Source organism: Mycobacteroides franklinii (assembly GCF_002013895.1).
In the GTDB taxonomy this organism is placed as follows: Bacteria; Actinomycetota; Actinomycetes; order Mycobacteriales; family Mycobacteriaceae; genus Mycobacterium; species Mycobacterium franklinii.
Genome location: NZ_MAFQ01000004.1, coordinates 1 through 230,686, shown reverse-complemented (window position 1 = coordinate 230,686; position 230,686 = coordinate 1). Strand labels below are relative to the sequence as shown.

Sequence of the window (230,686 nt, the reverse complement as noted above, 5' to 3'; positions counted from 1 at the left end):
GACAGCACCGGGGGTGCGGTGAAGTTCGCGGTGGAGGCGGCATCGGCGATCAGCACGCGCATCGCCTCGGTCAGCGCCCATTCGGCGCGGTGCACCGATCCGTCCGCCGCCACGATGCCGACCGGATCGCCGACTCTGCCGACGAATCCGGTGAGCGTCAGGCCGGGCTGACTGGGCACTCCCACCTCGGGCGGGCCGTCCTCATGCAGGGTGAGGATCGAGCTGCGCACGACGGGTTGGCTCTGCGGGTCGTCGGGTGTTGCGACCAGTTGAGTGGCGCCGATCGACAATCCCAGTGCGTTGGCCATACCTATCCGTTCGTTCTGCGGTGCTGTCGTGTTTCACCCCGCAGCCCAACAGTAGGGGATGACGGTCGTCACACCCCCTAATGACAGAACATCCCCTAACGTGCCTCCCCCAATGGGGCACTAGTGGGCAACGGGTTGCTCCCCGTAGCAGGGGATCCGCGTGGCTCATACCATCGCAGACATGGGCAATAACCTGTTGGATTTCGTCATGGCGCTGGTCCGTGACCAGGATATGGCCGCCCAGTATGCGGCCAATCCGCAGCAAGTTATTGCCGACGCACATCTGGAGGGAGTCCAGCCCTCGGATGTTTCCGCGTTGATTCCGGTGGTCAGCGAGTCGATGCCGACCAATTTGGGTGCACAGGCAGCCCAGCTGGTCGCCAATCCCGGAGGGACGGATCTGTCACATGCGGTGCATACGCCGCTGCCGGCCGACAACATCTGGGCAAGTGGTGCGGCGACTCAGGCCTTCGCGGCGTTCGACTCACCTTTTACGGCGCCGACACACGACCCAAGCCTGGACGCGGGGCTGCACGCAGCGACCAATGCCGTCTCGGATCTGGCCACTCGGCAGGACGCGATCACGGTTCCCGATCAGTTCAGTCCGTCGGCCGACAGCGCGGTCGCCGCGATCGACCAGCTCCATGCCCCGCTGCAGACCCCCAGCGCCGGGTTCGAGCCCCAGCATTTCGGGGCCGACGCAGGTGCGGCCGGTCCGATCGATTCCGGCCTGCACGATCCGTTCTTCGATCAGGGAAATCTGGGGCACGACGCTGTGGTCGACCACGGTCATCACGACACCGGAATCGACCACTTCTAGCGACGGATCGCCGGTTTCAGCCGCCAGTGCGATGCGCTCGCACCCTGTCGAGGGACAGCCGGGTGTCATCGGCCGCGAGCGCCAGTAGCAGGAATCCCCAGCAGAAGGTGGCCGCGAAAGCTCCGCCATTTTGCATGGGTTCCCAATGCACCGGCAGATGCTCGAAGAAGTACGCGTAGGCCATCATCCCCGCCGCGAGGACCGCGCAGACGCGTGTCCACAGTCCCGCCGTCAACAAGACGCCGAGCGCCAGCTCGAATACGCCTGCCCACCAATACGGCCAGTTGAGAAACGGCTCGGGATGTCCGGAGCCCGTAGGTGATCCGCTCCACCAGCCAAAGATCTTCTGGGCGCCCTCCAGGAACAGAATGACGCCGAAAACCAGGCGGGCACCCGTGGGAATCACCCACCGCAGGGTCTGACCGGCTTTCTGGGCGTTCATATGCCTGGTTCCTTCTACTGAGATGGTTCGGTGTGGCACCGGGGAACAGCACCGCCTCGATGAGGGTGTTTTTGGCTTTGAAGTGCAGCGATATCGATTTGGCCGCATTGGTGACGGCTCTGGACACGGCGCCATGGCAAATCTAATGAAGCTCATTCTGAAGGGCCGTCCGAGACACCCCCTAGTGGTCCCCTAATCCCCTAACGGGGGAGGTCACAAACCCCCATGGGGGATAGGCGGAGAAGGGGAAGTTTTCCCGTTTTCAGGGCACTTGCAGGTTCGTAGGTTTGTATTCAGTTCGACCGGACAGACCCGGTTGACTCCGATCATCAAAGGAGACCCAGTGTCCATCATCGACTTCATCCTGAACCTGTTCCGCGACCCCGTGCAGGCCGCAAGCTACGTCGCCGATCCGCAGGCCTCGCTGGCCAGTGCCGGGCTGTCCGCGGTCACCGCCGCACAGGTCGGCGCGGTCATGCCGGTCGTCGCCGAGTCGGTGGCCTCCAACTACGGCTACCAGTCGCAGTGGGTCAACACCGGCAACCCGATGCACGACCTGTCGGGCAACCTGCAGAACTACTACGGCGCACAGCCCGACGGCCCGAATATCCTGTCGCCGTCGCTGCTGAGCCCCCGGGACAACGATTTCATGAGCCACAACGACACCGACTTTGCGAGCCACAATCCGATCGCGAGCGGCAACCAGCTCATGAGCCCCAGCGGGAACGTCGACAGCTTCAATCGCGGTCCGCTGCTGGACTTGAGCTTTGGTGATCTGCAGTTCGGTAACCGCGACACCACCGCCATCGGTGACGGTGCCGTGGCCGTGGGCGGCAGCAACTCCGGTCCGATCGCCTCCGGCAAGGGTTCCACCGCAGTCAATGGCGATGTGCGCGATAGCAACATCATCAATGCCGACCACGGCAGCAGTGTCGGTGTGGACCAGAGCCAAACTCGGGTTGGTGGCGACTACACCAACGTCAGCGGGCACGGCTCTGCCAACATCGACAAGAGCGTGAACGTCGTCGACGACCATTCGCAGCGCAACACCACCAACATCAACGATTCGTTCAACACCGACCGCTCGACGAACATCGGCTCGGGCAACAGCACCAACATCGGCTCGGGTAACACCACTAACACCGAAATCGCGTCACACAACCAGGCGAATATCGGTACCACGACCAGCGGAGCAGGTTCGGCCGCTGTGGGCGGCAACGCTGGTTTGGCGGGTAACGCTGGTTTGGCGGGCAATGCTGGTTTGGCGGGTAACGCTGGTTTGGCGGGCAATGCTGGTTTGGCGGGTAACGCTGGTTTGGCGGGTAACGCTGGTTTGGCGGGTAACGCTGGTTTGGCGGGCAATGCTGGTTTGGCGGCTAATGCTGGTTTGGCCGGTAGCGCCGCGGTCGCAGGCAACGCCGCAGTTGCGGGTAACGCCGCAGTTGCCGGCAACGCTGCGGTCGGTGGTGGTGTGAACACCGGTATTGGTGCTGGCGTGGGTGGTGGCTCTCATGTTGGTGGTGCCATTGGTGGGGGTTCGCATGTTGGTGGCGCCATTAGTGAGTCGTTGGGTGGCTCGGGTTCTGTTGGCGGTAGCACTGCGGTCGGTGGTGGTGTGAACACCGGTATTGGTGCTGGCGTGGGTGGGGGTTCGCATGTTGGTGGTGCCATTAGTGAGTCGTTGGGTGGCTCGGGTTCTGTTGGCGGTAGCACTGCGGTCGGTGGTGGTGTGAACACCGGTATTGGTGCTGGCGTGGGTGGTGGCTCTCATGTTGGTGGTGCCATTGGTGGGGGTTCGCATGTTGGTGGTGCCATTAGTGAGTCATCGAGTGGCTCGGGTTCTGTCGGCGGCAGCACTGCGGTCGGTGGTGGCACCCACACCAGTGCCATCAACGATGCACTCAGTGGTTCTGGCTCTGTTGGCGGCAGCACTGCGGTTGGCGGCGGCACCCACACCAGTGCCATCAACGACTCGATGAACAGCTCGCTCAATGCCTCGCACAGTTCTTCGATGAACGAGTCGTTGAGCTCCTCGATGGGTTCGCATGCTGCGGCCGGTACCGGATTCGAAGCTCAGGGACATGCCCAGAGCCACGCGGCGGCGACCGACCACACCGCCCTGCCGGGCACCGAGCACCACTAATCCCCGGCGCGATGCCCCGCACCAGAAACGGTGCGGGGCATCCGCATGGGGCAATACTCCGACCGCGCTGACCTAGAGAAATGGCACAGTATGAGGAACTTCGAGCGAGAAGGGTTACGGGACCTTGTCTGACACCGCACAAGACGGCCAGCAGCTTGCGCTCATCAGCGAGCTGCTCGGGCATGTGCGCAAGATCGCGGGCGAGAACGATCGAGGCGATCTCATCGACCGCCTGGACCGTGTGGACCACATTCTTCTGGACCGTCCGCTGCGCGTGGTGGTGGCCGGGCAGCTCAAGCAGGGCAAGAGTCAGCTGGTGAACTCACTGCTCAACATGCCGGTCGCACGGGTCGGAGATGATGAAACTACCTCGGTGACAACCGTTATCAGTTACGGTGACCAGCCCTCGGCCGCACTGGTTGTTGCCCCCGCCGAACAGTACGACGGCGGCGGGCTTGCCGGAGAACCCGACATCATTCCGATTCCGGTGGCAGACATCGGCAAGGATCTCAAGCGGGCGCCGCAGGCACGGGGGCGCGAGGTGCTGCGGGTAGAGGTCAGGGTGGCCAGCCCGATGCTTAAAAGCGGTCTATGCCTGGTGGATACACCCGGGGTCGGCGGATTCGGGCAACCGCACCTCTCGAGCACGCTCGGTCTGCTTCCCGACGCCGATGTCATGCTCATGGTCAGCGACCTCAGCTCCGAATTCACCGAGCCCGAACTGGTCTTCATCCAGCAAGCACTTGACCTGTGCCCCGTCGCGGCGATCGTCAACACCAAGGCCGACCTGTACCCGCAGTGGCGTGCCGTGGTGGCCGCCAACTCCGCTCATCTGCAGCGCGCCGCGATCAGCGTTCCCGCCATCGCGGTGTCGTCGGCGCTGCGGTCGCATGCGTTGCAGCTCAATGACAAGGAGCTCAACGCCGAATCGAACTTCCCTGCACTGGTGACATTTCTGAGCAACGCCATCGCCGATCAGCAGGCCAACTCTAGGCAGCAGGCGATCGCTGAAATCGGTTCGGCATCAGAGCATCTCACCCTCACCCTGGATGCCGAGCTGAGTGCTTTGCAGGACCCACAGAGCCGAGATGAGCTCACCTCGGATCTGGAGCGGCGCAAGCGCGAAGCCGAGGAGGCGCTCGCCCATACCGCGCTGTGGCAGCAGGTTTTGGGTGACGGCATCACCGACGTGTCCACCGATGTCGAGCATGATCTGCAATCACGATTCCGGCGCATCCTGCAGCGCACCGAAGAGGTCATCGACCGCACTGACCCCACCAAGAACTGGGCCGAAGTCGGGGCCAAACTCGAAGAGGCTGTGGCCAACTCGGTGGGAAACAACTTCGTGTGGGCGCACCAGCGGGCGATGCATCTGGCCGCCCAGGTGGCCGAGACCTTCGCGACCGCGGGCATGGAATCGGTCAAGATGCCGCGCCTGCGGGCCAGCGAGATGGGCGCCGACCTGAGTGATCTGAAGTCGCTGTCGAAACTTGAGGCCAAGCCGATTAAATTGGGGCACAAGGCAATTACGGGGCTTCGCGGGTCCTATGGCGGCGTCATCATGTTCGGCATGCTGACCTCCGTTGCCGGGCTGGGAATGTTCAATCTGATTTCACTCGGCGCCGGCGCGATGCTGGGCAAGAAGACCTACAACGAGGACATGGAGAACCGGATGCTGCGCATCCGGGGTGAGGCCAAGACCAACGTGCGCCGGTTCCTCGATGACGTGTCCTTCGTGGTACTCAAGGAATCACGCGACCGGCTGCGGCTGGTGCAGCGGCAGCTGCGCGATCACTTCCGCGAGATCGCCAACCAGACCACCCGATCACTCAATGAGTCGCTGCAGGCCGCCATCGCCTCGGCGCGGTTGGAGGCCGAGGACCGGGATTCGCGTACCAACGAGGTGCAGCGCCAATTGCATATCCTTCGCCAGGTCAACACCCATATCGAGAGCATGGCGGGGGTTCGGCAAACGCCATGAGCAGCATTGAGCGGGCCCGCGTCATCATCGGCGACGCCCTGTACGCCTACCAGAGCGATCCGCGGTATCTGCGTGTCGCGGAGCCGCACGACGAACTGCGACACATCGCCGCCAGGCTCGATGAACCCATCCGCGTCGCCATCGCCGGAACCCTCAACGCCGGCAAATCCACTCTGGTCAATGCACTTGTCGGAGAGGACATCGCGCCCACGGACGCTACCGAGGCGACACGGATCGTGGCGTGGTTTCGGCACGGCGCCGCCCCGCAGGTCACAGCCAATCTCTTCAGCGGCGTGCGCCAGGACATTCCCATTCGTCGCGAGGGAGGGCTCTCCTTCGAACTTGACCGGCTGGATCCGGCTTCGGTGGCCGACCTTGATGTCAATTGGCCCGCGCCGGAATTGAATGAGCTCACGCTCATCGACACCCCGGGGACGTCCTCGTTATCCACCGATGTCTCCGAACGCAGCCTGGCGCTGCTGGTGCCCGAAGATGGCGTGCCCCGGGTCGACGCGGTGATATTTCTGCTGCGCAGCCTGAACGCGGCCGATATCGGGCTGCTCACTCAGATCGGCAAGCTTGTCGGCGGAGAGCGCGGCGGAGCTGTCGGGGTGGTCGGTGTGGTGTCGCGCGCCGACGAGATCGGCGTCGGCAGGCTCGATGCGATGTTGTCCGCACGTGAGGTCGCTGCCCGATTCGCCGGGGAGATGGAACGCACCGGCATCTGTCAGGCGGTCGTCCCGGTCGCGGGACTGCTGGCGCTGACCGCCCGCACCCTGCGGCAGGCGGAGTTCGTCGCGCTGCAGAAGCTGGCAGAACTGGACCCGCAGGTGCTGGCCAAGGCCCTGCTATCGGTGGATAGGTTTGTGCGCGAGGATGATTCGCTACCGGTCGACGCGCAGACCCGGGCCGCGCTGCTGCACCGATTCGGGATGTTCGGTATCCGGATCTCGGTGACCGTCATCAGGATTGGCGTCACCGATGCCACCGGGCTGGCCGAGGAGCTCCTGGAACGCAGCGGGCTGGTGGAGCTGCACAACATCATCGCCAACCAATTCGGTCAACGTGCCGGCATCCTCAAATCGCATACCGCGCTGCTATCGGCCCGGCAGGTGCTGACCTCATATCCGGTCCAGGGCGGGCGTCAGGTGATCGACGAGATCGACCCACTGCTCGCCGATACCCACGCCTTCGACGAGTTGCGGCTGCTGGCCGAGCTGGCCTCCCGAAGCACCACGCTCACCGAACACGAGACGGTGCTCATCCGCAGACTGCTGGGAGCCTCCGGGACGGATGCCTCCGCTCGTTTGGGTTTGGACGAGACGCGTCCGGATCCGCGGCGTGCGGCCCTTGATGCGGTGGGGCGCTGGCGGGCGCGGGCCGAGCACCCGCTCAACGATCCGTTCACCAGTCGGCTGTGTTTGGCGGCGGTTCGCAGCGCAGAAGGAATACTCACCCAATTGTCTGCGCACGAGCGCCCGGCATACTGAGCAGATGATGATGCGCCTGTTCATCGCCACCGTCGCCCTTGGGGCTGGATTCGGCACGGCGACGGCTGCGGCCGAACCGACCCCCAATCCGGCGGGGCCCGCACCTAAGCCCGTTCCCGCCAGCGTATGGATCAGCCCGGGTGAGATTCCGATGAGCAGTGATTACCACTGGTCAGCGGCCAATCCCACGGCAACCGGGAGGGCGGCCTTCCTCAGTATGCGGCTCTGTGGCAGCCCGTCGGCGGACGTGCTGCCACCGGCATCGGCCATCGCCACCCAGGCTGCCTCCGGTACGGCGGCGTCCGTCGTGCAGGCGGCAGGTCAGTGGCCCGAAGGAAACCCCGATGGCGCCGCGGCGTTCCAAAGCGGTATCCGGTCTCAGCTGAATTACTGCCCGGGAGTCGGTGACGTGATCAGCGTCGACCTGCGCCCCGCGCCGTCGTGGTACGGCTTTGCGGCGACGTTGTTGGTCGGCAAGGAGCGCGACAACCCCACCAGCGAGGTGCACATCTACAACGTGGTTCCGCCGGAGTCGGGCACCGTCTCGGAGCTGGCAGTCACCGTGCCCCGGACGGGCCGCGAGCCGTCGCCATGGAAGCCGGTCGATGACGCCACGGTTCTGCGGGCGCTGGCCCAGCCGCTGTGCAAGGGCTCCTGCTAGCGCGGGACTTGCGGTGACGATGCGCGGGTGGCTGCGGGCGGTTTCGGCGGTGGCCGTGATCGTCGGCCTTACTACCGCGGTTCCGGCTGCCGCGGAACCGAAGTCTGTGCCCGACAGCGTGTGGACCAGCCCCCGAGACATCCCCATGGACAAGGTGTCGCATTGGGCTCCCTTGTCGCGCAACGCGACTGTTGTGGACCGTCCATCATTCTGGTCGGCGAATCTCTGCTTCTCGCTGGGCGAGAATTTGCCGCAGTCACCCGAATCTGCCTCCGCGACAGTCAGCTCTGACGAATCGGGTTGGACGGCGGTGCAGGTGATCGCGCACTGGCCGGGAGACACTTTGGTGACCGATCAATACGCGTCGACGGTGTACCGGTCGTTGCGTGCGCGACTGGACCACTGCTTCAACGCCATTGGCGCTCAGGTCAGCGTGACTGACCTACCCAACGGCCACGCGGCCACTGTGACGCTGCCGGCGCAGGGCGGCAAGCAACCTCAGTACCACCTGTACGTGGTGCAACCGCCGGGCACCGGGACGGTGGCCGAACTGACGGTCACAAACGCCATCACCGGGGCGGCCGGCGCTCCATGGGTAGACGCTGACGACCACCAGGTTCTGCGGGACGTGGCGGCACCAATTTGCCGGACCGCCAAGAGCGCTGCCTGCTAAAAATCGGTGCTCGATTTGTGCCGATGCAGATGCCGAATCACCACCATCGCGTGCCCTTGACGGCGTAGCGTCCCAGGCATGCACGGACGCGGAGTCCTCTCAGTCGTATGCGGAATCGCGACGATCATCGCGATGGCCGTTCTGCTGACCCCGGTGTCGATTCAGGTCGGTACGGGTGACTCAGCGCAGACCGTGACCTGCGGTATGCCCGTCGGGCCCCGACTGTCCCGATCCGCCGAGCTCGACAAGATGAGTTCCGCGCAGAACCAATCGACCAACTATCACGACCAGTGCGCCGCCAAGCTTGACACTCGCCGTATCTGGGCCATCCCGATCGGCGTGCTGTCCTTCGTGATTGCGCTATGCGCGGCAGGCCACCTGTGGAAGGAAAACGCCCCCGGCAGCCCGGCGCAGACGCATCATGGTCTGTCCGGGCCGCCCGGGATGCGAATGGCTCACTGACCCCCGACGGGCACCTGGATGTTGCCGCCGCCAGGAATCGGGACGACTACAGCGGGACGAGTGGTCGTCGTCGGCTGGGTTGTCGTGGTTGTCGGCTGAGTGGTCGTCGTGGTGGTCGAGTCGGTAGTCGTGGTGGTGGTCGTCGGCTGAGTCGTCGTGGTGTCCTGACTGGTGGGCGACTCCGAAACCGTCTGAGTTTCGGTCACCGTCGAATTGCCGCCGCCGTTGTTTCCGCCGTGACCGCCATGGCCCTCGTGGCCGCCGCCGCTGGAACCCGCAGGTGTTGAGCTTGTCGTCGAGGACACAGATGATGTGGTGCCCGCCGGGGCGGGCTTGTCGTCGCTACGTGTGATCACCAGCGCGGCAATCACGGCGATGACGGCCACGCCCGCGCCCGCCAGCGCGATGAGCACTGCAGGTTGCTTGTACCAAGGATTGGGCTGGTCGGGCCCCTGGTCGTGGTACTGCTGGTTGAACATCGTCGGGTCTTCTGGCGGCTCCGGGTAGGACATGGTGCGGAGCGTAACCCAACTTCCTTAAAGCCCGGGGATTTGCGGGATCTGTGGAATCGGCGGGATTGGGGGTATCGGCGGGATCGGCGGAATGGCTGGTGGAGACGGAATCGCGGGTATCCGATAGCGATACGTCGGCGACGTCGTGGTCTCGTAGTACGTGGGCTCGGATGTCTGAGCGGGCGCCATCGGCTCTTGTGGCGGCTCGGTCGTGCTGGGCGCGATCGGCGACGACTCCGGCGAGGGCGTAGTCGTCGCCGAGGTGGGGGTTGTGCTCGAGACAGCGGGCGTCGATGTCAGTGGTGTGTTGTCCTTGACGACGCGCTTGTCGGTGGACAGCACGATGGTCATGAGCACCGCGACGATCGCGATGATGGCGGCGATGGTGCCCACGATTGCGGGCCCGGTTCGATACCAAGGAGTGGGCTTCTCGTTCTCCTCGATCATCTCCGAGAAGTAGCTCTCATCCTCGGGTGGACTGGGTGTCTGGCTCATCAGGGCAGGAGCCTAACCGAAGAATGTCAGGCGAATTGCGGTATCACGGTCGAAGCGAAGAACTCCAGGTGATCCAGGTCCCGCATGTCGAGTAGCTGGACGTACACCCGCTGAACGCCGGCATCGACGTAGACCCTCAGTTTTTCCGCCACTGCGTCGGGAGTACCTGCGAGCGGACTGTTTTCGGTGATTTCATCCACCTCGCGGCCGGCGTTCGCCGCGCGGCGTGCGATATCGGCATCCGTGTCACCGATGCATAGCGCGAAGGCCGCCGAGTAGATCATCGAATCCGCGGGCCGTCCTGCGGCTTCCACCGCTTGCGCCACCCGCGCATATCGGTCGGTGACGACGTCGACGGGCTGGAACGGCAGGTTGAACTCGGCGGCGAAGCGGGCGGCCAGGGCCGGGGTGCGCTTGACGCCGAGACCGCCGATGACGATGGGTGGGTGCGGTTCCTGTACCGGTTTGGGCAGTGCGGGCGAGTCGGTCACCGTGTAGTGCTTGCCCGCGTAGGAGTAGGTATCGCCGGTGGGCGTGGACCATAGACCGGTGAGGATGTCCAGCTGTTCTTCGAGACGGTCGAACCGCTCGCCGAGCGGCGGGAAGGGCATCGCGTAGGCCTCATGCTCCTCGTTGAACCACCCGGCACCCAGGCCGAAATCAACTCGGCCGCTGCTCATCTCGTCTACCTGGGCGACGGTGATCGCCAGCGGTCCCGGATGGCGGAAGGTCGCCGAGGTGACCAGGGTGCCCAGCCGAATGGCCGTGGTTTCCCGGGCCATCGCCCCGAGGGTCACCCATGCGTCGGTGGGCCCGGGCAGCCCGTCCGCGCCGCCCATCGCCAGGTAGTGATCGGACCGGAAGAACGCGGAGAACCCCAGCTCTTCGGCTGCCTGCGCCACCCGCAGCTGCTCTGAGTAGGTGGCGCCTTGCTGCGGTTCAACGAATACCCGGAAGTCCATGACCGCCAGCGTACGTAAGGCCGCATACCCGGGCACAGGTGACTTGTGCAGATGGTTACGGTGAGTGGACAGAATGTGCGTGAGTTGACGGGGATGCGGCGAAACGAGGGAAAGTGATATCACGCGTTGCGGTTTCGGTCATGGCCGTATTGGCTCTGACCTTAGGTGTCGGGTTGTCGGGATGTTCCGGCGCCGATAGGGGCACCACCTCCTCCATACAATCGTCACGATTGCTGGACTTCTCTGCCCAGACCATCGATGGGGCCGACTTCGCGGGCAGCAGCCTTGCCGGGAAGAAGGCGGTGCTGTGGTTCTGGGCGCCGTGGTGCCCGACATGTCAGAAGGAAGCCCCCGATCTGCAGAAGGCGGCCACCGCACATCCGGACGTCACCTTTGTTGGTGTGGCCGCGCAGGACCAGGTGCCCGCGATGCGCGACTTCGTGAACAAGTACGGCCTGACCTTTACTCAGCTGGCCGACACCGACGCCAAGGTGTGGGCCCTGTACGACGTCACCCATCAGCCGGCCTTCGCGTTTCTGGGATCCGAGGGCAAAGCCGAGGTGATCAAGAGCCCGCTGTCTGGGCCGGATCTCGACAAGAAGATCGGGCAGTTGCACTGATACCGCGGTATCGACGTGATTGATACCGCAGCACTCACTTTCGCGCTGGGGGCCGGACTGGTGGCGGCGCTTAATCCGTGTGGATTCGCCTTTCTCCCGGGCTATCTCGGCCTGGTGATTGCCGGAAGCGATGGCTCCACGTCACGGCTGACCGCGGTCACGCGGGCGGCGACGGCGACAGTGGCGATGGCCGCCGGATTCCTGACGGTCTTCGGGATTTTCGGTCTTGTCATCTCACCGGTGGTCGCCTCGGCCGGCCGGTACATGCCCTTCGCGACCGTGGTGATCGGTATCGCCCTTGTGGCGCTGTCGATTTGGCTGCTATCCGGCCGTGAGCTCTCCATCGTGCTGCCGCGGGTCGCCGGCGCGGCACCGACCTCGTCGTTGCTTTCGATGTACAGCTACGGGGTCACCTACGCGGTGGCGTCATTGTCTTGCACCGTGGGACCGTTCCTGGCGGTCATCAGTACCACCTTCAAACAGGGATCGATCGTCTCGGGTGTGCTGGCCTTCCTCGCCTACGGGGCGGGTATGGCGGTGACCGTGGGTGTCGCGGCGTTAGCCGTTGCCCTGCTGGGTAATTCGGTGCAAGCCAGCATGCGCAAGGTGCTGCCCCATGTGGGTCGCATCGCCGGGGTGATTGTGCTGTTGACCGGTCTGTACATCACCTACTACGGCTACTACGAGATTCGGCTGAACTTCGGCGACGGGAGCGCCGACGATCCGGTGATCAACGCGGCCGGCACGGTGCAGACCTGGCTGGTTGGTGTGGTGGATGCCACCGGGGTGTGGCCGCTGGTGGGCGGTATCGCGCTCATTGTGGTTGTCGCGGCATTGAGTTCGTACGCGGTACGGAGAAGGCGCTAGGCGATCCGGGGTTTGGGTACGGCGAATGGACGGACGGGCGAACCCACGCGCCGGTAACCTGAGGGGCACCAGCTGACTGCGAGGGGGACGATGATGGCCAGGGTGTGGATCAAATCTGGGGTGGCACCGATGCTGGCGCTGGCCGCTACGGTTGCGCTGGCGGGGTGCCAGGACGACCAGCCGTTGCGCCGCATCGCCGCGGACGGTTCCTCGACGTCGGCGGCCACCAGCTCCTCGAGTGCCGCGCCGTCGACGACCCCGGTAAAGCCGGTTCGTACGCCGGCGACCGACGAGGCCGCTATCCGTGCGCTGTTCGAGCGGGAGCGGCAGGCCAATGAGAACTACGACATCGACGCGCTCGTCGACGTCAGCTGCGCGCAGTACAAGGATGCGACGCGGGCGGCGATGATGAAGGCAGTGCAGCCGATGTCGGCGATGGGGACCGCCCAGGAGGCTCAGAACCTCGATACCGTGCAGCGGGTGCCGGCGCTCTTGCAGCAGAAACACCCGAAGATGTCGATCGAGACCGCCAAGGCGATGGTTGAGGCGTGGCACCGCCAGGATGAGGCCGCGTACCAGGCCGCGCAGCGCAAGATGCTCGCCGAACTCACCGTTGTCCAGGACTGGAAGGTGGAGAACCTCAAGATCACCGGTGATACCGCGACCGCTGATCTGATTTCCACGACCGCATTCGACCAGTACCCGCCCCAGACTCAGACCAACCACATCCCGTTGCTCGTCGAGAACGGCGAGTGGAAGGACTGCTTCCCACCGCCGCAGGGCTAGTCAAAACCCCTAGTAGAAGGGGTTTTCATCGTTTGGGAACAAATATGGGCGGTGGCCCGTTGAGCTGTATGTCGAACTTGAGTCACATTGACTCAACTATGGCTTGACGAAAAGGTCCGGACGAGGCAAACTTGAGCGGATCTCACTGAAGGCAATGAGGTAACCAACAGGAGGAATGAACTATGGCTCGTGCGGTCGGAATCGACCTCGGGACCACCAACTCCGTTGTCGCCGTCCTCGAAGGCGGCGACCCGGTAGTTGTCGCGAACTCGGAAGGCTCTCGCACCACCCCATCTGTCGTTGCGTTCGCGCGCAATGGCGAGGTACTGGTCGGGCAGCCCGCCAAGAACCAGGCGGTGACCAACGTCGACCGGACCATCCGTTCGGTCAAGCGTCATATGGGCACCGATTGGACCGTCGAAATCGACGGAAAGAACTACACCCCCCAGGAAATCAGCGCCCGCACGCTGCAGAAGCTGAAGCGCGACGCCGAGGCCTACCTGGGTGAGGACATCGAGGACGCCGTCATCACCGTGCCGGCGTACTTCAACGACGCCCAACGTCAGGCGACCAAGGAAGCCGGCCAGATCGCCGGCCTGAACGTGCTGCGCATCGTCAACGAGCCGACCGCAGCCGCTCTGGCCTACGGCCTGGACAAGGGCGAGAAGGAGCAGACCATCCTGGTCTTCGACCTCGGTGGTGGCACCTTCGACGTTTCGCTGCTGGAAATCGGCGACGGTGTCGTCGAGGTTCGTGCGACCTCCGGTGACAACCACCTCGGTGGTGACGACTGGGACGAGCGCATCGTGACCTGGCTCGTCGACAAGTTCAAGGCCAGCGCCGGTATCGACCTGACCAAGGACAAGATGGCGATGCAGCGTCTGCGTGAGGCTGCCGAGAAGGCCAAGATTGAACTGAGCTCGAGTCAGTCCACCTCGATCAACCTGCCGTACATCACGGTTGACGCGGACAAGAACCCGCTGTTCCTCGACGAGCAGCTGACGCGTGCCGAGTTCCAGAAGATCACTCAGGACCTGCTGGACCGCACCCGTAAGCCGTTCCAGTCGGTGATCAAGGATGCCGGTGTTTCCGTTGCCGACATCGACCACGTCGTGCTGGTGGGTGGTTCCACCCGTATGCCCGCGGTCACCGACCTGGTCAAGGAACTGACCGGCGGCAAGGAGCCCAACAAGGGTGTCAACCCGGACGAGGTTGTCGCCGTGGGTGCCGCGCTGCAGGCCGGTGTGCTCAAGGGTGAGGTGAAAGACGTTCTGCTGCTTGACGTCACCCCGCTGTCCCTCGGTATCGAAACCAAGGGTGGCGTGATGACCAAGCTCATCGAACGCAACACCACCATCCCCACCAAGCGGTCGGAGACCTTCACCACGGCGGACGACAATCAGCCGTCGGTGCAGATCCAGGTGTACCAGGGTGAGCGCGAAATCGCTTCGCACAACAAGCTCCTGGGCTCCTTCGAGCTGACCGGCATTCCGCCGGCGCCGCGCGGTGTGCCGCAGATCGAGGTCACCTTCGACATCGATGCCAACGGCATCGTGCACGTGACCGCGAAGGACAAGGGCACCGGCAAGGAGAACACGATCAAGATCCAGGAGGGCTCCGGCCTCTCCAAGGAAGAGATCGACCGGATGATCAAGGACGCCGAGGCGCACGCCGACGAGGACAAGCAGCGTCGCGAAGAGGCCGATGTCCGCAACCAGGCCGAGTCGCTGGTCTACCAGACGGAGAAGTTCGTCAAGGAGCAGCGTGAGCCGGCCGAGGGCAGCGAGAAGGTTGTCTCTGACGAGACACTGTCCAAGGTCGACGAAGCCATCAGCGAAGCCAAGAAGGCGCTGGAAGGCACCGATATCGGCGCTATCAAGGCGGCGATGGAGAAGCTCGGCGAGCAGTCGCAGGCGCTGGGTCAGGCCATCTACGAGGCTGCGGCCGCCAAGGCTCAGGCCGAGGGTGCTGGTGCCGAGGGTGGCGCCGGCTCCGCCGATAGCGATGTCGTTGATGCCGAGGTTGTCGACGAGGAGAAGGACAGCAAGTGACCCCGTCAGGTGGGCAAGATCGGGAAGAAGATCGCGAACCGGTGACTGTCACCGACAAGCGCCGGATCGATCCCAACACCGGCGCGGTCCGCGAAGAGGCGAAGGCGGCCGGAGCTGCGGGGTCGGCGACATCCAACCCCGAAAAGAAGGCTGCTGCAGCGGAACCGGGTGCTTCGGCACCCGGGGCCGCGGCCTCTGAGGGCGACTCGGATGCGGATGCCAAGGTGGCCGAATTAACGGCCGACCTGCAGCGTGCGCATGCCGATTTCGCCAACTACCGCAAGCGGGTGGAACGGGACCGGCAGGCCGTCATTGACTCGGCCAAGGCATCCGTGGTGACTCAGCTGCTGGGCGTGCTCGACGACCTCGATCGCGCGCGGGAGCACGGCGACCTGGAATCGGGTCCGTTGCGCAGTGTTTCGGACAAGTTGACGGCAGCCTTCGAAGGGCTGGGGTTGGCAACGTTCGGCGCCGAGGGTGACGACTTCGATCCCTCGTTGCACGAGGCGGTTCAGCACGATGGCCAGGACGGCCACCCGGTGCTGGCCGCGGTGCTGCGCAAGGGCTACAAGATGGGCGATCGGGTGCTGCGCACCGCGATGGTCGTGGTCACCGATGGCGACAAGGCCGAGCAGGAACCTGGAACCGGCGATGCCGAAACCAAATCCGAGACAGAATCAGAGTAAGAACTGCACAGTAGGACCCGATGGACGCGAAGGAGGTGATGTCGGGTGACGCAACGTGAATGGGTCGAGAAGGACTTCTACAAGGAGCTCGGCGTCTCCTCCACCGCGACCCAAGACGAAATCAAGAAGGCCGCGCGCAAGCTGCTGGCCGAGAATCACCCGGACCGAAACCCCGGAAACCAGGCTGCTGAGGACCGATACAAGGCCGTCAGCGAAGCCAAGGATGTGTTGTCCGATACGGCCAAGCGCAAGGAGTACGACGAGACCCGTCGTCTCTTCGCCGGCGGCGGATACGGACGGCGCTTCGGCGACAACGGATTCGGTGGCGGTGGCGGATTCAGCGGCGGTGCCAACAGTGCCGAGTTCAATCTGAACGATTTGTTCGGTAATGCCGACACCTCTGGCGGCGGCGGAATCGGCGATCTGTTCGGTGGACTGTTCGGCCAGCGCGCCCAACCGCGCGCCAGCAGGCCGCGTCGCGGCAACGACTTGGAAACCGAAACTCAGCTCGACTTCGTCGAGGCCTGCAAGGGTGTGTCGGTTCCGCTGCGGCTGACCAGCCCCGCGCCATGCACCACCTGCCACGGCAGCGGCGCGCGCCCGGGTACCAGCCCGAAGGTCTGTGGCTCGTGCAACGGCAGCGGTGTCATCAACCGCAACCAGGGCGCCTTCGGGTTCTCCGAGCCGTGCGCAGACTGCCGCGGTACAGGCTCGATCATCGAAAACCCTTGCACGGACTGCCAGGGCACCGGTGTGACTACCCGCACGCGCACCATCACCGTGCGGATCCCACCGGGAGTCGATGACGGACAACGTATTCGGCTGGCCGGGCAGGGTGAGGCAGGCCTGCGGGGCGCGCCGTCCGGCGATCTGTACGTCACCGTGCATGTGCGGCCCGACAAGGTGTTCACCCGCGATGGCGACGATCTGACTCTCACCGTTCCGGTGAGCTTCACCGAATTGGCGCTGGGAGCCACGGTTTCCGTGCCGACACTGGAAGGTCGCGTCGGAGTGAAGGTGCCCGCGGGTACCTCCGACGGGCGCATCCTGCGGGTACGCGGACGCGGGATTCCGAAGCGCGCCGGCGGAAACGGCGACCTATTGGTCACCGTCAAGGTCGCGGTGCCCTCGAAGCTGGAAGACAGTGCGCTGGAAGCGTTGCAGCGCTATCAGGTGGCAGAGAAGGCGAGTGGGTTCGATCCGCGAGCGGGTTGGGCGGGTGCGCGATGACGTCCTCGCAAGGAGGCGGCGGCACCCCCCGGCGCCGCCAGCCCGAGCGAGGCGCACGCACCTTCCTGATCTCTGTGGCCGCTGAGCTCGCCGGTATGCACGCGCAGACGCTGCGCACGTATGACCGGCTGGGCCTGGTCAGCCCCGAACGCACCACTGGTGGCGGTCGGCGCTACTCGCAGCGTGACGTGGATCTGCTGCGCGAGGTACAGCGTCTGTCGCAGGATGAAGGCGTCAATCTTGCTGGCATAAAACGGGTTATCGAACTGACAAACCAGGTTGAGGCGTTACAGGCCAAGCTGGCCGAGCTGACGGCCGAGGTGGCCCAGCTGCGCGCCGCGACGGCGGGCCGCGAGGTCGCGGTCATTCCTAAGAGCACCGCGGTGGTCGTCTGGCAGCCGCGTCAGCAGCGCTAAAGGGGATCGTGCTGAATTCTGGAGGCGTCAGCTCCCTTTGATACCAGCGCTTCCTTGGTGGCCTGGATCATGGACGCCGAGCCGCCGAGCAGGATCTGCCGGTCGCCCCAACCGCCGTATGCCGTCACCACTTCCGAGAGCAGTCCCGTCTGGCGGACATGGAGGCCGCGGGGCGGTGTCGGATCGTGGTATTCGGTGGCCCAGTCCGGGTTTCGCGGGTATTCGGTGACCGGCGTGACCGACAGCCAAGGATTGATCGAGGCGATATGCCAGAGTGTCCACAGGTCATAGAGCTCCTGCGGATAGCGTGCCCCGTAAAACAGGTGCACTCTTGGGTTTTCGGCCCACTGGGATAGTTCCATGATGAGGCAGCGCAGCGGTGCGATACCGGTACTGCCCGCGACCATGAGTATGTCTCCGCCGTCTCGATTCACCGACAGCGCGCCGAGTGGCGGTGAAATCCGCCAGGTGTCACCCACCTTGGTCTTGTTGACCATGTCGCCGCTGACTAGTCCACCGGGTACCGCCTTGACGTGAAATTCTATGTAGCCCTCGGGATCCGGCGGAATCGCCAGACTGAGATAACGCCAGTTTCGCGGGCTTTGCGGCACCTGGACATGAACGTACTGTCCGCAGTGATACTGCATGGGCGTGTTGAGCTTCAGCCGGATTAGTGCGAGATCCCTGGAAGTGCGGTGATATTCGATGACCTTGCCGTCCCACCAGGGCTGGCCGATGTCGGAGGCGGCGGCGCTGCGCATCACCTCGATCATCACCGTGTACACCTCGGTGGCGGTGGCCTCCATCCGCTGATCCCAAATCGGCGCCAGCACCTCCCGCGTGGTGTCCAGCAGGGCTTGGCGCATGGTGTCGTACTGGCTGTTGGTGGCTCCGAACTTGCGGTGGTCGCGGCCCAGCTGGGCTAGGAAGTTGACCAAACCCTCGGTGCGGTAGGCCGCCATCTCCCAGAGCACGAATTGGAGTGCCTGACGGAAGTGCTCGCGTTGTGCCGACATGTCGGCGGGGAAGAGATCGCCGACTGTGGGATCGATGGCGAACCAGCGGATGTAGAAGCTTCGGACAAGTTTGTTTCCCGATAGCTCGACCCCGCCGACCAAGTCGTGCAGTGCTTCGACGTCCTCAAGCCCCACGAGCTTCCGTTGCCTAACCTTTCCGGGGTTCTCCTCTACCGAGAGGCCAGTCTAGAAGGGAAATTCCGGGCCTGTCTGAGACTGTGTGAGGCCAGACTGGCGGCAGATGACCTGGCGGTGCGTTCATCCGTGTGCTGACTGAACCGCCGTGGGCGCTCTTCCTTCACTACAGGCCTGGTGGAGAGCTTTGATCGTCGTTTGCCAATGTTCTGTGGCCGCGGCATCCGGGCAATTGTGAGATCGATTGCACTACGTACCCCATCCATCGAGTGGCGCGGTACCGCCGAGGTACCCGCGATACGTTTGCCTGGTTAATCACTCCAGTAATCCCGGTCGCCGGTTTCGCGGAGTACAAAGGGTGTCACTACCTACGAGGGAGTGCGCTGTGGGCGATCCGTACGACTCGGCGGATGTCGTCGCAGATTTCTTCTATCCGCACCCTCCGGGGCGCGTATGGAATGTTCTGGTCGACCCCGACGTCATGGGGGACTGGTTCGTCGAACAGGTTGGGTTTCGTCCGGAGGTGGGTACGCGGTACCGGCTGCTGGATCTTCCGGTGCCGATTGCCAACTATTCGGGGGATATCGCGTGCGAAGTTCTAGTGGCTACGCAATACAAAAAGCTGGCAATTTCCTGGTGGGATACAAAACTGGATGCCCCGGTTGCCTGGCGAACGACGTGGACTCTTGTTTCGGTGCCGGAGGGCACTATGGTGACCTTGAGCCGGCCAGCATTCGATAGCGATGACCCAGCTGTGCACAGGATGGCGGCCCTTTCGGACTTGTTCTGGCCCACTGCGATGACCAAGCTGGGGCGCCTCATCGATCGTGCAGCGACTACCTCGAGAGACGGGGATGGCGTTGAGCGCTCATGCGGATGAGTTTGCTTGGCTAACAGATGAGAACACGGCGGTAACCCAGATTGGTGGGGTATGAAAGATAACCCAACCGATCTGGAGAGTGCCGTGCCCGACGACGCGAACGACATCGCCACTATCGTTCTTGACCAGTTCTATCCGCATCCGCCCGAGAGGGTATGGAGCGTGATGGCTTGTCCGGATGCCATGGAGGAATGGCTGATGGACCCGATCGGATTTCGGCCCGAGGTCGGAACCCGGTTCCGCTTCACGTCCTTTCCCATACCCATGGCCGACTTCTCTGGCGCGCTGTCCTGCGAGGTGCTCGCGGCTACCCCCAATGCGGTGCTGTCCATCCGCTGGTGGGATATGAAATCGGCGAAGAACAGGGAATGGACCGTGACGTGGACGCTGCACGAGGTGCCAGGCGGCACCATGGTCACCCTGCGCCATGAGGGATTCGACCCTGACGACTCCGCTTCGCGGGTGTACCGAACGCTCTCCGAGCGCGGCTGGCCCGGGACGATGGGCAGACTCGGTCGATGTATCGACTCTGCCCGGACCGGCGACGATCAGCCGCCGCACTGTCTGGTCACCGATGTATCCGCCTGATTGCCCACACGTCTTACACAACTGCGGTATCCCAGGGGTATGACCGCGTCGCCGGATGACCTGACATCGGTGACAGTTGGGCAGTTCTTCCCCTATTCGGCGGAGCAGGTCTGGCACGCCATGACATCGCCCGCCTCGATCTCGGACTGGACGACCGACCTCGTCGGGGACTCCGTCGAGACGGGTAAATCGTTCGCGTTCACCACGTTCCCGATGCCGGAGGTGAATTTCGACGGCCGTGGGGACTGTGAGTTCACCGACGTCGTACCCAACGAACGTTTGGCGTACCGGTTTACCACGCCCGAGAGTTCGTTGAATCTGCAGGCCACCTGGACGCTGCATCCAGAAGCGGGCGGAACGCGATTACTGGTAGTACACAACGGATTTGATGTCGCCAACCCGGTTCATGGACGACTCCGGATTCTTGTTCGGGACATCTGGACATTGGTCATGTCCCGGATTGCGGAACTGATGGCTGCTCCGGAAGCCGGTGCGGGGCCCCCGCCAGACGACGCGACGTCATTCAGTCTGGGCGAGTTCTATCACCATTCGCCACAAACGGTCTGGCAGGCCATCACCTCGAAGGAGTTTGTGGGCGAACTGGTCAACGACCACGATCTCGGAGTGGTGGAGACGGGCGGGCGGCTCACCGTGACCACCTATCCGATCCCGCTTGTCGGGTTCGGCGGGCGGGTGGACATGGAGTTCTTGGAGGTGCGCGAGCCCGAGCTCATCGTGTGCACGTTCGAGATTCCCATCATGGGTGGGATCACCGCACTCAATATGACCTGGCGGCTGCGTCCGCTGGACGGCGGAACTCAACTGTGGTTCCGGTTGAGCGGATTCGATCCGGAGTTCCCGCTCAATCGTCAGGTGCGGTCGGTCTTACGGGGAGGGGCGGTTCCCGTCCTGTCCCGACTCGGCGAGCTGCTGGAGGGGCGCGGCCCCCAAGAGTGAGCGCCGATTCGGGCACGACGGCACCATCTCGTTCCGGAGCATCGCTTGGTGTGATGAGGTAGACACTGCAGCCGGAAAAAATCCAAAGTTGAGCGGAACAGACTCAAGATTTTTGACGTTAGAACCAATGACTAACTTTTCTCTCAACCAATGGAGGTGTTGTGGACTCGTTCAATCCGACCACGAAGACTCAGGCCGCGCTGACTGCTGCCCTCCAGGCAGCGACCTCAGCGGGCAACCCCGAAATCCGTCCGGCCCACCTGTTGGTGGCGCTGCTGAGCCAGGCCGATGGCATCGCCGCGCCGCTTCTACAGGCCGTGGGTGTCGACCCCGCGGTCGTACGCAACGAAGCGCAGGTCATCGCCGATCGGCTGCCTCAAGTCAGTAACGCCAGCGCCAACCCGCAGCTGTCGCGTGACTCCATCGCCGCGATCACCACGGCGCAACAGCTCGCCACCGAGCTCAACGATGACTATGTATCCACCGAGCACTTGCTCGTCGGCTTGGCCACCGGTGATTCCGATATCGCCAAACTGCTTGCCAACAGCGGCGCTACCCCACAGGCGCTGCGCGATGCCTTCGTTCAGGTGCGCGGCAGCGGCCGGGTGACCAGTGCCGAGCCCGAGGCGACGTTCCAGGCATTGGAGAAGTACTCCACCGATCTGACCGCCCGTGCCCGTGAGGGCAAGCTCGACCCGGTGATCGGTCGCGATACCGAGATCCGCCGCGTCGTACAGGTGCTGAGCCGGCGCACCAAGAACAATCCGGTGCTGATCGGTGAGCCCGGTGTCGGTAAGACCGCCATCGTGGAGGGCCTGGCGCAGCGCATCGTCGCCGGCGACGTACCCGAAAGTCTGCGTGGCAAGACTGTCGTATCGCTGGACCTTGGCTCCATGGTGGCCGGTGCGAAGTACCGGGGCGAGTTCGAGGAGCGGTTGAAGGCTGTTCTGGATGAGATCAAAAACTCTGCCGGACAATTGATTACGTTCATCGACGAACTGCACACCATCGTGGGTGCGGGCGCGACCGGAGAGTCGGCGATGGACGCCGGCAACATGATCAAGCCCATGCTGGCACGCGGTGAGCTGCGCCTGGTCGGTGCCACCACACTCGACGAGTATCGCAAGTACATCGAGAAGGACGCCGCCCTGGAGCGGCGGTTCCAGCAGGTGCTGGTGGGTGAGCCGTCGGTCGAGGACACCGTGGGCATCCTCCGTGGCATCAAGGAGCGCTACGAGATTCACCACGGCGTACGGATCACCGACTCGGCACTGGTGGCCGCCGCGACGCTGTCCGACCGGTACATCACCTCACGCTTCCTGCCGGATAAGGCGATTGACCTTGTCGACGAGGCCGCATCTCGTCTGCGCATGGAAATCGATTCGCGCCCAGTGGAAATCGACGAGGTCGAGCGTGTTGTGCGTCGTCTCGAGATCGAAGAGATGGCGCTGTCGAAGGAAGACGACGAGGCCTCGAAGCAGCGCCTGGTCAAGCTGCGTGAGGAGCTGGCCGATAAGAAGGAGCGGCTCGCGGAGCTGACCGCACGGTGGCAGAACGAGAAGAAGGCCATCGACGCGGTCCGTGATCTCAAGGAGCAGCTGGAAGGCCTCAAGGGAGAAGCCGACCGCGCCGAACGCGACGGCGATCTGGGTAAGGCCGCCGAACTGCGCTACGGACGCATTCCCGAGCTGGAGAAGCAGCTGGAGGCAGCGCTTCCAGGCCTGGACCATGACGGGAACGTCATGCTCAAGGAAGAGGTCGGCCCCGACGACGTCGCCGATGTGGTGTCGGCCTGGACCGGTATCCCGGCCGGGCGGCTCATGGAAGGCGAAACCGCCAAGCTGCTGCGCATGGAAGACGTGCTGGGGGCGCGGGTGGTCGGGCAGAAGAAGGCCGTCGAGGCCGTCTCGGATGCGGTACGCCGCGCCCGGGCCGGTGTCGCCGACCCGAACCGGCCCACCGGATCGTTCCTGTTCCTCGGGCCCACCGGTGTCGGCAAGACCGAGTTGGCCAAGGCGCTCGCGGACTTCCTCTTCGACGACGAGCACGCCATGGTGCGTATCGACATGTCGGAGTACGGCGAAAAGCATTCGGTCGCACGACTTGTCGGTGCCCCTCCGGGTTATGTCGGCTATGACGCCGGCGGTCAGCTGACCGAGGCGGTGCGCCGGCGCCCGTACACGGTGGTGCTGTTCGACGAGGTGGAAAAGGCGCACCCGGATGTGTTCGATGTGCTGCTGCAGGTGCTCGATGAGGGACGTCTCACCGACGGTCAGGGCCGCACGGTGGACTTCCGGAACACCATCTTGATCCTCACCTCCAACCTGGGGGCCGGTGGCTCCGAGGAGCAGGTGATGGCCGCGGTGCGTGCCAAGTTCAAGCCGGAGTTCATCAACCGGCTCGACGACGTGTTGATCTTCGAAGGCCTCAACCCTGAGGAACTGGTACGGATCGTCGACATCCAGCTGGCACAGCTGCAGAAGCGGCTCGCGCAGCGCCGGTTGACACTCGAGGTGTCCGAGCCCGCCAAGAAGTGGCTGGCCCAACGCGGGTTCGACCCGATTTACGGGGCACGTCCGCTGCGGCGTCTGGTGCAGCAGGCGATCGGCGACAAGCTGGCCAAGCAGCTGTTGGCCGGTGAGGTGCACGATGGCGACGTCGTTCCGGTGAACGTGAGTGCCGACGGCGAATCGCTCATCCTGGGATAAGTAGCTGTCGAGTGTCGACTTATCGCGCTGTCTACTCGGACTTTCGCGCGGTAAGTCGACATTCGGCGCTATCGAGAGCCCATCACGGACCGGTAACTCTGGGTCACGATCCGAGCGGTCTGTGCGGCAGTTGGGCCGGTACCGGTTAGGCTGTCGCGGATGGCTCTACTTTGGTTCACGCTGTCCGCACTGTGCTTCGTCTGTGCGGGCGTGCTGCTGTACGTGGATATCGGCCGCCGCCGCAGCCGCGGACACCGCCGCAAGGCCTGGGCGCGATCTCACGGCTTCGACTACATGTCGCAGGACAAAGAGATCGTGAAGCGCTGGAACCGCGGCGTGATGTCCAGCGCGGGATCGGCCGCGGCCGCGAACGTGGTCCTCGGACAGATCCGTGGGGAGGCCGTCTACGTCTTCGACCTGGAGGACGTCGCGACCATCATCGCGCTGCACCGCAAGGTGGGCACCAACGTCATGGTGGATCTGCGGCTCAAGGTCATGCAGGAGCCTCGCGAATCGGATATCTGGCTGTTGGGTGCCATCGGGCCGCGCATGGTGTACTCCACCAACCTGGACGCCGCTCGTCGCGCCTGTGATCGGCGCATGGTCACCTTCGCCCACACCGCGACCGAGACGGCGGAGGTGTTGTGGAACGAGCAGCACTGGACGCTGGCCGCGCTTCCCATCAACAGCAACCGTGAGCAGTGGGACGAGGGCCTCAAGGCCGTCCGCCAGTTCAATGACCTGCTGCGCGTGTTGCCCCCGTCCGGGGAATCGGCACTCTCGCCCATCCAGGCCGCGGAACGCCCGAGCCGACCCGTCGGTTCCAACTCCTCGCCCGCGGGCGACCGGCAGCCCGCCCCCGTGGGTCAGGGCCAACCGCAGGGCAACTAGGCGCTAGGAACGCCGCCACAGCTGGTTCATCGGCAGTGGCCACCAGAATTTCTTGTCGAGGATCACCGCGAGCGTCGGCACCGTGAAGGTGCGCACGACGAATGTGTCGATGATCAAACCCAGACCGATCGTCGAGCCCATCTGAGCGACGTTCACCAGACTCGAACCCATCATCGCGAACTGTGTCATCGCGAATACCAGCCCGGCTGTCGTCACGACTCCGCCGGTGCCGGCGATGGTGCGGATGACACCTGTCCGGATACCGGCACTCATCTCTTCCTTGAAGCGCGACGCCACCAGCAGGTTGTAGTCGGCGCCCACCGAGATGAGAATCGCGAACACCGCGACCGGCACCGACCAGTGCAACTGAATGCCGAGCACGTGTTGCCAGATCACCAGGGCCAGACCGAGCGTCGACGCGAAGGACACCAGCACCGAGCCGATGACGATCAGTGAGGCCACCAAACCGCGCAGCAGGAGCAGCACCACGGTGAAGATCACCGTAAGACAGCCGATCATGATCAGCTTTTCGTCGCGGTCGAGCATCACCCGCATATCGCCGATCAGTGCTGCCGGGCCGGCGATTTCGATGACACTGCCCTCCAAACGAGTGCCCTTGAGCGCGTACTTCATCTCATGCGCCAGATCCCGGACGCGCTGGATGCCCTCGTCGCCGTAGCTGCTGCCGTTGCCGATCACGATCATGCGGGTGGTGGTGCCGTCCTCGGAGAACATCATCTTCAGGTACGGCTTGAAACGCGGATCTGAGAGCATCTGCGCGGGGAAGTAGAAGTAGTCCCCGGTGCCCGCACTACTTCGGCCGAGGTCCTGCATCAGCGAGGTCATGGTATCGATTTGCGACATCATCTGAGCCATCTGCTCATTGGTCTCGGTCATCAGATCCTGCATCGCGGACATCGAGTCGAGCATGCGCGGCATGGTCCGTGCGGCCTGGGCCAAACCTCCGGTCATGGAGCCCGAAGTGCTGACGAGACTGCGCATTTGGTCGGTGACGCTCGACATGTTCTCGAAGTTGGAAAGGGTGGATCGTGCGCCCACGCACATCGGATCGGCGGCGCAGTTGGGCTGTGCCCGCACCACCTCGCGGGCCGGACCCATCACCGAATTAAGTTGTGATTTCATCTGATTCAGGCTGGCTTGGATCGGCCCGGCCGCCGCGCTGAATTGGGCGGCGCCCTGCTGTGCGGTACGCAGCGTGTTCTGCAGACCCTGCAGGGTGGTCATCATCGAGTTCATGTTGTCGGTCATCGCGCGGATCCGCTGTTGCCGCTGTTCCATGACGATCTTGTTCTGCGACACCATCGTTCCGGCCATCCCCACGCTGTACATGAGGGAGGTCTGATCCATCGGGATCCCCGTCGGCCGGGTGATCCACTGCACCGAGGCCACGCTGTCCAGCTTGGTGATCTGTTGCGCTGCTTTCTCCAGGAGTCCGATGTTGGCCGAGGTGCGCAGATCTTCTGGGGCGCGGATGAGGATCATGTCGGGATTCATCTGGCCCGCGGGAAAGTGCTCCTGAATCGCGTTCATGCCGGCCGCGCTGGGCATGTCCTTCGGGATGAACTGCAGTTCGTCGTAATTGAAGGAGGCGGTGGGGATCACCATCATGAGCACGATCAATGCGGCGAAGGTGGTGACGAATATGGGCTTTGGCCAGCGCGCCACCCGGATGCCGATACGGCGCCACAGCCGGGTCGACCGGGTGGTCGATTTGGGTTCGAACCAGCCGAACCTGCGCGCGCCGATGAGCAGCGCGCCGGGTGTCACCGTCACCGCCGACAGCACCGTGAAGATCATTGTGATGGCCCCGGGGATGCCCATCGATCTCATCATGTCCAGCTGGGCGAATGTCATGCAGGACAACGCGCCTGCGACCGTAAACCCGGACGCGATCACGACCGGCGCCACGCCTCGATAACCTGCGCGGAAGGCGTCGTCGACACTGAGGCCGGCACGTCGGCCCTCTTGGTAGCGGCCGATGAAGAAGATGGAGTAGTCGGTACCCGCGCCCAACGCCAGCGCACCCATCAAGGCGTTGGTCATCATGGATGTCGGAATCAGCCCGGCCAGGGTCAGGAAGCTTGCGATCGGGGTAGCGATCCCGACCGCAACGCCCACCGTGATCAATGGCAAGAATGCGACCACGAGGGAGCGGTATACCAAGAGCAGCAGGCCGCCCACCAGCACGAGCGACAGCCCACCGATGATCACGACATCGCGCATCATCGTGTTGATCTGATCGGCGGCGGCCTGGCTTGTTCCGGTGGCGTAGATCGTGGTGCCCGCAGGCTTGGCGATGTCATCGATGATGCGTTGCACGGCCTTTGCGGATTCCATGGCCTTGGGTCCGCCGATCTCCCCGGACAGTTGCACCTGCGCCAAGGCGACCATCTTGTCGGGACTTTCCGATGCTGTCGCGAATTGCGGGTCGGACCACATGTCCATGCCCGGCTCCACATGCTCGGTGTCGGCCCGCAGGCGCTTCATCAGTTCGGCACGGAACTGCCGGTCCTCCTCGGTGAACGGCTGATTCTTGACGACGACGACGGCGGCGGTGTTGTTCGACTCGGACTCCCCGAACGCCTTGGCCATGTGTTTGAGCGCGGCCGCGGACTCGGTGTTGGTGGGCATCATAGGGCTGCCGTGGGTCAGGGCGAGCTCTTCGAGGTCGGGTGCCGATGCCATCAGGCCACCGGCCACCAGCATGAGCAGCCCGATGATCGCGGCGGCGTGCCTGCTGATGATCCCGGCGAAGTGGCCGAAAACTGGACTGTCGTGCATCAGTGACCGCCTTGCGCGCCGAGTTTTTGGAATGCGACGAGATTGCAGCTCACCGAAGGGGTGCGGCTGGTGTCGGTTTTCTCGTCGGCGACCTTGCCGTCGACGGTGATTCGACAGGTCACGGTGCCGGTGGATATCGCCGTGACGCCCGCGGTGAATCCGAAATCGCTGGTGGTCAGGCTGGTGCGCCAGGGCGCGGCGCCGTTGAAGAGCCGTGATTGGCCCTTTTCGTCGAGATAGGACACCGTGATGGGCGCTCCGCCGCTGGATACCTCGTAGGTGACCGTCTTGGGCTGGCTGAGCGACATGGCGCTCACGGGTTGCGCGGTCGGGGCGGTCTCCGGGGTCGGCAGTGCAACCTTCGGCGCGGTGGTTATGTAGGTGCCCGCGGCGAGCCACAATGCGATAAGTACCGGGTAAATCCAGCGCTGACGCTCTATGAGCCACCCCACTACCCGGTCGAGCATTTCGCGATGCTAGCAACGCTGACTCGGGCAAGCGGCGATTTCCGAACAATTTGTACTAGTAACTTTTAGTACCGGTTATGCGACGAGAGGAAGTGCCCGGTCAGCCGGGTACGCTGACCAACCATGGTCGACGGTCTTCGCGCAAGCGGCTCATCCGCGCCTGATGGTCTTCGCGCAAGCGGCTCATCCGCGCCTGACGGTCTTGGCTCATCCGCGGCTGACACGAATTCCGTGCGCCCCGTGGCGCTCATCACCGGCCCCACCTCGGGCCTGGGGGGCGGTTTTGCTCGCAAGTACGCCTCGCAGGGATATGACGTGGTGCTCGTTGCCCGTGATGAGCAGCGCCTGGGGGCGCTGGCCGACGAGCTCGCCTGCCGATTCGGTGTACATGCCGAGGTGCTGCCCGCCGACCTGGCCGATGCCACCGATCGGGCAAGGGTCGCCAAGCGCCTCGCGGCCGGCGTGTCGGTGTTGATCAACAACGCCGGATTCGCGACTGCCGGCGAGTTCTGGGTAGCGGCGCCCGAACTGCTGCACGCGCAGCTGGACGTGAATGTCACTGCCGTCATGGAGCTGACTCGTGCGGCCCTGCCCTCGATGATCGAAGCGGGCACCGGCACCGTCGTCAATGTGGCGAGCGTAGCCGGCCTGGTCTCCGGGCGCGGCTCGACGTACTCGGCGTCGAAGGCCTGGGTGGTCTCCTTCACCGAAGGATTGGCAAACGGGTTGTTGGGCACCGGCGTTGGCATGCACGTGTTGTGCCCCGGGTTCATCCACACCGAGTTTCACGAGCGGGCCGGAATTGAGATGGGCACCATCCCGGAATTCATGTGGCTCCAGGTTGATGACGTGGTCAACGCGTGCCTGCATGACATCGCCGCCGGTAAGGTGCTCAGTGTTCCCGGCGTGCAATACAAGGCGATCACTTCGGTAACACGGTTAATACCAAGAGGTTTGGTGCGGAAATTCAACAGCGTGGTAGGACGGGGTCGTGGCAGAACTTGATTTAGGACCGGATCTCAACGTCGCCGAGCGTGACGAGTTGGCGGCGTTGGTCCGCGATATCGCGGTGGTGCACGGCAAGGTGACCTTGTCGTCGGGCAAGGAGGCCGACTATTACGTCGACCTGCGTCGCGCCACACTGCATCACCGTGCCGGGGCCCTGATCGGGCGGCTGGTACGCGAGCTGACCAGCGACTGGGACTACGCCGGGGTTGGCGGGCTGACTCTGGGTGCTGATCCGGTCGCGACGGCCGTCATGCACGCCGGCGGACGGCCCATCGACGCTTTTGTGGTGCGTAAGTCGGTGAAAGCCCATGGCATGCAACGGCTTATCGAGGGATTCGACGTGGCCGGGCAGAAGGTTCTGGTGGTCGAGGACACCAGTACCACCGGCGGTTCCGCGCTTACCGCAGTGCAAGCGGTCCGTGAGGCCGGAGGCACGGTGATCGGGGTGGCGACCGTCGTCGACCGTGACACCGGTGCCGCCGAGGCTATTCGCGCCGAAGGTGTTCCCTATCGGTATGTGCTGGGACTGGCGGATCTCGGCCTGGCCGGATCGTGACCTTCCGGAGGGCCCTGGTTGCTCTGTTGGCCGGGGTCCTGGTCCTGACGGGCTGCTCGAAAGACCCTGAGAAACAACAGGTCTACGGCGCTCAGGCTGCGAAGGTCGGCGAGACACAGAGTGTGCTGGGCTGGAACCTCGGTGTCGCCAATCTGCGATTCCAGAACGGGTACGTGCTGGTCGACATCACGGGGGCGGCCGCCAAACCGGGGGAGAAGCCCACTGCCGCCGCGGATCTGCGTTTCGGGCTGTACGGTTCGCTGGCACATCCGCTGGAAGTGCCAGCATTGAACGGGTGCGGTGGGCTGACCGATCTGTCGATACATCCCCTGAGCGCACCGACTCCAGATCAGCTCACCGGCACGGTGTGCCTGGGGCCCATGCAAAACCAGAGCGCGGTGCGCGGCGTGTACGTGTACTCGGCCAAGGACCGTATTGCCGGAACCACCGTGGCCTACCCGGTGGCGTACCCGATGGGTCTGCTACCGACGCCGCAGAATGACTCGGGCTTGGTGATCATCACCAAGAGCATGGAGGCCTGGCGGGCCAACGGTCAGCAGATCAGCCAGGTGGATTTGGGTGATCCAAATGCCTTCACCGGCAACGGATACTCGCTGCTGGGGCTGAACATTTCGGGGGTCGCGGCGCGCTATCGCGATGAATCGGCGGCCCGCGGCGGACCGCTCATGGTCACGGTGGCACCGACGCTGCCCGGGCCCGGCCTACCGCGCAGCTGTGCGGTCTACGGCGCCTCGGTGCTGGTGCTGCCGGACGCTGCCCTTGATGCCGTGCAGCTGCAGCCCTCGCTATGTCTGCAGGGGGAGATCAATGCGGCGGTGCTCGCGGGCACGCTGTCGGTGATCGGTACGCACGCCGCGGTGTGGACGAACTCGTGAGTGCGGACTCGGAAGATCCCAAGGACGGACCCACGGAGCCGTCTTTGTGGGGCGCCACCGGCAACGGTGTGGGGCCCTGGGCGCTGGATCGGGGTCTGCCGCTACCGGAAGATCCGCGCTACGACCCGGAACTCTTGCGTGACGGTGATGCCCGCAATGTGGTTGACGCCTATCGCTATTGGCGGCGAGACGCGATCGTCGCCGATATCGACAGCAGACGGCATCGGTTACACATCGCCATCGAGAACTTTGAAAATGACGCCAATATCGGGACGGTGGTGCGCACCGCCAACGCGTTCGCGGTGCACACCGTGCATATCGTGGGCCGGCGGCGCTGGAACCGCCGTGGCGCCATGGTCACCGACCGCTATCAGCACCTGATGCACCATGACAGCACCGATGAGCTTCTCGAGTACGCCAAGCAGACCGGTCTGACGGTGGTGGCCGTCGACAACGTGCCCGGCTCGGTACCGCTGGAGACGGCACAGTTGCCCGCAGACTGTTTGATGGTGTTTGGACAGGAGGGGCCGGGCGTCACCGATACATCGAAAGGCGGTGCGGTGATGACGGTTTCGATCGCACAGTTCGGATCGACGCGCAGCATCAATGCCGGGGTCGCCGCGGGGATCGCCATGCACGCCTGGATCCGCCAGCATGGCGACCTGAACAGGGCGTGGTGAGCCCCGCCTAGTATCGGGTGCATGGATGTGCTGTGGGCTAACCGTGCCAGTAGCGCCGAAGCCGCGATTACCGCACGGCATCTCTCGTCGCTGTGGCATCTGCCGGGGATGCAATTGGGCATCGTCACATGGCCGCCGGCGCCGGGTGCCACCTGGTTCAAGAACTGGCACTACTGGTGGCAGGCGCATCTGCAGGACTGCCTGATCGATGCGCAACTGCGTGACCCGCGCCCGGATCGGCTCAAGCACATCGCGGACATGCAACGCGCACATCGCTTTCGCAATGTCTTCATGTGGACCAACCAGTACTACGACGACATGGCGTGGTTGGCGCTGGCCATGCAGCGCGCCTCCGAGCTGCTGGGCCTGGAGCGTCCCCGTGCGCTGAATCGCCTACGGCAGCAGTTCCTCGACGCGTGGATGCCGCAGTACGGGGGTGGCATCCCGTGGCGCAAGCAGGACAGGTTCTTCAACACCCCCGCCAACGGGCCCGCGGCAATCGTGTTGGCGCGCACCGGAAGAGTGTGGCGGGCAGAGGTGATGTCCGACTGGATCGACAAGACTCTCGTTGACCCGGACTCGCATCTGGTGATCGATGGCATCCAAGAGGACGGCACCCTCGAACGGGCCACCTATACCTACTGTCAGGGTGTGGTTTTGGGGCTGGAGACGGAGCTGGCGGTGCGGACCGCCGAGTCGCGGCATGCCCAGCGCGTGCATCGGCTGGTCCACGCGGTCAGGGATCAGATGACCGACGACGGGGTCATCAGGGGCAGCGGCGGCGGAGACGGCGGGCTGTTCAACGGCATTCTGGCCCGTTATCTGGCGCTGGTGGTCACCACGCTCCCGGAGAACTCGGCGCAGGACGCCGATGCGCACACCACGGCCCGGGACATCTTGCTGGCCTCGGCGGAGGCCGCATGGGCCAATCGGCTGACGGTCGAGGATCTTCCGTTGTTCGGCGCGGACTGGACGCGGTCGGCCGATCTGCCGACCGCACAGTCGGCGGCTTCGCAGTTCGTGGCCGGTGCGGTCAATCCGTCGAAGGTTCCCGAGCGGGATTTGTCGGTGCAGCTGTCCGGTTGGATGCTGCTCGAAGCCGCACACGTGGTCGCCTGACGTGGCGCGGGAGGATTTCAGCTTCTTTCATCCGCTGCGGGTGCGCTGGGCCGAGGTGGACATGCAGGGCGTGGTCTTCAACGCTCACTACCTGGCGTACTTCGATGTCGCGCTCACCGAGTACTGGGCAGCGCTGACCGGCGCGCGCAATGCCGGTGGCGATGGGGTCTTCGAGCACATGTACGTGGTGAAATCGGTCATCGACTATCACGCGTCGGCTCGCTTCGACGATACCGTCGATATCGGGGTACGCATTGCCCGGATGGGCCGGGCCAGCATGACCTGCCACTTCGAGATCCACCGTGGCGGTGAACATCTCATCACCGGTGAGACGGTCTACGTGCACGCCGTCGACGGCAAGTCCGCGTCGTTCCCGGATGCCTTCCGGGCCAAGGTGACCGAGTTCGAGAAGACCCAGCCCACCTCGCTGTGAACCCGGCCGCACGCCCAGATCTGCGTTTTGCACGGAAAGTGCGGGTAGACCTCTACATTTCGTCGATGTCGACGAAAGCTCAGGCCTCGGTCGGCGTCTCGGAGCCCGCTGCGCCCTTGGCCGCCTTGCGGCGGCGCATCCACTCGAAGAACATCGGGGCCACCGAGGCCAACACGATCACGATGAAGATCGGTTCGAGCAGCTTCTGAATGACTTGGAACTGGCCCAGCCAGTAGCCCAACAGGGTCAGGCCGACGCCCCAGACGACGGCGCCCAGGATGTTGTACAGCGCGAAGATCGGGTAACTCATCCGGGCCGCGCCGGCGGTGATCGGGGCCAGGGTGCGCACGATCGGTACGAATCGTGCGATCACGATGGCGAAGGGGCCCTTCTTCTCGAAGAACGCATGTGCCTCGTCGAGGTAGCGCTGTTTGAGGAAGCGTGCGTCGGGTTTGAACATGGAGGTGCCGATGCCGCGCCCGATCCAGTAGCCGACTTGCCCGCCCAGGATGGCCGCGATGGGAATGAAGACCAGCAGCTTCCAGAGCTGGAAGTTGGCTTGCTGGATGCTCTCGTCGGCGACTCCGGCGGCCAGTTTGGCGGCGAAAAGACCCGCGACGAACAGCAGCGAGTCGCCGGGCAGCACCGGGAACAGCACACCCGATTCCACGAAGATCACCACCAGCAACCCGAGCAATGCCAGCGTCCCGAACTGCGCCAGCAGCTTGGTGGGGTCCAGGAAGCTGGGCATGAGGGCCAGGGTGGTCGTCGACGAAGCCAGGATCACGGCGCCAACAGTACCGGCGCTAAATGATGGAAACGTCCCTGGCTTATGGTGAGGGGCGATTTCTCAGAGCCCAGAACCGACTGCTCAGAACCGACATGGAGGTCACCGAAGTGCCCATCGCGACGCCCGAGGTCTACACCGAGATGCTGAATCGGGCCAAGGAGCATTCCTTCGCCTTCCCGGCCATCAACTGCACGTCTTCGGAATCCATCAACGCCGCCATCAAGGGATTCGCGGACGCCGGCAGTGACGGCATCATCCAGTTCTCCACCGGAGGAGCCGAGTTCGGCTCGGGCCTGGGTGTCAAAGACATGGTGACCGGTGCGGTCGCACTCGCCGAGTTCGCGCACGTCGTCGCCGCCAAGTACGACATCACCGTCGCGCTGCACACCGACCACTGCCCCAAGGACAAGCTGGACACCTATGTCCGTCCACTGCTGGCCATCTCCCAGGAGCGTGTCAACGCCGGCCGGGCTCCGCTGTTCCAGTCGCACATGTGGGACGGGTCCGCGGTGCCGATCGACGAGAACCTGACCATCGCGCAGGAGCTGTTGGCCGCCGCCGTCAAGGCCCACATCATTCTCGAGGTGGAGATCGGCGTCGTCGGTGGTGAAGAGGACGGTGTCGAGGCCGAGATCAACGAGAAGCTCTACACCACCCCCGAGGACTTCGAGAAGACCGTCGATGCGCTCGGCGTCGGCGAAAAGGGCCACTACCTGCTGGCGGCCACGTTCGGCAACGTGCACGGTGTGTACAAGCCCGGCAACGTCAAGCTCAAGCCGGAAGTGCTCGCCGAGGGACAGAAGGTGGCCTCGGCCAAGCTGGGTCTGCCGGAGGGCTCCAAGCCGTTCGACTTTGTCTTCCACGGCGGCTCGGGCTCGCTGAAGTCGGAGATCGAGGACTCGCTGCGCTACGGCGTGGTGAAGATGAACGTCGACACCGACACCCAGTACGCGTTCACCCGCCCGATCGCCGCGCACATGTTCACCAACTACGACGGTGTGCTCAAGATCGACGGCGAGGTGGGCGATAAGAAGACCTACGACCCGCGCAGCTACCTGAAGAAGGCCGAGGCCAACATGACGGCGCGTGTCGTCGAGGCGTGCAATGACCTGAAGTCGGCGGGCCGGTCGGTTTCCGCCGGACTGGCGTAAGCCGCAGCCCCGAGTGTGAGCGTCAGCGCTCGCACTCGGGGACATGCTGTTAGTCGGACTGGCAGATTTTCCACTGGTTGTCGCGGAACTGCAGATCGAAGCTGCGTGATGACCGGGTCTGCGGCGCGAAAGCCATGAACGACGTGACGTTGGCTTCGGCATGTTCGCCGTTGACGACGACCTCATCGATGCTGGCAACCACCGGGTACTGCTTGGCGGCCGCCACCTTCTGATACGTCTGCGACCAATCGGCGTCGGGGTAGCGCACGTAACCGTCGCGGGTCTCGCCACAGGTGATGGTGCGCAGGGCAGCCAGGTTGCCGGTCTGGATGGCGTTGTCGTAGTTCTGAATGCTGTTGCGTACCAACTCTTCTTGCGATGCTTTCGGCGTGCTGGTACGTGAGATGACGACTGCGGCAAGCACGATCACCGCGGCCAATGCGGCGACGACGAGTACCAGCGCGATAACCCAGCCCCAGCTGCGCTTCTCCGCCTTGCGTGGCGCGATGGTCTCGGGAGTTGCGACCTTGGGACGGGCCTGGGTCGCCAGCGGCTGGATGAGTTCGGTCTTGGGATCGTCGCCGACCGGCGCGATCATCTCGGTCTTGTTGGCATCGAATCCCGGCGCCGTGTAACGCGGAACCTCGGGTTTAGCCGGAGCCATCACCACGGTCTGGGCGTCATCGAGCGGGGGGACCGGACCGGTATCTGTGTTGTCCGCGGTATCCGAAACATCCGAAACATCCGATGCGTCCGGGGTGCTCGCGGCGCCTTCCGGCTGTTCGGCGGAGTCCGCAAGCTCGTCGCCCTGTGCGTCGGGCTTGGCCTCGGAATTTCCACCGGTGGGGTTCGCCATGCGTTTCGTTCCTTATCCGTGCTTACCGCTCTTTCGCGCAGGCGCGATCGACCGCGCCCACCCTATCGTGATCGCGGGAGACGGTTCGCGTCACAATGGGATCTATGAGTCTTTCCGATGAGTTCTCCCTGGTGTCCAATGCGTGATCTGCTGGGTCCCGAGCCAGTGCTGCTGCCCGGAGACGAGGACGCCGAATCGGCGCTGCTCAACGGTCAGGATCCGGCCGCGGTCGCGGCGGCCTACCCCGCGGCGTCGATCGCCTGGGCCGAACTGGCCGAGAACGCGCTGGATGACGACGGGTCTGACAACCGCACTGCCAGCATTGTCACGGCGTACGCGTTCGCGCGGACCGGGTATCACCGCGGCCTGGACCAGTTGCGGCGAAACGGTTGGAAGGGTTTTGGCCCGGTCCCGTATTCGCATGAGCCCAATCGTGGCTTCCTGCGTGCGGTGGCGGCCTTGGCGCGTGCCGCCAAACTGATCGGTGAGGACCACGAGTACGCGCGGTGCTGCGATCTACTCGACGATTGCGATCCCGCGGCGCGTCCCGCGTTGCTTTCTGCCTAACGCAACTCGACTTGCGTGATTTCCTCGCCTAGCCTTCGGCCATGACCGAGAGTTCGGCGGCGCATGGCTCGGTGCGTCCGGGGGGCCGCACCGAGCGCACCCGCCGGCAGGTACATGACGCGGTGCGGTCCCTGTTCGCCGAGGGGCGAGACACGGTCAGTGTCCGCGAGGTGTCGGAGCGCTCGGGTATCCACGAAGTGACGATCTACCGGCGTTGGGGAAACGTCGAATCGGTGATCCTCGATGTCGCGGTCACCCAGCTCAACGAAGAGTCACCGTTCCCCAACACCGGGAATCTGCGCGACGATCTGTTGACGTGGGCCATGGCGGTGTCGGCTCAGGTCAAATCCAAGGAAGGCTTCGCCTTCTACCGTGCGTTGGCGATGGCCCGCTCGGCGCTGTTCGGCAATGAGGAATCCGCGGCGGCGGGCAACGCGGCCGCCTACCTGAAGACGCGGACCGATCAGATTCAGGCGGCGATCGATGGCAGTGTCGCGCGCGGTGAGAATCCGCCCACCGTGGAGCAGATCTTCGATGCGGTGCTGGCCCCGATCTATCTGCGGGCCGTCTTCGGGTACGTCCCGCCCGACCAGGACCTGGAACAACTCGTGGACCGGGTTCTCGTCGGGTCAATCTGATCGCTCGCGCGGGCTGATGGCCTGCGCTGCCTGAATTTTCTCTCCTCGCGGGGCAGACCTGGGCACCGTATGCAAGAAAACTTGCATTAATCGGGGTGCGGTCTCATACTTCTTAATGCAGGGAAACTAGCGTTAATCTCGCCGGCGAAACCCTCGTGGCGGATGGTCTTGTTCTGCAAGGGCTTCCGGTGGTGTAAGGAGTGAGGACCTCATGGGCAACACCGCGCAACCACTTCGGGACAAGGTCGCCGTCGTGACCGGCGCCAGTTCGGGCATCGGTGCTCAGATAGCCCGTGAACTGGCAGGAGCAGGAGCGAGTGTCTTTCTCGTCGGGCGTGACGAGATCCGTTTGACCGCAGTGACATCCGGTATCGAGTCGGCGGACGGCAGGGCGGCACACATGAGCATCGACGTCACCGATGCGGACGCGCCGGGCGCCATCGGCTGCTTTGGCGGGGTGGACATTCTGGTGCATGCCGCCGGTGTCTTCCTGCCGATGCCATTCCTGGAGACGACCGATCTCGACCTCGACATGCAATGGAATGTCAACGTGCGCGCGCCCTTTCGACTCACGCGCGCTGCTGCCCCGCACCTGGGGGCGGGTAGTTCGGTCATCTTCGTGTCATCGATCTGCGGCCACGTCGGCTTTCCCAACTCTGCGGCGTACTGCGCGACCAAGGGTGCGGTCGAACTGCTGGTGAAGTCCCTTACCGCCGAATTCGGGCCGTTGGGGATTCGCGTCAACGCCGTCGCGCCGGGCAACGTCCGCACAAGCATCAACGCAGATCTCCTCGCCGACAAGGATTACGAGCAGCAGATGCTCGATTCGACGCCGGCCGGGCGGGTGGGTGAGGTCGAGGATATCGCGCCGGCGGTTGTGTTCCTGGCGTCACCGGCCGCGTCCTATATCCACGGCGCAAGCCTCTTGATCGACGGCGGCTGGGTGGCTTCCTAGCGCGGAACTCGCCGCCCGGCTGTCGAACACGAAGGGAAACACCATGGTTGAGCAGTACGCGCCGCGCAGTGAACTGCGCGACGGTATGCGGATCGAATGGGATGTGCGCATCACGATGGACGACGGGATAACGCTGGCCGCCGACATCTTCCGCCCCGATGATGATGCGGCGCACCCGGTTCTGCTGGCGGCCAGCCCCTACGGCAAGGGGCTGCCGTTCCAGGTCGGCTATGCCGACAACTTCAACGCCATGATGCGTGCGCATCCGGAGATCGGCGCCCAATCGAGCAGCAAGTACCAGGTGTGGGAATACCCCGACCCGGAACGCTGGGTGCCCCAGGGCTACGTCTGTGTGCGCATCGACACCCGCGGTGCGGGAGGCAGCGAGGGGGCGATCGATATCTTCTCGCCGCGGGAGATCGAGGATCTTTATGCCTGCATCGAATGGGCCGGGGTGCAGCCATGGAGCAACGGCAAGGTCGGCATGCTGGGCATCTCGTACCTGGCCACCAACCAGTGGCTGGTCGCAGCGCTGGCACCCCCGCATCTGGCGGCCATCTGCCCGTGGGAGGGCGCCAACGACTTCTACCGTGAGTACGCCAAACACGGTGGCATCACCAGTGAGTTCATGCCTAGTTGGATGCCGTGCCAGATCCGCAGTGTGCAGCATGGACACGCCGACGCCCAGATCAACCCCAACAACGGTCGCCGTGTCTCGGGACTGCCGGTTCGCAGTCAGGCCGAGTTGGACGCCAACGCCGTCGCTATCGGCGAGGTGCTGCTGACCAATCAGTACCTCGACGACTACTACCGGGACCGCACCGCGAACCTGGAGGACATCACCGTGCCGGTGCTCTCCTGCGCGAATTGGGGTGGCATGGGCCTACATTCACGCGGCAACTTCGAAGGGTTCTCACGTAGTGCCTCCGGACAGAAGTGGCTCGAGGTGCACGGCCTGGAACATTGGACCGAGTTCTATACCGATTACGGCGTTGACCTGCAGCGGCGATTCTTTGACCACTTCCTCAAGGGTGCGGCCAATGGGTGGGACAAGGAACCGTCGGTCCACCTCAAGGTGCGCACACCCGAGACCTTCATCCAACGCACCGAAAACGAATGGCCGCTGGATCGCACTCAGTGGACGCGCTTCTATCTCGACTGTGCCGACGGGCAGCTATCGGTCACCACGCCCGAAGGCGAGCAGTCGATCACGTTCGAGGCCCGTTCGAAGGGCGTCATGTTCACCACGCCGGTCCTGGAGCACGACATCGAGGTCACCGGTCCGGCGGCACTGAAGGTCTTTGTCGCCTCGAGCACGACGGATGCCGACCTGTTCGTCACCGTGCATCTGTTCGATCCCCTTGGCGCCGAGGTCTTGTGGCCTACTGCTTTCGAACCTCACGGCCCGGTGGCCCAGGGGTGGCTGCGGATGTCGCACCGCGCGAGGGACGATCAGCGCTCGCTGCCGTACCGGCCATGGCACACGCACACCGCGAGCGATCCACTCACGCCGGGCGTTGTGTACGAAGCCGACGTCGAGATCTGGCCGATGTCGGTGGTGGCACCGGCGGGCTACCGCATCGGACTTTCCGTGCGCGGTCAGGACTACACGCACGAACTACCCGGGCCATCCGAGAAGGCCTACGGGCGAGAATTACTCGGAAGTGGTGCGTACTGGCACGAATTGCCCGGTGAACGCGACCTGCCCGAGTTTTCCGGACGCACCACCCTCCGCGGCGGCGCGGGTGGGCGGCCCTACGTGCTGCTGCCCGTTGTCCCAACCTGATGCCGCGGGGCGGCTAGAGCAGCTTGCTCCAGAATCGGAACAGCCAGCCGCCTATTTGGGCCAGGCCCGGGTCGACTCCGAATGAGGCGACGACCCAGTACACCGCGCCGAAGAATGCACGGTTGATCGGCGGCGACATCAGCAGCATGAACAGGATGAGGAAGCCGAACGTCTTGGCGTTGCCGAGCATGCGTTGCGTGTTGGGGCTCAGGTGAGGTTCGAGCGCACCGTAGCCGTCCAGGCCCGGTACGGGCAGCAGGTTGAGCACCACCGCAGTCACCTGAAGAAAACCGAGGTAGGCCATGGCCGCCCAGAACACGATGTGCTCGCGATCGGCGAAAAGCGCTGTGGTTCCGAGAATTAACACCGCAAGTGTCGCGTTGGCGCTGGGGCCGGCCAGGCTCACCATGGTGCGCTGCCGGTTGCTCATGCCGGCGGTGTGCACGTACACCGCACCACCGGGAAGCCCGATGCCGCCCAGGGCGATGAACACCAGCGGCAGCACGATGGACAGCACCGGATCGGTGTATTGCAACGGGTTCAGCGTCAGGTAGCCGCGCGCCTGGGTGTCTCCGAAACGCCAAGCGGTATAGGCATGCCCGAACTCGTGTAGGCACAGCGACACGATCCACCCGGTGAACACGAAGACGAACACCCCGCCGCGAGCCAACGGCTCGGTGGAATTCCCGCCCAGCCATGCGAGCACCGCTCCGGCGATGGTGAGTGCGACGAGCGCCAGAAAGACGGGGCTGGGGCGGACCGCTTGCTTGACGTTCACGGCAAGAAGCTACCGGACGAGCCACCAGCTGTGCTGGTGGCGATAGAACGTCGATCGGGGGACCGGGCGAGGGCCCGCGACCCCGTCCCTGACGACGATGGCCCCCACCGTGCCCAGCTGAGCCGCGCGTCCGGTCACCCAGCGACGGGGTAGGGGCCATGTCCGGCCCCGTACGGAGGCTCGCAGGCCGGGCATCGACTCGGTGGGCTCGACGTCGACCAGTGCGGTCCCGTCGAACAGCAGGGTGTCATCGACGGTCGCCTCGCCCGTGACCGCGTTGCCGTCGCTGCTCTGCCATGAGGCGCGCCCGGCAAGGGCGGTGCCGGTGTCGTCCCGGATGAGTGGTACCCGGTGCGCCTGACCCTTACGTGCCCGACGTGCAGCTCCGGGCCCGATCCGATAGATCCGTCGCGCGCGTGACCGCCGGTCCGGCACGAATCCCACCTCGGTGTCCAGTCTGTCGGCGCGCATCAAGCGGGTCAGCACCTGGCCGAGATCACCGTCTGCGCCGACCACGATGAGCCGCGTCGGAGTGTCCGGGAGCCCATCGACGAGCGTGCGCACCGCGTCGGATTCCTCGACCCGGTCCACAGGCAGATCGCGCAAAATACGGGGCAGTCGGCGCCCACCGAACAGCAAAACCCGTGCCGACGCCGTTTCGGTGACGCTCGGGGGGCTCATGAAGGACCTCTTTCGTCGGTGCCGAATACGTACAAAGCCCGTGGCCTGCGATACAGTGGCTCACCGGCTGAACAACATTTTGCACGCGCAGCGTCGCGCCGCCTTCGCCCAGCCGGAAGGACAGTGTGGGCTGCCAACAGGGAAGCGCAGAGAACGCACATGCCGGCAATAGTCCTGATCGGCGCCCAGTGGGGCGACGAAGGCAAAGGCAAGGCAACCGACCTGCTCGGTGGCTCGGTTCAATGGGTAGTCCGCTACCAGGGCGGTAACAACGCCGGACATACCGTCGTCTTACCCAATGGGGAGAATTTCGCCCTGCACCTCATCCCGTCGGGAATCCTCACTCCGGGGGTGACCAACGTCATCGGCAACGGGGTCGTTGTCGATCCCGGCGTGCTGCTCACCGAACTCGCGGGCCTGGAGGAGCGGGGGATCGACACCTCGGGTCTGATCCTGTCCGCGGATGCGCATCTCTTGATGCCGTACCACGTCGCGATCGACAAGGTGACCGAAAGGTACTTGGGATCCAAGAAGATTGGCACCACCGGTCGCGGTATCGGTCCCTGCTATCAGGACAAGGTGGCGCGCATCGGGATCCGGGTCGCCGACGTCCTCGACGAGGAGTCTCTGCGCCAGAAGGTCCATGCCGCACTGGAATTCAAGAACCAGGTGTTGGTCAAGATCTACAACCGCAAGGCCCTGGACCCGGACCAGGTGGTTGACGGCGTGCTGGAGCAGGCCGAGGGATTCAAACACCGCATCGCCGATGCCCGCCTGCAGCTCAACCAGGCACTGGAACGTGGTGAGACGGTACTGCTGGAGGGATCGCAGGGCACGCTGCTCGACGTCGATCACGGCACGTATCCGTTTGTGACGTCCTCGAACCCGACCGCCGGCGGCGCTTCCGTGGGGTCCGGTATCGGTCCCACCCGGATCACCACCGTGCTGGGAATTCTGAAGGCGTACACCACCCGGGTGGGGTCGGGTCCGTTCCCCACCGAATTGTTCGACGAGCACGGTGCCTACTTGGCCAAGACCGGCGGCGAAGTGGGCGTCACCACCGGCCGCGCCCGGCGTTGCGGCTGGTTCGACGCCGTCATTGCCCGGTACGCCACCCGGGTCAACGGCATCACCGATTACTTCCTGACCAAATTGGACGTGCTGTCCAGCCTGCAGACCGTCCCGATCTGCGTCGGGTACGAGGTGGACGGCAAGCGCACCAACGAAATGCCGATGACCCAGAGTGAGATCTACCGCGCCACACCGGTTTACGAAGAGCTTCCGGGTTGGTGGGAGGACATCTCCGGCGCTCGTGAGTTCGGCGACCTGCCCGCCAAGGCGCAGGATTACGTGCTGCGGCTGGAGGAACTGGCGGGTGCGCCGATGTCGTGCATCGGCGTCGGGCCGGGCCGGGATCAGACGATCGTGCGGCGGGACATACTCTCGAGGTCATGACCGCCGACGGGGACAGACTCGCCGCACTGCATGAAGAGATGAATCGGGCGATCCGTGAAATCCGTGGCGGGGGATTCCCGCAGTACTCGCCGTCCTCGGTGGGGCCGGGGTTCGGGCGCTTCCTGACCGCCATGCGGCGGCTGCAGGATCTCGCGGTGTCCGCCGATATGGAAGATCCTCGCTGGGATGAGGCGGCCGACATCACGGAGAAGCTCGTCGAGCTGATGGATCCGTTCGAGGCGCCGGAGGGTGTCGGCCCTGCCAACCGGGTCGCCGACGAGCCCGCCAACGGGCATCTGCTGCTGCCGCCCTGGTTCATCGACAAGGCCGGTCCGGACGGCATCGAGGCCCACGGTGACTTCCCGCGGTTCTATCTGGGCGGTAACGGCGCCGTGCACGGTGGCATCCTGCCGCTGCTGTTCGACCATCTCTTCGGTATGACGGTGATCATGGCGGGCCGCACCATCAGCCGCACCGCCTTTCTGCACGTCAACTATCGGCAGGTGGTCCCGGTGGGGGTGCCGCTGACCGCGCGCAGCCGCATCGACGAGGTGGATCGCCGCAAGGCCTTCGTGTCGGCGGAGCTCTACGACGCGCAGAACACGGTGCTGGCCGACGCCAACGGCCTGATGGTGCAGCTGCTGCCCGGTCAGCCCTAGCGACCGCCTGTCGATAGCGACGGTCCACCCATCATGCGAACGCGATCGGCACGATCGCCAGCAGCCCGGGCACCACGAGCGCCAGACTTCCCGCGAGGGCCAGCAGCCTGCGGAACAGGTTGTCCTGCTCGTTGACCGCGCTATTGCCGATGATCAGGGTGCCCGCCACGTGAATCGGATTCATCACCATCAACGCCGCCGGCACGCAGACCGCGCACACCACCCAGAACATCTGGGCCGGCTCCGTGAAGGTGGAGAACACGACGGGCATCATCAGCCCGAGAACTCCGAGCGTGGAGCTTTCGATATTGCACAGCAGGGCAGTCAAATACGCGAGTACGAGGATGAGAACCGGGCCCGTCCCGAGGCGATGCAAGACGCTTGCGATCGAATCGATGGTGCCGATCTTCTGCATCAGCCCGAGGTAGGTGAGCAGGCCGCACAGCAGCAGGATGCTGGGCCAGGGGATCCGGGCCAGCAGTGACCGCTCCTGGGGGCGGAAGGCAATCTGCAGCAGTGCGGCCAGGGCGATAGCGGTCACCCCGACATCGGTTTTGACGATCACCACGAGCAGTACGAAAGTCAGCAATGCCAGGCCCGCGCACCAGGCGTATCGAAGCGAGGGCCGTTCGGCCGCATCGGTTTCCGCGGTAGCGGCCGGTGCCGGGGTGAGGTCGAAACCTCGGCCGCGGCTGCGCCGAAACGCGTCGAGCAGTTGCAGGCACAGCACGACAAGGGCCGCGACCACCATGGAGACAGCCCAGAGGGCCCATCCCGGATAGCTGACGTGAAACTTCGATGCGGCGGCGCGGACGACGGCACCGGTCGGGTTCAGCGGGGAGAGGCCGGCGCTGTTGGCCCCGATCACCACGCCCAACTCGCACAGGTAGAAGCTGCTGCGGTACCTCACCGCGACGTGCGCCACCAGCGGCACGAGGAATGCGATGACGGCCGTCGAGAACGCGCCCACCGTGGACAGCATGGCGCCGACAAGAAAGCCTGCCCACGGCAGCATCGCGTGACGATCGCCCACGGCCCCGTACACCAGCTCGACGAACCAGCCGAGGGTGCCGCTTCGCTCGAGGTGCGCGAACAGCAGCGAGACGCCGACGATCAGCGCGAAGATATCGCCCGGGAACGTCGTGTACATCGCCTTCGCGTCCAGCCCCGAGAGTGCCAGGACGGGCAGCGCGGCGCCAAGGGCCAGCACACCAATGTTCATCCGGCGCCAGATCGCGGCCACCAGCACGACAACCAGCATGATGATCGAAAGGGATTGGGCGGCAGACACTTAGGTGACCTTCCGGAATGTACGGGCACAGCCCTGCGGTCGGCAACGGGACTTGGCTGCGATGTGCCACGGTACCCGCTACATCTGGCGGGGTCCGGGAACCGCGGCGGGACCGGTTTTCGCCGGCCCTAGCGGTCGGCCTGATTCATGGTGGCCTCTTCCAGGTCGAGGCCCCGCAGCACGGTGCGCAGCACTTCGTCATCGATGTTGCCGGCATCGCGCTCGGCGATGAACACCTCACGCTCCTTTTCGAGCATTTCCAGCCGCAGGTTCCGGAACGCCGCCATCGGGCTCTCCCCGGCGTCCTCGTCGCTGCGTCCCAGGCGCTCCCATGCCGCGTTGCGACGGCGGGTGTTCCAGTGCCGCAGGATTTCCGCGGCGCGGCTGCGCACATTGGTGTCCTCGATGCCGTCGTTGTCGTCGAGGAGTTCTTCGAGACGGTCGGCGGCCGCGCGGGCGGCCTTGTCCTGAGCGGCGGCCTCGGCCAGGGCATCCTTGCGTTCGTCGTCGCTCTGCACGCCGAGCACACGGATCACCCATGGCAACGTAAGGCCGTGCAGCAGCAGGGTTCCCACCACAACCACAAAGGTGAGGAACACGATGTGCGGATGGCCGGGCAGCGGCTCGCCGGTGATGGTGGTGAGTGGAACCGCGAAGGCCATCGCCAGGGACACCACACCGCGCATCCCGGCCCAGGCCACCACGAAAACTCCACGTGCCGAGGGCCGTTGGCCGGGAGGTCGCATATAGGCGAACGCGAACACGAAGACGATGCGGACCACGATGACCGTGGCCAGCACTGCGATCGAGGACAGCAGGATGGTCTGGAACGACAAACCTCGCAGACCCTGGACGACCTTGGGCAGCTGCAACCCGATGAGCAGGAACGCGAAGGATTCGAGCAGCAGTTGCACGGCCTTCCACACCGCGTCGTCCTGTAGCCGGGTGGCGTATCCGGCATGCACCGATCGGTGCCCCAACATCAGGCCCGCGACCACCACGGCGATCACGCCGGAACCGTGGATCTCCTCGGCCAGCAGGTAGGCGAAGAACGGCACCACCAGACCGATCGCGCTCTCGGACAGTGGGTCGTCGAGCTTGCACCGGATGATGTTGACCAACTTGCCGATGACGAACCCGACGAGCACACCGCCGATGGCGGCGAGCGCGAAAATCTTGAGCCCGTCGGCCACGGTGGCGCCGAGCCCGATCGCGGCGGCGATCGCCACCCGATATGCGGTGAGTGCGGTGGCGTCGTTGAGCAGACTTTCGCCGCCCAGCAGCGTCATGATGTTGCGCGGCAGTCCCAGGCGGCGGCCGATGGCGGTGGCCGATACCGCGTCCGGTGGGGCCACGATGGCGCCGAGCACCATCGCGCCGGCCAGCGGCAGTTCGGGTACGGCATAGAACGCCACAAAGCCCACCGCGACCGTGGTGACGAGTGGCAGCAGTACGGCGAGGCTACTGACCGCCCTCATGTTCTTACGCAGATTCACGTACGAGCTTTCCAGCGCCGTCGTGTAGAGCAGCGGCGGCAGGATCACGAACAGCACGAGGTCCGGATCCATCTCGATGGGCGGCAAGCCGGGGATGGCGGCGGCCGCCAGACCCGCAACGACCAGCACCAACGGGGTGGGAAGGCCGAATCGCCGGGAAATCGCGGCCAGGACCAAGGCTGCTGTGAGTACCGCCAACAGTGAAACGTTCACGTTCGTATTCTGTGCGGAGAGTGGTTCGGGCATCTACGCGGGCACATGAGAGGACAGATATGAAGCGGCTGTTTCGGCGCGGCTCGTCCGCGCCCGCGGCGATTCAGGGACAAGGCCCCTGCCCGGAGTTGGCCGCCGCCGCCGGGCAAGACCCGCAGCCCCGGACGCCCGGGGAATGCGAGGACTGCGCGGCGTTGGGCGAGCAGGTGTGGGCACATTTGCGGATGTGCCTGCAGTGCGGTCGGGTGAGCTGCTGCGATTCCAGCCCCCACCAGCACGCCACAGCGCATTTTCATGCCACCGGACACCCGGTGATGCGTTCACACGAGCCGGGTGAGGACTGGCGCTGGTGCTACGTCCACAGCACTCTGGGTTGAGGATGTGTGGCAATCTGGCACGCTAGGCACGGTCCGATAGGGCTGCAGACCGACCGGAAGGCGTGAATGGCATCGTGGTGACGCAGGAGGGTTCGCCCCCCAGCGAGCGCGGGACGACGGGGTCGACAGACATCGTCAAACCCGTGCCCGCCGAGGCGGCGCCGGTGACCGAAGACGCCGTTCGAGCCACCAACGGCGCGAAATCCGGCTCCAAGGTCGTCAAGACCCCGAAACCAGTCACGAACACCGTCGAGGCCGATGCGCCCGCGCGGGACGTCACCCCGACCACCCCCGAGAACGCGGCGCAGGACAGAGCTGAAGACGCCCCGGCACCGGTACTCGAGGATGTGCCCGTCGACCTGCCGAAACCGATTGCCGGAAATCGCACCACCGTGATGCTGCTCGGCTCGGGTGAGCTGGCCAAGGAACTGGCCATCTCGTTCCAGCGGCTGGGAGCCGAAGTGGTTGTGGCGGACACGGGGACCGGCGGACCTGCCCAAGGCGTGGCGGATCGCTCGGTACTGGCGCCGATCGGCGAGTCGGAGCGCCTGTATGAGCTCGTCGACAAGGAACGGCCCCGGTTCGTCGTGCCCTTGGTCGAGGCGGCGTCGCGCGAGGCGCTGGACAAACTGGCCGAGGGCAAGGTCACCCAGGTGATCCCGACGGCCAAGGCCGTGCGTCTTGCCGGTGACCGCGAGGGGATGCGGCGGATGGCGGCCGAGGAGCTCGGCTTGCCGACACCCACGTACTGGTTCGCGAATTCGGTCGAAGAGCTGCAGAAGGTACTGGAGACGTCCGGCTTCCCGGCGGTGGTGCGCCCGGTATCGGCGGCATACGGGCAGGGCCAGTCCGTGGTGTTGCGTGACAGCGACGCCCCGCCGGCGTGGGATCGGGCCATCGCGTCGAACCTCGGCGGCGGCCAGCGGGTGATGGTGGAAACCGCGGTGGAGATCGACTACGAGATCACGCTGCTGACGGTGCGGACCGCCGGAGTCGGTGGCGCCACCAGGCTGTACTTCTGTGAGCCCATCGCGCACCGGCAGAGCGGTACCGATGCGATGCAGATGTGGCAGCCGCAGCCGCTGAGTCAGGCGGCCCTGGAACTGGCGCGCTCGATCGCGGCCCGTGCGGTCAACGCCCTTGGCGGGCATGGTGTTTACGGTGTCGAACTCTTCGTCCGCGGTGACGAGGTCTACTTCTGCGATGTGAGTGCGCGCCCCTACGACTCCGGGCTGGTAACCGTGCGGTCGCAGCGGCTGTCGGAATACGACATGCATGCACGCGCGGTGCTGGGCGTACCCATCGACACCATTTTGGTGTCGCCGGCGGCCGCCGAGGTGGTCTACGGCGACAGCCACGGTCCGTCGCCGCGGCAGCTCGACGAGGCGCTGCGGATACCCGAGAGCGATCTTCGGCTGTTCGGGCATTCAGAAGCTCACCGGCGCCGCCGCATCGGAGTGGCACTGGCGACCGCCCCCAATACCGCGTTGGCGTTGAGCCGTGCGCAGCAGGTCGCCAGGCATCTGCGGTGACATCGCAGGATCAGACGCCGGATGCCGACGGCCCCGAAGATCGAGGGAGTATCGCTCCCTTCATCGCAGGCGCGGCGGTCTTTGGAATCGTGGTGATCGGTATCGCGGTATCCACGATCTTCCGGTCGGGTGACGGCCTGACCGACGAGGGCAGAGTGGGGCAGGCGGTCAACGCGCAGAATGACGCGTTGCAACGTCACGCCTATGCGGATTACCTGAAGGTGACGTGCCGCGCCGTCTCCGCACCGGAACAGAATGTGATTGCTGCGCAGGACAAATCCGAGGCGGCACACGGGAACCGCTACATAGACGACGTTCAGAACGTGGTCGTCAAGTCCGACTCGGCCAGCGCCTCGGTGACCTATCACTACATGAAATCCGAGAACAACAAGCTCACCGCGGACGTCTCGTTCGTCAAGGAAGACGGCTCGTGGAGAGTATGCAGTCAGTACTGATGGTCTTCGCGCAAGCGCATCATCACAACCAATAGACTGGCTCTTCGTGGGCTACGCAGGAGATATCACCCCCGAGGCGGCGTGGGCGCTGCTGAAGGAAAACCCGGAAGCGGTACTGGTCGATGTGCGCACGTCGGCCGAGTGGAAGTGGGTCGGCGTCCCCGATCTCACCGAGCTCGGGCGCGATGTCGTATACATCGAGTGGGTGCGATCCAACGGTGAACGCAATGGCGACTTCCTCGAGGAACTGGCGGCTGCGGGCGTGACCGGGCCTTCGCAAGGGGATGATCGGCCGGTGATCTTCCTGTGCCGGTCCGGAAACCGCTCGATCGGCTCGGCGGAGCTGGCTACCGAGGCGGGAATCGCACCGTCCTACAACGTGCTTGACGGGTTCGAGGGCAACCTCGACGAGAACGGGCACCGGGGCGGCGTCGGTTGGCGCGCCATCGGTCTGCCGTGGCGGCAGTCATGAATCTGACCCCTGACGGCATCCCGTCGGTACGGATTCCGAAGGAGCTTCCCGAGGGCGTGAGTCAGGCGACCATCGGGGTACGGGGTGGCCTGCTGCGTTCCGAGTTCGAAGAGACCGCCGAGGCGATGTACCTGACGTCCGGATACGTCTACGAGAGCGCGGCCGCCGCCGAGCGGGCGTTCACCGGTGAGGTCGACCGGTACGTGTACTCGCGATACGGAAACCCCACGATCTCGATGTTCGAGGAGCGACTGCGGCTCATCGAGGGTGCCGAGGCCGCGTTTGCGACGGCAACGGGCATGTCGGCGGTCTTCACCGCACTGGGTGCGCTGTTGGGCGCCGGTGACCGGCTGGTGGCCGCGCGCAGCCTGTTCGGTTCCTGTTTCGTGGTGTGCAACGAGATCCTGCCCCGCTGGGGTGTGGAGACCGTGTTCGTCGACGGCGAAGACCTTTCCCAGTGGGAGGAGGCGCTGTCGGTTCCCACGCAGGCCGTCTTCTTTGAAACCCCTTCCAACCCAATGCAATCACTCGTGGATATCGAGGCGGTATGCAAGCTGGCCCATGCCGCTGGCGCAAAGGTGGTGCTGGACAACGTCTTCGCGACCCCGCTGTTGCAACAGGGCATCCCGCTGGGCGCCGATGTGGTGGTCTACTCCGGCACCAAGCACATCGACGGGCAGGGGCGTGTACTCGGCGGAGCCATCCTGGGTGAGGCCGAGTACATCGAGGGCCCGGTCAAGACGCTGATGCGGCACACCGGGCCTGCGCTGAGCCCGTTCAATGCCTGGACTCTTGTGAAAGGCCTTGAAACGCTGGATCTTCGGGTGCGTCACGCCAACGAATCGGCCTTCAAGATCGCGCAGTTCTTGGAGCAGCATCCGGCGGTGCGCTGGGTGCGGTATCCATTTTTGGAGACGCACCCGCAGTACGAGCTGGCCAAGCGGCAGATGCGTGGCGGTGGCACCGTGGTCACCTTCGAGCTCGACGCCGACGGCGACGCGGGTAAGCAGCGCGCCTTCGAGGTGCTCGACGGGACCTCGCTCATCGACATCTCGAATAACCTGGGTGACTCCAAGTCGCTCATCACGCACCCCGCCACCACGACCCATCGCGCGATGGGGCCGGAGGGCCGGGCGGCGATCGGGCTGTCCGACGGCGTGGTGCGTCTGTCGGTCGGGCTGGAGTCCACCGAGGACCTCATCGCGGACCTGGATCGGGCGCTGAGCTAATTCGGGCTAGCTTTAGTTAGCAGGGGCTAGCACTAAGGGCAAAGCCTTTGTAGTATCCCCGTCATGACGCAACGAAGCGTTCATGTCGCGGTGTTGGTGTTTGCCGCCATAGGAATCTCGCTGTCCATGGCCGCTTGCTCCATGTCGGATTTCGTGGGCGGCGCCGTAGAGCGCACCACATATCCGCCGATCACGCCCATTCCGCCGCCTCCGCCCGGTGCCAGCACGCTGCCGGCGGACTTTCCGCGCGATATACCGGTCGTCAAGGGCACGTATCGCCAAGACTCCGAGGGCGATTCTCGAACGCTGATGGTCAGCGGCGTCGACGCGTCGGCCGTGGCCACAGCGGGCACGCTGTTGACCGAGGCCGGATTCGAACATCAAACCGTCGTGGGCCAGGACGCCTATCTCAACAAGAAGTACACCGTGCTGGTGGTCGGCGACGACCTCGGCGGGACCTTCACCCTGCGCTACACCGTGATGCCGATGACCGGTGTGCCGGGCATTCCCAGTGTCACCTTTCCGCCGTTGATCTGAGGAGCCCAGGATGTCGCACCAATACAGTCCGGCGTTCGAACGGGCCGGGCGTTTCGTGGCCAAGCACGCAAAGCTGGTGATACTGGCGTGGATAGCAGTCGCTGTTCTCGTCAATGTCGCGTGGCCGCAACTGGAGCGGGTGGCCAACGAGCACTCGGTCAGTCCGCTGCCGACGGGTGAGGTGAGTCCAGCACTGGCGTCGATGAAGGAGATGGGAAAGGCGTTTGGCCGCCCGGGGATCGACAACGCCGTCATCATCGTGATGCACAGCGACAAGGGGTTTGACGCCGATGCGCAGGCACGGTACTCCGCGCTGATCGACCGGCTGGGCGGCAACAAGGAGTACGTCACGTTCGTCCAGGATCAGCTGGGCGATCCCCGGATGCGCAACAACCCGGTGGCGCGTAAGCAGGTTCTCAGCGAGGACGGCACCACCTGGTACGCGATGGCGGGGTTGGCAGGTGATCTCGGTACCCCGTTGGCGCAGCGGGCATATCGATCCGTCGATGACTTGGTGAAGCAGACCTTCGTCGGCTCGACCACCACCGCGAACATCACCGGGGCGGCGGGGACCGTCACCGATATGGGTAACGCCGCGCTGGGTGATCTGCCCAAGATCGGTGCGGTGACCGTGGTGGTCATCGGTCTCATTCTGCTGCTGGTGTTCCGATCGTGGTTCACCGCGATGCTGCCGCTGCTGGTGATGGGCATGAGCCTGCTCATCGCGCGCGGCGTCATCGCCGGACTCGCCGATCGGAGCCTGGTCCCGGTGTCCTCGGTATCGGCCGGACTGATGATGGCGGTGCTGATGGGAGCCAGCGTCAACTACACGGTGTTCCTGGTCAGTCGGTATCACGAGAGAATTCGCGCGGGGGAGGCGCCGCCGGAAGCCCTGGCACATGCCTGTGGCTCGATGACCAGGGTCATCTTGGCGACGGCCGCGACCGTGGCGATCGCCAACATCGCACAGTTGACCGCCAAGCTGGCCTTCCTCGCGGCGGCCGGACCGGCGGTGTCGATGGGGGTGATCGTCGCGTTCTTCGTGGTCACCACCCTGCTGCCGGCCACGCTGAGCCTGGCCGCCACGCGCGGGTTGGGTCTGCCGGGGCCTGATCGGGCGGGGGTGTACTGGCACCGCATGGGTGTGAACATCGTGCGGCACCCCTGGCCCGTCTTCGGTGTGGCGATCGTGATCCTGTTGGCGGCCGCGTCCTTCGTCCCCTTCATGCGACCCAGTTTCGACATGTCGCGGGTGCTGCCGGATTCGGCCCAGTCGAACCAGGGTATGCGCACTCTCAATGCGCATTTCCCCACCAATTCGGTAATGCCGCAATATCTTTTGATCCAGGCACCCTCGGATCTACGCAATCCGCGTGCACTGGCAGACCTTGACCAGATGGCAGAGCGGATCTCCCAGCTCGCGGGGGTCGGGAAGGTCGTCGGCATCACCCGGCCTGACGGGAACAAGCTCACCCAGGCCACGTTGGCGTGGCAGATCGGGTACATGGGAACGCAGATCGACAAGACGAGTGGACAGGTCAACGCCGACCTGCGGCCGCAGCTGGAACGGATGTCGAAGCTGGCCGACGTCATGTCGGCCATGACCAACGAGCTGGGTGACGGGGATCTGGCCCGGATGCAGCAGATGATGCCGCAGATGCTGTCAATGGCCAAAGAGGTTGAGGGACAGCTTGATCGTTATCAGTCGCTGATATCCCAGATGGGGACGGTGGCGGGCATGGTGGACCAGCTGGCCACGATGGGACCTTCGGTGGAGGCCACGTTCTCCGCACTGAACGCCGGGGCATCGTTGACCCAGACACTGTCCGAATCTCCGTTCTGCCCGGTGCAACCCGACTGCGTCAAGCTGCGTGATCAGCTCGTTGAGCTACGCGACACGGGGCCGCTCTCGTCGGCGGAAAACCTGCGCGAGTCGGTGCGGGCGGTCACCGGCGGCAAGACGATCACACAGCTGCTCGGTGATATGAACAATCAGTTCAAGCAGATTCGCGGACTGCTCGCGAAATTACCTGAGATGGAACACAAATTCGAACGTATCTCGGGTTACTTCCAGCAGCTGCAGGGTCTCGGCGTCGACATGAACTCCGTCAAGACGATGGGCGTGCGGATCCGCGATTTGAACACCCAACTCGAGGACACCGTGCGGTCGATGGGCGAGGCCGCGGTGACTCTGCAGACCATTGGCAAGGACTCCAATTCTCCTGCGGCATCCGGTTTCTCCGTACCCGGAGCGATGTTGCAGAATCCCGGATTCAAGGAGCTGAGTTCGGCATTCCTGCAGGACGGCGGCCGCACCGCCATGTATCTGGTGCAATCACCGCTCAATCCCTATGGACCCGAGGCGATGCAGCTGAGCCGCGATATGGAGCGCGTCGGCAACGAGGCCACGCCCAACACCGCGCTGGCCGGTGCCACGGTGTCGGTGGGCGGGTTCCCTGCCATCAACGCCGATCTGAAGAAGGCCTACGACAGTGATCTGCGCGAGATCATCGTTGTCACGCTGCTCATCATTTTCCTGGTGATGTGTCTACTGCTGCGGGCCGTTGTCGCGCCGCTGTACCTGCTGGGTACGGTGCTCCTCACCTATATCGCGTCACTGGGCATCGGCGTGCTGGTGTTCCAGGTTGTCCTTGGGCAACAGCTGGATTGGGCCGTCCCGGCAATGACCTTTGTGCTGATTGTGGCTGTCGGGGCCGACTACAACATGCTGTTCATCTCGCGCCTGCGAGAGGAGAGTGCCCGGGGCATGCGGCTCGGCATCATCCGGACCGTGCGTCAGACCGGGTCGGTGATCACCTCGGCCGGTCTGGTGTTCGCCGCCAGCCTGCTGGGCATGATGGTCGGTTCGGTCAATCAGATGGTGCAGATGGGGTTCATCATCGGCGTGGGCATCCTGCTGGACACCTTCATCGTCAGGACTCTGATGGTGCCGACGTTGGCTCAAGCCTTCGGCAAGCTGAGCTGGTGGCCCTCCAAGGCGTGACCGGGTACAGGCCTGCTAGGCCACCATTTTCGGATGCGGTAGCGGTGCATGGGGATTGGCAACCCGCCGGTTAAAGGTTCCGTGGAACCCTATCGGCAGGTGATGTGTCAGGTGCGCCACTGCCAGGGGGCCCTGCTCGACATCGCGCGCATCGAGAATGATCAGCTGCGAACGATTCTCCACGAGATCGTGATTGACCGTGAGCAGCCAGCCGTCATCCTGTGCCGAGTCCTTGTCACGCGGCACAAAGAGAGGTTCGCAGACCGAGGCCTTCCCGAAATCGCAGTGCGTCATGGCGCCGGTGCGATGGTCGAACTTGAAGATGCCGTTGTAGTGGCCCCGGTGTTCCAGCGTGCCCGCGGTATAGGTGATCTGGTGATTGCGGGTCGATTGGCGCCAGTCATATTGCGGGAATTCGATTTTCGCGGACTGTGACACCACTTCCTCGGTGATCTTGCCGCTGGGCGAGATGCGGAATCTGACCAGGTGGCTGTCCGGCCATTCGCGGACTACCAGATGGTGATGAGGATTTGGATGGTCCTTGGGCCCCATGGCGGCGTCGAGTGATCGCCGCAGAAACTCGAGGCTCTCATATCTGACGAACTCGACCACCGCGTCCGCGCCGTCCTGGAATGCGTTGGTGACGTGGATATGGGTCTGCGGCGCGTGCTCGATGACCAGTGGTTTGGATCCGTCACGGGGAACCAGGATGAACTTGGTGCTGCCATTGGTCAGCTGGTACTCGAGGCTCTCGTCGAAACGCTTACCGCGCAGCAGCTGGCCGATGTTGGGGCGAATCGGATCGAGGACGAAGACCAGATACTTCTCGGTCAGCGCGAAGTCGTGGTTCCAGCCCATATCCCACAGGGTTACCGAATTGATCTGCGAGAGTTGGCCGCTGGGGCTCACCCGGTAGCAGCGCAGTCGCGGTGTGGGAAAGACGTCCAGGCCGAAGTTGAACATCTCGCCCGTAACAGGATCCCATTTCGGGTGTGCCGAGAAGGCGCCGACATAGCCAAGATTGCCCTTGAAGTCGTTGGTGCCCAAAGTTTCCAGCGTGTCGGGGTCCAGCCGATGTGGCGGCCCGCCCTCCCAGAGCGCCAGCATTTCCCCGGCCAGTGACACGATGTTGGTGTTCGCGGCGTTCGCCGGCAATTGGAGATTGGCGAACAGCTTCCCGGGCACCTGGGTGGTGATCCCGGGTCTGCGCATCGGGCCCTGCTGCAACCCGTCCCGGAACTGCTGGGTGCGCACATATCGGTTGGTGAAGCGGACCGAGGAACCGTCCAGGATGAATCGGGACACCATGCCGTCGGCGTCGAACATCGTGCGCAGCACGGTGCTACCCACTTCGAACTTGCCGGGGCCGATGCGGAAAAGCGTGCCAGTCAGCGCGGGCGGCAGGGTCCCGTCGATCTCGGTGACCTCGTAGTCGTATTCGCGCAGCTGGGACTCGAAGGGGCGGGAGATGAGCTCCTCGAAGTCCGTGTCGGAGGCTGAATGCTGGGGCGCAACTGTCATGAAATCTCCTAGACCGCGTTGTCGGGCAGTTTCTGATGACGGGTGTCCTCAACATTAGCGAGTAGGTTGCCTATGTCAAGACGAAGGGCGTTTACGCGTGACAAACGGTCAGACTCACCGCACATACGGCGGCAAGACGCGGGAGCAGCGCCGAGATGAGCGGCGCGCCGCACTGGTGCGCGCGGGCCGTGAGCTATGGAGTGACAAGGGTCTGGCCGCGGTCACCGTTCGAGGCGTGTGTGCCCGGACCCGGCTGACCGATCGGTACTTCTATGAGCAGTTCGAGGTGATCGGCGATTTGGTTCTGCAGATCGTGGACGACGTGTTCACCGAACTGTTCGCGTCCATGGCCGAGGCCGGAAGGCTGGCCGGTGACAACCCGCACGCACAGCTGACGGCGGGGCTCACGGCGTACCTCGAGCAGTCCGTCGCGGATCGGGCGGTGCTGCGGATCCTGACATCCGACCTGGCTGGATATCCCGGACTTGCCGCCAAGCGCCGAACACTCCAGCACCGTGTGGCACGGGCGATACTCCTGACCATCGCGCCAGGGGTGTCCACACCTGAGCCGGCATTGCTCGATGCCGCAGTGTTCGGCGTCGGGGGCGTCACTCTCCTCATGGAGGACTGGCTTGCCGATGAAAGCCGATGCAGTGCAGGCGAACTCGGTGCAAAGGCCACCGATATGTGTATGCGGCTGCTGGGACCGCTGACCTAGCCGTGGCTGACGAACTTGGTGGGCCGCAGGTACAGGATGACGCGGTCGGCCTCGTCGCCGGTGCTCGTCCCGGCCCACGGTGCCTGATACAGGTGGGCCAGTTCCTGGATGAAAGACCCGGTGGGATCGTCGTCGACCTGGTCGATGGTGCCGCGCACCTCCAGATACCGATACGGGTTGGTGGGGTCCAGGATCGAGAACGCGACCCGTGGCTCGGCCTGGATGTTGCGGAACTTGGCCCGCTTCTTGGTGTGGGTGAAGCGCAGCCGCTCGCCGTCCCAGTCGAACCACATGGGACTGGACTGCGCTGAGCCGTCGCCACCGACCGTGGCCAGGTGGCCGTAGAGCCGTTGTTCCAAGAGATCTTCGAAGCCCGCGGGGATTTCTGGCATGACCTATTTGAACATCCGAGTGGCGCCGATGCTTCCCCGGTCGAACATGACGGATAGCCGCCGTTCGATTCGCCGGGAGCCAAAGACTGTTGTGCACTGGTCGGTGTTCCTAGGTTCGAGCGCATGACATCGGCACCTGCTGCGCTGCCGCGCGCTCGGGTGGCTCACGAGGCCGCCGAGCCGGTGCTGCGGGTGCGCCGCCGCCCGCGTCCGGGGAACTGGATCCTTTCGGCCATCGCACTGATCTTTGTCGCCATGTTCGTGCACGGTTTGGTGCGCAACCCAGGGTGGGACTGGCCCACCTTCGCGCGCTACTTCACCGCCAAGTCAGTGCTGGCCGCGCTGTGGCTGACCATCCGGCTGACCATTTACGGCACGGTGCTGGGATTTGTGCTCGGTATCGCTCTGGCGGCCGCGCGACTGTCCAAGAATCCCGTATTGCAAGCCATTTCGTGGACGTACGTGTGGATCTTCCGCTCCATACCGCTGATCGTGCAGCTGCTGTTCTGGTTCAACATCGCCTACCTGTACGACACCATCAGCTTCGGCATCCCGTTCGGCCCGAGCCTGATCACCATCGATACCAATGAGCTGCTCAGCGGTCTGACCGCCGCGGTGATCGGGTTGACCCTGCATCAGGGCGCCTATTTTGCCGAGATCATCCGGGGCGGCATCGTGTCCGTCGACGAGGGGCAGTTGGAAGCCGCCGCCGCACTGGGTATTCCGCGCCGTCGCCAGTTCTTCCGGATCGTGCTGCCGCAAGCCATGAGATCGGTCATGCCCAACGCCGCCAATGAGGTCATCAGCCTGGTGAAGGGCACCTCCATCGTGTCCACCATGGCCATCGCCGACCTCTTCTATCAGGTGCAGGTCATTTTCGGCCGCAACGGACGGGTGGTGCCGCTGCTCATGGTGGCGACGGTCTGGTACATCGTCATCACCTCGGTGTTGACCGTGGTGCAGTACTACATCGAGCGGCATTACGCGCGGGGCGCACATCGATGAGCACCATTGAGGTGCGCGGGGTGAGTAAGTCCTACGGTCAGATCGCCGCACTGCGCGACGTGAATCTGACTGTGCGACAGGGTGAGGTGACGGTCATCATCGGTCCGTCCGGATCAGGAAAGTCGACGTTACTGCGCACGCTGAACCACCTGGAGAAGGTGGACGCGGGGACGATACGCATCGACGGTGAGCTCATCGGATACCGGCAGCGGGGATCGGTGCTCCACGAACTATCGGAGCGAGCCATTCTGCGGCAGCGCGCGCAGGTTGGCTTCGTGTTCCAGAACTTCAACCTGTTCCCGCATCTGACGGTGCTGGAGAACGTCATCGAGGCACCGCTGGCGGCACGTCGGGCGCCGCGTGCCGAGCTGGTGGCCGAGGCGACCCGGTTGCTGGACCGTGTGGGAGTCGCCGACAAGGCGGCGGAGTATCCGCGTCGGCTCTCCGGCGGGCAGCAGCAGCGGGTGGCCATCGCGCGTGCTCTGGCACTGCAGCCCAAAGTCATTCTGTTTGACGAGCCCACCTCGGCGCTGGACCCCGAGCTGGTGACCGAGGTCCTGGACGTGATTCGGCAGCTCGCGCGGGACGGCGCCACCCTGGTGATCGTGACGCACGAGATCGGCCTGGCCCGGGAGATCGCCGACACCGTGGTCTTCATGGATCGCGGCGCCATCGTTGAGCAGGGTCCGCCGACCGAAGTACTGGACAAGCCGTCGCATCAGCGCACCGCGAGTTTCCTGTCGAAGGTGCTGTCATGAGATGCGTTGCCGCGCTTTTCTGCGCCGCGCTGCTCATGTTGACCGGGTGCGCCGAAGGAGCGGGGCCAGCCGCATCGTCGTCCTTCAACCTGAGCCCGGAACAGAACCGCATCCGGGTCGCCAGGGTCGACGCCATTGCCGCCGAGGTGCCCGAGGCCATCCGCAAGCGCGGCACGCTCATTGTGACGGGGGACGCCAGCTCGCTACCGCCGCTGCGGTTCTACGCCGACGATGACAAGACGATGATCGGGATCGAGACGGATATCGCCTATCTGGCGGCAGACGTTCTGGGGCTGCGTGTCGATCTGCGTTCGGCCGATTGGGCGCAGAACTTCGTCAAGGTGGATTCGGGTGAGGTGGACGCCTTTATTTCCAATGTCACGGTCACCGAGGAGCGTAAGGAGAAGTTCGACTTCGCGACCTATCGTCTGGACAACGTCACCTTCGAGGCTCGGCGGTCGCTGGATTGGAAGGTCAAGGGCGCCAGGGATATCGCCGGCAAGACCATCGGTGTTGGGTCCGGTACCAACCAGGAGGCGCTGCTGGTGCGGTGGAACGAAGAGAATGTCGCGGAGGGTCTGCCCGAGGCCGATCTCAAGTACTTCCAGCAGGCCACCGGCTACTACCTGGCGCTGGCCTCCGGCCGTATCGATGCCTACGTGGGGCCGAACCCGTCGGCGGTCTTCCATTCGGAGGCCACTGGGCAGACCAAGCTGGTGGGCACCTTCTCCGGCGCGGGGGAGGCGCTGCAAGGTGAGATTGCGGTGCTCACCAAGAAGGACAACGGGTTGGTGCGCGCCCTTGCCGATGCCGTCAATCACGCCATTGCCGACGGCACGTATCGTAAGGTGTTGCAGCGCTGGGGATTGGAGAACGAGGCGGTCTCCAAGTCGGAGATCAATCCCCGCGGACTACCCAGGCAAGGATGACATGACGGCGTGTGAGGATCTGCTGCAGTTCGTGACGGTCCAGCAGCAGGATCCGTTGGCGGCCCCGCTGCTGGCCGAGCTGGCGCTCGAGTACAGCACGCGATACGGCGGGACCCTCGATGAGCATCACGATCTCCTGGTCAACTATCCGGCAGTCCACTTCGCCGCTCCCGATGGCGGGCTGTTGATCGGACTACAGGGTGGCGCCGCCGTGACCGGCGGTGCTTTTCAGCGCTACGACGCGGATACCGCCGAGCTCAAACGGATCTGGACCTCCAGCGCCCACCGTCGTCAGGGATTGGCCGGGCGCACCCTGGCCGCGCTGGAACTGGAGATCCGCAACCGTGGGTACCGGCGCATCTACCTCACGACCGGGCCGCGCCAGCCCGAAGCGAAGGCGCTGTATCTCTCGGCGGGGTATCGCGCGCTCTACGACGAGAATCTGTCCGCGGACGAGGTCGGTATCCACCCGTTCGAGAAGGACCTCGAGGCCTAACTCGGCAGGAACGAATTTCGGTTGCCCACGTGAGGGCGTTCCTGATGAAATCTGCTGCATGTTGCACTCCAGTGATGCGCACCGTCTGATTGCCGAAGGGAACACCGTCCTGCGCGGACAGGTGGGCTCTGGGCTACACGGCGTCACCGCGGGCGACGATGATCGCGACGAGATGGGCGTGTGCATCGAACCCCCGGAATGCGTGATCGGTCTGCGTCGATTCGAGCAGTACATCTTCCGGACGCAACCCGAGGGTGTCAGATCAGGACCGGGTGACCTGGACCTGGTCGTGTACTCACTGCGCAAGTGGGCGAGGCTCGCGGCCGCGGGCAACCCGACCGTGCTGCTGCTGCTATTCATCCCCGATCAGGAGCTCACGGTCAGCACCGACGTGGGACACGACGTGCAACGGCACCCCGAACGGTTCCTGTCGCGCGTGGCGGGCCGCAAGTTTCTGGGCTACCTGAACTCCCAACGTAGGCGGCTGACTGGTGACCTCTCGCGTCGCACCAATCGGCCCGAGTTGATCGAGCGGTACGGGTTCGACACCAAATTCGCTTATCACGCCTTACGTCTCGGCATTCAGGGAATTGAGCTGATGGAGCGCGGCAGGATCACTCTGCCCATGCCACAGCCGTACCGGAGCCAGTTGGTTGACGTGCGTCAGGGTAAGTACACGCTGCCCGATGTGCTGGGTTGGCTCGACGAGGTGACGGCACGTTTGGAGTCTCTGACGGCGACCGCGGATCTGCCCGAGCAGCCGGATCGGATGATCATCGACAACTGGCTGGTCGAGATATACCAGCGCCATTGGGAGGCATAGTGGATCCGGATATGAAGCTGCCCAGGCAGATTCGCAAGGCGATCGCCGATATCAAGGTGACACTGGACGCGATCGACAATGATCCGCATGCGGACAAGGCGCGTTACCAGCTGGACCTGTTATCGGAGATGGTTTCGCAGCGTCCGGAACGATTTCAGCCGTGGAGCTACTATCGGCCCCGCGCCGAGGAGGAATTCGGCGAGTAGGGCCACTGCGAAGCAGACAGCGCTGGGTCCCTTTTCCTCAGGCTGAGGTTAACGCCGTCATTGTGCCGGTCGTAGCCGTTGAACCGGTCGTGACGACACTGCTTGGCCTGGCCCTGGACGGACACGGCTGGCATCCGGACGCGGATGAGCATGCCGGCAGCCCCTTGACGGGCAAGTACTGGGCCCAGCAGGTCCAGCTTGCCGAGCAAGGGCTGCTGGATTTCGTGACGTTCGAGGACTCGTTCGGCCGCACTCCCGGCGGCCGCCTCGACGCGACACTGACCGCCGCGCGCGTCGCCCCGGTGACGAGTCATATCGGGCTCATCGCCACCGCGCCGGCCACCCATAACGAGCCGTTTCACATCTCCAAGTCGATAGCGACCCTGGATATCGTCTCCGGTGGCCGCGCCGGCTGGCAGGTGACCATCGCCGACACCGAGGACGAGGCCGACGCGTTCGGTCGCACCAAGGTTCTTCCGCTGCCAGATCTGCTGGAGGAGGCCGCCGACTCCGTGGAGGTGGTCCGGCGGTTGTGGGACAGCTGGGAGGACGACGCGGAGATCCGCGATGTGGCGACGGGGCGGTTCATCGACAGGGACAAACTGCACTACATCGATTTCGAGGGGCGGTTCTTCTCGGTCAAGGGCCCGTCCATTACCCCCAGGTCACCACAGGGGCAATCGGTGGTCGCCGCGCTCGCCCGGAGCCGACCAGGGCAGGCTTTCGCTGCGAAGAACGCCGACCTCATCTTCGTCACTCCACACGACGGGGCCTCGGCCGCCGAGATTCCGGCCCGTCTGCACAATACGGCAGGCCACCGGGTCATCAAGGTGCTGGCCGATCTCGTGGTCTCGTTTGGCCGCGAGGATGAATTCCACTCGGATGCGGCGATATTCACGGGTCAGGCACCGGAACTGGCAGACCTGGTCGCCCAATGGCACGAGTGGGGCATTGACGGCGTGCGGTTGCGGCCCGCCGTCAACGCGCTCGACATCCCGGTCATAGTTGACGAACTAGTGCCCCTTCTTCAGGCCCACCACGGGTTCCGCGCCGAGTATGACAACGGAACGCTGCGCGAACGGCTCGGTCTGCCCACCGCCACCAACCGCTATGCAAGGAAGTCGGCATGAACGTCCCGCTCTCTGTTCTCGACCTGTCCCCGGTCAGCGAAGGATCGGATGCCGCTACGGCATTGCGTCATTCGATCGATCTGGCCCAGCATGCAGAACAATGGGGATACCGTCGCTACTGGCTCGCCGAACACCATTTCGTCGCGGTGGCGAGCACTGTTCCCGCGCTGGTCATCGCGCATATCGCCGCCGCCACCCAGCAGATCCGGGTAGGTGCCGGAGCCGTTCAGATCGCCTCCACCACGCCCGCCGCGGTCGTGGAAAGCTTCGGCATTCTCGATGCGCTGTACCCGGGCCGCATCGACCTCGGGCTCGGGCGTACCGGACATCGCATCAGGGATCGGCTGGCCGGAAACGAGCAGAAGCCCGAACCCGCGCCGGCGCACGAGGTCGACGGTCTGTTCATCCCGAAGGCGCCCACCGAATTCGGCATCAAGGACAATCCGAAACTACGGGCCACCGCCACCACCCTGCAGCAGCCCGGCGCACAGGTCGCGGATTTCGATCGGCAGGTGGCCGACATTCAGGCATTCCTCGACGGCAGCTACGTCAGCCAGGAAGGTGTTGCGCTGCATATCCGACCGGGCGAGGGGGCCGACCTGCCGCTATGGCTCTTCGGGTCCAGTAAGGGCGAGTCTGCTCAGGTCGCCGCGCGACGCGGTCTGCCGTTCGTGGCGAATTACCATGTCACGCCCTGGTCCACCCTGGAGGCGGTCGAGGCCTACCGCGACGCGTTCCGGCCCTCGAAGGCGCTGGCCGAGCCGTACGTCATTGTCTCCGCGGATGCGGTGGCCGCCGACGACGAGCCCACCGCTCGTCACCTCACCAGCACCTTTGGCCGCTGGGTGCATTCGATTCGATCCGGACATGGCGCCATCCCGTACCCCAATCCCGATGAGGCGCAACCGCTTACCGAGGAAGAGCGCCTCCTGTCGGAGGACAGGGTCACCACCCAGTTCGTCGGTGATGCCGGTCAGGTCGCCGAGCGGCTGGACACCCTGGCCCGGGTCACCGGCGCCGACGAGCTCGTCATCACCTCCATCACCCACCGGCACGAGGATCGGCGCAGATCCTATGAACTCATCGCCAAGGAATGGGGGCTGATCTGATGACCGCCCGAGCGGAGACGATTCAGGTACGAGAAGGTAAGGACCGCAAACCCATTCACCTTGCGGCCCACTTTCCGGGAGTCAACAACACCACCGTGTGGTCCGATCCGGCGTCGGGCAGCCAGATCGACTTCGAATCCTTTGTGCACCTGGCGCGGACTGCCGAGCGCGGGCTGTTCGACTTCTTCTTCCTTGCCGAGGGGCTGCGTCTTCGCGAGCACCGTGACCGGATCTACGACCTCGACGTCGTCGGAAGGCCCGATACCTTCACGGTGCTGGCGGCGCTCGGCGCCGTCACCGAACGGCTGGGGCTGGTGGGCACCATCAACACCACTTTCAACGAACCCTTCAACGTCGCACGGCAATTCGCCAGCCTGGACCATCTGACGGACGGACGGGCCGGCTGGAACATGGTCACCTCCTCCGACGCGTTCACCGGTGAGAATTTCCGGCGCGGTGGGTACCTCGATTACGCCGACCGGTATCACCGTGCCGAGGAGTTCATCACCGTGGCACGCAAGTTGTGGGACAGCTGGGACGAGGGCGGTGAGCCGCGTCCCGTCAATCACCGAGGCCCGCAGTTCGCCGTCCGTGGTGTCGCGACCGCTCCGGCTTCGCCCCAACGCCACCCGGTGCTGCTGCAGGCCGGGGATTCCGCGGATGGGCGCGACTTCGGCGCCAAACATGCCGATGCCTTGTTCACCATCCATTCCTCGATTCCGGCGGGGCAGAAGTACTACGCCGACGTCAAGGCCCGCGCCGCGGCGCACGGCCGAAACCCGGATCAGCTCAAGGTCTTTCCCGGTGTCACCTTCGTCCTCGGTGACACCGAAGAAGATGCGATCGAGAAGGCGGCGTACATCCGGGATCAGCAGGTGGGGCCGCAGACCGCCATCGCCTATCTCGAACAGGTATGGGGCCGTGACCTTTCCGAATACGACCCGGACGGGCCGCTGCCGGATGTCGAGCCCACCGGCGATGCCTCGATCACCCGGGGCAAAGCCCGCCACGGCGATCCTCGCGAGATCGCGGCGAAGTATCGGGGAATCGCCGAGGCCAAGAAGCTGTCGATCCGTGAGCTGATCAAGGAAGTCACGTCGCGTCAACAGTTCATCGGCACCCCGTCACATGTGGCCGCCGAAGTGGATCGCTATATCCAGGCCGATGCCTGCGACGGTTTCATCCTGGTCCCGCATCTGACCCCGGCTGGTCTCGACGACTTCGTGGACACCGTGGTGCCGCTGTTGCAGGAACGCGGTGCCTTCCGCACCGGCTACGAGCACGAGACGTTGCGCGAACACCTGGGGCTTGACCCCATCAACTCACTCGCTCAGGGCGATGCGGACCGCGTCGCGCAGTGACCCGATCCACGCCGGGCCGTGACCGGGGGCCAGCACATCGGCGTCGACATCCGCGAGGGCCTCGGCGCTGCGGCGTGCCTGGTCCATGTCTCGGGTGAACGGGGTGGGGAGCAGCTGCGGCCCGGACCGCGTGGCGATTGGGTGCCCGGTGATGATGGCATCACCCACCACCAGCACGTGTCCGGCGACCAGGAACGAGCAGTGGCCACTGCTGTGACCGGGGGTGGGGATGGGGACGGGCGCACCCGGCAGGTCCGCGAGTTCTGGACCGAGCGGGGCCGCCGTCGGAATGCCGTCACGCACCCCGACCCCGAGGCGCATCGCGTGGATGACCCAGGGCAGCCAACCCGGTCGCCATAAGTTCAGCACCACCTTGAACGGTTCGGCCTGGTCCACGTAGTCACGGCGCACATTGCCCAGCTCGGCGGTGTGGGCATAGATCGGGACTCCCTGATCGGCGGCCCACCAAATCGCGGTTCCCATGTGATCGATGTGCCCGTGCGTGAGCACCACGGCCCGCACATCCTGCGGCTTGTGTCCCAGTGCCGCAATGGATTTCAGTACGTCTTCACGATCGCCCGGATAGCCGGAGTCGAAGAGCGTGATGCCTGAGTCATCCGAGGCGATCACCCAATTGACGGCTTCTCCGTTGACCACGTGTACTGCGTCGCTGACCTGGGTGATCTCGACCATGAAATAGAGAGTAATGAGTCCTTGGTTAGGGTGGTTGAAGAACTCACGATGAGCCGCTCGCGTGACGAGCGGTAAAAGCCTGTTGATGCGAGGAGCGCGCGGATGGCACGAGAACTGAAGCTGGGATACAAGGCATCGGCGGAGCAGTTCGCGCCGCGCGAACTCGTCGAGTTGGCGGTCGCCACCGAGTCACATGGTTTCGACAGCGCCACCGTGAGCGATCACTTCCAGCCCTGGCGGTACAACGGCGGCCACGCCCCGTTCTCGCTGGCCTGGATGACCGCCGTGGGTGAGCGCACCCAGCGCCTGCAGCTCGGCACCTCGGTGTTGACCCCGACCTTCCGCTACAACCCGGCGGTCACCGCCCAGGCCTTCGCCACCATGGGCTGTCTGTACCCCGGCCGCATCTTCCTGGGTGTCGGCACCGGCGAGGCGCTCAACGAGATCGCCACCGGGTTCATCGGCGAATGGCCGGAGTTCAAGGAGCGCTTCGCACGGCTGCGCGAGTCGGTCCGGCTGATGCGTGAGCTGTGGACCGGTGAACGTGTCGACTTCGAGGGCGAGTACTACCGCACCCAAGGTGCCGCCATCTACGACGTGCCCGAGGGCGGCATCCCCGTCTACATCGCCGCGGGCGGCGCCGTCGTCGCCAAGTACGCCGGGCGTGCCGGCGATGGATTCATCTGCACCTCCGGTAAGGGCGAGGAGCTGTACAAGGACAAGCTCATCCCCGCCGTCCGTGAAGGCGCAGAGGTGGCGTCCAGATCTTTCGACGACATCGACCGGATGATCGAGATCAAGATCTCCTACGACCCGGATCCGGAGAAGGCGCTGGAGAACACCCGCTTCTGGGCGCCGCTGTCGCTTACCCCCGAGCAGAAGCACAGCATCCACGACCCCATCGAGATGGAGCGCGCCGCCGACGAGCTGCCCATCGAACAGGTCGCCAAGCGCTGGATCGTCGCCTCCGACCCGGACGAGGCCGTCGAGAAGGTCGCCGACTATGTGGGCTGGGGCCTGAACCATCTGGTGTTCCACTCGCCCGGCCATGACCAGAAGCGGTTCCTGGAGCTTTTCAAGAACGATCTCGAGCCACGCCTGCGCAAGCTGGGATGAGCGCTTGCGTGAAGACCGTTAGGCACAGATGAGCGCTTGCGTGAAGACCGTTAGGCACAGATGAGTTCATTACTTCGACGTTTTGTCGACGCGGTCAATACCGTGCCGGTGATGGCGCTGAACGTGCCTGGATTACGCAGTCTGGCGGGCCGATACTTCACCGTCGTCACCTACACGGGTCGCCGGTCGGGGCAGATCTTCAGCACTCCGGTCAACTACTGGCGTTCGGGCGACGACATCGTCATCTGGGTCGGCATTCCCGAATCCAAGACGTGGTGGCGCAACTTCGTCGGCGAGGGCAGACCGCTGCAGCTTCGACTCAACGGGGTTGACGTGCCCGGTTACGGAATCGCGAGAAAAGACGACAACGGCCGCGTGACGGTGTCGGTCCGTCTTGGCGAGACCCTCTAGAGCGAAGTTGGGAAGTCGATAGGGTCAGGTCATGCATGACGACCGGCGAATCGTAGAGGATCGCATTCGGCGCTTCGTCGACAAGCGGCTGAACGGTGCCATCTACGTGGACTCGGCGCCGCTGACAGTGACCGCCTGGGCCGTGCCCGGGGAACCGGTGCCATTCGCCGAGGCGGTGGCACAAGACTTCAGTGCGATCACCCCCGGGACACCATGGGGGCCGCCGTGGTCGACCATGTGGCTGCACGTGACGGGAAACGTTCCGCAGCAGTGGCGCGCTCGCCCCGACGGCGCCGCCGAGATGCGGGTGGAACTCGGTTTCACCGGCGGACCGGGTTTCAACGCCGAAGGTCTGGTGTACCGCCCGGACGGCACCGTGGTGAAGGGTATCGCGCCGCGTAACGCCTTCGTGCCCATCGACGACCCGGATGCACCGGTGGACTTCTACATCGAGGCCGCCGCCAACCCGGATATCGGTAAGTACTTCTGGTCACCGATGCCCTTGGGAGACAAGGCCACCAGCGGTGACGATGCGCTGTACCGGCTCGGCGGTGTCGACCTCGCGTTGCGTGACCTGAATCTGTGGGGGCTGCAACAGGACATCGCCACCCTGGACGGGCTGATGCATACCCTTCCCGAGGATCTGCCCCGGCGTCACGAGATCCTGCGCGCCCTGGAACGCATGTTGGACACCGTGGACCCGGACGACCTCGCCGGTACTGCGGCGGCCGGGCGTGCCCAGCTGGCCGAGGTCCTGGCACGACCCGCCTATGCCAGTGCCCATCGGATCACCGCGGTGGGGCACGCACACATCGACTCGGCCTGGTTGTGGCCCGTGCGTGAGACGGTCCGCAAGTGCGCGCGAACCTTCTCCAACATGGTCGACCTGATGGATCGGCACCCGGACTTTCGGTTCGCCTGTTCCTCGGCGCAGCAGTACGCGTGGATCAAAGACAAATATCCGAGCCTGTTCGCCCGCATCAAGGAGAAGGTCGCTGCGGGACAGTTCATTCCAGTGGGCGGCATGTGGGTCGAGGCCGATACCAACATGCCCGGCGCGGAGGCGATGGCCCGCCAGTTTGTGGCGGGTAAGCAGTTCTTTCTGGACGAGTTCGGAATCGACACGCCGGAGGTGTGGTTACCCGATTCGTTCGGCTACTCCGCGGCCATGCCTCAGATCGTCACCGCGTCCGGATCGGAATACTTTTTGACACAAAAGATTTCGTGGAACTCCGTGAACCGGATGCCGCATCACACCTTCATCTGGGAGGGCATCGACGGTACCGGGGTATTCACGCACTTCCCGCCCGTGGACACCTACAACTCTGACCTGGGCGGCGGCGATCTTGCCCACGCCCAGCGCAATTATCGTGATTCCGGCGCGGGCACCATGTCGCTGGTGCCCTTCGGTTATGGAGATGGCGGCGGTGGCCCCACTCGCGAAATGCTGGCCTACGCCACACGAAAGCGTTCCCTGGAAGGATCGCCGACGGTCACCCTGGGCACCCCGGCAGAGTTCTTCGCGGCCGCCCAGGCCGAATACGTCAATCCGCCGCGCTGGTCCGGCGAGCTCTACCTCGAGCTGCACCGCGGCACCTACACCTCACAAGCGAACACGAAACAGGGCAACCGCCGCAGCGAGCATCTGCTGCGTGAGGCCGAGCTGTGGGCTGCGACCGCCGCGGTGCGCGCAGGTTGGCAGTACCCGTACACAGAGCTCGACGAGATCTGGAAGTTGGTACTACTGCAGCAGTTCCACGACATCCTGCCCGGCAGCTCCATCGCCTGGGTGCACAGGGATGCTGAACGCAACTATGCGGCGATCGCGAAGAGGCTCGAGACCATCATCGGGTCCGCGATCGGCGCTCTGGCGGGGACGGGCGACCGGCGGCTGGTCTTCAACGCCACGCCGCACCATCGCGATGGGGTGCCCGCGCTGGGTGCGGCCGTCGCGGATCAGCCGCAACCGGTCACTCCCACAACGATTCAGGGAGGATTCCGGCTGGACAACGGGGTCCTCGCTGTCGCCTTCGATACCGATGGCCTGTTGGTCTCACTCGTCGACGCCGCCAGCGGGCGCGAGGCCATGGCGGCGCCCGGAAACCTGCTGCAATTGCACCGCGATACACCGAACCAATGGGACGCCTGGGATATTGACGGTTTCTACCGCAACACCGTCACCAATCTGACTTCGGCGGAGTCGGTCGCCGTTGTGGACGACACGCTGGTCATCGAACGAGTTTTCGGGAATTCGCGTGTTGTACAACGGATCACGTTGCTGCAAGGGGCGTCGGTGTTGGACATCGATATCGATATCGATTGGCATGAATCCGAGAAGCTGCTCAAACTGGCGTTCCCGTTCGACGTGTTGGCCGACCGATCGGCATCGGAAACCCAGTTCGGTCACGTGTATAGGCCCACGCACGCCAACACCTCGTGGGATGAAGCCAAATTCGAGATCTGCGCGCACCGCTGGGTGCATGTGGGCGATTCCGGGTATGGCGTGGCGGTGGCCAACGATTCGACCTATGGGCACGACATCAGCCGGCGCGGGTCCACCACTGTGGTGCGGATGTCCTTGTTGCGGGCACCGCTGTTCCCGGATCCCGATTGCGACCAGGGGCATCACCGACTGAAGTTCTCCGTGCGGCCCGGCGCGACCATCGGAGACGCCGTCGAGGAGGGGTACCGACGCAACCTCGCCCCGCGAATCGTTGACGGCGCCGCGACGAGCATCGAACCACTTGTCAGCCTGGACAACCCGGCGGTCGTGGTGGAATCGGTGAAGCTGGCGCTGGACGGCTCGGGTGATGTCGTTGTGCGGCTTTATGAGTCGCATGGTGGGCGGGCAGAGGCCACCCTACTTACCAACTTCAGTCACCGGCAGGCCATCGTCACCGACCTGCTGGAGCGGCCGATCGATGCGTCGGACACTGTTAGGTTCGACGGCGACGAGATTCACCTGGCACTACGACCGTTCAAGATCCTCACGCTGCGTTTCCCCGGCGTAGAAAGGCGCGCATGACCCAGCCCAAGGCATCGAGTATCTACATTGCCTCGCCCGAAGGCGATACCGGAAAGTCCACGGTCGCACTGGGTGTGATGCATCGGCTGGCCGCGTCGGTGGCACGCGTGGGCGTGTTCCGCCCCATTGCGCGCTCCGGGGAAAGCGTGGACTACATCCTGGAACTGCTGCTGGAGCAGAGTACTGCCGACATCGCGTACGAGGACTGTCTCGGCGTCTCATACCACGATGTGCATCAGGACCCGGACGCGGCGATAGCCCAAATCGTCGACAGATACCACGCGGTTGCGGAGCGCTGCGATGCCGTGGTGATCGTCGGCAGCGATTACACCGACGTTGCCAGTCCCAGTGAGTTGAGCACCAATGCCCGCATCGCGGTCAACCTCGGCGCCCCGGTCTTGTTGACCATCAAGGGATTCGATCGGACCCCCGAGGAAGTGGCAGCGCTGGCCGAGGTCTGCCTCGGCGAGCTCAAGGCGCAGCGCGCGCACACCGCGGCGATTGTCGCCAATCGATGTAACCCCGACCAGCTGGACGAGGTGCGCCGCGCGTTGTCGCGATTCGACAAGCCGGCCTGGGTACTGCCGGAGGTGCCACTGTTGGTCTCGCCGTCGGGCGAAGAACTCATGAGGGCGGTCAAGGGATCCCTGGTCAGTGGGGATGAGGCGCTGCTGTCGCGCGAGGCCACCAGCTTCATGGTGGCGGGCATGACGGCCGAACACTGCCTCGAGCGCCTCGAGGAGGGGCAGGCCGTCATCTTCCCCGCGGATCGCTCCGACGTGCTGCTCGCGGTGGCGAGTGCACATGTGGCGGAAGGGTTTCCGTCACTGTCCGCCATTATTCTGAACGGCGGGCTCAAGTTGCATCCACGGATCGCCGACCTGGTGGACGGGCTCGGCCTGCGGCTGCCGATCATCGCGACCGACTCGGGCACGTTCGAGACCGCGAGCGCCGCGGCCCATGCGCGCGGCCGCGTCACGGTGGCCTCTGCCCGCAAGATCGACACCGCCCTGGCGCTGATGGACAGGTATGTGGATGGCGCGGATCTCGTTGCACAGCTTGCTATCCCGATACCATCGGTCACCACGCCGCAGATGTTCGAGTATCAGCTGCTGGACCGTGCGCGGGACAACCGCAAGCGCATCGTGCTGCCGGAGGGCGACGACGACAGGATCCTCAAGGCTGCCGGCCGACTGCTGCAACGTCAGGTAGCCGACCTGACGATTCTGGGCGAGGAAGCCGAGATTCGTTCCCGTGCTGCCGAGCTCGGTGTCGATATCTCGAATGCGCTCGTGGTCAGCCCGAAGACCAGCGAGCTCGCCGAGCAGTTCGCGAGTCAGTACTTCGAGCTGCGCAAACACAAGGGCATGACGCCGGATCGGGCCCGCGAGATCATGCGCAACGTCTCGTATTTCGGCACCATGCTGGTGTACAACGACATCGTCGACGGCATGGTCTCGGGTGCGGCGCACACCACCGCGCACACCGTGCGCCCGGCCTTCGAGATCATCAAGACCAATCCCGATGTTTCGACGGTCTCCAGCATCTTCCTGATGTGTTTGGCCGACCGAGTGCTGGCCTATGGGGACTGCGCCATCGTGCCCGATCCGACCTCGGAGCAGCTGGCCGATATCGCGATTTCCTCGGCGCGGACCGCCGCGCAGTTCGGCATCGACCCGCGAGTGGCGATGCTGTCCTACTCCACCGGGTCCTCGGGTAGCGGCGCGGATGTGGAAAAGGTGCGCATCGCAACGGAATTGGTTCGTTCGCGGCAGCCCGAGCTGTTGGTGGAGGGTCCCATCCAATACGACGCGGCAGTCGAGCCGTCGGTGGCGGCCACCAAGATGCCCGATTCCCCCGTTGCGGGCCGCGCGACGGTGCTGATCTTCCCCGATCTCAATACCGGGAACAACACCTACAAGGCAGTGCAACGCAGCGCGGGTGCCATCGCCATCGGGCCCGTTCTGCAGGGGCTGCGCAAACCCATCAACGACCTCTCCCGTGGTGCGTTGGTGGAAGACATCGTGAATACCGTGGCCATCACGGCGATTCAGGCACAAGAAAGGGCACAAGCGTGAGCGCCGAAGGGTCGGTTCTGGTCCTCAACTGCGGCTCGTCCTCGGTGAAGTATCAGCTCATCGAACCGGATTCGGGCCGGGTGGATGCCCACGGACTGGTGGAGCGCATCGGTGAAGAGCCGGTCCGCAACCACGACGAGGCACTGCGGCTGGTCTTCGACTCCATCGACACCGATGACGTGGTGGTGGTCGGCCATCGTGTGGTGCACGGCGGGCAGAAGTTCCACGAGCCGACGGTGCTCGACGACGCGGTGGTCGCCCAGATCGCCGAGCTGTCCTCACTGGCGCCGTTGCACAACCCGGCGGGCGTGCAGGGTATCGAGGTCGCGCGGCGCCTGCTGCCCGATGTGCCGCAGGTGGCGGTGTTCGACACAGCGTTCTTCTACAGCCTGCCGCCGGCGGCGGCCATCTACGCGCTCGATCGCGATGTCGCCGAGCGCTATGGCATCCGGCGCTACGGCTTTCACGGCACCTCACACCAGTACGTGTCGCAGCAAGCCGCCGGCTTTCTCCGGCGCGGGTACGCCGATATCAACCAGATCGTGTTGCATCTGGGCAACGGTGCGTCGGCGTCGGCGATTCTGCACGGCCGGGCGGTGGAGACGTCGATGGGCCTCACGCCGCTGGAAGGTCTGGTGATGGGCACCCGGACCGGTGACATCGACGCCGGGATCGTGTTCCACCTGGCGCGTCACGGCATGAGCATCGATGAGATCGACACGGTGTTCAACCGGCGGTCGGGGATGCTCGGATTGTGCGGTGCCAACGATTTCCGTGAGGTGCATCGCCTGATCGATGAGGGAGATGCCGCGGCGCAGCTCGCCTACAACGTGTACGTGCACCGGCTGCGCAAGTACATCGGCGCGTACGTCGCGACATTGGGTGGAGCCGACGTCATCTCGTTCACCGCCGGTGCGGGAGAGAACGACGCCGTGTTGCGGGCCGATGCCATGGCGGGGCTGGAAGTGCTTGGCATCGAGATCGACGCGGAACGAAACCAGGTGCGCTCCGGTGAGATCCGCCGTATTTCCACCGACACCTCCCGGGTGACCGTGCTGGTGGTGCCGACCAATGAGGAGCTGGCCATCGCCAGGGCGGCAGTGGGCGCCGTCTGACTTGACCCGCGACCGAACTAGAGCAGTGAGGTCGGCCGCGTCGCGTTGGCCAGATCGACCAGCGCATAGCGGTGGGTGCGCTCGGTGGCCCGGCGGGCCAGCGCCCGTAGGCACCGCTCAACCCCTTGGCGCAGGCCGCGTTTGGTGAACGGGACGCCCAGGATGTGGTGCCCGGTCGAATGATTGGTCTTGATCCAGTCCAGCGCCGTGCCCAGCACCAGCGCCCTTATCTGCAACACGCGCGGCTCTGTCTCGGGTAGCGCCTCGACCCTGCGCGCGGCCTCGCGGATGTCGTCCTCGGTGACCTCGGAGAGCGTGCGGCCGGACAGCAGGGTAACCGCGCTGGTGAGACGCGCGGTGGTGAAATGGCGCGAGGTTGGCGGCACGTTGTCGAGCATGCGCACGGCCTCTGCCCGTTCCCCGCGTGCGGCCAGGGTGCGGGCCAGCCCGTAACCCGCCGAGATGACGCTGTTGTCGGTGGACCATACGGTGCGATACAAGTCGAGGTTCTTCTCATCTCCGGCCAGTTCAGCGGTCGCGGCCAGGGCCATCTTTGGCGCGATCTCGCCGGGCAGGAAGTCCAGGACGGCGGTGAAATGCTTTGTGGCTTGGTCGTAGTCGCCGTTGAGGAGCGCGGCCATGCCGCGATACCAGGTGAGCCGCCACGGTGTGCCGACTCGGTCTTCGAGCTGGTCGAGCTTGCTGTTGGCCTTCGCGACATCACCCAGATCCAGGAGTGCGCGGGCCTCCATCAGCGGTAGTTCTATCGACTCGGTGAGATCCACGCCGTCGGCGTCGATTCGGCCCAGGCGTGCCCCCTTCAACGATTCCAGGGTCTGTATCGGCTGGCTCAGCACGGTCGCCTGCAGAATCGCGGCACCCACATCGGTGGGGTCCAGAAGCGGAACCTGAAGGGCCGTCACGATATCCGGGGCCGTCAGGCTGGGCGGATGGGCAAGCCCGTCGACGTACACGTCGGTGTGCGCCACCAGCAGATCAACCCCGAATGTCGACCGCGACGGGCTGAACAGCGTGGACATACCCGGTCGGGGAGTGCCCGTGTCCAGTGCCACCACCTCGCGCAGCACACCCACGAGCTGTGTGGCCATCTCTTCGGCACTGCCGAACCGTGCGCTGGGATCGGGATCGATCGCGCGGCGCAGGAACCGGTGGAACGAGTCGTACTTGGCCAGTACCGGGTCTTCGTTCGGCAGCCCATTCTTGTACCGGCCCTTGCGGGTTGGCATTCTCAGGGTCAGCACGGCAAGGGTCCGTCCCACCGTGTAGATGTCCGAGGCCACGGTCGGGCCGGTCTTGGAGATCTCGGGCGCCTGGTAGCCGGGTGTGCCGTACAGGTTCCCGTAGGCGTTGAGCGAGGCCACCGCCCCCAGGTCGATGAGCTTGAGCTGCTCCTCGGTGATCATGATGTTCTCGGGCTTGAGGTCGTTGTAAGTGAGCCCGACGGAATGCAGAAAGCCCAGTGCGGGAAGGATTTCCAGCATGTAGGCGATGGCCTGGGCGACGGGAAGCGCGCTGCCCTTGGGTTGCTTGAGCGAGGTGCCGCCGACGTACTCCATCACGATGTACCCGACCGGGTTCCCGTGCTGATCCGGGTGCTCGACGAAATTGAAGATCTTCACGATCGAGGGATGGGCCACCTCGGCGAGGAATCGCCGCTCGGCCATCGCGATGTTCTGTGCCTCGGCGTCGCCGGAGTGCACCAAGCCCTTAAGTACCACCGGGCGATCGTTGACATTGCGATCCACCGCCAGGTAGATCCACCCCAAGCCGCCGTGCGCGATGCAGCCCTTGATGGCGTACTGCCCGGCGATGACGTCGCCCGGGTTGAGTTGCGGCAGAAAGGAGAAGCTTGAACCGCAGGAGGGGCAGGTGCCCTCGCTGCAGCCGGGACCGTCCCCCGGTTTCTGGCCGGAGCGCCCGACCGGCTTGCCGCAGTTCCAGCAGAACCGCTTGGACTCCTCGACGACTGGATTGGTCATCAGGGCTGCCAGCGGGTCGATTTCCGGGACGCGTGGGATTTCCACCAGTCCGCCGCCCAGACGCCTGGTGGGGGAGAGCCGTACCCGAGTGGTGGTGGCCCGAACCTCGGGTTGGGTGGTGGGCTGTGTGGCGGGCTGTGTGGCGTCCGGGGGACGGAACACAGCCCGGGTCGCCACGGGCCGCATGGTCGAGGCTGAGTCGACGTCTAGGTCGGCGAGGGTTGCGGGCCGCGTGCCCGGACCCTCGTCCGCGGGTGTGTCGTCGGCCGGATCGTCGGGGCCGTCCAGGTCGTCGGGATCTTCGCTCATCAGTCCCGGTACTTTGCGCTCGGAGGTGCGGGCGCGGGCCCCAGCACGCTCAACCACTTGCGATACAAGGCATTCCAGGTTCCGTCGCGGCGGATGCGCTCCAGGGTGCGATTGACGTATCGAACCAGATCGGTGTTCTCCAACTTGATGCCGATCCCGTAGGGCTCATCGCTCATGTTCGGCCCGATGATGTGCAGATAGGGGTCCTGGGACATCAGGCCGGCGAGGATCGAATCATCCGTACTGACCGCGTCGACCTGCCGTTGCTGCAGTGCCACAAGACAATCGGCCCAGGTCACCACCGAGATGATGACCGGGGGCGGTTCAATCTGTGAGAGCCGGTTCAGTGAGGTGGTACCCCGTGCGGCGCACACGCGCCTACCGGAGAGATCCTGCGCATTGGTGATACCCGAGTCGCGGGCCGTCAATATCCGTTGGTAGTTCATCAGATAGACGGACGAGAAGTTGACCTCTTTGCGACGCTCGCAGGTGATGGTCATGGTCTTCACCACGATGTCGACGGTCGAGTTCTTCAGTGCGGCGATGCGATCCGCGGAGGACAGAATCCGGTATTCCACCCGCTCGGGCGTACCGAAGATGTCGCGGGAGACCTCTCCGGCGATGTCGACGTCGAACCCGGTCAGCTCGCCGGTGATCGGGTCGCGGAAGCTGAACAGGTTGCTGCCGATGTCCAGCCCGACGACCAGACGTCCACGCTTGCGGATCGCCACTACCGCCTGGTCGTTGGCGGCCCGGTCGTTGGTGGGGCGCAGGCTTGCCGTCGGGTCGCACGAGGTGTCGACCTTGTCCAGGAGCGCGCGGTTCGGTTCCTGCTCGGTCATTTCTGCGGGGGTGGGCCGCGGCACGGTCAGCTGCGGCAGCGGCGTGGAGTTTTCGGGCGTCGAACATCCGGCCAGCACCGCCACGGTGAGCGCCAGCGCTCCGCATCGGTAGCCCCACTGCGCCATCGCGCTCATCATCGGTACTCGCTCAGTCGCGGCCACAGGCCGACCCCTACGCATATCGCGCCACCCACCGAAAGGATCAGCGCACCCGCGGGTGACAACGTCAATGCGCGCTCGGCATTGAGTATCCCCGACCGCAGCTGGCGTCGGCTGTCCTGGACAGCGTTGCGCAATGACGCGTCGAGGCTGTCGAAGGCGGGCGTGGAATCCGATTCGCTGCTACCGAGGGCCACCTGGGTCGCGGCCTGGTAGTTGCCGACACCGATGTACGCGTTGATCCGATCATCGGCCTGCCGCCACCGGGTGAGCAGCTGTTGCGCCCGTTCCAGGTCCGCGCGGGCAATGGCATCAGGGTTCGACAGGTATTCGCCTATCTTGCGTTCCATCTCGTCGATGCGGTCGTAGTACGACTTCTTGCGGACGCTCTCGTCGCCGCGGCGGATGAGCGCGAGCGTCTCGTCGGCGCGGGCCTGTTGGGCCGAGATGACCAGTTGGGTGATGGTTTTCAGCGAGTGCGCACCGCCATTGCGCGCCTCGGTACCCAGCGAGGCGGAGACGGCAAGTGCGATACCCACCCAAACCACCATAAGCAGTAGGGCCAATCCACCGGCCAGCATGCCGGGGTTGATCATGCGTCGCGTCCTCTTGGACAACCAACGATGGCCGAAGACCCCGCCGATCATGGTGCTCAGCACGATGAGGATCACCGGGAACGGCACCCGCGTCGACGCGCTGGTCTCCTGGTCGACGCGATTCGACGTTTCCTCGTAGAGGCGCTGCGCATCGGGGAGGATCGTGCGCTGCATCAGTGCCGACGCCTCGCTCAGATATGAGGCGCCGACGGGATTGCTCGCCCGGTTGTTGGTGCGCGCGGTTTCGATCAGTCCGGTATAGACCGACAGCTCGGCGTTGATTCTGCTGAGCAGTTCCTGCATCGGTTTGTCGGTAAGCCCGCTGGAGGCCGCGACAAGCGCGGTCGAGGCGTCGGTGATTGCCTGCTCATATCGTTCCCGCACACCTTGCGGTTCGGTACCCGCAATGAAGGCGGTGGTCGCCGCGGCATCGGCAACCGACAGCGTGCTGTACAGCTGTCCGGCCGAGTAGGCCAGCGGCTCGGTGTGGTTGAGCACCGTGCTCAGGGCTTGTTGCCGGTCCTGCACGCTCGCGGAAGTCGCCACCGCGGACAGCACGCCGGCGGTGGCGAGGGCGATACCGAGCAGCAGAATCTTGCCGGGTGTGGACTTGAGGAACCACCACCACGGATGAGCTGGCACGATCGGCGTCGCCGCGCCGACGGGCTCGGTCGACGGGTGCGCTAACCGCGTCGTCCCGACAGTCACCTCTTACCTTCCTCTCCCGGCCTTAATAGGAAGTCTAAGAGCATGTTTAGCTTTCGGTGGCTCTACTGTGGACTCTGTGCGTGGCGACGGTGACGGATGGGTTGTCGCTGACACGGGCGCACGATTCTGGGGTCGGTTCGGTGCGGCGGGGTTGCTGCTGCGTGCGCCGCTAACGAACGGCCAGCCCGCTGTGCTGCTACAACATCGCGCCTGGTGGAGTCACCAGGGTGGTACGTGGGCGTTGCCCGGAGGTGCCCGCGACAGCCACGAGTCCGCGGAGGAGGCGGCGCTTCGCGAGGCTGCCGAGGAGGCCGGGATCGTTCCGGGCGCGACGATCATCCGTTCCTCCGTGGTGACCAAACGCATTGACGGGCAGGCGCATTGGACGTACACCACGGTGATCGCCGATGCCGCCGAGCTGCTCCCGACGGCGGCCAACCACGAAAGCACCGAGCTTCGGTGGGTGCCCGAGGAAAAGATCGAGGGCATGCGGCTTCATCCCGGGTTCAAATCGTCGTGGCCGCTGCTGCGGGTTGTCGAAACGTTGCCAGGGGCATCGAACGGCTTCGCCGGGGCGGGCACTGTCGAGCTCGAGTCCGGGCGTTTCGCCTGGCAACTCCCGTAGCGTTCACGTATGCGTAAAGGCCTCCTTGTCCTGTTGGCCGTACTCGTCGGCCTGCTGGTGGGTGCCTGTAGCTCGGAGAAAGCCGAGAGCGGGCCGGGTGATCGCAACGAGGTGGTCGCGGCGGCGCTCGCTCGTATCGAGGCTGATCGGGGTAAACCCGTCAACCTCGATGTACAGACGTTCAAGAGTGCCGACGGCTGGGCGCTCATCGACGGCCGGTTGCAGGACTCCGGCGGCGCCAACCCGACCCGCTACCAGGGCCTACTCAGGAAGACCGGGCCCAAGTGGTCCATTCTGGAGAGCGCGATCGGTCCCACCGATGTGCAGTGGGCGGCCTGGAAGACGAAGTACCCCGACGCCCCGGCCCAGCTCTGGCCCTGACGCCCAGCGTGAAGCTACCGGGGGAATTGGACCGAAATTCCGCAATGGCTTCACGCTCGGTGAGCCAGTTCGCGCAGTGTGGCGGCGGCGGCGCGGGGATCGACCGCCGCGGTGATCGCCCGCACCACGACAATCCGTGACGCCCCGGCGGCGACCACCTCGGGCACCCGCGCCTCGTCGATGCCGCCGATCGCGAACCAGGGTTTAGAAGTCCCGAGTTCAGCCGCGGCTCGGATCAGGCCCAGACCGGGCGCGGTGCGGCCCGGTTTCGTGGGCGTCGGCCAGCACGGCCCGCAGCAGAAGTAGTCGATCTCGTCGTCACCGGCGGCTGCGGCAGCCTGCTCGGCATCGTGCGTGGAGCGCCCTATCAGCACATCCGGTCCGACGATCTCCCTGGCGACGGCCAGCGGCAGGTCGTCTTGGCCCAGGTGCAGGACGTCGGCGCCCGCCGCCCGGGCGATGTCGGCGCGGTCGTTGACGGCGAACAGTGCGCCATGCCGTGCCGCGGCCTCGCCCAGAACCGCCAGATACTCGAGTTCTTCGGTGGGTTCGAGCCTGCCGAACTGCCGCTCACCCGCCGATCCCTTATCGCGCAGCTGCACGATGTCCACCCCGCCCGCGAGGGCGGCGTCCACAAACTCGGCGAGGTCGCCGTGTTCTCGGCGTGCATCGGTGCAGAGGTACAGGTGAGCAGCTTCAAGCCGGGCCGAACGCGAGTGCATAGTCGAAGACGCTAGCGTTGTAGGGGTAATTAACGCGGGAGCCCCGGGATGTCGGGGCTGAGAGTGGGCCAACGATTCCAGCCCTGACCGTCGTACCTGATCCGGGTCATGCCGGCGAAGGGAGTTGGCTCCGATTGTGATGTCGTCTACAAAAGGCTCGGTCGCCGTCATCGGCGGCGGAGTCATCGGGCTGTCCGTGGCCCGGGAAGCCGCCCGGGCAGGGTGGCAGGTCACCTTGTACGACGATGGCCGACAGGGCCCGTCGTGGGTAGCCGGTGGCATGCTCGCGCCGTACAGCGAGGCATGGCCGGGTGAGGACGACCTGCTGGACCTGGGAATCGAGTCTCTCGGGATCTGGCGCGACGCGTTCATCGATGACGTGGAAAACACCGTGATCACCGCGCGGGGTTCACTGACCGTGGCCGTGGACACCGCCGACGTCGGTGAGCTGAGGACCATGATGGATTGGCTGGCCGCGCGCGGGCATCGCGTGGCCCAGACCACCAACGCCCGCGATATCGAGCCGCTGCTGGCCCAGAACATTCGCCGCGGGTTCACCGCACCCGAGGAACTCTCCGTCGACAACCGCAAGGTGCTGCAGGTGCTCACCGCACAGTGCGAGGCACTCGGTGTGCGTAGGGGCTCTTCGGTTGCGCAGGTCGATGACGTGTCCGCTGATCAGGTGGTGATCGCCAACGGGGTGCAGGCGGCGGCACTCGCGGATCTACCGGTTCGTCCGGTGAAGGGAGAGGTGCTGCGGCTGCGACGGCGACCCGGCGCGATGCCGCCGCCGGCGAATGTCATCCGCGCCCGGGTGCACGGACGCCACGTCTACCTGGTGCCCCGGGAGGACGGCGTCGTCGTCGGTGCCACGCAGTACGAGCACGGACACGACACCGCGCCCGCCGTCGCGGGAGTGCGGGACCTGCTCGATGACGCGTGCGCTGTGCTGCCCTGTCTGGGCGAGTACGAATTCGCCGAATGCGCGGCGGGCCTGCGGCCGATGACCGACGACAACCTGCCGATCGTGGGGAGACTCGACGACCGCGTTCTCGTTGCCGCCGGACATGGCCGATCGGGCTTCCTGCTTGCGCCGTGGACGGCCAAGACGATCGGGGCAGTCCTGGACGGTGGCGAGTCGCCTTCCTCCGTCGATCCCCGCCGGTTTGAGAAGGCACCCAGTGTGAGTAGACCCGGCCAGGAGGTCCGATGAACATTCAGGTAAACGGTGACGCGCGCGAGGTCACCGACGGCGCCAACATTTGGCAGCTGCTCGAGCAACTGGGCTTCCCCGAGTCCGGCATCGCGGTGGCCATCAATCACACCGTGGTGCCCAAATCCGATTGGGACACCGCGGTTTCCGTCGGTGCCACGGTTGAAGTGGTGACGGCGGTGCAGGGTGGGTAACCCGCAGGCAAGCATGGGAACACGCACGGTGGATGAGCCGCTCTGTATCGCGGGCCGAACCTTCGGGTCCCGGCTCATCATGGGCACCGGGGGTGCCGCGAATCTCTCGATTCTGGAACGGGCGTTGGTGGCGTCCGGTACGGAGCTGACCACCGTCGCGATCCGCCGCGTGGACGCCGCGGGCGGCACCGGTGTGCTGGATCTGCTCAAGCGGCTCGACATCATGCCGCTGCCCAACACCGCGGGATGCCGAGGCTCCGCGGAAGCGGTGATGACGGCGCGCCTGGCTCGCGAAGCGCTGGAGACCAACTGGATCAAGCTGGAGGTCATCGCCGACGAACGCACGCTGCTGCCCGACGCGGTCGAGTTGGTGCGGGCGGCCGAGCAACTCGTTGACGACGGCTTCGTGGTACTGCCCTACACGACCGACGATCCGGTGCTGGCCCGCAGATTGGAAGACGTGGGATGTGCGGCGGTCATGCCCCTCGGGGCCCCCATCGGAACGGGCTTGGGCATCACCAACACACATAACATCGAGATGATTGTGGCCACCGCGGGAGTTCCGGTGATCCTGGACGCTGGGATCGGCACGGCCAGCGACGCTGCGTTGGCCATGGAACTCGGTTGCGACGCCGTGCTGCTTGCGACGGCCGTGACCCGCGCCGCCGATCCCGAACGCATGGCCGCTGCCATGGCGGCGGCGGTGACCGCCGGTCACCTCGCGCGTCACGCCGGTCGCATACCGCGGCGCTTCTGGGCGCAGGCCTCCAGCCCGGCGCCGGACCGACCCGCCGAGCAATAGCTGGCATAGTGGGCCGCATGATCGAACTGCGGTCGCTGACCAAGGTCTATGGCCAGACCCCGGCGGTCGACGACCTCTCTGTCACCGTCGAGCCGGGTGTGGTGACCGGGTTCCTGGGGCCCAACGGAGCGGGCAAGTCGACCACGCTGCGGATGATCGTCGGGCTGGCTCGCCCCACGTCGGGGACGGCGACGATCGGCGGCAAGCAGTATCACGAGATCGACCATCCGCTGCGCGAGGTCGGCGCGCTGTTGGATCCCAAGCAGTTTCATCCCAACCGCTCGGCGCGTAATCACCTGCGGTGGATCGCCGCCGCCAATGACATTCCCACCCAGCGCGTGGACGAAGTGTTGGAGATGGTCGGGCTTACCGAGGTGGCGAATCGTCACGCCGGCACCTTCTCTCTGGGTATGTCGCAGCGGCTGGGCATCGCGGTCGCATTGCTGGGCGATCCCAAGGTGCTGTTGTTCGACGAGCCGGTCAATGGCCTGGACCCCGAGGGCATCCATTGGATTCGCACGCTGATGCAGAGTCTGGCGGCGCAGGGGCGCACCGTGCTGGTGTCGAGTCATCTGCTCTCTGAAATGGCCAATACGGCAGACCAATTGGTGGTCATCGGTCGCGGCCGGTTGATTGCGGCGACATCGATGCACGAGTTTGTGAGCCGGGCCGGCGCCGACGTGGTGCGAGTGCGCAGCCCTCAGATCGGCACCCTGCGTTCCGCCGCGGAAGAGAGCGGTTTTTCGGTAGCGGGTGCGGAAAACACTGGAGAGCAGGATGTGCTTGAGATCAGCGGCGCCCTCATCGAACAGGTCGGCGAGCTTGCGGCGCGTCTTGGTGTCACGTTGTACGAACTTTCCCCGCAACGAGTTTCGTTGGAGGACGCGTACCTGTCGTTGACCGATGATGCCGTGCAGTACCGCAGCCAGCTCGATGATCCGCCTGCGGGAAGAGTGGCAGGCGCAGTGGCCGACCAGGAGGGCGTGCGCTGATGGGTGTCATCGCGGCGGAACGGATCAAGGTATGCACCTCGCGGTCTGCGTTGTGGTGCAGCCTGCTGGCCCTGGCATTGGGTGTGGGATTGGCGGGTCTGCAGGGCGGATCGGCGTCCATCTACACGCTCATCTCTCCTGGCGAAGCCGCGGGCGGGGCGGCCCTTGTCGGCGTACCGCTTCTCATGGTCCTGGCCGCTATGACGGTGACCAATGAGAATCGAACCGCCATGGTGCGAACCACCTTTCAGGCCACGCCCAACAGGTTGACGGTTATCGGCGCCAAGGCGGTGGTGGCGGGGTGCTGGGTGGCCGTCGTCACCGCGGTCACCGCGCTGACCTCGATAGCTTTGGTGCGGGCGATGGCAGGTCCGGTGGCCGGTGCGAACTTGGCGCTGGGCAGAGCCGGTGTATGGAACACGATCGGTGCGGTCACCGTCTACGCGTTCTTGTGCGCGGTGCTCGCGGTGGCCGTGGGTGTGTTGCTGAAGCACACCGCGGGTGCAGTCGCGGTACTGCTGTTGTGGCCGACGGTCCTTGAATTGATGCTGGGCTGGCTCACTGATGCAGGAAAGGCGTTGCAGCCCTTCCTTCCCTTTGCGAATGGAATCCGGTTTACCGGTGTGCCGTGGTACACCTCGGACGGCGTCCGATTCGTTTGGGGCACCACTGGATCCCTCGTCTACTTTGCTACCGTGGTTGTCATCACGCTCGCTGCGGCACTGGCCGTCGTGCAGCGACGCGACGTTTAGGTCGGGACAAGGGAGAGCAGATGGCGACCAATCGGGTTCTGTATGCGGTCGCGGTGTCCGCGGCATGTGCATTGGCGACTGTGACGGCATGCGATCGGGACGGTGCAGACGCGCCCCGCTCGGCGCCGCAGGCCGGAACCCAGGAGGCCGTCGGCTTCGCGCACTCCCTGCATGAAAAGGTCACCGTCGACAATGTCGTGAAGCATCTCTCGGCGCTGCAGGAGATTGCCGACAAGAACAACAACACCCGGGCGGCGGGCACTCCCGGTTTCGAACAGAGCGTCGATTACGTGGCAAAATCTCTGAAAGACAAGGGATTTGATGTGCAAATCCCCGAATTCAGCTTCAAGTACTTCCAGGCCAAGTCTCTTGATCTGACCGTCGGATCCAAGAAGGTGGACGCCGGCGTGCTGTCGTACTCACCGGGTGGTCGTGTCGAGGGACGGCTCGTTCCGGCCCGCGTGGAGGAATCGCCCGGTTGCACGGTCGAGGATTACGACGGGCTCGACGTCAAGGGGGCGGTGGTCCTGGTCGACCGTGGTTCGTGTCCGTTCGCTGATAAGGAAAGGGTGGCCGCCGAGCGCGGCGCGGCCGCCGTGATCATCGCGGACAGTGTTGATGAGAACACGGTGGGCGGCACCCTTGGCGAGGATTCCAGCCCGAAGATCCCGGTGGTGGGCGTCACGAAATCCATCGGGGCCGACCTGCGGGCGCACCCCGACAAGGTTGTCCTCAATGTCGATGCCGAGACCAAGGACGTCAAGGCACGCAATGTGATCGCGCAGACCAAGACGGGTGCCACGACGGATGTCGTGATGGCAGGCGCGCACCTCGACAGCGTTCCCGAGGGGCCGGGTATCAACGACAACGGCTCCGGCACGGCCGCGGTGCTGGAGACCGCGTTGCAGCTGGGGCCGAACCCGGATGTCAAAAACGCGGTGCGGTTTGCGTTCTGGGGTGCGGAGGAAGAAGGGTTGATCGGCTCCACCGACTACGTCAAGTCGCTCGACGTGGATGAATTGAAAAACATTGCCCTGTACCTGAATTACGACATGCTCGGTTCGCCGAACGCCGCATACCTCACCTATGACGGCGACCAGTCCGACGAGCCGGACCCGAACGAGGCTCCGGTGCGGATCCCCGAGGGGTCGGCAGGCATCGAGCGGACCGAGGTCGCCTACCTCGCCGAACAGGGCAAGAAGGCCCATGACACCGGCTATGACGGCCGCTCGGACTACGACGCGTTCAGCCGATCAGGCATTCCCACCGGCGGCATTTTCTCCGGTGCCGAAGACAAGATGTCGGCCGAGGAGGCGAAGGACTGGGGCGGTAAGGCGGGTGAGCCGTTCGATCCGAACTACCACCAGGCGGGCGACACGCTGGCCAACGTGAACAAGGACGCGCTCAAGATCAACGCGGGTGGAGTCGCCTACACGATAGGGCTGTACGCGCAGAGCATCGACGGGCGCAATGGCGTACCCGTGCACGAGGATCGCACCCGCCACAAACTGAAGAGCTAGTAGATCTTCGGGGCGTTTCGCTCCGGCCCGCCGAAGCTGCGGTAACAGCTTCGTTGCAACGCCCCGAAAGGCCTTGGGAATCAACGCTGGTGCGGTAGCGTGTGCGATTGCTCGATTCGCACAAGTCCACCGGTGTTCCAAAGAGGTTCCATTGAGGTTTGTTTGATGGCGTTATTTCGCGCCCGGGGGCTGGCGCGCGCTTGCTCCCTGATTGCGATCGCGGCGGTAGCGAGCTGCTGTGCGCACCCGACGGCACCGGGTGCCGGTGCGGTGTCCGCGCCCAACCCGAATCTTGCGGCCGATCTTGCCCGTTCGGTAACAGTCGATTCGATGATGACCCACCTGCAACAGCTACAGCAGGTGGCCGACGCGAACGGCGGGAATCGTGCCGAGGGCACACCGGGTTACGACGCCAGCGCCGACTACGTGACAAAGACCTTGAAAGATCGCGGGTTCGAGGTTCAGACTCCGGAGCTGTCCCGACTCAAGGTGTTCAGCGAGGGCAAGCCGCTCGTCGACATCGGCGGTCGCCCCTACGCGCTGGATCAGGCCTCCTATTTCGCCCAGACGCCCAAGGGTGGGCTCAAGGCCAACGTCATCCGCCCGTCGGGCAAGGCCAGTGGTTGTGCCGCGGCCGATTACGGCACGCTCAAGGCCGACGGCCAGATCGTGGTCGTCGACGGCACCGGCTGTTCGGTGGTCGAGAAGCACAACGTCGCCAAGGAAAAGGGTGCGGCGGCAGTGCTGGTGGCGATGCAAGCAGGTGCGGGCGAAGGTTTGTTCACCCCCAATTACTATGAGCAGCTTTCTATTCCGGTGGGGATCATCGATTCGGGAGTCGACACCCTGCTGCGCCGCAATTCGTCGCCGGTGACTCTGGTGCTGGATATGAATGTCGCGAAGGTGCGTTCGCGCAGCGTCATCGCGCAGACCGCAACGGGTGATCCCGCGAACGTGGTGCTCGCCGGGGCTCATCTGGACAGTGTGTTGAAGGGGCCCGGCATCAACGACAACGGCACCGGGGTGGCGGCGGTCTTGGAGACCGCACTGCAGCTGGGGCCGAAGCCGACGGTCAACAACGCCGTCAGATTCGCGTTCTGGGCTGCTGAGGAAGACGGGCTCGCGGGATCGTTGGAGTACACCAAGAACCGCACTGCCAACGAGCTCAACGACATCGCGCTGTACTTGAACTTCGACATGCTCGGTTCACCCAACGCCGGGTATTTTGTGCTCGACGGTGATCAGTCGGCCACCAAACCGGATCCGAATCGGCCGCCGCTGGATGTTCCCGAGGGATCGGCGGGCATTGAACGCACCTTCGCGGGATATCTGAATCTCGCCGGCAAGCGTCCCGCGGCCGAGGAGTTCAGCGGCAGATCCGATTACGGGCCCTTCATGTCCGCGGGCATCCCCGTCGGGGGTATCAGCTCGGGTGCCCTGGACAGGATGAGCGGCCCCGAAGCCAAGACCTGGCAGGGACACGCGGGCCAGCCGTTCGACCCCAACTACCACGGTCCCAAGGACACCCTCGCGAACGTCGGGAAAACCGCGCTGGGCATAAACGGTCCGGCGGTGGCATTTGCGGTCGGGACCTATGCGTTGTCGACCACGGGGCCCAACGGGGTACCGGAGCGCAAAGTTCGCCGACACTCTCCGCTGGAGCGCTAGGGCAGCTAGCATGCCAGCGCATGAGAAGAATTCTCGCTTTGCTGGTGGGGCTGGTGTCTGGTGTCGTTATCGGGTTGCCCGCTGCTCCGATGGCGTCCGCAGATCCCGGGGTGAAGCTGACCTACCGGGTTACCCTGCAGGATCCCGGATCCAATCGCCAAGTGACGATCTCGTACCGCAACGGTAAGGGAGAGAAGGCGGTCAAACAGACCTGGCTGGATCCGTTCGTGCCGTGGCAGCATGACGTCACCATGACCGCCCGCGAGGCGGCGGTGAGCCTGTTCAGCGACCCGGGTGGCAACTACCTCGGCGAGATCCTGCGTGATGGCAACGTGATCGCATCCAATGCGGTGTACCTGGACCCGGGGTGGGTGGCGGAGCAGAGCGCGCCCTATGGGACGCCGACATTGTTGGCGCGCGTCGACGTCCCCTGACGTCAGCGCCAGGCGAAGACCGGTTGCTCCAGATCGTCGACGGGGTCACCGCGGCCTTCCAGACACAGCCACCGCACCTGCAGGAGAACAGCTCCGGTTGGGGCGTGGATCAGGTCATTGCCCAGTGGGATCTGCACCACTGGCCGTGGGCTTTCGGGAATCGTGACGTAGCGCGGTGAATCCTCGCGTTGCAGCTGGTGCAATCCGACCCGATAGGCGGCAACCACCTCGTCGGGAGACGGGTTCAGCTCTAGACGGCCGCCGCCCCAGACCACCACCGGAGTGATCACATATCCGGAACGGGTCGGGTAGTCATCGAGCAGTCCGAGCACCGTTGAATCGGGCAGTGCCACCCCCAGCTCTTCGTCCAGCTCACGCAGCGCGGCCTGCGTGGCGTCCTCGCCCGGATCCAATCGGCCGCCGGGAAGTGCCCATTGCGCGGCGTGTGAATTGAGCCGGGAGGCCCTGCGGCATAGCAAGAATGCCGCTCCGCCGGAGACGTCGACCATCCTGCCGTCCAGTCCGTGCCCGGGGATCTCCCGGCCGCCGATCCATTCGTCCAGCGGTGCCGGGTCGATGCGGTCCTCACCCAGCTCCGAGTCGACCAGCACGACCGCGACCGCGGCGCGGCGTTTATCCGGATCCTCGACGGTTCTGCGTTCGTGGCCTGCCAGGTGCTCGCGTACCTTGTCCCGCAGCTCTTCGTCGTAGGCGATCACCGTTCGACCATATCTGCCACCGTCGACGGCGGCCCTTTCTAATCGACGTGGCTCTATAGCTGGGCTTACCGTGGCGGGATTGTTGTGATGCGGTGATGAGCGACGACCAAACACGACGTATCTATCGTGACGCCGGAATCAGTGTGGAAAAACTTGGCGAGCATATCGGTGCTCGAGTCGATGGCGTTGAGCTCAGTGCCGATGTCCCGGCCGAACGGGTGGAGGCAATCCGTGTCGCGCTGGCCATCAACAAGGTGTTGGTGTTCACCGGGCAGCATCACCTCGACGACGCCGCGCAGTACGGGTTCGCCGGTCTGCTCGGGGAGCCGACGCTGCCACATCCCACGGTGCGGTCCCACGGTACCGAGCTGCTGAATCTCGAAGGGGCGGCCAATGGCTGGCACACCGATGTCACCTTCGTCGACCGCATCCCGAAGGCATCGGTGTTGCGGCCGGTGACGCTGCCGTCCTATGGGGGTGCCACCACGTGGGCGTCGACCGTCGCCGCGTACGACCAGCTGCCGAAGCCGTTGCGCTCTCTTGTCGAGGATCTGTGGGCCACGCACACCAACGTGTACGACTACGCGTCGTCCGGGGCATCGGGTGGGGTGAGCGCCGAGCGTCGCGCCGCGTACTACAGCGAGTTCACCAGCTCGCTGTACGAAACACTGCACCCGGTGGTGCGCGTGCATCCGGAGACCGGTGAGCGCAGCCTGCTGCTCGGGCAATTCGTCAAGAGTTTCCGGGGATTGCAGGGCGCCGAGTTCACCGCGCTCTTCCAGCTGCTGCAGGCGCGTATCACCAAGCTGGAAAACACCTTCCGATGGAACTGGCGGTTGGGCGACGTGGCCGTCTGGGACAATCGGGCCACCCAGCACTACGGAATCGCCGATTTCGGTGACCAACAGCGTGAGCTGCATCGGGTGACGTTGGCAGGGGATGTGCCGGCCGATGTCCATGGTGAGCGGAGCCAGGTTCTCCACGGCGATGCCAGTCACTACTCGGGTATCGAGCTGGCGCAGCGGCTGGAGCTGTTCGCCGCCTGAGCTCAGCGGGCTTGGCGGGAACGGCGGCCAGGCGTTGGCACCGGCTGTGTCGCGGCGGCGTGCCGCCATCGCGGACAGCGCCTCGAAGACCACTCGGTGCGCATTGCGCGATCCTCGATCTAGGGCAGTGCGATGTATTTCGTTTCGAGGTATTCCTCGATGCCCTCGCTACCGGCTTCCCGTCCGATACCCGATTCCTTGATCCCCCCGAACGGTGCGGCCACATCGGAGATCACTCCGCGGTTCACGCCGACCATCCCAGACTCCACTGCCTCCGAAACCCGCAGTGCGCGATCCAGATTGGTGGTGTACACGTAGGCGGCCAGCCCGAACTCGGTGTCGTTGGCGGCGGCGACTCCCGCGTCCTCGCCGTCGAACGCGGTGATCGCGGCGACGGGGCCAAACACCTCTTCGCGCAGAATTCTTGCATCGGAAGGCACATCGGTGAGCACCGTCGGCGGGTAGAAGTAACCCTCACCTTCCGCGATCGCCCCACCGGTGGTGATGACGGCGCCCTTGCTGACGGCGTCCTGCACCAACTCGTCCACCGAGGCCCGTTGCTTGGCGGTGATCAGCGGGCCCACCTGCACGCCGCTCTCGTCGCCGGGGCCAATGGTGAGTGCACTCATGCGTGCGGTGAGTTTCTCGGTGAATTCGGCGCGCACCGCGTTGTCGACGTGGAAGCGGTTGGCCGCGGTGCATGCCTCGCCGATGTTGCGCATCTTGGCCGCCATGGCGCCGTCGACGGCCGCATCGATGTCGGCATCGTCGAACACCACGAACGGTGCGTTGCCGCCGAGCTCCATCGATGAGCGCAATACCCTTGTGGCGCACTGAGACAGCAGGATCTTGCCGACACCGGTGGAGCCGGTGAAGGTCAGCTTGCGCAGTCGGGAGTCGTCGATCAGCGGGCCGGTCAATGCGGAGGCGTTGGTGGTGGGCAGGATCGACAGCACGCCCGCGGGCAGCCCGGCATCGGCGAACACTTGGCCCAGCAGCAGCATGGTGAGCGGCGTTTCGGCGGCGGGTTTGACGATCATCGTGCAGCCGGCGGCCAGGGCCGGGCCGATCTTGCGGGTGCCCATGGCCAGGGGAAAGTTCCACGGGGTGATGGCCAGCGTCGGGCCGATGGGCTGCTTGGTGACCAGGATCCGCCCGGAACCGGTCGGTGACGAGGTGTACCGGCCGTTGATGCGCACGGCCTCCTCGGCGAACCAGCGCAGGAACTCCCCGCCGTAGGCAACTTCGCCGTGGCTCTCGGCCAGCGGTTTACCCATTTCCAGGGTCATCGCCAGTGCGAAATCATCTCGCCGCGCCATCACCAATTCCCAGGCCCGCCGGAGGATTTCGGCTCGCTCGCGTGGTGCGGTGGCCGCCCAGGACCGTTGCACGGCGACGGCCTCATCGAGTGCGGTGGCACCGTCTGCCGTGGTGGCGTCTGCCACGGTGGTCAGGATGGCACCGGTGGCCGGGTTGTGCACGGGGAACCGGGCGCCGCTCGACGAGGGGACCTGCTTGCCCCCGATCCACAGGTCGGTGGGGACGGCGTCGATCAGTGTTGAGTGGTCGCTCACTGGTGGCTCGCCTTCTCGCGAATGATGTCGGTGAGGACGGTGATGCCCTCGTCCAGTAGATCGTCCCCGATGACCAGCGGGGGCAGCAAGCGGATGACATTGCCGAAGGTTCCGCAGGTGAGGATCAGCACCCCTTGGGAGAGAGCCTCGGCGGCAATGGCTTTGGTCAGGGCCGCGTCGGGTTCGAGAGTGCCGGGTTTGACGATCTCGATGGCCAGCATGGCGCCGCGCCCGCGTACCTCGCCGATGACGTCGACCTCCTCGGCAAGCGCGCTCAACCGGGACACTACCGAGGTTTCGATGACCCGCGCGCGGCCCGGCAGGTCGAGCTCGCGCATGACGCCCAGCGCGGCGATGGCGGCGGCGCAGGTCACCGGGTTACCGCCATAGGTGCCGCCGAGGCCGCCGGTATACACCGCGTCCATCAGCTCGGCGCGTCCGGTGACGGCCGATAGCGGCATGCCCCCGGCGATGCCCTTGGCCATGGTGACGATGTCGGGAACGATGTCGTCGTGCTCGGAGGCGAACCAGGCACCTGTGCGCGCGAATCCGGTCTGCACCTCATCGGCGATGAAGACGACGCCGTTGTCCTTGGCCCATGCGGTGAGCGTGGAGAGGAATCCGGGTGCGGGCACGATGAATCCGCCCTCGCCCTGGATGGGTTCGATGATGATCGCGGCCAGCGATTGGGCACCGATCTGGGTCTCGATGCGGGAGATCGCCCGCCGTGCTGCTTCCTCGCCGGTCAACCCCGCCTCGTCACGCAACGGATAGGAGGCAGGCATCCGGTAGACCTCGGGCGCGAAGGGCCCGAACTGCGACTTGTAGGGCATCGACTTGGCGGTCAGCGCCATCGTCAGGTTGGTGCGGCCGTGGTAGGCGTTGTCGAAGGCGACGACCGCGGGGCGGCCGGTGGCCAGTCGTGCCACCTTGATGGCGTTCTCGACGGCTTCGGCACCTGAGTTGAACAGTGCGGTGCGCTTCTCGTGATCGCCGGGAGTCAGGGTGTTGAGGAGCTCCGCGACCTGCACGTATCCCTCGTAGGGCGTCACCATGAAACAGGTATGTGTGAAATGCGTTGCCTGGTCGGCGATTGCTGCGGCGACGGCGGGGTGGGAGGCGCCGACGGTGGTCACCGCGATACCCGCTCCGAGGTCGATGAAGGAGTTGCCGTCGGCATCGACGATCACGCCGCCGTCGGCGTCGACGGCGTAGACCGGCGCGGTGGAGCCGACGCCCGCGGCGACCGCAGCGCGGCGGCGCTGGGCCAGCGCACTGGATCGGGGCCCGGGCAGGGGCGTGACGATGTTGCGCTTCTGAGCGAGGCGATAGGTGATGTCGGTCATGGCGCTCCCTGTCGTCGGTCCGGCGATCTCAGTCTGCCGCTGCGGCGTGTTTCTGGGAATGGCCGATTTGTCTATCAGCAGGTCATCGCTGCGCCGTTTTGGCGCGCGCCACTCCCATGCGCCGACACGCCGCGTTCTGCGAGTTGTTCTCGCGCCTTGCGTCGAAAAACGGCGTGTCGACGCGGGGCCGCTCATTCCATCAGCGGTGCGGTGTCCCGGGTGAGGGTGCGTCCCAGGAAGAAGTCCGGGCTCTTGACGCGCATGATCATCATGAGCACCGCCCCGAAGGCCAGAATGCCGAAGCCCAGGTAGAACACCAGGCCGATGCCGCCGATCGAGGCGCCGCTGCCGGTCTTCTCCGGGTCCATGCTCTCGCGGATGGAGATCACGAACACCGCCCCCAGCATCAGCCCGCCCAGGAGCGGAAAGAGGAATTTGTACACCACATTGTGGGCGTTCTGAAACAGCTCCGTGCGGAAGTACCACACGCAGGCGAATGCGGTGATGCCGTAATACCAGCAGATCATGATGCCCAGGGCCGCAATGGTATCCAGCAGCGTGCGATCGGAGAGCAGGCTGACGACCGTGTAGAAGACCGCCGTGACCGCACCGGCCACCACGGTGCTGAATGTAGGGGTGAGAAAGCGGGGGCTGACGCTGGCGAACCGCTTGGGAAAGGCGCCGTAGGTACCCATGGCGAGCATGGTGCGCGCGGCGGGAAGGGAAGTGGTCTGCAGGCTGGCCACCGCGGAGGCGAATATCGCCAGCAGCAGCAGTGGGCCGAACCAGCTGCCTAACACCGGATTGGCCAGGGCACCAAAGATGTTGTCCTTGTTCGCCTCGTTGGCCAGGCCCAGATCCGTATCGCCCACTCCGGCGAACATCATGACCGCGACTGCCACCAGCAGATAGGTCAGCAAGATCGACAGCACACAGAGCAAGCCGGCCCGCCCCGGCACCTTGGTCGGGTCCTTGCATTCCTCGCCGAGCGTTAGGCAGGTGTCCCAGCCCCAGAACGCGAATATCGAACCGATGAGACCAATGACAAAGGCGCTCAGGGTCAGTCCGGTCAGCGGATTGAACCAGTCGAGATTGAAGTCGAGATGTCCGGCCGCGCTGGGCGCCTTCGCGATGGCGACGACGGCGAAGATCACCAGCACGATCATCTGGAAGCCGACGAGGACGTACTGCACCTTCTCGCTCGTGGTGATGCCGCGGCTGGAGATGTAGGTGGCGATGGCCAGTAGCGCCACCGTCGAGATGATGTTGACGGCCTTGTCGTTCGCGAGTTCGCCGAGTGTCTGATTGTGGAAGACGGCGCCGAGAAACTGATATCCGTATTGCACACCGATGGATGCAAGGTTGGACAGCACGATGATGGTGGCGATGACCATGCCCCAGCCGCACATCCAGCCGACATAGGGCCCGAATGCCTTGGTGGACCAGGTAAACGAGGCGCCGCAGTCCGGAGCTCGCGAATTCAGCTCGCGGTATGCGTAGGCGGTGAGGAACATCGGGATGAATCCGGCGATGAGAATCGCGGGCATCTTCAGGCCGACCGCCGCGACGATCAGTCCGATGCTGGCGGTGAGCGTGTATCCGGGTGCCACCGTGGAGATTCCGAGGATGGCGCCGGTAAACGTTCCGATACGGCCAGCTGCCAAACCCTTTGAGACAAGTCCCTCGGACTGCTCGGCATGTTCCAGCTCGGCGCGCGCGACATCCTCAGTCACTATCGCCCCCTTCTTCCTTGGGAATGACGACCATGGGGACCTGCAGAACGCGGAGCATCTTGGCGGCCGTCGACCCGAGGAAGAGTCGTCGCGGCTGCGCGAGGCGGCTGGAACCCACCATGATGATGTCGCCTTCGTGCCAGTCGAGTTTGTTCACCGCGGCCTCCACCGTAGGTCCCTCGGCGACAATCGAGGTAAGCGGAATATCCGGTGGCAGTATCAATTTGGCGGTTTCGAGGGATTGTTGTGCGTGAATGGTGGCACGCTCACGCGCCGACTGATCGTCGTCGCCACCGGGAATCGGGTCGAAGGACACCAGAGACACCAGCCGCAGCGGTGTTTCGGCGCGCTTACAGACGCGCAATGCGGTGTCCAGCAGAACCCGCGCGCCAGGCCGGGTACCCATGGCGCAGGTGACTTCTCGAATGCGCAGATTCTTCTGATATCGCGCGCCACGCGGCGAAATCACCAGCGGAATGGGGGAGGAGTGCACCAGTTCATTGACCACGGAGCCCAGTGACAGGCTGCCCACCAGACCGCCACCGGAACCGCCCACCACGATGGCCGCGGCGCCCAGGGCCTCGCATTGTGCGATGAGTCCCTCGGCGATCGACTCGTGAAAGCTGATATGCGTTTGCACCGAGAGGTCGTCGGGAATCGTCGCTTCGGCATGATTCAGCCAATGAGTGGCGTTCTGGGACAGGATGTCTTGGCGCTCTTGTTGTGGCAGGGGAGCCAGGATCGGGCGATCCAGTGGCAGCACCATGCACAGATCCAGATGCGCTCCCAATGAGCGCGCGATCTGAGCGCCTACTGCTAGCGCGTCATCGCCGCCCGGGGTGGCCAAGTATGCAACTGCAATCCTCGTGGCGGCGTCGTTCACGGCTAGGCCTCCTGGTGTCCGGGTGTGTGACAGCTCTTCGGCGGATTGGGTGCGACATCGAGCGAGGGGTTGCGGTCGAAGAATCCGACCGGTTTGAGCCAGAAGTTCACGGTGTCGACGGGCATGATCGGCCAGTCCTCGGGCCGGGTGATGTGATGGATGCCGAACACGTACCAGAGCACCACATCGGTGTTCTCGATGGATCGGTTGCCCTCAGTCCAGGCGGGCAGGCCGTGGTCTTCCTTGCTTTGTGTGACGAATTCTCCTGCTGGCCAACGCTCATCGGGTGAGTTGGGAGTGACCCAGAGCGTGTGCTCGATGGCACGGCAGCGCGCTAACACCGGTGAGGAGGGATCGAACATGGACGGGATGGCGGCGCCGGGCACCAGCTTGTAGGCCGGTGGCGTACCGATGCCGTTGCGAGTGTTGTCGTTGACAACCTTCCAGGCTCGCTGAGTCTCCCAGCAGAAATCCTGTTTGCCTTCCGATTCCGTGCGCAGCGGGGTGTTGCGTTGCCGCAGGGAAAGCCCGTAAGGATTGTTGGGGCCGACGGGCTCGATCTCGGTTTCGCTGGCGTACACGGTGTTCTCGGTGCCATCGACGTCCAGGTCCAGCCTGGCGACGAGGAAATGCTGGTGGTACGGCGCATAGGTGCGGTGGTCGACGAGGGTTCCGTGCGGATGCGTGGCGCCCTCATCGAAGTTGCTCACCACCATGATTCCCGTGGCGCGCACCTCACATTCGATGTTTCCGTCCTGGTAGAACCGCCAATAGGTGAGGTACTCGTAGTTGGCGACGGTGACATGGAACGACACGGTAAGCCGGCGCATCCGGCGCACCTCGGCGCCGTGATCATGGTCGACGTGTTTCCACAGGACGGCGTTGTCCTCTTCGTGGATGCAGATCGCGTTCTTGATGGTGTACGGCTCGCCCTTGCTGTTGTGCAATACGGCATCCAGGTACCGGATCTCACCGAGGCAATCACAGCCCAGTTCCAGTGAGGTGGTCATGAACCCGATACCCCACTCGCCGATATCGAAAGCCGTTCTGCGGTAGTGGTCTTCGCAGTGGTCTCGGTAAGGCACCATCATCTCGGCGAAGGACATGCGGTTGGCGACCGACCGCACCCGGCCGTTGTCGTTGTATGTCACCGCGTGCAGGGTCATGCCCTCGCGGTAGTTGAAGCCGACCCGCAGCGACCAGTTCTGCCATTGGAGTTTGTTGCCTTCGATCGTGAAGGACGGTCCGTCGGGTTGGGTTATGTGCAGTGGCTGTAGGGATTCGCGGGTGCTCTGTGTGCGCAGGCGCTCCGGTATGTGCCGCGGCACGTATTCGCCCATCATCTCGGGCCGCTCGACGGTGAACGTGTCCTCGATGTCCAACAGCTCCATGCTGTTCATATCGATGATGCAGTGGAATCCGTTGACGGGGCCCGCGTAGGGATTGGCGCCCGCAGTGGCACGCACCCAGGTGTCCGACCAGCCGAGGCGCCTGCCCTTGTACTTCTCCGGCATGACCGCGTCGCCGTAGGTCCAGGTGTCCATGAACACCAGGTCCATGTCGGTGATGCCGCGTTTGGCCAGTGCCGCGATCACGTCGGGATGCGCGCGAAGGGCCGTATCGGCCTCTTCCCACTCGTCAACGGTGAAGTTGGGTTGCACTCCGGGAATGTGATTCCAGGACAGCACCTCAGCGGAGGTCAGCGAGACGACAGCCTTGTAGGTGGCGTTCTTCGTGGTGTCCAGGCAGGTGGCCAGCGCGCGGCGATCGGGCCGGGTGCCACTGGTGTCGAATGCGGCGATCTCCGCTTTGGAGGGTTCGGACAGTTCGATGGAGGTGTATCGCCAGCTCTTCCCGACGTCCTGGGTCTGCGCCAGAATCTCTGCGACAGCAGTGAATTCCTCCGCGGTCAGGGGATCCAGGGGATGGAAGGTGTCGGTCGCCACCCGGCCCGAATGTGCTTCACACGAGTTACTCATCAGGAGTGCGCGCTCATCACGTGCTTGATCCGGGTGTAGTCCTCTACACCGTAGGCCGAAAGGTCCTTGCCGTAACCGGAGTACTTGAACCCGCCGTGCGGCATCTCGGCGACCAGTGGGATATGACAGTTGACCCACACGCATCCGAAATCCAGCTCGCGGGTGAATGTTTCGGCCGTGGCATGGTCCTTCGTCCAGACACTGGAGGCCAGCGCGTAACGAACACCGTTGGCCAGGCGAATCGCCTCCTCGGCGTCATCGAAGGATTGGACCGTCAGGATCGGCCCGAAGGTCTCTTCTTGGACTATCGGGTCATCCTGCCGGACGCCGGTGACGATGGTGGGTTCGATGAAATAGCCCTTGTTGCCCCAACGTTTTCCGCCGGTGACGACGGTGGCATGTGCGGGCAGGTTCTCGAGCTTCTTGGTGACGGCGGTGAAGTGGTTGACGTTGTTCATCGGCCCGTAGAAGCTGTCGGGATCGTCGGGCAACCCCGGCCGCAGTGTCTGTGCCGCGGCGTTGAGGGCGTTCACGAAGTCGTCGTGAATGGACTGATGCACGATGACCCGGGTGGCGGCTGTACAGTCCTGGCCGGCATTGAAGAAGGCGGCCTGTGCGATACCCAGGGCGGCCTTGTCGATATCGACGTCGCCGAATACCACGGCCGGTGCCTTGCCGCCGAGCTCGAGGTGGCTGCGCTTGAGTTGCTCGGCCGCCGAGGCGGCGACGGCGATACCGGCCCGCACCGACCCGGTGATCGAAACCAGGCCAATGGCAGGGTGACTCACCAATTCCGAGCCGGTGGCAGCGGTGCCCAGAACAACATTGAAGACTCCGTCGGGCAGGATGCCCTTCGTCAGCCGCGCCAGCACCAGGGTGCTCTCCGGGGTGGTGTCGCTGGGCTTGAGCACGATGGTGTTCCCGGCGGCCAGGGCGGGGCCGATCTTCCAGATCGCCATCATGAAGGGGTAGTTCCACGGGGTGACCTGGCCGACGACCCCGATGGGCTCGCGCCGGACATAGGAGGTGAACCCCTCCATGTACTCGCCTGCCGATTTGCCCTCGACGACTCGTGCGGCACCGGCGAAGAACCGAACCTGGTCGGCGCTCACGGCCACCTCTTCGGCGGCGATGACGGCCTTGGGCTGCCCGGTGTTGCGGCACTGGGCATCGACGATCTCGTCCATGTGCGCCTCGATGGCGTCGGCGAGTTTGAGCAGGGCCTGTTGCCGGACGCTCGGTGTGGACCTACCCCAGGTGACGAAGGCGCGTTCGGCGGCCGCCACGGCGGCGTTCACGTCCTCGGCGTTGGAGACAGGCGCGCGCCCCATCACCGATCCGTCGACAGGGTTGATCAGGTCGATGGTCTCCGATGATGAAGAGCCGACGAACCGGCCGTCGATGTAGTTCTGGAGTACCGAGTCCGGCATATCGCACGTCCATCTGTCGAGGGGATCCGTCTAAGCACGTCAAGAAAGTACGCAGAGAATCAGTGTGCGCTCAGGCACATCCTCGATCATCTGACAATTTCGGGAATCTTCGCGGTATTTTTCACCATTCTGTACAGTCCTGTGAAATGACCGTTCCCGTGCGCTGGGTGCTGGATCAGCCAGACCTGAAACTCACCCTGAAGGGTGGCGCCGCAGGTTTGGGCCGCGAGATCAACCTGGCGCTGACCACCGAACTTGCCGATCCGGCGCCGTGGCTATCCGGCGGAGAGCTGGTGCTCACCACGGGCATCGGGCTGCCCACGAGCGCTCGCGAGCGACGGCGCTATCTGCAGGCTCTCGACGAAAATAACGTCGCGGCATTGGGATTCGGCACCGGGTTGACGTTCGACGAGGTGCCGCCGGAGTTGGTGGCGTCCGCCGACGAGCTGGGCATGCCGGTCGTGGAGGTGCCGCTGCGCACCCCGTTTGCCGCGGTGGTCAAGACGGTAAGCACTCGCATCGCCGAATTGGAATACGACGCGGTGTTGCGCGCATCGCGGGCTCAACCGCGGATCACCCGAGCGATCGTCAACGGCGGTGTACAAGCGGTCACCGCGGAACTGGGACGCTCCTTGCGTGCCAATGTCGTGGTGCTGGACTCCGGGGGCACGGTAATCGCAAGTCATCCGCGCAATCTGGATGTCGCGACGGTCAATCTGGTGCGCGGTGCGTTGACACCGGGTGCGGCGGCGGGCTCGCACCAGCTGGACCCGGGAATCACTGTCTCGCAACAGACGATCGGCGTGGGCGGGACGTCGTACGGAGTGTTGGCCGTCGTCAGCAGGACGCCCCTGACCTTTGTGGACCAGGTTCTGCTGGGACATGCAAATTCCTTGTTGGCCTTGGACTTTGACAAGCCGTTGCGGCTGCAGGAGGCACAACGGCAGTTGAATGGGCAGGCCCTGGGATTGCTGCTCGGCGACGGCCAGAACCTGGACCCCGTGTGGGCGCAGTTGGCACAAGCCGCCGACGGACGTGGGCGCATCCGGGTGTTGGTGGTGGACGCCGAATCGCAGGCGGCACTGGTGCGGGCGCTGGCCTCGATCACCCGGACCATGGAGTCGGCGGGCTATCCGGTTTTCGCGCATACCGCCGAAGCCCAGCTGACCGTCGTGCTGCCGGGGTTCGAGACTGCCGACTTTGCATGCCGATTGTTCGGCGAAGTGGACGGGCGCAGTAAGAAGGGTCTGCGGGCAGGCTTGAGCGGAGCGCACCCGGTGGGTCGGCTCGTCGACGCGGTGCAGAACGCGAGGCTTGCCGCATCGGTGGCCGAACGCGGCGGGATGCCGCTGGAACTCACCTCGCTCGCGGGGAGCGCACTACTGTCCTTCGGTGCCAGTCGCGAGGTGCTGGTCGCCGTCGCCAACGCGACGCTGGCGCCCGTCGCCGAGCACGATGCCGCCCACGGCACCGAACTGATGGCATCGCTACGGGCTTATCTGGAAGCCAACGGCCATTGGGAATCGGCGGCCGCCGCTATGGCTGTGCACCGCCATACGCTGCGGAAACGGATCGAGACTGCCCAGTCGCTGCTGGCTTGTGATCTCGATATCGCGCGTGTGCGCGCCGAGCTGCTGCTGGCGATGCTGGCGGGAACGCCCGGCGTCGGCAACTGAATCGGGTCCGCGAAATCGCATCGCGTCGGGTCTCAGTAGTGCTACCTTATTAGAACAGGTTCCAGTTTCGGGGTTATTTATGCAGGTGAATAGATCGTGAGCGCCATGGTTGAAGCGTCACCGGTGCGGCCAGCCGCCATGCCGTCGACCAGGCGCCAACATGAGCAGTACAAGCGCATGCTCGACGCGGCCGAAGAACTCGCCATGACACGCGAGCTCGACCACGTTCAGATGCACGATGTCGCCAAGTACGCCAACGTTGCCATCGGCACGTTGTACCGGTACTTCCCGACAAAGCGCCATCTGTTCGTCTCGGCGCTGGTGCGCGAATCCGAACGGCTTGTCGGCCGCATGCCTTCGCTCCCTGACGGCGAGCGGCAAGCACCGGCGGACCGAGTGGCCGAGGCCTTGGTGCGGGCGCTACGCGGGCTGACGCGGCGGCGCATGCTGGCGATCGCGATGATCCGGTCCTCGAATTCGGCCTCGCTGGCCGAGGTGCCGGATCTGATGCAGATCGAGAAGCGGTTCCATGAGCTGATATCCGAGGTGGCCGGGTTGTCCGATCCGACCGATGAGGATGAGGCTGTGATCAGGCTGCTGGTACATCAGTGGTTCGGTTGTATTCAGGTGTGCCTCAACGGTGGCCTCACCGTGGCGCAGGCCGAGGACGATCTGCGCCGGGCAGCCCGGCTGTTGATGCGCGACTGGCGCGCGGTGGGATGAGCGTCGGGCAGCGTTAGCTCGATGCCAATGCCGTCAGTGCCGCGTCGATGGCGAGCGCGGGGACGTCGATGGTCTTGGAACCCAGGTCATGGCGTGCACCGCTGATCTCGACGATCGTCGCGCCGCCGGGAATGAGCAACGACGCTTCCTTGAGTTCGGCGATGGTGCCGAAGGCATCCGACGTGCCGTGGGTGAACACCGTCGGAACCTGGATGTCGGGGAGATGGTCGATGCGCAGCCGGTCGGGTTTACCGGGCGGATGCAGTGGGTAGGAGAACAGGGTCAGCACGTCGACGATCGGCCCCTTTTCCGCGACCAGCATTGAGGTTTGACGTCCACCGTACGAATGACCGCCCGCCAGCAGCGGGCCATCCACCATGGCGCGAGCCATGGTGATCACCTCGGCGATACCCGCACGGTCCTTGTCGGCCGACGAGGCCGAGGGCGGACCGCTCGGCCGATTGCGTCGGAAGGGCATATCGAACCGAATCGCCAGCCAACCGCGCTCTGCCCATGTCGTGCACAGCAGGCGCAGCATGGGGGAGTGACAACTGCCGCCGGCACCGTGGGTGAGCACCACAGCACCACGAGGATGCCCGTCGGGGTGGTGGGCGATTCCGGCGATATCCGGAAGTTCCTCGGTGCTCACGCACTCAGCCTAAGGCTCGTCGCGCGGGCGCTCATCGCAGCCTGAACAGGGCCGATACCGGCCCATGCCCCTGACCCAGAGGATAGGCGGCCTTGAGGCACTCGGTAATCCACCGTTTTCCGAAGGCGACGGCTTCGGTGACGGAGTGCCCATGTGCCAGAGCGCAACTGATGGATGCCGCGAGGGTATCCCCGGCACCGTGGTCGTGTCCGGTGTCCACGCGTTCGACGGGAAAGTAGTGGAACTCGGTGCCGTCGAAGAGAAGGTCGGTGCTGGTGTCACTGGACCGCAGGTGCCCACCCTTCACCAGGGCCCATTGCGGGCCGAGGGCGTGCAATTTTCGCGCCGCCTCCCGCTGTGACTCCTCGTCGACGACGTCGACGTCCACGAGCAGCCGCACCTCGTCCAGATTCGGAGTGACGAGCGTTGCCAGCGGAAACAGTTGGGTACGTAGGGCATCGAGCGCGCTGGGGTGTAGCAGTGGGTCGCCATGCATGGAGGCGCACACGGGATCGACCACCAACGGGACATCCGCAGCCACCTCGCGCCACGTCTCGGCGATGGCCTCGATGATCGGAGCCGAGGCCAGCATCCCGGTCTTGGCTGCCTGGATGCCGATGTCGGTGATGACTACTTCCATTTGCGCGGCCACCACCGCCGGCGGGATTTCGTGGAAACCCTTGACACCCAGCGAGTTCTGTATCGTCACCGCGGTCAACGCCACGCACCCGTGCACGCCGAGCAGTGCCATGGTGCGCATATCGGCTTGAATACCTGCCCCGCCCCCGGAGTCGGACCCGGCGATGGTCATCGCCCGAACCGGAGTAGCGCCCGGCTCCGGGAGGGGTAGGAACATGGAACTCATGCTCTGCCTACGAGATGGGCAGGTAGACCCGGTTGCCGTGTTCGGCGAACTCCGCGGACTTCTCTTCCATGCCGCGGGCCAGCATCGCGTCGATGTCCTCCTGGGTCTCCAAGCCGTTCTGGGCCGCGAACTCCCGGATATCGGCGGTGATGCGCATCGAGCAGAACTTCGGGCCGCACATCGAGCAGAAGTGTGCCGTCTTAGCCGGTTCGGCAGGCAGGGTCTCGTCGTGGAACTCCCGGGCGGTGTCCGGGTCCAGCGACAGGTTGAACTGGTCATCCCAGCGGAATTCAAAACGGGCACGGGACAGCGCGTCGTCTCTCAGCTGGGCGCGCGGGTGTCCCTTGGCGAGGTCGGCGGCGTGCGCGGCGATCTTGTAGGCGATCACCCCGTCCTTGACGTCCTTGCGGTCCGGCAGCCCCAGGTGTTCCTTGGGGGTGACGTAGCAGAGCATCGCGGTGCCGGCCTGGGCGATGATCGCCGCCCCGATGGCCGAGGTGATGTGGTCGTAGGCCGGAGCGATATCGGTAGCCAGCGGGCCCAGGGTGTAGAACGGGGCCTCTTCGCAGAGCTCCTCCTCGAGCTTCACGTTCTCGACGATCTTGTGCATGGGAACGTGGCCGGGGCCCTCGATCATCACCTGCACGCCATGGGATTTCGCGATCTTCGTCAGTTCACCGAGGGTGCGCAGCTCGGCGAACTGTGCCTCGTCGTTCGCGTCGGCGATGGACCCGGGACGCAGGCCGTCGCCGAGCGAGAAGGTCACGTCGTAACGTGCGAGGATCTCGCACAGCTCCTCGAAGTGGGTGTACAGGAACGATTCCCGGTGGTGCGCCAGGCACCAGGCGGCCATGATCGACCCGCCACGCGAGACGATGCCGGTGACGCGCTTGGCGGTCAGCGGCACGTACCGCAGCAGCACACCGGCGTGCACGGTCATGTAGTCCACGCCCTGCTCGGCCTGCTCGATCACGGTGTCGCGGTACAGCTCCCAGGTGAGTGCGGCCGGGTCGCCGTTGGTCTTTTCCAGCGCCTGGTAGATCGGCACGGTACCGACGGGAACCGGGGAGTTGCGCAGGATCCACTCGCGGGTCTGATGGATGTCCTTACCGGTGGACAAGTCCATGATGTTGTCGGCGCCCCAGCGGATGGCCCACACCATCTTCTCGACTTCCTCGGCGATCGAGGAGGTGACGGCCGAATTGCCGATATTGGCATTGATCTTCACGCCGAAGGCCTTGCCGATGATCATCGGCTCGCTCTCCGGGTGCTTGTGGTTGGCCGGAATCACGGCCCGGCCCGCGGCGACCTCGGTGCGCACCAGCTCGGCCGGCACGCCCTCGCGCACGGCGATGAATTCCATCTCGGCGGTGATCTCGCCGGCACGGGCGCGCTGCAGCTGGGTGCCGCGGTCGGTCACGATCCCGGCGCGTGGTGGCAGACCCTTCTGCAGATCGATCACCGCATGGGAATCGGTGTACGGACCAGAGGTGTCGTACAGGTCCAGGTGCTCACCGTTGGTGAGGTTCACCCGGCGCTGCGGCACGCGCAGGCCACTGTCGAGGTTTTGGTAGATCTTCTCGCTGCCCTGGATGGGGCCGGTGGTGACGGTTTCCGGAGCCTGAGAACGGGTTGATTGAGTCGACATGATTCTTCCTCCCTACGCCGGCATTACCCGGTCAGGTTCATACGGTCGACGGCCCTAGCCGTCCTCTCAGCGCACTGGTGCGCGCTCCCGTGTTTGTGTTTTGGGGCTGTTCGTTGACGAACATTGGCCACGCTACTCGGTGGTCCGCAGATTTCTCCGTCGAGTGCGTGTCTCACGCGGATTTCCGGCCAGATTTCCGCGTGAGGCTCGCGCTCGAACCGCGTTGGGTGGCGTCTGCACTCCTATCCGACCTGACGGGCGAGCGCTACAGACTTTCGGAATATAGTTTCCCTTGCTAAAGTTATCCACGGTGGTATCCACAGACGGCCGGTCGGAGCTGCCCGCGTCGGGGAGAAGCGCGCAACGAGGGTGACGATGACTGATTTGATGACACGGACCGACGAAACACTTGCGGATATCGAGACCGCGCGACGTCGGGTTCGGGTGGACCGCGACCATCCGCACTACAAGTGGGTCGCACTGTCGAACACCACGTTGGGTGTGCTGCTGGCGACCATCAACTCGTCGATCGTGCTGATCTCGTTGCCGGCGATCTTCCGGGGCATCGGCCTCAACCCGCTGGCCGCCGGAAACGTGAGCTACCTGCTGTGGATGCTCATGGGCTATCTGCTGGCCTCGGCGGTTCTGGTGGTGCTGTTTGGCCGGCTTGGCGATATGTACGGACGGGTCCGCATCTACAACATGGGCTTCGTCGTCTTCACGGTCGCGGCGGTGGTGTTGTCCTTCGACCCCTTCCACTACGGCGGCGGTGCGGTGTGGCTCATCGCCTGGCGCGTGGTGCAGGGTGTGGGCGGGGCCATGCTGATGGCCAACTCATCGGCCATCCTCACCGATGCCTTCCCGTCCATACAGCGCGGATTGGCGCTGGGTATCAATCAGGTGGCCGCGGTGGCAGGATCATTCCTCGGACTGTTGATCGGAGGCGTTCTCTCCGAATGGGATTGGCGGGCCATCTTCTGGGTGGGCGTGCCGGTGGGCCTGCTGGGCACCGTGTGGTCATACCGCTCCCTTGTCGAGATCGACCAACCGACACCGGGCAGGCTGGACTGGGCGGGCACTGTCACCGTGGCGCTAGGCCTCACAGTGTTGCTCACCGCAATCACGTATGGCATTCAGCCCTATGGCAATTCGAGCACCGGATGGGGTAACCCGCTGGTTTACGGATCGCTGATTGCCGGCGTCGCATTGCTCGTGTTGTTCTGCGTGATCGAGGCCCGGGTGGCCGACCCGATGCTCGATATCCGGTTGTTCAAGAACCGGGCCTTCGGGCTGGGGAACCTGGCCAATCTGCTGGCGTCGGTGGGGCGCGGCGGCCTGCAGTTCATGCTCATCATCTGGCTGCAGGGCATCTGGTTGCCGCTGCGCGGATACAGCTACGAGTCGACCCCGCTGTGGGCTGGAATCTTCTTGCTGCCCATGACGCTTGGTTTCCTGGTGGCGGGCCCGGTCGCCGGCCTGCTGTCGGATCGGTACGGCGCCCGCCCCTTCGCCACCGGCGGCATGGTGCTGTCCGCGGCGACGTTCCTGGCCCTCGTCGCCATCCCGGTGAACTTCAACTACTGGGTGTTCGCGGCGCTGATCTTCCTCAACGGACTGGGGTCGGCGATCTTCACCGCGCCCAATACCGCTGCCATCATGTCCAGCGTGCCGGCGCATCAGCGTGGTGCGGCCTCGGGCGTGCGCGGCACCTTCTTCAATGCGGGCAGCTCGCTGTCCATCGGAATCTTCTTCTCGCTCATGATCGTCGGCCTTTCGGCGACCTTGCCGTCGGCCATGCAGTCGGGACTCACCGCGCAGGGAGTGCCCGCATCCACGGCCGCCGAGGTATCGAGCCTGCCGCCGGTGGGCAGCCTGTTCGCAGCATTCCTGGGCTACAACCCGGTGAGTGAATTACTTGGTCCGTCAGGTGTTCTGGACCAGCCCGGAGTGAACGCGGCGGAGCTGACCGGGCAGACGTTCTTCCCGAATCTCATCACCGAGCCGTTCCATGCCGGTCTGGTCGTCGTGTTCGTCGCCGCCGCGCTGATGATGGCGGTCGCCGCTCTGGCCTCGCTGGGTGCCGGTGGCAAGTACGCCCACGCAGAGGACTGAGCTAGCTACTATCTGCCCATGGCAACGTGGGGGATATCCGGTCCGGTGGATCTGCTGCGCCGGACGGGGATCCTGTGGTGGCGCTGCTGGCCGCGTCTTATCGGAGTTTGGCTCGTCGGCTGGCTCGCCCGGTATTGGCTGATCGAACTGGCCGTCTACGTGGGCGTGCACTTCGGTGGATTCTGGGGCGACTTGATCATGCCGTTGGCGGCCTTGGCCAGACTCGGCACGTACATCCTGATGTTCTTGGTCATACGCGGGGAGACGAACCTCTCCCATGAGAACACCGATGGCCAGTCGCGGTATCAGGCCTTCGTGGGCATCGTGCTGAGGACGATTCTTCCGGTGTTCGTGCTCTTTGCGGCGTGGCGGCTCATTCTGGCCGACTACGCGTTGTACCTGGGGTCATTGAATGCCGACCTCTCCTACGCGGCCTACTCCGGCGGCGCCCCCGAGAGGACCTTGACGCAGGCTCAGGAGTTCATGACTCCCAGCGACTGGCGGGCATATCTGGCGATACTGATCGCGTTCGTCGCCCGTGGCGCTTTGACGAGGTATTCCGAGAAGCTCCCTGCCTGGACCCAGCTGGTGGCCGTCTATCTGCAGGCTCTGTGGGTGGTGCTGCTGCTTAATGCCGCGTCGAATCGGCTTGTGGGAAGCCCGAAATGGGTATCCGAGCGCAAGGTCATCGTCTGGTACACCGAGCAGAAGGAGCGGTTTTTCGCGCACTTCAGCCTCTTCGGTCAGGTGTGGAAGTGGATCGCCGACGCGGTGGGGCCGACCGTGTTGGCGGTGTTGTTGGCGGTGACGTGGATTGCCATTGTGGGAACCGTCTATGCCGCTCGGCCGCAAACCACGTGGGCCGGGGCCAGCCAGGCGGCGTTCGGTGAACTTCAGGGCTCCCGCGTTACCGATCTGGCAAGTCGAACCGGCCTCGCGGCGAAGGAACGTTGGCAGCGACTGCCGGTCATCGTCCAGACACGTGCGTCCGAAATCTTCCGAAGCCTGCTGGGTATAGCCGATCAACTGCGTGACACTCTCCGGCTCACCTTGCATTCCGGACCAGTGACGTTGTGTTTCTTCGTCTTCGTATTCATGGGGACCGTGGTCCTGGATCCCAACGGTGCCTACTTCAACGTCTACGTGACCGACGGGTACATGTGGCGCGGCGTGGCCATACTGCTGGGGCCGCATGAGTGGATCTGGTGGGCGTCGTATCGCGAGTCCTTCCGGACAGCGATTGGCGCGTTGATCGATCCGCTTAGGGTATGCCTTGTGGTGGCGATGTACTGGCATTGCGTGGAAAGAGCCTCGCGGCCGTCGGTCACGACGGAGGTATGAACCGCACGTAGCGGTATTTCTTGGTGCTGCCCTTTTCGGGTGCGAACTCGACGTCCACCGCGGTGATGTCGGCGTCCTCCGGCACCACCATGACGACGGCGAATGCGCCGGCGGTATTGCAGGTGTCATACCCCTGTTTCCGGGTCCAATCCGACACCGAGACCGGCAATATCCCTATCTGTCCATACCAGTGTCGATAGCTCGGGTCGACCAGTGTGACGCGACACGTCGCCCATCCCTCATCGAGAGCGGCCGGTTTCCCGTCCTTGGATCGGTCGAATGCATACGCCACAAAACGTGTTCCGGGTGGCTGTGGAGTGTCGTACTTGGAGTACGCAGGAGTGGGCATGTCCAGAGCGCGCATTCGCCACAGCACGCCGTCGATCTTGGCCGTGGCGCCGGCGGGCACGGTGGCGGCGGGGATATCGGTCCCAAGGTTCTCTTTCCACGAGGGATAGCCCACCGTAATGCCGAAGGTGAGCACCCCGACAACAATCAGAATCGCTCCAATAATATTGCGCCGCAGCCAGTTTCTCATGGAACGACCTGCTCGTTGACGAGTGTCAGCAATGGCCGCTCTTGAATCATTCCAGGCGGGATGACGATCAGGAGTTGTGAGTCGACCCAGCCCTGCATCATGCGAAAGTCGTTATCCGGGAAGATGATCGCGAGAAGATTAAGTGCCTTGGGAGGCTCTGGGGTGTCAAATACCCATGTCTTGCGCACGCTGACACCTGGTTGCCCGGAGGCCTTAGTGGCGGCGAAGTTCTCCCGGTCGATGTTGCGGTGGTCGGCCTCGAGCTGCAAATCGATCCTGTCGGGTGTGCGGACAGTCTCATAGGAGAGATCGATCGCGATGTAGCGCCCCTTGGTCTGGTAGGTGTCGATGCTGGGGTCGCTGACCGAAGACTTCACGCGGACTTCAGGCGCCGAGAACACTCGATGTACGGTCACCGACAGATTGCGGCCCGCGGTGGGTGCTGGCGCAGTGCCGTGCACCAGGAGCGGTGCGTACGAGTCGGTGCGTTTCGGCACATTCATATATAGGTAGGCCGAGCCTGCGAGCAGCAGGGCACAAACAACGACCTGGACTGCGATGATGGCTCGATTTCGCCGCATTACTCGCACCTGCCGATGGTGGTGCGAAGCTCACCGTAATGACCCGTGGCGCCCCAGGTGGTGATGGTATTGGCAACCCCGGCGGCTCGTTCGAAGTCGGACATTTTGATGATGACGTCATCGCCGGGCTGCGCTTTGCCGAACGGGAATCCCCAAACGACGATCACGTCCTGGACCTTTCCCGGCTGGAGGACCGATAGCAGGCCGTAGGGCCCATAGGCGCCCTCATCTCGAACGTCGTCGCCGACCAGACTGAATACGGCGTTGTTACTCGGCTTCAGGTCGTGCAGCACCACCCCGGACGAGTCGGCGGTGTTCTCCACGGTCGCGAACAGGCCCACGAGCTGGCGCTCCTTAGCTGCTTTCTCTAGCAACAACTGGTTGCGGGTCCGCAGGCGTGCGGGGTCACAGATCTGGGCGACACGATGCGGTGTGATCGTGTAGACGCCGTTCGAATACGAGGACCCCAGGGCCACCGGCGTCATCGGCTCAGCCGTTTCCAATCCGCCGAAAGCCGCCGTCGTCGCCAATACCGCGACGATCGCGACCTGGTGCAATCGTTTCAGCGAATAGCGATCCAGGAACCTGCGATTCTCCGGCTCGTTGGATTCGTTGACGGGATCGTCCCCACCCATGCGCAGAAGCATACGGTGAGAGGGTCGCCCGTAGCTGATTTCTGTTAGCTAAGCCGGTTCCGCTGGTCCTGGACCCGTTGGCCGATCACCGACAGGGGGCCCTGGACCCATGCGACATACCGTCCCTGCTGGAACAGGCACGTCAAGAGTGGGTCGTCACCGGTACCCGATTTGTACTGCAGGCATTCGGCGTTCGGCACGGTAGACGGCGCGGTCGGCGGCCCGTAATCCGTCCTGTCTAGAAACTCGGGTCGCAGCGCGTCCAGTAGACGTTTGGCGCCTATCTCATCGCCCGCGCGTGTCACTCGAGTGCTGTCGGCGACGATAAACCTGTCGACGCCGGTCTCGCGATAGATCTCAAGCCAGGCCGGGATGTCGGTGTGAAACAGCGCCGCACCGCGCGCGTCGAAGACGGCGCCGCTACCACTGGGGTTGAACGAGGTCTTATCGGTGGCGAGCTTGAGCAAGGATCCGTCGGGGTCGAAAGGCGATGTGAGCGAGCTCAATTGGTCAACCGGGGTAGGCGTGAAGTGCTCCAGCTCCTGGAGTTGCCGGGTCAGGTAGCGGGACAGGATTTCCACGCTCTCGACGTCCGGTTGCTGGCTGACGTCAACTCGCACCACGAGTGGCCCGCGTTGGAAATACGCCACGGTTTCCACGTAGACGGACTGGCCGTAGTTCTTGTGTGTGGCGTACGCTTTGGCGGCCGGAAATCCTCGAATCTCCACGGTCTCTACGCGTTTGGTTTCGCTGGGGTCCAGTTGGTTTCGGAGGCTGAATAGAGCTTCCGTCGCCGCTGCCGCCGACGCGTCGTCTTTGAACAGCCGGATCTTGACTCCCAGTAGGGCGGTGGCGTCGTTGTTCGGCGTAACCGGCTCGCGCGAGAGGCTCATGCCGGTCACGTATCCGTAGTCGAGCAACTCGTCAGAGTTATCCCGCCGATAGAGCAGAGTCGGCCAACCCGGGCTGTTGAATCGGCCGTCAATGATCGTCGGCGCCACGATCGACCCGGAGAGCCGGATCGCCTCGTAAAACAGATACTTGAGCTTGACGTCTCCGATGTTGCCGGTCGGAGGCGGCAGCGGAACCGTAGGCCGCGGTTTCGCCGTCGCGGTGGCAGTGGTCGACGGCGTCGGCCCCATCGGTGTTTCCCCGTTGGTCACGATCTGGATGTCGTTGGGAGGTGACGTACAGGCGGTCATCGTGAGCATCAGAGCGATCGCCAACGCCTGGAACCGGCGCATCATGCGCTACCCCCTCGATCCTTAGTTCCCTGAGGGTAGCGCGGGCAGGATTCGCTGCGGGTTAGGTCGCCGCCGGTGTTAGTCCAGATCGACGACGACGGGCGCGTGATCACTCGCGCCCTTGCCCTTGCGTTCCTCGCGGTCGATGTGGGCGTCGCCCACCCGCCTGGCGAATTCCGGTGAGCCGAGGACGAAGTCGATGCGCATCCCACGCTTCTTGGGGAAGCTCAGCTGGGTGTAGTCCCAATAGGTGTACACCCCGGGGCCGGGAGTGAACGGCCGCACCACGTCGGCGAATCCGGCATCGTTCATCGCGGTGAACGCGGTGCGCTCGGGCTCGGACACGTGGGTGCTGCCCTGGTACGCCTCGACGCTCCAGATGTCGTCGTCCGTCGGGGCGATGTTCCAGTCGCCCACCAGTGCCAGCTGCGCCGCCGGATCCGCGGCCAGCCAGCCCGCCGCCTCATCACGTAACGCCGACAGCCAGCGGAGCTTGTACTGGTAGTGCGGGTCATCCAGGGTCCGGCCGTTCGGGACGTACAGGCTCCACACCCGCACGCCGTTGCAGATGGCGCCGAGTGCTCGCGCCTCGGCGGCCTCCTCGACGTTCTCGCCGGCCGCCCATTTGGGTTGCCCCTCGAAGCCGACGGTCACGTCCTCCAGCCCCACTCGAGAGGCGATGGCCACGCCGTTCCACTGGCTGAAGCCCACATGTGCCACCTCATACCCGGCGTCCGTGAACGCCTGCATGGGGAACTGCGTGTCCGAACACTTGGTCTCTTGCATGGCAAGTACATCCGTGCCGGAACGCTCCAGCCAGGAGATCACCCGGTCGGCACGGGCACGGATCGAGTTCACATTCCAGGTGGCCAATCGCATGCGCTAAACCCTACTTTCCGTAATGAGGAGCGCCCGACGCGTCGATACGCGCATACCGATATCGGTGTTGCTCGGTGAAGCCCAAGGTTGGATACAGTGCCAACGCCGCGGCGTTCTCCGCGCGCACCTGGACATAGGCCCGACGGGCACCCTGTGCGGCGCCCCAGCCCAGCAGTACGTCACACACCTGCCGGGCCAGCCCGCGCCGCCGGTGAGCCTCGGCCACCCGCACCGCCGAAATGCCGAGCCAGCCCTCCGTGATCGCGCCCCGGGCGACGGCCGCTGTTGAACCATCGACCGCGACTGATGCGAATCCCAGCGTTCCATCCACCACCGCGGTCAGCACCGGCACCGTCAACGGATGACTGTCGCCGTGTAGAACAAGCCAATCCGCCGAAGGCTCGGCGGGCAGGGGGCCGGAACGCGATTCATCCAGATCCCGCACCATTACCACGGTTTCATCGCTGGTGGCCAGCTCCTCCGGCGGGTGGATCAATCTGTCGGGCAGGCACAACAGGGTGGGCAGATCGTGTTGGGAGTACCACGCTGCCATGTCGTCGAGTGAGCGCGGTGATGCTGAATGCTCCAGTGGGACAGCGGAATTACCGCGATGAGTGTGTCCGCCTGCGGCTCTGACGAACCATCCGTCCACCCACGTGTGCTGGAGGCCGGGCCAGGCGAAAGCCGCCGCCCGCTGCGCCGATCTGATGTCCCGATTCAGCACCGGAACCGGTGGCAGCACGCGCATCGAGACAATGTCGCCGGGTGAAATATCAACCACCGCACCGGATTTATGCAGTATCTGCACAGTCGGAGCTGTCGACACCAAGTCGCCGACGGTGTCGGTGAACGGGGGTACCGAGCCGGCCGGTCGCCTACTGCGGATGGCCACCCGCGTCCCGAGAGCAGGGAAGGGCACTGCGCGGCTTACTTAATGGCCGAACGGATCGGCGACTTGTCCTGGTGTCCAACTCAATCCGGGCACGCCCCAGCCGTTGGACTTGACCGCACGTTTAGCGGCCCGGGTGTTCCGTCCGACCAGCTTGTCTATATAGAGGAATCCGTCAAGGTGCCCGGTCTCGTGCTGCAGCATGCGCGCGAACAGATCGTTGCCCTCGAGGACGACCTCTTTGCCGTCGGCGTCCAGGCCGGTGACTCGCGCCCAGCTTGCGCGCCCGGTGGGGAAGGACTCGCCGGGCACCGAGAGGCACCCCTCCTCGTCGTCATCCGGGTCGGGCATCGTCTCCGGGATGGCGGAGGTCTCCAGGACCGGGTTGATCACCACGCCGCGATGGCGGGTGCCGCCGCCGCGGGTGTCGGCGCAGTCGTAGACGAAGAGCCGCAGGGGTACGCCGATCTGATTGGCGGCCAGCCCGACGCCATTGGCGGCGTCCATGGTCTCGTACATGTTCGCGATCAGCTCGGGCAGATCGGCGGGCAGCGAACCGTCGGGGCCGACCGGAACGGGCTCGGTAGGCGTGTGCAGCACCGGGTCGCCAACGATGCGGATAGGAACAATAGCCATCCGTAAAACCTAGTGGAGGCAAGCTATCGGCTCGGTATTGGCGGCCGACGCGCGGGGTTGGCTAGCCGCAGTTGCGGTTTGAGCGTGGTTAAATATCGCCGAACCACAGTGTTGTAGTTATCGCGATCAATCGAAACACAAGTCGAAAATGCCCCGGTTGGGTCTAGGAGCTTCTATGGACGGCGCCCAGGCGCGAGCTGAGCAGTCGAAGGCTGCGAACGCTGGTCAGGATTCGCCTGCCGTCGGCTCGGACGGAGTCGAGATTGCTGCCGGTCTAAGTCGGCGCGAGCACGACATCCTGGCCTTCGAACGGCAGTGGTGGAAGTACGCGGGTTCCAAGGAAGACGCCATCAAGGAGCTCTTCGGCATGTCGGCTACCCGCTACTACCAGGTGCTTAACGCCCTGGTAGATCGACAAGAAGCCCTGGCCGCGGACCCGATGCTGGTCAAACGACTGCGCAGATTGCGTGCGAGCCGCCAGAAAGCCCGGGCCGCGCGCCGGCTGGGTTTTGAGGTCACGTAGCGGTCTCGGGAAGATCGCGGAACGGCCCGGCTAAATAGGTGCTGGCGCCCGCGGACCGTACAGTGGATTCACAATGAACGAACGCGTACCCGATTCTCATGGCCTCCCGCTGCGCGCCATGGTGATGGTGCTGCTGTTTCTCGGAGTGATCTTCCTGCTTGTCGGGTTCAACGCACTGGGATCCGATAAGTCCGCGTCATCCGACTCGACGTCCACATCGGTCAGCGCCGCCGCAGCCCCCAAATCGACGACACCGCCCCCGGCTCCCAAGCCTGAGGTTCGTGTCTACAACACCACCTCGGTGCCCGATCTGGCGCGGGGCGCCGCCGACCAGGTCACCGCCGCCGGCTGGAAGGTCGCCGAAGTAGGCAACCTGCCCATGCCCGAGGTCAACGTGACGACAGTCTTCTTCGGCAAGACGGCCGGAGAAGAAGAAGCCGCCCACGAAATCGCCAAGGTGCTCGGCGTACAGGCCGCACCGCGCGCACCCGAGCTCGTCGAACAGCCGCCGGGTGTGGTCGTCGCCGTCGCCATCTGATTGATCCTGACGGATCAGCACTGCGGGTGCTACGCGCCGTAGGAGAGATGGCATGATGAAGCCCATGGTTAAGCCCGCCGTTCTTGCCTCCGGAACCCTTGCTGCCGTTGCCTTGTCCCTGAGCGGATGCTCCCCGGATCAGCAGGCCAGCACCACGCCGGGCACCACGCCTCCGGTGTGGACCGGGTCCACTGCGCCCGCGACCGCGGGCGAGCACGGGGGCCACGGCGGCGAGCAGCCGGTTCCGGTGGGAGAGAAGCTCAACGCCACGCTCAAGCTCGCCGACGGCACCCCGGTGGCCACCGCGCAGTTCGTGTTCCAGGACGGCTACGCGACCATCAGCGTGAAGACCACGCAAAACGGCAAGCTCACCCCGGGGTTCCACGGGCTGCACATCCACTCGTTCAAGAAGTGCGAGCCCAGCTCGACCGCGCCCAGCGGGGGAGCCCCCGGTGACTTCCTGTCCGCGGGCGGGCATTTCAACGTCCCCGGATACACCGGCCACCCCTCGAGCGGCGACCTGGTGTCGCTGAACATCCTCAAGGACGGTTCGGGCGAGCTGGTTACCACCGCAGACTCGTTCACCAAGGACGATCTGATCGCTGGCAACGGCACCGCGATCATCATCCACGAGAAGGCGGACAACTTCGCCAACATCCCGCCGGAGCGGTACACCCAGGCCAACGGCACCGCGGGCCCCGATGACACCACCAAGTCGACGGGCGACGCAGGCAAGCGTGTTGCCTGTGGTCTCATCGACGCGGGCTAGCGATCCGGGTGGCCCGTCCGATTGAATTCCGCGGGTCGCCGCGACCTACGCTGGGAGTTGAGTGGGAGTTCGCACTCGTCGACGCCCAGACCCGGGATCTCACCAACGAGGCGTCCGCGGTGCTCGCGGCCATCGGTGAGACTCCGCACGTCCACAAAGAGCTGCTGCGGAACACCATCGAGGTGGTGACGGGTATCTGCGGGACGGTCGCGGAAGCGATGCAAGACCTGCAGACAACGTTGGCTACCGTGCGCCCGATTGTGCAGTCGATGGGTATGGAGCTGTTCTGCGCCGGCACACATCCCTTTGCCCGTTGGTCTGCGCAACAGCTCACCGACGCGCCACGGTACGACGAGCTGATTGCCCGGACGCAGTGGTGGGGTCGGCAGATGCTGATCTGGGGGGTGCACGTGCACGTCGGTGTCTCCTCCAAACACAAGGTGATGCCGATCGTGACGTCGATGCTCAACTACTACCCGCACCTTTTGGCGCTCTCTGCCTCCTCGCCGATGTGGGAGGGACAGGACACCGGGTACGCCAGTAACCGGGCGATGATGTTTCAGCAGCTGCCCACCGCGGGCCTGCCGTTCCATTTCCAGACCTGGGAGCAGTTCGAGGGCTTCGCCGATGACCAGATGAAGACCGGAATCATCGATCATCTCAATGAAATCCGTTGGGACATCAGGCCTTCACCCGCGCTCGGCACGGTTGAGGTCCGGATCTTCGACGGGATATCCAATGTCGCCGAACTTGAGGCACTTGTCGCGCTCACGCACTGCCTGGTGGTGGACCTGGATCGCAAGTTGGAGGCGGGCGAATCATTGCCCACCATGCCCCCCTGGCATGTACAGGAAAACAAATGGCGCAGTGCGCGTTACGGTCTCGACGCCGTCATCATCCTGGATGAGGACAGCAATGAGCGGCTGGTGACCGAGGACCTCGACGACTTGTTGACCCGGCTACAGCCCATCGCCCGGCTGCTGGAATGCGAGAAGGAACTCGCCGCGGTCGAAGAGATCTATCGGCACGGCGGGTCCTACCAGCGTCAGCGGCGGGTCGCCGAGGAGCATGACGGAGACTTGGGCGCCGTGGTGGACTCGGTGGTCAACGAGTTGGAGCCCGTCCGCTAGACCGACAACCAGCAGTCCAGGATCGCCGCGGCTTGCTGCTCCGGATTTCCTGCTGTGTCGTCGTCGGGCCGCAGCACCAGATCGGCCTTTTCGGGGGCCTCGTACGGTGCGTTGACTCCGGTGAAGTCACTGATCTCCCCGGCGCGGGCCTTGGCGTACATGCCCTTTGGGTCGCGTTGTTCGCATATCTCCACTGGCGTGTCGACGAACACCTCGATGAACGGTAGCCCGGCCTTTTCGTGCTGAGCGCGGATCTTGTCGCGATCGGCCCGATACGGGCTGATGAGCGCGGCCACCGCGACAACACCCGAATCGGAGAGGATCTGCGCGACGGCACCGACACGACGCACGTTCTCGGCGCGGTCGGCCGCCGAGAATCCGAGGTCGGCGTTGAGGCCGTGCCGCAGGTTGTCTCCGTCCAGTCGATAGGCGGGGATGCCCATGGCCACCAGTCGACGCTCCAATTCCACTGCCACGGTGGATTTTCCGGAGGCCGAGAGCCCGGTGATCCAGATCGTGCCACCCTTGGTGGAACGATCTTCTCGAGAGACCGCCGACGAGTGCCAGACCACCTTGGACTGGTGCAGGGTGGGGCCGGAAATCATGCCCGCCGCGACCGTGTTGTTGGTGGCCTCGTCGACCAGGATGAAACTGCCCGTGGTCCGGTTGCGACGATAGGGATCGAACATGATCGGGCGCTGCAGCCGCAGCTGAACCCGTCCGATCTCGTTGAGTTTGAGTTCCTTTGCCTCCTGATCTCGGTGCAGGCTGTTGACATCGAGTCGGTAGTCAAGTCCTGCGATGGCGGCCTTCACGGTCGAGTTCGCGTGCTGCATGACGAAGCGCGATCCCTCGGACAGCGTCGACACATCGGTGAACCAGCACACCATGGCATCGATCTGCGCACCGACCAACGGCCGGTTGTTGGGGCGGCACAGCATATCGCCGCGGCCCAGGTCCAGCTGGTCGGCGAGTTGCACGCTCACCGCGCTCCCCGCGAAGGCCTCGTCCACGACAGATCCACCCGGGCCCCAGATCGCCGACACCGTTGAGGTGAAACCGGAAGGCAACGCCACAATTTCGTCACCGGGCTTGAACACGCCGCTGGCGACGGTCCCGGAGACGGCGCGGAAGTCATGCAGATCGGTGATCTGATCGGCACCGGGTGCCGCTGCCCCGCCTTGCGGTCGGATGACGTACTGGATGGGGAAGCGCGCGTCGATCAGGTTGCGGTCCGACGAAATGTGCACCTGCTCAATGTGATGCAGCAGCGACGGGCCCTCATACCACGGAGTGTTCGTGGACCGGGTGACAATGTTGTCGCCGAGCAGAGCCGACACGGGGATGACGGTGAGGTCATGCAGCTCCAGCTTGGTGGCGAATCGCCGGAACTCCTCCTTGATTTCATCGAATCGTTGGGGTGACCAGTCGACCAGGTCCATCTTGTTGATGCACAGCACCACATGTTCGACACCGAGCAGCGAGGTGATGAAGGCGTGCCGGCGGGTTTGTTGGGTCAGCCCATTGCGGGCGTCGACCAGAATGATCGCCAAGTCGGCCGTGGAAGCGCCGGTCACCATGTTGCGGGTGTACTGCTCGTGCCCCGGAGTATCGGCGATGATGAATTTGCGTGCCGGCGTGGAGAAGTAGCGATGCGCGACGTCAATCGTGATGCCCTGCTCACGCTCGGCGCGCAGGCCGTCGGTCAGCAGCGCCAGGTTGGTCTGCGATTCGCCCTTGGCCTTGCTGCTGGCTTCCACCGCGGCGAGCTGATCGGCGAAGATCGACTTAGAGTCGTAGAGCAAGCGGCCGATGAGCGTGGACTTACCGTCGTCCACGCTGCCCGCGGTGGCGATGCGGATGAGCTCCTGGGCCGGCTCGGCGGTTTCGATGGTTGTTGCGCTCATCAGAAGTAGCCCTCTTTCTTGCGGTCTTCCATACCGGCCTCGGAGATCCGGTCGTCGGCACGGGTGGCTCCCCGCTCGGTAATGCGCGTGGCGGCAACCTCTTCCACCACAGCGCTCGGAGTTGACGCGACGGACTCGACGGCTCCCGTGCAGGTCGCGTCGCCGATTGTCCTGAAACGCACAGACCGCTCGATCAACTCTTCGCCGGGCTGCAAGGCGAGGAACTTGGTTTCTGCCAACAGCATTCCGTCGCGTTCCACCACGTTGCGCTTGTGCGCGTAATACAGCGGCGGCAGCGTGATGTTCTCCGATTCGATGTACTGCCAGATATCCAGCTCGGTCCAGTTGGACAGCGGGAACACCCGAATATGCTCGCCCTTGCGGTGGCGGCCGTTGTAGATGTTCCAGAGTTCGGGCCGCTGCGCGCGCGGATCCCATTGGCCGAACTCATCGCGGAAGCTGAACACCCGCTCCTTGGCGCGGGCCTTCTCTTCGTCGCGGCGTGCGCCACCGAACACCGCGTCGAAGCGGTGCTCGTTGATGCTGCGCAACAAGGTCGCGGTCTGTAGGCGGTTACGCGTGGCGCCAGGCCCGGTCTCTTCGACGACGGCGCCCGAGTCGATATCGTCCTGGACGCTGCCGACTTCTAGTCGCAGGTTGTAGCGACCGACTGTCTCGTCGCGGAACGCGATGACCTCGTCGAAGTTGTGACCGGTGTCGATGTGCATGACGGGGAAGGGCAACGGTGACGGCCAGAACGCCTTGGCCGCGACGTGCAGCATGACCACGGAATCCTTGCCGCCCGAGAACAGCAGCACAGGCCTTTCGAAGGTTGCCGCTACCTCGCGGAATATGTAGACCGCCTCAGCTTCTAGGGCGTTCAAGTGCGATAACTCGTAGGAATCGGCTGACGATGAGCCTCTTGGGCGAAGAACATCGGGCGATGTCGGCATTTTCACAACTCCATTCGGTCCAAATATGTACCGTATCGGTTCGTATTCGGTCCAGCCCAGAGTAGAACGCGTTCTCGTGAGGTGTCAATGGCGCAATGGCACTCGGAACGCCCGCGCGGATGCGGATCGAGTGTTTTCCGTTCGCTCAATACCGAACATGGAAAGCGAACTGACGTGCAGAAACGCCTCAGGCGGGCTTGATGCCGCCGATGTGTTCGGTGATTCCGTCCGCGGTACGCACGAGCGCCTTGGCGCGGACGGTGATCTCCGCGTCGGTGAGATCGTCCGCGATGTAGAGGCTGGCGACCATGGCCTGCTTGCCGTTGTGGTCGTACACCGGTGCCGACATGACGTTCACCCGATGGCGCACCTTGGCGCCGGAGCCGACGGTGTAGTTCTCGCTGCGTAGGTAGACCCGTTCGCCGATTCCCGACACGATCTCGCCGAGGAGTGCGCGCAGCTCATTGGGGATGTCACCGGGTACCCCGGCCATGAGCGAATAGAGCTGCCGGCCTGCGGGGGTCAGTAGTTCGACGAGGTAGCCGTCCGCGCGGCATTCGTCGATCACCTTGCGCAGGCGGTCATCCGCGGTGCGCCCGGGCGCTGTCGGGTCCTTGGCCAGCCAGGAGGCGATGGTCTCGTCGGTGTCCCAGAGCACGAACATCAGGCCTACCGGAGGGGTGAACGGATAGCTTTGGCCCACCTCCACCCGTACGGGATGATCCGGATCGCTTACCACCTCCAGTACGGTCACCCGATCGCTGACGACCGCGGACAGGGCTGCAGTGTGCCCGAATTCCCGGGTAAGCGTTAACAATTGGTCGCGGCTGGCAGGTTTGGCGCGCAGTGACTCCTGGGCGGCCCTGCCGATCCGGATGAGTGCCGGGCCCAGGCTGTACGTCTTGTCGCGGTCGTCCCGGATGAGAAACCCTGACTCGGCCAGGGTGGTCACGATGCCCAGGCAGGTGGGCTTGCTCAGGCCCAGCCGGCGCGCCAACTCGGATAACCCGAAGCGCTCGGTGCGATGCTTCGCCAGGAAATCGAGCACGGCCATAACGCGTTCAGTAGGCGGCGACGTTCTGCCGGCCCCGTTTTCCCGGTCCTCGACCACCCTGAAACCTCCTGTGCCCCTGCGCAGATCCTGACATTCTTGACGTACCAGGCAAGGGCGCTCTAGTGTCTGAATGGATTCTACCACTGCGGTACAAATCTGTACCAGTCAGGAGCGTCATGTACAGCGAGGCATTCACCGCCGCGATCGCCGAGGCGGAGGAGCTGATTGTCGCGGCCCCCCATATCGAAACCGAAGCCGACCTGTTCGAGGGACTCCAGTATCTGGCGCAGGGGATAGCCGCCTGCACGCACATGGCGTTTCATACCGATCGCGATCACCCATTCCTGCTCTCCGGTACGGGACCGTTCACCAAGATGGGGTTGGACAACCCCGACACCCTCTACTTCGGCGCCCGCGTCAACGGCGAGTACGAGTATGTGGTTACCGGAAAGCGCGGCACCACTGCAGATTTAAGTTTTCAGGTGCTTGGCGGTGGTGACTACACCGACAAGAACGTGCCAGGCAGTGCGATTGCCTTCGACGACCGTGAGATCCACATCGAAAGCGACGGCAGCTTCGAAGTGCGTTTCGGTCCCGGGCCGGCCAGTGAGTCGCGGCCGAACTATTTCACCCTGGGGCCGGGACCGGCCCAGCTGGTGATGCGTGAGGTGTACAGCGATTGGCGTGAACAGCGTGGCAGCCTTGCCATCGCGCGGGTGGACACCGCAGGAACCGCCCCGGCCCCGCTGACGAAGGAACAGATCGAAAAACGTTACGCCAGTGCCGGTAAGCAGTTGGTGAACCGAGTCAAGACGTGGCTGCAGTTCCCCAAGTGGTTCTACGACAATCTGCCTGTCAACACCATGACCGAGCCGCGGCTCACACCTGGCGGGCTGGCGACGCAGTTCTCCTCGGTGGGGCACTATGACCTCACTGACGACCAGGCGATGATCATCACCGTCCCCAAGTCCGATGCGCCGTACCAGGGTTTCCAGCTCGGCAGCCTCTGGTACATCTCGCTCGACTACATCAACCACCAAACCTCGCTGAACTCCAGCCAGGCCCAGGTAGACCCGGACGGGAACATTCGGATGGTGGTGAGTAACGGAAATCCTGGTGTCACCAACTGGATTGAGACGCTTGATCATCGGAGGGCGTACCTCCAATTCCGGTGGCAGCGGGCCGACCGACAGCTCACGGCCGTCGACGGCCCGACCGTGGAGGTGGTCGCACGCGGCGATGTCCCGGCGAAACTGGCGTATTACCCGCAGAATCAGATCAGCGAGCAGGGCTGGCGCAGTCGCATCGCGGAACGCCAGACCGCCATCGGCGCAAGGATGTTGGGCTGATGAGTCTGCTCGCCTTTGAGGGCAAGGTTGTCGTCGTATCCGGTATCGGCCCCGGCCTCGGCGCCACCTTGGCCACCAAGTTCGCCGCCGCGGGCGCCGATGTCGTCCTGGCGGCGCGCACTCAGTCGCGCCTCGACGAGGTGGCAGAACAAATTGCCGCCGCCGGCCGCAAGGCCCTCGCGGTGGCCACGGACATCACCGATGAGGCCAGCGTCGCGAACCTCGTCGAACGCGCCACCGAGACCTTCGGCGGCATTGATGTTCTCGTCAACAACGCCTTCAGCATTCCATCGATGAAATCCCTGGAGAAGACGGACTATCAACACATTCGCGATAGCGTCGAGCTCACCGTGGTCGGCACGCTGCGTCTGACCCAGGGGCTCGCCGGTGCGTTGGCTGCGGCCAAGGGTTCGGTGGTCAACATCAATTCGATGGTCATCCGGCACTCGCAAATCCGCTATGGCAGTTACAAGATCGCCAAGGCCGCGCTGCTGGCCATGTCCCAATCGCTGGCCACGGAGCTGGGTCCACAGGGAGTTCGGGTGAATTCGGTTGTGCCCGGATATATGTGGGGTGAGAACCTCAAGGGGTACTTCGAACACCAGGCCAAGAAGTATGGCGGTACCGTCGAGCAGATCTATGAGTACACGGCGGCCAACTCCGATCTCAAGCGATTGCCGACCACCGATGAGGTCGCCAATGCCGTGCTGTTTCTCGCCTCCGACTTGGCGAGCGGGATCACCGGCCAGGCCCTCGATGTCAACTGCGGCGAGTTCCACGCCTAGCCACAAGGAGATCAGTATGAGTTTTGATGAGAAGTTCGCATCAAGCACCGAGCGCACCAGTGTCGGCACGGTCGACGATCTACACGAGTCTGCTTCCCGGCTTATCGGCCTCGACGACTTCGGAGACGGGTCGGTCGATAACTACCGCGAAGCGCTCGGGGTCCTGCTGGACGCCTATCAGGGTGAGGCCGGCCTGACACCCTTGGGTTCCAAGATGTCTCGGGTCTTTCTCCGGGGCGCCCTGGGTGCCCGGCTGCTCAGCGAGGCGGCCTTCAAGGCGCACCCCGACTACGCGCAGGTCGCCATCAATCGGCCCATCTTCGTCACCGGCCTGCCGCGTACCGGTACCACCGCGCTGCATCGCCTTCTCAACGCCGATCCGATGCACCAGGGCCTGGAGATGTGGCTGGCCGATTTCCCGCAGCCGCGGCCCGCGCGGGACACCTGGGATGCCAATCCGGTGTACCAGCAGCTGGAGGGGCAGTTCTCGAAGCATCACGTGGAGAACCCGGAATTCATGGGTCTGCACTACATGTCGGCGAGCGAGGTCGAGGAATGCTGGCAGCTGTTGCGCCAATCTGTGCACTCGGTGTCCTATGAGTGCCTTGCTCATGTTCCGTCCTATGCGCAGTGGTTGTCGCAGCAGGACTGGACACCGGCCTATCGGCGTTACAAGGCCAACCTGCAGCTGATCGGCCTCAACGACATCGAAAAGCGTTGGGTACTCAAGAATCCGAGCCATCTCTTCGCGCTCGATGCACTCATGGAGGTGTATCCGGACGCATTGGTCATTCAGACACACCGCCCCGCCGAGACCATCATCGCCTCGGTCTGTTCGCTCAACGAGCATGCGACGGAGGGTTGGTCGGATACGTTCGTCGGCGCCACCCTGGGCGCCGATCAGCTCGACACCTGGGCCCGGGGTCTGGAGTCCTTCAAGTCCGCGCGCACCAAGTACGACGAGTCGCAGTTCTGCGATGTCGACTATTTCGACTTCATCTCCGACCCGATCGGCACCGTCGAATCCATCTACCGGCACTTTGGGCTGGAGCTCTCGGCGTCTGCTCTGGTCGAGATGCAGAAGATGAACGACGAAAGCCAAAAGGGTCCGCGCGCACCGAAGCACGTCTACTCGCTCGCGGACTACGGGCTGAGCAAGGAAGCGGTGGTCGAGCGCTTCGCGGGCCTGTGATGCTGGTCGTCGTGCACACGGCCGGTAGATGACCCACATTGCCGTCGTAGGCGCGGGCGCGGCCGGAACAATGGCTGCCCTGCACCTACTGCGGTACAACGACTCACGGACACTGCGCCTGACCGTTATCGACCCCGGCGCCGAAACGGGGCCCGGAGTTCCGTATCGCACGACTGATCCACGACATCTCCTGAACGTTCCGGCAGGCAAGCTGGGCGTCGATTCCGCCGAGCCGCTCGGCTTCGTGGACTGGCTCACCGATAGCGGTCTCCCCGATGCCGTCCCCGGGGATTTCGTTCCCCGGGGACTGTTCGGACATTACCTCTCCAGCGCGTTCGAGCAGGTGCGCGGCAATCGGGTGAGCCGTATCCATAGCCGGGCAGCCGCGGTGACACGGCAAGGTGAGGGGCTCTCGGTGGCATTGGGTAACGGCGACACCGTCGACGCGGATACCGTGATCCTGGCGGCCGGCCCGACCATGCCCGGAACAGCCTGGGCCCCAATCTGGTTACGCGACAGTGCGTTGTTCATCGCGGACCCTTGGCGTGCGGGTGCACTCGAGGACCTTCCGGATGACGGCGATCTGTTGCTCGTCGGAACGGGTTTGACGATGGTCGACCTTGCCCGCACATTGCGACGGCCCGGTCGCGTCCTGCACGCGGTTTCCCGCAGCGGATTGCTGCCACGAGCGCACGGATCGTATTCGTCGGCACCGGCACCTGAGTTCGCGATGGACCATGGCCAGGTACTGGAGTGCGCTGTGCGCTATGTCCGGGACGTGATCGCGCAGGGCGGCGACGCATGTGCGGCTGTGGATGCGCTTCGTCCTCAGGCGGGCGCGCTGTGGGGCGCGATGACCGCCGACGAGCGGGGGATCTTCCTGCGAAAGTACCGCAGGCTGTGGGACATTCACCGGCACCGAATGGCGCCGCAGTCTGCCGCGCAGATTGAAGGGGATATCGCCGGGGGTGTGTTGCGCATCCATCGTGGCGAGCTGGTAGATGCCGTGGTCTCGGGCCGCGGAGTCACGACGACCTTGTCCGCAGGGCAGGTTCTCGATGTACGCGCGGTGATCAATTGCACGGGACCGCAGTACGACATCACGGCAGGCACGGATCCGCTATGGAGCCGGCTGCTGGCCGACGGGCTGGCGTGGCCGGGACCACTGAACCTGGGATTGGACACCGATCCGGTGGGAAGACTGCTTCCCGGGCACGCACCGCTGTGGGCACTGGGGCCGCTTCGGCGTGGGAATCTATGGGAAACAACGGCATTCGCAGAGATTAGGGCACAGGCCGAAGGTATGGCGGCGCTGATAGGGTCCTAGCGTGCGTGTTCTGGTGCAACGGGTCGCTTCCGCAGCCGTGTCTGTCGACGGGGAAGTGGTGGGCGCGATCCGCCCCGAAGGTCAGGGACTACTGGCCTTGGTCGGCGTCACTCATGACGACGACGCCGAAAAGGCCGCGCAGCTCGCGGAGAAGTTGTGGCAGCTCCGCATTCTCGATGACGAGAAGTCCGCGGCCGACCTGGATGCCCCGATCCTGGTGATCAGCCAATTCACGTTGTACGCCAACACGAAGAAGGGGCGCCGTCCGGCGTGGAACGCGGCGGCGCGCGGAGGCGTCGCCGAACCTATCGTGGCGGCATTCGCGGCTGCCCTGCGAAACCTGGGTGCGCAGGTCCAAACGGGGGTGTTCGGCGCGGATATGCAGGTCGAACTGGTCAACGACGGTCCGGTGACGCTGCTCTTGGAGCTGTAGGTCAGCCGTCTCCGGGGGGAGCGGCCGTGCAGATCTGATCGAGGCAGCCCTCGGCGACGGCATGCGCGATGCTGTCGGAAAGACGCGGGCATCCGCGCACCCGGGCCGTGTTGGTGCCCTCCTCACGCATTTGTGCGAAGAAGGCGCATCGCCCGGCCGCCGCGGTATTCCATTGCACAGCAGTGTGATTGAGGCTGAGTTTCTTGACCATCACCGACCCGTGGCAGAACCGGCAGTCGACCTCTTGCAGGCCGGAGGTCAGATACCGCTGCTTGTCGCTCTCGGTGGCCTCGTGCAGGAGTGCGGCCTGCTCCGGATTGTTTTCGAATGCGGGAGCCTTCGACCACTGGCCGTTCGGCCTGCCCGATCCAGCGGAATCGTGAGCCTCGTCTTCCCCATGGGCGCCATGCAAAGCCAGCATCGACTGAGCCAGCTCCTCCACCGAAGGCGGGCTGGTATTTTTCTCAGTCAAGGAAGACCCTGCTGAAACTTCGCTCATAGCACTAGCTTTGCGTCGCCTCGGCGGGAGCTTCTGCCTTGGCTTGAGATTCTGCGGAGGCCTTCTCGTCCGCTTGGCGTTTCAGGTTCTCATCGACCTCACCGTGCCAGAACTCGTTGGCCTTCGTGGTGTCGATCTCCAGCTCGAACCGATCCGTCATCTCGGCCGTGACGTCGGCCTTGTCGACGTAGAACTGCGAGTACCAACGGCGCATCTGGTAGACGGCGCCGTCCTCCTCGACCAGCAGCGGGTTGTCGATGCGGGTCTTGTTCTTCCAGATCTCGACGTCCTGCAGGAAGCCTTGCCCGACACCCTTGGTCATGGCGCGCGACAGCTTGCCGGTCATCTTCTCGTCCATGCCGGCGGGCTTTTGGACGATGACGCCGTACTGCAGCACAAAGGAATTCTGATCAATGGGGTAGTGGCAGTTGATCAGAATCGATTCGGCCTTGTACCCGCCATAGTTGTTGTGCAGCCAGTTGATCATGAAGGACGGCCCGAAATACGAGGCCTCCGAATCCAGGATCTGCTCGCCGGTGTACTGCGAGGAACCGCCCAGCTGCACATCGGGACGACCGACGGTACGCAGGTACTGCGAGGCGATATGGCCCTCGAAGACGTTCTTGAAGTACGTCGGGAATCCGAAGTGGATGTAGTAGAAGTGCGCCATATCGGTGACGTTGTCCACGATTTCGCGGCAGTTGGAACCCTCGATGACGATCGTGTTCCAGTCCCAGGTGGTCCAGCCGTCATCGGCATATTCCGGAACCTCTGGAATCTCAACATCATCCGTCGGACCGTTGCCTTCGGCGTCATGCCAGACGAACAGCAGACCGCTTTTCACATCGGTGGTCCAGCTGCGGGTGCGGGCCAGTTTGGGGGTGCGCTTGGCGTACGGAACAAGCTTGCACTTGCCGTCGCCGCCCCAGCGCCAATCGTGGAACGGGCAGGCGACATTGTCGCCCTTGACGGAGCCCTGGGACAGATCGCCACCCATGTGGCGGCAGTAGCCGTCCAGCACCTTGATATCGCCGTGGCTATCGGCGAATACGACCAGTTTGGTGCCGAACGCGTCGATGGCGTGCGGCTCTCCGTCCCGGAAAGATTCTGCGACGCCCAGGCAGTGCCAACCGCGCGCGTAGCGGGTGGGGAGCTCGCCGACGTCGATCTCGCGAACGCCGATTCCTGCGGTATCTGTGCTCATGGCGGGGCTGCCTCCAGTGTTTCGACGCTGGTCGCTGTGGCGACCACCTTCAACTAGAACATGTTACAGTTTTGCCCCCCGGTGGCGCAAGAAATGTGCCTGCCACAAGCGGAAATAAGGCACTTAGGGAAGGGTCGCTAGGGTATTTCGATGCCTTTGTACTCACTCGACGGAAAAAGCCCCAGCGTCCACCCCGAGGCGTTCGTCGCGCCGACCGCCTGTCTTATCGGAGATGTCACGGTGGAAGCCGGCGCCTCGATCTGGTTCAACACCGTCATCCGTGCCGATTACGCCCCGATTGTCATCAGGGCGGGCGCCAACATTCAGGACGGATCGGTACTGCACAGCGACCCGGGGATGCCGGTCGATATCGGTGAGGGAGCCACGGTGGCGCATATGTGCCTGGTGCACAGCTGCACCGTGGGCGATGGCGCCCTGATCGGCAACCACGCGACCGTGCTCGACGGCGCCTCCATCGGCTCGCGCAGCATGGTGGCCGCGGGCTCGCTGGTGCTCGGTGGCACTCACATTCCCGAGGACGTCCTGGTCATGGGCTCGCCCGCGAAGGTCAAGGGGCCCGTCGCGGGAACCCCGGCGGAGTTCCTGACCAAGGGTGTGCCGGCCGCGTATCAGGCGCTGGGCAAGCGCTATCTGACGGGTTTGGACAACTAGCGGCGTTACGCCCGCTCCGGTTCCTGTGTCAGTCGCAGGCATTCGGGGACGTTGAACAGCAGCATCATCCGCTGCTCCTTGGCGGGCAGCTGTGTGCGGACCTCGGCGGTGGGGACCACCTGCGGATGGGACAGCCTGAGCTGTTCGCCCGCCCGAAGCAATTCGGCGCTGCCCTGGGCCGTCACGTTGCGCACCCAATCGGCCGACTGTCCGTAGGGCAGCAGGATCAGCACCGTGCCGTCGGTCGCGCTGAAGGCCTCGACAGGGGTCTCGTAGGTGTGGCCGCTGCGTCTGCCGATGTGCCGAATGACGGCCGTGGAGGTGGCGTCCGTTCCGGCGGTCGACATGATCCTCGGGTTGGTGACGGCACGATTGAACCGCCGGATGGCATTGAGAATGGGGCGGTTCTGGAGCCGTATGCCGGCCACGACCAGTGAGAACAGCGCGAGCGGTACGGCGACGACGACACCGATGACGACGAGGGCGATAACCACGCGATCAGGCTACTGGGATCCGATCGGGGTGTGATCGGGATCTCTGGACGTGAGTCCCACTTTTGCTTGGATCCTTTTTAGGCTTGCCTTACCTAATAGATTCTAAATCGCAAGGGGATGGCATGAGGAAGATCCGAGTCGCGGTCATCGGCGCAGGTCCGGCCGGTATCTATGCCGCCGACATCCTCACCAAGGAGCACGAGCAGGCGCGGGTCGACGTCTTCGACCGGCTGCCCGCCCCGTACGGCCTGGTGCGCTATGGCGTGGCTCCCGACCATCCGCGCATCAAGGAGATCATCAAGGCATTGCGCCGGGTGCTCTCGCGTGACGAGATTCGGTTCATCGGGAACGTCCACTACGGCACCGATATCAAACTCTCGGAGCTGCGGCGCTTCTACGATGCGGTGATCTTCTCCACCGGCGCCCGCGCCGATCGCGGGCTCGATATCCCCGGTATCGATCTTCCGGAAAGCTACGGCGCCGCCGACTTCGTTTCCTGGTACGACGGTCACCCCGATGTTCCGAGGGATTGGCCGCTGACTGCCAAGAGCGTCGCAGTGTTGGGCGCCGGGAACGTGGCCCTCGATATCGCGCGCATGCTGGCCAAACCCGCTGACGAGCAGCTCAGCACCGAGATCCCCGCCAACGTCTACCAGGGGCTAGTGCTCAATCAGGCCACCGATGTGCACGTTTTCGCACGGCGCGGCCCGGCCCAGATCAAGTTCAGCCCCATGGAGTTTCGCGAACTGTCGCACTCGCCGAGTGTGGATGTCATCGTGCATCCCGAGGGATTCGAGATCGACGAGGGCAGTCAGCAGGCCATCAATTCCAGCAAGGCCACCAAGCTTGTCGTCGACACCATGATGAAGTACCTGGATCAGGAGCCCACCGGCGCGCCGCACCGTATCCACATCCACCTGTGCCAGTCGCCCGCAGCGGTGCTGGGGATCGACCGCGTGGAGGGCCTGCGTACCGAGCGCACGGAGCTCATCGGCGACGGAACCGTCAGGGGAACAGGCGAATTCACCGATTGGCCGGTGCAGGCCGTCTATCGTGCGGTCGGCTATATCTCCTCGCACCTGGCCGATCTCCCATTCGACCACCACGCCGGGGTCGTCCCGCATGACGCGGGCCGGGTGCTCGACATCGACGGAATCCCGATCGAGTCCACCTATGTCACGGGGTGGGTCAAGCGCGGGCCCGTCGGATTGATCGGGCACACCAAATCCGACGCCGCCGAAACGATCGCGAGCCTGCTCGCAGACCTCCCGGGTATCCAACCCGCCGAAATCTCGGACCCCGATGCGATATTCGCGCATCTGCGGGGAAGCGGGATTGACTACACCACCTGGGAGGAGTGGGAACGGCTCGATGCTCATGAAGTGGCACTCGGGGAGGAGCAGGGCCGTGAACGCATCAAAGTGGTACCGCGCGAGGAGATGATCAGCGCTGGGCGCCAGGCCTCTTAGCGTGAAGACATAAAGGCCCCCGACGCCTTGAGCGCGGGGGGCCTTTATGTGTATTCGGTGTGGCTAGACCTTCTTCGCGGTCCCGGCGACCTTGTCGAACTCCCAATAGGCGCGGAGCACAACGAGCTTGCCCTCTTCATTGGCCTCATAGGTGAACACACCCTCGGCCGTCATCTGATATCCGTTCATGGTGGTGATGATTCGCCCGACATTGGCCTGATGGGTACCGCAGTCGTAGGTGTTGTCGAAGATGAAATCGAGCTTCTCGGTGGGGGCGATGATGTTGTCCCAGAAGGCAGCAATGGCCTCCTTGCCGCGATGCCCGTTGCCGTCGGGATTGAACGGCGATGGACCGACCGGGTCCTGCACCACGCCGTCCTCGGCGAAGTTGTCCACCCATGCCTGCTTATCGCGGGCTTCGACGGCCGCACGGGAACGCTTGCCGGCTTCGTCTGCGAGGCTCATGCCTTACTGTCCCTTTCCTGCGGGCTTTTCAGAACCCACGACCCACATCGAGTAGTACTGCGAGCCGCCGCCGTAGGCGTGACCCAATGCCTTCTTGGCGCCGGGCACCTGATGGTCGCCGGCCTTGCCCATCACCTGTATGGCAGCCTCGGCGAATCGGATAAGACCCGAGGCTCCAATCGGATTCGAGGAGAGCACGCCGCCGGAAGCGTTGACGGGGATCTTGCCCCCGATCGCGGTCTCGCCGGCCTGGGTCAGCTTCCAGCCCTCGCCCTCGGCCGCGAATCCCAGGTTCTCCAACCACATCGGCTCGAACCACGAGAACGGGACATAGATCTCCGCGGCGTCGATCTCGTCGATGGGGCTGGTGATTCCCGCATCGCGCCACAGTGCCGCCGCGGCATCGCGTCCGGCTTGCGGGTTCACCCGGTCGCGACCGGTGTAGTCGAGGGGCTCGGTACGCAGCGCGGTGGCGTGCACCCAAGCGACCGTGTGACCGTCGGCGATACGACGATCCGCTGTTTCTTCGTCTCCCACCACGATCGCGCAGGCGCCGTCAGAGGACGGGCAGGTCTCGTCGAAGCGGATCGGGTCCCACAGCATCGGCGAGGCCATCACCTTGTCGACGGTGATATCGGGCTGTTGCAGGTGTGCCAGCGGATTCTTCGCGGCGTTGAGCCGGTCCTTCACGGCGACGATGGCCCCCGTATCCAGCGGAGCCTTGGAGCGCTCGATGTAGGCACGCACATGGGGGGCGAAGTAGCCACCCGCGCCCGCGCCCACCGGCACCGAGAAGGGGACCGGAATCGACAACGCCCACATGGCATTCGATTCGGACTGCTTCTCCCACGCCAGCGCGAGGACCCGGCGGTACTTGCCCGATTGCACCAGGCTGGCCGCCACCACGCCGGTGGAGCCACCGACCGAGCCGGCGGTGTGCACCCGGATCATCGGCTTCCCGGTCGCGCCGATCGCGTCCGCCATGAAGAGCTCGGGCATCATGACACCCTCGAAGAAGTCGGGGGCCTTGCCCACAACGACTGCGTCGATATCGTCCCAGCCCACGCCGGCATCGGCCATGGCGCGGTCAATGGCCTCGCGGACAAGGCCATTCATGGACACGTCGTGCCGTTTGGCGACGTACTTGGTCTGCCCGGTGCCGATGACGGCAGCGAGATTCTTGGATGCACCCACGATTACTTACCCTCCAGCACAGCGACCAGGTTCTGCTGAAGTACGGGCCCGCTGGTCGCGTGAGCCAGCACCCGCTGTGCCGAACCATTCCAGATATGTTGTGCGGCAAAGCCGATCCGTTCCAGTCCGGCAGAGAACATCGGATTGGCCACCAGCGCGCCACCCGACGGGTTGACAGTCGCGGAATCCTTGAGGCCGATGGCCTCGGCGAGGATCAGCTGCTGATGGCTGAAGGGTGCGTACAATTCCGCCACTTCGATGGAGCCGGTGTCGCCGCCGGTCGCGGCGGCAGCCGACGCGGCGGTCGACGGAGAGGCCGTCAGGTCTCGGGCACCGAGGATCGGGGTCTCGATGCGATGTTCGATACCGCTGATCCAGGCCGGATTCTCGCGCAGTTCACGGGCGCGATCACCCGCGGCCAGCACCATGATCGAGGCGCCGTCGGATATCGGCGCGATATCGTGCTTGTGTAGCGGGTCGGCGAAGTAGTCGCGTGCCAGCAGCTCATCCACACTCGATGCCGGAGCCTCGGAGTCCACCCGCTGTGCGCGGCCGAAGGCGTCCAGGGCGACCTGTGCCATCTGCTCTTTGGTCCACTTGCCCGAGTCCAGGCCAAGCCGTGCCTGCAGCGCTGCCATCGACACAGAGTCGGGCCACAGCGGCGCGACGGTGTACGGATCTGTCTGCAGGGCAAGGGCTCTGCGGAGAGTGCCGGCGGAGGACTTTCCGAATCCGTAGACAAGTGCGGTCTCGACCTGACCGCTCAGGATCTTGATGTACGCCTCGTACAGTGCCCACGCCGCGTCCATTTCCACGTGGGACTCGTTGATCGGCGGCACCGCACCGATGGAGTCGATCGCGGAGATGAACGAGAAGGCGCGCCCGGCCAGATAGTCGGACGAACCCGAGCACCAGAAGCCGATGTCCGACTTGGTGATTCCGAGTTCTGCGTAGATCTGCCGGAAGCAGGGCACCAGCATCTCGACACCGTTGGTGGTGCCTTCGGTGGTCCTTACGTGCGGGGCGTGGGCGAAGCCCACCACGGCTACTTCAGTCATCACACCCGGTCCTTGTAGGTCTCGTAGTCGGCATCGGGCTCACCCGTCGGGCGGAAGTACTGGATGTTGTCGATCCCGTATCCCCACTCCTCCTTGGGTTTCCACACGGCTTCGACTCGCATGCCCATCCGTACCTCGGCGGGGTCGATGTCGTAGACCAGGTGCAGGAACGGGATATCGGCACCATCGAGCAGTACATACGCCGCCACGTAGGGCGGTTTGATGCGCTGCCCGGGGAACGGGATGTTGATGATCGCGAAGGTGGTGACGACACCCTTGTCGGCCACCTGCACCAGATCTGAGGTGGGTTCGCCGGTCAGCGGATCCGCGCCGCGCGCCGGGAAGTAGACCCGGCCGCCGGCACCGGTGCGTCCGCCGAGTAGCTTGCCCTCTGCCAGTGCGCGCAGGTAGGCGCTTTCCTCGGGGGAGGTGATGTGCTGAACCTCCAGGCGGATCGGCGTCACCTGCATGGTCACCGGTTCCTGATCGGGGGCTGGGGCCGCAGTGGTTTGCGGCGTCTCCCCGAGGGCGAAGTAGGCGATATCGGTGATGGCGCCGACGGTCTCGTGGGCCCACACCGCGTGCACGCGGGCGCCGGTCTCGATTCCGGCGGAACCTGCGGCCCCGGTATCCACAGCGTGCAGCAGCGCGGTGTCCGCACCGTCGAGCTTGATCAGTGCCCAGGCGAACGGTTTGGCCAGCGGCTGGCCCTCCAGCGGCTCGGGCTGCCATGACCAGGACTGGACCGTGCCCACACTCGACACCGGCACCACCTCCGTCAGTGGCGCGTAGGTCACCGGGTCGTACTCGGCCGCGGGTACGTGGACCCGGCCGTCACTGCCCCGGGTGCCGACGATCTGCCGATCGCGCAGGGCGGTGAAGAACTTGGAGAGGGTGGGACCCACCGAACGGGTGTAGTCAAAAGACAGTTCGAGGGGTGCTGAAAGGAGCGGCAGCGGGGAGGAGAGCTCGGTTGTGCTGCTTTGGCTGGCTGTCACACCTCCGAGTAGAACAAGTTCTAGTTTTTTTCGCAAGGGTGGTGGTCGCGGCATATCTCGTCAGGTAGAACTGACCCATGAAATTCGGATTGCAGCTGGGGTACTGGTCGGCCTCACCGCCGGACAACGCGCGTGAGTTGGTGGCCGCCGCCGAAGAGGGCGGATTCGACGCCGTCTTCACCGCCGAGGCCTGGGGCTCGGATGCGTACACCCCGTTGGCCTGGTGGGGCTCGGACACCAGCCGTATCAGGTTGGGCACCTCGGTGATTCAGCTTTCCGCGCGGACGCCTACGGCGTGCGCCATGGCTGCCCTGACGCTGGATCATCTTTCCGGCGGCCGCCACATCCTGGGCCTGGGCGTATCCGGACCGCAGGTGGTCGAGGGCTGGTACGGGCAGCCCTTCCCCAAACCGCTGGCCCGCACCCGTGAGTACATCGACATCATCAGACAGGTGCTGGCCCGTGAGGCGCCGGTGCGTAGCGATGGTCCGCACTATCCGCTGCCGCTGACCGGGGATAAGGCCACCGGGCTGGGTAAGCCCCTCAAGTCGATCGTGCATCCGTTGCGTTCTGACATCCCGATCTTTCTCGGTGCCGAGGGGCCGAAGAATGTGGCGTTGACAGCGGAGATAGCCGACGGCTGGCTGCCCATGTTCTACGCGCCGCGGCTGGCAGACATGTACAACGAGTGGCTCGACGAAGGCTTCTCGCGCCCCGGCGCCCGGCGCACCCGCGAGAACTTCGAGATCGCCGCCACCGCGCAGGTGATCGTCACCGAGGATCGCCGTTCGGTACTCGATCAGCTGAAGCCGTTCTCCGCTTTGTATATCGGTGGCATGGGCGCGGTCGAGCTGAACTTCCACGCCGAGGTATATCGGCGGATGGGCTACGGCGAGGTGGTCGACGAGGTGACCGAGCTGTTCCGTACCAACCGCAAGGACAAAGCGGCCGAAGCGATTCCGGACGAGCTGGTGCTCGACACCACGATCGTCGGAACCGAGACCGAGGTGCGCGAGCAGATCGCGGCGTGGGAGGCGGCAGGAGTCACCATGCTGGTGGTCGGTTGCCGCAGTGTCGAGCACGTCAAGCAACTGTCGGCGCTGACCTAGCGTTCGGTCTCCCGGAAGTCGAGCATCGCATCGACGGTGTCGACGGCCTCGTTCAGCGCACGGACCCGCTTCTCGAGCGTCGGCGCCGCCAGTACGGCATACCGGTCGGCCTGTCCCATCGGTACGCGAGATGCCAACGCGTACAGCCGTTTTTCGGCACCGCTGGGCAGGCCGGTGGCTACCGACCATCGGCGGGGAAGCCGCACCTGCTGCGCGGTCGCGACCCGTCGGAGCAGGTTCTCGATGCGTATCTGCACCTCATTGAGGGCGCTCAACGGCAGCACGCGTCCATCGAGTTCATCGGGCCACGATTCTGTCTCGGCGCGTGGGTATGGATCGTCGTCGAGCCAGCGGGTGATCCGGATTCGGTGCGCACCCTCGCAGCGCAGCGAGAATCGATCGGCGCCCAGCGACTCGCAGTCCAGGACGCGGGCAGCGGTCCCCACGTCATGGCGGACATCTCCGCCACCCACCTCTCGGCCACGCGCGATCAGAACGACACCGAAGGTGTGGTCGGCGGCCATCACGTCGCGGACCAGGGCGACGTAGCGCGGCTCGAAGATGCGCAGCGGTAGCGGCTCGCCGGGCAGCAGTACCGACTGCAGCGGGAACATGGGCGTCACGCCGCCCACACTATGCGTGCGGGTTTATGTGCCGGTGAAGTTGGGGGCGCGCTTCTCGGCGAAGGCGCGTGGGCCTTCCTTGGCGTCGTTACTGGTGAAGACGCCGATGCCGACCTTGGTGTCGGCCTTGAACGCCTCGTTCTCGTGCAGGCCTTCCGAATCGCGGATGGTCTTGAGGACCGCTTGCACCGCCAGGGGGCCGTTCGCGGCGATCATGTTCGCAAGCTCCAGGGCCTTGTCCAGTGCCTGACCGTCGGGGACGACGTGGCCGATGAGCCCGATTTCCTTGGCCTCCGGGGCCTTGAGGTGCCGACCGGTGAGCAGGATGTCGCAGGCGACCGTGTACGGGATCTGACGGGGTAGCCGCACGGCCGATCCACCCATCGGGTACAGGCTCCATTTCACCTCGGAGACACCGAATTTGGCGCTCTCACCGGCGACACGGATATCGGTGGCCTGCAGGATTTCGGTGCCACCGGCGATCGCGGGACCCTCGACCGCCGCGATCAATGGCTTGGTCAGGCGGCGGCCCTTGAGTAGACCGGGGATGACGGACGGGTCGTAGCTGCCGTCGGAGAACTGGTCGCCCGGGGCGCGCTTGTTCATGGCCTTGAGGTCCGCTCCGGCGCAGAAATACCCGCCCGCGCCGGTCAGGATGCAGACGCGAACGTCGGGATCGTTGTCGACGCGGTCCCAGGCCTGGGTCATGATCTCCAGCATTTCCCCGGACAGGGCGTTGCGTGCGTGCGGACGATTCATCGTCACGATGAGGACGTGATCGCGGAGTTCCACCAGGGCGTGCGGGGCGTCCTGTTCGGTCACTGTGTCCGTCATGAGGCTCCTTCATTGGGCCGGGGCTTGTCTAAAAATGTAACACGTTCTAATTTATGGGCATGGCCCTTAACATTGCCGACCTCATTGAGCATGCAATCGACACTATGCCCGATCGTGTTGCCATCATTTCTGGCGACCGGAAGCTGACATATGCCGAGCTTGAGGAGCAGTCCAACCGGCTCGGTCACTATCTGCAGAGCCAGGGCGTGGGCCCGGGCGATAAGGTCGGCCTGTACTGCCGGAACGGCATCGAGATCGTCGTCGCGCTGACGGCCATCGTCAAGATCCGCGCGATCTCGGTCAACGTGAACTACCGGTACGTCGAAGCCGAGCTGCACTACCTGTTCGAGAACTCCGATATGGCGGCGCTGGTGCACGAGCGCCGCTACAGCGACAAGGTCGCGAACGTGCTGCCGAGTACGCCGAACGTCAAGACCGCGATTGTTGTCGAGGACGGAACCGACCTCGACTACTCGCCGTACGGCGGCGTCGCGTTCGCCGATGCGCTGGCGCAGGGATCTCCGGAACGTGATTTCGCCGAGCGCAGCTCCGACGACATCTTCCTGATCTACACCGGAGGCACCACCGGCTTCCCCAAGGGTGTGATGTGGCGGCACGAAGACATCTACCGCTCGCTGTTCGGTGGCATCAACTACGTCACCGGCGAGTACATCGAGGGTGAATGGGATCTGGCCAAACAGGGCGCCGAGGCCGCACCGTTCATCGGGTTCCCCATCCCGCCGATGATCCACGGTGCCACCCAGGCGGCGACCTTCATGGCCCTGTTCCAGGGACGGACCACCGTGCTGGCGCCCGAGTTCAACCCCGAAGAGGTGTGGGAACTCATCGAGAAGCACAAGATCAACATGCTGTTCTTCGCCGGCGATGCCATCGGCCGGCCGCTCATCGACGCATTGGATACCGAGGTGGGCCGCGCGCGTGATCTGTCCTCACTGTGGGTGCTGGCCAGCAGCGCCGCGCTCTTCTCGCAGACGGTCAAGGAGCGGTACCTGGAGCTGCTGCCCAACCGGGTGATCACCGATGCGATCGGCGCCTCCGAGACCGGCACCGGCGGGCTCTCCACCGTCACCAAGGGTCAGATGCACCCCGGCGGCCCGACCGTCAAGATCAGCTCCACCACAACGGTTCTCGACGAGGAAGGCAATCCCATCCAGCCCGGTTCCGGGGTGCGGGGACTCATCGCCAAGAGTGGTCACATTCCGGTCGGATACTTCAAGGACGAGAAGAAGACCGCCGAGACGTTCAAGACGTTCAACGGTGTGCGGTACGCGATCCCCGGTGACTGGGCGACCGTCGAAGCGGACGGCACCGTCACCATGCTGGGTCGCGGATCGGTATCGATCAACACCGGCGGCGAGAAGGTCTTCCCCGAGGAAGTCGAGAGCGTCCTGAAGGGCCACCCCGCGGTGTTCGATGCGGTTGTTGTCGGTGTGCCCGACGAGAAGTGGGGCCAGCATGTGGGTGCCGTCATCGCGGTGCGTGCCGGTGTGGAGCTGACCTTCGAAGACCTGGACACCCATGCGCGCAAGGAGATTGCCGGGTACAAGGTGCCGCGCAGCGTCTGGATCGTCGACACCGTCAAGCGCAACCCAGCTGGCAAGGCCGATTACCGCTGGGCCAAGGAAATCTCGGAGTCCGAGAAGGTGGACCTCGTGAACACCAAGCACGTCAACACGGGAGCCTGAGCATGTCTGACGGTCTTCGCGCAAGCGGCTCATCCATGCACACCGACCTCTGTGAACGGTTCGGAATCCGTTACCCGATATTCGGTTTCACGCCATCGGAAAAGGTCGCCGCAGCCATCACCCGCGCGGGCGGCATGGGTGTGCTGGGGTGTGTCCGCTTCAACGATCCCGACGAGTTGGACGCCGTTCTGAACTGGATGGACGAGAACACCGACGGCAAGCCCTACGGTGTCGACATCGTGATGCCCGCCAAGGTGCCCACCGAAGGTACCGCGGTGGATATCGACAAGCTGATCCCGCAGGGACACAAGGACTTCGTCGAGAAGACACTGGCCGATCTGGGAGTGCCGCCGTTGCCGGGAGAACGGGAGTCGGCCGGTGTGCTGGGCTGGCTACACTCGGTGGCGCGTTCGCATGTGGAGGTCGCGCTCAAGCACCCGATCAAGCTGATCGCCAATGCACTGGGCTCTCCGCCAAAAGACGTGATCGACCAGGCCCATGAGCATGGTGTGCCGGTCGCGGCGTTGGCGGGCAAGGCCGAGCATGCCAAGCGGCATGTCGAGAACGGCGTCGATATCGTGGTGGCCCAAGGCTATGAGGCCGGTGGACATACCGGCGACGTTGCGTCCATGGTGCTCTGGCCCGAGATCGTGGATGCCCTCGACGGCAGCGCCCCGGTGCTGGCGGCCGGCGGTATCGGCAGCGGTAGGCAGGCGGCGGCGGCCCTGGCGCTGGGCGCCTCGGGCGTGTGGACCGGCTCGATCTGGCTGACCGCGGCCGAGTACGACCTCGGAACCGTCACTGCCGGTGGCGATTCCGTGGTGCAGCAGGCGCTGCTGAAGGCGACTTCCAGCGACACCGTGCGCACCCGCATCTACACCGGGAAGCCTGCGCGACTGCTGAAGACCAAGTGGACGCAGGCCTGGGATGCCGAGGGCGCACCGACACCGCTGCCCATGCCGCTGCAGAACATTCTGGTCAGTGGGGCGCATGAGCGGATGAATCGTGCGCACGATCCGGAGACGGTATGCTTCCCAGCCGGACAGATCGTGGGGCGGATGAACGAGATTCGGCCCACCGCCGAGATCGTGGCTGACCTCGTGGCTGGTTTCGAGAGCGCGGTCGACAGGCTGAACGAGATCCGCGGCTAGCGTCTCACTCTGGCTCGGTTCCGCACCGAGTGTGCGGATTGTGGCGATTCCTGCCGAGATTTCGACAGGAATCGCACACTCGACTTACGCGGCCAGCGCAGTGAATGCTTCCGCGACCCGGGAGACGATCGTGCCGGCCCGATGGCGGACCATGTCCGAGCTCACCCGAATGATGCGCCACCCTTCGGCGGCCAGTTCGGTGGCGCGATCGATATCCCGGGTCCGTTGATCCGCACTCGTCCAGTGCTGGGCGCCGTCGAACTCGATACCCACTTTGTGGTCCTTCCACCCCATATCGAGCCGCGCGACGAAGTCGCCGAAGCGGTTACGTACAACGAGTTGAGTCTGTGGAGCTGCGAAGCCTGCGCGCACCACGATGAGTCTGGTGCGTGTCTCCCATGGTGACTCGGCGCCGCCGTCGACCAGATTGAGTACCTGGGTGAGACGGTTGAGCTCCCGCGCGCCGCGATGGCGTGCGGCCACTGCCTCGATATCGGCGACGGAAAGTCCGGTCGCGTTCATCAGAGCGTCCAGACGTTCTACCGCCAGGTCGCCCGAGGTTCGCCGCCCGATGTCGTATGCCGTTCGTGCGGGTGTGGTGACGGGTAGCCCGTCGACCACAGTCCGCTCGTCGGCGGGCAGAATGTCGCTCCATAGCGAAATCCCGTGTGGAGCGCGGCGATTGGTGTGGATTAGTTCAGCAGGGGCATCCCGCGGTAGCCATTTGGTGCCATGCAACGCGGCAGCGGATACGCCGGCGACGATTCCCCGGCGTTTGGACCATAGCCACGCTGCTTCCGCTCGCTGGAGTGGTGTGACCTCGGCGTCTTCGGGTACGTAGATTCCGGGGTACAACGCGGTGAATCGCCGCAGGGCGTATCCGGTGACAAGACGGTTCGCGAGCGCCTCGGTTCCGATGAACGGCCACGGTACTTCCCCCATAGGCGCAGACTGGCACGGACCACCGACAGCCACTCGAACGTGCAGATTGTGTCGATTGTGGACGGGATTTCGACAGGATTCGCACACTCGGCGCGGGAGGCGGTTAGTGGGGGGCGTAGGTTCCGCGGTCGAGTTCCCACAGCGGGTCGCTGGTTTCCAGCGCCTCGGCGGACAGCTGACGCTTGATCACCTTGAACGTCGCGGTACGTGGCAGATTCTCGCTGACCCTGACGACTGACGGCCACTGCTTGGGCCCGAGATCCTCTTGGGTGGAAAGGAATCCGCCTAGCGTTGACGGCTCGAATCCGTTGCGTGTCACCAGCGCCGCCATCACCCGGTCGCCGACGGTGGGATCGGGAATGCCGTAGACCGCCACCTCGGTGATATCCGGATGACGTAGCAGCACCCGCTCGATCGGTGCGGTGCCCAGGTTTTCGCCGTCGACGCGGAGCCAGTCGCCGAGGCGCCCGGCGAAGTACACGTACCCGTTCTCGTCGGCGTAGGCGAGGTCGCCGCTGCGGTACTGGCCGCCGACCATGCGCTCGGCATCGGCCTCGGGATTCTTGTAGTAGCCGGTGAACCGCCCGGGGCCGGTGACGTTCACCAGCTCACCGGTCGCTTCCGCCGCATTGACCAGCTTGCCACTGACATCGAAAATCGCAGGGGGACAAGGCTTGCCGGTCTCGACGTCGAGTATGCGAACGTCGGCAGGCAGTGGCCCGATCGCGCCCGGGGGAGTGCCGGGCGCCCACCCCAGGGCAACACCGCCCTCGGTGGACCCGAATCCGTCGACCACAAACGCGCCGAACCGCTTGGCAAATCGGTCGGTGTCTCCGGCCGCCGCCTCGTTGCCGTACATGATCTTCAAGGGGTTCTCGGCGTCGTCGGGCTGTTCCGGTGTCGCCAGCACATAGGACATGGGCTTGCCGACGTAGTTGGCGTACGTTGCCCCGTATTCGCGGATATCAGCGAGGAAGCCGGATGCGGAGAACCTGCGCCGCAGTGCAATCGAGGCGCCCGCCGCGACGGCCACCGACCATCCCGCGAGCACCGCGTTGGAATGGAACATGGGCATCGAGAGATAGCAGACATCCGCGGTACCGAGACCGAACCGCGAGGACAGCATGATTCCGGCAGAGGCCACCTTGGCGTGGGTGATCTGGACAGCCTTGGGGTCCCCGCTCGTGCCCGAGGTGAAGATGAGCATGAACAGGTCATCGGGGCGTACATCGGCGATCTCGATCAGCGGATGATGCGAGTCGGCGACGGTATCGGACTCATCCGTAATGACGAACTGGCAATCGGCAAGCTCGGCATCACGCTGTAATGCCGATCCGCGTCGTGTCGAGTTCAAGCCCACCAGCACTAGACCACCCCATGCGGCCGCGGTAAGCAGGCGCGCGAAACCCGGCGTGTTCTCCAGGATCACACCGATATGCGGCGGCTTTGAGGGATCCAGGCGGGCACGCAATACCGAAGCCAGACGGCGGCTTTCGGTCACATGGTCACGCCAGGACGTAAACGAGCCCTCGAAGTGCAGACCCCGGTCCTCGACATCTACCAGGCTCGTCAGCAGCTGAGTGACCGTGGCTTCTTCCGGGGCGGTGCTCACCACTCGATACTAGGCAGGGGTGTCGGCGAGCTCGCGCCCGATCCGGCGCAGCTGCTCCGTCGCGCTGCCCGAGGCGAACTCATTGTGCTTGGCGGCCAGGAAGTAACGGTGCACCGGATGGTCCTCGTCGATACCCACGCCGCCATGCACGTGCACCGCGGTATGCGCGACACGGTGCCCGGCATCGGAAGCCCAGAACTTCGCGGTGGCGACGTCGATATCGGCTGGCAAGTCTTCCGACACCCGCCAGGCGGCCTGCCACAGCGTCAGGCGCAGACCCTTGACATCGATGTACCCGTCGGCAAGTCGCTGCGCCACCGCCTGGAAGCCGCCGATCGGCTTGCCGAACTGCTCGCGCGTGCGCGCGTAGTCGGCGGTCAGCTCCAGCGCGCGCTCCAGCACTCCAAGCTGGTAGGCGCTGTGGCCCAAGGATTCCCGCAGCCTGAGCCACTCCACCACCTCGACACCGCCGACCTTGCGCTCGGCGGGGACCAGGGTCTCGGACAGGATCAGCTCGGCGGAGCTGTCTTTACCGGTGGTGTGCAGGGTTTCCTGGGTGACGCCGGCGTCGGCGGCGGACACCAGGAACACGGCGGTACCGGTCTCTGTCTCGGCGGGCACCAGGTACCCGTCGGCCTCGACGCCGAAGGGCACCAGAACCCGGTTGCCGGTCAGGACGTAGCCGGCGCCTTCGGTCCGGGCGGCGACCGGTCCTTCGCCGGGCTCACCGTCGAGCGCGATGGTCAAGACCTTCTTGCCCGCGACGGCGGGTGCGGCCCAATCATTCTGCAGGGTTTCGGAACCGAACGCGGCGAGGGCTCCGGCCGCCAGCACCACCGACTCCAGATACGGAACAGCGGCGAGTTCACGACCCAGTTCCACAAGAATCGACGACTGTTCCAGGACGCCGAATCCGCCGCCGCCCACCGATTCGGGGGACGCGGTGGACAGAATGTCGGCCTCGGCGAGCTTGGCCCACAACTGCCAGTCGAACCTGCTGTCCTGCTTGTCGAGTTCCTTCTGGCGCTCCGGCGTACTGATCGCCGCCGCGATGGTGCGAGTCAGGCCGGCGAGGTCGGTCTGCGCCTCGGTAAGAGTGAAATCCATTGTTCTGCAATCCCTTCTAGCGGCTTGCCGCAGGTTGGCCGAGGGCAGTCATCGCGATGATGTCGCGCTGAACCTCGTTGGTGCCACCGCCGAATGTGAGGATCAGGCAGGCCCGGTGCATCCGCTCGACGCGGCCGCGCAGCTGCGCCCCCGGAGAGCCCTGCCGCAGCGTCGCGGCTGTCCCGAGAACCTCCATCAGAAGGCGGTAGGCCTCGGTGGCCAATTCGGTGCCAAAGACTTTCGTGGCCGAGGCGTCGGCAGGGGAGGGGGCGGCATCGGTGTTGGAGGCCAGCTCCCAGTTGATGAGCTTGAGGTACTCGACCTTGGCATGCACCTTGGCCAGGTTCAGTTGAACCCATTCGGAATCGATGATCCGAGATCCTGGGCCCTCGCCCAGGATTTTGGTGTTCTGGGCCCACTCGCGCACCTCACGCAGGGCGGTGATGATCGGTGCCGACGAAACCAGCGCCACGCGCTCATGATTCAGCTGATTGGTGACCAGCTTCCAGCCTGCGTTCTCTTCGCCGACCCGGCTTGTGACCGGCACGCGCACATCTTGGTAGTAGGTGGCGCTGGTGCCGGGCCCGGCCATGGTGCGGACCTTGGTGTACGAAAAACCCTCGGCGGTGGTGGGCACGATGAGCATGGAGATACCGCGATGCTTCTTGACCTCGGTATTGGTGCGCACCGCCAGCCAGATGTAGTCGGCGTACTCGATGAGGCTTGTCCACATCTTCTGACCGTTGATGACGTAGTCGTCGCCGTCGCGGACCGCCGAGGTGCGCAGCGAGGCGAGGTCGGTGCCGGCGCCGGGCTCGGAGTACCCAATGGAGAAGTGCAGCTTGCCCGCGGCGATCTTCGGCAGGAAGAAATTCTTCTGTTCGTCGGTGCCGAAATGCATGATCGTCGGCGCGACGCTGTTGATCGTCAGGAACGGCACCGGCGCGCCGGCGATCGCGGCCTCATCGGTGAAGATCAGCTGATCCATCACCGAACGGTCCTGCCCGCCGAATTCCTTGGGCCAGCCCAGCGCGAGCCATCCGTCGGCACCCATCTGCTCGACGGTCTCGCGGTAGACGTTGCCGCTTCCGTATTCACCCTGATTCGAGGCAAGGGCCTCGCGCCGTTCCGGGGTCAGCAGTTTGTCGAAGTACGCGCGTAGCTCGCGGCGCAGCTCTTCCTGCTCGGGCGTGTAGGCGATGTGCATGTGTGACCTCCGCTGCTGTGGACCTCAAGTGTGACCCACATTGACACATGAGTTGTAACACGTTCTAGTCTAGGGAGTCCAGACGCGACGCTATCGCACAATCGCGGCCCCGAGATCCCTGGCCTCGCCAGGGTTGTGTCGATGGTCACGTGTCGTAGTCTGGCGATACAGCCCAGCTAGACGACGGAGTCGGCTCATGGAGCCGGAGACTCCGATGAGGAGGTTTCCAATGCGTGTCGGTGTAATTCCTGACCGTTGTGAAGGCAACTTGGTATGCCTCGGGATCGCTCCGGAGGTGTTCGACGTCGACGATGACGACTATGTCGTCATCCTGCAGGAGGAAGTGCCGGCCGATCAGGAGGATCTGGTCGAGCAGGCGATCGCGGAGTGCCCACGCGCCGCGTTGATTCGCAAAGACTAGAGGCATTCGTAAATCACCCCGGCTTGGGAGCTCGAACGAGCGGAGCCGGCGTGATCGAGTGCGTCGGGACGCACCGGACTGAAGGGATATATATGAGCGCGATTGCTGATGCCGATCTGAGTGGCCGGGTTGCCATTGTCACCGGCGCCGCCGCAGGACTCGGCCGTGCCGAGGCGATCGGTTTGGCACGGTCCGGGGCGACCGTTGTCGTCAACGACATCGCGCCCGCCCTCGAGAAGAGCGACGTGCTCGACGAGATCGCCGCGGTGGGATCCAAGGGCGTTACCGTCGCCGGCGATATCGGCGAGCGCGTGACCGCTGATGAGCTGATCTCCACCGCCGAATCCCTGGGTGGCGTGCACATCGTGGTCAACAACGCCGGCATCACCCGCGACCGGATGCTCTTCAACATGTCGGACGAGGAGTTCGACGCCGTCATCCATGTGCACCTGCGCGGCCACTTCCTGCTGACCCGCAACGCCGCCGCCTACTGGCGCAGTGCGTCGAAGGCCGCGGGCGCCCCCGTCTACGGGCGCCTTATCAATACGTCCTCCGAAGCGGGTCTGCTGGGGCCCGAGGGGCAGGCCAACTACGGCGCCGCAAAGGCGGGCATCACCGCGCTGACATTGTCGGCTGCGCGTGCCCTGGGCCGGTCCGGAGTGCGCGCCAATGCCATCGCCCCGCGCGCCCGCACCGCGATGACGGCCGGTGTTTTCGGTGACGCGCCCGCGGATTCGATCGACCCACTTTCCCCCGAACATGTCGTGACATTGGTGCGGTACCTGGCCTCGCCCGCGGCCGAGTCAGTGAACGGTCAGCTGTTTATCGTGTACGGACCTACCGTGACGTTGTTGGCGGCGCCTACTGTGGAGGCGAAGTTCACTGCGGATTCCGATGCCTGGGATCCGTCGGCACTTAATTCGGCCCTGGCTGATTTCTTTGCTGAGCACGATCCCAAGCGCACATTCTCCGCGACTGCGCTGATGGTCGAAGATTAAAGAACGACGAGGGTGACGGTGCGATCGTAAGTAGAACGAGTTCTATTTATCGCACCAAATCCGCAGGATAAAGTGGACGTGGCGTGCGATTTGCCTGTCTGCTGATGAATTGACACTAAGAATTTTTTCTCGTTAATATGGTGCGCCTCACAGCGTGGTAGGTACACGTCGATCGTTAACCGGATCATGGGGCGGGCGAGACTTCGGCAGTACCGGGATGTGTGAGACAGGAGCAGAGGTTGAAGCAGCAGCTCGCGGCGCCCGCGCGCGCCGTCGGCGGCTTCGTCTCCATGTCGCTGGCTACGTTCCGTAACATCTTCCGTCGCCCGTTCCAGGGCCAGGAATTCCTGGACCAGACCTGGTTCATCGCCCGAGTCTCATTGCTGCCGACGCTCCTGGTGGCCATCCCGTTCACCGTGCTGGTGGCCTTCACGCTCAACATCCTGCTGCGCGAGATCGGCGCGGCAGATCTGTCCGGCGCCGCGACGGCCTTCGGCACCGTGACACAGCTCGGCCCGGTGGTCACCGTGCTCGTGGTCGCGGGCGCCGGTGCCACGGCAATCTGCGCCGACCTGGGGGCGCGCACCATCCGCGAGGAGATCGACGCGATGCAGGTGCTCGGCATCGATCCGATCCAGCGGCTCGTGGTGCCGCGGGTGCTGGCGTCGACCTTCGTCGCATTGCTGCTGAACGGCCTGGTGTGTGCCATCGGCATGGTCGGTGGCTATGTGTTCTCGGTGTTTCTGCAGGGGGTCAACCCCGGCGCCTTCATCAACGGCCTCACGGTGCTGACCGGTCTGGGTGAGCTGATGATCTCGGAGATCAAGGCCTTCCTGTTCGGCATCTTCGCCGGCCTTGTCGGCTGTTATCGCGGACTCACCGTCAAGGGCGGACCCAAGGGAGTGGGCGATGCGGTCAACGAGACCGTCGTCTACTCCTTCATTTGTTTGTTCGTCATCAACGTCGTGATGACGGCCATCGGCGTGCGGGTCCTGGTGAAGCACTGATGAGCGACTTGCGTGAAGAAGCGACGTTGCTGATGAGCGACTTGCGTGAAGAAGCGACGTTGCTGATGAGCGACTTGCGTGAAGAAGCGACAACTTGATGACCGGACCGTATCTTTCGACGCACACGCTGACCTCCTATACCGTTCGGTATATGCGTGGATTGGGACGCTCGTTCGACAAATTCGGGGAGCAGGCCCTCTTCTACGCACAATCGCTGAGCTACATCCCGGCGGCGCTGACCAAGTACCGCAAGGAAACGATCCGGGTACTGGCCGAGATCACCATGGGCACCGGAGCCCTGGTGATGATCGGCGGAACCGTGGGTGTCGCGGTGTTCCTGACGCTGGCCTCCGGCGGTGTCATCGCGGTCCAGGGCTATTCCTCACTCGGCAACATCGGCATCGAGGCCCTCACCGGCTTCCTATCGGCCTTCCTCAACGTGCGCATCATCGCGCCGGTGGTGGCAGGTATCGCGATGGCGGCGACGATCGGTGCCGGAACCACCGCGCAGCTGGGCGCCATGCGGGTTGCCGAAGAGATCGACGCACTGGAAACCATGGCGGTGCACGCGATTTCGTATCTGGTGTCCACGCGCTTGGTGGCCGGGCTCATCGCCATCATCCCGCTGTACTCGCTGTCGGTGCTGGCGGCGTTCTTCGCATCCCGCGCGACCACGGTCATGATCAACGGCCAGTCTCCAGGCGTGTACGACCACTACTTCAACACCTTCTTGGTGCCCACCGACCTGCTGTGGTCGTTCCTGCAGGCGATCGTCATGTCCGTGGTGGTGATGCTCGTGCACACCAACTACGGGTTCAACGCCTCCGGTGGACCGGTCGGCGTCGGCGTGGCGGTCGGTCAGGCCGTACGCACCTCGCTCATCGTGGTTGTGCTTGTCACCCTGTTCATCTCGCTCGCCGTGTACGGCGGGTCCGGCCATTTCAATCTGTCGGGCTAGGGGTCAGATGTCATCAGCAGATTCGTCGCGCCGATCCGTGCGGCTTGCCGGTGCGGTGCTGGCTGCGATCCTGGTGGGGTTCACCGCGCTGACTTACTTCGCTTACAACGACGCCTTTGCCGACACCAAGCCCATCACCGTCGTCTCGCCGCGGGCCGGTCTGGTGATGGAGGAGGGCGGCAAGGTCAAGTTCCACGGCCTGCAGATCGGCAAGGTCAGGTCGATCACCTATGCCAACGAGCAGGCCAAACTGGAGCTGTCGGTCAACGCCAAGGATCTGCGTCTGATTCCGTCGAATGCCACCGTGCGGATCGCGGGCACCACCGTATTCGGCGCCAAATCGGTGGAATTCCTTGCTCCGCAAAAGCCCTCGGACTCATCGCTGCGACCAGGTGCGACGGTGACCGCGGAGGCGGTGGCCCTCGAAGTCAACACCGTGTTCGAGAACCTCACCCGGCTGCTCGGCAAGATCGACCCGGTCAACCTCAACGCCACCCTGACGGCAGTGGGCGAAGGGCTGCGCGGAAATGGGGATAACTTCGGGCAGGGTCTGGTCGAGCTCGATCAATACTTGGATCAGCTGAACCCGAAACTTCCTACCCTGCAAGAGGATTTTCGGAAGGCCGGACAGGTGGGGCAGATCTATGGCGATGCCGCGCCGGACATCGTGCGTATCCTGGATAACCTGCCCCCGCTGAGCCGCACCGTCGTCGACCAGCAGCAGGACCTCAAGGCCACGCTGCTCGCGGCAATTGGTCTGGGCAACAACGGATACGAAACGCTAGCCCCGGCCGAGAAGGATCTCACCGCGGCGCTGCAGCGATTACGCGCCCCCACCACGCTGCTCGGCAGGTACTCACCGGAAATTCCCTGCACGCTGCAGGCGATCTCTAAGGCGCTGGTGACCTTCACCCCGCTCATCGGTGGCGTGCGGCCCGGTCTGTTCCTGACCAACAGCTTTCCGTTGGGTGCGCCGGTGTACACATACCCGGACAGCCTTCCCATCGTCAACGCCTCCGGCGGGCCCAATTGCCGTGGACTACCGAATATCCCGACCAAGACGCAGAACGGGTCATGGTTCCGGTCACCCTTCCTGGTGACCGATAACGCCTATATCCCGTACAAGCCGCTGGAAGAATTGCAAGTCAACGCTCCCGACACCCTGCAGTACCTCTACAACGGCGCCTTCGCGAAGCGAAGTGAGTTCTGATGAAGCGTGGCACGCAGATCAAAGTCATCGTCTTCACCGTGGTGATGCTGCTGGTGGCAGCGGGATTGATCATCACCTTCGGCGAGTTCCGATTCGGTTCCGGGAAGCGCTATCACGCGATCTTCACCACGGCCTCCGATTTGCGGTCCGGGCAGAAGGTGCGCATCGCGGGCGTGCCGGTGGGTCGCGTCAAGAACGTGTCTCTGAATCCGGACAACACTGTCGAGGTCACCTTCGACGTTGATTCGAAGTATCAGCTCTACAGCTCCAGCCGGGCCATCGTCAGGTACGAGAACCTGGTCGGCGACCGGTATCTGGAGATCTCCTCGGGCCCCGGGGAACTGCGCAAGCTGCCCGATGGCGGAACGCTCGACAAGGAGCACACTCAGCCAGCTCTGGATCTGGATGCACTGCTCGGCGGACTTCGGCCCATGCTCAAGGGATTCGACGCCACGAAGGTTAACGAGATCAGCAACGCGTTCATCCAGATTCTGCAGGGTCAGGGTGGGACGCTCTCTCAATTGTTAGGCGACACATCCTCATTCACTGCCGGATTGGCCGAACATGATCAACTGATCGGTGACGTGATCAACCACCTGAACGAGGTACTGGCCACCGTCGATTCGAAGAGCAGCCAGTTCTCCTCGAGTGTCGATCAACTGCAGCAGCTGGTTTCCGGCTTGGCGCAACAGCGTGACGTGGTGGCCGGAGCGCTACCCCCGCTTGCATCGACCGCCTCATCGCTGGAATCGGTACTCAAGGACACCCGCCCCTACATCAAGGGCACCATCGAGCAGGCCCGCCAGCTGGCCACGCGGGTCGATGAGCGCAAGGCCGACGTCAACGTCGTCGTGGAGAATCTGGCCGAGAACTACCTGCGACTCAATGCCCTTGGCGCGTACGGATCGTTCTTCAACATCTACTACTGCTCCATCCGGATCAAGGTGAACGGGCCCGTCGGAACCGACTGGCTGATTCCGTTCGGTGGACCGCCAGACCCGTCGAAGGGCAGGTGTGCCTTCAAGAATGAGTGACATTCAGGAGAAAGATCCGGTACGGACCGGCATCTTCGGTATCGCCGTGGTGGCGATGTTGGTGCTGGTCGCGTTCGGTTACACGAGCCTGCCGTTCTGGCCGCAGGGCAAGAAGTACACGGGATACTTCGCCGACTCCGGAGGCATCGAGCCGGGCGGCAACGTCTTCGTGTCGGGTATCAAGGTCGGCCAAATCAAGGATGTCTCCCTGGCGGGCAACAAGGTTCGGGTGGACTTCACCGTGGATCGCACCATCCGATTGGGTGATCAGTCGCTGGCCGCGATCAGGACCACCACCGTGCTGGGTGAAAAGTCGCTCTCAGTGACTCCCGCCGGTTCCGGTCATATCACCGAGATTCCGTTGGGCCGCACCACCACTCCGTACACGCTCAACAGCGCACTGAGCGACTTGGGCGCATCGGCAGGCGGGATCGATAAGGCGCAGCTGGACCAGTCGCTGCAAGTCATCACCGAAGCGATGCGTGATGCCACCCCGCAGCTGCGCGGAGCCCTGGACGGTGTCGCCTCGCTCTCCCGCACGCTGAACGCGCGAGATGCCGCGCTCGAGCAGCTGTTGACACATGCCAAGTCCGTCAGCGGGATTCTCTCCGAGCGCGCCGGTCAAGTGAACAAGCTTGTCACCGACGGCGATCAGCTGTTCGCCGCGCTCGATGAGCGGCGGCTGGCGATCGGCGAGCTGATCAACCGTATCCAGGGACTCTCGCAGCAGATCAGCGGATTCGTGGCCGACAACCGCCAGGAGTTCCGTCCCACCATGGAGAAGCTGAACGTCGTGCTCGATGACCTGCTGGACCGCAAGGCGCACATCAGCGAGGCGCTCAAGCGTCTGCCCGGATATGGCACGGCCCTCGGCGAAGTCGTGTCCTCGGGGCCAGGCTTCCACGTCAACGTCTACGGCTTCCCGCCGGCCACGCTGACCGCCGTCGCATTCGACGCCTACTTCCAGCCCGGCAAGCTGCCCGCCAGCCTCTCGGACTACTTGAACGGTCTGATCGGTGAACGCCAAATCATGAGGCCGAAATCGCCATGACAACATCGAAATCCTGGCTCAAAAAGGGCGTCTTCGCGTTGCTCTCCGTGGCACTCGTGGGCGGCCTCCTGTACTGGGTATGGCCCAGCCGCGGAACCTACAAGATCGTCGGTCATTTCGCGTCGGCCATCGGGCTGTACCCGGGCGACGATGTCCGGATACTTGGCGTGAAGGCCGGGCGGATCACTGCCGTTGAACCCCGTGAGGGTGACGTCAAGGTCACCATCGAAATGCCGGACAAGTTCAAGGTGCCCGAGGGTGCCCAGGCGATCATCATGGCGCCGAATCTGGTGACCGCCAGGTTCGTGCAGCTGACTCCCGCTTACACCGACGGGCCCGCGTTGGCCGACGGGGCCTCATTGGGTTTGGACAAGACCGCCGTTCCGATCGAATGGGACGAGGTCAAGACCGAGCTGGCCAAGCTCAGCGACAGCTTGGGGCCACAGGGCCAATCCAAGGGCCCGGTCAGCGATTTCATCAACCAGGCGGCCACCACCTTCGACGGCAACGGTGACTCGTTCCGCAACTCGGTGCGCGAACTCTCGCAGGCCGCCGGACGGCTCGGCGACTCTCGCACCGATCTGTTCGGCACTATCAAGAACTTGCAGACGCTGGTGGACGCGTTGGCCAACTCCAACGAGCAGATCGTGCAGTTCAGCACTCATCTGGCCTCGGTGTCCAAGGTGCTGGCGGCCAGCACCGAGAACCTCGGCGCCACTTTGGGTGCGCTCAATCAGGCACTCACCGATGTGCGTGGCTTCCTGGGGGACACCAACTCTGCCCTCATCGATCAGGTGAACAAGCTCAGCGATTTCGTGAAGATCTTCTCCGACCAGAGCGACGACCTGGAACAAATTCTGCACGTCGCACCGAACGGCCTGGCCAACTTCTACAACATCTACAACCCCGCCGCCGGCACCTTGAACGGCATGCTGTCGATTCCGAACCTGGCCAACCCGGTGCAGTTCATCTGCGGTGGCGTGTTCGAAACAGGCACCAAGACGGAGTATTTGAAGCGGGCCGAGATCTGCCGCGAACGGATGGGACCGGTGTTGCGCCGGGCGACCTTCAACTATGCGCCGATCCTGCTGCACCCGATCAACCAGATTTCCGCGTACAAGGGACAGATCATCTACGACACCCCGGAGACCGAGGCGAAGTCGCAGGCGCCCCGTGAGGATCTGGTCTGGGTCCGCCCGAATGGCGCACCGCCGCCGCCGAAGCCGTCCCCGCAGGATCTCAGCGCGCTGATGCTGGGTCCTGACGAAGTCAACGCACCGCCGCCGCCGGGTACGGAGCTGCGCCCCGCTGAGCCGGGTCCGGTACCGCCGGGTCTGCCCGTCGCAGCGGATGACGTTGCACCGCCTGCGATTCCGGGAGCGCCACGATGAGCCGTCTGAGTTCAACGCAGTTCGCGCGAGGTCCTCATCGCATACTGCGCGGCGTGGCCATGGGTATCGGTGTCACCGTCGTCGCCAGCGGATGTCAGTTCAATGGACTGAATTCGCTGAGCCTGCCCGGTACTGCTGGGCACGGTTCGCGGTCCTACACCATTACCGTCGAGCTGCCCGATGTCACCACGCTGCCGCAGAACTCGCCGGTGATGGTGGACGACGTCACGGTGGGCAGTGTGTCGGGTATTGATGCCTTCCAAAAGCCGGATGGCTCTTGGTATGCCGGGGTCAAGGTCTCATTGGGGCCGGAAGTGCACCTGCCGGCGAATGCCGTTGCGAAGGTTGCCCAGACCAGCCTGCTCGGCTCGCAGCACATCGAGCTTGCCGCGCCCGCGGGAGAGCCTGCAGAGGGCAAGCTGACCGCCGGAGCCACCATTCCGCTGAGCCGGACCGGTAAGTATCCCAGCACCGAAGAGGTGCTGTCGGCGCTGTCCGTCGTGGTCAACAAGGGCAATCTCGGTGCACTGCAGGACATCACCGACGAGACCTACAACCTCTTCAAGGGGCGTACCGGCAACTTGACTCAGGTGCTGCCGAAACTCGCCACGCTGATCTCGTCGCTGAACTCTCAGCGCGACGACATCATCTCGGCCATCGAGGGCATCGACAAGTTTTCGCGAGTCCTGGCCGAACACAAAGAAACCCTTGGGCGCGCAATTGATTCAATCGAACCCGCGCTGAAGGTACTCAACGAGAATCGCGCCAACATCATCGAGGCATTCCGCTCGGTGGGGAACCTCGCGAAGATCACCGACCGGGTACTGCGGACCACCAAGGAAGACATCGTCGCCGACCTCAAGGGGCTGTACCCGGTTGTTCGGGCACTGGCGGAGAACCGGGACGTACTGATCGACAGCCTCGATCTGCTGCCCACGTTCCCGTTCAGTACCAAGTATCTGCGCAACGCTGTTCGCGGTGACTACCTGAACGTGTTCGTGACGTTCGACCTCACCGCCCGGCGTTTGGGCGAAACGCTTTTCACCACATCGTTCTTCGACCCGAACATGCAGCACTTCAATGACGTGGTGAATCCGCCGGAATGGCTCATCGGATCGATGGCCAACCTGAACGGCAAGGAGACCAGCCCGTTCGATCTGCCCGCACCCGCGGCACCCGGCGCACCGCAGGGAGGCGGCCGCTGATGGAAAAGCTGATCAAGATACAGCTGGCGATCTTCGCGGTCGTCACGGTAGTCAGCGTGGCGCTGATGGCGATCTTCTACCTGCGGGTACCGACGGCCCTTGGCATCGGAAAGCGCGATGTGCAGGCGCAATTCGTCGCCTCGGGCGGGCTGTACCAAAACGCCAACGTCACCTTCCGCGGTGTGCAGATCGGCCGCGTCACCGATGTCGAACTGACTCCCCAGGGTGTCACTGCCAACATGCGGATCAACGACAACGTGAAGGTGCCGGGCAATGTGCTGGCCGCCGTCAAGAGTGTCTCGGCCATTGGCGAGCAGTACGTGGATCTGACGCCGCCCCCGACGGGTGCCGTCGGGATCCTGCGGGCAGGCGATGTCATAGGTACCGATCGCACCTCCATTCCCACCGACGTCTCGACGCTGCTGCGCCAGGCGGACGGTCTGGTGAACACCGTCGCCGACACCCGGCTGCGCGAGGTGCTGGCCGAGGCGTTCAAGGCGTTCAACGGATCCGGCCAGGAGCTTTCCCGGCTGATCGACTCGTCGCGGCTGCTGATCCAAGAGGCCAACACCAACTACGACAGCACCACCAAACTCGTCGATCAGGTGGGGCCGCTGCTGGATGCCCAGATTCGCAGTGGTGACAACATCCGCGGATCCGTGTCGAGCCTGGGTGCGTTGACTGAGCATTTCGTCAAGGCAGACCCGCAGCTGAGGCAGTTCCTCAAGGTGGCGCCGGGTGCCACCGAGGAAGCCTCGCAACTGTTCGCGGGCATTCGTCCGTCCTTCCCGGTGCTGGCGGCGAGCCTGGCCAATCTGGGGCGTGTGGGCGTCATCTACAACAAGTCCATCGAGCAGTCGCTGGTGATCCTGCCCGCGTTGTTCTCGGCGCTGCTGACCGTGGCCGGTGGTGCGCCCATGGACGAGGGCGCGAAGTTGGACTTCCGGCTGAACCTGGGTGACCCGCCGCCATGTCTGACCGGATTCGTGCCGGCGCCGCTGATGCGCACCCCGGCCGATGAGACCCTGCGCGAGCTGCCCCGGGACATGTACTGCAAGACCGCCCAGAACGATCCCAGCGCGGTGCGCGGTGCGCGCAACTATCCGTGCCAGGAATTCCCCGGCAAGCGGGCGCCGACCATTCAGCTGTGCCGCGACCCACGCGGCTATGTGCCGATCGGTAGCAACCCGTGGCGCGGCCCGCCCGCCCCGTATGACACCCCGGTGGAAGATCCGCGGAACATTCTGCCGCCCAACAAGTTCCCGAATATCCCACCGGGTGCCGAGCCAGACCCGGGTACTCCGACGCTGCCGCCGCCACCTCCACCGGCCCCGGAAGCACCGCCGGCCGGTGCCGGCGTGATGCCGGTAGCAGCGAAATCGGCGCCGATGGCGGCACGTGCCTATGATCCGAAGAATGGTGTGTTTCTCGACGCCAACAATCAGCCGAGTGTGTACGCGCCTGCACTGGACCGTGGCAGCGAGGCGGAGACGTGGGCGGATCTGATGCTGGGGCCGAAGCCGGTATGACCGAAGAAGTAAGCAAGGCCGCCGAGTCCGATGCTCTTCGCGCAAGCGGCTCATCGCTGACCACTCGGCGACGTGCGGCCCGTCCGGCCGGCCCGACGGGCGAGGCCAGCGCTGAGCCGATCAGTGTGTCGCTGGGCCGTACCGAAGCCCGGTCGAAGCCCGAGCCCACCGTTGCCGATACCCGTCGACCGGGTAACACGCGCGGCGTGATGCGGGCTGCCGCGGTGCTGGCGGTGGTGCTTATCGCCGCGTTGGGAGTGGGTTTGGCGCTCATGGGTCGCGCCCAGCACCGTGACGATCTGCGGGCCGCGCGCGATCAGCGTTTCGTGGACACGGCGGTGCAGGCGGTGACCAACATGATGACCTACAGCCCGGACAGCATCGACAAGAACGTCGACCAGTTTGTCAACAGCACCAGCGGACCGTTACGGGGCACGTTCAATCCCGACAACACCGCCAATCTCAAAGCGCTGTACCACCAGACCGGCACCAGCTCGGAAGTGGTGATCAAGAAGGCGAGCCTGGAGAGCATCGACGAGGTGAGTAAGAAGGCCTCGATCCTCATCTCCGCCCGGGTGACGCTCACCAACGCCGACTCGGGGGTCAACGAGCCCTCGAAGTCGTATCGCATGCGGATGATCGTCGCCGAGGATCAACAAGGAACTATGACCGCGTACGACCTGCGGTGGCCGGACGGGCAGAGCTAATGCGTTGGCTGACACGAATTTTCGTCGCAGTAGTGGCGCTTGCCGTCGTCGGGTTATCCGCGGTGGCCGGCGGGATGTACTGGCACCGGGTCGACACGATGGCAAGCCGGGCCGCGGGCGAGACGCTCATCAAGCAGGCCGGCAAGCAGGTCGGAAGCATCTTCGGATACGACTATCAGACGGTCGAGCGCAGCCTCGACGAACAGTACCCGGGGCTGACCCCCGAGTATCGGCGGGAATTCGAAGACAAGGCCAACAGGGAGATCATCCCGCAGGCCAAGCAGCGCAAGATCGTCAGTCAGACCAGCATTGTAGGAACCGGAATCATTGCGGCGCATAGGGACTCGGCGCAGGTGGTCGTGTACATGAACCGCACCATCACCGACCAGTCGCGCACGCCCGTGTACGACTCCTCGTCGATTGAGGTGGACTACACGCGTGCCGGAGACAAGTGGCTGATCTCCTACATCACACCGCTTTAGAGGGGCTCGCCGCCCAGCACCGCGGGCTGCTCCGGTGCGATCGAGTCGCCGGTGGCCGGGGTCGATAGCGCCTCCAGGAACGCGCGCGCCCACCGATCCACATCGTGCGCGAGCACCTGACGGCGTAGCGCCCGCATGCGGCGCCGCCCCTCCTCGGGGCTCTGGTTCAGCGCCGATTCGATACCGTCCTTCACGCCGTCGATATCGTGCGGATTGACCAGGTAGGACTGGCGTAATTCCGCTGCGGCGCCGGTGAATTCGGAGAGCACGAGCGAGCCGCCAAGATCACTGCGGCACGCGACGTACTCCTTGGCCACCAGGTTCATACCGTCGCGTAGGGGTGTCACCAACATGACATCGGCGGCCACGAAGAAGGCGATGAGGTCTTCGCGCGGCACCGGTCGATGCAGGTAGTGCACCACCGGGTGCCCGACCTCGCCGAACTCTCCGTTGATGTGGCCCACCTGCTGCTCGACATCGCCACGCATCTTCTTGTAGCTGTCGACGCGTTCGCGGCTGGGTGTTGCGAGCTGAACGAAGACGGTGTCGGTGCCGCTGGCGCGGCCCTCGGCGAGCAGCTCCTCATAGGCGCGCAACCGGATGTCGATGCCCTTGGTGTAGTCGAGCCGGTCCACGCCCAACAAGATCTTGCGCGGACCGCCAAGTTCGGCGCGAATCTCCTTGGCGCGCTGGCGGATCTGCTTGCTGCGAGACACGCTGTCGAGTTGGGCCGAGTCGATTGAGATCGGAAACGCACCCACCTTCACGGTGCGGAAGCCCACGCGGATCTCGCCGAATCGGGAGCGCACACCGATGGACGCGCGAGATGTGCTGGCACCTACCAGCCGTCGCGCCAAGTACATGAAGTTTTGGGCGCCCCCGGCCAGATGGAAGCCGATCAGGTCGGCGCCCAGCAGGCCGTCGACGATCTCGGTGCGCCACGGCATCTGCATGAACAGCTCGACGGGCGGGAACGGGATATGCAGAAAGAAGCCGATTGTCAGGTCGGGGCGCAACATGCGGAGCATCTTGGGTACCAGTTGCAGCTGGTAGTCCTGCACCCACACCGTCGCGCCCGGCGCCGCGACCGCAGCCGTCGCGTCCGCGAACTTGCGGTTCACGTCGACGTACGCCTGCCACCATTCGCGGTGATACTCCGGTTTGACGATCACATCGTGGTACAGCGGCCACAGGGTGGCGTTGGAGAAACCTTCGTAGTACTCGGCGACTTCCTGGGTGGAAAGGCGGACCGAGTAGAGGACCATGTCGTCCTCGGAGACCGGTTCGACGTCCGTGTCGGGGACACCCGGCCAGCCGACCCAGGCGCCGCGGCGCTTACGCAGCAGCGGTTCCATCGCGGTGACGAGCCCGCCGGGGCTGCGCTTCCAGGTGGTCGTGCCGTCGGGCAGCTTCACCAGGTCGATAGGGAGCCGGTTAGCGACGACGACGAAGTCAGAGGTGCCGGCGACAGCCTCTACCGGCGATCGCTCATCCGATTGAGGGGCCATGATTGTTTCTCAGAAGGGAAACGTAGGTAGTTACGCGTCGACCTTGGTTGGCCCGATACCGAGCATCGCGAGAAGCATGCGGCATTCGTCGGCGTCGTTCGCGTAGGCGGCAACCACGCGCTGAGCCTGGTGGGCAGTCTCGTCCGCCAGCGGCTCGATGTCGTCGATCGCGGCTGGGTCGGTCTTGGCTGGCATTCACCCAGTCTAGTCGACACGCCGTCCGGGGCCCACACGAGGAATGTGCAGACCGTCAGATCGGGTTGCTCAGGTGGTGACGAGCACCCAGGGTGACCCCGCTCAGTTCGGTCCCGATGCTCCGGGATACGCGTGGAAATCGGCCGCCGACGTCGACCCGATCGAGCTCTTCCCCGGCGTGACGATCCAGCCGCTGTGGCAGGGCGATAACGGAGCGAAAGCGCTGATCACCACCATCGCGCCGGGAGCGGTATGGGCGGGGGAGGATCATCACCGGCCCGGGCCGGAAGAGGTGTACGTCGTCTCCGGGGTGCTCAACGACGGGGTCAACGACTACCCGGCGGGCACTTTCCTGCACGCCCCCGCGCAATCCTGGCACATTCCCCAGTCAGACCAGGGCTGCGTGCTTTTCCTCTTCTATCCGCAGGGGTGATGTTTGACTTGTCCCGTGCGGTACGCGCGGGTTGTGATCTGGCTGATTTGTGTCGCGGTCATGGGGGCCTGTTCCGAGCCACCGCCGAATGATGCGAGGCACCTGACGCTCGATATCACCCATGACTACGGCGACCTGTTCGCCGACGGCAGGCTGCCGGTCGGGGACGGAAAGGTCGTCACCGACGGTCCGCGCGGGGGATATGTGTACGCGTGCCCGCGCTATGCGGAGAGTTTCGCGGCGGGTGCCGCGATGGGCGCGGGGGTCCGCGGTCCATGGTTTGCCGAGGACGGCCGCTGGTACTACCCCGACCGGAAGCCGCACGTCCAGGGACACGTGCGGCACCACGGCGTGTTCTCCGAGACGAAGTCCGAGAGCGTTCGGGTTGTCACGACCAACGATCTGCCCCGGAACCACACCACTGGACGGTTCCCGATCGCGACCGATGACACCGCCTACCAATACGACCGCAACCCGAACGCGATCAGCGCACAGGAGCTGACCTATGTGCTGGCCTCCGAGCCCACCTATGGCGTTCCGCAGTGCATCGGCCACGAGGTGGGGGTGATGCTCTCGGGAGTCGTGTTGTTCAGCGCACTGGATGCCGGGGGCCGTGATGCGGGGGCATGGGAGGTGCAGGATGACTGCTCCGGGCACCCGGAGGTGACGGGCAGTTACCACTACCACACGCCCAGCCCGTGTCTGGCCACGGCGAGTGTCGCTGAGGTCGTGGGCTACGCGCTCGACGGGTTTCCTATCACGGGCGCGCGGATAGGTGACGGAAACATCCTCACCACAAGGGATCTCGATGAATGCCACGGGATCACGAGCAGTGTGGGCCTGGACGGCCGGGACGTCGAGACGTATCACTACGTGCTGACACGGGACTACCCGTATTCGGTGAACTGCTTTCGGGGTCGGCCCACCACTGTGCAGGGCAGGGCGCAGCCGCCGGAACCGCCCGCGGGCCGCTGACCGCCGTCGATCAAGCACTCGGCGACGGAGCCGGATTACGCGGCGCTGTGGCCCTTTTCGGAGGTGTGATTCGAGCTCTTTTCGCTGCTGTGGTCCGGCGAACTCGTGGACTCTGATGTCTTGCTCGACGTGCTTGCGGTGGAATCTTTCTTCTCGCCGAGGCCCGGAATGGACTTGAGGCGGTCCTTGAGTGACGGGAGCTTGGGACTCTTCGGTGTCGTACCGGGCTGTGAGACAGGCAGTTTCGGTAGGCGCAGCGTCGGCTTCGTAGTGTTCGAGGTCGTTGCCGGTGCAGGCTTTTCATCGGGCTTCGTTTCCGGCTTCACCTCAGATTTGGTGTCGGGCTTTTCCTCGGACAGTCGCGCCGGGGCACTGACGTGGGAGCCGACGGCGATCGCGGTGAGATCGGGGGCCTTGGCCGGTGCCGGGGGCGTGGACGGCTCGGCGGTGGTGAGGGTGAGAACCGGTGGTTTGGGTGCCTCGGGTGCGGGCGCCTGAGCCGCCGGGGGCGCAGACTTCGGGGTATCCGTTTGAGGGGCAGGGGGATTAGCGGGTTTTTCGGTGGGTGCCGGCTGTTTGGGGGTCCCGCCCGACAATCCGTTCTCGAAGTTGTGTGCGCCCTCCTCGATGGCGCCGGGCAGCTTGTTGACGGCGTCGACGATGTTCTTCGGCGGGGTGAAGAGGCTGAATGGTTTGGTGGTTCCCGGGCTGGTGTCGCGGTCGTAGGCCATATCGATGAACACCCGCAGGGTGGGCTCGATGGCATCCAGCACGAAGGATGCGCCGACGGGATTGGTGAGGTCGCGCAGCGGCTGCAGCAGCGGTAGGTGTTCGGCCCGGACCAGGTAGTAGGTGGTGTTGCCCTTCACCGACTTGATCACGTTGGGGTTGTTGGGGTCATCGAGCGTTGCGGGGTCGATGCTGTCGTAGTACACATCGGGATGCGCATACCGAATCGCCGCAATGGAATTGGCGAGCGCGAGCGGATTGAAATAGGCGGGGAAGTCTCCGTAGGTGTCGTACTCGGTGTTGATCACCGTCGTCTTGAATTGGTCGGGTTCCCAGGCGCCATTGGATTCGATATCGGCGAAAGGAATCTTCAACCACGGGAATCGGGCGAAGATGCCGCCGTTCGGTGTGTTTGCACTGCCCATCAGCACAAACTGAATGTCGGGATTGCCATGGGGATACTGCTTCTGCAGATCGCTATGCGATCTGCTCACCACGACGGCCCCCAGGGAGTAGCCGACGATGGTGATCGGCTGATTGCCTGCTGTGGCGATTTCGTTGTTGAGGTTGGTGTGGCCCTGCGTCACAGAGGTTTTGAATGTGGGTGCGGTGAGGCCGCTGACCGGCCAGATGGCACCCGGATACGAGACCGGGTGGTAGTCGACGCTGTATGCCCCGCCGAGCTTATGAGGGATGTTGGCACTTGCGCCGTCGTTGTTTCCGCCGACCCCGATGACGTACGAGGCGAGCGTGGAGGCGATGGTCCCTGACTCCATCGCCACCGGCGCCAGGACGGTACATGTCGCCGCCACCGCTGCGGTGGTCGCGACGTATCGCCGAAATGGCTGACGTTTCCCCGAGACCGAATGCTGTGCAGCCATCGCGACCCTCCCGTGCCAGCGCTCGGCGTCGTTGCCGAGTGCTGTTGCCTGAGAGTAATTTGGGCAAATCGATAGCGCTATACCTCAAAGGTGCCGAAAAGGCGAATGTGGCACATTGCCCACTACGTTTATAGTGTGCATGATCTGCGGATTTAGGCGCAGGATCGTGACCGCGTCAGTTGCCGGAGCTGGGGTCGGTGTGGATCCGCTCCGCAAATTCTGTGAGTGCTCAGCCGAGGGTTGCGGCGTACCCATCATTGAGGCTTTGCCAGTCGTGCCTCATCGCATCCACACCGACGACCCGGCCTCGGGGAGTCCCGTCGACGGCCAGCGTGAGAGTGTCCAGGCAGATGTGCCAACCGCCTGCATTTCCGGAAGCGTTGCCGCGATCGGCCATTGAATGCTCCAGGGTCAATCGGCATCCATTTTCGGTGGGTTCGATTCGCCAGCGCAGGGTGTCGTCGGGGCCCCACCGATGGATCAGCTCGCGCGGTGGATCGACGGCGAGCACCTCGCCGTCGAGTATCGGGTCGGCAGAGGTCTCCTGAACGTGTGCCGCTCCCATCGAATCCAGCGGGCGGTCGGGGATGGCGGGTGACCACTGGCGCAGCTTGTCGGGGTCGACGAGCCACGGCCACACCTTCTCCGGCGGATGGTTCAGATCGCGAGACATGGTGAGAACCCATCGGCCCTCGTGGTCGTCGCACGGCGTGAGGGTGGCGGCCAGGGGATTAGTCACGGTTGTCCTCTTTTTTCTTGTTGTCGTGAACATCGGAGTCGCTATCGATGAGGGATGTCAGGCGGTCGAGGGCGTTGGACCACGTGCGGTGATATGGCGTCACCCAAGCCAGCACGGCGGGCAGGGGATCGTCGGCCAGGTGATAGACCCGGCGCTTGCCGGCGACCTCCACCCGAACAGTGCCAGCGTCGCGCAGGACGCCGAGGTGCTTGGAGACCAGCGACTGGGAGAGGTCCAGCCGTTCGATCAACGTCGTGACGTCGGCCGACCCATCGCGAAGGGTGTCGATGATCCGGCGCCGGGTCGGATCGGCGATCACCGCGAAGGCGTCCATGCCTTCATATCACTACTTAATCATATGAATGTCAAGTGATATTTGCTGCCCTGAAGTGGCGCTGCGGCCCTGGGGAGTCGCGGTCAGTACTGTGGTGAAGAGGTACCGGTGAGTGCTGCTCGCCAAGGTCGTGGTGGGCCTCACGATCGCTGGCACAACGCCGAGGTGAGGACTATTTCTTGACGAAACCGCTGCGTATGCGGGTTGCCGTTATCGGCGTATTCGCGTCGTTCGGGCTCGTGGTGGCGACCTGGGCTGTGCACCTGTCGACCATGAAGCAGGCCACCGGCATGTCGTCGACCATCCTCGGCTTCGTGGTGTTGGGGCTGGGCCTCGGCGCGCTGGCGGGCATGCAGCTCAGCGGGCTCCTTGTCGATCGATTCGGCAGCGGACCCATCGCAGTCGCCGGGGGCGCCGCCATGGCACTCGGAGTCAACATTCCCTTGTCGGCCCACTCGGTAGCCGTGGCTGCCATCGGCGCGTTTCTGTGCGGTGTGGCGGTCGGTGTCACCGACGTCGCCATGAATGCGGCAGCTGTCGATGTCGAACGCTTCTACGGCCGCCCGATCATGGCCTCGTTCCACGGAGTCTTCTCCGTGGGCAACGTGGTGGGGGCGGCCATCGGATCGGCCGCCTTCGCGCTGCACGTCCAGGTCTGGGCGACGGTTGTCGGTGTCACCGTCCTGTGTCTGGCGTTGCTTACCTGCTCGGCCACCGTGCTGCTCCGGAACAAGTTGCGGGCAGGCGAAGTGGAAGCTCCTGACACGGTGCCCTACACGATGTGTCCTCCGATGAAGTATCGGCGCGGGCAGGTCCTGGTACTGGGCTTCCTTGCCTTCTTGCTCATGCTCTCCGAGGGATCGGCGACCGACTGGAGCAGCCTGCACGCCCAGGAACACCTGGGCGCCTCTCATTCCCAGGGCGCCTTCGCTTTCGGGGTGTTCATGCTCGCGATGACGGTCGGTCGGTTCACCGTCGACAAACTCGTAGAACGCGCTGGACGTGTGCTGGTGGTGCGCTGGGGTTGCGCGCTCGCGGCAGTCGGGCTGCTCGTCGTCATCCTCTCGCCGGCATTGCCTTTGACGATGGCGGGTTGGGCGGCCGTGGGCCTCGGGCTTGCCGGTGGTGTGCCGCAGGTCTTCACCGTGGCGGGCAATATCGACGAACACCATGAGGGCCGGGTGCTGTCTCGAGTGGTCGGAACCGGGTACATCGCGGTGCTGGGTGGGCCGGCGCTCATCGGATGGCTGGCCGACGCGTTTTCACTGAACACCGCCATGGTGTTGCCCGTGTTGGCCGTTCTCTTCTGTGCCTGCGGTGCTGGTGCCCTCGCGATGTCCAAACCAACGGACAACCCGGTGCCCAGGCCCCGGCGTACCGTCAACCCATGACGGATTTCGAAGCGGCGGCCGCGGCGCGGGAGCTGTTGCGTGACAGCTTTACTCGGATCATCGAGCACGTCGGTGAGGTAACCGACGGTCTGACTGATTCGGCGTTGACGTACCGCCCCACATCGGACGCGAACAGTATTGCCTGGCTGATTTGGCATTCGGCACGATGCCAAGACGTGCAGATCTGCGCCATGACCGGCGCCGAGCCGGTGTGGACGGCCCGCGGCTGGGAGCCGCGATTCGGTCTCGATCTGCCTGCCGATTCCAACGGATACGGGCACACGCCCGAGGACATCGCCAAGGTCGTGGCCACGGTGGATCAGCTGAGCGGCTACTACCACGACGTGCACGACATGACGCTGCGATACGTGGACACCCTGACGGATTCCGAACTCGCACGCGTCGTCGATAGGCACTGGGATCCGCCGGTTACCGCGAGCGTCCGGTTGGTCAGCATTGTCGACGACTGTGCGCAGCATCTGGGCCAGGCCGCCTACCTGCGCGGGATAATTCCAACCAACTAGTGGGGATGGCCACGCGGGTCACCTCGTGCCTAGACTCGACTAATGACAACGACGTCTGAAAACTTCGTCAGTAGCCCCCGCGATACCGCCCATGACGTGCGCAATCCCGCGAACGGGCAGGTAATCGGCGCGGTGAACTGGACCGATCCGGCGGATATCCCCGGAATCGTCGCGCAACTGGCGAAGGCGCAGCCGTCTTGGGAGCGACTCGGCCCCGAGGGGCGCGGCCAGGTACTGGCCCGATTCGCTCAGTGGTTGATCGACAACACCCCGCGCATCGAGGCGCAGCTGATCGCCGAGACCGGCAAATCCAAGATCGACGGCGGCATCGAGATCCCCTCGATTCTCGCGATCATCGCGTACTACGCGCCGAAGGCTGCCGAGTTCCTGGCCCCGGAATCGCGGCCCGCCTCCTCGATCGCCATGAACACCAAGAAGATCACCGTGCATCAGCGGCCCCGCAAAGTGGTGGGTGTCATCTCGCCCTGGAATTACCCTGTGGCGCTGGGCTATTGGGATGTGGTCCCGGCGCTGCTGGCGGGCTGCTCGGTGTTACTCAAGCCTTCGGAGCGCACCCCGCTGTCCGATGAGCTCATTGCCAAAGGCTGGGCAGAGATCGGCGGCCCCCCGGTCTTCGAGGTGGTGCACGGGGCCCGCGAAGTGGGCGAGGCGCTCGTCGACACCGTCGACTTCATCCAGTTCACCGGATCCACTGCCACCGGCAAGAAGATCATGGAACGGGCCGCGCGCCGGCTCACCCCGGTCAGCCTGGAACTCGGCGGCAAGGACCCGATGCTGGTGCTGCCGGATGCCGACGTCAAGCGTGCCGCGCACGCCGCGGTCTGGGGCAGCATGTTCAATGCGGGCCAGACTTGCGTATCCGTCGAGCGGGTATACGTGCATGACTCGATCTATGAGCAGTTCGTCGATCTGGTGGTCGATGAGGTGCGTGGTCTGGAGATCGGCGCGGGCCTGGACCACAGCGTCGGCGCGATGATCGACGAGAACCAGCTCGAAGTCGTCGACAGGCATGTGCGCCAAGCGGTTTCCGCTGGCGCACGGGCACTGACCGGCGGTGCGCGAATCCCTGGGCACGGTAGTTTCTACGCACCTACCGTGCTCGTCGACGTCGACCATTCCATGGAGTGCATGCGGGAAGAGACCTTCGGCCCCACGCTGCCGATCATGCGGTACTCCGAGGAGTCCGAAGTCATCGCGCTGGCGAACGACAGCGAATACGGGCTCTCCGCCAGTGTCTGGTCCAAGGACCGCAAGCGTGCTGAACGCGTTGCGTTGCAACTTGATTGCGGCACCGTCAACATCAACGACGTGATCATGAACCTGTCCTGCCTGACCGCGCCGCACGGCGGTTGGAAGGGGTCTGGGCTTGGATCGCGCTTCGGCGGCGCCGACGGCCTGCGCAAGTACTGCCGCACCGAGGCCATCGTCGATACCCGAGTGACGCTGCCGAGCGAGCCGCTGTGGTACAGCGGGCCGAGCTGGCTGGCACCGGTTGCGCTCAAGAGCCTCACCAAGCTCTCGAACAAGGCCCTGCGCCCCTTCCGTCGCTGACACCGTCCGTTTACTCGACGTCCATCCCGGCGACGATTGCCGGGGATATTTTCCGCTGGTGACCGAGACCATTACCGCCGCCGCGCAGGGCTACACCGTCGATGACGATGATGACGACGATCCGGTGCTTATCGCGCCCGATGGTGTCGCGGTGGACACCTGGCGGGAGAACTATCCGTACGACGAGCGGATGAGCCGTCAGCAGTATGAACTGGAGAAGCGGCTGCTGCAGATCGAGTTGCTCAAGCTGCAGAATTGGAGCAAGCGCACCGGTGCCCGGCACGTCATCCTCTTCGAGGGGCGCGACGCCGCAGGTAAGGGCGGCACCATCAAGCGGTTCATGGAGCACCTGAACCCACGCGGTGCCCGCGTCGTCGCGTTGGAGAAGCCGAACGAGCGGGAGCGCACCCAGTGGTACTTCCAGCGATACGTTCCGCATCTGCCGGCCGCGGGGGAGATGGTGTTCTTCGACCGGTCCTGGTACAACCGCGCCGGTGTCGAGCGGGTCATGGGGTTCTGTTCAGATGAGCAGCATTCCGAATTCATCCACCAGGCACCGCTTTTCGAGCAGATGCTGGTCAATGACGGCATCAGCCTGACCAAGCTGTGGTTCTCGGTGTCGGCCGCCGAACAGCGCACGCGATTCGCGATCCGCCAGGTGGACCCGGTGCGCCAGTGGAAGCTCTCGCCGATGGACCTGGCCTCCTTGGACAAGTGGGATGCCTACACCGAGGCCAAGGAAGAGATGTTCTCGCTCACGGACACCGATCACGCGCCGTGGATCGTGGTGAAGAGCAACGACAAGAAGCGGGCCCGCGTCAACGCGATGCGCCATGTGCTGGGCAAGTTCGACTACGACGACAAGGACCTCGAGGTCGTCGGTCCGGCCGATCCGCTGATCCTGGGGCGCGCGCTCACGGACTAGATCTCCATCTCAAAGTCGCTTCGCTCCCACCTGCCGGACTAATCTGGGGTTGATGCGATTCCTGTTCGCGGTCCTGTTGTGGCTGCTCACCACCGCCGCGCTGGCCGTGACCATTGCGGGTGCCTGGACACAGTCCCGGCTTGTCGATGAGAACGGCTATGTGGCGTTGACGGCGCCGGCCGCGGCCGATCCGAGGGTTCAGCATGCGATCGCCGAGGAGCTGACCACTCAGATCGTGTCGTTGGGCAAGAAGCAGGGGTCGCGCGTCAACGAGACTCAGGTGGCCGAGTTGACCGCGTCATACACCAGTGGGCCGCAGTTCCGCGCCGACTTCGCATCCGTGAATCGAATGGCGCACCAATGGTTGTTTACGAACTCGAGCGCTGCGCAGCGTGATTCGCAGGGCAGCTGGCAGATCGATGTGGCTCCGATGATCAAGAGTCTGGTGCCGCAAGGTCTTTCGATCAAGGCGCCGGAGACGTTGACGGTATCGATCACGGACGACAACCTGGCCGGCATGACGCCGGGCCGCTTGGTCCCGGTGGCGCGCTTCGGCCACCTTGCCGTGTGGATATCCTTCGGATTGACTCTCATCCTAGCCGGACTGACTCAGCTTGCGGTGCGTAGCCGCGCCAAAGGACTTGCGGGGTTGGGTATTTCAGCGCTGCTGGTGGGTGCGGCCGGTTGGGCGGGGCTGGAGGTTGGCCGACGCTACCTGGACCGCCCGTTGAACCGTGTTACCGAAAATCTTCGGGATGTGGCCGACAGCCTGGTCACTGCCGCGGTGAACAACGCCCACCACTGGCTGAGCCTCACCATGGGCGTGGGCGGCCTGGTGATCGCGGTTGGCGTGGTGTCGGGGTTGGTGGGCGGTCTATTGCGTCGTTAGGCCGCGTGAGCGTCGCGGATGCGTTGCACGTCGTGCTCTACGCATCCGATGCGTTCAGCGGCGTCACTGACGGACAACCGACGGTCCAACAGGATGTCTAGTTCGGAGGGCGAGAACTCGGGTTCGGCGTCCCAGGGAGCGTGGTCCCAGCCGTTCTCGCTCAACCCAACAAATAGGTCTTTCGTCATCGTGCACCTCACGGCATTCGGGCTCTAACTACCAGTCATTCGGAAGCGCATCAGTGCGCCTACAACGGCGGTGAGTACCTTCGCCGGCCAGGCGGCTTTGCCGTGGCCAATAATTCAGTTAGTTACCACGCTAGCTGAGCTCACTCGGCGGCAACAACCCGTGACGGTAACGGCTAGGTCTCGATTTCGGTAACGGGCCCCGACGTCGAGGAGCGTGTTTGTCGATTACTGCATGTGTTTGAACTGGGGGGATAGCTGACGTTTTGCATAATGCTAGCTACAGTTAGCACCTTTGAGCTGCGGTTTTGCGGCCGCTGATAGATCGCTGTTTGCGGGAGTGGAGATCCATTGAGCAAACTGCATGCGAGGGAATGTGCCGTTACTCGAGACTGGCTGTTGCGGCGACGTGATGTGCGAAACTGCTGCCTGCGTTACGTGATGCGCGTCACGACAGACGTACCGTCACCATGCTTTCGTTGGCGGCCGCGCGGTCGATGTCCGCCTGGTTCAGGCTGCCGTCAGGATTGCGGCGTACGTTGTGATACTTGGCATCTCTCGGCACCTGGTGCAGGAGCTGCGCCAGCGGCCCGGCGATCTGCGGCCCGGTGGACAACTCGGCGGTGCCATCGAGGCGCTTGCCGCGTACCAGTGCCGTCACCGGCCGGCCATCGCGCAGATTCTTGGCCCAGGCCCTATCGGTGAAGACCGTCAGCACGTCGCCGTCACGAACGTAGGTGGCGGCGACGTTGTATTCCTTGCCGCTCTTGCGGCCGGTGAAAGTGAACAGCGCGATGTTGCCGCTGAGCACGGGGTGTAGCGGGCTGCGGAGTACGCCCCTGACCATCTTGTTGACCCATGGTGGAACGGTGTTGGATTGGCTCATACGGCCATCCTGCGCCGCGGGAAGGCTCGAGGGCATCGGGGATCGCCCTGAGATTTCGGGTCAGGGTGCCAACTGGCGCCACAGGAACTCGATGGCCAACGCCGCCTTGAATGCCGACTGTTCGTTGTTGGCCGCGCCGCCGTGGCCACCTTCGATGTTCTCGTAGTACCAGACCGGTTGCCCGGCTTCCTGCAGGGCTGCGGTCATTTTGCGTGCGTGCCCGGGATGGACTCGGTCATCGCGGGTGGAGGTGGTCACCAGAACCGGCGGGTACCGCCGATCGGACGAAATATTCTGGTAGGGAGAGTATTTCGAGATGAACTCCCAGTCATCGGGGTTGTCCGGGTCGCCGTACTCGGCAACCCAGGAGGCCCCGGCCAGCAGCAGGTGATAGCGCCGCATATCCAGCAGCGGCACCTGGCATACCAGCGCACCGAAGAGCTGCGGGTACGCCGTGAGCATGACCCCCATCAGCAGGCCGCCGTTACTGCCGCCCTGGGCACCCAGTTGTGCCGCGGTGGTGATGCCGCGGGTCACCAGATCCCGCGCCACCGCGGCGAAGTCCTCGTACACCAGATGGCGGCCCTCGCGCATCGCCTGGGTGTGCCACACCGGCCCGTACTCGCCGCCACCGCGGATGTTGGCCAGAACATACGTGCCACCCCGGGAGAGCCACAGCTTGCCCAGCACGCCGTCGTACCCGGGAGTCCTTGCGACCTCGAAGCCGCCGTAGCCGCCGAGCAAGGTAGGGCCGGCCACGTCAGATCCCTTGGCGCGCACTACAAAATACGGGATCGACGTGCCATCGTCGGACTGCGTGAAGTATTGGGCCACGTCAAATGAGGCGTCGTCGAAGAAGGACGGTGCCGACTTGATGGGAGATACGGACGCCCGGGTGGCGCCCGCCTCTCCGATTTCACCGCGCAGCAGCGTTGACGGCTGAGTGAAACCCGAAGTGTCGAGGAATATCTCGTCGCCCAGGTCATCGATCGCGACGATCTGTGTGGTGGCGTTGTCCGAAACACCGGTCAGCGGTTCGAAGTGCCAGTCACCGGGAGTGAACACCAGGATCTCGGTGGCCACATCGCGCAGGATCGCGACCGTGAGTCGCTCCTTGGTCCACGCGTAGTGGTGCAGGCTCGCATGCTCGTCGGGAACGAACACCGGGGTGAGTGCACGGCTGCCGGCGACATAATCCCGGTATCGGGCCGCCAGTAGCGTGCCGGCCGAATACTCGATGTCATCGACCCGCCACGGCGACTTGAGTTCGATGAGCAACCACTCGCGGTGCACCGATACCGAGGCATCGGTGGGGACGTCAATGTGCAGCAGCTCGCCGTCGGTGGTCAGCTCGTGTACTTCGGAATTGAAGAAGTCGGTGGACCGGCTGATCAGGGTGCGTTCGAAGCCCGGCGTGTCGTCAAAGCTCGCACCCACCATCACGTCTGAGGCCTCACCGCTGAAGACCAGTTCCGCGTCGTCGACTGATTGACCGCGTTTCCAGCGCTTGACCAGGCGGGGATATCCCGAGTCTGTGAGGCTGCCGGGCCCGAAATCTGTGCCCACGAAGACAGTGTCCGCGTCGATCCATCCGATGTGAGTCTTGGCCTCGGGCAACGCGAACCCGTCGGTCACGAACTGCCTTGTTTGCAGATCGAATTCGCGTACTACCACCGCGTCCGACCCGCCACGCGACAGACTGATCAGCGCACGGCGGAAATCGGGCCGCAATACGGCAGCCCCGGCCCATACCCAGTTCTCGTCCTCGGTGGCGGCCAGGGCGTCGACGTCGATGATGACGTCCCACTCGGGATCATTTTGCCGGTAGCGGTCCAAAGTGGTTCGCCGCCAAAGGCCGCGGGCGTTGTTTGCGTCGCGCCAGAAGTTGTAGAGGTACGGGCCCCGGCGACGCACATATGGGATTTGCGCGTCCGTGTTGAGGATCGCCAGTGCCTCGCCGCGCATCTCGTCGAAACGTGCACCGGAAAACTCGCTGGTGGTCGTTGCGTTACGCTCGCGCACCCAGTTCAGCGGCTCATCACCGCCGATATCCTCGAGCCAGAGATATGGGTCCGGGGAGCGGCGCGCCGACGTCATTTGAGCCAGTGTGCCAGTGATCGCAGTATGGTCGAAGATGGCCCGGGGGCGTATGTAAAACACCGAGCAGGAGCTTTCTCGTGATACCACTGCCACGTGCGCAAGTCGTCGCTAGCGCGATGCTGCTGGGGATAGCAGTCGGACTTGGCGCCGGAATGTCGAGTGTCCTGGTCGCGCATCAGTCTGTGCGACCAGACCTCGTTATCGGCTTGATCGTGGCGGTGCCGAGCCTGATCGGGTTTCTGATCTTGATCGCGTCCACTCGCAAATGGATGACGGCAGTGGCGGCCTTCATCCTGGCGATCGCTCCTGGGTGGTTCGGGATTCTGGCGGCGATACAGGTGATTCAGGGTGTCTGACAAAAACGCAGAAAATACGGTCGAGAAGACGGGCGCAGAGGTAGACGGCGCTGCGACGGAATTGGTTGACGAGGTGGATCGGCCGAGTGTCGTCGAGGGTGACCTTGCCGACCCGTTGGCGGTGCCGATCGATGATGGCAAGGTCCGGGACGGCCTGGACACCGCCACGTTCACCGCGTTCTCAGCCTTCAAGGACGATGACGACGACCTCCTCCCCACCGGCCGGATCGACACTGACGCTCTGCCGCTGACCGAAGCATTCGACGTCGACAACGACCGCACCGGCGCGATGCCGGCGCCCATCGGTGGGTCACGGGCCGAATCGATGACCCCTGATCCGTACACCGGTGCGGTTCCCGTGGTCGGCGACGAGCCCGCCATGCCGGTCCGGGTGCCTGCGGAGCGGGAACCCGCCTTCCTGAAGCGCTGGGTGCTGTTGTTGGTACTGCTGGGAACGTGGATTCCTGCTGGTGCGATGGGGCTACTGCTGTACCAGAACTGGTTCGAGACACTGCTGCCGCATGATCGGATCCTCGCGGTCGTGTACGTGTTGGTCTGGGTATTTGCCTGCGTGCTGGTCGCCCTATTGCTGGCCATGGTCGAACCGCGCCCGATAATCGTCGCCCTTGCGTTCGCCGTCTTGACGGCGCCCGCCATTTCGGTGGCGGCGACGGGTGTCAAGTATGGCTATGTGGCGTGCACCGCACCTTCGGTGCCCGGCGTGCAATCACTGTGCCCGGAGCCGCTGCGCAGTTGGGGTATCCAGTACCGAGACCGGGCTTGACGCTCCTCGCCTGACGTCGTCCTACTAGTGTGGAGTTCGTGACTGCACACTATGACGTCGTCGTTCTCGGAGCTGGTCCCGGTGGCTATGTCGCGGCCATTCGCGCTGCCCAGCTGGGCCTGACAACAGCCATCGTCGAGGAGAAATATTGGGGCGGAGTCTGCCTCAATGTCGGGTGTATCCCGTCCAAGGCGCTGCTGCGCAACGCGGAGCTGGCCCACATCTTCACCAAGGAAGCCAAGACCTTCGGCATCAGCGGTGAGGCAACATTCGATTTCGGTGCCGCATTCGACCGGAGTCGCAAGGTCGCCGAGGGACGCGTGGCCGGTGTGCACTTCCTGATGAAAAAGAACAAGATCACCGAGTACGAGGGGGTCGGTACCTTCACCGACGCCAACACCTTGGCGGTCAAGAAGGCTGATGGCTCGACCGAGACGCTGACTTTCGCCAATGTGATCATCGCCACCGGCAGCAGTGTGCGGCTGGTGCCCGGGACTGCACTCTCGGAGAACGTGGTCACCTACGAAAAGCAGATCCTCACCCGTGAGCTGCCCGGCTCGATCATCATCGCCGGCGCGGGCGCCATCGGTATGGAATTCGCTTACGTGCTCAAGAACTACGGCGTGGATGTCACCATCGTCGAGTTCTTGCCGCGGGCACTGCCCAACGAGGACGCCGAGGTGTCCAAGGAGATCGAGAAGCAGTACAAGAAGCTGGGCGTCAAGATCCTCACCGGCACCAAGGTCGAGTCGATCCAGGATGAAGGGGGCAGCGGTCCCGTTCGCGTCAAGGTAAGCAAGGACGGGCAGGAGAGCGAGCTCGTCGCCGACAAGGTGCTGCAGGCCATCGGGTTTGCGCCGAACGTGCAGGGCTTCGGGCTGGAGAACACCGGGGTGGCGCTCACCGACCGCGGCGCGATTGCCATCGACGAGCGGATGCGCACCAACGTGCCGCACATCTACGCGATCGGCGACGTCACGTCCAAGCTGCAGCTGGCTCACGTCGCCGAGGCGCAGGCGGTTGTCGCTGCCGAAACCATCGCCGGTGCAGAGACATTGGAGCTGGGTGACTACCGGATGATGCCTCGGGCGACCTTCTGCCAGCCGCAGGTGGCCAGCTTTGGGCTCACCGAGGAACAGGCCCGCGCCGAGGGATACGACGTCAAGGTGGCCAAGTTCCCGTTCACGGCGAACGGCAAGGCTCATGGTCTGGCCGACCCGACCGGATTCGTGAAGCTGATCGCCGATGCCAAGTACGGTGAGCTGATCGGCGGGCACCTGATTGGCCCCGACGTTTCCGAGCTGCTGCCCGAGCTCACGCTGGCGCAGAAGTGGGATCTGACGGTCAATGAGCTGACCCGCAACGTGCACACACACCCGACGCTGTCCGAGGCGCTGCAGGAAGCGTTCCACGGGCTCGCGGGTCACATGATCAACTTCTGATCGCATGCGTGCGTGCGGGATTGGGGTGTTGGCGGTGCTGTTGGCCGCCTGCACCCCTACACACCCGTTCGTGCAGACAACGACGACATCGTCATCGGTAGTCAGTACCCCGCACGTTACTTCTCCGACCGATATACCGACGGTGAGTACGCCCGGTTTCGACGGCGACTTCATCACGCCGGATGGATTGGCCTGCGCTGTCGGCGGTGACCGCAGCGTGGATTGCGCAGGCGCACTGCCGGGCGTGCAACCGGGTGTCGTCAGGGTTCGGATGGGGACGGGTACGGGCGAGCCGGCCGGCTACTACCGGGTACTTGACACTCATCCGAGGGTGACGGGTGCCCAGCGGCTCGAGGTTGGTCGGCAGGTCGCCAAGTACGGGGTCGTCTGCCGGGCAGAGTCAGGGCCAATCACCATCTGTGACAACGGAAAACAGTCGCTGACCATCGGCTCTGGCAAAACGGTCCTGGGCGATAGGGGACTGGTGTTGCCGGACGGCGTTCCGCGCCCATACGACTTCGTGGTCTCCGAGGTCGAGTATGACGGTCACGGACCCAAGGGCATCGAGCGGATGTTCACTCTCGCCAGCGGATTGCGGTGCAGCATCTTGACGTACAGCGGCGGGAGTATCGCGTGCCTGGGAAAACTGCCGGGATTCACCGGTGGCACGGGATACGTCTCCGTGTCGAATGTCCCCGGTAATCCGAAGGGGGTCGGTGCCGGCACCATGAATCCCCCACGCGGTGAGGTCAAGCGGCTCCCCCCGGGGGACAGCGTGTACGGATATGGCAATCAGGGCACCTGCATGGCACTCATGGGCGGCGGCGTGGCCTGTGGCTTCTTCGGTGGAACCAAGAGCTCGGGATTCGTCGCCGCGAACGGACGAACCTGGACCTTCGGTATGTAGGTTCAGACCATGGTGCCTGCAACCGTTGACCTGGCGGGTGCCCGCGCATAGCTTCGCGCCATGTCGACCACTGACGAACTGCTGAAGAACGCGCAGGCCTACGCGGCCAGCTTTGACAAAGGTGAGCTGCCGCTGCCGCCGGCCCGCAAGGTCGCGGTTGTGGCGTGCATGGATGCGCGCCTGAATCCCTATGGGCTGCTTGGCCTCCACGAGGGTGACGCGCATGTCATCCGCAATGCCGGCGGAGTGATCACAGAGGACGAAATCCGGTCGCTGGCTATCTCGCAGCGGCTGTTGGGCACCGAGGAGATCATTCTCATCCACCACACCGATTGCGGCATGCTGACCTTCACCGATGACGGGTTCAAGCGGTCTATTCAGGACGAGACGGGCATCAAGCCGTCATGGTCCGCGGAGGCCTTCACCGATCTGGACGAGGACGTCCGTCAGTCTCTCGCGCGGATCAAGGCCAATCCGTTTGTTCCGCGCAAGGCCAGCGTCCGGGGCTTCGTGTATGACGTCACGAACGGAACGCTGCGCGAGGTCGCCGCTCAGGTTTAGCACTCAGCCAAGCAGGGCAGGTGCGCGTACCGGAGCCGGCCATGGCAAGGCCAGGTGGTCGCGCAGGGTCGAACCGGTGTACTCGGCGCGGAAGATGCCGCGGCGCACCAGGATCGGCACCACGTGCTCGGTGAACAGCTCGAACTGACCGGGTAGGCCCGACGTGCTCAGAATAAAGCCGTCGGCCGCTCCTTCGGTGAACCACAGCTCGATCTGATCAGCCACCTGCTCCGCGGAGCCGACGAACCGGGTACCGAAGGCATTCAGGGTGCGGTAGAGGAACTCTCGCACTGTTGGATTGCCCACGGTGGCAAGGTGTTTGTATCCTGCCAGGGCCGTCTGATGGGTCTCGGTGCTGTCCGGGAATGCCGATGCCGGCACGGGGCCGTCCAGGTCGGCGCCGATGACGTTGACATCCACCTCGAGTAGCCACCCCGCCTGATACTCGGGAATGAAGTGCTCGTAGATGGTGCTTTCCACGGCGTGCGCCTCGGCCTCGGTGGAGCCGACGACCACCCCGAGTGAAGGGGTGATCAAGGGGGCGGAGGTCCGTCCGACGGCACGGGCTGCCGCGTGGAGTTGCCGATAGAAGTTCTTGGCGCGGTCGATATCGGTCTGTCCGGTAAAGACCACCTCGGCATGTTTGGCTGCGAAGGCCCTTCCCGTGGTGGAGGATCCGGCCTGAAAGATCACCGGTTGCCCCTGGCGGGAAGGTGTGACGCCGAGTGGTCCCTTGACCTTGTGGAACTCTCCGTCGTGGTTGGTGACGTGAATTTTGTCGATATCGCTGTAGATTCCGGCCGCACGATCTTCGATGACGGTGTCTGACTGAAGCGAATGCCACAGCGTCTTCACCACCTGCAGGGTCTCCTCGGCCAGCCGGTAGCGCTCGTCATGCGGAAGGAAGCCCCGCGCGCCGAAGTTGGCCGCCGCGGCCTGCGCAAAGCTCGTCACGAGGTTCCATCCGGCACGCCCGGCGCTCAGATGATCGAGCGATAGCAGCTGGCGTGCCAGGTGATACGGCGGCTGGAAGGTCGAGGAGCCGGTGACCACCAGGCCCAGGCGATCGGTCACCGCGGCGAGATAGGAAGTGGCCGTGAGCGGCTCGTAGTCCTCGGTGGCTTTGTGGGCCCAGGTGGCCTCCGGGCCGAAGTTCAGACCATCGGCGAAGAAGATGGCGTCGAACTTGGCCGCCTCGGCTGCCTTCGCGGTGGCGACCAGGGTGTTGAGCTGATTGGCCGGGCCATTCCGTACACCGGGCAGCCGCCATGCCCCGCCCGCGCGAACATTGCCGAAGGCAAGGAGGTGAAGCTGGCGGTCGCTCGTGGATGACACAGCAGACTCCTAAAAGTTGGTGCCGGCGAACGGTTTTGAACCAGTGGAGAAGAGGGCGTCGGCGGCTTTGATCGCCCCCGCCGACCGCACGGAGACCAATCCGGCGCGCCTGAGCTGTGCCCAGGTGTTGCCGCCGAGATAGACCGATCCGAGAGCGGCGACATCGACCGATAGGTCGGGAGTGTGCTGGGTGCGCCGCACCTTGTCCGAGCCCACCGAGAACCGCGCCGCGTTGTGTGGGAGCAGGGCGTCGCCTACTTCGATCACCACCGGCGCGCTATCGGTATAGGTACGTGCGGCCAATGCCGCTTCGACATCGACCAGCCGGAGCCAGGTTTCGTCGCGGATACCGGTGACCGTGACCGCACGCGGGTCGGCCACGAGGTGGGGGAGCGGGTCGTCGACGGGGCGCGCTCCGAACTCGATGACGTCGACCAGGTCCAGATCCAGCAGATGACCGACCAGGGTCCGGTAGGCGTCATCGCTATGTGCGACAAGATCGTCAACGGATATGGTGCGCGCGCTGCTGGCGAACCACTCGGTCGTGTCGTGTGGTCGGTAACGCACATAGCCATCCGGGCGGGTGACTACGTAGTGCTTCACGGGCTCAGCGGCATCGAACAGCTCGTGCAGGCGCCACCACTGCGGTGGACGCGCCACCGCTCCCGTCCACGCCGCGCGTTCATAGATCGAGGCGAGTAGCTCCGGCGATGCCGCGGTGTCGAGCAGCGTGACGGCATTAGCGTCAACGGGATTCAACTGTGCTGCCCGTCGCCGCTGAATGCGGTAGGACGCGCTGCTGGTCGCTACTCCGTATCCGAAGCGGCGGTAGATCACCGCTTCGGATGCCCGCAGGCTGGCGACAATCTCGCCTCGTCCCGCGATATCGGTGAGCTGGCGGGTGACCAGGGAGGTGAGGATTCCGCGTCGGGTATGAGTGGGCAGCACGCCGATGTGTGTGACGGCCGCATGCGGAACGCGCGATCCACCGGGAACGGTGAGCCAGCTGGTGTACGAGTCGGCCCCGCCGACCAGCTCCGTCTGCTCGAATGCCCCTAAATATCTTCCAGCTTCTAGTAATTCACCCACCGCGACGGCGCCGAGCGGCGGTAGCCCGACCATGGCGCGCCAGAACACCGTGAAGGCGCGCTCGCGTTCGGTGGAGGTTTGCAGGAATCGAATGTCTGTCACGGTTTCGTGCCCTGCGTTGAATCGGCGAGGCGCCCAAGACCATTGAGGCTGCGCGGCGAAGGCCATTCATCGGTCAGCAGGTGCCTACCGATCTCGCGCTGCCGGTACGGCAGCGGGTCATGCGTGGTGTGTGTGCGTGCGTTACGCCAATAGATGTCCAAACCAACGGAATTGGCAGTCGATCGGGCGCCAGTGGCCTGGTAGATGTTGTGCGTCACGTCCAGGGATATCTCGGTGGCGACGGATTTGGCCTGATCCACGCGAATCGCCAGTGCGCCCCAACCGGCCTCGGTAGGTGCCTCACCGGTTGCCAGTGCCTGCTCGAATTCTCTTGTCACAGAATCGGCCAGGGCGATGCCCGCGGCGATGCCTCCCGACAGGCGGCCCAGCAGCTGCTGATGATAGGGATCCTCGGTCACCTCCGTGGAGTACGCCTCGGGCCAGGGCCTGCCCTTGTCCCTGATGTAGGCCACGCCCGCGGCGAGCGCGCCCTCGGCGATTCCGAGATACAGATGGACGAAGATCAGCTGGCTGAACAATGCCCGCAGCCCGTCGCGGCGCTCGCGGGATCCATCGTGATCCGGGTACTCGGCGATTCCGGTGAGAACCTCGTCATGGCGCAGCAGCACGTTATCGAATTCGACGCTGCCGCTTGCGGTAAGACGTTGCCCGAGGTTGTCCCAGTCGTCATTGAACCGCAGACCGGCCCGGTCACTCGGGATTATCGCGTTGATGGGTTCCGCCTCGTAGAGGAGGACGGTGATCAGGTCGGCGAGTGCGACCCCGGTAGCGAAGGTCCGTTTGCCGTTGACCCGGTAGCCCGCTTCGGTCCGCGTGACGGTGATGCCCGGGTCGCGCGGATTACTGACACTGCCCTGGAACCAGCCCTGCTCGCCGACGCCCCGCGCGATGTACTCACGCTGAGCCGGTGACCCGAGAATGTAGGTCCAGACCCCATTGGAATAGTGGTAGACCAATAGCTGCCCGATCGAACCGTCGGCCGCTGCGATGATCCGGCCGAGTTGTAGCGCCTGCGCTAGGCTGCCTCCGGCGCCCCCGAATTCGCGTGCGGTGGCGAATGACAACAGGCCGTGGTGGCGCAACAGTCCGATCTCGGCGACGGGGTTCTGATTGGCGCGATCGCGCGTCAACGCCGTGGCCGCCAGCTCGGCGGCGACGCGTTCGGTGACCCGTATCCATTCGGTGAACTCGGTATCGCTGACCCCCTGATAGGCAAGAACCGGCGAGGTGGCGGCGGCGGTCATTTGACGAGAGCTCCTGTATCGGCGGGTTCGTGGTCGGGTTCGATGACCGGCTCTTGCTGGAGGACCTCGAGAATGCCGAGTTCGGCCAGCCGTTCTTGCTCTGATTCGGAAAGCGTTTGGATGGAACCGATCCGGGCCGCAACGTCGGGCCGGCGGACTCGCAGATACCAGTAACGCAACAACCCGACGAGCAGAATCGCGCCGAAGATGAGGGGCAGGATGTTGAACGGGAACGTGGGAACCGGGTAGAAATTGCTGAAGATCACGTACCCGATGGCCAGGGTGGCCGCGGCCGAGACCGCCAGCCGCGCCAGGGTGAGTGCCTTGATGCGGTACAACCAGAGGGGTGTGGCCACCACTACCAGCAGATAGCTGATGAGAAATCCCCAGTTGGCCACGTAGTTTCCATAGACGTCGAATACCAGGCGACCGACCGAGCTGAGGGTGGCGGTAACGGAGAAGGCCGTCGCGATGATCCCGATGAGGAAGATACCGGCGACGGGGGTCTTGTAGGCCGGGTGCACCCGCGTGAGAACTGCCGGAAGCGCACCCTCGTGTGCCAGTGTGAACAGACCTCGCGCCGCCGAGTTGGTGACCGCGGTGACGAACACGATGAATGCGATGGTCACCGCCAGGCTTATTGGGTAGATGGCCCACGCGACTCCCGCGTTCGTGGCGACTTGGGGAAGTATCGCGCTGTCGCCGTCGATGTTTCGGAACTGCAGGATTTGCGGGTAGGTGGCCAGGATGTAGAGCACCCCGATGATCAAGACGACGCGCAGCAGCGACCGGGCGATGGTGCGATGCGCGTCGCGGGATTCGGCGCCGAGCGATGCCACACTCTCGAATCCCGCGTATGCGCCGACCGCGGTGACGGCGGCGATAAAGGTGGTGCTGTTGCCCAGGTTGCTCAGGGCCCACTGCTCGGTGTCGATGCGCCAGCCATAGCTGATGTACGAGGCCACGATGATGATGAGAATCAGTGCAGTGGCGATGATTTCGAAGATGAGTTCGTACTTCGCCGAGATTGAGACGCCGCGATAGGGCAGGTAGACGGCGACCGCGACAATCACGGCGACCAGCGCGAGCTTGAATCCGGTTGCCTCCGAGTGGATCCCGATCGCCTCGAGAAAGGATTCGAAGTACAGCACGCCGCCGAGGATCCCCGTAGTGGCGAAGGTGATGTATCCGATGAGCAGGCTGAAGCCCGCCGCGTACGCGGCACCGGGCCCCAGGCCGTTGCCGGCGTATGTGCCCAGCGAGCCCGAGGACACCGTCCGCTTGGCTTGGAAGCTGATGGTGGTTGCGATCAGCACGACAGCCACCAGGCCGATCACGGCTGACCATGCCGCACCCTTACCGGCCGCTACGAACAGGGAAAACGGCACGGTGGCGACCGCGACGCTGGGGGCGGCCGCCGCCAGGCCCTGGGCGAAAACTCCCCAGGAGCCAACGGCGTTACGTTCGAGTCCGTGAGAATCGGCGGCCTGAAGCGATCTGCCGTTGACGGTGAGCTGATGGGCGGGATCGGACATGCGGGGGTACTTTCGCTTGGCGGAGTGGGCTGAAACCGGCAGCGCGCAAAGGAGATTGCGCGCCTACCTACAGTCCTGGGCCAAGCGCATGGACCGATCGTGCGACGGCGTCAAGAACGTGTCAACGGCGGTGGCGGCGCCGTCGCCGGTACCTGCGACAACTTTCGTGGTGCCCTGCGCGGAATCTTTCCTTGACCTGGAGTCGACTCCAGGTTCTACCGTGGCTCTGTGACCACAAGTGAGCCGCAGAACGCAGGGTTTCCCATCTCGCACGTCGCCCAGCGGACCGGGTTGTCGATCGACGCGCTGCGCTGGTTTGAACGCGAGGGCCTGTTCCCGCGGGTACCGCGCGACGGCGGTGGTCGGCGCCGATTCAGTGACGACGACATTGAACGCGTCCAGCTGATGCTGCGGTTGCGCCGTACCGGCATGCCGGTACGGGACATGCGGCGTTTCATCGAGCTGCTGGCGGGCGGGGAGGAGACGCACGCCGAGCGTTTGGAACTGCTATTCGCCCAGCGTGTCCGGATTCTGGCCGCCATGGAGCGGCTTACTGAAGACCTCAAGGTCGTCGACTTCAAGGTCGCTTATTACACGGAGTCGGTCAATGGCGCCACGGCTCAACCCGCCGGAGGAAAGAAGAACTGACATGAAGTACACGCAGCTCGGTGAGCTATCGGTATCAAGGATCGGCCTGGGTGCCATGTCGATGTCTGCCTACTACCGCGCGATCGGTGCGGAAGGCGGCCCGGATGAGGCGACGTCGATCCGCACGCTGCACCACGCGTTGGACCTTGGCGTCAGCTTGATCGATACCGCCGAGATCTACGGACCGTTCGTCAACGAGGAGCTCGTCGGTAAGGCCATTGCGGGCCGACGTGACGACGTTGTGCTCGCCACCAAATTCGGGCTGGTGTCCCATGCACATGGTGGACCGCAGGTTGTCGACAGCGCTCCGGCGAACATCGCGATCGCGGTGGAGGGATCGTTGCGGCGGCTCGGTGTCGACCATATCGATCTCTACTACCAGCATCGCGTCGATCCGAACGTCCCTATCGAGGACACCATCGGGGCGGTGGCCGAGCTGGTACAACACGGCAAAGTTCGGCACATCGGGCTGTCGGAGGCCTCTGCCGGGACGCTCCGCCGTGCGCACGCCGTCCATCCGATAACCGCGTTGCAGTCGGAGTATTCGTTGTGGACCCGCGATATCGAGGACGAGATTTTGCCGACTCTCAGAGAGCTCGGTGTCGGGCTGGTCGCCTATTCCCCCCTTGGTCGTGGCTTTCTCACGGGAGCCATCAGCTCGCGAGACCAACTGGCGGAGGGCGACTTCCGCAAAGAACAGCCTAGATTTAGCGCAGACAACTTCGACCAGAACCTGACGGTTGTCGAAGAGGTTCGCTCGGTGGCCGCCACCGTCGGGGTCTCCAGCGCGCAGGTGGCGCTGGCATGGCTGCTTTCTCGCGGTGACGATGTGGTGCCGATCCCCGGCACCACGAAGGCCTCGCGGGTCAGTGAGAACGTCGGTGCGGTGGATATCGAGCTGCTACCCGAGCAACTCGCGCGTCTCGACAGCCTTGCGCCTGCGACCGGGGATCGATACAGCCCCGAACATCTCGCCCGCTTGGACGGCTAGCAGAGACGGGCTCCCCATTCAGTGATCCAGCGGGATCCGCAGCGACGACATGGTCGCGGCCAGCCCGTCGTACTGAGTGACAAGCAGGCAAAAGCCGATGAGCTGGCGGCGATCGAGGAACTTCGAGAGTCCTTCCCACGCATCGTCGGAGAGCGTCCTGGTGGTGAGGATCTCGTCGACACCGGTGATGAGTGCACGTTCCTTGTCGGTGAGGCCCTCGGCGCCGGCGCCGGCGAAGATCCGCTCTTGATATGCGGGATCGATACCGGCGGCCTTGGCGATACGCGTGTGGTGTTGCAGTTCGTACTCGCATTCGCGTACGTGGGCCACGCGCAGGATGACCACCTCGGTGTCGCGGGTGGAGAGCTTGGTGCCGCGCAGGATGGCTCCGGAGTAGGCCAGCCACGGCCAGAATCGGACTCCTGTCTGTCCGAGCGTGGTCGCCAGATGCATCTCCGGCACGCTGATCGCGCGCGCCATGCCCTTGGCAATCACCCAGTTGATCGGTCCGAGCTCGCGCAGACCACCTGACGGGATACGGCCACTGCTCACGGATGGGATCCTTCCTGCAGAACGAGGTATGGCGACACCGTACTGCGATGCTCATCCAGGTCGAGCGCCCGCCCGAGCGCGGGGAACGCGCGTTGGGGACAGTTGTCACGCTCGCATACGCGGCAACCCACGCCGATGGGCGTCGTCGCGCCTTCGGAGGACAGGTCCAGCCCCTGCGAATAGACGAGCCGGTGCGCATGCCTCAATTCGCAACCCAGCCCGATGGCGAATGTCTTGCCGGGCTGGCCGTACCGCGACGCGCGCCGCTCGACGGTGCGTGCCACCCACAGGTAGTTGCGTCCGTCGGGCATCTGCGCCACCTGGACCAGTATCTTGCCCGGATTGCCGAAGGTCTCGTACACGTTCCACAGCGGGCAGGTACCGCCGCTGGAGGAGAAATGAAACCCGGTGGCCGACTGGCGTTTCGACATGTTTCCGGCACGATCCACCCGTACGAACGAGAACGGAACTCCACGCATCGACGGACGCTGCAGGGTGGACAGCCGGTGACAGACGGTCTCGTAGCTCACCGAGTAGAAGGCCGAGAGCCGCTCGATGTCGTACTGGAAATCTTCTGCCACTCCGTGGAACTGGCGATACGGCAGGACCGTGGCGGCGGCGAAGTAGTTGGCCAGACCCAGCCGCGCCAGCTTGCGCGATTCCTCGGAGGTGAACTTGCCATCGTCGACCATGGTGTCGATGAGATCGCCGTACTCCAGGTAGGCCAACTCGGTGGCCAGCTTGAAAACCTGTTGTCCGCCCGAGAGGTGATTGCTGATTTCCAGCGTCTTGGACCCCGGGTCGTACTTGTGCAGGACGCTGTCGCCCAGGTCGATACGCCGGGCAATCTGCACGCCGTGCACTTCGGTGAGGCGGTCGGCGATCTCGCGTGCGAGATCCGCGCGGTGCATGCGCATTCGGACGGTCAGATCTTCGGCCGCGGTGTCGAGCTCATGGAGATAGTTGTGCCGCTGATAGAAGTAGTCACGCACCTCCTCGTGCGGCATGGTGATCGAACCCGTCCCCGAGCTTGCGCCACTGCCGTCGGTGTATCGGTCTTCTGTCGCCGCGGCCAACTGCGTGGTGGTGATCCGATAGCGCCGATGCAGGTTCACCATGGCGCGGGCCAATGCGGGATGTCCGGCGACCACATCGGCGATCTCCGCGGGATCTACGTCGATGTCCAGGTCTTTGTCCTGCACGACCTCGCGCAGCTCGGCAATGAGGCGGCTGTCGTCTTGAGAGGAGAAGAAGGTCGCGTCGACACCGAAGACCTCGGTGATGCGCAGCAAGACGGCGACGGTCAGCGGTCGGACGTCATGCTCGATCTGGTTGAGATAGCTCGGGGAGATCTCCAGCATCTGGGCAAGTGCAGCCTGACTGAACCCGCGCTCACTCCGGAGTTGACGAAGGCGCCCTCCAACGTACGTTTTGGACACGTTGGCCAGCGTACGCGCATTGCGAATTCTGGCTTCGCAGTCTTGGCAAGGATTAGACCCATCCAGGATCGTCGTTCTGCACTACCGAAGATCGGTCCGGATGTCACCGAGCGATCAAGCTGGTTTGCTTTCTGGGGTCACCACGGTGGGGTCAACCGGCGAACACGTCTGGCTCGGCGGCGTCTCGCTATGACCGGCGTCACTCGGACGGGTTGATGGGCCTCGAGGTCATAAAGAGGGGTCTCAGCTGCTGATTAACTATCTGTTCACCCATTCTGTGAATACGAAAAATCTGGCCACGATCGTTGCTCGGGTTTCCTTGCAGTAAATCTGTACACGCCTGTATCCCACATAGCGTGCTAATCAATGGATATCGGGTCTGCAACGGGTACATACGCGGCTCTCATGCATGGTCTAATCTTTAACGGCCGGGGAGCACCGCTGAGGTGTTCCGCGTTTTGCAATTTGGGATGGTGCAGGTCCGAGCATGGTGCCGGGATGCGGAGATAGACGAGGAGGGTTACGATTCTTCGGCTTTTGATGCGTCTGTGGATTCCACTGCTGGTGCTTGCGGTAATTGCCATCGGCGGATTTACGGTGTCGCGGCTCCATGGTGTATTCGGTAACGAGAAGCGCCCTTCGTACGCTGATACGAATGCGAGTGACGCTAAATCGTTTGATCCCAAGAAGATGTCTTACGAGGTTTTCGGATCGCCGGGAAACGTAGCCGATATCAGCTATTTCGACGTCAATGGCGACCCCCTATTCATTCAAAAAGTCCCGCTTCCGTGGTCCGTCAAATTCGAGATCGGCAAGACCACCGCGGTGGGCAGCATCATGGCGCAGGGTGATGGCAGCAGCATCGGCTGCCGCATCATCGTTGACGATGAGGTCAAATCCGAGAAGGTGACAAACCAAACCAACGCGTTTACCTCGTGCCTCCTGAAGGCCGCATGAGCGCGGACGGCGGCAAAGTCAAATCGCATCGGCCGATAATGGCGACCATTATCCGCCGGGGTGCGGTATTCATTATTTTGGGCTGGCTGGCGATCACGGTCTTACTGACCGTCAAGGTGCCACCGCTGGAGATCGTCGAGCGAGAGCATTCGGTCTCACTTAGCCCTCCGGATGCGCCGTCCGTCAAGGCGATGACGCAGATGGGCAAGGTTTTCCAGGAGTCCAATTCCGAGAGTGTCGCCGTCATCGTGCTCGAGGGGGAGAACTCTCTCGGCGACGATGCGCATAAGTATTACGACGCCGTCATTCGCCAATTGAAAGATGATCCGAAGCATGTGCAGCATGTCCAGGATTTCTGGGGTGATCCACTGACCGCTGGTGCCGCGCAGAGCGCCGACGGAAAAGCCGCATATGTGCAATTGAATCTCACCGGCCGTTTTGGCCAGGCTGAAGCTAATGAATCGGTGGAAGCCGTTCAGAAGGTGGTCAAGGACACCCCGGGGTTGCCGCCGGGCGTGAAGGCCTATGTAACGGGACCAGCGGCCATCGTCTCGGATATGGCCGAGAGCGGAAACCGCACGGTCGTCCTCATCACCATGGTGAGCGTCGGCGTGATCTTCCTGATGCTGCTTCTGCTCTACCGATCGATCATCACGGTCATCATCCTGCTGTTCACGGTCGGCATCGAGTTGCAGGTCGCGCGCGGTCTCGTCGCGTTCCTCGGTATGCACGGAATCGTGGGCCTGACCACCTTCGTGGTCAACCTTCTGGTCTCGGTCGGCATCGCCGCGGGCACAGACTACGGAATCTTCTTCGCGGGGCGTTATCAGGAAGCACGCCAGGCCGGCGAGGATCGCGAATCGGCCTACTACACCGCCTACAAGGGTGTGGCGAAGGTCGTTCTGGCATCGGGTCTGACCATCGCCGGAGCGATCGCGTGCCTGCACTTCACCCGCCTGCCGTACTTCAAGCCACTGGGTATCCCCGGTGCGGTGGGCATCCTGGTGGCGGTGGCGGTGGCGCTGACCCTGGTGCCGGCGTGCATCGCCGCAGGCAGCCGCTTCGGTGTGTTCGACCCGAAGCGACAGGTGACGACACGTCGCTGGCGGCGGATCGGTACCGCGATCGTGCGGTGGCCCGGACCGATCCTTGCCGCCACCATTGCGATTTCGCTGATCGGTCTGTTGACGCTGCCCGGATACAACCCGAGCTACACCGATGCGAAGTTCATCCCGCAAGACATCCCCGCGACACAGGGACTGATCGCGGCCTCGCGGCACTTCCCGGAATCAAAGATGGCCACACCGGACATTCTGTTGATCGAGGCCAATCACGATATGCGTAACTCGGCCGACCTCTTGGTGCTGAACAGGCTGGCCAAGGCCGTGTTCGCGGTTCCGGGCATCGCCAACGTGCAGTCGATTACGCGGCCCGAGGGAACGCAGATCGAACACTCCTCGGTGCCGTTCATGCTGAGCATGTCGAACGCGAGCCAGCGACTGAGCCTGCCGTTCCAGCGGGCGCGCATGGATGACATGCTCAAACAGGCCGACGATATGTCGACGACGATCGCGCTCATGCAGCGCATGTCGGACCTGATGGGTCAGATGGTGGACACCACGCACCGCATGGTCAGCACCACCAAGGATCTCCAGCAGGACATGCGGACGCTCCGCGATCACATCGAGGATTTCGAAGACTTCTGGCGGCCGATCCGTAACTACTTCTACTGGGACAAGCACTGCTTCGACATCCCGATCTGCTGGTCCATCAGGTCGATCTTCGACGCGCTTGATGGCGTTGATCAGGTGACCGACAAGATGCAGACCCTGGTTGGCGACCTCGACGAGCTGGACAAGTTGATGCCGCAGCTGCTCGAACAGTTCCCCATCATGATCGAGACCATGAAGAGCACGCGCGAATCGATGCTGACGATGCACAGCACGATGTCCGGCATCTTCGCCCAGATGGATGAGTCCACGGAGAATTCGACGGCCATGGGCAAGGCCTTCGATGCGTCGAAGAACGACGACTCCTTCTATCTGCCACCCGATGTCCTGAAGAACAAGGACTTCCAGCGCGTCTTGAAGATCTTCATGTCGCCCGACGGAAAGTCCTCGCGCATGCTGATATCTCAACGGGGAGATCCAGCGACGCCCGAAGGTATCTCACGGGTCGAGCCGATCAAGACCGCCGCGGAAGAAGCGCTCAAGGGGACCCCGCTCGAGCACGCCAAGCTCTCCCTGGCGGGCACGGCGGCCGGCGTCAGCGAGCTGGTCGAGGGATCGAAATACGACCTGCTGATCGCGGGTGTCGCGGCGCTGTGCCTCATCTTCATCATCATGTTGTTGATGACACGCAGCCTGGTGGCGGCCGTGGTGATCGTCGGCACGGTAGCGCTGTCGCTCGGCGCATCCTTCGGTCTGTCAGTCCTTGTCTGGCAACACATTTGCGGCATACAGATCAACTGGGTGGTGTTGGCGATGTCCGTCATCGTCTTGCTCGCGGTGGGGTCTGACTACAACCTGCTGCTGGTCTCACGCATGAAGGAAGAGTTGGGCGCCGGGCTGAACACCGGCATCATCCGCGCGATGGGTGGTACGGGCAAGGTCGTGACGGCAGCCGGGCTGGTGTTCGCGGCGACGATGGGCTCGATGATCGTCAGTGACCTGCTCACCATCGGACAGGTCGGAACCACGATCGGCCTTGGTCTGCTGTTCGACACCCTGATCGTGCGGGCCTTCATGACACCGTCGATTGCTGCGCTCCTGGGCCGGTGGTTCTGGTGGCCGCTGCAGGTGTCTCCCCGCCCAGTCGGTGCGGTGCGCAGGTGGAGGGGGCCGCGCCTGGTCCGCTCGGTGCTGCAGAGGAACTGATGAAACCGGGTATGAGTGCTGAGACAGACTCGGCGCGCTCGCGGCCGTCCATCGCGCGGACAATTCGCACGCTGTCGCCCCTGATCATCCTCGGGTGGCTGGTTCTGATCCTGTATACGACGCTGGCGTCGGTTAATTGGGACTGGAGCAAGGCGATCCCCGCGCTGGAAACGGTGGGGGATGAGCGTTCGGTGTCACTGATGCCGCAGGATGCGCCGGCCGTGAAGGCCATTCTGCGGATGGGCAAGGACTTCAACGAGTCGAACTCGGACAGTTCCGCGATGATCGTTCTCGAGGGGAAGGCACCACTCGGTGAGGACGCGCATCAGTACTACGCCGAGCTGGTTCGCCAGCTGAGAAACGACCCCAAGCACGTGGAACACGTGCAGGATCTGTGGGGCGATCGGCTGACTTCGTCGAGTGTGCAGAGTCCTGACGAAAAAGCTGCCTATGTGCAGGTGAATCTGGTGGGCAACCAAGGCACCGCACAGGGCGACCAGTCGGTGGCTGCGATCCGCGAGATCGTCAAACGCACGTCGCCGTCGGCTCCCAAGGATGTCGAGACCTATGTGGCCGGTGCCGCGCCGCTGGCCTCGGACATGCAGCACGCGGGCAACAAATCGATTCTGAAGATCACCGCGGTCACGGTCGTCATCATCTTCACGCTGCTACTGATCCTCTATCGCTCCGTCATCACGGTGATCCTGCTGCTGATCATGGTGGGAGTCGAGCTGGCAGCGGCTCGTGGCATCGTCGCGTATCTCGGCCACCACGACTTTTTCGTGCTCTCGACCTTCGCCGTCAACATGCTGGTCTTCCTGAGCATCGCGGCCGGCACCGATTACGGGATCTTCTTTTTCGGCCGATATCAGGAGGCGCGCCAGGCGGGCCAAGACCGGGAGATGGCCTACTACACCACGTATCGCAGCGTCGCTCCTGTGGTCTTGGCATCCGGTGTGACCATCGCCGGAGCCATCCTGTGTCTGCACTTCACTCGGTTGCCCTACTTCCAGACGATGGGTGTTCCGTGCGCCATCGGCATGCTTGCGGCGGTGGCTGTCGCGGTGACCTTGGTCCCCGCGGGTATCGCGGTGGCAAGCCGATTCGGTCTGCTCGAACCCAAGCGCACGTTGCGGGTTCAGCGGTGGCGCGCAATCGGCACGGCAGTGGTCCGCTGGCCCGCGCCGATTCTGGTGGCCTCGCTGGTGGCGGCGCTGGTCGGACTATCCACCCTGCCGGGCTACAAGACGAGCTACAACGATCGGCTCTATATCTCCAGCGATATTCCGGCGAACCAGGGATTCGCCGCGGCTCAACGCCACTTCTCCGAATCGCGGCTCACGCCCGACGTGTTGCTGATCGAAACCGACCGGGACCTTCGGAACCCTGCGGATTTCCTGGTGCTGAACAAGGTGGCCAAGGCCATCTTCAAGGTGCGTGGAGTCTCGCGCGTGCAGGGAATTACCCGCCCGGAGGGAACACCGATCGCCAACACCTCGGTGCCCTTCTTACTGAGTCTGCAAAGTGCCGGACAGGTGCAGGCGCAGCGTTTCCAGAAGAAGCGGATCGGCGACATGCAAAAGCAGGCCGACGATATGGGCAAGATGATCTCGACGATGCAGCGCACGTATGGCGTGATGAAGAAGATGTCGGAGACGACACATCGGATGACGGCCGACACGCACGAGGTGCAGCAGATGACCGACGACCTGCGCGGCAGCATCGCTCTCTTCGACGACTTCCTTCGACCGATCCGCAATTATTTCTATTGGGAGAAGCACTGTTTCGACATCCCCATCTGCTGGTCCATCAGGTCGATTTTTGATGCCCTGGACGGTGCGGATGCGCTTGACGACGGGCTGGTCGAGCTCGTCAAGAACATGGACAAGCTGGATGCGATCATGCCGCAGCTGCTCGTTCAGTTCCCGCAGATGATCGAGGTCATGCAGAGCATGCGGACCTCGGTGCTCACCATGTACGCCACCATGTCGGGCCAGTTCGCCCAGATGGATGAGACCACCGACGACGTTATGGCAATGGGTCAGGCCTTCGACGCGTCGAAGAACGATGATTCGTTCTTCCTGCCTCCCGAGGTGTTCAGCAATCCGGACTTCAAGCGCGCCATGAGCTCGTTCCTGTCACCGGATGGAAAGACGGTGCGGTTCATCATCTCTCACAACGGTGACCCCATGTCGCCGGAGGGCATAACGCGGATCGAGCAGGTGCGGAACGCGGCCGAGGAAGCGCTCAAGGGGACGCCTCTTGTCGGTGGCAAGGTCTATATCGCGGGGGCCGCGTCGACCGCCAAGGACTGGAAAGACGGCTCGACATACGACCTGTTGATCGCGGGTATCGCGGCGATCTGCTTGGTGTTCATCATCATGCTCATCACCACCCGAAGTTTCATCGCGGCTCTGGTGATCGTCGGTACCGTGGCGCTCTCGCTAGGCGCGTCCTTCGGTTTGTCCGTGCTGCTGTGGCAGTACATCCTGGGGATCAATCTGCACTGGATGGTGCTGGCGATGTCCGTGATCATCCTCTTGGCGGTCGGCTCCGACTACAACCTGCTGTTGGTCTCCCGTATGAAAGAGGAGCTGGGCGCCGGGCTGAACACCGGCATCATCCGCGCGATGGGTGGCACCGGAAAGGTGGTCACATCGGCCGGGTTGGTGTTCGCGGCAACAATGGCTTCGATGGTCGTCAGCGATCTGCAGATCATCGGGCAGATCGGCACCACCATCGGCCTGGGTCTGCTCTTCGACACCCTGATCGTGCGCTCCTTCATGACCCCGTCGATCGCGGCTCTGCTGGGCCGGTGGTTCTGGTGGCCACAGCGTGTGCGGCCACGCCCGCCGAGTGCACTGCTGGAGCCCGTAGGTGCGGCCGCGCCAGCGCCCGCGCAACGGCCCAATGCGCACCACGACGATGAGGGGCCAACCACCGAGTTCCCGCGGCTATCTGAGTAGTTTTTCTTACCGTTCAACCGGTTTCATATCGATTGTTTACCCGACTAAACCTGAAGGGCCGGGCGCGACAAGGTTGTCGCGCCCGGCCCTTCAGGTCTGTCTGGCCGGCCTCAGTACTTGTGGCAGCTGCGTACCATCTGCTGGAACACCGGTATGACGTACTCGATGCCCTGATTCCCCTTGACTTGGTTAATCATGCTCACCCGCTTGTCCTTTGGCGAGCTGAGGAACTCCTGCATGAACTGCTGATTCGGTGGCGATTGGTCGAAATACTGTGCGGCCATGGGATTCTCCGCGTGTAGTGCCGCGTTCGCCTGGTCGTACGTACAGGTGGTGTTCACCATCTCGTCAATAGCGGGGTCAGCGGAAGCCAGCCCGGCTCCGGCGCTCAACGCCAAGGTGATACCACCAACAGCAGCGACAGTTTTCGTCAGTGACAGTTTGTTCATGTTCTCAATTGCCTCCTCGTACCGACCACATCAACTTTACGTATTCAGCTGCACCTGAGGCCTGAGGTGCGCCCAGGCCCATACCTATTTATACGTCGAACAATCCGTTGCGTTACTGCCGACCAGAACATCGGGCTATTTCCGCTGCAAGAGCTCAAGTAGATAACTCCCATACCCAGACTTGAGGAGCTTTTGGGCGCGTGCGGCGAGCTGGTCGTCGTTGATGAAACCGGCGTGCCACGCTATTTCTTCCGGCACGCCGATTTTTAGACCCTGGCGGCGTTCGATGGTGCGTACATAATCACTCGCGTCAAGAAGCGAATCGAACGTGCCCGTGTCCAGCCAGGCGGTCCCGCGCGGTAGGACCTCGACGGAGAGTCGCCCTTGATCCAGGTAGATCTGGTTGATCTCCGTTATCTCGTATTCACCGCGCGCTGACTTCTGAAGCGAGCGCGCAATCTCAACGACATCGTTGTCGTAGAAGTACAACCCGGGAACCGCGTAATGGGATTTCGGTACCGCGGGCTTCTCTTCCAGGGACAGGGGTACGCCGGCGGCGTCGAATTCGACCACGCCATATGCCGACGGATTGGCAACCCAGTACGCGAAAATCGCCCCACCGTCGATGTTCTCGAACCTGCGTAGGCTCGTGCCCAGGCCGGGCCCGTAGAACACATTGTCGCCCAGTGCGAGCATCGCCGTGTCGGAGCCGATGTGTTCGGCCCCTATGACAAATGCCTGTGCCAGCCCCTCCGGTTGGGGCTGCACGGCGTAGCTCAAGTTGATGCCGAAGGCGGAGCCATCACCGAGGAGACGCTCGAATGCCGGGGCGTCGGCCGGTGTGGTGATAATCAGGATGTCGCGCACGCCGGCCATGATCAGCGTGGATAACGGGTAGTAGACCAGCGGTTTGTCGTAAACCGGTAGTAGCTGCTTGCTGACACCCATCGTTATCGGGTGTAGGCGAGTGCCTGAGCCGCCCGCGAGAATTATTCCGCGCAATGTGTCCTCCTACTCGACGACAAATACGAAGGGCTCGTTGCGTTCTGTTGCGGCGGGAAGTTTTTCATGGTGCCGTAGCGCAACACGAGTCAGCCTAACGTGTATGAAGGCGCGATGCCGGTGGAACGAAATGTAGGCAGTAGTCCGCGCAGCCGCGTCGCCGAGCAGTCGGGCGAGATCGGTCCGTCACGAGCGTTCCACGCGCCCGATGTTCACCCGCAATAATGCGAGAGCCGGTGTGCCCGTGGCCCGCTGGTATTGCATTGCCGCTTCCAATCGGAGCAGTTGATTTACCTGGGCAATGCGTTAAAGCCAATTAGTTCAGCCATAGCTGCGTCCACATTATTGAGTGTGGAGACGTACGTGCGCTCATTATGTTGAGGCTATCCGCGGCGCATCAGATCGGTAATAATGGCCGACAGCACCGACGGCCATTCTGTGAGTGCACAGACATATCGGGGAGGTCGATACCGTCATGAGATTTGCCATGGCAAGTTATGGCACGCGCGGTGATATCGAACCTGCCGTTGCTGTCGGACGAGAACTGCAGCGCCGGGGCCATGAAGTGCGCATGGCGGTCCCGCCTGACTTGATTACTTTCGTGGAGTCGGTGGGACTTTCAGCGGTGCCCTATGGAATTCATGTGGGCCCGCAGCTCGATGAGTACCGAGACTTATGGACGTCGTGGACCCGGCATTTTTGGCGGCTACAGGACCTGGTCGCTTTATGTCGTCAGGCGCTGAAACTGGTGACTGAACAGTGGTCGGAGATGAGTCAGACCCTGGTGTCGGTGGCGGAGGGGGCGGATCTTCTGTCGACCAGCGTGGGTTATGAGGAGCCGGCAGCCAATGTTGCGGAGTTCTATGGGATCCCGTTGGTTGCGCTGCACACCATGCCGTGGCGTCCTAATGGTCAGCTTTTTCCGACCCTTCCGTCGCGGCTGACCCGCACCGCGATGAGCGCGTACGACTGGCTGACCTGGCGAGTGACCAAGAGGGCCGAAGACGCACAACGGCGAGACCTCGGATTGCCGCAGGCGGCAAGCCCTTCACCGCAGCGCATGGGTCAGCGCGACTCGCTGGAAGTTCAAGCCTACGACGACATTTGCTTCGAGGGATTGGCCGACGAGTGGGCGAAATTCGGTGATCGGCGGCCCTTCGTGGGTGCTCTGACCATGGAGCTGACAACCGCGGCCGACGACGAGGTCATGTCGTGGATAGCTGCTGGGCCACCACCCATATGCTTTGCGTCGGGCAGCATCCCGGTCGAATCTCCAGTGGAGACAGTCGAGATGATTAGTTCGGCGTGCGCAGAATTGGGGGAGCGGGCGTTGATATGCGCGGGCGCGACCGATTTCAGCGGTGTGCGAACCGCCGAACACGTCAAGGTGGTCGGAGTGGTCAACTACGCGGCGGTATTTCCGGTGAGCCGAGCGGTCGTTCATCATGGTGGTTCGGGTACCACGGCGGCCAGCCTGCGTGCGGGAGTGCCCACCTTGATCCTGTGGACGGTCGGTGATCAGCCGTTCTGGGGAAATCAGCTCAAACGCATGAGAGTGGGCACATCCCGACGTTTTTCGACCACGACCCGAGATTCATTGGTCTCCGATCTGCGTCAGATTCTCAGCCCGGAATGCGCGACGCGGGCGCGGGCGATCGCTCCCCACATGTCCAAGCCGCACGATAGCGTTTGTAGAGCTGCCGACCTGCTGGAGGCGAGAGCCGCCCGCGCGTAGGTCAGTTGCCCGCAGGCCACGGCCTGCGACAGTTCATCCCCGCGCGACTGAACCACCACCATCGATATCATTGACCGGGAACGCATTACCGGTGCGTGCCGGTCACCTAGCTGGTCTGAAAAGAACGGGAGGCTCGGCTTGTCAAGGGCTAGTGCGTCAAAGTCTGTACTTATTTCCGGTGGCGCAGGATTCATCGGATCCACCCTGTCCAACCGTCTCGTCCAAGCGGGATACGACGTCGCGGTGATGGACGTCTTGCACCCACAGGTTCATCCCAGAGGACAGGCAGTCGATCTTCCCTCGTCCGTGCGTCTGTTCACCGGAGATGTCACCCACGCACCGGACTGGGATGCGGTACTGCGCCTGTTCGAGCCCTCCCAGGTCGTCCATTTGGCGGCCGAGACGGGTACGGCGCAGTCGCTTTCGGAGGCCACGCGCCATGGTTCGGTGAACGTGGTCGGTACGACTCAGCTCCTTGATGCCCTGAGCCGCACGGGTCTCGTACCGGACCAGCTGGTGCTTGCATCCTCGCGAGCGGTTTATGGGGAAGGTGCGTGGCAGGCTGGTGCGGAGGTGTTCTATCCGCGGCCGCGTAGCCATGCGCAGCTGGTTGCCGGCGAATGGGATCCCACGGGACCTCATGGTGAATCGGCAAATCCTCTCGTCAGCAGTGCCGATCGCACGGAGCCCCGGCCGACCAACGTCTACGCGGGCACAAAACTTGCTCAGGAGCACCTGTTGGCAGCGTGGGCCGCGGCCCATGACACCAATCTCAGTGTGTTGCGCCTGCAGAATGTGTACGGGCCAGGCCAATCGCTCACCAATTCGTACACCGGAATTGTCACACTCTTCGCACGGCTGGCACGCGAGAAGCAATCGTTGGAGGTGTACGAAGACGGCCGGATAGTTCGCGATTTCGTGTTCATCGACGATGTTGTCGATGCGCTTTTCGCCGCCGTGCACACCCCCGCCGTCGAGCGCCGTACCCTCGATATCGGTTCTGGCACTGCGACAACCATTCACGAGTTGGCCCGTAAGGTGGCCGATATCTGCGCGGCGCCGGAACCCGTCGTCGTCGGGAAGTTTCGAGATGGGGATGTGCGCGCGGCGAGCTGCGATATCGACCCAGCAATTGAAGGCCTCGCCTGGAGCCCGAAGTGGGCGCTTGAAGATGGCCTGCAGGCGCTTCTCGAATGGATCGACAAAGACTGCCCGAATCGTTTTTGAGCAAGTACGCGCCTCGGCGTGATATGGCCATCCTGCCTCCGGCGGCGGCCATGAATCATTCGCTGTAGCAATGTCTTTCCGACCTGATGTAGAAATGCCAGAAAGCGTGATCACGGACTGGGATGGCGATAGGATGACGCTCCCAGCGAAGAGTGGCGGAGGCGCATGAAGCTCGGTTCTGTATTCGATTCGCGAAACAACGCGCTGAACGCGTGCCGGCTCGCCCTGGCGACCGAAGTGATGCTTTTTCACTCGTTTCCGCTGACCGGGCGTGTGGTGGAGTCCAAGGCGGTACTCCAGCTGCTCTTCTCGGTGGGAGTTGACGGATTCTTTGCGCTTTCAGGATTCTTGATCACTGCGAGTTGGCTCCGTAACCCCAATACGCGCGAATATTTCGTGGCGCGAGCTCTGCGCATCCTGCCGGGTTACTACATCGTTCTCGCGGTGACGGCCTTTGTCATCGCGCCGCTGAGCGTGGCGATCCAGGGCGGCTCCGCGGCGAGGCTTCTCTTCTCCAGTGCGCCGATCGAGTACGTATTGAAGAACAGCGCGTTGGTGCAGCTCCAGCTCGACGTGGGCGGAACACCACGCGATATCCCCTACGCGGGAATCTGGAACGCGTCGCTGTGGTCACTTGTCTTTGAGGTGATGTGCTACATCGCGGTGGCTGGGCTTGGCCTACTTGGACTCGCTACTCGTCGGTGGACCGCGCCCGTGATTTTGATTTTGGCGACAATTGCGGCGATCTTGCTGCCGCCGCTGACATTCCCCGGGGTCTGGACAATCCCGCAGCTCGCGGTGCGCAGCGCCATAATGTTTTCCGCTGGTGCGCTGTTGTATCAGTGGCGCGATGTGATTCCGGCGCGCTGGTCGCTGGTGGCGGCGAGTGTCGTCATCGTACTGGCCTCGGGAATGCTGCCCGACTACCGCGTGATCGGTGCGCTCCCGCTCGCATACGCGGTCGTCGTCTCGGGCGTGCTGATCAAGAACAAGCGAATGAACATCCGCACGGACTTGTCCTACGGTGTCTATATATATGCCTCGCCCACACAGCAGCTATTGGCTGTTGCGGGGCTCTATAGCTTGAATCCTTTTGTCTTCTTTGGTGTTTCGACGGCAGCGACGTTGATTCCGGCGGCCTTTAGCTGGTTCTTGGTCGAGAAACGTGCGCTGGCGCTGAAGTCGAAGCTCAAACGGAAGCGCGCCGAAAATGCCATCACGACGCACCAAGCGCCGGCGGCCGAGGACAGTGCCCTACCGCGCGAGCGGGCGCTGTTGCCACATGAAGATGGTTAGCTGGCAGTATTGCCAGGAACTTGTCGGTAGGCTGATTTGTATGGTGTTTCGGAATTCTGAGAACGGGCCGAGTTCTTTGAACGGCAAAGAACCGCAAAGGATTCCGTGACCATGCCACTCTTTCGCCTGACGCTCCAGCCCAAGCCGCCGTTCCTGACGCGGCGGTATCCGTATGCGGGCCGTCGTCGCATGCTTGATGCGCTGGGCCCAGACTTGGCGCGGGAAGTCGCGATGTCCGCGGATGACACGGGCCCCGTGGACACGCCGATCGGCCGGATCTTCGAGGGCGCCGACAAGGTCCACAAGCTGCGCCATTACCTGCCCATCTATCAGCATGCTCTCACTCGGACCGAGCGGATGCTCGAGATCGGGGTGGACCGGGGTGGGTCCCTGCAGATGTGGCGGAAGCACTTGCCGGAGGCCACCATCGTGGGCCTGGATATCAATCCCGAGTCCGCACGGCACGATGATCCGCAGCGCGATATTCACGTGCGGATCGGCGATCAGACCGACGTACGATTCCTCGGCGCCGTGGTCGACGAGTTGGGCCCGTTCGACACCGTTCTCGATGACGGCGGGCACACGCCAAAGCAGATGATCGGGTCGTTTAGATACCTGTTTCCGCGCCTGCGGCCCGGCGGGGTGTACATCGTCGAGGATGTGTGCGCCAACTACTGGACGATCTATCGCGATCAGCGTGAATCGTTCATCGACTTCACCAAGTGGTTGATGGATGCGATGCATGCCCACTACCTGGAGATGAAGTCGGTCTACCAGATCATGGAGGGCCATCCGAAGAGGCTCAAGGAAGTCCAAGTGCCCTTCGCGGCCACCATCATCGACCGGATTGAGGTGTTCGACTCGGTGGTGGTCATTCACCGGGCTGACAAGCCCAAAAGCCTCCCGCGGGCGGTCTTCCGATGAGTCCGAATATTAATGAAGGGCGCTGGATCTTCGGCCGGAGTGCGCCAAAAATATTTGGCGACATTCGTGCATAAGATTTCTTGACAGATTCGGCCGAAAATGCAGTCCCGACAAGGGAGTAGCCAGCCTCGAAACGTGTCGACGGAGTCACCAGGGCGGCTATTCTTAGCGCGGGACGGGACACCAGCATTTCGAGATAGGGGCAGTTCTTGACCGTGACCGATTACGACACTCGATCCGCTTATCTGGGCCTGCTTCGGCAGGACCTCACCAGATACGGAGTCGACGAACTTGTGCCAGTGGGATGGAACTGGCTGCACCGCCCCTTTTTCAAATTTGGCGACTACGTGCTCGTGCGCAAGCGTGCGTTCGACGCGCACAAGCGGGACTTGGGGCTGGACTGGCCGGCGGATGCGCTGACGATGATCGGAATGCAGCGACTGACCAGTCTGCAACAGTGCGTTGAGACGGTGCTTACCGATGACGTACCTGGAGACCTTGTTGAATGTGGCGTGTGGCGTGGAGGCGCGTCCATCCTGATGCGCGCGGTCTTGGCCGCGTACGGGGACACGGCACGAAGCGTCTGGCTTTGCGATTCGTTTGAGGGCGTGCCGCCCCCGGACACGACGAACTACAAGGCGGACAAGGGAGACAAGCTGCATCTGGCAGCGCCCATCCTGGCGGTCACCGAAAAGAATGTCAGGGCGAATTTCGAGCGCTATGGGTTGTTGGACAAGCAGGTCCGTTTTGTTCCGGGCTGGTTCAAAGACACTCTGCATGATGCGCCGATTGAACAAATCGCGGTATTGCGGCTTGACGGCGACCTCTATGAATCCACAATCCAGGCGCTTGACGGGCTCTACGAGCGTTTGTCTCCCGGGGGCTTTTGCATCATCGATGATTACCACGCGCTTGACTCGTGCAAACAGGCTGTCACTGATTATCGAACGAAGCACGGGATAACCGCGGAGATCGTGGAAATTGACGGTACCGGTGTGTTTTGGCGTAAGGAATGATGGCGGCGTCACTCCACTGAACCGCGATACCCGAAAGGCGTTAGAGGCGATGAAATTTGTGCTGGCGAGCTACGGAACGCGGGGCGATATCGAACCCTCCCTTGTCGTGGCTCGCGAACTACAGCGCAGGGGACATGACGTCGTCATGGCAGTGCCGCCCGACCTGATGAGCTTCACCGAATCGGCGGGGCTGGAGACGGTGTCTTACGGGTTGGACACCAAGACGTGGCTGGACGTGTATCGCAATTTCTGGACGTTCTTCTTCCACACCTTCTGGAGGGTGCGGGAGATTCGAACGATGTGGCGTCAGATGTGGGAGCTCAGCGATGAGTGCTGGGCGCAGATGAACACCACGCTGATGTCCGCGGCCGAGGGGGCCGACGTGTTGTTCGCCGGACAGAGCTATCAGGAACCGGCCGCGAATGTCGCTGAGTACCATGACATTCCACTGGTCACGCTGCATCACATTCCGATGCGGCCCAACGGCCAGCTTGTCACCATCCTGCCGTCCCGGCTGGGACGCGCGGCGATGACGGCCTTCGACTGGGTGGCGTGGCGGCTGAACAAGAAGGTGGAGGATGCGCAGCGGCGCCAACTTCGCCTGCCGAAGGCGTCGAGTCCCTCGCCACAGCGGATCGCCGAGCGTGGTTCGCTTGAGATTCAGGGCTACGACTCGGCGTGCTTCCCCGGTCTGGCGACTGAATGGGCCAAGTGGGATGGGTTGCGGCCGTTCGTCGGCTCGCTGACCATGGCGATGACACAGGAGGCCGATGGAGAGGTCTCATCGTGGATCGCGGCGGGAACCCCGCCGATCTTCTTCGGGTTCGGCAGCATGCCGGTTGAATCTCCCTCCGCCGCACTGGACATGATCGGCTCGGCGTGCGCAGAGCTGGGTGAGCGAGCTCTTATCGGCGCGGGGTGGAGCGACTTTGGCGATACCGCTCTTCCCGAGCATGTCAAGGTTGTGGGCGCGGTGAACTATGCGACGGTCTTTCCGCAGTGCCGTGCAGTCGTGCACCACGGAGGTTCGGGCACCACGGCTGCCAGCCTGCGGGCGGGAGTCCCCACGTTGGTTTTGTCGATGGATGCCAATCAAACGCTGTGGGGCGGTCAGATCAAGAAGCTCAAAGTGGGTACCACCCGGCGCTTTTCGACCACTACCCGCGAATCTTTGGTGGCGGACCTGCGGCGAATCCTTGCGCCCGACTATGTCGGCCGGGCTCGGAAGCTCGCCGATGGAATGACCAAACCCGGTGATAGTGCTGTCGCTGCCGCCGATGCCATGGAGCGGTTCGCGCAGGCACGGTGTTCGGCATGAGCCAGGCGGGCGGGGCCAAACCGGCGAGAGGTTTGACGCTAGGTCAGGTCTTCGACCCGCGAAACAACGCCTTGAACGCATGGCGACTGGTGCTGGCGGTGAGCGTCATTTATTGGCATTCCTGGCCCCTCACCGGCCGAACGATCACCTACCGGCCATTCGAGCAGCTCATCGAACAGGTGGGCGTGGACGGTTTTTTTGCGGTCTCTGGATTCCTCATCACCGCGAGTTGGCTACGCAAACCCAAGCTTCGGGACTTCGCGATCGCACGTGGCTTGCGCATCTTCCCCGGATTGTGGGTGTGCCTACTGGTCATCGCGTTCGTCATCGCCCCCGTCAGCGTTCTGATCCAAGGCGGTTCGGTGGCGGATTTGTTCGCCTCGCACAAGCCGCTCGAGTATGTCCTCAACAATGGCCTGCTCAACGTGTACTACGCCGGCGTCGACGGCACACCCCGGGGCGTCCCGTGGCCCGGGGTATGGAACGGTTCGATCTGGACGCTTGTCTTCGAGATGATCTGTTACATCGCGGTGGCAGTGCTAGGTGTCGCGGGCTTGCTCAAGCGGCGATGGGTTGTTCCGGCGGCGTTCGTGTTCTTCCTCTGTGCGACGACATATCTCTCCTATCCCGTCTTCGCCGCGACGTCCATCCCGCAGATGGTGGCCCGATTCGCGGTGATGTTCGCGGCGGGGGCCCTGCTGAATCAGTACAAGGACGTCATTCCGGCGCGGTGGTCGCTTGTCGCGCTCAGCGTCGTCATCGTGCTCGCATCTGGGCTGCTTGAGAACTATCGGGATGTTGCGGCGCTGCCGTTGGCCTATGCGGTCATTGTGTCGGGCTCGCTCATGCACAATCCGCGATTGAATCTACGAAACGACCTGTCGTACGGCACGTACATCTATGCCTATCCCATACAGCAGCTGTTGGTCGTTTTGGGCTTGGGTAGCCTGAATCTGTTGCTGTTCTTCGCTATTGCGACGGCGGCCACCGTGCCGCTGGCGGCCTTCAGTTGGTTCGTGGTGGAAAAGCACGCGATTGCGCTGAAGTCTCGGCTTACGCGGAAGAAGACGGCAGTGATAGACGAGCCACCGCCAATCCCTGTTGATCGCGATGCGGCTTGACCGCAAGAGGTGGCATCGATCAGCTTGTGAGCCATAGCGATTCGATCAGTCTGAATTGGTTCGCGGCGAGCCTTTCTCACCTCCACACAGACGGCGGATGCTATCGTTTCCGCTGTGGCAGATGAGCTATCGCTCCGTACCCGTATCCAGCTGTGGGCGGTTCGCAAGGAGTATTGGCTTGCGCGCACACTTCTACCCAAAGTCTATTCGAACGATGCGCTGATTTGCTTTAACAGCCATGCGTTCCTTGATGATCCGGACTTTCAGCGCGCGTATGAACGCGGGGTCCGTGCCCTGGGCGGAACGGACTGGTACCAGTGGCACTGGCGGGTGCATGTCGGGCTCTGGGCGGCGGCCAGTGCCAACAAGGTGAAGGGCGATTTCGTCGAGTGCGGAGTCAGCTACGGATTCTTGAGCAGCGCCATCATGGAGTACCTCGATTGGGATCGGCTGGGCAAGACGTTCTACCTGCTCGACACCTTCGCGGGCCTCGATCCGCGCTTCGTCAGCACGGGTGAGCGCAATGCCGGCGCGCTCGAAAAGAGCGACAAGCTCGTGAAGAACGGCATGTACGTGAGCTCGGTGGACAGCGTCAAGGCGAACTTTGCGCAGTGGAAGAATCAGCGCGTCATCGTCGGTGCCGTGCCGGAGACGCTGGCTGAGGTCGATACCGACGCTGTGGCGTTTCTCCATATCGATATGAACTGTGCTCCACCAGAAGTGGAGACGTTGCGGTATTTTTGGCCGCGATTGTCGCCAGGGGCGTTCGTGTTATTGGACGACTATGCAAACCGCGGCCGCGACGAGCAGCGCATCGCGATGGATGAGGTGGCACGCGAATTGGGTGTTTCCGTCGTTGCCCTGCCCACGGGGCAGGGTCTGATCATCAAGCCACCGCAGTAGCGGACCAGTTCTCACGCCGTTTTCTGGCGGGCGTTGCTCTCGAAGATGTCGGCGGCTTTGGCGACGCTGTGCGCCGGGCTGGTCATCTGCGTCGCGATCGCACGTGCCGCGTCCGCGTACTCCGGAGGAAGGATTCGGCGCAGGTCGGCGACCAGAGTCTTCCGGTTGGTCGCGGAAAATCGCCGGGCAGCACCGACTTTCAGTCGGTCAAGCTGGTTTCCCCAATACGGCTGGTCAGCAGAGCTCCAGAGGATCAAGGTGGGTACACCCGCCCGCAAGCTCGCCGCGGTGGTCCCGGAACCGCCATGGTGAACGACGGCTCGACTGGCCGCGAAGACCGCCGCGTAGTTGACCGCTCCGACGACCTTGACATGGTCGAGAAGCGCGATATCACTGAAATCGGTGCCGCCGGCGCATATCAATGCGCGCTCACCCAATTCCGCACACGCGGAGCTGATCATTTCGACTGTCTCGGCCGGGGATTCGAGAGGGATGCTGCCGGTTGCGAAGCAGATCGGCGGTTTCCCCGCGGCGAGCCAGGAGGCTACGTCCTGGTCGGCTTCGGTTGTCAGCCCCATCGTGAGCGCACCGACGAATGGTCGGCTGCCGTTCCATTTCGCCCATTCCGCGGCCAGTCCAGGTACGGAAACTGCGTCGTAGGCCTGGATTTCCACCGCACCTCGGCGTGCGGTGCGCAATGCTGAGGGGCCGGTCGCTCGAGGGAGGCCGAGGGCCTTCCGTTGCGTGTTGTCAGCGTCTTTCGTAGCGCGCCACAACAGCCATTCGGAGAGCAATCCGCCGGATCGGACAAGGGGAGCCGGCAGCATTGGCAACAGTTGGCCGTTTGGCCGCATGGGGAAGTGGTGCAGCATGATCAGCGGGATGTCGAAGTACTCGGCGATATTGCCGGCGGATTGTTCGAAGTTCAGGCCCGTAGATAACAAGTCCGCGCGTTCCGCCAGTGATAGCAGCGTGGTGTTGGTATCCGGCCAGTACCGCGCGATCGGCGCCCAAAGTTCACGCAGCGAACCGATGGGATTGCGCACCAACTGACTCCAGAAGTTCCGGAGGAATTCGTCTTGCAGAAAGTCCTGCAATTTTGGTCCATAGGGCACAGTGGCGAGTCCTGCCGATTCCGCGAACGCGATGAGGTCGGGGGGGACAGCAATGCATACCTCATGGCCCCGTCTTGCCAGTTCACATCCAACACTGATGGACGGTTCTACATCGCCACGGGTTCCGTAGCACGCCAGCGCAAACTTCATACCGTCCCTGGCCCTTCAGTGGTTGTCGCGTCGGTGGACCCGAATCTTGCCATTATCTCTGGTTCTTCAACTGTCGCAAGGCAGTTCAGAGTTTGATAAGTCGGTCTTGATATCCAAACCTCTGACATACTTCGTCGATGGTACGGAGTCGTCCGCTTCAGAGGTCGCGAGACTGGGTCATGTTCAAGCTGAACGCCGCATTCACTCAGCGGGTTCAGAAATTCATCTACCGGCATGCCACACGCAAGCTTGAGACTGAGGATGTGGTGTTCCTCAACTATGGGTACGAAGAGGACCCCGCCATGGCTGTGCCGCTGTCGGCGGCCGATGAGCCCGATCGGTATTCGATTCAGCTGTACCACAGCACCGCCGCCCAGACGGATCTCGGCGGTCAACGAGTGTTGGAGGTCGGTTGTGGTCACGGGGGTGGCGCTTCGTACTTGGTACGGGCGTTGAACCCGGCCTCGTACACCGGCCTGGACCTGAATCCGGACGGGATCGACTTCTGTCGTAGGCGGCACGATCTGTCGGGCCTGGAGTTCGTTCAGGGCGACGCGGAGAACTTGCCCTTTCCCGATCAGTCCTTCGATGCGGTGATCAACGTTGAGTCGTCGCATCTGTACCCACACTTCCCGGTATTCCTCACCGAAGTCGCACGTGTGCTCCGGCCAGGCGGGCATTTTCTTTACACGGATGCGCGCAGTGTTCAAGACGTCCCCGGCTGGAAGGTAGCGCTCGCGAACGCGCCGCTGCGAATGGTGTCAGAGCGCGGAATCAACGCCGAGGTACGTCGCGGGATGGAGAAGAACCTGGCACGGTGGCGATACGTCATTGACCGTGCCACGCCAGCCCTTCTTCGTGGCATAGTTCGTCGATTTGCGCCGGCACAGCGCGCTTATGACGATCTGCGCGCTGGAGGGTCTGTGGAATACCGTATGTACCGGTTCATCAAAGCCTAGGTGATACGGCAGATTCGTCTTCCGGCAAGGAATTTCATGGTCGTGGACCTGCAGATGGGTATAGTTGAATCATGAACGTCGTCGAGTCGATAGAACGCGGTCTGGACTGGCTGGCGACACCCCGACATTTACCCGGGCGTCTTGAGATGGAGACTCGGCGGGGGAGACGTTTGGAGCTGGAGGTCGTTTCTGTGGCGATTCGGCTGCCCATTCTGAGCGGTGCCGTCTTGCGGCTCCCGGTGTTCGTCATGTTGATGCCGGCCGGATCGTCCCCCATCGCCGGGACCGATGTGCGCACGGAGCAACCGGTCGACTAACGGGCTTCCGTAACATCGCGCCACGTATTCCACATTCGACTGGCGCGGCGTCTCAATAACAACCTCTTGCCGGATGTGCCTAAAGCCCTCCGGGAGAGGCTTTCGAGGTTGGTTGGCACACTTCCGTCGATGCGCGACAACGAACGCTGTGTGCTCGCTGTACCCATGTAATGGGCATCGATATAGATCGTCTTCGGCGTACCCGGTAGGTTATTGAGCGAAACGCCCATAACGGCGTTTTTCGCGTAATTCGTTGGGGCGCCCAGGCTAAGGCGCCAGCGGGTCCAACGGCGCTCGGCATCTACGGTATTTCTTATAGATGAGAACTTAATTCGTAGCGGATTGTCACCACATTTACTTCTAGATGACCACACTGTTGTGCACTCCTGTTGCTAGCTCGCCATGTGCCGCCCCGGTTTTAGGTTGAATCCTTATTCAGGTCGCCGCGAGTTCATTCCGTACGCACCAGCCTGTAACACTCGCGGTCTGGCGCGCAATGAATTGGATGGGCGCGGGTCCGTATGTGAACTCGAAAAACTTCTGAATATGGCGATTTCGGCTACTTCATCAAGCTACTTGGCCAAGATCTCCAGCAAGTCTCGATATTGGGTAACAAGCGTCACCAGTTCTAGCGCGATACTTTGCCGGAGGCCTCAGCGATTAGTCGAAACTTGGTTGCTCACATTCACTGCCGAAAGCTCGACTCACGCGGCGGGCCCAGACTTGGTATACTCGTGTGTGCGCTCGTCGCAACAGATTGAAACCACTGTAACCATATCTGATCTGCGTAAACACGTCAATGTTGATATTCTGGCTAATTAGTTGCAGCAGCGAACGGGAATGTGTCAAAGTTACGAAGATTAGAACTTTGTGAAACCCCGTACAACGCTCTAAATTCAGCCGTATGTTTGCGATGTCCACCGAAGCAACCTGGAGAAAGCGTGAGCATCAATCCATTCGATGATGACAAGGGAAGCTTTTTCGTCTTGGTCAACGACGAGGAGCAGCACAGCCTGTGGCCGGCTTTTGCCGATGTGCCCGATGGCTGGAGGGTCGTATTCGGTGAAGCGGACCGCGCTGCGTGCCTGGAGTACATCGAACAAAACTGGACCGATATCCGGCCGAAGAGCCTGCGCGAGAGATTAGCGCAGGGTGGGGGTCTTGGGCGCTGAACCTTCGGAGAGGGGGTAGGCGAATGTTGGAGTCTGAGGACCAGGCATTACCGCTTTCGCGCGGACAATTGGATATCTGGCTTTCACAGGAAAGTGGTCTGGTTGCCGCTGAGTGGCAGCTAGGCCTATTGGTCCGCATCGAGGGAAAAGTAGAACGAGTTCTACTTGAGCAGGCTGTCCGTCAGGCAATCAGCGAAGCTGAACCTGCGCGGGCCGCCTTCCTCGAGGTCAATGGTCAGATCGTTCAGAGGGCGATTGACCATTCGGAACTCGTGTTGGCGTTCCATGACGTGCGTGATTCAGAAGATCCTGTCGAGCACGCTCGCCAGATCGCCTCATCGATCCAACGCACACTGATGCCGTTGACCGATCAACTGCTGAAATTCGCATTGATCCGCACGGCGGACGATCAGTACTACATGTTCGGGCTGTGCCATCACATCAATCTGGACGGCTTGGGCATGGCGATCGTGAGCCGCCGAATTGCATCGATCTACTCCGCGCTGGTCGCGGGGGATCCGATTCCCGACGCCTACTTCGGCACCCTGCAGGATCTGGTCGATCTGGAGGCAGAGTACGAAGCCTCCACTGATTACACCGAGGATCGGGAGTACTGGAGCCGTAACCTTCCGCCGGACAGCGGCCTCGATCCCCGCCCGCCTCATGCCCACGAGGGCCATGAGGGGTACACGCCGACAGCGTCGGTTCAGATCGATGACGCCATAGTCGGCGAAATCAAGGACTTGACAAAGGCTTTGCGTGTTCGCCGGTACTCGGTTATCACCGCGGCCTGCGCGTTGTTGGTGCGAGCATGGTCCACGAGCGGGTCGGAAGTGGCGCTGGACTTCCCGGTTAGCCGACGTGTTCGTCCCGAGTCAAAGACGCTTCCGGGCATGCTCGCCGGCGTGGTGCCGCTGGTGCTCAGTGCTCCGCCGGAATCCACGGTCGCCGAATTCTGCCAGCACGTTGATGTACGCATTCGCGAACTGCTGAAGCATCAACGGTTCCCGGCGCACGTTCTCGATGGAGGCGAATTCGGTCTCCGGGGTCCCCGGCAGGCGGGAAATCGCGTCGCCATCAACTTCATCCCCATGAGACTCACCTTGGATCTCGCCGGCGTGCCCGCCACAGCGACGTACACCAACCACGGCCCCATGGGGCACTTCGGACTCTTCTTTATCGGAGCCAGTGACCAACTACTCCTGAGCACCTCGGGTGATGGACTGCCGTTCTCGAAATTCGGAGTGCCGAACCTGGCGAGCCGGTTACAACGGCTCCTGTCGGAGATGGCCGCCGATCCAGATCGGCGGCTTTCTTCACTGGATTCCCTGGTCAACGATGAGCTCGAGAGCTTGGCTGAGCTTGGTAACCGGGCCGTTCTCGCGGCGCCGGCAGCCAAGCGGGTATCGATTCCCGAGCTGTTGGCCACGCACGTGACTGCCAATCCGGATGCTGCGGCACTGACCTTCGCGGATAGCACGCTGACGTACCGCGAGCTCGATGAGGCCGCCGATCGTCTCGCCAGTCATCTTGCGAATCAGGGTGTAGGCCCTGGTGAGCGAGTCATCTTGTTCTCGGACCGGTCGGCCCACGCGGTCATCGGGATTCTTGCGGTGTTGAAGACCGGCGCAGCGTATCTGCCGATCGACCCGGCGGTGCCCGCATCGCGCCTGGAATTCATCGTGGGGGATGCGGCGCCGCGCGCGGCGATCACCACAACCGATCTCAGCGCACGGCTCGACGGTTTCGGCCTCACCGTCATCGACCTCGATGCCCCGGAGAATTACGGAACCGACGTCCAATCGGGAGCGGTGCCGTCGGCTCCCGCGCCGGATGACATCGCGTACATCATCTACACCTCGGGTACCACCGGTGCCCCCAAGGGTGTGGCTGTCACCCACCACAACGTCACTCAATTGATGTCGTCGCTGGACGCCGGTCTGCCCAACCCCGGCGTATGGCCGCTGTGCCACTCGTTGGCATTCGATGTCTCGGTGTGGGAGATCTGGGGTGCGCTGCTACGCGGTGGCCGGCTTGTCGTGGTACCCGAATCGATCACCGCCTCTCCCACGGACTTCCACGATGTGTTGGTCGCCGAGCAGGTCACTGTGCTTACCCAGACGCCGTCGGCCGTGGCGATGCTGTCGCCCGAGGGCCTCGAATCCACGGCGCTCGCGGTGGTGGGCGAGGCTTGCCCCGCCACGGTCGTCGATCGATGGGCGCCCGGCCGAGTGATGATCAACGCCTACGGCCCGACCGAGACCACCATGTGCGTGGCGATCAGCGCTCCTCTTAAGGCTGAGTCTCCGGATTCCGTGGTTCCCATCGGCGCACCAGTGCCTGGTGCGGCGCTTTTCGTGCTCGACACCTGGCTGCAACCGGTGCCGGCCGGCGTCGTCGGCGAACTGTATGTCGCCGGTGACGGCGTCGCATGCGGGTATATAGGTCGTTCAGACCTGACGGCCTCCCGCTTTGTCGCATGCCCGTTCGGTGAGCCCGGCTCCCGCATGTATCGCACCGGCGACCTGGTGTTGTGGGGTGACGACGGCCAGCTGCAGTACCTGGGCCGCGCCGACGAGCAGGTCAAGATTCGCGGCTACCGCATCGAACTCGGTGAAGTCCAGTCCGCGTTGGGCGCCCTCGACGGAGTGGACCATGCGGCGGCGATCGTGCGCGAGGACCGCCCCGGCGACAAACGCCTCGTCGGCTATGTGACGGGCAGCGCGGACCCTGTCGAGGTACGCAGCATTCTGTCCAAACATCTTCCGCCGTACATGGTTCCGGCCGCGGTGGTGGTGCTCGAGTCGCTGCCGCTGACGTCCAACAACAAATTGGACATCCGCGCACTGCCTGCTCCCGAGTACGGCAGCCTCAGCGCTGAATACCGTGCGCCGGGCACCGCGGTGGAGGAGATCCTCGCCGGCGTCTACGCGCAGGTACTCGGTGTTGAGCGAGTGGGGGTCGACGACTCGTTCTTCGATCTGGGCGGCGACAGTATTCTGTCGATGCAGGTGGTCGCCCGTGCTCGCGCGGCGGGAGTGCTGTGCCGCCCGCGCGATGTCTTCATCGAGCAGACGGTGTCGCGGTTGGCCGTGGTGGCCGAAATCACGGGCGGGGAAGCCTATGTGGCCGACGAAGGCCTGGGTCCCGTGGCGGCCACCCCGATCATGCGCTGGCTGCACGACATTGAGGGCCCGGTCGCCGAGTTCAATCAGACACTCGTCATCCAGGCGCCTTCCGCAGTGGCCGAGGACGACGTGGTCGTCGTATTGCAGGCGCTGCTGGACCGGCATGCCACCCTGCGTCTACGTGCGCAGGATAATTCGGGTGAATGGTCGCTACATGTTCCGGATGTGGGAGCGGTAGATGCCCGTGACCGGCTTCGCGTCGCCGACGCGTTGTCGGACGAGGTATTGGTGGCCGCCCGCGCCGGGCTTGATCCGGCTGCCGGCGCGATGCTCAGCGCCGTATGGATTCCGGCCACCGCGCAACTGGCGCTGGTGATCCATCACCTTGCCGTCGATGGCGTCTCGTGGCGAATTTTGCTGGAAGACTTGAATATTGCGTGGGCGCAGCACCATGGCGGCGCCGATGTGGAGCTGCCGGTCGGCGGGACATCCTTCGCGCGCTGGTCTGCACTGCTGGCAGAACATGCCGCTGGCGCGGATGTGGTCGCGCACGCCGATGCATGGCGGCAGGTCCTTATGACGCCGGCCCGTGTGCCCGCGGTGCAACCAGCGGTTGACACCTACGCCAACGCCGGCCGGTTGTCCGTCTCGCTGGACTCCGAGACCACCCGGCAACTGCTGGGTGAGGTACCTGCGGCATTTCACGCTGGAGTGCAAGACATTCTGCTGATCGCCTTCGGACTGGCCTGGAACGAATTCCTCGGCACCCGGGGCGCCTCCATCGCCTTCGATATCGAAGGTCATGGTCGCCAGGAGGAGATCGGCGACGCTGTTCATCGCCGTATCGACCTATCGCGCACAGTCGGATGGTTCACCACCAAGTATCCGGCTTCGATTGCGGTGGGCGAGCTTTCGTGGGCTCAGGTGATCGCGGGCGAGGCTTCCCTCGGCGACGTGATCAAGTCTGTCAAAGAACAGTTGCGTGCCTTGCCCGACGGATTGACCTACGGGCTGCTGCGTTACCTGAATCCCGACGTGGAGTTGTCCGGGGCCGAGCCGGCTATCGGGTTCAACTACCTCGGGCGGCTGGGCGCGGGCGCTGCCGAACTCTCCGAGGACTTCTGGCGGATCAGTGACGACAGCTTGTCGATGGCCGATGTGGCTGCGGCTATTTCGATGCCTTTGGCGCATTCGGTGGAGCTCAACGCCGGCATCTTCGAGACAAATTCGGATGCCGCGGCCGGTCCGGAGCTTCGCGCCAACTGGGCGTGGGCGCCATCAGCGCTGGACGGTGCGCAAGCCGATCGCCTGAGCCAGCTGTGGTTCGAGGCACTGGTTGGCATCTGCGCCCATGTGCGTTCTGGCGGAGGCGGTTTGACGCCTTCCGATCTGGCGCCTGCGCGACTGAATCAGCAGCAAATCGATGCGCTGGCGCAGCAGTACGAGATCGTCGATGTGCTCCCGCTGACCCCACTACAACAAGGGCTGCTGTTCCAGGCTGGATTCGCAGAGGCCACTGGAGATTCCACCGAGGACGACGTCTACGCGGTGCAGTTGGCGCTTACCGTGACCGGTGCACTTGATGCCGCTCGTCTGCACGATGCCGTGCATACGGTGGTGAAACGCCACCCGAACCTGGCTGCCCGCTTCAGTGAGGAATACGGGGAGCCCGTACAGATCATCTCCGCGGAGCCCGTAATCGCCTGGCAGCATGTCGAACTGACCGGTGAAGCCGATGGGCGGATCGAGGAGCTGTCCGCCGCCGAACGTACGGCGGTCTGTCGGTTGTTCACCGAGCCGGTCTTCCGGGCAACGCTCATCTCGGGGCTTGGTGACGCTGAAGATGTTGGAGCAAGCAAGCACCGGCTCTTCTTGACCGCGCATCACATTGTTATCGACGGCTGGTCGTTGCCGATCCTGCTGCAAGAGATCTTCAGTGTCTACTACGGACAGCGTTTGCCTTCGCCCGCGCCCTATCGCAACTTCGTCACGTGGCTGGCAGGGCAGGATCGCGTTACGGCGCAATCGGTATGGGGGCAGGCCCTCGACGGTTTCGAGACTCCCACGCTGGTGGGCTCGCTCGCCACCCCAGGCCGCAGGGGAGTTGAGTCCTACCGGATCTCCGAGGACGTCACGCAGTCCTTGGCTGAGCTGGCCCGAGCGCAACGCACCACCGTCAACACGGTTCTGCAGGCCGCCTGGGCTCAAGTGCTGACCTGGCTGACCGGTCAGCACGATGTGGCGTTCGGCACCGCGGTATCGGGACGCCCCGCCGAATTGGCGGGAGCCGACTCGATGGTGGGTCTGCTGATCAACACGGTGCCGGTGCGTGCGAACATCACCGCGGCCACCACCGTGGCCGATCTACTGGATCAGTTGCAGCGGATGCACAATGAGACCGTCGAGCACGAGCACTTGGCGCTCAACGAGATTCATCATGCAATCGGCCTCGACAGGCTTTTCGACACATTGTTTGTCTACGAGAACTACCCGATCGACGCCGACGCGTTGTTGGGTGCGCGAGAACTCGGCATCACCGATTTCAGCAGCCGTGAATACAACCACTACCCATTGTCGGTCGTGGCGATGCCGGGCAATGAACTGGGCCTGCGCGTCGAGTTCGATACCGATGTCTTCGAGTTGGCGGATATCGAGACCGTTGTCGAGAAGTTCCGTCAGGTACTGACAGCCATGACCGCGGATCCGGCGACGCGGTTGTCATCCATCGATCTGCTCGATGCCCGTGAACACGACCGGTTGGACAAGTGGGGTAACCGTGCGGTGCTCACCCGACCTGAGCCCGCGCTGACATCGATTCCGGAGCTCTTCGCAGCGCAGGTTGCGCGCGCCCCTGAGGCAATTGCGATCACTTGCGGTGAACGTTCCTGGAGCTACGGCGAATTGGACGCAACAGCCAACCGTTTGGCGAACCACTTGGTGACTCGTGGCGCTCGCCCGGGCGAGCGAGTGGCACTGCTGCTTCCCCGCACCGGTGAGGCCATCGCAGCCATCCTGGCCGTGCTCAAAACCGGAGCGGCATACCTGCCGATCGACCCGGCGCACCCGGACTCCCGTGTGGAGTTCGTGTTGGGTGATGCCGCGCCCGTCGTCGCTGTCACGACTGCCGATCTGATGCCACGGCTCGGCGCTTCGGGCGTGCCTGTGCTCGATATCGACGACCCGGCCGTGAGTCAGCAGAGCGACGCCGCGTTGCTTGGTCCGGCCGTCGACGACATCGCGTACATCATCTACACCTCGGGAACCACCGGTGCACCCAAGGGCGTGGCGGTGACCCATCGCAACGTCGCACAACTGCTGGAATCGCTGGACGCGGAACTGGCTTTGGGTCAGGTCTGGACGCAATGCCACTCGCTGGCCTTTGACTACTCGGTATGGGAAATCTGGGGTGCGTTGTTGTACGGCGGACGGTTGCTCGTCGTACCCGACGCGATCGTCCGGTCGCCGGAAGACCTGCACGCCATGCTCGTCAGCGAGCAGGTCAGCGTGCTGAGCCAGACGCCTTCGGCGTTCTACGCCTTGCAGACCGCTGACGCGCTGCAGCCCGAAATGGGTCAGCAGCTCAAACTGCAGACCGTGGTGTTCGGTGGCGAAGCTCTTGAACCACAGCGGCTTTCGCCCTGGTTCGACAGCCATCCGGGGCTGCCGCGCATGATCAACATGTACGGCATCACAGAGACGACTGTTCACGCCTCATTCCGGGAGATCGGCGACGGTGACGTGGACAGCAACAGCAGTCCGATCGGCGTGCCGCTGGAGCATCTCGCCTTCTTCGTGCTCGACGGCTGGCTCCGGCAGGTGCCGGTGGGCGTGGTCGGTGAGTTGTATGTGGCAGGTTCCGGGCAGGCGAGCGGATACCTGGGCCGTTCGGATCTGACGACAACCCGTTTTGTCGCATGCCCATTCGGCGCGCCCGGATCGCGGATGTATCGCACCGGCGACCTGGTGCAGTGGGGTGAAGACGGACAGCTGCGTTATGTCGGACGTGCCGACAAGCAAGTCAAGATCCGTGGGTACCGCATCGAACTCGGTGAGGTCCATGCGGCATTGGCTCGCGTGGAGGGCGTGGGCCAGGCGGCGGTGATCGCTCGTGAGGACCGTCCCGGCGACAAGCGGCTGGTGGGCTACATCACCGAATCGATAGCTGGCACTTTGGATCCGGCCGCGGTGCGGGCCACACTGGCGGAACGTCTGCCCGCCTACATGGTTCCGGCGGCCGTGGTGGTCTTGGATTCGCTGCCGTTGACGGTGAACGGCAAGCTCGATACCCGTGCGCTGCCGGCGCCGGAGTTTCAGGATGCGGACCACTATCGAGCGCCCGAGGACGCGGTCGAGGAGATCCTGGCGGGAATCTACGCCCAGGTGCTCGGTGTCGAGCAGATCGGCGTGGACGATTCCTTCTTTGATCTCGGCGGAGACAGCATTTCGTCCATGCAGGTGGTAGCCCGTGCCCGGGCCGCGGGCCTGCTGCTGCGGCCGCGGGACATCTTTGTCGAACAGACCGTGGCACGCCTGGCTCAGGTTGCTGTGTTCGCCGACGGCGAGACTGGCGTGGTCGATGCGGGCACCGGAGCGGTCGTTGCGACCCCGATCATCCGTTGGCTGCACGGGCTCGGCGGTGATGTCGAGGAGTTCAATCAGACTGTCGTACTGCAGGCTCCGGCGGGAGTCACCGAGGACGATGTGGTGACCGTGCTGCAGGCCCTGCTGGACAGGCACGCCACATTGCGACTGCGTGCCGAAGACGACGGTGGCCGGTGGTCTCTGCTGATTCCGGAGGCGGGAACGGTAGATGCCCGCGAGTGCCTGCTGGCTGTGGAGACATTTACCGATGAGGCGCTCAGCCAGGCGCGGTCGCGGTTGAACCCCGCCACCGGGTCGATGCTGAGCGCGCTGTGGGAGAGCGGCAAGAACCGGCTGGTTCTGATCATTCACCACCTGGCGGTGGATGCGGTCTCGTGGCGAATTCTGTTGGAAGACTTCAATATCGCCTGGGCGCAGCATCACGGCGAGCAGCCGGTGGAACTACCTTCGGGCGGAACGTCGTTTGCGCGCTGGGCTACTCTGCTCGATCAGCACGCGCGCGCCGCGGACGTGGCCGCGTTGGCTGACACCTGGCGGCAGGTGGAGGCGATCCCGGCGGCGTTGCCTGCGGTGCATCCCACCATGGATACCTACGCCAGTGCGGGACAGTTGTCGGTATCGCTCGACGCCGACCTCACCCGCGAGCTGTTGGGTGAGGTGCCCACCGCGTACCACGCTGGGGTGCAGGACATTCTGCTGATTGCTTTCGCCTTGGCGTGGAACGAGTTCCTCTGCTCGGCTGGAGCACCGATCGGTATTGACGTCGAAGGCCATGGCCGTCAAGAAGAATTCGCCGGGGATGCAGATCTCTCCCGCACCGTCGGCTGGTTCACCAGCAAGTACCCGGTGTCGTTGGCGGTGGGCGAACTGTCCTGGGCTCAGGTGGTGGCCGGTGACTCCGCGCTGGGGCCGGTGATCAAGGACGCCAAGGAACAACTGCGTGCGCTGCCGGACAGGCTGACGTACGGTCTGCTGCGGTACCTCAATCCCGATGTCGAGGTGATGGGGCCGGATCCGTCGATCGGTTTCAACTATTTGGGTCGGCTCGGTGCCGGTGGGGCCGACCTCTCCGACGACCTGTGGCGGATCGACCAGGATGGGGTGGCGATCACCGCTGCCGCGACATCGGTGCCCACGCCGTTGGGGCACACCGTCGAACTGAACGCCGGCGTCATGGAAGACGCCGATGCGGGTCCGCAATTGCATGCGACATGGACGTGGGCGCTATCGGCCTTGAGTCACAACCAGATTGATCGGATCAGCCGACTTTGGTTCGACTCGCTGGCCGGAATCTGCGCGCATGTGCGTGCCGGCGGCGGAGGGCTGACGCCTTCGGATGTTGTGCCTGCGCAGCTGACCCAACAGCAGATCGATCAGCTGCACGAGCAGTACGAGATCGCCGACGTCTTGCCGCTGACGCCGTTGCAGCAGGGATTGTTGTTCCACTCGAACCTGGCGCCAGAGGCGATGGAGGGCAGCGACGACCTGTACGCCGTGCAGCTCGATGTGGCCTTGAGTGGACCGCTCGATCCCAAGCGGCTGCATGAGGCCGTGCGCTCCGCCATCAAGCGCCGTCCGAATGTGGTCGCCACCTTCTACGAAGAGTTCGGCGCACCAGTGCAGCTCATCCCGGCTGATCCCGAGTTGGCTTGGCAATACGTCGAGTTGGACGGCGAGGGTGATGTCGAGGATCGGGTCGAGCGACTGGCGGCTGCGGAACGGACCGCGGTCTGCGATCTGATGGGCCAACCGCCCTTCCGGGCCGCGCTGGCCCGGACCGGGGCGGACGAGTATCGATTCCTGCTCACCAATCACCACATCGTGCTCGATGGGTGGTCAAAGCCGATCCTGCTGCAGGAGATATTCGCAAGCTACTTCGGCGAACGGCTGCCGGCTCCGGTCGCCTATCGCAGGTTTGTCACCTGGCTGTCCGGACAGGACAACAGCACTGCTCGATCGGCGTGGGGCAAGGTCTTCGAAGGTTTCGAGACCCCCACGTTGGTGGGGCCGCCGGGCCGAATGGTGCTGGGGCGGCGAGGGGTTGAGTCCTTCGTTGTTTCTGCCGAGACCACCCAGGCGCTCGGCGAGCTCGCTCGCTCCTGCCGCACCACGGTCAGTACGGTGCTGCAGGCCGCGTGGGCTCAGCTGCTGATGTGGCTGACGGGTCAGACCGACGTCGCGTTTGGCACCGCGGTGTCGGGCCGGCCGACCGATCTTGTCGGGGCGGAATCGATGGTGGGTCTGTTGATCAACACGGTTCCGGTGCGAGCGACCATCACCTCGGCCACCACCATCGCCGGCCTGCTGAACCAACTGCAGGGCGCCTACGGTGAGACGTTGGAGCATCAGCACCTGGCGCTCAACGAGATTCACCATGCTGTCGGGCATGATCTGCTGTTCGACACAATGTTCGTCTACGAGAACTACCCCATCGACACGGCTGCACTATCTCGCGTGCACGAATTGTCCATCACGGGGTTCAGTAATCGCGAGTACAACCACTACCCGCTCGCGGTCCAGGCCACGCCTGGCCATGAGCTGGGTCTGCGCGTCGAATTTGACACCGATGTCTTCAGCGCCGTCCGAATTGGAAAGTTGGTCAAGAGGTTCCAGCGGGTGCTGGAAGCCATGACATCCGATGTTAAAGGGAAGAAGAAGGAGCCAACATGAGCGCCGATCCCACCCGGACTTTGTTGTCGATGGATCTTCTCGACGATGACGATCACGACCGACTCGACGAATGGGGTAACCGAGCGGTGCTCACCGAGCCCGGCGCTGAACCCGTCTCGATCCCGGTATTGTTCGCAGTCCAGGTGGAGCGCGCGCCGGAGACCGTCGCGCTGGTGTGCAGGGACAGGTCGTGGACATACCGTGAGCTGGATCAGGTCACCAATCGCATCGCCCATGTGCTGGCGAGCAATGGTGCCGGTCCAGGAGAGGTTGTGGGACTGCTGGTTCCACGTTCGGGCGAGGCGATCATCGGGCTTTTGGCGGTGCTCAAGACGGGGGCCGCATACCTGCCGATCGACCCCGCTCATCCCGACGAGCGCATCAAGTTCATGGTGTCGGATGCGGGACCGGTGGCGGTTCTCACCACGGCCGAACTGGGCTCGCGATTCGATGGGCTCGATGTGGGCGTCATCGAAATCGACGATCCGCTGATCGACGGTCAGCCCAGCTCCGCGCTGCCCGTACCGCAGCACGATGACCTCGCCTATATGACCTACACCTCGGGCACTACTGGTGTTCCCAAAGCGGTTGCGGTTACTCATCACAACGTGACGCAGTTGGTGGACGCGGTACGTGCCGACCTGCCCGCCGGACCGGGTCAGGTTTGGTCGCAATGGCATTCGTTGGTCTTTGACGTATCGGTGTGGGAAATCTGGGGTGCGTTGCTGCACGGCGGCCGCCTGGTGGTGGTACCCGAATCTGTGGCGTCTTCGCCCGATGACCTCCACGAGCTGTTGATCAGCGAGAAGGTCAGCGTGCTGTGCCAAACCCCCTCAGCCGCAGGGATGTTGTCACCGGACCGGCTGGAGTCGACGACGCTCATCGTCGCCGGTGAGGCTTGCCCGACCGAGCTGGTGGATCGGTGGGCCACCAGCGGGCGCACGATGATCAATGCCTACGGCCCCACCGAGGCCACGATCTATGCGGCAATGAGTGGACCGCTCACACCGGGTTCGGGCGTGGCGCCCATCGGATCACCGGTGCCCGGGGCGGCATTGTTCGTGTTGGACAAGTGGCTGCGGCCGGCACCCGAGGGAGTGGTCGGCGAGCTGTACGTGGCGGGTAACGGCGTGGCGCCCGGATATGCGCACCGATCGGGTCTGACCGCATCGCGTTTCCTTGCTTGCCCGTTCGGCGGGCCGGGTTCCCGGATGTACCGCACCGGGGATCTGGTGCAGTGGGGTGAAGACGGTCAACTGCAGTACCTGGGCCGCGCGGACGAGCAGGTGAAGATCCGTGGCTACCGCATCGAACTGGGGGAGATCCAGGCGGCACTGTCGCGACTGGAGGGTGTGGAGCAGGCGGTAGTGATCGCTCGCGAAGATCGTCCGGGCGACAAGCGGCTGGTCGGTTACATCATGGGGACCGCCGATCCGGTCGAGGCGCGCACCGCGCTCGCCGAAAGACTGCCCGCGTACATGGTTCCGGCTGCGGTGGTGGTGTTGGAGGCGCTGCCGCTGACCGTGAACGGCAAGCTGGACAAGCGTGCCCTGCCGGCACCCGAATATCGCAGTGTCGGGACCGATTACCGCGCGCCGTCGGGTCCGGTCGAGAAGATCTTGGCCGATATCTATGCCCAGGTTCTCGGGGTCGACCGCGTGGGTGTGGACGAGTCGTTCTTCGATCTCGGCGGCGACAGCATCTTGTCGATGCAGGTGGTGTCGCGGGCACGCGCGGCAGGTGTGTTGTGCCGGCCACGTGACATCTTCGTCGAGCAGACGGTAAGTGCAGTGGCGGCAGTGGCCACGCTCTCGGACGGCCAGGCTGGGGTCGTAGATGAGGGCATCGGTCCGGTGCTGGCCACCCCGATCATTCACTGGTTGCAAGGGGTCCAGGGTCCCGTCGATCAGTTCAACCAGACCATCGTGCTGCAGGCACCGGTCGGCGTCACCGAGGACGATGTCGTCGTCCTCCTTCAGGCGCTGCTGGACCGCCATGCCACGCTGAGGCTGCGTGCCGAGGCAGACAGTGCCTCCGGCGCGTGGTCGCTTTCCGTCCCGGAGACGGGCGCGATCGACGCGCGTGATTGCCTGCGCGTTGCGGACAGCTTGTCTGACGCAGAGTTGGTGGCGGCCCGCTCTCGCTTGAATCCGGCTGACGGCGCGGAGTTGAGCGCGGTATGGGTTCCCGATTCCCGTCAGCTCGCGCTGATGATTCACCACGTGGCCGTTGATGGTGTGTCATGGCGAATTCTGTTGGAAGACTTGAATATTGCCTGGGCGCAGCACCACAGCGGACAGCCAGTCGAGCTGCCTGCAGGCGGGACCTCGTTCGCCCGATGGTCCACTCTGCTCGACGAGCACGCACGTTCGGCGGATGTGGTGGCGAGCGTCGACGCCTGGCGAGAGGTGACGGCCGTGCCGGCGGCACTGCCGGCGGTACTGCCCGGATTGGACACCTACGCCACCGCGAAGACGTTGTCGGTTTCGCTCGATGCCGAGACCACGCGGGAGCTTCTGAGTGAAGTGCCGGCAGCGTTTCACGCTGGGGTGCAAGACATTCTGCTGATCGCGTTCGGATTGGCATGGAATGAATTCCTGGACTCCAACGCCGCGTCGATCGGTATCGGCGTCGAAGGGCACGGGCGCCACGAAGAATTGGCCGACGACGTCGACCTATCACGCACCGTCGGGTGGTTCACCACCAAGTACCCGGTGGCGCTGAGCGTCGGTGGACTCTCCTGGAAGGAAGTTGTCGCCGGGTCCGCCGATTTGGGACCAATTGTCAAGGGCGCCAAGGAACAGCTACGGGCTCTGCCCGACCCGTTGACCTATGGTCTGCTGCGCTACCTGAATTCGGATGTCGACCTGTCCGGGCCGGAGCCGACCATCGGTTTCAACTACCTGGGGCGCCTCGGCGCCGGTGCCGCGGATCTCACCGACGATCTGTGGCGCATCAACGAGGACAGCCTTTCCTCGGCGAGCGTTGCGTCGTCGGTGTCCATGCCGCTGATGTACACGGTCGATCTCAACGCTGGAATCGTGGAGGGCGGCCTCGGTGAAGAGTCCGGCGCACATCTACGCGCCGGCTGGACTTGGGCACCCTCGTCGGTCACCGAACCGCAGGTGCAGCGTCTGAGCCAGTTGTGGTTCGAGGCTTTGGCCGGCATTTGTGCGTACGTGCGCAGTGGCGGCGGCGGGTTGACCCCGTCCGATATCGCTCCGGCTCAGCTGAGTCAGCAGCAGATCGATCAGCTGCACGAGCAGCACAAGATCGTCGACGTGCTGCCGCTGACGCCGATTCAAGAGGGCCTGCTCTTCCACACCACGTTCGCCCGTGCGGCCGGGGTGCTGGAAGGCGACGCGGCGGGAGTCGACTTCTACGCGGTGCAACTCGACATCACGGTGACGGGTCTTGTCGATCAGCTTCGGTTGCGCGACGCCGTTCACTCGGTGGTCCGCCGTCACCCGAATCTTGCTGCCCGCTTCTGCACTCAGTTCGGCGACCCGGTCCAGGTGATTCTCGCCGACCCGGTGATCGCGTGGCGGTACCTCGACCTTCGTGGTGACGATCTGACTCCGGATGAGGAGATTCAGCATCTGTGCGCTGCCGAGCGTGCCGCGGTCTGCGACCTCGCCGATCGGCCGACGTTGCGTGCGGCGTTGATCCGCACAGCGGGGAATCAGCATCGGTTCGTCCTGACGTTCCACCACGTCGTGATCGACGGCTGGTCCTTGCCGATCTTGTTGCAGGAGATCTTCGCAAGTTACTTCGGGCAGCGGCTCCCGGCACCGTCGTCGTACCGCAGTTTCGTCAGCTGGCTGGCGGACCAGGATCTCGACGCGGCGCGCGCGGCCTGGGGCAAGGTCTTGGAAGGCTTCGACACGCCCACTCTCGTCGCTCCGCCGGCACCCCCGGGTGCCAGAGGTGTCGAGTCCTACCGCGTGTCGGCCGAGACCACCCAGGCTCTTGCCGATCTCGCGCGGTCACAACACACCACGATCAGCACGGTGCTCCAGGCCGCGTGGGCACAGCTGCTCATGGTGCTGACCGGTCAGGACGACGTCGCGTTCGGGACGGCGGTATCGGGGCGGCCCGCGGAACTTGCCGGATCCGACTCGATCGTCGGCTTGCTCATCAACACGGTGCCCGTGCGGGCGCGTGCCACCGCGACCACCACGATCGCCGAGCTACTCGGGCAGCTGCAGAGTGCTCACAACGACACCATCGAGCACGAACACCTGGCCCTCAACGAGATTCATCATCTCGCAGGGCACGAGCAACTGTTCGACACCCTGTTCCTGTACGAGAGCTACCCGATCGACACCAGCGCGTTCATGGGCGTGCAGGAATTGGCTATCACGGAGTTCGTCACTCGTGAGTACAACCACTATCCGCTGTCGGTGATGGCGCTGCCGGGCCACGAGCTGGGAATCCGTGTCGAATACGACACCGGCAAATTTGACACAGGCGCCGTCGAGGCCGTGTTCGATCGGTTCGAGCGAGTACTGGTCTCCATGGTTGCTGATGCCGGCCAACGACTTTCGTCGCTGGACGTGTTGCGGACCGACGAGCACACACAGCTCGATGGTTGGGGCAACCGCAAGGTGCTGGCGCGGGGCGTGGAACCCGTGTTGTCTATTCCGGAGGCATTCGCCCAACAGGTCGACCGCGCCCCGGAGGCGGTGGCGCTGACCTTCGACGGTCGCTCGACGACATACGGCGAGCTCGACGAGGCCGCCAATCGTTTGGCGAATCTGTTGTCGGTGTACGGCGCGGGCCCGGGTGAGTCGGTGGCGCTGTTGATGCCGCGCTCCGATGAGGCGATCGTGGCGATCGTCGCGATTCTCAAGACCGGGGCGTCATATCTACCGATCGATCCTTCGGTACCGGACACGCGGTTGGAGTTCATGTTGTCCGATGCCGTGCCCATCGCGGCGGTCACGACTGCCGAGCTGCGCACGCGATTCGACGGGTCCGGAGTCTCGGTCGTCCAGTTCGATGATGCCGAGGACGATCCCACCGGCGCCATCTACGGCCATACGCCGTTGCTCACGCCGGCGCCCGATGACATCGCGTACACGATCTACACCTCCGGAACGACCGGTGTCCCCAAGGGTGTCGCTATCGCGCACGGCAACGTGACCCAAGCGCTCAAGTACCCGCTCACCCACATGCCCACCGGGCCCGGTGAGGTCTGGACGCAGGCGGGATCGCTGGTCTTCGACATCACCGTGTGGGAGATCTTCGGGGCGCTGCTGCATGGTGGCCGACTGCTGGTCGTGCCGGATTCGGTTGTTCGGTCGCCCGACGATTTCCGTGATCTGTTGGTCCGTGAAAAGGTCACCGTCTTGTTCCAAACCCCGTCGGCGGTCGGAATGCTGTCGCCGGAGGGACTGAGCGACATGACGTTGATCGTCGCCGGCGAAGCCTGCCCCACGGAAGTAGTGGACAAGTGGGCGCCCGGACGAGTGATGATCAACGGCTACGGTCCTACCGAAACGACGATCTACGCCACGTTCGGCGAGTTGACCGCCGGATCGGGTGTGGTGCCGATCGGTGCCCCCGTGCCCGATGCGGCGCTGTTCGTGTTGGACAGGTGGATGCGGCCGGTGCCACCGGGTGTGGTCGGCGAGTTGTATGTGGCTGGACTTGGTGTGGGCATCGGGTATGTGGGCCGCCAGGCGCTGACCGCCTCGCGGTTTGTCGCCTGCCCGTTCGGCGAGCCGGGAGCGCGCATGTATCGCACCGGAGACCTGGTGCGCTGGGGCGTGTCGGAGTCTTCGGCCGGACAGCTCGAGTATCTGGGCCGCGCCGACGAACAGGTCAAGATACGCGGCTTCCGCATTGAGCTCGGTGAGATCCAGGCGGCGCTTGCTGACCTGGAGGGCGTGGAGCAGGCGGCAGTGATCGCTCGCGAGGATCGGCCGGGTGACAAACGCCTAGTCGGGTACTTCATTGGAACGGGTGAGCCGAGCGAGTTGCGGAGTGCACTGGCGAAGCGACTGCCGCCCTATATGGTGCCCGCCGCGGTCGTGTGCTTGGAGGCATTGCCGCTCACGGTCAACGGCAAGCTCGACAAGCGCGCCCTTCCGGCGCCTGAATATGACGACGCCGCCCGCTACCGGGCCCCGGCCAATGCTGTCGAAGAGACGGTCGCAGGCATTTATGCGCAGGTGTTGGGTGTGGAGCGGGTCGGGACCGACGATTCGTTCTTTGACCTGGGCGGAGACTCGATCTCCGCGATGCGGGTGGTTGCCGCGATCAACTCCTCGCTCGATGCTCAGTTGGGGGTGAGAACCCTCTTCGAGGCGCCATCGGTGCGAAGCCTGTGCGTGTACCTGGACGGCGCAGCAGGCTCGTGGAGCAACGGACCGACTTATGCATCCGTGCATGGACCCGGCGCCTCCGAGGTGAGGGCCAGTGACCTCACGCTCGACAAGTTCATCGATGAGACAACGCTGCAGGCGGCCCCGGCGCTACCGCGCGCCGATGCGCGTCCGCGGACGGTGCTGCTGACCGGGGCGACCGGTTTCCTAGGGCGCTACCTCGTGCTGCAATGGCTCCAGGAGCTGGAACAGGTCGACGGCACGCTGATCTGCCTGGTGCGTGCCAAGTCCGACGAAGAAGCACGCCGCCGCTTGGACAAGACATTCGACAGCGGCGATGCCGAACTGATCAGGGTGTACGAGGCGCTCGCCGCCGACCGGCTGCAGGTGATCGCCGGTGACAAGGCTGAACCCGGCCTTGGTCTGGCGGAAGAGACCTGGCAGCGGCTGGCCGGCACCGTCGACCTGATCGTCGATTCCGCGGCGCTGGTCAACAGTGTTCTGCCCTACAGCGAGTTGTTTGGACCCAACGTGGTCGGCACGGCGGAGCTGATCCGGTTCGCGCTGACCACGAAGCTCAAGCCGTACACGTTCGTCTCGACGGCTGACGTCGGTCGAGAGATCGACAAGTCGACCTTCGTCGAGGATGCCGATATCCGGCTCATCAGTGCCATTCGCCCTTCCGATGGGAGTTATGCGAACGGCTATGGCAACAGCAAGTGGGCCGGCGAGGTGCTGCTTCGCGAGGCCCACGAGCAGGTTGGATTGCCGGTCACGGTGTTCCGTTCGGGCATGATCATGGTCGGCACCAGCTACGCGGGCCAAGTGAATGCATCCGACACGGTCGCCCGAATGGTCCTGAGCATTGTCGCCACCGGCGTCGCGCCCCACTCCGTTTACCGCCTCACCGAGGACGGGAATCGTCAGCGCGCGCACTTCGACGGGCTACCCGTGGAATTCGTTGCCGAGGCGATCACCACGCTCGGAGGCCAGGCGGCCGGTTCATCCACCGGATCGGTCACGGGATTCGAGACCTATCACGTGATGAATCCGCATGACGATGGCATCGGAATCGACGAGTACGTCGATTGGCTGATCGAGGCCGGACACCCGATTGAACGCATCAGCGATTTCAGTGAATGGGTGGCGCGGTTCGAGTCCGCTCTGCACGACTTGCCGGATCATCAGCGCCAAGGCTCCGTGTTGCAGATGCTGAAGATCCTGCAGGATCACGGTTGGGACGGGAATCCGCCGGAACCCTCGCGGGGGTCGATGGCTCCGGCCGACCGATTCCAGGCCGCGGTGCGAGAGGCCAAGATTGGTTCCGGTCACGATATTCCGCAAGTCTCGGCGCCGATCATCGCTAAATATGCGAGCGACTTGCGATTGCATGGATTGCTTTAGCGTGCGGGAAATGGTCGGGGTCGCAACGCAAGCTGTTTCGTGATGGCTAAGTTTTTTGAGGTGACTTCTGCCGGAACGATTAGCCGTCTCACTAATGCAGCCAGCACAATTCGTCGCATCTCAGCTGGCGCTGCCATTCGTGAGCAAACAGAGTAGGGTATATCGATATGTGGCGCGAACTATTGGGGTTGGCATTTTTGATGTCACTCAATCCGGTGCTGCTCGGCCTGATTTTGGTGGTCATCTCACGGCCTCGGCCGGTGCAAAACCTGCTGGCCTTCTGGGTTGGCGCGCTGATGGTGAATGTGCCGTCCTTTGTGATCGCGCTTTTCGCCTTGCATATGGTGCCGAGTTTTGCGTCCTTCGCGAAGAACCTTGCGACGGCTAACCCGGGCTCGTCCGTCAAGCCTCTCCAACTGGGAACCGGCGTGCTGTGCATCGTGCTGGCCGTTGTGATCGCGGTGCGTCTTCGGTCGCGCAAGCGAGAGAATCAGCCTGTCGCCGCCGGCTCGGGTGGGGACTCGTCGGTCTTGGTGCTAGATCCGGAGACTCCGACGGCCGAACCACGGTCGGTTGGTCGCATCAGGGGTGCGATCGCCGTGGTGGTGGCGAAGTTCCGACGCCTTTTCCATCATGGCAAGGGTGCCTGGGAGAACGGAGCGCTGTGGGTCGCGCTGGTCCTCGGCATCGGATACATGCCTCCGCCTCCGCTGGTTCTCCTGGTCGACACCATCATCGTCGGGTCGGGAAGCGCGCTGGGTACGCAGGTTCTCGCGGCTGTTGTCTTCGTCTTCGCGATGCTTGTCGTCTTCGAGGTAGCGCTCATCAGCTATGTGATCGCGCCGGCGAGAACCCAAGCGATACTCGAACCGATTCACAACTGGGCACTTGCCCACCGGCAAATGGTGTTGCTCATCCTTTTCGCGGTGGTCGGTATCTGGCAAGTGCTGACCGGTGTAGGCATCGTCTAGCCCGATCTAGCTGCCCCGGAATGTCTTCCGGTAGTGGGTAGGACTCATGCCGAACCCACGCCGCAGGTGATGCCGTAGATTCGCGGCCGAGCCGAGGCCGGATTGCCGCGCTACCTCGTCCACGGCCAGATCGTGTGATTCCAGTAGTGTTCTGGCGCGTTCGACGCGTTGTCGTCGTACCCAGTCGCCGGGGGACAGTCCCGTCTCGTCGCGGAAACGCCGATTGAAGGTCCGCACACTCATCCGGCAATGGTCGGCCAGCTGTTGCACCGTCAACGATTCGGTCAGGTTCTCCAGCGCCCAGTTGCGCGCGAATGCCGTTGAATCCCCGGCGCAGTCGGGAAGCGGGCGGTCGATGAACTGTGCCTGACCGCCCTCGCGCCACGCGCCCGTTCGATACCGGCGAGTGGATCGATTGTGGCGAGGTTCGGGGGGCACTCAACGGGTGAGCAGCAGCACGACCAGCGATGGCGCCAGCGGCATCCGCGATGGATAGGGCTGTGCGGCCGCATCCGAGGAAAACCGGACCATGTGGTGCCCGGTGATCGCGAGACCGCCCACGGCGGCGGCGAACAGTGGGCCAATGCCGACGAGCAGGACTCGGCCGGCCCGAAGTCTATTCCCGGCGGCGTGGTTGCCATCAGGCGATCGTATGGGGGGCGTTACTCGCGGTTGCGGCCACGCGCGGTTGCCGAGAAAGGGAAATAATCCCTTGGACAGCAGGCGAAATGCTCGTACAGTTCCTGGCGAACAACAGAACATCGGTGGTGCGGGCCGGATGTGGATCGGTTAACTACTTGATTCATAGGTCGCGGGTTCGAATCCCGTCAGGGTCTTAGGGACCCTGTAGCTCAGCTTGGTAGAGCCATGACTCCGGTCGGCAGCTCACACGCCCGCACCACCTCCATACAACTGAATGCTTGCAGGTGGCGTGAGCCTCATTGGCCTGTGGTTTAACTGCCACAGCACGCCGGCCTTCGTATCGGTGCATGCGACCATGCCCACGCCACAGTGCAAGCAGCGAAACGATTTTCATGATCTGCGGGGGATGTGAGCCGGACGTCGGCCGGTTATCAACTGGCTATTGGGTTCGAGTCCCGAATCCGGTCGGCACCTTCACACGCCCACATCACCCGCTGATCAAGCACAGGCCCGCACCTCATCCCGAGGAAGGAGAAGAACACAATGATGGATGTATTGCGCAGGTTCAGTAGGCGGCGTACGCCGCAGTCGAGCCGTGCCCATGAGACGCAGATTGCCAATGCGGCGGGCGGCTATACGTTCGCGACGGCCGACGACGCCCATCTGCACCGGTTCCTTACTCTCGGGACCTCGGGCGGGACGTACTACGCCTCGGCGGAGGCGCTCACTCGTGAGGCTGCCGACGTGGTATTCCGTGCTGCCGCAACAGATCCGATTCGGCTCGTGCAGCGTATCGCCGAGGTCTCCGAGGCCGGCCGTGCGCCCAAGCAGAACCCGGCCCTTTTCGCGCTGGCCATCGCGGCGTCCTGCGAGGATGTCGATGGTCGTCGTGCGGCGTGTGCGGCCCTGCCCGCGGTGGCCCGTACCGGAACGCACCTGTTCCAGTTCGCGAACTACATCGAGCAGTTCCGTGGCTGGGGTCCGGCGCTGAGGCGGTCGGTGGGCAGCTGGTACCTGGACAAGTCCGTCGACCAACTGGCCTACCAGGTGGTCAAGTACCGGCAACGGGACGGATGGACACACCGTGACCTGCTACGCCTGGCTCACCCCAGGGCGGCGGCGGATGACCGGCGCGCCCTGTTCGAATTCGTGGTCAGGGGCACCGGCACCGCAGAGCTACCGGCGATCGTGCAGGATTTCCTGGCGGCGCAAGCGGCTACGAAGCCCGCGCACTGGGTGGAGATCGTCGGCCGGGGGCACGGGCTGTCCTGGGAGATGCTGCCAGACGCCGCGCTCAATCTGCCGGAGGTCTGGGAGGCCTTGCTGGACAAGGGTGTTCCGCAGACGGCGCTCATGCGTCAGCTGCCGCGCCTGACCCGGCTGGGCCTGCTATCGGGTGGCACCGGGCGCGCGGTGGCCGCGCAGCTGCAAGATGCCACCCGGCTCCGCAGGGCGCGGGTGCATCCGGTGAACGTGCTGGTGGCCGCGCGCACCTACGCCTCCGGGCGTTCGGACCGCGGTTCGAGCACCTGGACTCCGGAGCCCCGGATCGTGGATGCGCTGGATACGGCGTTCTACGCCGCGTACGGTGCGGTCGAGCCTTCCGGCGGACGCGTGCTGCTGGCACTCGATGTTTCGGGGTCCATGGACTGTCGGATCTCGGGTATGCCGCTGACCTGCCGCGAGGCATCGGCGGCGCTGGCGCTGGTTTCCGCGAACGTCGAAACTGATTATCAGGCAATCGGTTTCACGGCAGGAGCGGACTGGCGCAAGCCGGTCGTCACGCCGCTGGACATCACGGCCCGGCGCCGACTTGATGATGTCTGCCGGTACACCGCCGCGCTGCCCATGGGCGGCACCGACTGTGCGCTGCCGATGGTGTGGGCGCTGAAGAACCGCCTGGAGTTCGATGCGATTCACCTCTACACGGATAACGAGACCTGGTACGGAAACATCCATCCGCACCAGGCGCTTGCCGAGTATCGGCAGAAGATGGGGATCGAGACTCGTCTGGTGGTCGTCGCGATGACGGGTACCCGCAACACGATCGCGGATCCGTCGGATCCGCGCCAGTTGGATGTTTCTGGGTTCGATTCGGCTGTGCCGCAGCTGTTGTCGGACTTCACAGCGGGCCGGTTGTAGCAGATGCGGCGGGTGTGGTGGCAGATGTTGCCGCACCCGCCGTTTCGGCACCAGCTGTCAGGTGGCGCGGTGGGCAGGTGTGTGATGATCGGGGCGTGAGCAGCGAACCGAGTACCGGCCTCGACAAGGACATGATGCCCGTGCCCCACGCGCATCCCCACGTCTATGAGGGTCGGTGGCCGGTTCGGATGGCCGACGTCGATTCCGGTGGACGGCTGCGGCTGGACGGGGCCGCCCGGCATATCCAGGACATCGGACAAGACCATCTGCGGGGTGTCGAGGCGGAGGAGACCCACCCGCTGTGGATCGTGCGTCGCACCGTCATCGATGTCATCAAGCCGATCGATTTCAAGGAAGCGTTGTGGCTGCGCCGGTGGTGTTCGGCCACCTCGAATCGGTGGTGCCAGATGCGGGTGCGGTTGGACGGCCGCGAGGGCGGGCTCGTCGAATCGGAGGCGTTCTGGATTCACGTCAGCAGTGAGACTCAAGGCCCGGCTCGCATCGACGACGACTTTCTCGCCACCGTCGCCTCTACCACGGATGTCGATCGATTGCGCTGGAAGGCCTATAACAAACCAGGGAGCCGGGAGACCGCGACGGATATCCGGGACTTCCCGGTGCGCTTCACCGACATGGACCTGTTCGACCACATGAATAACTCTGTGTACTGGAGCATCGTGGAAGACCACCTCTCGCGAAACCCTGAGCTGCTGTCGGGCCCCTACCGGGTGAGCCTTGAGCACGACTCCGCGGTTTCGCTGGGGGACAAGCTCGAGATCATCACCAATGTCTATGAGGACGGAACCGAGTTCGGTGTCCCAGGTCGCAGTGTTACAACGCTCACATATGTCGTTGGCGACGAGGTGAAGGCCCTCGCCTCGATATTCGCTCGATAACTAGACACGGCGTCGGTCGTTTAACAGTACGAGCGTTCTGAACAGGGAATTGTTGGTTACCGGCCGGTAGCAACAGTACGGGCGTACGATTAGCCGCTTCGCAAGGTTGGCAAAAGCCCGCTAATACCTAGCGAAAATTGGCATTGGGAACGGGTGGACCTGCGCATATGGTCTGTGACATCGTCGTAACAGTCAACGCAGTGAACGTGCCTGAGCGTTAACAATCTGTCCGTGGCAGAAAATCGGACAGCCGAACGTCAGGGCAAGTAACAGAGGAGCACCAATGTCGAATGTCGGCAAGCCGCGTACCGCGGCAGAAATCCAGCAGGACTGGGACACCAACCCCCGCTGGAAGGGCATCACCCGCGACTACACCGCCGCCCAGGTCGAGGAGCTGCAGGGCAGCGTCGTCGAAGAGAACACCCTGGCCCGCCGTGGCGCGGAAATCCTGTGGGAAGGCGTCACCAAGGGTGACGACTCGTACATCAACGCGCTGGGCGCGCTGACCGGCAACATGGCCGTGCAGCAGGTCCGTGCCGGCCTGAAGGCCATCTACCTGTCGGGTTGGCAGGTCGCCGGTGACGCCAACCTCTCCGGCCACACCTACCCCGACCAGAGCCTGTACCCGGCCAACTCGGTTCCCGCCGTGGTTCGCCGCATCAACAACGCCCTGCTGCGCGCCGACGAGATCGCCCGGGTCGAGGGTGACACCAGCGTCGACAACTGGCTCGTGCCGATCGTCGCCGACGGTGAAGCCGGCTTCGGTGGCGCGCTGAACGTCTACGAGCTGCAGAAGGCCATGATCGCCGCGGGTGCCGCCGGTACCCACTGGGAAGACCAGCTGGCATCGGAGAAGAAGTGTGGCCACCTCGGTGGCAAGGTGCTGATCCCCACCCAGCAGCACATCCGCACCCTGACCTCGGCTCGCCTGGCTGCCGACGTCGCGAACACCCCGACCGTCGTGATCGCCCGTACCGACGCCGAGGCCGCCACCCTGATCACCTCGGACGTGGACGACCGCGACAAGCCGTTCGTCACCGGTGAGCGCACCTCCGAAGGCTTCTACAACGTGCAGAAGGGCATCGAGCCCTGTATCGCGCGTGCCAAGGCCTACGCCCCGTACGCCGACCTGATCTGGATGGAGACCGGCGTTCCGGACCTGGCCGTCGCGCGCAAGTTCGCCGAGGCAGTCAAGGCCGAGTTCCCGGACCAGCTGCTGTCCTACAACTGCAGCCCGTCCTTCAACTGGAAGCAGGCCCTGGACGACTCGACCATCGCCAAGTTCCAGCGCGAGCTGGGTGCCATGGGCTTCAAGTTCCAGTTCATCACCCTGGCAGGCTTCCACGCGCTGAACTACTCGATGTTCGACCTGGCCTACGGCTACGCCCGCGAGGGCATGACCGCCTACGTCGACCTGCAGGAGCGCGAGTTCGCGGCCGAGGCGCGTGGCTACACCGCCACCAAGCACCAGCGTGAGGTCGGCGCCGGTTACTTCGACCGGATCGCCACCACCGTGGACCCGAACACCTCGACCGCGGCACTGAAGGGCTCGACCGAAGAGGGTCAGTTCCACTAATCCCTTTGTCCCGAGCAGGCGCTGAGTACTAGAAAATTCCACAAGATGGTGGGACTGAGCGCCTGCTCGCCGGAAAGAAATGACTCTCGGTGTGACCCACTGAGTTGACAGCACAGGCCCCGCCCACGTATCCCGTTGGGCGGGGCCTGTGTGCTGGATGGATGAGCCGCTTGCGCGAAGACCATCAGATACGACCAAAACTAACAACGATGTTCAGGGAGTAATACGACGATGACGGACGGAATCACGCGCGTAGGAGTTATCGGCGCGGGACAGATGGGCGCGGGTATCGCCGAGGTATCGGCACGTGCCGGTGTCGACGTGCTGGTGTTTGAGACCACCGAGGCGCTGGTGAAGGCGGGCTCTGCTCGGATCGTTAAATCGCTCGACCGTGGCGTCTCCGCCGGGAAGATCACCGAGCGCGAGCGCGATGCCGCCGTGGCCAACCTGAAGTTCACCACCGACCTGGCCGACTTCTCCGATCGCCAGCTCGTCATCGAGGCGGTCATCGAGGACGAGTCCATCAAGGCGTCGATCTTCGCCAAGCTCGACGAGGTAATCACCGATCCCGATGCGGTGCTGGCGTCAAACACCTCCAGCATCCCGATCATGAAAATCGCTGCCGCGACCAAGAACCCTGGACGCGTGCTGGGTCTGCACTTCTTCAACCCGGTGCCGGTGCTGCCGCTCGTCGAGCTGATCTCGACGTTGGTGACGACGCCTGAGGCGGCCGCGCGCACCGAGGCCTTCGCGAGTGAGGTGCTGGGCAAGCAGGTTGTCCGCGCTGCCGACCGGTCCGGATTCGTGGTCAACTTCCTGCTGGTGCCGTACCTGCTGGCGGCCATCCGGATGGCCGAATCCGGTTTCGCCACAGTCGAAGACATCGACAAGGCCGTTGTCGCGGGCCTTTCGCACCCGATGGGGCCGCTGCGGCTGTCGGACCTGGTTGGTCTGGACACGTTGAAGCTCATCGCCGACTCGATGTACGACGAGTACAAGGAGCCGCTGTACGCCGCTCCGCCGCTGCTGTTGCGCATGGTCGAGGCCGGTCGCCTCGGCAAGAAGAGCGGCGTCGGGTTCTACGAGTACAAGGCCAAGTAGCCACCCAACCGCGCGAGGGCATACCGCACGCACCGATCCCAGCCCGATTGTGTGCGTACGGTATGCCCTCGTCGTATTCGGGGGATAGCGTCGCCCTATGCCAGTGAGGCGCTGTGCGCACAGTTGGCGCACAGCTGCCACCTAGGGGATGCATAGTCCGATCGAGAGAATTGGTGGGTGATCATGTCTGGTGGAACGGGTTCGCGCGCGGGCGTCGGGCCCCCGATGTCCCGCTTCGATGGAAGTGCGATCAGGGTCCTCGTCGTCGACGACGAGGAGTCGCTGGCCGAGCTGATCACCATGGCGTTGCGGTACGAAGGTTGGGAGATCGCAACCGCCGCAGACGGAATGACGGCGATAACCGCTGTCCGCGAGTTCAATCCCGACGTGGTGGTGCTGGACGTCATGCTGCCGGACATGAGTGGTCTAGATGTGCTGGGCAGGTTGCGCGCGCTGCACCCGGGCATGCCGGTGCTCCTGCTCACGGCCAAGGATGCGGTGGAAGATCGGATCGCGGGGCTCTCGGCGGGTGGCGACGACTACGTGACCAAGCCGTTCAGCCTGGAAGAGGTGGTCCTGCGCTTGCGGGCGCTCTTGAGGCGCACAGGGATAACCGCGGACGGGGCTGATACGCGGATTGTCGTGGGCGACCTTGTCCTCGATGAGGACAGCCATGAAGTGACTCGCGCGGGCGAATTGATTGTCTTGACGGCCAAAGAATTTGAGCTGCTGCGATTCATGATGAGTAACGCCAAACGGGTACTCAGCAAGAGCCAGATCCTGGATCACGTGTGGAGCTATGACTTCGGCGGGCGTTCCAACATTGTCGAGCTATACGTGTCATACCTGCGCAAGAAGATCGATACCGGGCACGAGCCGATGATCCACACACTTCGGGGCGCCGGGTATGTCCTCAAACCTGCCCACTGAGGTGACTCCACGATTTCGGAAGCCCTCCGCATGGTCCTTGCGGGCCAGGCTGTTGGCGGTGCAGGTCACGCTGCTTGCTCTGGTATGCGTCGGTATCGGAGCAGGGACCATGCTCGCGATGAATCGGTTCTTGATTCAACAGCTGGACGAGCAGGTGCGCGATGCCGGAGTCAGGTCGGTGACACTGTTCAACCTTGGCCCGCCGCCACCGATGCCAGGCGTGCCGCGACTAGCGGGTCCGGGCCCGATCTTTCTGGACGCACCCGGTCAGTCCACGGGAACGGTGGGTGCCGTCTTGCGCGATGGCAGGGTGGTGGAGGCCGCCGTGATCACCACAACCGGTGCGCGAGAACGGCTTACGGATACCGCATATGGCCAGTTGGCCGCCATCGAAGAGGGTGGATGCGCCACGGCCGCGCTGGACGGCCTGGGTAAGTATCGGCTCATTCGCGCGGGCGCGGATGACGGCACGACAATCGTCACGGGATTGCCGACTGCTGGCGTGGACAGCACCTTGGTATCGGTCCTTGCCATCTTCTGCGTGGTAGGAGCGGTCGCACTGACCGCCGCCGTCGTCGCGGGTGTGGTGGTCATTCGCCGCCAGCTGGCGCCCCTGTCGGATGTGGCCAGTGCGGCACTGGAGGTGGTGGACATGCCGTTGGAGCGAGGTGAGGTCAATCTGCCCTCACCCATCGTGGCGGTGCCTCCCGCCCAAGTGCACACCGAGATTGGGAAACTCGGTACGGCTTTGAACCGCATGCTCGAACGGATCTCGGATGCGCTGTCGGCGCGGCAGGCAAGCGAGACCCGGGTGCGGCAGTTTGTCGCCGATGCGAGCCACGAGCTGCGAACCCCGTTGGCTGCCATCAGCGGCTACACCGAACTTGCGCAACGCAACAGCGAGCATGTCCCGGCTGATGTGGCCCATGCGATGGGGCGGGTGGCGTCCGAAGCCGCCCGCATGACCGAGCTCGTCAGTGACTTGCTGCTGTTGGCACGGTTGGACTCGGGACGCCCACTCGAACAAGCGCGGGTTGACCTCTCGCAGTTGATCGTGGATGCCGTCAGCGATGCGCATATCGCTGCACCCGAACACAATTGGTCGGTACAGCTCCCCGACGAGCCGGTAGTCCTTGTCGGAGACCAGGCCCGCCTGCACCAGGTTCTGGCCAATCTGTTGTCGAACTGTCGAATTCATACTCCACCGGGTACCACGATCACCGTGGGCCTGATGGCCGAGGACGATCACATCAGACTCACGGTGAGCGATGACGGACCGGGCATACCCACGGGACAGCAGTCGGAGATCTTCGAACGATTCGCGCGCGGCGACACGTCGCGATCACGCCGGGGTGGCAGCACCGGCCTGGGTTTGGCGATAGCGGCGGCGGTGGTGAAGGCGCATCGCGGCGTGATCAACGTCCGCAGCGTGCCGGGCAGTACCGCATTCACGGCCACACTGCCCAGCGTTAGTCCATAGGAAGCCCTGCTGGTCAGAAGCGTGGCGGCCCCAGCAGTGGCCCGAGAACCGACAAGGGCGGCGCGGGCGGGGGCGCGCCCTCGAACAGGCCAGGCCCAAACATCGGCCGCGGCGGGCCCCCGAACGGCCCGGGGCCAGGCATGGGCGGGGG

Annotated in this window: 206 protein-coding genes and 2 riboswitches (1 of these 208 cut by a window edge); of the genes, 133 read left to right on the top strand and 73 right to left on the bottom strand. The window is 63.9% G+C overall.

Annotation, left to right across the window (positions count from 1 at the left end; all coding sequences use genetic code 11):
* Positions 1–308, bottom strand: part of the annotated coding region (locus B4393_RS07005; RefSeq protein WP_078333500.1) for an Hsp70 family protein (this coding region is incomplete at its 3' end). Its footprint begins 1,337 nt before the window's first position; 308 of its 1,645 annotated nt are in view.
* Positions 309–489: 181 nt separating this feature from the next.
* Between B4393_RS07005 and B4393_RS07000 the strand changes: the two genes are divergently transcribed.
* Entirely contained in the window at positions 490–1,128 is a 639-nt protein-coding gene (locus B4393_RS07000) for an Rv0340 family IniB-related protein (protein WP_078281310.1), read from the top strand.
* Between the two features lie 16 nt (positions 1,129–1,144).
* Here the strand turns inward: B4393_RS07000 and B4393_RS06995 are convergent, their stop codons facing one another.
* Complete coding sequence (locus tag B4393_RS06995) at positions 1,145–1,534, bottom strand: DoxX family protein (RefSeq protein WP_078333524.1); 390 nt, start codon at positions 1,532–1,534, stop codon at positions 1,145–1,147.
* A 379-nt stretch (positions 1,535–1,913) separates the two neighbouring features.
* On the opposite strand from B4393_RS06995, the gene B4393_RS06990 reads away from it, so the two are divergent.
* The 6 genes from B4393_RS06990 to B4393_RS06965 all read left to right on the top strand — a co-directional run bounded on the left by B4393_RS06990 (position 1,914) and on the right by B4393_RS06965 (position 8,980).
* On the top strand, positions 1,914–3,713 hold the full coding sequence (locus B4393_RS06990; RefSeq protein WP_078333499.1) for an IniB N-terminal domain-containing protein: 1,800 nt from the start codon (positions 1,914–1,916) through the stop codon (positions 3,711–3,713).
* 124 nt (positions 3,714–3,837) lie between these two features.
* A complete protein-coding gene (locus tag B4393_RS06985) occupies positions 3,838–5,694 on the top strand; it encodes a dynamin-like GTPase family protein (protein WP_078333498.1) in 1,857 nt (618 codons plus the stop codon).
* A complete protein-coding gene (locus B4393_RS06980; protein ID WP_078282443.1) occupies positions 5,691–7,184 on the top strand; it encodes a dynamin family protein in 1,494 nt (497 codons plus the stop codon). Before B4393_RS06985 ends, B4393_RS06980 begins: the two co-directional genes overlap by 4 nt.
* A 4-nt stretch (positions 7,185–7,188) precedes the next feature.
* The gene (locus B4393_RS06975) at positions 7,189–7,845 is read left to right on the top strand and encodes a hypothetical protein (RefSeq protein ID WP_070938151.1); all 657 of its coding nucleotides are present in this window, start codon (positions 7,189–7,191) and stop codon (positions 7,843–7,845) included.
* Between the two features lie 19 nt (positions 7,846–7,864).
* Positions 7,865–8,518 (top strand): hypothetical protein, encoded by a 654-nt coding sequence (locus tag B4393_RS06970; protein WP_070938152.1) that lies wholly within the window; start codon positions 7,865–7,867, stop codon positions 8,516–8,518.
* 78 nt (positions 8,519–8,596) lie between these two features.
* Positions 8,597–8,980: a hypothetical protein gene (locus B4393_RS06965; protein ID WP_070938153.1), complete on the top strand. Its 384-nt coding sequence runs from the start codon at positions 8,597–8,599 to the stop codon at positions 8,978–8,980.
* On the opposite strand, the gene B4393_RS06960 is transcribed toward B4393_RS06965, so the two are convergent.
* Genes B4393_RS06960 through B4393_RS06950 form a run of 3 tightly spaced genes read right to left on the bottom strand, consistent with a single transcriptional unit; the run spans position 8,974 to position 10,949 of the window.
* Complete coding sequence (locus tag B4393_RS06960) at positions 8,974–9,459, bottom strand: hypothetical protein (protein WP_078333497.1); 486 nt, start codon at positions 9,457–9,459, stop codon at positions 8,974–8,976. The two genes, B4393_RS06965 and B4393_RS06960, sit on opposite strands and share 7 nt — an antisense overlap.
* Before the next feature lie 57 nt (positions 9,460–9,516).
* A complete protein-coding gene (locus B4393_RS06955; RefSeq protein ID WP_078333496.1) occupies positions 9,517–9,987 on the bottom strand; it encodes a hypothetical protein in 471 nt (156 codons plus the stop codon).
* A 26-nt stretch (positions 9,988–10,013) separates the two neighbouring features.
* Positions 10,014–10,949 carry an LLM class F420-dependent oxidoreductase gene (locus B4393_RS06950; protein WP_078333523.1) on the bottom strand — a complete coding sequence of 312 codons (936 nt, stop codon included), beginning with the start codon at positions 10,947–10,949 and terminating at the stop codon, positions 10,014–10,016.
* Between the two features lie 140 nt (positions 10,950–11,089).
* Between B4393_RS06950 and B4393_RS06945 the strand changes: the two genes are divergently transcribed.
* The 7 genes from B4393_RS06945 to B4393_RS06915 all read left to right on the top strand — a co-directional run bounded on the left by B4393_RS06945 (position 11,090) and on the right by B4393_RS06915 (position 17,605).
* Complete coding sequence (locus B4393_RS06945) at positions 11,090–11,569, top strand: TlpA family protein disulfide reductase (protein WP_070938155.1); 480 nt, start codon at positions 11,090–11,092, stop codon at positions 11,567–11,569.
* Positions 11,570–11,584: 15 nt separating this feature from the next.
* Positions 11,585–12,436, top strand: coding sequence for a cytochrome c biogenesis CcdA family protein (locus B4393_RS06940; protein ID WP_078333495.1), 852 nt, complete (start codon positions 11,585–11,587; stop codon positions 12,434–12,436).
* 93 nt (positions 12,437–12,529) lie between these two features.
* Complete coding sequence (locus tag B4393_RS06935; protein WP_078333522.1) at positions 12,530–13,222, top strand: hypothetical protein; 693 nt, start codon at positions 12,530–12,532, stop codon at positions 13,220–13,222.
* Positions 13,223–13,404: 182 nt separating this feature from the next.
* Complete coding sequence (dnaK, locus tag B4393_RS06930; protein ID WP_078333494.1) at positions 13,405–15,273, top strand: molecular chaperone DnaK; 1,869 nt, start codon at positions 13,405–13,407, stop codon at positions 15,271–15,273.
* On the top strand, positions 15,270–15,959 hold the full coding sequence (grpE, locus tag B4393_RS06925; protein WP_078333493.1) for a nucleotide exchange factor GrpE: 690 nt from the start codon (positions 15,270–15,272) through the stop codon (positions 15,957–15,959). Before dnaK ends, grpE begins: the two co-directional genes overlap by 4 nt.
* Before the next feature lie 45 nt (positions 15,960–16,004).
* A complete protein-coding gene (gene dnaJ / locus B4393_RS06920) occupies positions 16,005–17,189 on the top strand; it encodes a molecular chaperone DnaJ (RefSeq protein ID WP_078282435.1) in 1,185 nt (394 codons plus the stop codon).
* Positions 17,186–17,605 (top strand): heat shock protein transcriptional repressor HspR, encoded by a 420-nt coding sequence (locus B4393_RS06915; RefSeq protein WP_070938160.1) that lies wholly within the window; start codon positions 17,186–17,188, stop codon positions 17,603–17,605. The genes dnaJ and B4393_RS06915 overlap by 4 nt, the downstream gene beginning before the upstream one ends.
* Here the strand turns inward: B4393_RS06915 and B4393_RS06910 are convergent.
* Positions 17,602–18,756 (bottom strand): FAD-binding oxidoreductase, encoded by a 1,155-nt coding sequence (locus B4393_RS06910; protein ID WP_078333492.1) that lies wholly within the window; start codon positions 18,754–18,756, stop codon positions 17,602–17,604. The two genes, B4393_RS06915 and B4393_RS06910, sit on opposite strands and share 4 nt — an antisense overlap.
* Before the next feature lie 385 nt (positions 18,757–19,141).
* Between B4393_RS06910 and B4393_RS06905 the strand changes: the two genes are divergently transcribed.
* The 5 genes from B4393_RS06905 (at position 19,142) to B4393_RS06885 (ending at position 24,780) form a co-directional block, all read left to right on the top strand.
* A complete protein-coding gene (locus tag B4393_RS06905; RefSeq protein WP_236743122.1) occupies positions 19,142–19,636 on the top strand; it encodes an SRPBCC family protein in 495 nt (164 codons plus the stop codon).
* A 51-nt stretch (positions 19,637–19,687) separates the two neighbouring features.
* A complete protein-coding gene (locus B4393_RS06900) occupies positions 19,688–20,224 on the top strand; it encodes an SRPBCC family protein (protein WP_078333491.1) in 537 nt (178 codons plus the stop codon).
* 39 nt (positions 20,225–20,263) lie between these two features.
* Positions 20,264–21,181, top strand: coding sequence for an SRPBCC family protein (locus B4393_RS06895; protein ID WP_078333490.1), 918 nt, complete (start codon positions 20,264–20,266; stop codon positions 21,179–21,181).
* A gap of 161 nt (positions 21,182–21,342) precedes the next feature.
* Positions 21,343–23,889 (top strand): ATP-dependent chaperone ClpB, encoded by a 2,547-nt coding sequence (clpB, locus tag B4393_RS06890; protein ID WP_078333489.1) that lies wholly within the window; start codon positions 21,343–21,345, stop codon positions 23,887–23,889.
* 159 nt (positions 23,890–24,048) lie between these two features.
* Positions 24,049–24,780, top strand: coding sequence for a hypothetical protein (locus B4393_RS06885; RefSeq protein ID WP_070938165.1), 732 nt, complete (start codon positions 24,049–24,051; stop codon positions 24,778–24,780).
* 3 nt (positions 24,781–24,783) lie between these two features.
* Here the strand turns inward: B4393_RS06885 and B4393_RS06880 are convergent, their stop codons facing one another.
* Both B4393_RS06880 and B4393_RS06875 read right to left on the bottom strand, forming a co-directional pair.
* Positions 24,784–27,582, bottom strand: coding sequence for an MMPL/RND family transporter (locus tag B4393_RS06880; protein WP_078333488.1), 2,799 nt, complete (start codon positions 27,580–27,582; stop codon positions 24,784–24,786).
* Positions 27,582–28,049 carry an MmpS family transport accessory protein gene (locus B4393_RS06875; protein ID WP_078333487.1) on the bottom strand — a complete coding sequence of 156 codons (468 nt, stop codon included), beginning with the start codon at positions 28,047–28,049 and terminating at the stop codon, positions 27,582–27,584. Before B4393_RS06875 ends, B4393_RS06880 begins: the two co-directional genes overlap by 1 nt.
* A 231-nt stretch (positions 28,050–28,280) precedes the next feature.
* Here B4393_RS06875 and B4393_RS06870 point away from each other — a divergent pair, with 231 nt between their 5' ends.
* The 6 genes from B4393_RS06870 to B4393_RS06845 are packed head-to-tail and all read left to right on the top strand — an operon-like array spanning position 28,281 to position 32,741.
* Complete coding sequence (locus B4393_RS06870; RefSeq protein WP_078333486.1) at positions 28,281–29,054, top strand: SDR family NAD(P)-dependent oxidoreductase; 774 nt, start codon at positions 28,281–28,283, stop codon at positions 29,052–29,054.
* Positions 29,041–29,613, top strand: coding sequence for an orotate phosphoribosyltransferase (gene pyrE, locus B4393_RS06865; RefSeq protein WP_078333485.1), 573 nt, complete (start codon positions 29,041–29,043; stop codon positions 29,611–29,613). Before B4393_RS06870 ends, pyrE begins: the two co-directional genes overlap by 14 nt.
* On the top strand, positions 29,610–30,509 hold the full coding sequence (locus B4393_RS06860; protein ID WP_078333484.1) for a hypothetical protein: 900 nt from the start codon (positions 29,610–29,612) through the stop codon (positions 30,507–30,509). The genes pyrE and B4393_RS06860 overlap by 4 nt, the downstream gene beginning before the upstream one ends.
* Positions 30,506–31,189 carry a TrmH family RNA methyltransferase gene (locus tag B4393_RS06855; protein ID WP_109558434.1) on the top strand — a complete coding sequence of 228 codons (684 nt, stop codon included), beginning with the start codon at positions 30,506–30,508 and terminating at the stop codon, positions 31,187–31,189. The genes B4393_RS06860 and B4393_RS06855 overlap by 4 nt, the downstream gene beginning before the upstream one ends.
* Before the next feature lie 21 nt (positions 31,190–31,210).
* Complete coding sequence (locus B4393_RS06850) at positions 31,211–32,308, top strand: glycoside hydrolase family 76 protein (RefSeq protein ID WP_078333483.1); 1,098 nt, start codon at positions 31,211–31,213, stop codon at positions 32,306–32,308.
* Position 32,309: 1 nt separating this feature from the next.
* Positions 32,310–32,741, top strand: coding sequence for an acyl-CoA thioesterase (locus tag B4393_RS06845; RefSeq protein WP_078333482.1), 432 nt, complete (start codon positions 32,310–32,312; stop codon positions 32,739–32,741).
* A gap of 79 nt (positions 32,742–32,820) precedes the next feature.
* On the opposite strand, the gene B4393_RS06840 is transcribed toward B4393_RS06845, so the two are convergent.
* Positions 32,821–33,528, bottom strand: a complete 708-nt coding sequence (locus B4393_RS06840; RefSeq protein WP_109420739.1) for a VTT domain-containing protein — start codon at positions 33,526–33,528, stop codon at positions 32,821–32,823.
* A gap of 110 nt (positions 33,529–33,638) precedes the next feature.
* On the opposite strand from B4393_RS06840, the gene fbaA reads away from it, so the two are divergent.
* Complete coding sequence (gene fbaA / locus B4393_RS06835; protein WP_070939229.1) at positions 33,639–34,682, top strand: class II fructose-bisphosphate aldolase; 1,044 nt, start codon at positions 33,639–33,641, stop codon at positions 34,680–34,682.
* A 49-nt stretch (positions 34,683–34,731) separates the two neighbouring features.
* Here fbaA and B4393_RS06830 read toward each other — a convergent pair whose 3' ends face one another.
* Positions 34,732–35,538, bottom strand: a complete 807-nt coding sequence (locus tag B4393_RS06830) for an Rv0361 family membrane protein (RefSeq protein WP_078333481.1) — start codon at positions 35,536–35,538, stop codon at positions 34,732–34,734.
* 138 nt (positions 35,539–35,676) lie between these two features.
* Here B4393_RS06830 and B4393_RS06825 point away from each other — a divergent pair, with 138 nt between their 5' ends.
* The 4 genes from B4393_RS06825 to B4393_RS06810 all read left to right on the top strand — a co-directional run bounded on the left by B4393_RS06825 (position 35,677) and on the right by B4393_RS06810 (position 39,484).
* The gene (locus B4393_RS06825; protein WP_078333480.1) at positions 35,677–36,105 is read left to right on the top strand and encodes a DUF3151 domain-containing protein; all 429 of its coding nucleotides are present in this window, start codon (positions 35,677–35,679) and stop codon (positions 36,103–36,105) included.
* 41 nt (positions 36,106–36,146) lie between these two features.
* Complete coding sequence (locus B4393_RS06820; RefSeq protein ID WP_078333479.1) at positions 36,147–36,743, top strand: TetR/AcrR family transcriptional regulator; 597 nt, start codon at positions 36,147–36,149, stop codon at positions 36,741–36,743.
* A gap of 211 nt (positions 36,744–36,954) precedes the next feature.
* Entirely contained in the window at positions 36,955–37,698 is a 744-nt protein-coding gene (locus B4393_RS06815) for an SDR family NAD(P)-dependent oxidoreductase (RefSeq protein WP_078333478.1), read from the top strand.
* 43 nt (positions 37,699–37,741) lie between these two features.
* Positions 37,742–39,484: a CocE/NonD family hydrolase gene (locus B4393_RS06810; protein WP_078333477.1), complete on the top strand. Its 1,743-nt coding sequence runs from the start codon at positions 37,742–37,744 to the stop codon at positions 39,482–39,484.
* Positions 39,485–39,497: 13 nt separating this feature from the next.
* Here the strand turns inward: B4393_RS06810 and B4393_RS06805 are convergent, their stop codons facing one another.
* Together B4393_RS06805 and B4393_RS06800 are read right to left on the bottom strand one after the other, a co-directional pair.
* Positions 39,498–40,262: a site-2 protease family protein gene (locus B4393_RS06805; RefSeq protein ID WP_070938177.1), complete on the bottom strand. Its 765-nt coding sequence runs from the start codon at positions 40,260–40,262 to the stop codon at positions 39,498–39,500.
* Positions 40,263–40,271: 9 nt separating this feature from the next.
* Positions 40,272–40,943 carry a peptidase M50 gene (locus tag B4393_RS06800; RefSeq protein WP_078333476.1) on the bottom strand — a complete coding sequence of 224 codons (672 nt, stop codon included), beginning with the start codon at positions 40,941–40,943 and terminating at the stop codon, positions 40,272–40,274.
* A gap of 159 nt (positions 40,944–41,102) precedes the next feature.
* On the opposite strand from B4393_RS06800, the gene B4393_RS06795 reads away from it, so the two are divergent.
* Together B4393_RS06795 and B4393_RS06790 are read left to right on the top strand one after the other, a co-directional pair.
* Positions 41,103–42,398 (top strand): adenylosuccinate synthase, encoded by a 1,296-nt coding sequence (locus B4393_RS06795; RefSeq protein ID WP_078282419.1) that lies wholly within the window; start codon positions 41,103–41,105, stop codon positions 42,396–42,398.
* A complete protein-coding gene (locus B4393_RS06790) occupies positions 42,395–43,057 on the top strand; it encodes a PaaI family thioesterase (RefSeq protein WP_078333475.1) in 663 nt (220 codons plus the stop codon). Before B4393_RS06795 ends, B4393_RS06790 begins: the two co-directional genes overlap by 4 nt.
* A 31-nt stretch (positions 43,058–43,088) precedes the next feature.
* On the opposite strand, the gene B4393_RS06785 is transcribed toward B4393_RS06790, so the two are convergent.
* Positions 43,089–44,348, bottom strand: coding sequence for an SLC13 family permease (locus B4393_RS06785; protein ID WP_078333474.1), 1,260 nt, complete (start codon positions 44,346–44,348; stop codon positions 43,089–43,091).
* 128 nt (positions 44,349–44,476) lie between these two features.
* A complete protein-coding gene (locus tag B4393_RS06780) occupies positions 44,477–46,057 on the bottom strand; it encodes a Na+/H+ antiporter (protein ID WP_078333520.1) in 1,581 nt (526 codons plus the stop codon).
* 59 nt (positions 46,058–46,116) lie between these two features.
* Here B4393_RS06780 and B4393_RS06775 point away from each other — a divergent pair, with 59 nt between their 5' ends.
* The 7 genes from B4393_RS06775 to B4393_RS06745 all read left to right on the top strand — a co-directional run bounded on the left by B4393_RS06775 (position 46,117) and on the right by B4393_RS06745 (position 53,663).
* Entirely contained in the window at positions 46,117–46,434 is a 318-nt protein-coding gene (locus B4393_RS06775; RefSeq protein ID WP_078333473.1) for a UBP-type zinc finger domain-containing protein, read from the top strand.
* Positions 46,435–46,496: 62 nt separating this feature from the next.
* Positions 46,497–47,966, top strand: coding sequence for a formate-dependent phosphoribosylglycinamide formyltransferase (gene purT, locus B4393_RS06770; RefSeq protein ID WP_078333472.1), 1,470 nt, complete (start codon positions 46,497–46,499; stop codon positions 47,964–47,966).
* Complete coding sequence (locus B4393_RS06765) at positions 47,963–48,421, top strand: Rv0361 family membrane protein (protein ID WP_078333471.1); 459 nt, start codon at positions 47,963–47,965, stop codon at positions 48,419–48,421. The genes purT and B4393_RS06765 overlap by 4 nt, the downstream gene beginning before the upstream one ends.
* A 46-nt stretch (positions 48,422–48,467) precedes the next feature.
* Positions 48,468–48,893, top strand: a complete 426-nt coding sequence (locus B4393_RS06760) for a rhodanese-like domain-containing protein (RefSeq protein WP_070938184.1) — start codon at positions 48,468–48,470, stop codon at positions 48,891–48,893.
* Entirely contained in the window at positions 48,890–50,122 is a 1,233-nt protein-coding gene (locus B4393_RS06755; RefSeq protein ID WP_078333470.1) for an O-succinylhomoserine sulfhydrylase, read from the top strand. Before B4393_RS06760 ends, B4393_RS06755 begins: the two co-directional genes overlap by 4 nt.
* A gap of 63 nt (positions 50,123–50,185) precedes the next feature.
* The gene (locus B4393_RS06750; protein WP_078333469.1) at positions 50,186–50,659 is read left to right on the top strand and encodes a hypothetical protein; all 474 of its coding nucleotides are present in this window, start codon (positions 50,186–50,188) and stop codon (positions 50,657–50,659) included.
* Positions 50,660–50,669: 10 nt separating this feature from the next.
* A complete protein-coding gene (locus B4393_RS06745; RefSeq protein WP_078333468.1) occupies positions 50,670–53,663 on the top strand; it encodes an MMPL/RND family transporter in 2,994 nt (997 codons plus the stop codon).
* A gap of 15 nt (positions 53,664–53,678) precedes the next feature.
* On the opposite strand, the gene B4393_RS06740 is transcribed toward B4393_RS06745, so the two are convergent.
* Positions 53,679–55,184 (bottom strand): carotenoid oxygenase family protein, encoded by a 1,506-nt coding sequence (locus tag B4393_RS06740; protein WP_078333467.1) that lies wholly within the window; start codon positions 55,182–55,184, stop codon positions 53,679–53,681.
* Positions 55,185–55,281: 97 nt separating this feature from the next.
* On the opposite strand from B4393_RS06740, the gene B4393_RS06735 reads away from it, so the two are divergent.
* Entirely contained in the window at positions 55,282–55,902 is a 621-nt protein-coding gene (locus B4393_RS06735) for a TetR/AcrR family transcriptional regulator (protein ID WP_070938189.1), read from the top strand.
* On the opposite strand, the gene B4393_RS06730 is transcribed toward B4393_RS06735, so the two are convergent.
* A complete protein-coding gene (locus B4393_RS06730; protein WP_070938190.1) occupies positions 55,899–56,294 on the bottom strand; it encodes a PPOX class F420-dependent oxidoreductase in 396 nt (131 codons plus the stop codon). The genes B4393_RS06735 and B4393_RS06730 overlap by 4 nt on opposite strands.
* Before the next feature lie 123 nt (positions 56,295–56,417).
* On the opposite strand from B4393_RS06730, the gene B4393_RS06725 reads away from it, so the two are divergent.
* The 9 genes from B4393_RS06725 to B4393_RS06685 all read left to right on the top strand — a co-directional run bounded on the left by B4393_RS06725 (position 56,418) and on the right by B4393_RS06685 (position 64,111).
* On the top strand, positions 56,418–57,299 hold the full coding sequence (locus tag B4393_RS06725) for an amino acid ABC transporter permease (RefSeq protein ID WP_078282406.1): 882 nt from the start codon (positions 56,418–56,420) through the stop codon (positions 57,297–57,299).
* Positions 57,296–58,057, top strand: a complete 762-nt coding sequence (locus tag B4393_RS06720) for an amino acid ABC transporter ATP-binding protein (protein ID WP_078333466.1) — start codon at positions 57,296–57,298, stop codon at positions 58,055–58,057. The genes B4393_RS06725 and B4393_RS06720 overlap by 4 nt, the downstream gene beginning before the upstream one ends.
* Entirely contained in the window at positions 58,054–58,986 is a 933-nt protein-coding gene (locus B4393_RS06715; RefSeq protein ID WP_078333465.1) for an ABC transporter substrate-binding protein, read from the top strand. The genes B4393_RS06720 and B4393_RS06715 overlap by 4 nt, the downstream gene beginning before the upstream one ends.
* 1 nt (position 58,987) lies before the next feature.
* Positions 58,988–59,482 carry a GNAT family N-acetyltransferase gene (locus B4393_RS06710; RefSeq protein WP_078333464.1) on the top strand — a complete coding sequence of 165 codons (495 nt, stop codon included), beginning with the start codon at positions 58,988–58,990 and terminating at the stop codon, positions 59,480–59,482.
* A gap of 58 nt (positions 59,483–59,540) precedes the next feature.
* A complete protein-coding gene (locus B4393_RS06705) occupies positions 59,541–60,305 on the top strand; it encodes a DNA polymerase beta superfamily protein (RefSeq protein ID WP_078333463.1) in 765 nt (254 codons plus the stop codon).
* Between the two features lie 11 nt (positions 60,306–60,316).
* Entirely contained in the window at positions 60,317–60,511 is a 195-nt protein-coding gene (locus tag B4393_RS06700) for a hypothetical protein (RefSeq protein ID WP_078333519.1), read from the top strand.
* Positions 60,512–60,600: 89 nt separating this feature from the next.
* Positions 60,601–61,641: an LLM class flavin-dependent oxidoreductase gene (locus B4393_RS06695; protein WP_078333518.1), complete on the top strand. Its 1,041-nt coding sequence runs from the start codon at positions 60,601–60,603 to the stop codon at positions 61,639–61,641.
* Positions 61,638–62,750, top strand: coding sequence for an LLM class flavin-dependent oxidoreductase (locus B4393_RS06690; RefSeq protein WP_078333462.1), 1,113 nt, complete (start codon positions 61,638–61,640; stop codon positions 62,748–62,750). Before B4393_RS06695 ends, B4393_RS06690 begins: the two co-directional genes overlap by 4 nt.
* A complete protein-coding gene (locus B4393_RS06685) occupies positions 62,735–64,111 on the top strand; it encodes an NtaA/DmoA family FMN-dependent monooxygenase (protein ID WP_413816134.1) in 1,377 nt (458 codons plus the stop codon). Before B4393_RS06690 ends, B4393_RS06685 begins: the two co-directional genes overlap by 16 nt.
* On the opposite strand, the gene B4393_RS06680 is transcribed toward B4393_RS06685, so the two are convergent.
* The gene (locus B4393_RS06680) at positions 64,073–64,804 is read right to left on the bottom strand and encodes an MBL fold metallo-hydrolase (protein ID WP_078333461.1); all 732 of its coding nucleotides are present in this window, start codon (positions 64,802–64,804) and stop codon (positions 64,073–64,075) included. The genes B4393_RS06685 and B4393_RS06680 overlap by 39 nt on opposite strands.
* Positions 64,805–64,906: 102 nt before the next feature.
* Between B4393_RS06680 and fgd the strand changes: the two genes are divergently transcribed.
* The 5 genes from fgd to B4393_RS06655 are packed head-to-tail and all read left to right on the top strand — an operon-like array spanning position 64,907 to position 72,549.
* Entirely contained in the window at positions 64,907–65,920 is a 1,014-nt protein-coding gene (fgd, locus tag B4393_RS06675) for a glucose-6-phosphate dehydrogenase (coenzyme-F420) (protein WP_078333460.1), read from the top strand.
* A gap of 60 nt (positions 65,921–65,980) precedes the next feature.
* Positions 65,981–66,331, top strand: coding sequence for a nitroreductase/quinone reductase family protein (locus tag B4393_RS06670; RefSeq protein WP_078333459.1), 351 nt, complete (start codon positions 65,981–65,983; stop codon positions 66,329–66,331).
* A gap of 31 nt (positions 66,332–66,362) precedes the next feature.
* A complete protein-coding gene (locus B4393_RS06665) occupies positions 66,363–69,356 on the top strand; it encodes an alpha-mannosidase (RefSeq protein WP_078333458.1) in 2,994 nt (997 codons plus the stop codon).
* On the top strand, positions 69,353–71,434 hold the full coding sequence (gene pta / locus B4393_RS06660) for a phosphate acetyltransferase (RefSeq protein ID WP_078333457.1): 2,082 nt from the start codon (positions 69,353–69,355) through the stop codon (positions 71,432–71,434). Before B4393_RS06665 ends, pta begins: the two co-directional genes overlap by 4 nt.
* The gene (locus B4393_RS06655) at positions 71,431–72,549 is read left to right on the top strand and encodes an acetate kinase (RefSeq protein ID WP_078333456.1); all 1,119 of its coding nucleotides are present in this window, start codon (positions 71,431–71,433) and stop codon (positions 72,547–72,549) included. Before pta ends, B4393_RS06655 begins: the two co-directional genes overlap by 4 nt.
* A 17-nt stretch (positions 72,550–72,566) precedes the next feature.
* Here B4393_RS06655 and B4393_RS06650 read toward each other — a convergent pair whose 3' ends face one another.
* From B4393_RS06650 to B4393_RS06640, 3 genes are read right to left on the bottom strand one after another with little or no spacing between them, the layout of a single operon-like run.
* The gene (locus B4393_RS06650) at positions 72,567–74,858 is read right to left on the bottom strand and encodes a serine/threonine-protein kinase PknG (protein ID WP_078333455.1); all 2,292 of its coding nucleotides are present in this window, start codon (positions 74,856–74,858) and stop codon (positions 72,567–72,569) included.
* On the bottom strand, positions 74,858–75,826 hold the full coding sequence (locus B4393_RS06645) for a glutamate ABC transporter substrate-binding protein (protein WP_078333516.1): 969 nt from the start codon (positions 75,824–75,826) through the stop codon (positions 74,858–74,860). The genes B4393_RS06650 and B4393_RS06645 overlap by 1 nt, the downstream gene beginning before the upstream one ends.
* An 8-nt stretch (positions 75,827–75,834) precedes the next feature.
* Complete coding sequence (locus tag B4393_RS06640; protein ID WP_078333454.1) at positions 75,835–77,163, bottom strand: hypothetical protein; 1,329 nt, start codon at positions 77,161–77,163, stop codon at positions 75,835–75,837.
* A gap of 76 nt (positions 77,164–77,239) precedes the next feature.
* Here B4393_RS06640 and B4393_RS06635 point away from each other — a divergent pair, with 76 nt between their 5' ends.
* Both B4393_RS06635 and B4393_RS06630 read left to right on the top strand, forming a co-directional pair.
* Complete coding sequence (locus tag B4393_RS06635; protein ID WP_078333515.1) at positions 77,240–77,788, top strand: NUDIX domain-containing protein; 549 nt, start codon at positions 77,240–77,242, stop codon at positions 77,786–77,788.
* Positions 77,789–77,797: 9 nt separating this feature from the next.
* Entirely contained in the window at positions 77,798–78,169 is a 372-nt protein-coding gene (locus tag B4393_RS06630; protein ID WP_078333453.1) for a hypothetical protein, read from the top strand.
* Between the two features lie 50 nt (positions 78,170–78,219).
* Here B4393_RS06630 and thiE read toward each other — a convergent pair whose 3' ends face one another.
* The gene (gene thiE, locus B4393_RS06625; protein WP_070938206.1) at positions 78,220–78,891 is read right to left on the bottom strand and encodes a thiamine phosphate synthase; all 672 of its coding nucleotides are present in this window, start codon (positions 78,889–78,891) and stop codon (positions 78,220–78,222) included.
* 24 nt (positions 78,892–78,915) lie between these two features.
* Positions 78,916–79,031: riboswitch (TPP riboswitch) on the top strand.
* On the opposite strand from thiE, the gene thiO reads away from it, so the two are divergent.
* The 8 genes from thiO (at position 79,031) to B4393_RS06585 (ending at position 86,466) form a co-directional block, all read left to right on the top strand.
* A complete protein-coding gene (thiO, locus tag B4393_RS06620; protein ID WP_078333514.1) occupies positions 79,031–80,104 on the top strand; it encodes a glycine oxidase ThiO in 1,074 nt (357 codons plus the stop codon). (Overlaps the previous riboswitch by 1 nt.)
* The gene (gene thiS / locus B4393_RS06615) at positions 80,101–80,298 is read left to right on the top strand and encodes a sulfur carrier protein ThiS (RefSeq protein WP_078333452.1); all 198 of its coding nucleotides are present in this window, start codon (positions 80,101–80,103) and stop codon (positions 80,296–80,298) included. Before thiO ends, thiS begins: the two co-directional genes overlap by 4 nt.
* Before the next feature lie 13 nt (positions 80,299–80,311).
* Positions 80,312–81,100, top strand: a complete 789-nt coding sequence (gene thiG, locus B4393_RS06610) for a thiazole synthase (RefSeq protein ID WP_078333513.1) — start codon at positions 80,312–80,314, stop codon at positions 81,098–81,100.
* 17 nt (positions 81,101–81,117) lie between these two features.
* Complete coding sequence (locus tag B4393_RS06605; RefSeq protein WP_078333451.1) at positions 81,118–82,092, top strand: ABC transporter ATP-binding protein; 975 nt, start codon at positions 81,118–81,120, stop codon at positions 82,090–82,092.
* Positions 82,092–82,844 carry an ABC transporter gene (locus B4393_RS06600; RefSeq protein WP_078333450.1) on the top strand — a complete coding sequence of 251 codons (753 nt, stop codon included), beginning with the start codon at positions 82,092–82,094 and terminating at the stop codon, positions 82,842–82,844. Before B4393_RS06605 ends, B4393_RS06600 begins: the two co-directional genes overlap by 1 nt.
* A 20-nt stretch (positions 82,845–82,864) precedes the next feature.
* On the top strand, positions 82,865–84,364 hold the full coding sequence (locus B4393_RS06595; protein ID WP_078333449.1) for a M28 family metallopeptidase: 1,500 nt from the start codon (positions 82,865–82,867) through the stop codon (positions 84,362–84,364).
* Positions 84,365–84,529: 165 nt separating this feature from the next.
* Positions 84,530–86,032 (top strand): M28 family metallopeptidase, encoded by a 1,503-nt coding sequence (locus B4393_RS06590; protein WP_078333448.1) that lies wholly within the window; start codon positions 84,530–84,532, stop codon positions 86,030–86,032.
* A gap of 38 nt (positions 86,033–86,070) precedes the next feature.
* Entirely contained in the window at positions 86,071–86,466 is a 396-nt protein-coding gene (locus B4393_RS06585; RefSeq protein ID WP_078333512.1) for a hypothetical protein, read from the top strand.
* Positions 86,467–86,468: 2 nt separating this feature from the next.
* Here B4393_RS06585 and B4393_RS06580 read toward each other — a convergent pair whose 3' ends face one another.
* A complete protein-coding gene (locus tag B4393_RS06580) occupies positions 86,469–87,185 on the bottom strand; it encodes an NUDIX hydrolase (RefSeq protein WP_078333447.1) in 717 nt (238 codons plus the stop codon).
* A gap of 95 nt (positions 87,186–87,280) precedes the next feature.
* Between B4393_RS06580 and B4393_RS06575 the strand changes: the two genes are divergently transcribed.
* Entirely contained in the window at positions 87,281–88,231 is a 951-nt protein-coding gene (locus tag B4393_RS06575; RefSeq protein WP_078333446.1) for a TauD/TfdA dioxygenase family protein, read from the top strand.
* Between the two features lie 119 nt (positions 88,232–88,350).
* Here B4393_RS06575 and B4393_RS06570 read toward each other — a convergent pair whose 3' ends face one another.
* The 6 genes from B4393_RS06570 to B4393_RS06545 form a co-directional block, all read right to left on the bottom strand.
* Positions 88,351–89,805 (bottom strand): NAD-dependent succinate-semialdehyde dehydrogenase, encoded by a 1,455-nt coding sequence (locus B4393_RS06570; protein WP_078333445.1) that lies wholly within the window; start codon positions 89,803–89,805, stop codon positions 88,351–88,353.
* Complete coding sequence (gabT, locus tag B4393_RS06565) at positions 89,802–91,151, bottom strand: 4-aminobutyrate--2-oxoglutarate transaminase (protein ID WP_078333444.1); 1,350 nt, start codon at positions 91,149–91,151, stop codon at positions 89,802–89,804. The genes B4393_RS06570 and gabT overlap by 4 nt, the downstream gene beginning before the upstream one ends.
* Before the next feature lie 191 nt (positions 91,152–91,342).
* The gene (locus B4393_RS06560) at positions 91,343–92,884 is read right to left on the bottom strand and encodes an APC family permease (protein WP_078333443.1); all 1,542 of its coding nucleotides are present in this window, start codon (positions 92,882–92,884) and stop codon (positions 91,343–91,345) included.
* Positions 92,877–93,767, bottom strand: coding sequence for a universal stress protein (locus B4393_RS06555; protein ID WP_078333442.1), 891 nt, complete (start codon positions 93,765–93,767; stop codon positions 92,877–92,879). Before B4393_RS06555 ends, B4393_RS06560 begins: the two co-directional genes overlap by 8 nt.
* Before the next feature lie 2 nt (positions 93,768–93,769).
* Positions 93,770–95,746 (bottom strand): primary-amine oxidase, encoded by a 1,977-nt coding sequence (locus B4393_RS06550; RefSeq protein ID WP_078333441.1) that lies wholly within the window; start codon positions 95,744–95,746, stop codon positions 93,770–93,772.
* Positions 95,746–97,176 carry an aminobutyraldehyde dehydrogenase gene (locus tag B4393_RS06545; RefSeq protein ID WP_078333440.1) on the bottom strand — a complete coding sequence of 477 codons (1,431 nt, stop codon included), beginning with the start codon at positions 97,174–97,176 and terminating at the stop codon, positions 95,746–95,748. The genes B4393_RS06550 and B4393_RS06545 overlap by 1 nt, the downstream gene beginning before the upstream one ends.
* A 158-nt stretch (positions 97,177–97,334) precedes the next feature.
* On the opposite strand from B4393_RS06545, the gene B4393_RS06540 reads away from it, so the two are divergent.
* Both B4393_RS06540 and B4393_RS06535 read left to right on the top strand, forming a co-directional pair.
* Complete coding sequence (locus B4393_RS06540; RefSeq protein WP_078333511.1) at positions 97,335–98,852, top strand: PucR family transcriptional regulator; 1,518 nt, start codon at positions 97,335–97,337, stop codon at positions 98,850–98,852.
* A gap of 105 nt (positions 98,853–98,957) precedes the next feature.
* Entirely contained in the window at positions 98,958–99,575 is a 618-nt protein-coding gene (locus B4393_RS06535) for a TetR family transcriptional regulator (RefSeq protein ID WP_070938220.1), read from the top strand.
* A 13-nt stretch (positions 99,576–99,588) separates the two neighbouring features.
* Here the strand turns inward: B4393_RS06535 and B4393_RS06530 are convergent, their stop codons facing one another.
* From B4393_RS06530 to thiC, 3 genes are all read right to left on the bottom strand, one after another.
* Positions 99,589–100,224, bottom strand: coding sequence for an alpha/beta hydrolase family protein (locus B4393_RS06530; RefSeq protein WP_078333439.1), 636 nt, complete (start codon positions 100,222–100,224; stop codon positions 99,589–99,591).
* Between the two features lie 31 nt (positions 100,225–100,255).
* Positions 100,256–101,089 carry a bifunctional hydroxymethylpyrimidine kinase/phosphomethylpyrimidine kinase gene (thiD, locus tag B4393_RS06525; protein ID WP_109558425.1) on the bottom strand — a complete coding sequence of 278 codons (834 nt, stop codon included), beginning with the start codon at positions 101,087–101,089 and terminating at the stop codon, positions 100,256–100,258.
* Between the two features lie 7 nt (positions 101,090–101,096).
* Positions 101,097–102,737 (bottom strand): phosphomethylpyrimidine synthase ThiC, encoded by a 1,641-nt coding sequence (gene thiC, locus B4393_RS06520; protein WP_078333437.1) that lies wholly within the window; start codon positions 102,735–102,737, stop codon positions 101,097–101,099.
* Positions 102,730–102,838: riboswitch (TPP riboswitch) on the bottom strand. It overlaps the preceding gene by 8 nt.
* 274 nt (positions 102,839–103,112) lie before the next feature.
* On the opposite strand from thiC, the gene B4393_RS06515 reads away from it, so the two are divergent.
* On the top strand, positions 103,113–104,849 hold the full coding sequence (locus tag B4393_RS06515; RefSeq protein WP_078333436.1) for an MFS transporter: 1,737 nt from the start codon (positions 103,113–103,115) through the stop codon (positions 104,847–104,849).
* A gap of 18 nt (positions 104,850–104,867) precedes the next feature.
* Complete coding sequence (locus B4393_RS06510) at positions 104,868–106,190, top strand: hypothetical protein (protein ID WP_078333435.1); 1,323 nt, start codon at positions 104,868–104,870, stop codon at positions 106,188–106,190.
* Here the strand turns inward: B4393_RS06510 and B4393_RS06505 are convergent.
* The 7 genes from B4393_RS06505 to B4393_RS06475 all read right to left on the bottom strand — a co-directional run bounded on the left by B4393_RS06505 (position 106,174) and on the right by B4393_RS06475 (position 111,592).
* Positions 106,174–106,728 (bottom strand): hypothetical protein, encoded by a 555-nt coding sequence (locus B4393_RS06505; protein WP_078333434.1) that lies wholly within the window; start codon positions 106,726–106,728, stop codon positions 106,174–106,176. The two genes, B4393_RS06510 and B4393_RS06505, sit on opposite strands and share 17 nt — an antisense overlap.
* Positions 106,725–107,309, bottom strand: a complete 585-nt coding sequence (locus B4393_RS06500) for a hypothetical protein (protein WP_078333433.1) — start codon at positions 107,307–107,309, stop codon at positions 106,725–106,727. The genes B4393_RS06505 and B4393_RS06500 overlap by 4 nt, the downstream gene beginning before the upstream one ends.
* Entirely contained in the window at positions 107,309–107,956 is a 648-nt protein-coding gene (locus B4393_RS06495) for a hypothetical protein (RefSeq protein WP_078333432.1), read from the bottom strand. The genes B4393_RS06500 and B4393_RS06495 overlap by 1 nt, the downstream gene beginning before the upstream one ends.
* A gap of 32 nt (positions 107,957–107,988) precedes the next feature.
* Positions 107,989–109,191: a DUF7373 family lipoprotein gene (locus B4393_RS06490; protein WP_236743120.1), complete on the bottom strand. Its 1,203-nt coding sequence runs from the start codon at positions 109,189–109,191 to the stop codon at positions 107,989–107,991.
* Positions 109,192–109,266: 75 nt separating this feature from the next.
* Complete coding sequence (locus B4393_RS06485) at positions 109,267–110,067, bottom strand: exodeoxyribonuclease III (protein WP_078333431.1); 801 nt, start codon at positions 110,065–110,067, stop codon at positions 109,267–109,269.
* A gap of 10 nt (positions 110,068–110,077) precedes the next feature.
* Complete coding sequence (locus tag B4393_RS06480; protein WP_078333430.1) at positions 110,078–110,986, bottom strand: N-acetylglutamate synthase, CG3035 family; 909 nt, start codon at positions 110,984–110,986, stop codon at positions 110,078–110,080.
* Positions 110,987–110,998: 12 nt separating this feature from the next.
* Positions 110,999–111,592 carry a peptide deformylase gene (locus tag B4393_RS06475; RefSeq protein ID WP_078282373.1) on the bottom strand — a complete coding sequence of 198 codons (594 nt, stop codon included), beginning with the start codon at positions 111,590–111,592 and terminating at the stop codon, positions 110,999–111,001.
* A gap of 175 nt (positions 111,593–111,767) precedes the next feature.
* Between B4393_RS06475 and B4393_RS06470 the strand changes: the two genes are divergently transcribed.
* From B4393_RS06470 to B4393_RS06455, 4 genes are all read left to right on the top strand, one after another.
* Positions 111,768–112,115, top strand: a complete 348-nt coding sequence (locus tag B4393_RS06470) for a DUF3263 domain-containing protein (protein ID WP_030096299.1) — start codon at positions 111,768–111,770, stop codon at positions 112,113–112,115.
* 73 nt (positions 112,116–112,188) lie between these two features.
* Complete coding sequence (locus B4393_RS06465) at positions 112,189–112,653, top strand: LytR C-terminal domain-containing protein (RefSeq protein WP_030096300.1); 465 nt, start codon at positions 112,189–112,191, stop codon at positions 112,651–112,653.
* A gap of 52 nt (positions 112,654–112,705) precedes the next feature.
* Positions 112,706–113,422, top strand: a complete 717-nt coding sequence (gene sodC / locus B4393_RS06460; protein ID WP_070938226.1) for a superoxide dismutase[Cu-Zn] — start codon at positions 112,706–112,708, stop codon at positions 113,420–113,422.
* 8 nt (positions 113,423–113,430) lie between these two features.
* On the top strand, positions 113,431–114,552 hold the full coding sequence (locus tag B4393_RS06455) for a glutamate--cysteine ligase (RefSeq protein WP_078282371.1): 1,122 nt from the start codon (positions 113,431–113,433) through the stop codon (positions 114,550–114,552).
* Here B4393_RS06455 and cysC read toward each other — a convergent pair.
* The 3 genes from cysC to B4393_RS06440 form a co-directional block, all read right to left on the bottom strand.
* The gene (gene cysC / locus B4393_RS06450) at positions 114,549–116,459 is read right to left on the bottom strand and encodes an adenylyl-sulfate kinase (protein ID WP_078333429.1); all 1,911 of its coding nucleotides are present in this window, start codon (positions 116,457–116,459) and stop codon (positions 114,549–114,551) included. The two genes, B4393_RS06455 and cysC, sit on opposite strands and share 4 nt — an antisense overlap.
* Positions 116,459–117,412 carry a sulfate adenylyltransferase subunit CysD gene (cysD, locus tag B4393_RS06445; RefSeq protein WP_078333428.1) on the bottom strand — a complete coding sequence of 318 codons (954 nt, stop codon included), beginning with the start codon at positions 117,410–117,412 and terminating at the stop codon, positions 116,459–116,461. The genes cysC and cysD overlap by 1 nt, the downstream gene beginning before the upstream one ends.
* Before the next feature lie 187 nt (positions 117,413–117,599).
* Entirely contained in the window at positions 117,600–118,523 is a 924-nt protein-coding gene (locus tag B4393_RS06440) for an IclR family transcriptional regulator (RefSeq protein WP_078333427.1), read from the bottom strand.
* A 119-nt stretch (positions 118,524–118,642) separates the two neighbouring features.
* Between B4393_RS06440 and B4393_RS06435 the strand changes: the two genes are divergently transcribed.
* The 5 genes from B4393_RS06435 to dtd are packed head-to-tail and all read left to right on the top strand — an operon-like array spanning position 118,643 to position 123,552.
* A complete protein-coding gene (locus tag B4393_RS06435; protein ID WP_078333426.1) occupies positions 118,643–119,815 on the top strand; it encodes a DUF1214 domain-containing protein in 1,173 nt (390 codons plus the stop codon).
* Complete coding sequence (locus B4393_RS06430) at positions 119,815–120,600, top strand: SDR family oxidoreductase (RefSeq protein ID WP_078333425.1); 786 nt, start codon at positions 119,815–119,817, stop codon at positions 120,598–120,600. The genes B4393_RS06435 and B4393_RS06430 overlap by 1 nt, the downstream gene beginning before the upstream one ends.
* Positions 120,601–120,616: 16 nt before the next feature.
* The gene (locus B4393_RS06425) at positions 120,617–121,792 is read left to right on the top strand and encodes a sulfotransferase family protein (RefSeq protein WP_078333424.1); all 1,176 of its coding nucleotides are present in this window, start codon (positions 120,617–120,619) and stop codon (positions 121,790–121,792) included.
* A 28-nt stretch (positions 121,793–121,820) separates the two neighbouring features.
* On the top strand, positions 121,821–123,119 hold the full coding sequence (locus B4393_RS06420) for an FAD/NAD(P)-binding protein (protein WP_078333423.1): 1,299 nt from the start codon (positions 121,821–121,823) through the stop codon (positions 123,117–123,119).
* A gap of 1 nt (position 123,120) precedes the next feature.
* The gene (gene dtd / locus B4393_RS06415) at positions 123,121–123,552 is read left to right on the top strand and encodes a D-aminoacyl-tRNA deacylase (RefSeq protein WP_078333422.1); all 432 of its coding nucleotides are present in this window, start codon (positions 123,121–123,123) and stop codon (positions 123,550–123,552) included.
* A gap of 1 nt (position 123,553) precedes the next feature.
* Here dtd and B4393_RS06410 read toward each other — a convergent pair whose 3' ends face one another.
* Both B4393_RS06410 and B4393_RS06405 read right to left on the bottom strand, forming a co-directional pair.
* Positions 123,554–123,994: a hypothetical protein gene (locus B4393_RS06410; protein ID WP_078333421.1), complete on the bottom strand. Its 441-nt coding sequence runs from the start codon at positions 123,992–123,994 to the stop codon at positions 123,554–123,556.
* Positions 123,995–124,055: 61 nt separating this feature from the next.
* Entirely contained in the window at positions 124,056–125,255 is a 1,200-nt protein-coding gene (locus tag B4393_RS06405; RefSeq protein WP_070938236.1) for a Rieske 2Fe-2S domain-containing protein, read from the bottom strand.
* A gap of 150 nt (positions 125,256–125,405) precedes the next feature.
* On the opposite strand from B4393_RS06405, the gene B4393_RS06400 reads away from it, so the two are divergent.
* Positions 125,406–125,927: a gamma carbonic anhydrase family protein gene (locus tag B4393_RS06400; RefSeq protein ID WP_078282360.1), complete on the top strand. Its 522-nt coding sequence runs from the start codon at positions 125,406–125,408 to the stop codon at positions 125,925–125,927.
* Positions 125,928–125,932: 5 nt separating this feature from the next.
* Here the strand turns inward: B4393_RS06400 and B4393_RS06395 are convergent, their stop codons facing one another.
* Positions 125,933–126,421, bottom strand: a complete 489-nt coding sequence (locus B4393_RS06395; protein ID WP_078333420.1) for a nitroreductase family deazaflavin-dependent oxidoreductase — start codon at positions 126,419–126,421, stop codon at positions 125,933–125,935.
* A gap of 122 nt (positions 126,422–126,543) precedes the next feature.
* Between B4393_RS06395 and B4393_RS06390 the strand changes: the two genes are divergently transcribed.
* The gene (locus tag B4393_RS06390) at positions 126,544–127,890 is read left to right on the top strand and encodes an FAD-dependent oxidoreductase (RefSeq protein WP_078333419.1); all 1,347 of its coding nucleotides are present in this window, start codon (positions 126,544–126,546) and stop codon (positions 127,888–127,890) included.
* 63 nt (positions 127,891–127,953) lie between these two features.
* On the opposite strand, the gene B4393_RS06385 is transcribed toward B4393_RS06390, so the two are convergent.
* The 4 genes from B4393_RS06385 to B4393_RS06370 are packed head-to-tail and all read right to left on the bottom strand — an operon-like array spanning position 127,954 to position 131,605.
* A complete protein-coding gene (locus B4393_RS06385; RefSeq protein ID WP_070938239.1) occupies positions 127,954–128,355 on the bottom strand; it encodes a nuclear transport factor 2 family protein in 402 nt (133 codons plus the stop codon).
* Positions 128,356–128,358: 3 nt separating this feature from the next.
* The gene (locus B4393_RS06380; protein WP_109420743.1) at positions 128,359–129,549 is read right to left on the bottom strand and encodes a thiolase domain-containing protein; all 1,191 of its coding nucleotides are present in this window, start codon (positions 129,547–129,549) and stop codon (positions 128,359–128,361) included.
* Positions 129,550–129,551: 2 nt separating this feature from the next.
* On the bottom strand, positions 129,552–130,607 hold the full coding sequence (locus tag B4393_RS06375) for a thiolase domain-containing protein (protein WP_078333418.1): 1,056 nt from the start codon (positions 130,605–130,607) through the stop codon (positions 129,552–129,554).
* Positions 130,607–131,605, bottom strand: coding sequence for a Zn-ribbon domain-containing OB-fold protein (locus B4393_RS06370; RefSeq protein ID WP_109558427.1), 999 nt, complete (start codon positions 131,603–131,605; stop codon positions 130,607–130,609). Before B4393_RS06370 ends, B4393_RS06375 begins: the two co-directional genes overlap by 1 nt.
* A 77-nt stretch (positions 131,606–131,682) precedes the next feature.
* Between B4393_RS06370 and B4393_RS06365 the strand changes: the two genes are divergently transcribed.
* Positions 131,683–132,714 carry an LLM class F420-dependent oxidoreductase gene (locus B4393_RS06365; RefSeq protein ID WP_078333416.1) on the top strand — a complete coding sequence of 344 codons (1,032 nt, stop codon included), beginning with the start codon at positions 131,683–131,685 and terminating at the stop codon, positions 132,712–132,714.
* Here B4393_RS06365 and B4393_RS06360 read toward each other — a convergent pair.
* Positions 132,711–133,346 carry an LON peptidase substrate-binding domain-containing protein gene (locus B4393_RS06360; RefSeq protein WP_078333415.1) on the bottom strand — a complete coding sequence of 212 codons (636 nt, stop codon included), beginning with the start codon at positions 133,344–133,346 and terminating at the stop codon, positions 132,711–132,713. The genes B4393_RS06365 and B4393_RS06360 overlap by 4 nt on opposite strands.
* A gap of 15 nt (positions 133,347–133,361) precedes the next feature.
* Entirely contained in the window at positions 133,362–134,171 is an 810-nt protein-coding gene (locus tag B4393_RS06355; RefSeq protein WP_030096322.1) for a crotonase/enoyl-CoA hydratase family protein, read from the bottom strand.
* Positions 134,172–134,224: 53 nt separating this feature from the next.
* On the opposite strand from B4393_RS06355, the gene B4393_RS06350 reads away from it, so the two are divergent.
* Positions 134,225–135,877 (top strand): acyl-CoA synthetase, encoded by a 1,653-nt coding sequence (locus B4393_RS06350; protein ID WP_078333414.1) that lies wholly within the window; start codon positions 134,225–134,227, stop codon positions 135,875–135,877.
* Positions 135,878–135,912: 35 nt separating this feature from the next.
* On the top strand, positions 135,913–137,028 hold the full coding sequence (locus B4393_RS06345; RefSeq protein ID WP_078333413.1) for an NAD(P)H-dependent flavin oxidoreductase: 1,116 nt from the start codon (positions 135,913–135,915) through the stop codon (positions 137,026–137,028).
* Positions 137,029–137,112: 84 nt separating this feature from the next.
* On the opposite strand, the gene B4393_RS06340 is transcribed toward B4393_RS06345, so the two are convergent.
* From B4393_RS06340 to B4393_RS06325, 4 genes are all read right to left on the bottom strand, one after another.
* Positions 137,113–137,970 (bottom strand): DUF559 domain-containing protein, encoded by an 858-nt coding sequence (locus tag B4393_RS06340; protein WP_078333412.1) that lies wholly within the window; start codon positions 137,968–137,970, stop codon positions 137,113–137,115.
* Between the two features lie 103 nt (positions 137,971–138,073).
* Entirely contained in the window at positions 138,074–139,582 is a 1,509-nt protein-coding gene (locus tag B4393_RS06335) for a long-chain-fatty-acid--CoA ligase (RefSeq protein ID WP_078333411.1), read from the bottom strand.
* Positions 139,583–139,591: 9 nt separating this feature from the next.
* Complete coding sequence (locus B4393_RS06330; RefSeq protein WP_078333410.1) at positions 139,592–140,689, bottom strand: acyl-CoA dehydrogenase family protein; 1,098 nt, start codon at positions 140,687–140,689, stop codon at positions 139,592–139,594.
* A gap of 16 nt (positions 140,690–140,705) precedes the next feature.
* The gene (locus B4393_RS06325; protein WP_070938248.1) at positions 140,706–141,896 is read right to left on the bottom strand and encodes an acyl-CoA dehydrogenase family protein; all 1,191 of its coding nucleotides are present in this window, start codon (positions 141,894–141,896) and stop codon (positions 140,706–140,708) included.
* 229 nt (positions 141,897–142,125) lie between these two features.
* On the opposite strand from B4393_RS06325, the gene B4393_RS06320 reads away from it, so the two are divergent.
* From B4393_RS06320 to B4393_RS06265, 12 genes are all read left to right on the top strand, one after another.
* Entirely contained in the window at positions 142,126–142,317 is a 192-nt protein-coding gene (locus B4393_RS06320) for a ferredoxin (protein ID WP_030096329.1), read from the top strand.
* 92 nt (positions 142,318–142,409) lie between these two features.
* Positions 142,410–143,315 carry a 3-oxoacyl-ACP reductase gene (locus B4393_RS06315; RefSeq protein ID WP_078333409.1) on the top strand — a complete coding sequence of 302 codons (906 nt, stop codon included), beginning with the start codon at positions 142,410–142,412 and terminating at the stop codon, positions 143,313–143,315.
* A gap of 239 nt (positions 143,316–143,554) precedes the next feature.
* On the top strand, positions 143,555–144,322 hold the full coding sequence (locus B4393_RS06310) for an MlaE family ABC transporter permease (RefSeq protein WP_057968114.1): 768 nt from the start codon (positions 143,555–143,557) through the stop codon (positions 144,320–144,322).
* Positions 144,323–144,473: 151 nt separating this feature from the next.
* Positions 144,474–145,280: an MlaE family ABC transporter permease gene (locus tag B4393_RS06305; RefSeq protein WP_070939243.1), complete on the top strand. Its 807-nt coding sequence runs from the start codon at positions 144,474–144,476 to the stop codon at positions 145,278–145,280.
* 7 nt (positions 145,281–145,287) lie between these two features.
* Entirely contained in the window at positions 145,288–146,490 is a 1,203-nt protein-coding gene (locus B4393_RS06300) for an MCE family protein (RefSeq protein ID WP_078333408.1), read from the top strand.
* Complete coding sequence (locus B4393_RS06295; protein ID WP_070938252.1) at positions 146,490–147,524, top strand: MCE family protein; 1,035 nt, start codon at positions 146,490–146,492, stop codon at positions 147,522–147,524. Before B4393_RS06300 ends, B4393_RS06295 begins: the two co-directional genes overlap by 1 nt.
* Complete coding sequence (locus B4393_RS06290) at positions 147,517–148,575, top strand: MCE family protein (RefSeq protein ID WP_078333407.1); 1,059 nt, start codon at positions 147,517–147,519, stop codon at positions 148,573–148,575. Before B4393_RS06295 ends, B4393_RS06290 begins: the two co-directional genes overlap by 8 nt.
* Positions 148,572–149,966, top strand: coding sequence for an MCE family protein (locus B4393_RS06285; protein WP_078333406.1), 1,395 nt, complete (start codon positions 148,572–148,574; stop codon positions 149,964–149,966). Before B4393_RS06290 ends, B4393_RS06285 begins: the two co-directional genes overlap by 4 nt.
* A complete protein-coding gene (locus B4393_RS06280) occupies positions 149,963–151,171 on the top strand; it encodes an MCE family protein (protein WP_272818820.1) in 1,209 nt (402 codons plus the stop codon). Before B4393_RS06285 ends, B4393_RS06280 begins: the two co-directional genes overlap by 4 nt.
* Positions 151,171–152,700, top strand: a complete 1,530-nt coding sequence (locus tag B4393_RS06275; protein WP_078333404.1) for an MCE family protein — start codon at positions 151,171–151,173, stop codon at positions 152,698–152,700. Before B4393_RS06280 ends, B4393_RS06275 begins: the two co-directional genes overlap by 1 nt.
* Positions 152,697–153,407 carry a mammalian cell entry protein gene (locus B4393_RS06270; RefSeq protein WP_078333403.1) on the top strand — a complete coding sequence of 237 codons (711 nt, stop codon included), beginning with the start codon at positions 152,697–152,699 and terminating at the stop codon, positions 153,405–153,407. The genes B4393_RS06275 and B4393_RS06270 overlap by 4 nt, the downstream gene beginning before the upstream one ends.
* On the top strand, positions 153,386–153,889 hold the full coding sequence (locus tag B4393_RS06265) for a mammalian cell entry protein (protein ID WP_078333402.1): 504 nt from the start codon (positions 153,386–153,388) through the stop codon (positions 153,887–153,889). The genes B4393_RS06270 and B4393_RS06265 overlap by 22 nt, the downstream gene beginning before the upstream one ends.
* On the opposite strand, the gene B4393_RS06260 is transcribed toward B4393_RS06265, so the two are convergent.
* Both B4393_RS06260 and B4393_RS27145 read right to left on the bottom strand, forming a co-directional pair.
* A complete protein-coding gene (locus B4393_RS06260) occupies positions 153,886–155,397 on the bottom strand; it encodes an alpha,alpha-trehalose-phosphate synthase (UDP-forming) (protein WP_078333401.1) in 1,512 nt (503 codons plus the stop codon). The genes B4393_RS06265 and B4393_RS06260 overlap by 4 nt on opposite strands.
* A 30-nt stretch (positions 155,398–155,427) precedes the next feature.
* Positions 155,428–155,592, bottom strand: a complete 165-nt coding sequence (locus B4393_RS27145) for a hypothetical protein (protein WP_109420746.1) — start codon at positions 155,590–155,592, stop codon at positions 155,428–155,430.
* 76 nt (positions 155,593–155,668) lie between these two features.
* Here B4393_RS27145 and B4393_RS06255 point away from each other — a divergent pair, with 76 nt between their 5' ends.
* Positions 155,669–156,025, top strand: a complete 357-nt coding sequence (locus B4393_RS06255; RefSeq protein WP_078333509.1) for a cupin domain-containing protein — start codon at positions 155,669–155,671, stop codon at positions 156,023–156,025.
* Positions 156,026–156,085: 60 nt separating this feature from the next.
* A complete protein-coding gene (locus B4393_RS06250) occupies positions 156,086–157,000 on the top strand; it encodes a YHYH protein (protein ID WP_078333508.1) in 915 nt (304 codons plus the stop codon).
* A 35-nt stretch (positions 157,001–157,035) separates the two neighbouring features.
* On the opposite strand, the gene B4393_RS06245 is transcribed toward B4393_RS06250, so the two are convergent.
* From B4393_RS06245 to B4393_RS06235, 3 genes are all read right to left on the bottom strand, one after another.
* Entirely contained in the window at positions 157,036–158,610 is a 1,575-nt protein-coding gene (locus B4393_RS06245) for a PE-PPE domain-containing protein (protein WP_078333400.1), read from the bottom strand.
* A 229-nt stretch (positions 158,611–158,839) separates the two neighbouring features.
* Entirely contained in the window at positions 158,840–159,283 is a 444-nt protein-coding gene (locus B4393_RS06240) for an SRPBCC family protein (RefSeq protein WP_165758489.1), read from the bottom strand.
* 58 nt (positions 159,284–159,341) lie between these two features.
* A complete protein-coding gene (locus B4393_RS06235) occupies positions 159,342–159,683 on the bottom strand; it encodes an ArsR/SmtB family transcription factor (RefSeq protein ID WP_078333398.1) in 342 nt (113 codons plus the stop codon).
* Positions 159,684–159,880: 197 nt separating this feature from the next.
* On the opposite strand from B4393_RS06235, the gene B4393_RS06230 reads away from it, so the two are divergent.
* From B4393_RS06230 to B4393_RS06210, 5 genes are read left to right on the top strand one after another with little or no spacing between them, the layout of a single operon-like run.
* Entirely contained in the window at positions 159,881–161,074 is a 1,194-nt protein-coding gene (locus tag B4393_RS06230) for an MFS transporter (protein ID WP_078333397.1), read from the top strand.
* Entirely contained in the window at positions 161,071–161,598 is a 528-nt protein-coding gene (locus tag B4393_RS06225) for a mycothiol transferase (RefSeq protein ID WP_078333396.1), read from the top strand. The genes B4393_RS06230 and B4393_RS06225 overlap by 4 nt, the downstream gene beginning before the upstream one ends.
* 42 nt (positions 161,599–161,640) lie before the next feature.
* Positions 161,641–163,170, top strand: a complete 1,530-nt coding sequence (locus B4393_RS06220) for an aldehyde dehydrogenase family protein (protein ID WP_078333395.1) — start codon at positions 161,641–161,643, stop codon at positions 163,168–163,170.
* Positions 163,171–163,228: 58 nt separating this feature from the next.
* Positions 163,229–164,095: a polyphosphate kinase 2 gene (ppk2, locus tag B4393_RS06215; protein ID WP_078333394.1), complete on the top strand. Its 867-nt coding sequence runs from the start codon at positions 163,229–163,231 to the stop codon at positions 164,093–164,095.
* Between the two features lie 52 nt (positions 164,096–164,147).
* Entirely contained in the window at positions 164,148–164,984 is an 837-nt protein-coding gene (locus B4393_RS06210) for a hypothetical protein (protein ID WP_078333393.1), read from the top strand.
* Here the strand turns inward: B4393_RS06210 and B4393_RS06205 are convergent.
* The 3 genes from B4393_RS06205 to B4393_RS06195 all read right to left on the bottom strand — a co-directional run bounded on the left by B4393_RS06205 (position 164,981) and on the right by B4393_RS06195 (position 168,152).
* A complete protein-coding gene (locus B4393_RS06205; protein WP_070938269.1) occupies positions 164,981–165,172 on the bottom strand; it encodes a hypothetical protein in 192 nt (63 codons plus the stop codon). The genes B4393_RS06210 and B4393_RS06205 overlap by 4 nt on opposite strands.
* Before the next feature lie 445 nt (positions 165,173–165,617).
* Positions 165,618–166,091, bottom strand: a complete 474-nt coding sequence (locus B4393_RS06200; RefSeq protein WP_078333392.1) for a PNPOx family protein — start codon at positions 166,089–166,091, stop codon at positions 165,618–165,620.
* Between the two features lie 24 nt (positions 166,092–166,115).
* Positions 166,116–168,152, bottom strand: coding sequence for a prolyl oligopeptidase family serine peptidase (locus B4393_RS06195; RefSeq protein ID WP_078333391.1), 2,037 nt, complete (start codon positions 168,150–168,152; stop codon positions 166,116–166,118).
* An 80-nt stretch (positions 168,153–168,232) separates the two neighbouring features.
* On the opposite strand from B4393_RS06195, the gene B4393_RS06190 reads away from it, so the two are divergent.
* From B4393_RS06190 to B4393_RS06170, 5 genes are all read left to right on the top strand, one after another.
* Positions 168,233–168,511 carry a putative holin gene (locus B4393_RS06190; RefSeq protein WP_109558432.1) on the top strand — a complete coding sequence of 93 codons (279 nt, stop codon included), beginning with the start codon at positions 168,233–168,235 and terminating at the stop codon, positions 168,509–168,511.
* Complete coding sequence (locus B4393_RS06185; RefSeq protein ID WP_078333389.1) at positions 168,504–169,295, top strand: hypothetical protein; 792 nt, start codon at positions 168,504–168,506, stop codon at positions 169,293–169,295. The genes B4393_RS06190 and B4393_RS06185 overlap by 8 nt, the downstream gene beginning before the upstream one ends.
* Positions 169,296–169,333: 38 nt before the next feature.
* Entirely contained in the window at positions 169,334–170,737 is a 1,404-nt protein-coding gene (gene lpdA, locus B4393_RS06180) for a dihydrolipoyl dehydrogenase (RefSeq protein WP_078333507.1), read from the top strand.
* Positions 170,738–170,879: 142 nt separating this feature from the next.
* Positions 170,880–171,644 (top strand): hypothetical protein, encoded by a 765-nt coding sequence (locus tag B4393_RS06175; protein WP_078333388.1) that lies wholly within the window; start codon positions 170,880–170,882, stop codon positions 171,642–171,644.
* A gap of 60 nt (positions 171,645–171,704) precedes the next feature.
* Entirely contained in the window at positions 171,705–172,205 is a 501-nt protein-coding gene (locus B4393_RS06170; protein ID WP_070938276.1) for a beta-class carbonic anhydrase, read from the top strand.
* A gap of 3 nt (positions 172,206–172,208) precedes the next feature.
* Here the strand turns inward: B4393_RS06170 and B4393_RS06165 are convergent, their stop codons facing one another.
* The 4 genes from B4393_RS06165 to B4393_RS06150 are packed head-to-tail and all read right to left on the bottom strand — an operon-like array spanning position 172,209 to position 177,531.
* On the bottom strand, positions 172,209–173,540 hold the full coding sequence (locus B4393_RS06165) for an NtaA/DmoA family FMN-dependent monooxygenase (RefSeq protein WP_078333387.1): 1,332 nt from the start codon (positions 173,538–173,540) through the stop codon (positions 172,209–172,211).
* A 9-nt stretch (positions 173,541–173,549) separates the two neighbouring features.
* On the bottom strand, positions 173,550–174,731 hold the full coding sequence (locus B4393_RS06160) for a GNAT family N-acetyltransferase (protein ID WP_078333386.1): 1,182 nt from the start codon (positions 174,729–174,731) through the stop codon (positions 173,550–173,552).
* Positions 174,728–175,996: an acyl-CoA dehydrogenase family protein gene (locus B4393_RS06155; RefSeq protein WP_078333385.1), complete on the bottom strand. Its 1,269-nt coding sequence runs from the start codon at positions 175,994–175,996 to the stop codon at positions 174,728–174,730. Before B4393_RS06155 ends, B4393_RS06160 begins: the two co-directional genes overlap by 4 nt.
* Positions 175,993–177,531, bottom strand: a complete 1,539-nt coding sequence (locus tag B4393_RS06150) for an APC family permease (RefSeq protein ID WP_078333384.1) — start codon at positions 177,529–177,531, stop codon at positions 175,993–175,995. The genes B4393_RS06155 and B4393_RS06150 overlap by 4 nt, the downstream gene beginning before the upstream one ends.
* Before the next feature lie 16 nt (positions 177,532–177,547).
* Here B4393_RS06150 and B4393_RS28360 point away from each other — a divergent pair, with 16 nt between their 5' ends.
* Genes B4393_RS28360 through B4393_RS06135 form a run of 3 tightly spaced genes read left to right on the top strand, consistent with a single transcriptional unit; the run spans position 177,548 to position 179,170 of the window.
* On the top strand, positions 177,548–177,763 hold the full coding sequence (locus B4393_RS28360) for a hypothetical protein (protein ID WP_078333506.1): 216 nt from the start codon (positions 177,548–177,550) through the stop codon (positions 177,761–177,763).
* Positions 177,760–178,179 carry a MerR family transcriptional regulator gene (locus B4393_RS06140; RefSeq protein ID WP_078333383.1) on the top strand — a complete coding sequence of 140 codons (420 nt, stop codon included), beginning with the start codon at positions 177,760–177,762 and terminating at the stop codon, positions 178,177–178,179. The genes B4393_RS28360 and B4393_RS06140 overlap by 4 nt, the downstream gene beginning before the upstream one ends.
* A 1-nt stretch (position 178,180) precedes the next feature.
* On the top strand, positions 178,181–179,170 hold the full coding sequence (locus tag B4393_RS06135; protein WP_078333382.1) for an aldo/keto reductase: 990 nt from the start codon (positions 178,181–178,183) through the stop codon (positions 179,168–179,170).
* An 18-nt stretch (positions 179,171–179,188) separates the two neighbouring features.
* On the opposite strand, the gene B4393_RS06130 is transcribed toward B4393_RS06135, so the two are convergent.
* Together B4393_RS06130 and ramB are read right to left on the bottom strand one after the other, a co-directional pair.
* On the bottom strand, positions 179,189–179,722 hold the full coding sequence (locus B4393_RS06130) for a carboxymuconolactone decarboxylase family protein (RefSeq protein WP_078333381.1): 534 nt from the start codon (positions 179,720–179,722) through the stop codon (positions 179,189–179,191).
* Positions 179,719–181,161 (bottom strand): acetate metabolism transcriptional regulator RamB, encoded by a 1,443-nt coding sequence (ramB, locus tag B4393_RS06125; protein ID WP_070938284.1) that lies wholly within the window; start codon positions 181,159–181,161, stop codon positions 179,719–179,721. Before ramB ends, B4393_RS06130 begins: the two co-directional genes overlap by 4 nt.
* Before the next feature lie 540 nt (positions 181,162–181,701).
* Between ramB and B4393_RS06120 the strand changes: the two genes are divergently transcribed.
* The 3 genes from B4393_RS06120 to B4393_RS06110 are packed head-to-tail and all read left to right on the top strand — an operon-like array spanning position 181,702 to position 187,960.
* Entirely contained in the window at positions 181,702–182,118 is a 417-nt protein-coding gene (locus B4393_RS06120) for an MmpS family transport accessory protein (RefSeq protein ID WP_109420750.1), read from the top strand.
* Positions 182,115–184,994, top strand: coding sequence for an MMPL/RND family transporter (locus B4393_RS06115; protein WP_070938286.1), 2,880 nt, complete (start codon positions 182,115–182,117; stop codon positions 184,992–184,994). Before B4393_RS06120 ends, B4393_RS06115 begins: the two co-directional genes overlap by 4 nt.
* 11 nt (positions 184,995–185,005) lie before the next feature.
* A complete protein-coding gene (locus B4393_RS06110; protein ID WP_165758486.1) occupies positions 185,006–187,960 on the top strand; it encodes an MMPL/RND family transporter in 2,955 nt (984 codons plus the stop codon).
* Positions 187,961–188,070: 110 nt separating this feature from the next.
* On the opposite strand, the gene B4393_RS06105 is transcribed toward B4393_RS06110, so the two are convergent.
* Together B4393_RS06105 and rfbA are read right to left on the bottom strand one after the other, a co-directional pair.
* Positions 188,071–188,409 carry a hemophore-related protein gene (locus B4393_RS06105; RefSeq protein ID WP_078333380.1) on the bottom strand — a complete coding sequence of 113 codons (339 nt, stop codon included), beginning with the start codon at positions 188,407–188,409 and terminating at the stop codon, positions 188,071–188,073.
* 135 nt (positions 188,410–188,544) lie between these two features.
* Complete coding sequence (gene rfbA / locus B4393_RS06100; RefSeq protein WP_078333379.1) at positions 188,545–189,411, bottom strand: glucose-1-phosphate thymidylyltransferase RfbA; 867 nt, start codon at positions 189,409–189,411, stop codon at positions 188,545–188,547.
* 475 nt (positions 189,412–189,886) lie between these two features.
* Between rfbA and B4393_RS06095 the strand changes: the two genes are divergently transcribed.
* From B4393_RS06095 to B4393_RS06060, 8 genes are all read left to right on the top strand, one after another.
* Complete coding sequence (locus B4393_RS06095) at positions 189,887–191,146, top strand: glycosyltransferase (RefSeq protein WP_078333504.1); 1,260 nt, start codon at positions 189,887–189,889, stop codon at positions 191,144–191,146.
* A 138-nt stretch (positions 191,147–191,284) separates the two neighbouring features.
* The gene (locus tag B4393_RS06090; RefSeq protein ID WP_078333378.1) at positions 191,285–192,373 is read left to right on the top strand and encodes an NAD-dependent epimerase/dehydratase family protein; all 1,089 of its coding nucleotides are present in this window, start codon (positions 191,285–191,287) and stop codon (positions 192,371–192,373) included.
* Positions 192,374–192,538: 165 nt separating this feature from the next.
* Complete coding sequence (locus B4393_RS06085; protein WP_078333377.1) at positions 192,539–193,669, top strand: acyltransferase family protein; 1,131 nt, start codon at positions 192,539–192,541, stop codon at positions 193,667–193,669.
* Positions 193,670–193,858: 189 nt separating this feature from the next.
* A complete protein-coding gene (locus B4393_RS06080) occupies positions 193,859–194,593 on the top strand; it encodes a class I SAM-dependent methyltransferase (protein WP_078333503.1) in 735 nt (244 codons plus the stop codon).
* A 215-nt stretch (positions 194,594–194,808) separates the two neighbouring features.
* Positions 194,809–195,609 carry a TylF/MycF/NovP-related O-methyltransferase gene (locus tag B4393_RS06075; RefSeq protein ID WP_070938292.1) on the top strand — a complete coding sequence of 267 codons (801 nt, stop codon included), beginning with the start codon at positions 194,809–194,811 and terminating at the stop codon, positions 195,607–195,609.
* 49 nt (positions 195,610–195,658) lie between these two features.
* The gene (locus tag B4393_RS06070; protein ID WP_078333376.1) at positions 195,659–196,927 is read left to right on the top strand and encodes a glycosyltransferase; all 1,269 of its coding nucleotides are present in this window, start codon (positions 195,659–195,661) and stop codon (positions 196,925–196,927) included.
* Complete coding sequence (locus tag B4393_RS06065; protein WP_078333375.1) at positions 196,924–198,048, top strand: acyltransferase family protein; 1,125 nt, start codon at positions 196,924–196,926, stop codon at positions 198,046–198,048. Before B4393_RS06070 ends, B4393_RS06065 begins: the two co-directional genes overlap by 4 nt.
* Positions 198,049–198,162: 114 nt before the next feature.
* Positions 198,163–198,951: a TylF/MycF/NovP-related O-methyltransferase gene (locus B4393_RS06060; protein WP_078333374.1), complete on the top strand. Its 789-nt coding sequence runs from the start codon at positions 198,163–198,165 to the stop codon at positions 198,949–198,951.
* A gap of 11 nt (positions 198,952–198,962) precedes the next feature.
* Here B4393_RS06060 and B4393_RS06055 read toward each other — a convergent pair whose 3' ends face one another.
* Positions 198,963–200,216: a glycosyltransferase gene (locus B4393_RS06055; RefSeq protein ID WP_078333373.1), complete on the bottom strand. Its 1,254-nt coding sequence runs from the start codon at positions 200,214–200,216 to the stop codon at positions 198,963–198,965.
* A 179-nt stretch (positions 200,217–200,395) separates the two neighbouring features.
* On the opposite strand from B4393_RS06055, the gene mtf2 reads away from it, so the two are divergent.
* The 6 genes from mtf2 to B4393_RS06020 all read left to right on the top strand — a co-directional run bounded on the left by mtf2 (position 200,396) and on the right by B4393_RS06020 (position 221,768).
* A complete protein-coding gene (mtf2, locus tag B4393_RS06050) occupies positions 200,396–201,175 on the top strand; it encodes a fatty-acid O-methyltransferase Mtf2 (RefSeq protein ID WP_078333372.1) in 780 nt (259 codons plus the stop codon).
* A 71-nt stretch (positions 201,176–201,246) separates the two neighbouring features.
* A complete protein-coding gene (locus tag B4393_RS06045) occupies positions 201,247–201,492 on the top strand; it encodes a hypothetical protein (RefSeq protein WP_078333371.1) in 246 nt (81 codons plus the stop codon).
* 941 nt (positions 201,493–202,433) lie between these two features.
* Positions 202,434–202,664 (top strand): MbtH family protein, encoded by a 231-nt coding sequence (locus tag B4393_RS06035; RefSeq protein ID WP_005062145.1) that lies wholly within the window; start codon positions 202,434–202,436, stop codon positions 202,662–202,664.
* Between the two features lie 23 nt (positions 202,665–202,687).
* On the top strand, positions 202,688–213,064 hold the full coding sequence (locus B4393_RS06030; protein WP_078333370.1) for a non-ribosomal peptide synthetase: 10,377 nt from the start codon (positions 202,688–202,690) through the stop codon (positions 213,062–213,064).
* Positions 213,061–220,797, top strand: coding sequence for a non-ribosomal peptide synthetase (locus tag B4393_RS06025; RefSeq protein WP_078333369.1), 7,737 nt, complete (start codon positions 213,061–213,063; stop codon positions 220,795–220,797). Before B4393_RS06030 ends, B4393_RS06025 begins: the two co-directional genes overlap by 4 nt.
* Before the next feature lie 167 nt (positions 220,798–220,964).
* Entirely contained in the window at positions 220,965–221,768 is an 804-nt protein-coding gene (locus tag B4393_RS06020; protein ID WP_078333368.1) for a GAP family protein, read from the top strand.
* Between the two features lie 6 nt (positions 221,769–221,774).
* On the opposite strand, the gene B4393_RS06015 is transcribed toward B4393_RS06020, so the two are convergent.
* Positions 221,775–222,206 carry a helix-turn-helix domain-containing protein gene (locus B4393_RS06015; RefSeq protein ID WP_078333367.1) on the bottom strand — a complete coding sequence of 144 codons (432 nt, stop codon included), beginning with the start codon at positions 222,204–222,206 and terminating at the stop codon, positions 221,775–221,777.
* Complete coding sequence (locus B4393_RS28275) at positions 222,207–222,329, bottom strand: hypothetical protein (RefSeq protein WP_269087564.1); 123 nt, start codon at positions 222,327–222,329, stop codon at positions 222,207–222,209.
* A gap of 627 nt (positions 222,330–222,956) precedes the next feature.
* Between B4393_RS28275 and B4393_RS06010 the strand changes: the two genes are divergently transcribed.
* The 6 genes from B4393_RS06010 (at position 222,957) to B4393_RS05985 (ending at position 230,535) form a co-directional block, all read left to right on the top strand.
* Positions 222,957–224,552: a TROVE domain-containing protein gene (locus B4393_RS06010; RefSeq protein ID WP_078333502.1), complete on the top strand. Its 1,596-nt coding sequence runs from the start codon at positions 222,957–222,959 to the stop codon at positions 224,550–224,552.
* Between the two features lie 131 nt (positions 224,553–224,683).
* Complete coding sequence (locus tag B4393_RS06005) at positions 224,684–225,448, top strand: acyl-[acyl-carrier-protein] thioesterase (protein ID WP_070939250.1); 765 nt, start codon at positions 224,684–224,686, stop codon at positions 225,446–225,448.
* 283 nt (positions 225,449–225,731) lie between these two features.
* On the top strand, positions 225,732–227,024 hold the full coding sequence (aceA, locus tag B4393_RS06000; protein WP_070938302.1) for an isocitrate lyase: 1,293 nt from the start codon (positions 225,732–225,734) through the stop codon (positions 227,022–227,024).
* A 231-nt stretch (positions 227,025–227,255) separates the two neighbouring features.
* Positions 227,256–228,125 (top strand): 3-hydroxybutyryl-CoA dehydrogenase, encoded by an 870-nt coding sequence (locus B4393_RS05995; protein ID WP_070938303.1) that lies wholly within the window; start codon positions 227,256–227,258, stop codon positions 228,123–228,125.
* 225 nt (positions 228,126–228,350) lie between these two features.
* Positions 228,351–229,055: a response regulator transcription factor gene (locus tag B4393_RS05990; protein ID WP_078333501.1), complete on the top strand. Its 705-nt coding sequence runs from the start codon at positions 228,351–228,353 to the stop codon at positions 229,053–229,055.
* A complete protein-coding gene (locus B4393_RS05985) occupies positions 229,033–230,535 on the top strand; it encodes a sensor histidine kinase (RefSeq protein WP_078333366.1) in 1,503 nt (500 codons plus the stop codon). The genes B4393_RS05990 and B4393_RS05985 overlap by 23 nt, the downstream gene beginning before the upstream one ends.
* Positions 230,536–230,686 lie beyond the last annotated feature (151 nt).

Bases quoted from the DNA above. Each gene is read 5' to 3' on its own strand.
- B4393_RS07000 (WP_078281310.1), top strand. From the start codon at position 490: ATGGGCAATAACCTGTTGGATTTCGTCATGGCGCTGGTCCGTGACCAG.
- B4393_RS06980 (WP_078282443.1), top strand. From the start codon at position 5,691: ATGAGCAGCATTGAGCGGGCCCGCGTCATCATCGGCGACGCCCTGTAC.
- B4393_RS06975 (WP_070938151.1), top strand. From the start codon at position 7,189: ATGATGATGCGCCTGTTCATCGCCACCGTCGCCCTTGGGGCTGGATTC.
- B4393_RS06970 (WP_070938152.1), top strand. From the start codon at position 7,865: ATGCGCGGGTGGCTGCGGGCGGTTTCGGCGGTGGCCGTGATCGTCGGC.
- B4393_RS06965 (WP_070938153.1), top strand. From the start codon at position 8,597: ATGCACGGACGCGGAGTCCTCTCAGTCGTATGCGGAATCGCGACGATC.
- B4393_RS06960 (WP_078333497.1), bottom strand. From the start codon at position 9,459: ATGTTCAACCAGCAGTACCACGACCAGGGGCCCGACCAGCCCAATCCT.
- B4393_RS06955 (WP_078333496.1), bottom strand. From the start codon at position 9,987: ATGAGCCAGACACCCAGTCCACCCGAGGATGAGAGCTACTTCTCGGAG.
- B4393_RS06950 (WP_078333523.1), bottom strand. From the start codon at position 10,949: ATGGACTTCCGGGTATTCGTTGAACCGCAGCAAGGCGCCACCTACTCA.
- B4393_RS06945 (WP_070938155.1), top strand. From the start codon at position 11,090: ATGGCCGTATTGGCTCTGACCTTAGGTGTCGGGTTGTCGGGATGTTCC.
- B4393_RS06935 (WP_078333522.1), top strand. From the start codon at position 12,530: ATGGCCAGGGTGTGGATCAAATCTGGGGTGGCACCGATGCTGGCGCTG.
- dnaK (WP_078333494.1), top strand. From the start codon at position 13,405: ATGGCTCGTGCGGTCGGAATCGACCTCGGGACCACCAACTCCGTTGTC.
- B4393_RS06915 (WP_070938160.1), top strand. From the start codon at position 17,186: ATGACGTCCTCGCAAGGAGGCGGCGGCACCCCCCGGCGCCGCCAGCCC.
- B4393_RS06900 (WP_078333491.1), top strand. From the start codon at position 19,688: ATGAAAGATAACCCAACCGATCTGGAGAGTGCCGTGCCCGACGACGCG.
- B4393_RS06895 (WP_078333490.1), top strand. From the start codon at position 20,264: ATGACCGCGTCGCCGGATGACCTGACATCGGTGACAGTTGGGCAGTTC.
- B4393_RS06885 (WP_070938165.1), top strand. From the start codon at position 24,049: ATGGCTCTACTTTGGTTCACGCTGTCCGCACTGTGCTTCGTCTGTGCG.
- B4393_RS06880 (WP_078333488.1), bottom strand. From the start codon at position 27,582: ATGCACGACAGTCCAGTTTTCGGCCACTTCGCCGGGATCATCAGCAGG.
- B4393_RS06875 (WP_078333487.1), bottom strand. From the start codon at position 28,049: ATGCTCGACCGGGTAGTGGGGTGGCTCATAGAGCGTCAGCGCTGGATT.
- B4393_RS06850 (WP_078333483.1), top strand. From the start codon at position 31,211: ATGGATGTGCTGTGGGCTAACCGTGCCAGTAGCGCCGAAGCCGCGATT.
- B4393_RS06830 (WP_078333481.1), bottom strand. From the start codon at position 35,538: ATGGCGAACCCCACCGGTGGAAATTCCGAGGCCAAGCCCGACGCACAG.
- B4393_RS06825 (WP_078333480.1), top strand. From the start codon at position 35,677: ATGCGTGATCTGCTGGGTCCCGAGCCAGTGCTGCTGCCCGGAGACGAG.
- B4393_RS06820 (WP_078333479.1), top strand. From the start codon at position 36,147: ATGACCGAGAGTTCGGCGGCGCATGGCTCGGTGCGTCCGGGGGGCCGC.
- B4393_RS06815 (WP_078333478.1), top strand. From the start codon at position 36,955: ATGGGCAACACCGCGCAACCACTTCGGGACAAGGTCGCCGTCGTGACC.
- B4393_RS06810 (WP_078333477.1), top strand. From the start codon at position 37,742: ATGGTTGAGCAGTACGCGCCGCGCAGTGAACTGCGCGACGGTATGCGG.
- B4393_RS06800 (WP_078333476.1), bottom strand. From the start codon at position 40,943: ATGAGCCCCCCGAGCGTCACCGAAACGGCGTCGGCACGGGTTTTGCTG.
- B4393_RS06795 (WP_078282419.1), top strand. From the start codon at position 41,103: ATGCCGGCAATAGTCCTGATCGGCGCCCAGTGGGGCGACGAAGGCAAA.
- B4393_RS06790 (WP_078333475.1), top strand. From the start codon at position 42,395: ATGACCGCCGACGGGGACAGACTCGCCGCACTGCATGAAGAGATGAAT.
- B4393_RS06775 (WP_078333473.1), top strand. From the start codon at position 46,117: ATGAAGCGGCTGTTTCGGCGCGGCTCGTCCGCGCCCGCGGCGATTCAG.
- B4393_RS06755 (WP_078333470.1), top strand. From the start codon at position 48,890: ATGAATCTGACCCCTGACGGCATCCCGTCGGTACGGATTCCGAAGGAG.
- B4393_RS06750 (WP_078333469.1), top strand. From the start codon at position 50,186: ATGACGCAACGAAGCGTTCATGTCGCGGTGTTGGTGTTTGCCGCCATA.
- B4393_RS06745 (WP_078333468.1), top strand. From the start codon at position 50,670: ATGTCGCACCAATACAGTCCGGCGTTCGAACGGGCCGGGCGTTTCGTG.
- B4393_RS06740 (WP_078333467.1), bottom strand. From the start codon at position 55,184: ATGACAGTTGCGCCCCAGCATTCAGCCTCCGACACGGACTTCGAGGAG.
- B4393_RS06730 (WP_070938190.1), bottom strand. From the start codon at position 56,294: ATGCCAGAAATCCCCGCGGGCTTCGAAGATCTCTTGGAACAACGGCTC.
- B4393_RS06725 (WP_078282406.1), top strand. From the start codon at position 56,418: ATGACATCGGCACCTGCTGCGCTGCCGCGCGCTCGGGTGGCTCACGAG.
- B4393_RS06720 (WP_078333466.1), top strand. From the start codon at position 57,296: ATGAGCACCATTGAGGTGCGCGGGGTGAGTAAGTCCTACGGTCAGATC.
- B4393_RS06715 (WP_078333465.1), top strand. From the start codon at position 58,054: ATGAGATGCGTTGCCGCGCTTTTCTGCGCCGCGCTGCTCATGTTGACC.
- B4393_RS06710 (WP_078333464.1), top strand. From the start codon at position 58,988: ATGACGGCGTGTGAGGATCTGCTGCAGTTCGTGACGGTCCAGCAGCAG.
- B4393_RS06705 (WP_078333463.1), top strand. From the start codon at position 59,541: ATGTTGCACTCCAGTGATGCGCACCGTCTGATTGCCGAAGGGAACACC.
- B4393_RS06700 (WP_078333519.1), top strand. From the start codon at position 60,317: ATGAAGCTGCCCAGGCAGATTCGCAAGGCGATCGCCGATATCAAGGTG.
- B4393_RS06690 (WP_078333462.1), top strand. From the start codon at position 61,638: ATGAACGTCCCGCTCTCTGTTCTCGACCTGTCCCCGGTCAGCGAAGGA.
- B4393_RS06685 (WP_413816134.1), top strand. From the start codon at position 62,735: ATGGGGGCTGATCTGATGACCGCCCGAGCGGAGACGATTCAGGTACGA.
- B4393_RS06680 (WP_078333461.1), bottom strand. From the start codon at position 64,804: ATGGTCGAGATCACCCAGGTCAGCGACGCAGTACACGTGGTCAACGGA.
- fgd (WP_078333460.1), top strand. From the start codon at position 64,907: ATGGCACGAGAACTGAAGCTGGGATACAAGGCATCGGCGGAGCAGTTC.
- B4393_RS06670 (WP_078333459.1), top strand. From the start codon at position 65,981: ATGAGTTCATTACTTCGACGTTTTGTCGACGCGGTCAATACCGTGCCG.
- B4393_RS06665 (WP_078333458.1), top strand. From the start codon at position 66,363: ATGCATGACGACCGGCGAATCGTAGAGGATCGCATTCGGCGCTTCGTC.
- pta (WP_078333457.1), top strand. From the start codon at position 69,353: ATGACCCAGCCCAAGGCATCGAGTATCTACATTGCCTCGCCCGAAGGC.
- B4393_RS06650 (WP_078333455.1), bottom strand. From the start codon at position 74,858: ATGAGCGAAGATCCCGACGACCTGGACGGCCCCGACGATCCGGCCGAC.
- B4393_RS06645 (WP_078333516.1), bottom strand. From the start codon at position 75,826: ATGGCGCAGTGGGGCTACCGATGCGGAGCGCTGGCGCTCACCGTGGCG.
- B4393_RS06630 (WP_078333453.1), top strand. From the start codon at position 77,798: ATGCGTAAAGGCCTCCTTGTCCTGTTGGCCGTACTCGTCGGCCTGCTG.
- thiE (WP_070938206.1), bottom strand. From the start codon at position 78,891: ATGCACTCGCGTTCGGCCCGGCTTGAAGCTGCTCACCTGTACCTCTGC.
- thiO (WP_078333514.1), top strand. From the start codon at position 79,031: ATGTCGTCTACAAAAGGCTCGGTCGCCGTCATCGGCGGCGGAGTCATC.
- thiS (WP_078333452.1), top strand. From the start codon at position 80,101: ATGAACATTCAGGTAAACGGTGACGCGCGCGAGGTCACCGACGGCGCC.
- thiG (WP_078333513.1), top strand. From the start codon at position 80,312: ATGGGAACACGCACGGTGGATGAGCCGCTCTGTATCGCGGGCCGAACC.
- B4393_RS06605 (WP_078333451.1), top strand. From the start codon at position 81,118: ATGATCGAACTGCGGTCGCTGACCAAGGTCTATGGCCAGACCCCGGCG.
- B4393_RS06600 (WP_078333450.1), top strand. From the start codon at position 82,092: ATGGGTGTCATCGCGGCGGAACGGATCAAGGTATGCACCTCGCGGTCT.
- B4393_RS06595 (WP_078333449.1), top strand. From the start codon at position 82,865: ATGGCGACCAATCGGGTTCTGTATGCGGTCGCGGTGTCCGCGGCATGT.
- B4393_RS06590 (WP_078333448.1), top strand. From the start codon at position 84,530: ATGGCGTTATTTCGCGCCCGGGGGCTGGCGCGCGCTTGCTCCCTGATT.
- B4393_RS06575 (WP_078333446.1), top strand. From the start codon at position 87,281: ATGAGCGACGACCAAACACGACGTATCTATCGTGACGCCGGAATCAGT.
- gabT (WP_078333444.1), bottom strand. From the start codon at position 91,151: ATGACCGACATCACCTATCGCCTCGCTCAGAAGCGCAACATCGTCACG.
- B4393_RS06550 (WP_078333441.1), bottom strand. From the start codon at position 95,746: ATGAGTAACTCGTGTGAAGCACATTCGGGCCGGGTGGCGACCGACACC.
- B4393_RS06545 (WP_078333440.1), bottom strand. From the start codon at position 97,176: ATGCCGGACTCGGTACTCCAGAACTACATCGACGGCCGGTTCGTCGGC.
- B4393_RS06535 (WP_070938220.1), top strand. From the start codon at position 98,958: ATGGTTGAAGCGTCACCGGTGCGGCCAGCCGCCATGCCGTCGACCAGG.
- thiD (WP_109558425.1), bottom strand. From the start codon at position 101,089: ATGAGTTCCATGTTCCTACCCCTCCCGGAGCCGGGCGCTACTCCGGTT.
- thiC (WP_078333437.1), bottom strand. From the start codon at position 102,737: ATGTCGACTCAATCAACCCGTTCTCAGGCTCCGGAAACCGTCACCACC.
- B4393_RS06515 (WP_078333436.1), top strand. From the start codon at position 103,113: ATGACTGATTTGATGACACGGACCGACGAAACACTTGCGGATATCGAG.
- B4393_RS06510 (WP_078333435.1), top strand. From the start codon at position 104,868: ATGGCAACGTGGGGGATATCCGGTCCGGTGGATCTGCTGCGCCGGACG.
- B4393_RS06505 (WP_078333434.1), bottom strand. From the start codon at position 106,728: ATGAGAAACTGGCTGCGGCGCAATATTATTGGAGCGATTCTGATTGTT.
- B4393_RS06500 (WP_078333433.1), bottom strand. From the start codon at position 107,309: ATGCGGCGAAATCGAGCCATCATCGCAGTCCAGGTCGTTGTTTGTGCC.
- B4393_RS06495 (WP_078333432.1), bottom strand. From the start codon at position 107,956: ATGCTTCTGCGCATGGGTGGGGACGATCCCGTCAACGAATCCAACGAG.
- B4393_RS06490 (WP_236743120.1), bottom strand. From the start codon at position 109,191: ATGATGCGCCGGTTCCAGGCGTTGGCGATCGCTCTGATGCTCACGATG.
- B4393_RS06485 (WP_078333431.1), bottom strand. From the start codon at position 110,067: ATGCGATTGGCCACCTGGAATGTGAACTCGATCCGTGCCCGTGCCGAC.
- B4393_RS06475 (WP_078282373.1), bottom strand. From the start codon at position 111,592: ATGGCTATTGTTCCTATCCGCATCGTTGGCGACCCGGTGCTGCACACG.
- B4393_RS06470 (WP_030096299.1), top strand. From the start codon at position 111,768: ATGGACGGCGCCCAGGCGCGAGCTGAGCAGTCGAAGGCTGCGAACGCT.
- B4393_RS06465 (WP_030096300.1), top strand. From the start codon at position 112,189: ATGAACGAACGCGTACCCGATTCTCATGGCCTCCCGCTGCGCGCCATG.
- sodC (WP_070938226.1), top strand. From the start codon at position 112,706: ATGATGAAGCCCATGGTTAAGCCCGCCGTTCTTGCCTCCGGAACCCTT.
- cysC (WP_078333429.1), bottom strand. From the start codon at position 116,459: ATGAGCGCAACAACCATCGAAACCGCCGAGCCGGCCCAGGAGCTCATC.
- cysD (WP_078333428.1), bottom strand. From the start codon at position 117,412: ATGCCGACATCGCCCGATGTTCTTCGCCCAAGAGGCTCATCGTCAGCC.
- B4393_RS06435 (WP_078333426.1), top strand. From the start codon at position 118,643: ATGTACAGCGAGGCATTCACCGCCGCGATCGCCGAGGCGGAGGAGCTG.
- B4393_RS06430 (WP_078333425.1), top strand. From the start codon at position 119,815: ATGAGTCTGCTCGCCTTTGAGGGCAAGGTTGTCGTCGTATCCGGTATC.
- B4393_RS06425 (WP_078333424.1), top strand. From the start codon at position 120,617: ATGAGTTTTGATGAGAAGTTCGCATCAAGCACCGAGCGCACCAGTGTC.
- B4393_RS06420 (WP_078333423.1), top strand. From the start codon at position 121,821: ATGACCCACATTGCCGTCGTAGGCGCGGGCGCGGCCGGAACAATGGCT.
- B4393_RS06405 (WP_070938236.1), bottom strand. From the start codon at position 125,255: ATGAGCACAGATACCGCAGGAATCGGCGTTCGCGAGATCGACGTCGGC.
- B4393_RS06400 (WP_078282360.1), top strand. From the start codon at position 125,406: ATGCCTTTGTACTCACTCGACGGAAAAAGCCCCAGCGTCCACCCCGAG.
- B4393_RS06390 (WP_078333419.1), top strand. From the start codon at position 126,544: ATGAGGAAGATCCGAGTCGCGGTCATCGGCGCAGGTCCGGCCGGTATC.
- B4393_RS06385 (WP_070938239.1), bottom strand. From the start codon at position 128,355: ATGAGCCTCGCAGACGAAGCCGGCAAGCGTTCCCGTGCGGCCGTCGAA.
- B4393_RS06375 (WP_078333418.1), bottom strand. From the start codon at position 130,607: ATGACTGAAGTAGCCGTGGTGGGCTTCGCCCACGCCCCGCACGTAAGG.
- B4393_RS06365 (WP_078333416.1), top strand. From the start codon at position 131,683: ATGAAATTCGGATTGCAGCTGGGGTACTGGTCGGCCTCACCGCCGGAC.
- B4393_RS06355 (WP_030096322.1), bottom strand. From the start codon at position 134,171: ATGACGGACACAGTGACCGAACAGGACGCCCCGCACGCCCTGGTGGAA.
- B4393_RS06350 (WP_078333414.1), top strand. From the start codon at position 134,225: ATGGGCATGGCCCTTAACATTGCCGACCTCATTGAGCATGCAATCGAC.
- B4393_RS06345 (WP_078333413.1), top strand. From the start codon at position 135,913: ATGCACACCGACCTCTGTGAACGGTTCGGAATCCGTTACCCGATATTC.
- B4393_RS06340 (WP_078333412.1), bottom strand. From the start codon at position 137,970: ATGGGGGAAGTACCGTGGCCGTTCATCGGAACCGAGGCGCTCGCGAAC.
- B4393_RS06330 (WP_078333410.1), bottom strand. From the start codon at position 140,689: ATGGATTTCACTCTTACCGAGGCGCAGACCGACCTCGCCGGCCTGACT.
- B4393_RS06325 (WP_070938248.1), bottom strand. From the start codon at position 141,896: ATGCACATCGCCTACACGCCCGAGCAGGAAGAGCTGCGCCGCGAGCTA.
- B4393_RS06320 (WP_030096329.1), top strand. From the start codon at position 142,126: ATGCGTGTCGGTGTAATTCCTGACCGTTGTGAAGGCAACTTGGTATGC.
- B4393_RS06315 (WP_078333409.1), top strand. From the start codon at position 142,410: ATGAGCGCGATTGCTGATGCCGATCTGAGTGGCCGGGTTGCCATTGTC.
- B4393_RS06305 (WP_070939243.1), top strand. From the start codon at position 144,474: ATGCGTGGATTGGGACGCTCGTTCGACAAATTCGGGGAGCAGGCCCTC.
- B4393_RS06300 (WP_078333408.1), top strand. From the start codon at position 145,288: ATGTCATCAGCAGATTCGTCGCGCCGATCCGTGCGGCTTGCCGGTGCG.
- B4393_RS06295 (WP_070938252.1), top strand. From the start codon at position 146,490: ATGAAGCGTGGCACGCAGATCAAAGTCATCGTCTTCACCGTGGTGATG.
- B4393_RS06290 (WP_078333407.1), top strand. From the start codon at position 147,517: ATGAGTGACATTCAGGAGAAAGATCCGGTACGGACCGGCATCTTCGGT.
- B4393_RS06285 (WP_078333406.1), top strand. From the start codon at position 148,572: ATGACAACATCGAAATCCTGGCTCAAAAAGGGCGTCTTCGCGTTGCTC.
- B4393_RS06280 (WP_272818820.1), top strand. From the start codon at position 149,963: ATGAGCCGTCTGAGTTCAACGCAGTTCGCGCGAGGTCCTCATCGCATA.
- B4393_RS06275 (WP_078333404.1), top strand. From the start codon at position 151,171: ATGGAAAAGCTGATCAAGATACAGCTGGCGATCTTCGCGGTCGTCACG.
- B4393_RS06270 (WP_078333403.1), top strand. From the start codon at position 152,697: ATGACCGAAGAAGTAAGCAAGGCCGCCGAGTCCGATGCTCTTCGCGCA.
- B4393_RS06260 (WP_078333401.1), bottom strand. From the start codon at position 155,397: ATGGCCCCTCAATCGGATGAGCGATCGCCGGTAGAGGCTGTCGCCGGC.
- B4393_RS27145 (WP_109420746.1), bottom strand. From the start codon at position 155,592: ATGCCAGCCAAGACCGACCCAGCCGCGATCGACGACATCGAGCCGCTG.
- B4393_RS06250 (WP_078333508.1), top strand. From the start codon at position 156,086: ATGGGGGCCTGTTCCGAGCCACCGCCGAATGATGCGAGGCACCTGACG.
- B4393_RS06245 (WP_078333400.1), bottom strand. From the start codon at position 158,610: ATGGCTGCACAGCATTCGGTCTCGGGGAAACGTCAGCCATTTCGGCGA.
- B4393_RS06240 (WP_165758489.1), bottom strand. From the start codon at position 159,283: ATGTCTCGCGATCTGAACCATCCGCCGGAGAAGGTGTGGCCGTGGCTC.
- B4393_RS06235 (WP_078333398.1), bottom strand. From the start codon at position 159,683: ATGGACGCCTTCGCGGTGATCGCCGATCCGACCCGGCGCCGGATCATC.
- B4393_RS06230 (WP_078333397.1), top strand. From the start codon at position 159,881: ATGCGGGTTGCCGTTATCGGCGTATTCGCGTCGTTCGGGCTCGTGGTG.
- B4393_RS06225 (WP_078333396.1), top strand. From the start codon at position 161,071: ATGACGGATTTCGAAGCGGCGGCCGCGGCGCGGGAGCTGTTGCGTGAC.
- B4393_RS06220 (WP_078333395.1), top strand. From the start codon at position 161,641: ATGACAACGACGTCTGAAAACTTCGTCAGTAGCCCCCGCGATACCGCC.
- B4393_RS06210 (WP_078333393.1), top strand. From the start codon at position 164,148: ATGCGATTCCTGTTCGCGGTCCTGTTGTGGCTGCTCACCACCGCCGCG.
- B4393_RS06205 (WP_070938269.1), bottom strand. From the start codon at position 165,172: ATGACGAAAGACCTATTTGTTGGGTTGAGCGAGAACGGCTGGGACCAC.
- B4393_RS06200 (WP_078333392.1), bottom strand. From the start codon at position 166,091: ATGCCCTCGAGCCTTCCCGCGGCGCAGGATGGCCGTATGAGCCAATCC.
- B4393_RS06195 (WP_078333391.1), bottom strand. From the start codon at position 168,152: ATGACGTCGGCGCGCCGCTCCCCGGACCCATATCTCTGGCTCGAGGAT.
- B4393_RS06170 (WP_070938276.1), top strand. From the start codon at position 171,705: ATGTCGACCACTGACGAACTGCTGAAGAACGCGCAGGCCTACGCGGCC.
- B4393_RS06155 (WP_078333385.1), bottom strand. From the start codon at position 175,996: ATGACCGCCGCCGCCACCTCGCCGGTTCTTGCCTATCAGGGGGTCAGC.
- B4393_RS06150 (WP_078333384.1), bottom strand. From the start codon at position 177,531: ATGTCCGATCCCGCCCATCAGCTCACCGTCAACGGCAGATCGCTTCAG.
- B4393_RS06135 (WP_078333382.1), top strand. From the start codon at position 178,181: ATGAAGTACACGCAGCTCGGTGAGCTATCGGTATCAAGGATCGGCCTG.
- B4393_RS06120 (WP_109420750.1), top strand. From the start codon at position 181,702: ATGCGTCTGTGGATTCCACTGCTGGTGCTTGCGGTAATTGCCATCGGC.
- B4393_RS06115 (WP_070938286.1), top strand. From the start codon at position 182,115: ATGAGCGCGGACGGCGGCAAAGTCAAATCGCATCGGCCGATAATGGCG.
- B4393_RS06110 (WP_165758486.1), top strand. From the start codon at position 185,006: ATGAGTGCTGAGACAGACTCGGCGCGCTCGCGGCCGTCCATCGCGCGG.
- B4393_RS06105 (WP_078333380.1), bottom strand. From the start codon at position 188,409: ATGAACAAACTGTCACTGACGAAAACTGTCGCTGCTGTTGGTGGTATC.
- B4393_RS06095 (WP_078333504.1), top strand. From the start codon at position 189,887: ATGAGATTTGCCATGGCAAGTTATGGCACGCGCGGTGATATCGAACCT.
- B4393_RS06085 (WP_078333377.1), top strand. From the start codon at position 192,539: ATGAAGCTCGGTTCTGTATTCGATTCGCGAAACAACGCGCTGAACGCG.
- B4393_RS06080 (WP_078333503.1), top strand. From the start codon at position 193,859: ATGCTTGATGCGCTGGGCCCAGACTTGGCGCGGGAAGTCGCGATGTCC.
- B4393_RS06070 (WP_078333376.1), top strand. From the start codon at position 195,659: ATGAAATTTGTGCTGGCGAGCTACGGAACGCGGGGCGATATCGAACCC.
- B4393_RS06065 (WP_078333375.1), top strand. From the start codon at position 196,924: ATGAGCCAGGCGGGCGGGGCCAAACCGGCGAGAGGTTTGACGCTAGGT.
- B4393_RS06055 (WP_078333373.1), bottom strand. From the start codon at position 200,216: ATGAAGTTTGCGCTGGCGTGCTACGGAACCCGTGGCGATGTAGAACCG.
- mtf2 (WP_078333372.1), top strand. From the start codon at position 200,396: ATGTTCAAGCTGAACGCCGCATTCACTCAGCGGGTTCAGAAATTCATC.
- B4393_RS06045 (WP_078333371.1), top strand. From the start codon at position 201,247: ATGAACGTCGTCGAGTCGATAGAACGCGGTCTGGACTGGCTGGCGACA.
- B4393_RS06030 (WP_078333370.1), top strand. From the start codon at position 202,688: ATGTTGGAGTCTGAGGACCAGGCATTACCGCTTTCGCGCGGACAATTG.
- B4393_RS06025 (WP_078333369.1), top strand. From the start codon at position 213,061: ATGAGCGCCGATCCCACCCGGACTTTGTTGTCGATGGATCTTCTCGAC.
- B4393_RS06020 (WP_078333368.1), top strand. From the start codon at position 220,965: ATGTGGCGCGAACTATTGGGGTTGGCATTTTTGATGTCACTCAATCCG.
- B4393_RS06010 (WP_078333502.1), top strand. From the start codon at position 222,957: ATGGATGTATTGCGCAGGTTCAGTAGGCGGCGTACGCCGCAGTCGAGC.
- B4393_RS06005 (WP_070939250.1), top strand. From the start codon at position 224,684: ATGATGCCCGTGCCCCACGCGCATCCCCACGTCTATGAGGGTCGGTGG.
- aceA (WP_070938302.1), top strand. From the start codon at position 225,732: ATGTCGAATGTCGGCAAGCCGCGTACCGCGGCAGAAATCCAGCAGGAC.
- B4393_RS05995 (WP_070938303.1), top strand. From the start codon at position 227,256: ATGACGGACGGAATCACGCGCGTAGGAGTTATCGGCGCGGGACAGATG.
- B4393_RS05990 (WP_078333501.1), top strand. From the start codon at position 228,351: ATGTCCCGCTTCGATGGAAGTGCGATCAGGGTCCTCGTCGTCGACGAC.
- B4393_RS05985 (WP_078333366.1), top strand. From the start codon at position 229,033: ATGTCCTCAAACCTGCCCACTGAGGTGACTCCACGATTTCGGAAGCCC.